This window comes from Vibrio vulnificus CMCP6 (assembly GCF_000039765.1).
Classification (GTDB): domain Bacteria; phylum Pseudomonadota; class Gammaproteobacteria; order Enterobacterales; family Vibrionaceae; genus Vibrio; species Vibrio vulnificus_B.
On sequence record NC_004459.3, the window covers coordinates 403701 to 634386 of the forward strand.

Annotated in this window: 191 protein-coding genes, 3 tRNA genes, 3 rRNA genes, 1 other RNA gene, 1 pseudogene and 2 other annotated features (2 of these 201 only partly in view); of the genes and pseudogenes, 63 read left to right on the forward strand and 136 right to left on the reverse strand. The window is 47.1% G+C overall.

All coding sequences use genetic code 11. From position 1 onward, the window contains the following. A protein-coding gene (locus VV1_RS02005; protein WP_011149614.1) for a BCCT family transporter crosses the window boundary here: on the forward strand, window positions 1-84 show its end. The gene continues 1830 nt to the left of window position 1, outside the view; 84 of the gene's 1914 nt are visible here — the last part of the coding sequence; its start codon lies beyond the left edge, outside the window; it ends in the stop codon at window positions 82-84. 48 nt (window positions 85-132) lie between these two features. On the opposite strand, the gene VV1_RS02010 is transcribed toward VV1_RS02005, so the two are convergent. Both VV1_RS02010 and VV1_RS02015 read right to left on the reverse strand, forming a co-directional pair. Further along, window positions 133-1110 (reverse strand): ion channel, encoded by a 978-nt coding sequence (locus tag VV1_RS02010; RefSeq protein WP_011078510.1) that lies wholly within the window; start codon window positions 1108-1110, stop codon window positions 133-135. Window positions 1111-1199: 89 nt separating this feature from the next. After that, window positions 1200-2186, reverse strand: coding sequence for a LysR substrate-binding domain-containing protein (locus VV1_RS02015; protein ID WP_080553392.1), 987 nt, complete (start codon window positions 2184-2186; stop codon window positions 1200-1202). Between the two features lie 25 nt (window positions 2187-2211). Here VV1_RS02015 and VV1_RS02020 point away from each other — a divergent pair, with 25 nt between their 5' ends. Next, window positions 2212-3465: a D-amino acid dehydrogenase gene (locus tag VV1_RS02020; RefSeq protein WP_011078512.1), complete on the forward strand. Its 1254-nt coding sequence runs from the start codon at window positions 2212-2214 to the stop codon at window positions 3463-3465. Window positions 3466-3799: 334 nt separating this feature from the next. Then, on the forward strand, window positions 3800-5341 hold the full coding sequence (locus VV1_RS02025) for an alanine/glycine:cation symporter family protein (protein ID WP_011078513.1): 1542 nt from the start codon (window positions 3800-3802) through the stop codon (window positions 5339-5341). A gap of 125 nt (window positions 5342-5466) precedes the next feature. Here the strand turns inward: VV1_RS02025 and VV1_RS02030 are convergent, their stop codons facing one another. The 4 genes from VV1_RS02030 to guaB all read right to left on the reverse strand — a co-directional run bounded on the left by VV1_RS02030 (window position 5467) and on the right by guaB (window position 11273). After that, window positions 5467-6060 (reverse strand): acetate uptake transporter, encoded by a 594-nt coding sequence (locus VV1_RS02030; protein ID WP_011078514.1) that lies wholly within the window; start codon window positions 6058-6060, stop codon window positions 5467-5469. Window positions 6061-6220: 160 nt separating this feature from the next. After that, complete coding sequence (locus VV1_RS02035) at window positions 6221-7912, reverse strand: chitinase (protein ID WP_011078515.1); 1692 nt, start codon at window positions 7910-7912, stop codon at window positions 6221-6223. Between the two features lie 261 nt (window positions 7913-8173). Further along, window positions 8174-9727: a glutamine-hydrolyzing GMP synthase gene (guaA, locus tag VV1_RS02040; protein ID WP_011078516.1), complete on the reverse strand. Its 1554-nt coding sequence runs from the start codon at window positions 9725-9727 to the stop codon at window positions 8174-8176. 82 nt (window positions 9728-9809) lie between these two features. Continuing rightward, entirely contained in the window at window positions 9810-11273 is a 1464-nt protein-coding gene (guaB, locus tag VV1_RS02045) for an IMP dehydrogenase (RefSeq protein WP_013572343.1), read from the reverse strand. Window positions 11274-11506: 233 nt separating this feature from the next. Here guaB and xseA point away from each other — a divergent pair, with 233 nt between their 5' ends. Further along, window positions 11507-12838, forward strand: coding sequence for an exodeoxyribonuclease VII large subunit (xseA, locus tag VV1_RS02050; RefSeq protein ID WP_011078518.1), 1332 nt, complete (start codon window positions 11507-11509; stop codon window positions 12836-12838). 32 nt (window positions 12839-12870) lie between these two features. Here xseA and VV1_RS02055 read toward each other — a convergent pair whose 3' ends face one another. The 21 genes from VV1_RS02055 to trmJ all read right to left on the reverse strand — a co-directional run bounded on the left by VV1_RS02055 (window position 12871) and on the right by trmJ (window position 32527). After that, window positions 12871-13101: a zinc ribbon domain-containing protein gene (locus VV1_RS02055; RefSeq protein ID WP_011078519.1), complete on the reverse strand. Its 231-nt coding sequence runs from the start codon at window positions 13099-13101 to the stop codon at window positions 12871-12873. Between the two features lie 26 nt (window positions 13102-13127). Beyond that, the gene (locus VV1_RS02060; RefSeq protein ID WP_011078520.1) at window positions 13128-14150 is read right to left on the reverse strand and encodes a sensor domain-containing diguanylate cyclase; all 1023 of its coding nucleotides are present in this window, start codon (window positions 14148-14150) and stop codon (window positions 13128-13130) included. Between the two features lie 319 nt (window positions 14151-14469). Then, window positions 14470-15354, reverse strand: a complete 885-nt coding sequence (locus VV1_RS02065) for an alanyl-tRNA editing protein (protein ID WP_011078521.1) — start codon at window positions 15352-15354, stop codon at window positions 14470-14472. A gap of 121 nt (window positions 15355-15475) precedes the next feature. Beyond that, window positions 15476-16966, reverse strand: coding sequence for a ribosome biogenesis GTPase Der (gene der, locus VV1_RS02070; protein ID WP_011078522.1), 1491 nt, complete (start codon window positions 16964-16966; stop codon window positions 15476-15478). A gap of 201 nt (window positions 16967-17167) precedes the next feature. Beyond that, complete coding sequence (gene bamB, locus VV1_RS02075) at window positions 17168-18328, reverse strand: outer membrane protein assembly factor BamB (protein WP_011078523.1); 1161 nt, start codon at window positions 18326-18328, stop codon at window positions 17168-17170. Between the two features lie 12 nt (window positions 18329-18340). After that, the gene (locus VV1_RS02080) at window positions 18341-18955 is read right to left on the reverse strand and encodes a YfgM family protein (RefSeq protein WP_011078524.1); all 615 of its coding nucleotides are present in this window, start codon (window positions 18953-18955) and stop codon (window positions 18341-18343) included. Window positions 18956-19024: 69 nt separating this feature from the next. Then, window positions 19025-20293: a histidine--tRNA ligase gene (hisS, locus tag VV1_RS02085; protein WP_011078525.1), complete on the reverse strand. Its 1269-nt coding sequence runs from the start codon at window positions 20291-20293 to the stop codon at window positions 19025-19027. A gap of 35 nt (window positions 20294-20328) precedes the next feature. After that, the gene (ispG, locus tag VV1_RS02090; protein ID WP_011078526.1) at window positions 20329-21447 is read right to left on the reverse strand and encodes a flavodoxin-dependent (E)-4-hydroxy-3-methylbut-2-enyl-diphosphate synthase; all 1119 of its coding nucleotides are present in this window, start codon (window positions 21445-21447) and stop codon (window positions 20329-20331) included. Between the two features lie 5 nt (window positions 21448-21452). After that, window positions 21453-22403, reverse strand: coding sequence for a cytoskeleton protein RodZ (gene rodZ, locus VV1_RS02095; protein ID WP_011078527.1), 951 nt, complete (start codon window positions 22401-22403; stop codon window positions 21453-21455). A gap of 365 nt (window positions 22404-22768) precedes the next feature. Continuing rightward, entirely contained in the window at window positions 22769-23893 is a 1125-nt protein-coding gene (gene rlmN, locus VV1_RS02100; RefSeq protein WP_011078528.1) for a dual-specificity RNA methyltransferase RlmN, read from the reverse strand. A gap of 196 nt (window positions 23894-24089) precedes the next feature. Next, on the reverse strand, window positions 24090-24515 hold the full coding sequence (gene ndk, locus VV1_RS02105) for a nucleoside-diphosphate kinase (protein WP_011078529.1): 426 nt from the start codon (window positions 24513-24515) through the stop codon (window positions 24090-24092). Window positions 24516-24578: 63 nt separating this feature from the next. Further along, window positions 24579-25877: an aminopeptidase PepB gene (pepB, locus tag VV1_RS02110; protein WP_011078530.1), complete on the reverse strand. Its 1299-nt coding sequence runs from the start codon at window positions 25875-25877 to the stop codon at window positions 24579-24581. 152 nt (window positions 25878-26029) lie between these two features. Then, a complete protein-coding gene (gene iscX, locus VV1_RS02115) occupies window positions 26030-26224 on the reverse strand; it encodes a Fe-S cluster assembly protein IscX (protein WP_011078531.1) in 195 nt (64 codons plus the stop codon). 81 nt (window positions 26225-26305) lie between these two features. Then, entirely contained in the window at window positions 26306-26644 is a 339-nt protein-coding gene (gene fdx / locus VV1_RS02120) for an ISC system 2Fe-2S type ferredoxin (protein WP_011078532.1), read from the reverse strand. A gap of 11 nt (window positions 26645-26655) precedes the next feature. Continuing rightward, window positions 26656-28509, reverse strand: a complete 1854-nt coding sequence (gene hscA, locus VV1_RS02125; RefSeq protein ID WP_011078533.1) for a Fe-S protein assembly chaperone HscA — start codon at window positions 28507-28509, stop codon at window positions 26656-26658. A 21-nt stretch (window positions 28510-28530) separates the two neighbouring features. Beyond that, window positions 28531-29046, reverse strand: a complete 516-nt coding sequence (hscB, locus tag VV1_RS02130; RefSeq protein WP_011078534.1) for a co-chaperone HscB — start codon at window positions 29044-29046, stop codon at window positions 28531-28533. 60 nt (window positions 29047-29106) lie between these two features. Continuing rightward, window positions 29107-29430: an iron-sulfur cluster assembly protein IscA gene (gene iscA, locus VV1_RS02135; RefSeq protein ID WP_011078535.1), complete on the reverse strand. Its 324-nt coding sequence runs from the start codon at window positions 29428-29430 to the stop codon at window positions 29107-29109. A gap of 72 nt (window positions 29431-29502) precedes the next feature. Continuing rightward, entirely contained in the window at window positions 29503-29886 is a 384-nt protein-coding gene (gene iscU / locus VV1_RS02140; protein ID WP_011078536.1) for a Fe-S cluster assembly scaffold IscU, read from the reverse strand. Between the two features lie 43 nt (window positions 29887-29929). Continuing rightward, complete coding sequence (locus VV1_RS02145) at window positions 29930-31144, reverse strand: IscS subfamily cysteine desulfurase (protein WP_011078537.1); 1215 nt, start codon at window positions 31142-31144, stop codon at window positions 29930-29932. A gap of 30 nt (window positions 31145-31174) precedes the next feature. Next, entirely contained in the window at window positions 31175-31681 is a 507-nt protein-coding gene (gene iscR, locus VV1_RS02150) for a Fe-S cluster assembly transcriptional regulator IscR (protein ID WP_013572351.1), read from the reverse strand. A 117-nt stretch (window positions 31682-31798) separates the two neighbouring features. After that, window positions 31799-32527 carry a tRNA (cytosine(32)/uridine(32)-2'-O)-methyltransferase TrmJ gene (trmJ, locus tag VV1_RS02155; protein WP_011078539.1) on the reverse strand — a complete coding sequence of 243 codons (729 nt, stop codon included), beginning with the start codon at window positions 32525-32527 and terminating at the stop codon, window positions 31799-31801. A 244-nt stretch (window positions 32528-32771) separates the two neighbouring features. Between trmJ and suhB the strand changes: the two genes are divergently transcribed. After that, window positions 32772-33575 (forward strand): inositol-1-monophosphatase, encoded by an 804-nt coding sequence (gene suhB / locus VV1_RS02160; RefSeq protein WP_011078540.1) that lies wholly within the window; start codon window positions 32772-32774, stop codon window positions 33573-33575. Window positions 33576-33707: 132 nt separating this feature from the next. Here suhB and secF read toward each other — a convergent pair whose 3' ends face one another. The 6 genes from secF to VV1_RS02190 all read right to left on the reverse strand — a co-directional run bounded on the left by secF (window position 33708) and on the right by VV1_RS02190 (window position 40818). Then, window positions 33708-34655 (reverse strand): protein translocase subunit SecF, encoded by a 948-nt coding sequence (gene secF, locus VV1_RS02165; protein WP_011078541.1) that lies wholly within the window; start codon window positions 34653-34655, stop codon window positions 33708-33710. Window positions 34656-34669: 14 nt separating this feature from the next. Then, window positions 34670-36526 (reverse strand): protein translocase subunit SecD, encoded by a 1857-nt coding sequence (secD, locus tag VV1_RS02170; protein WP_011078542.1) that lies wholly within the window; start codon window positions 36524-36526, stop codon window positions 34670-34672. A 21-nt stretch (window positions 36527-36547) separates the two neighbouring features. Beyond that, window positions 36548-36877 (reverse strand): preprotein translocase subunit YajC, encoded by a 330-nt coding sequence (yajC, locus tag VV1_RS02175; RefSeq protein WP_011078543.1) that lies wholly within the window; start codon window positions 36875-36877, stop codon window positions 36548-36550. Between the two features lie 117 nt (window positions 36878-36994). After that, window positions 36995-38131, reverse strand: coding sequence for a tRNA guanosine(34) transglycosylase Tgt (gene tgt / locus VV1_RS02180; RefSeq protein WP_013572355.1), 1137 nt, complete (start codon window positions 38129-38131; stop codon window positions 36995-36997). A gap of 215 nt (window positions 38132-38346) precedes the next feature. Beyond that, the gene (gene queA, locus VV1_RS02185; protein ID WP_011078545.1) at window positions 38347-39399 is read right to left on the reverse strand and encodes a tRNA preQ1(34) S-adenosylmethionine ribosyltransferase-isomerase QueA; all 1053 of its coding nucleotides are present in this window, start codon (window positions 39397-39399) and stop codon (window positions 38347-38349) included. Between the two features lie 216 nt (window positions 39400-39615). After that, window positions 39616-40818, reverse strand: coding sequence for a trypsin-like serine protease (locus VV1_RS02190; protein WP_011078546.1), 1203 nt, complete (start codon window positions 40816-40818; stop codon window positions 39616-39618). Between the two features lie 225 nt (window positions 40819-41043). Between VV1_RS02190 and VV1_RS02195 the strand changes: the two genes are divergently transcribed. After that, window positions 41044-41499 carry a CBS domain-containing protein gene (locus tag VV1_RS02195; RefSeq protein ID WP_011078547.1) on the forward strand — a complete coding sequence of 152 codons (456 nt, stop codon included), beginning with the start codon at window positions 41044-41046 and terminating at the stop codon, window positions 41497-41499. A 107-nt stretch (window positions 41500-41606) separates the two neighbouring features. Here VV1_RS02195 and aceA read toward each other — a convergent pair whose 3' ends face one another. From aceA to VV1_RS02210, 3 genes are all read right to left on the reverse strand, one after another. After that, on the reverse strand, window positions 41607-42920 hold the full coding sequence (gene aceA / locus VV1_RS02200; protein WP_011078548.1) for an isocitrate lyase: 1314 nt from the start codon (window positions 42918-42920) through the stop codon (window positions 41607-41609). 127 nt (window positions 42921-43047) lie between these two features. Then, entirely contained in the window at window positions 43048-44682 is a 1635-nt protein-coding gene (aceB, locus tag VV1_RS02205; protein ID WP_043921073.1) for a malate synthase A, read from the reverse strand. Window positions 44683-45289: 607 nt separating this feature from the next. Further along, entirely contained in the window at window positions 45290-46195 is a 906-nt protein-coding gene (locus VV1_RS02210) for a hydrogen peroxide-inducible genes activator (protein WP_011078550.1), read from the reverse strand. Between the two features lie 197 nt (window positions 46196-46392). Here VV1_RS02210 and VV1_RS02215 point away from each other — a divergent pair, with 197 nt between their 5' ends. The 7 genes from VV1_RS02215 to VV1_RS02245 all read left to right on the forward strand — a co-directional run bounded on the left by VV1_RS02215 (window position 46393) and on the right by VV1_RS02245 (window position 51961). Next, window positions 46393-47001: a peroxiredoxin C gene (locus VV1_RS02215; protein WP_011078551.1), complete on the forward strand. Its 609-nt coding sequence runs from the start codon at window positions 46393-46395 to the stop codon at window positions 46999-47001. A 261-nt stretch (window positions 47002-47262) separates the two neighbouring features. Further along, window positions 47263-48015: a copper homeostasis protein CutC gene (locus tag VV1_RS02220; RefSeq protein ID WP_011078552.1), complete on the forward strand. Its 753-nt coding sequence runs from the start codon at window positions 47263-47265 to the stop codon at window positions 48013-48015. A 53-nt stretch (window positions 48016-48068) separates the two neighbouring features. After that, on the forward strand, window positions 48069-48845 hold the full coding sequence (gene ppk2 / locus VV1_RS02225; protein WP_011078553.1) for a polyphosphate kinase 2: 777 nt from the start codon (window positions 48069-48071) through the stop codon (window positions 48843-48845). Between the two features lie 10 nt (window positions 48846-48855). Beyond that, window positions 48856-49797, forward strand: a complete 942-nt coding sequence (locus VV1_RS02230) for a LysR family transcriptional regulator (RefSeq protein ID WP_011078554.1) — start codon at window positions 48856-48858, stop codon at window positions 49795-49797. 207 nt (window positions 49798-50004) lie between these two features. Beyond that, complete coding sequence (locus VV1_RS02235; protein WP_043921074.1) at window positions 50005-50625, forward strand: hypothetical protein; 621 nt, start codon at window positions 50005-50007, stop codon at window positions 50623-50625. 58 nt (window positions 50626-50683) lie between these two features. Further along, a complete protein-coding gene (locus tag VV1_RS02240; protein ID WP_011078556.1) occupies window positions 50684-51358 on the forward strand; it encodes a hypothetical protein in 675 nt (224 codons plus the stop codon). A gap of 129 nt (window positions 51359-51487) precedes the next feature. Continuing rightward, window positions 51488-51961, forward strand: a complete 474-nt coding sequence (locus tag VV1_RS02245) for a hypothetical protein (protein ID WP_011078557.1) — start codon at window positions 51488-51490, stop codon at window positions 51959-51961. 3 nt (window positions 51962-51964) lie between these two features. On the opposite strand, the gene phoU is transcribed toward VV1_RS02245, so the two are convergent. The 4 genes from phoU to VV1_RS02265 are packed head-to-tail and all read right to left on the reverse strand — an operon-like array spanning window position 51965 to window position 57398. Then, window positions 51965-52663, reverse strand: a complete 699-nt coding sequence (gene phoU / locus VV1_RS02250; protein WP_011078558.1) for a phosphate signaling complex protein PhoU — start codon at window positions 52661-52663, stop codon at window positions 51965-51967. A 24-nt stretch (window positions 52664-52687) separates the two neighbouring features. Next, window positions 52688-53506 carry a phosphate ABC transporter ATP-binding protein PstB gene (gene pstB / locus VV1_RS02255; RefSeq protein ID WP_011078559.1) on the reverse strand — a complete coding sequence of 273 codons (819 nt, stop codon included), beginning with the start codon at window positions 53504-53506 and terminating at the stop codon, window positions 52688-52690. A 1-nt stretch (window position 53507) separates the two neighbouring features. Beyond that, window positions 53508-55178: a phosphate ABC transporter permease PstA gene (gene pstA, locus VV1_RS02260; protein WP_011078560.1), complete on the reverse strand. Its 1671-nt coding sequence runs from the start codon at window positions 55176-55178 to the stop codon at window positions 53508-53510. 27 nt (window positions 55179-55205) lie between these two features. Further along, window positions 55206-57398, reverse strand: coding sequence for an ABC transporter permease subunit (locus VV1_RS02265; RefSeq protein WP_011078561.1), 2193 nt, complete (start codon window positions 57396-57398; stop codon window positions 55206-55208). A 197-nt stretch (window positions 57399-57595) separates the two neighbouring features. Between VV1_RS02265 and ppk1 the strand changes: the two genes are divergently transcribed. Both ppk1 and ppx read left to right on the forward strand, forming a co-directional pair. Continuing rightward, window positions 57596-59698 carry a polyphosphate kinase 1 gene (gene ppk1, locus VV1_RS02270; protein ID WP_011078562.1) on the forward strand — a complete coding sequence of 701 codons (2103 nt, stop codon included), beginning with the start codon at window positions 57596-57598 and terminating at the stop codon, window positions 59696-59698. Beyond that, window positions 59682-61181: an exopolyphosphatase gene (ppx, locus tag VV1_RS02275; protein ID WP_011078563.1), complete on the forward strand. Its 1500-nt coding sequence runs from the start codon at window positions 59682-59684 to the stop codon at window positions 61179-61181. Before ppk1 ends, ppx begins: the two co-directional genes overlap by 17 nt. 51 nt (window positions 61182-61232) lie before the next feature. Here ppx and VV1_RS02280 read toward each other — a convergent pair whose 3' ends face one another. The 3 genes from VV1_RS02280 to phoB are packed head-to-tail and all read right to left on the reverse strand — an operon-like array spanning window position 61233 to window position 64191. Further along, a complete protein-coding gene (locus VV1_RS02280) occupies window positions 61233-62186 on the reverse strand; it encodes a PstS family phosphate ABC transporter substrate-binding protein (protein WP_011078564.1) in 954 nt (317 codons plus the stop codon). Further along, entirely contained in the window at window positions 62183-63481 is a 1299-nt protein-coding gene (gene phoR / locus VV1_RS02285; protein WP_011078565.1) for a phosphate regulon sensor histidine kinase PhoR, read from the reverse strand. The genes VV1_RS02280 and phoR overlap by 4 nt, the downstream gene beginning before the upstream one ends. A gap of 20 nt (window positions 63482-63501) precedes the next feature. Then, window positions 63502-64191 carry a phosphate regulon transcriptional regulator PhoB gene (phoB, locus tag VV1_RS02290; RefSeq protein ID WP_011078566.1) on the reverse strand — a complete coding sequence of 230 codons (690 nt, stop codon included), beginning with the start codon at window positions 64189-64191 and terminating at the stop codon, window positions 63502-63504. Between the two features lie 218 nt (window positions 64192-64409). Between phoB and rdgC the strand changes: the two genes are divergently transcribed. The 3 genes from rdgC to VV1_RS02305 all read left to right on the forward strand — a co-directional run bounded on the left by rdgC (window position 64410) and on the right by VV1_RS02305 (window position 67125). Further along, window positions 64410-65324 (forward strand): recombination-associated protein RdgC, encoded by a 915-nt coding sequence (gene rdgC / locus VV1_RS02295; RefSeq protein WP_011078567.1) that lies wholly within the window; start codon window positions 64410-64412, stop codon window positions 65322-65324. 142 nt (window positions 65325-65466) lie between these two features. Next, window positions 65467-66867 carry a prephenate-dependent tRNA uridine(34) hydroxylase TrhP gene (gene trhP / locus VV1_RS02300; protein ID WP_011078568.1) on the forward strand — a complete coding sequence of 467 codons (1401 nt, stop codon included), beginning with the start codon at window positions 65467-65469 and terminating at the stop codon, window positions 66865-66867. A gap of 3 nt (window positions 66868-66870) precedes the next feature. Next, window positions 66871-67125 (forward strand): YfhL family 4Fe-4S dicluster ferredoxin, encoded by a 255-nt coding sequence (locus VV1_RS02305; protein ID WP_011078569.1) that lies wholly within the window; start codon window positions 66871-66873, stop codon window positions 67123-67125. A 34-nt stretch (window positions 67126-67159) separates the two neighbouring features. Here the strand turns inward: VV1_RS02305 and mepA are convergent, their stop codons facing one another. From mepA to rluD, 10 genes are all read right to left on the reverse strand, one after another. Further along, window positions 67160-67990, reverse strand: coding sequence for a penicillin-insensitive murein endopeptidase (gene mepA, locus VV1_RS02310; RefSeq protein ID WP_011078570.1), 831 nt, complete (start codon window positions 67988-67990; stop codon window positions 67160-67162). Window positions 67991-68196: 206 nt separating this feature from the next. Then, a tRNA-Trp gene (locus VV1_RS02315) sits at window positions 68197-68273 on the reverse strand. Window positions 68274-68342: 69 nt separating this feature from the next. After that, window positions 68343-68419: transfer RNA gene (locus VV1_RS02320), tRNA-Asp, on the reverse strand. 30 nt (window positions 68420-68449) lie between these two features. Further along, window positions 68450-68565: ribosomal RNA gene (rrf, locus tag VV1_RS02325) — 5S ribosomal RNA — on the reverse strand. Window positions 68566-68688: 123 nt separating this feature from the next. Beyond that, a 23S ribosomal RNA gene (locus VV1_RS02330) occupies window positions 68689-71577 on the reverse strand. Between the two features lie 278 nt (window positions 71578-71855). Further along, a tRNA-Ala gene (locus VV1_RS02335) sits at window positions 71856-71931 on the reverse strand. Window positions 71932-71996: 65 nt separating this feature from the next. Continuing rightward, window positions 71997-73539, reverse strand: a 16S ribosomal RNA gene (locus VV1_RS02340). Together the 16S, 23S and 5S rRNA genes with 3 tRNA genes alongside form the textbook arrangement of a ribosomal RNA operon. A 477-nt stretch (window positions 73540-74016) precedes the next feature. Continuing rightward, entirely contained in the window at window positions 74017-76590 is a 2574-nt protein-coding gene (gene clpB, locus VV1_RS02345) for an ATP-dependent chaperone ClpB (protein WP_011078571.1), read from the reverse strand. A gap of 116 nt (window positions 76591-76706) precedes the next feature. Further along, window positions 76707-77423, reverse strand: a complete 717-nt coding sequence (gene pgeF / locus VV1_RS02350) for a peptidoglycan editing factor PgeF (RefSeq protein ID WP_011078572.1) — start codon at window positions 77421-77423, stop codon at window positions 76707-76709. 3 nt (window positions 77424-77426) lie between these two features. After that, window positions 77427-78404: a 23S rRNA pseudouridine(1911/1915/1917) synthase RluD gene (rluD, locus tag VV1_RS02355; protein WP_011078573.1), complete on the reverse strand. Its 978-nt coding sequence runs from the start codon at window positions 78402-78404 to the stop codon at window positions 77427-77429. Between the two features lie 136 nt (window positions 78405-78540). Between rluD and VV1_RS02360 the strand changes: the two genes are divergently transcribed. The 4 genes from VV1_RS02360 to yjjX all read left to right on the forward strand — a co-directional run bounded on the left by VV1_RS02360 (window position 78541) and on the right by yjjX (window position 81925). Then, entirely contained in the window at window positions 78541-79266 is a 726-nt protein-coding gene (locus VV1_RS02360; protein WP_011078574.1) for an outer membrane protein assembly factor BamD, read from the forward strand. Window positions 79267-79618: 352 nt separating this feature from the next. Next, a complete protein-coding gene (gene hpf, locus VV1_RS02365; protein ID WP_011078575.1) occupies window positions 79619-79942 on the forward strand; it encodes a ribosome hibernation-promoting factor, HPF/YfiA family in 324 nt (107 codons plus the stop codon). Between the two features lie 108 nt (window positions 79943-80050). Next, window positions 80051-80172 (forward strand) — a sequence feature (Phe leader region). Between the two features lie 13 nt (window positions 80173-80185). Further along, the gene (pheA, locus tag VV1_RS02370; protein WP_011078576.1) at window positions 80186-81364 is read left to right on the forward strand and encodes a prephenate dehydratase; all 1179 of its coding nucleotides are present in this window, start codon (window positions 80186-80188) and stop codon (window positions 81362-81364) included. A gap of 24 nt (window positions 81365-81388) precedes the next feature. Beyond that, complete coding sequence (gene yjjX, locus VV1_RS02375) at window positions 81389-81925, forward strand: inosine/xanthosine triphosphatase (RefSeq protein WP_043920911.1); 537 nt, start codon at window positions 81389-81391, stop codon at window positions 81923-81925. A 30-nt stretch (window positions 81926-81955) separates the two neighbouring features. Here the strand turns inward: yjjX and trpR are convergent, their stop codons facing one another. Both trpR and sltY read right to left on the reverse strand, forming a co-directional pair. After that, window positions 81956-82264, reverse strand: coding sequence for a trp operon repressor (gene trpR, locus VV1_RS02380; protein WP_011078578.1), 309 nt, complete (start codon window positions 82262-82264; stop codon window positions 81956-81958). Between the two features lie 15 nt (window positions 82265-82279). After that, complete coding sequence (sltY, locus tag VV1_RS02385) at window positions 82280-84235, reverse strand: murein transglycosylase (RefSeq protein WP_011078579.1); 1956 nt, start codon at window positions 84233-84235, stop codon at window positions 82280-82282. Between the two features lie 316 nt (window positions 84236-84551). Between sltY and ettA the strand changes: the two genes are divergently transcribed. The 3 genes from ettA (at window position 84552) to VV1_RS02400 (ending at window position 87743) form a co-directional block, all read left to right on the forward strand. Then, complete coding sequence (gene ettA / locus VV1_RS02390; RefSeq protein WP_011078580.1) at window positions 84552-86219, forward strand: energy-dependent translational throttle protein EttA; 1668 nt, start codon at window positions 84552-84554, stop codon at window positions 86217-86219. Window positions 86220-86335: 116 nt separating this feature from the next. Continuing rightward, window positions 86336-86710: a PilZ domain-containing protein gene (locus VV1_RS02395; protein WP_011078581.1), complete on the forward strand. Its 375-nt coding sequence runs from the start codon at window positions 86336-86338 to the stop codon at window positions 86708-86710. A gap of 28 nt (window positions 86711-86738) precedes the next feature. Next, entirely contained in the window at window positions 86739-87743 is a 1005-nt protein-coding gene (locus VV1_RS02400; RefSeq protein ID WP_011078582.1) for a M23 family metallopeptidase, read from the forward strand. Between the two features lie 72 nt (window positions 87744-87815). On the opposite strand, the gene tyrA is transcribed toward VV1_RS02400, so the two are convergent. From tyrA to nagZ, 3 genes are all read right to left on the reverse strand, one after another. Beyond that, window positions 87816-88943, reverse strand: a complete 1128-nt coding sequence (tyrA, locus tag VV1_RS02405) for a bifunctional chorismate mutase/prephenate dehydrogenase (RefSeq protein WP_011078583.1) — start codon at window positions 88941-88943, stop codon at window positions 87816-87818. Window positions 88944-88962: 19 nt separating this feature from the next. Further along, on the reverse strand, window positions 88963-90033 hold the full coding sequence (locus VV1_RS02410) for a 3-deoxy-7-phosphoheptulonate synthase (protein WP_011078584.1): 1071 nt from the start codon (window positions 90031-90033) through the stop codon (window positions 88963-88965). 195 nt (window positions 90034-90228) lie between these two features. Continuing rightward, complete coding sequence (nagZ, locus tag VV1_RS02415) at window positions 90229-91215, reverse strand: beta-N-acetylhexosaminidase (RefSeq protein ID WP_011078585.1); 987 nt, start codon at window positions 91213-91215, stop codon at window positions 90229-90231. A 51-nt stretch (window positions 91216-91266) separates the two neighbouring features. Here nagZ and VV1_RS02420 point away from each other — a divergent pair, with 51 nt between their 5' ends. After that, window positions 91267-92430, forward strand: coding sequence for an anhydro-N-acetylmuramic acid kinase (locus VV1_RS02420; protein ID WP_011078586.1), 1164 nt, complete (start codon window positions 91267-91269; stop codon window positions 92428-92430). A 41-nt stretch (window positions 92431-92471) separates the two neighbouring features. Here VV1_RS02420 and VV1_RS02425 read toward each other — a convergent pair whose 3' ends face one another. Together VV1_RS02425 and VV1_RS02430 are read right to left on the reverse strand one after the other, a co-directional pair. Further along, window positions 92472-94268: a cation:proton antiporter gene (locus tag VV1_RS02425; protein WP_011078587.1), complete on the reverse strand. Its 1797-nt coding sequence runs from the start codon at window positions 94266-94268 to the stop codon at window positions 92472-92474. Between the two features lie 26 nt (window positions 94269-94294). After that, entirely contained in the window at window positions 94295-94636 is a 342-nt protein-coding gene (locus tag VV1_RS02430) for a DUF2799 domain-containing protein (RefSeq protein ID WP_011078588.1), read from the reverse strand. A gap of 236 nt (window positions 94637-94872) precedes the next feature. Between VV1_RS02430 and VV1_RS02440 the strand changes: the two genes are divergently transcribed. The 3 genes from VV1_RS02440 (at window position 94873) to btsR (ending at window position 98956) form a co-directional block, all read left to right on the forward strand. Beyond that, on the forward strand, window positions 94873-96357 hold the full coding sequence (locus tag VV1_RS02440) for a carbon starvation CstA family protein (RefSeq protein ID WP_011078590.1): 1485 nt from the start codon (window positions 94873-94875) through the stop codon (window positions 96355-96357). A 168-nt stretch (window positions 96358-96525) separates the two neighbouring features. Then, window positions 96526-98208 carry a sensor histidine kinase gene (locus VV1_RS02445; RefSeq protein WP_011078591.1) on the forward strand — a complete coding sequence of 561 codons (1683 nt, stop codon included), beginning with the start codon at window positions 96526-96528 and terminating at the stop codon, window positions 98206-98208. Between the two features lie 19 nt (window positions 98209-98227). Next, a complete protein-coding gene (btsR, locus tag VV1_RS02450) occupies window positions 98228-98956 on the forward strand; it encodes a two-component system response regulator BtsR (RefSeq protein ID WP_011078592.1) in 729 nt (242 codons plus the stop codon). Between the two features lie 68 nt (window positions 98957-99024). Here btsR and ispH read toward each other — a convergent pair whose 3' ends face one another. The 6 genes from ispH to murJ all read right to left on the reverse strand — a co-directional run bounded on the left by ispH (window position 99025) and on the right by murJ (window position 106746). Continuing rightward, on the reverse strand, window positions 99025-99987 hold the full coding sequence (ispH, locus tag VV1_RS02455; RefSeq protein WP_011078593.1) for a 4-hydroxy-3-methylbut-2-enyl diphosphate reductase: 963 nt from the start codon (window positions 99985-99987) through the stop codon (window positions 99025-99027). Window positions 99988-100007: 20 nt separating this feature from the next. Next, the gene (gene fkpB, locus VV1_RS02460; RefSeq protein ID WP_011078594.1) at window positions 100008-100439 is read right to left on the reverse strand and encodes an FKBP-type peptidyl-prolyl cis-trans isomerase; all 432 of its coding nucleotides are present in this window, start codon (window positions 100437-100439) and stop codon (window positions 100008-100010) included. 241 nt (window positions 100440-100680) lie between these two features. Beyond that, entirely contained in the window at window positions 100681-101187 is a 507-nt protein-coding gene (lspA, locus tag VV1_RS02465) for a signal peptidase II (RefSeq protein WP_011078595.1), read from the reverse strand. Between the two features lie 78 nt (window positions 101188-101265). Then, a complete protein-coding gene (gene ileS / locus VV1_RS02470; RefSeq protein WP_011078596.1) occupies window positions 101266-104112 on the reverse strand; it encodes an isoleucine--tRNA ligase in 2847 nt (948 codons plus the stop codon). A 64-nt stretch (window positions 104113-104176) separates the two neighbouring features. Next, window positions 104177-105112, reverse strand: a complete 936-nt coding sequence (ribF, locus tag VV1_RS02475) for a bifunctional riboflavin kinase/FAD synthetase (protein ID WP_011078597.1) — start codon at window positions 105110-105112, stop codon at window positions 104177-104179. Between the two features lie 71 nt (window positions 105113-105183). Further along, window positions 105184-106746 carry a murein biosynthesis integral membrane protein MurJ gene (murJ, locus tag VV1_RS02480; protein WP_011078598.1) on the reverse strand — a complete coding sequence of 521 codons (1563 nt, stop codon included), beginning with the start codon at window positions 106744-106746 and terminating at the stop codon, window positions 105184-105186. 250 nt (window positions 106747-106996) lie between these two features. Here murJ and rpsT point away from each other — a divergent pair, with 250 nt between their 5' ends. Further along, window positions 106997-107257, forward strand: a complete 261-nt coding sequence (rpsT, locus tag VV1_RS02485) for a 30S ribosomal protein S20 (protein ID WP_011078599.1) — start codon at window positions 106997-106999, stop codon at window positions 107255-107257. Between the two features lie 122 nt (window positions 107258-107379). Here the strand turns inward: rpsT and VV1_RS02490 are convergent, their stop codons facing one another. Together VV1_RS02490 and nhaR are read right to left on the reverse strand one after the other, a co-directional pair. Beyond that, complete coding sequence (locus VV1_RS02490) at window positions 107380-107676, reverse strand: ArsR/SmtB family transcription factor (RefSeq protein ID WP_011078600.1); 297 nt, start codon at window positions 107674-107676, stop codon at window positions 107380-107382. Window positions 107677-107804: 128 nt separating this feature from the next. Further along, the gene (nhaR, locus tag VV1_RS02495; protein ID WP_011078601.1) at window positions 107805-108695 is read right to left on the reverse strand and encodes a transcriptional activator NhaR; all 891 of its coding nucleotides are present in this window, start codon (window positions 108693-108695) and stop codon (window positions 107805-107807) included. 381 nt (window positions 108696-109076) lie between these two features. Between nhaR and VV1_RS02500 the strand changes: the two genes are divergently transcribed. Together VV1_RS02500 and VV1_RS02505 are read left to right on the forward strand one after the other, a co-directional pair. Further along, window positions 109077-110225, forward strand: a complete 1149-nt coding sequence (locus VV1_RS02500; protein ID WP_013572391.1) for a Na/Pi symporter — start codon at window positions 109077-109079, stop codon at window positions 110223-110225. Between the two features lie 119 nt (window positions 110226-110344). Next, window positions 110345-111493: a flavohemoglobin expression-modulating QEGLA motif protein gene (locus VV1_RS02505; protein WP_013572392.1), complete on the forward strand. Its 1149-nt coding sequence runs from the start codon at window positions 110345-110347 to the stop codon at window positions 111491-111493. Between the two features lie 58 nt (window positions 111494-111551). On the opposite strand, the gene VV1_RS02510 is transcribed toward VV1_RS02505, so the two are convergent. Genes VV1_RS02510 through rppH form a run of 5 tightly spaced genes read right to left on the reverse strand, consistent with a single transcriptional unit; the run spans window position 111552 to window position 116833 of the window. Next, complete coding sequence (locus tag VV1_RS02510; protein ID WP_011078604.1) at window positions 111552-112403, reverse strand: thymidylate synthase; 852 nt, start codon at window positions 112401-112403, stop codon at window positions 111552-111554. A 9-nt stretch (window positions 112404-112412) separates the two neighbouring features. Continuing rightward, the gene (lgt, locus tag VV1_RS02515; RefSeq protein ID WP_011078605.1) at window positions 112413-113228 is read right to left on the reverse strand and encodes a prolipoprotein diacylglyceryl transferase; all 816 of its coding nucleotides are present in this window, start codon (window positions 113226-113228) and stop codon (window positions 112413-112415) included. A 39-nt stretch (window positions 113229-113267) separates the two neighbouring features. Beyond that, window positions 113268-114059: a sulfite exporter TauE/SafE family protein gene (locus tag VV1_RS02520; RefSeq protein WP_011078606.1), complete on the reverse strand. Its 792-nt coding sequence runs from the start codon at window positions 114057-114059 to the stop codon at window positions 113268-113270. 6 nt (window positions 114060-114065) lie between these two features. Continuing rightward, complete coding sequence (ptsP, locus tag VV1_RS02525) at window positions 114066-116312, reverse strand: phosphoenolpyruvate--protein phosphotransferase (RefSeq protein ID WP_011078607.1); 2247 nt, start codon at window positions 116310-116312, stop codon at window positions 114066-114068. Window positions 116313-116314: 2 nt separating this feature from the next. Then, the gene (rppH, locus tag VV1_RS02530) at window positions 116315-116833 is read right to left on the reverse strand and encodes an RNA pyrophosphohydrolase (protein WP_011078608.1); all 519 of its coding nucleotides are present in this window, start codon (window positions 116831-116833) and stop codon (window positions 116315-116317) included. Window positions 116834-117451: 618 nt separating this feature from the next. On the opposite strand from rppH, the gene mutH reads away from it, so the two are divergent. After that, a complete protein-coding gene (mutH, locus tag VV1_RS02535) occupies window positions 117452-118135 on the forward strand; it encodes a DNA mismatch repair endonuclease MutH (RefSeq protein WP_011078609.1) in 684 nt (227 codons plus the stop codon). On the opposite strand, the gene VV1_RS02540 is transcribed toward mutH, so the two are convergent. Next, entirely contained in the window at window positions 118122-118433 is a 312-nt protein-coding gene (locus VV1_RS02540) for a hypothetical protein (RefSeq protein WP_011078610.1), read from the reverse strand. The genes mutH and VV1_RS02540 overlap by 14 nt on opposite strands. A 208-nt stretch (window positions 118434-118641) precedes the next feature. Between VV1_RS02540 and VV1_RS02545 the strand changes: the two genes are divergently transcribed. Continuing rightward, window positions 118642-119676: an NADP(H)-dependent aldo-keto reductase gene (locus VV1_RS02545; RefSeq protein ID WP_011078611.1), complete on the forward strand. Its 1035-nt coding sequence runs from the start codon at window positions 118642-118644 to the stop codon at window positions 119674-119676. Between the two features lie 39 nt (window positions 119677-119715). Here the strand turns inward: VV1_RS02545 and VV1_RS02550 are convergent, their stop codons facing one another. The 7 genes from VV1_RS02550 to xerD all read right to left on the reverse strand — a co-directional run bounded on the left by VV1_RS02550 (window position 119716) and on the right by xerD (window position 128339). Further along, window positions 119716-119967 (reverse strand): hypothetical protein, encoded by a 252-nt coding sequence (locus VV1_RS02550; protein ID WP_011078612.1) that lies wholly within the window; start codon window positions 119965-119967, stop codon window positions 119716-119718. A 511-nt stretch (window positions 119968-120478) separates the two neighbouring features. Further along, window positions 120479-121813 (reverse strand): cyclic-di-GMP-binding transcriptional regulator VpsR, encoded by a 1335-nt coding sequence (gene vpsR / locus VV1_RS02555; protein ID WP_011078613.1) that lies wholly within the window; start codon window positions 121811-121813, stop codon window positions 120479-120481. Window positions 121814-122011: 198 nt separating this feature from the next. Then, entirely contained in the window at window positions 122012-123544 is a 1533-nt protein-coding gene (gene lysS / locus VV1_RS02560; protein WP_011078614.1) for a lysine--tRNA ligase, read from the reverse strand. 32 nt (window positions 123545-123576) lie between these two features. Beyond that, a protein-coding gene (gene prfB, locus VV1_RS02565) for a peptide chain release factor 2 (RefSeq protein ID WP_096325347.1) occupies window positions 123577-124675 on the reverse strand; the annotation gives its coding sequence in 2 pieces (ribosomal slippage) (window positions 123577-124599 and window positions 124601-124675; 1098 coding nt in all). Between the two features lie 143 nt (window positions 124676-124818). Next, window positions 124819-126558, reverse strand: a complete 1740-nt coding sequence (gene recJ / locus VV1_RS02570; RefSeq protein ID WP_011078616.1) for a single-stranded-DNA-specific exonuclease RecJ — start codon at window positions 126556-126558, stop codon at window positions 124819-124821. Between the two features lie 51 nt (window positions 126559-126609). Next, a complete protein-coding gene (gene dsbC / locus VV1_RS02575; RefSeq protein WP_011078617.1) occupies window positions 126610-127395 on the reverse strand; it encodes a bifunctional protein-disulfide isomerase/oxidoreductase DsbC in 786 nt (261 codons plus the stop codon). A gap of 26 nt (window positions 127396-127421) precedes the next feature. After that, on the reverse strand, window positions 127422-128339 hold the full coding sequence (gene xerD, locus VV1_RS02580) for a site-specific tyrosine recombinase XerD (RefSeq protein ID WP_011078618.1): 918 nt from the start codon (window positions 128337-128339) through the stop codon (window positions 127422-127424). A 159-nt stretch (window positions 128340-128498) separates the two neighbouring features. Here xerD and fldB point away from each other — a divergent pair, with 159 nt between their 5' ends. Next, the gene (gene fldB, locus VV1_RS02585) at window positions 128499-129017 is read left to right on the forward strand and encodes a flavodoxin FldB (protein ID WP_011078619.1); all 519 of its coding nucleotides are present in this window, start codon (window positions 128499-128501) and stop codon (window positions 129015-129017) included. A gap of 111 nt (window positions 129018-129128) precedes the next feature. On the opposite strand, the gene brnQ is transcribed toward fldB, so the two are convergent. Then, window positions 129129-130442 (reverse strand): branched-chain amino acid transport system II carrier protein, encoded by a 1314-nt coding sequence (gene brnQ / locus VV1_RS02590; RefSeq protein WP_011078620.1) that lies wholly within the window; start codon window positions 130440-130442, stop codon window positions 129129-129131. A 308-nt stretch (window positions 130443-130750) separates the two neighbouring features. On the opposite strand from brnQ, the gene VV1_RS02595 reads away from it, so the two are divergent. Continuing rightward, on the forward strand, window positions 130751-131470 hold the full coding sequence (locus VV1_RS02595) for a tRNA1(Val) (adenine(37)-N6)-methyltransferase (RefSeq protein WP_011078621.1): 720 nt from the start codon (window positions 130751-130753) through the stop codon (window positions 131468-131470). A 108-nt stretch (window positions 131471-131578) separates the two neighbouring features. Next, window positions 131579-132805, forward strand: a complete 1227-nt coding sequence (gene srmB, locus VV1_RS02600; protein ID WP_011078622.1) for an ATP-dependent RNA helicase SrmB — start codon at window positions 131579-131581, stop codon at window positions 132803-132805. A 72-nt stretch (window positions 132806-132877) separates the two neighbouring features. Here the strand turns inward: srmB and yaaA are convergent, their stop codons facing one another. Then, window positions 132878-133654 carry a peroxide stress protein YaaA gene (yaaA, locus tag VV1_RS02605; protein WP_011078623.1) on the reverse strand — a complete coding sequence of 259 codons (777 nt, stop codon included), beginning with the start codon at window positions 133652-133654 and terminating at the stop codon, window positions 132878-132880. A gap of 104 nt (window positions 133655-133758) precedes the next feature. Then, window positions 133759-135189, reverse strand: a complete 1431-nt coding sequence (locus VV1_RS02610; protein ID WP_011078624.1) for an alanine/glycine:cation symporter family protein — start codon at window positions 135187-135189, stop codon at window positions 133759-133761. Window positions 135190-135900: 711 nt separating this feature from the next. Here VV1_RS02610 and VV1_RS02615 point away from each other — a divergent pair. After that, on the forward strand, window positions 135901-136086 hold the full coding sequence (locus VV1_RS02615; RefSeq protein ID WP_013572406.1) for a DUF3545 family protein: 186 nt from the start codon (window positions 135901-135903) through the stop codon (window positions 136084-136086). A gap of 77 nt (window positions 136087-136163) precedes the next feature. Here the strand turns inward: VV1_RS02615 and VV1_RS02620 are convergent, their stop codons facing one another. From VV1_RS02620 to nfo, 3 genes are all read right to left on the reverse strand, one after another. Then, the gene (locus tag VV1_RS02620; RefSeq protein WP_013572407.1) at window positions 136164-136715 is read right to left on the reverse strand and encodes a hemerythrin domain-containing protein; all 552 of its coding nucleotides are present in this window, start codon (window positions 136713-136715) and stop codon (window positions 136164-136166) included. Window positions 136716-136826: 111 nt separating this feature from the next. Further along, window positions 136827-137507: a uracil-DNA glycosylase gene (ung, locus tag VV1_RS02625; RefSeq protein ID WP_011078627.1), complete on the reverse strand. Its 681-nt coding sequence runs from the start codon at window positions 137505-137507 to the stop codon at window positions 136827-136829. Window positions 137508-137808: 301 nt separating this feature from the next. Then, complete coding sequence (gene nfo / locus VV1_RS02630) at window positions 137809-138690, reverse strand: deoxyribonuclease IV (protein ID WP_011078628.1); 882 nt, start codon at window positions 138688-138690, stop codon at window positions 137809-137811. A 324-nt stretch (window positions 138691-139014) separates the two neighbouring features. Between nfo and grcA the strand changes: the two genes are divergently transcribed. Beyond that, the gene (gene grcA, locus VV1_RS02635) at window positions 139015-139392 is read left to right on the forward strand and encodes an autonomous glycyl radical cofactor GrcA (RefSeq protein WP_011078629.1); all 378 of its coding nucleotides are present in this window, start codon (window positions 139015-139017) and stop codon (window positions 139390-139392) included. 122 nt (window positions 139393-139514) lie between these two features. Here grcA and thrC read toward each other — a convergent pair whose 3' ends face one another. The 3 genes from thrC to thrA are packed head-to-tail and all read right to left on the reverse strand — an operon-like array spanning window position 139515 to window position 144226. After that, entirely contained in the window at window positions 139515-140795 is a 1281-nt protein-coding gene (thrC, locus tag VV1_RS02640; RefSeq protein ID WP_011078630.1) for a threonine synthase, read from the reverse strand. Next, entirely contained in the window at window positions 140792-141748 is a 957-nt protein-coding gene (thrB, locus tag VV1_RS02645; RefSeq protein ID WP_011078631.1) for a homoserine kinase, read from the reverse strand. Before thrB ends, thrC begins: the two co-directional genes overlap by 4 nt. A gap of 18 nt (window positions 141749-141766) precedes the next feature. Further along, a complete protein-coding gene (gene thrA / locus VV1_RS02650) occupies window positions 141767-144226 on the reverse strand; it encodes a bifunctional aspartate kinase/homoserine dehydrogenase I (RefSeq protein ID WP_011078632.1) in 2460 nt (819 codons plus the stop codon). A gap of 30 nt (window positions 144227-144256) precedes the next feature. Beyond that, window positions 144257-144379, reverse strand: a sequence feature (Thr leader region). 318 nt (window positions 144380-144697) lie between these two features. Here thrA and VV1_RS02655 point away from each other — a divergent pair. Then, window positions 144698-145162: a hypothetical protein gene (locus VV1_RS02655; protein ID WP_011078633.1), complete on the forward strand. Its 465-nt coding sequence runs from the start codon at window positions 144698-144700 to the stop codon at window positions 145160-145162. Here the strand turns inward: VV1_RS02655 and VV1_RS02660 are convergent. Together VV1_RS02660 and VV1_RS02665 are read right to left on the reverse strand one after the other, a co-directional pair. Next, window positions 145159-145641: a putative 4-hydroxy-4-methyl-2-oxoglutarate aldolase gene (locus VV1_RS02660; protein WP_011078634.1), complete on the reverse strand. Its 483-nt coding sequence runs from the start codon at window positions 145639-145641 to the stop codon at window positions 145159-145161. The genes VV1_RS02655 and VV1_RS02660 overlap by 4 nt on opposite strands. A 58-nt stretch (window positions 145642-145699) precedes the next feature. After that, complete coding sequence (locus VV1_RS02665; protein WP_011149526.1) at window positions 145700-146107, reverse strand: DUF3293 domain-containing protein; 408 nt, start codon at window positions 146105-146107, stop codon at window positions 145700-145702. Between the two features lie 363 nt (window positions 146108-146470). Here VV1_RS02665 and arcA point away from each other — a divergent pair, with 363 nt between their 5' ends. Next, a complete protein-coding gene (arcA, locus tag VV1_RS02670) occupies window positions 146471-147187 on the forward strand; it encodes a two-component system response regulator ArcA (RefSeq protein WP_011078635.1) in 717 nt (238 codons plus the stop codon). Between the two features lie 72 nt (window positions 147188-147259). Here arcA and VV1_RS02675 read toward each other — a convergent pair whose 3' ends face one another. The 4 genes from VV1_RS02675 to mnmL form a co-directional block, all read right to left on the reverse strand. Next, the gene (locus tag VV1_RS02675) at window positions 147260-147709 is read right to left on the reverse strand and encodes a hypothetical protein (protein ID WP_011078636.1); all 450 of its coding nucleotides are present in this window, start codon (window positions 147707-147709) and stop codon (window positions 147260-147262) included. 4 nt (window positions 147710-147713) lie between these two features. Then, window positions 147714-150056: an aerobic respiration two-component sensor histidine kinase ArcB gene (gene arcB / locus VV1_RS02680; protein ID WP_011078637.1), complete on the reverse strand. Its 2343-nt coding sequence runs from the start codon at window positions 150054-150056 to the stop codon at window positions 147714-147716. Between the two features lie 230 nt (window positions 150057-150286). After that, window positions 150287-152062: a sensor domain-containing diguanylate cyclase gene (locus tag VV1_RS02685; RefSeq protein ID WP_011078638.1), complete on the reverse strand. Its 1776-nt coding sequence runs from the start codon at window positions 152060-152062 to the stop codon at window positions 150287-150289. A gap of 41 nt (window positions 152063-152103) precedes the next feature. Beyond that, window positions 152104-153060 (reverse strand): tRNA modification radical SAM protein MnmL/YtqA, encoded by a 957-nt coding sequence (gene mnmL, locus VV1_RS02690; RefSeq protein WP_011078639.1) that lies wholly within the window; start codon window positions 153058-153060, stop codon window positions 152104-152106. A 549-nt stretch (window positions 153061-153609) separates the two neighbouring features. Between mnmL and gltB (VV1_RS02695) the strand changes: the two genes are divergently transcribed. From gltB (VV1_RS02695) to VV1_RS02740, 10 genes are all read left to right on the forward strand, one after another. Next, on the forward strand, window positions 153610-158148 hold the full coding sequence (gene gltB, locus VV1_RS02695) for a glutamate synthase large subunit (protein WP_011078640.1): 4539 nt from the start codon (window positions 153610-153612) through the stop codon (window positions 158146-158148). Further along, complete coding sequence (locus VV1_RS02700; protein ID WP_011078641.1) at window positions 158148-159617, forward strand: glutamate synthase subunit beta; 1470 nt, start codon at window positions 158148-158150, stop codon at window positions 159615-159617. The genes gltB (VV1_RS02695) and VV1_RS02700 overlap by 1 nt, the downstream gene beginning before the upstream one ends. 429 nt (window positions 159618-160046) lie before the next feature. Next, window positions 160047-164510 (forward strand): glutamate synthase large subunit, encoded by a 4464-nt coding sequence (gltB, locus tag VV1_RS02705; protein ID WP_011078642.1) that lies wholly within the window; start codon window positions 160047-160049, stop codon window positions 164508-164510. A gap of 18 nt (window positions 164511-164528) precedes the next feature. After that, the gene (locus VV1_RS02710; protein ID WP_039552690.1) at window positions 164529-165941 is read left to right on the forward strand and encodes an FAD-dependent oxidoreductase; all 1413 of its coding nucleotides are present in this window, start codon (window positions 164529-164531) and stop codon (window positions 165939-165941) included. A gap of 112 nt (window positions 165942-166053) precedes the next feature. Next, window positions 166054-166482 (forward strand): DUF1499 domain-containing protein, encoded by a 429-nt coding sequence (locus tag VV1_RS02715; protein WP_011078644.1) that lies wholly within the window; start codon window positions 166054-166056, stop codon window positions 166480-166482. Between the two features lie 96 nt (window positions 166483-166578). Next, window positions 166579-167274, forward strand: coding sequence for a 5'-methylthioadenosine/S-adenosylhomocysteine nucleosidase (gene mtnN / locus VV1_RS02720; RefSeq protein WP_011078645.1), 696 nt, complete (start codon window positions 166579-166581; stop codon window positions 167272-167274). Between the two features lie 11 nt (window positions 167275-167285). After that, window positions 167286-168239, forward strand: a complete 954-nt coding sequence (locus VV1_RS02725) for a cobalamin biosynthesis family protein (RefSeq protein WP_011078646.1) — start codon at window positions 167286-167288, stop codon at window positions 168237-168239. After that, a complete protein-coding gene (gene btuF, locus VV1_RS02730) occupies window positions 168236-169057 on the forward strand; it encodes a vitamin B12 ABC transporter substrate-binding protein BtuF (protein ID WP_011078647.1) in 822 nt (273 codons plus the stop codon). Before VV1_RS02725 ends, btuF begins: the two co-directional genes overlap by 4 nt. Before the next feature lie 71 nt (window positions 169058-169128). Then, the gene (locus tag VV1_RS02735) at window positions 169129-169749 is read left to right on the forward strand and encodes a TRIC cation channel family protein (protein ID WP_011078648.1); all 621 of its coding nucleotides are present in this window, start codon (window positions 169129-169131) and stop codon (window positions 169747-169749) included. 112 nt (window positions 169750-169861) lie between these two features. Continuing rightward, complete coding sequence (locus tag VV1_RS02740) at window positions 169862-170707, forward strand: LysR family transcriptional regulator (RefSeq protein ID WP_011078649.1); 846 nt, start codon at window positions 169862-169864, stop codon at window positions 170705-170707. On the opposite strand, the gene VV1_RS02745 is transcribed toward VV1_RS02740, so the two are convergent. Then, a complete protein-coding gene (locus VV1_RS02745) occupies window positions 170658-171437 on the reverse strand; it encodes a TSUP family transporter (RefSeq protein ID WP_013572421.1) in 780 nt (259 codons plus the stop codon). The genes VV1_RS02740 and VV1_RS02745 overlap by 50 nt on opposite strands. A gap of 517 nt (window positions 171438-171954) precedes the next feature. On the opposite strand from VV1_RS02745, the gene VV1_RS02750 reads away from it, so the two are divergent. After that, a complete protein-coding gene (locus tag VV1_RS02750) occupies window positions 171955-172359 on the forward strand; it encodes a hypothetical protein (RefSeq protein ID WP_011078651.1) in 405 nt (134 codons plus the stop codon). 118 nt (window positions 172360-172477) lie between these two features. Here VV1_RS02750 and carB read toward each other — a convergent pair whose 3' ends face one another. From carB to secA, 5 genes are all read right to left on the reverse strand, one after another. Further along, the gene (gene carB / locus VV1_RS02755; protein ID WP_011078652.1) at window positions 172478-175711 is read right to left on the reverse strand and encodes a carbamoyl-phosphate synthase large subunit; all 3234 of its coding nucleotides are present in this window, start codon (window positions 175709-175711) and stop codon (window positions 172478-172480) included. Between the two features lie 16 nt (window positions 175712-175727). Further along, entirely contained in the window at window positions 175728-176867 is a 1140-nt protein-coding gene (gene carA / locus VV1_RS02760) for a glutamine-hydrolyzing carbamoyl-phosphate synthase small subunit (protein WP_011078653.1), read from the reverse strand. A gap of 481 nt (window positions 176868-177348) precedes the next feature. Continuing rightward, window positions 177349-178158: a 4-hydroxy-tetrahydrodipicolinate reductase gene (gene dapB / locus VV1_RS02765; protein WP_011078654.1), complete on the reverse strand. Its 810-nt coding sequence runs from the start codon at window positions 178156-178158 to the stop codon at window positions 177349-177351. Between the two features lie 92 nt (window positions 178159-178250). Continuing rightward, entirely contained in the window at window positions 178251-178649 is a 399-nt protein-coding gene (gene mutT, locus VV1_RS02770; protein WP_013572425.1) for an 8-oxo-dGTP diphosphatase MutT, read from the reverse strand. A gap of 65 nt (window positions 178650-178714) precedes the next feature. Next, a complete protein-coding gene (gene secA, locus VV1_RS02775; protein ID WP_011078656.1) occupies window positions 178715-181438 on the reverse strand; it encodes a preprotein translocase subunit SecA in 2724 nt (907 codons plus the stop codon). A 331-nt stretch (window positions 181439-181769) separates the two neighbouring features. Here secA and VV1_RS02780 point away from each other — a divergent pair, with 331 nt between their 5' ends. After that, entirely contained in the window at window positions 181770-182228 is a 459-nt protein-coding gene (locus VV1_RS02780) for a DUF721 domain-containing protein (RefSeq protein ID WP_011078657.1), read from the forward strand. 73 nt (window positions 182229-182301) lie between these two features. Here VV1_RS02780 and lpxC read toward each other — a convergent pair whose 3' ends face one another. The 16 genes from lpxC to rsmI form a co-directional block, all read right to left on the reverse strand. Then, complete coding sequence (gene lpxC / locus VV1_RS02785; protein WP_011078658.1) at window positions 182302-183219, reverse strand: UDP-3-O-acyl-N-acetylglucosamine deacetylase; 918 nt, start codon at window positions 183217-183219, stop codon at window positions 182302-182304. 98 nt (window positions 183220-183317) lie between these two features. Continuing rightward, on the reverse strand, window positions 183318-184532 hold the full coding sequence (gene ftsZ, locus VV1_RS02790; protein WP_011078659.1) for a cell division protein FtsZ: 1215 nt from the start codon (window positions 184530-184532) through the stop codon (window positions 183318-183320). A gap of 32 nt (window positions 184533-184564) precedes the next feature. Next, on the reverse strand, window positions 184565-185827 hold the full coding sequence (ftsA, locus tag VV1_RS02795) for a cell division protein FtsA (RefSeq protein ID WP_011078660.1): 1263 nt from the start codon (window positions 185825-185827) through the stop codon (window positions 184565-184567). 10 nt (window positions 185828-185837) lie between these two features. Beyond that, window positions 185838-186539, reverse strand: coding sequence for a cell division protein FtsQ/DivIB (locus tag VV1_RS02800; RefSeq protein WP_370293068.1), 702 nt, complete (start codon window positions 186537-186539; stop codon window positions 185838-185840). Window positions 186540-186796: 257 nt separating this feature from the next. After that, window positions 186797-188257, reverse strand: coding sequence for a UDP-N-acetylmuramate--L-alanine ligase (gene murC / locus VV1_RS02805; protein WP_011078662.1), 1461 nt, complete (start codon window positions 188255-188257; stop codon window positions 186797-186799). A gap of 13 nt (window positions 188258-188270) precedes the next feature. Further along, window positions 188271-189338, reverse strand: a complete 1068-nt coding sequence (gene murG, locus VV1_RS02810; protein WP_011078663.1) for an undecaprenyldiphospho-muramoylpentapeptide beta-N-acetylglucosaminyltransferase — start codon at window positions 189336-189338, stop codon at window positions 188271-188273. Further along, window positions 189325-190518, reverse strand: coding sequence for a cell division protein FtsW (ftsW, locus tag VV1_RS02815; protein ID WP_013572432.1), 1194 nt, complete (start codon window positions 190516-190518; stop codon window positions 189325-189327). Before ftsW ends, murG begins: the two co-directional genes overlap by 14 nt. A 44-nt stretch (window positions 190519-190562) precedes the next feature. After that, window positions 190563-191891, reverse strand: a complete 1329-nt coding sequence (gene murD, locus VV1_RS02820; RefSeq protein WP_011078665.1) for a UDP-N-acetylmuramoyl-L-alanine--D-glutamate ligase — start codon at window positions 191889-191891, stop codon at window positions 190563-190565. A 33-nt stretch (window positions 191892-191924) separates the two neighbouring features. Continuing rightward, the gene (gene mraY / locus VV1_RS02825; RefSeq protein ID WP_011078666.1) at window positions 191925-193007 is read right to left on the reverse strand and encodes a phospho-N-acetylmuramoyl-pentapeptide-transferase; all 1083 of its coding nucleotides are present in this window, start codon (window positions 193005-193007) and stop codon (window positions 191925-191927) included. Then, a complete protein-coding gene (locus VV1_RS02830; protein WP_011078667.1) occupies window positions 193004-194365 on the reverse strand; it encodes a UDP-N-acetylmuramoyl-tripeptide--D-alanyl-D-alanine ligase in 1362 nt (453 codons plus the stop codon). Before VV1_RS02830 ends, mraY begins: the two co-directional genes overlap by 4 nt. Next, window positions 194362-195843 (reverse strand): UDP-N-acetylmuramoyl-L-alanyl-D-glutamate--2,6-diaminopimelate ligase, encoded by a 1482-nt coding sequence (murE, locus tag VV1_RS02835; protein ID WP_011078668.1) that lies wholly within the window; start codon window positions 195841-195843, stop codon window positions 194362-194364. The genes VV1_RS02830 and murE overlap by 4 nt, the downstream gene beginning before the upstream one ends. Window positions 195844-195874: 31 nt before the next feature. Continuing rightward, window positions 195875-197605: a peptidoglycan glycosyltransferase FtsI gene (locus tag VV1_RS02840; protein ID WP_011078669.1), complete on the reverse strand. Its 1731-nt coding sequence runs from the start codon at window positions 197603-197605 to the stop codon at window positions 195875-195877. Next, complete coding sequence (gene ftsL, locus VV1_RS02845; RefSeq protein WP_011078670.1) at window positions 197602-197919, reverse strand: cell division protein FtsL; 318 nt, start codon at window positions 197917-197919, stop codon at window positions 197602-197604. Before ftsL ends, VV1_RS02840 begins: the two co-directional genes overlap by 4 nt. Before the next feature lie 9 nt (window positions 197920-197928). Further along, window positions 197929-198879 carry a 16S rRNA (cytosine(1402)-N(4))-methyltransferase RsmH gene (gene rsmH / locus VV1_RS02850; protein ID WP_011078671.1) on the reverse strand — a complete coding sequence of 317 codons (951 nt, stop codon included), beginning with the start codon at window positions 198877-198879 and terminating at the stop codon, window positions 197929-197931. A 181-nt stretch (window positions 198880-199060) separates the two neighbouring features. Then, window positions 199061-199502, reverse strand: an RNA gene (gene rnpB, locus VV1_RS22990) — RNase P RNA component class A. A gap of 99 nt (window positions 199503-199601) precedes the next feature. Continuing rightward, the gene (gene rsmI, locus VV1_RS02855; RefSeq protein ID WP_011078673.1) at window positions 199602-200465 is read right to left on the reverse strand and encodes a 16S rRNA (cytidine(1402)-2'-O)-methyltransferase; all 864 of its coding nucleotides are present in this window, start codon (window positions 200463-200465) and stop codon (window positions 199602-199604) included. Between the two features lie 68 nt (window positions 200466-200533). On the opposite strand from rsmI, the gene VV1_RS02860 reads away from it, so the two are divergent. Genes VV1_RS02860 through VV1_RS02875 form a run of 4 tightly spaced genes read left to right on the forward strand, consistent with a single transcriptional unit; the run spans window position 200534 to window position 203890 of the window. Further along, complete coding sequence (locus VV1_RS02860; protein ID WP_011078674.1) at window positions 200534-202345, forward strand: penicillin-binding protein activator; 1812 nt, start codon at window positions 200534-200536, stop codon at window positions 202343-202345. Next, window positions 202332-202700 (forward strand): YraN family protein, encoded by a 369-nt coding sequence (locus VV1_RS02865; protein WP_011078675.1) that lies wholly within the window; start codon window positions 202332-202334, stop codon window positions 202698-202700. Before VV1_RS02860 ends, VV1_RS02865 begins: the two co-directional genes overlap by 14 nt. Window positions 202701-202703: 3 nt before the next feature. Further along, window positions 202704-203294, forward strand: coding sequence for a phosphoheptose isomerase (locus VV1_RS02870; protein WP_011078676.1), 591 nt, complete (start codon window positions 202704-202706; stop codon window positions 203292-203294). A gap of 2 nt (window positions 203295-203296) precedes the next feature. Continuing rightward, on the forward strand, window positions 203297-203890 hold the full coding sequence (locus VV1_RS02875) for a BON domain-containing protein (protein ID WP_011078677.1): 594 nt from the start codon (window positions 203297-203299) through the stop codon (window positions 203888-203890). A 76-nt stretch (window positions 203891-203966) separates the two neighbouring features. Here the strand turns inward: VV1_RS02875 and sspB are convergent, their stop codons facing one another. The 8 genes from sspB to zapE form a co-directional block, all read right to left on the reverse strand. Next, entirely contained in the window at window positions 203967-204443 is a 477-nt protein-coding gene (sspB, locus tag VV1_RS02880; protein ID WP_011078678.1) for a ClpXP protease specificity-enhancing factor, read from the reverse strand. 3 nt (window positions 204444-204446) lie between these two features. After that, window positions 204447-205082 carry a stringent starvation protein SspA gene (gene sspA, locus VV1_RS02885; protein ID WP_011078679.1) on the reverse strand — a complete coding sequence of 212 codons (636 nt, stop codon included), beginning with the start codon at window positions 205080-205082 and terminating at the stop codon, window positions 204447-204449. A 97-nt stretch (window positions 205083-205179) separates the two neighbouring features. Further along, entirely contained in the window at window positions 205180-205917 is a 738-nt protein-coding gene (locus tag VV1_RS02890) for a cytochrome c1 (RefSeq protein WP_011078680.1), read from the reverse strand. Continuing rightward, window positions 205914-207179 carry a cytochrome b gene (locus VV1_RS02895; RefSeq protein WP_011078681.1) on the reverse strand — a complete coding sequence of 422 codons (1266 nt, stop codon included), beginning with the start codon at window positions 207177-207179 and terminating at the stop codon, window positions 205914-205916. The genes VV1_RS02890 and VV1_RS02895 overlap by 4 nt, the downstream gene beginning before the upstream one ends. After that, window positions 207179-207769 (reverse strand): ubiquinol-cytochrome c reductase iron-sulfur subunit, encoded by a 591-nt coding sequence (gene petA, locus VV1_RS02900; RefSeq protein ID WP_011078682.1) that lies wholly within the window; start codon window positions 207767-207769, stop codon window positions 207179-207181. Before petA ends, VV1_RS02895 begins: the two co-directional genes overlap by 1 nt. Before the next feature lie 330 nt (window positions 207770-208099). Next, the gene (gene rpsI / locus VV1_RS02905; protein ID WP_011078683.1) at window positions 208100-208492 is read right to left on the reverse strand and encodes a 30S ribosomal protein S9; all 393 of its coding nucleotides are present in this window, start codon (window positions 208490-208492) and stop codon (window positions 208100-208102) included. 15 nt (window positions 208493-208507) lie between these two features. Beyond that, the gene (gene rplM, locus VV1_RS02910; RefSeq protein ID WP_011078684.1) at window positions 208508-208936 is read right to left on the reverse strand and encodes a 50S ribosomal protein L13; all 429 of its coding nucleotides are present in this window, start codon (window positions 208934-208936) and stop codon (window positions 208508-208510) included. A 251-nt stretch (window positions 208937-209187) separates the two neighbouring features. After that, complete coding sequence (gene zapE / locus VV1_RS02915; protein ID WP_011078685.1) at window positions 209188-210291, reverse strand: cell division protein ZapE; 1104 nt, start codon at window positions 210289-210291, stop codon at window positions 209188-209190. A 159-nt stretch (window positions 210292-210450) separates the two neighbouring features. Between zapE and zapG the strand changes: the two genes are divergently transcribed. The 3 genes from zapG to degS all read left to right on the forward strand — a co-directional run bounded on the left by zapG (window position 210451) and on the right by degS (window position 213623). After that, on the forward strand, window positions 210451-210900 hold the full coding sequence (gene zapG, locus VV1_RS02920) for a Z-ring associated protein ZapG (RefSeq protein ID WP_011078686.1): 450 nt from the start codon (window positions 210451-210453) through the stop codon (window positions 210898-210900). Window positions 210901-211056: 156 nt separating this feature from the next. Next, window positions 211057-212424: a DegQ family serine endoprotease gene (locus VV1_RS02925; protein WP_011078687.1), complete on the forward strand. Its 1368-nt coding sequence runs from the start codon at window positions 211057-211059 to the stop codon at window positions 212422-212424. Window positions 212425-212555: 131 nt separating this feature from the next. After that, window positions 212556-213623 carry an outer membrane-stress sensor serine endopeptidase DegS gene (gene degS, locus VV1_RS02930; RefSeq protein ID WP_011078688.1) on the forward strand — a complete coding sequence of 356 codons (1068 nt, stop codon included), beginning with the start codon at window positions 212556-212558 and terminating at the stop codon, window positions 213621-213623. 75 nt (window positions 213624-213698) lie between these two features. On the opposite strand, the gene parC is transcribed toward degS, so the two are convergent. The 6 genes from parC to nudF form a co-directional block, all read right to left on the reverse strand. After that, the gene (parC, locus tag VV1_RS02935) at window positions 213699-215984 is read right to left on the reverse strand and encodes a DNA topoisomerase IV subunit A (protein ID WP_011078689.1); all 2286 of its coding nucleotides are present in this window, start codon (window positions 215982-215984) and stop codon (window positions 213699-213701) included. Between the two features lie 3 nt (window positions 215985-215987). Continuing rightward, on the reverse strand, window positions 215988-217868 hold the full coding sequence (gene parE / locus VV1_RS02940; protein WP_011078690.1) for a DNA topoisomerase IV subunit B: 1881 nt from the start codon (window positions 217866-217868) through the stop codon (window positions 215988-215990). Window positions 217869-218104: 236 nt separating this feature from the next. After that, entirely contained in the window at window positions 218105-218695 is a 591-nt protein-coding gene (yqiA, locus tag VV1_RS02945; RefSeq protein WP_011078691.1) for an esterase YqiA, read from the reverse strand. Between the two features lies 1 nt (window position 218696). Beyond that, window positions 218697-219521 (reverse strand): 3',5'-cyclic-AMP phosphodiesterase, encoded by an 825-nt coding sequence (gene cpdA / locus VV1_RS02950; RefSeq protein WP_011078692.1) that lies wholly within the window; start codon window positions 219519-219521, stop codon window positions 218697-218699. Between the two features lie 18 nt (window positions 219522-219539). Then, window positions 219540-219989 (reverse strand): DUF1249 family protein, encoded by a 450-nt coding sequence (locus VV1_RS02955; RefSeq protein WP_011078693.1) that lies wholly within the window; start codon window positions 219987-219989, stop codon window positions 219540-219542. Next, entirely contained in the window at window positions 219989-220624 is a 636-nt protein-coding gene (nudF, locus tag VV1_RS02960; RefSeq protein ID WP_011078694.1) for an ADP-ribose diphosphatase, read from the reverse strand. The genes VV1_RS02955 and nudF overlap by 1 nt, the downstream gene beginning before the upstream one ends. 228 nt (window positions 220625-220852) lie before the next feature. Between nudF and tolC the strand changes: the two genes are divergently transcribed. Then, window positions 220853-222178, forward strand: coding sequence for an outer membrane channel protein TolC (tolC, locus tag VV1_RS02965; protein ID WP_011078695.1), 1326 nt, complete (start codon window positions 220853-220855; stop codon window positions 222176-222178). Between the two features lie 112 nt (window positions 222179-222290). Here tolC and hldE read toward each other — a convergent pair whose 3' ends face one another. The 3 genes and pseudogenes from hldE to VV1_RS02980 form a co-directional block, all read right to left on the reverse strand. After that, complete coding sequence (gene hldE / locus VV1_RS02970) at window positions 222291-223721, reverse strand: bifunctional D-glycero-beta-D-manno-heptose-7-phosphate kinase/D-glycero-beta-D-manno-heptose 1-phosphate adenylyltransferase HldE (RefSeq protein ID WP_011078696.1); 1431 nt, start codon at window positions 223719-223721, stop codon at window positions 222291-222293. A 53-nt stretch (window positions 223722-223774) separates the two neighbouring features. Further along, window positions 223775-226558 (reverse strand): annotated as a pseudogene (glnE, locus tag VV1_RS02975) (bifunctional [glutamate--ammonia ligase]-adenylyl-L-tyrosine phosphorylase/[glutamate--ammonia-ligase] adenylyltransferase); the annotation flags it as partial. Between the two features lie 174 nt (window positions 226559-226732). Continuing rightward, window positions 226733-227989, reverse strand: coding sequence for a methyl-accepting chemotaxis protein (locus tag VV1_RS02980; protein ID WP_011078698.1), 1257 nt, complete (start codon window positions 227987-227989; stop codon window positions 226733-226735). A 116-nt stretch (window positions 227990-228105) separates the two neighbouring features. On the opposite strand from VV1_RS02980, the gene VV1_RS02985 reads away from it, so the two are divergent. Beyond that, complete coding sequence (locus VV1_RS02985) at window positions 228106-228858, forward strand: potassium channel family protein (RefSeq protein WP_011078699.1); 753 nt, start codon at window positions 228106-228108, stop codon at window positions 228856-228858. A 33-nt stretch (window positions 228859-228891) separates the two neighbouring features. Here the strand turns inward: VV1_RS02985 and VV1_RS02990 are convergent, their stop codons facing one another. After that, window positions 228892-230409: a CYTH and CHAD domain-containing protein gene (locus tag VV1_RS02990; RefSeq protein ID WP_011078700.1), complete on the reverse strand. Its 1518-nt coding sequence runs from the start codon at window positions 230407-230409 to the stop codon at window positions 228892-228894. A gap of 205 nt (window positions 230410-230614) precedes the next feature. Between VV1_RS02990 and VV1_RS02995 the strand changes: the two genes are divergently transcribed. After that, a protein-coding gene (locus VV1_RS02995) for a TIGR00153 family protein (protein WP_026050476.1) crosses the window boundary here: on the forward strand, window positions 230615-230686 show its 5' end (the start). The gene runs 609 nt beyond the window's last position; the window shows 72 of its 681 coding nt (coding positions 1-72); it begins with the start codon at window positions 230615-230617; its stop codon lies beyond the right edge, outside the window.

Sequence of the window (230686 nt, forward strand, 5' to 3'; positions counted from 1 at the left end):
GCGGCTCAAGCAGCGCGCATTGAATTTAACGAGCTGATCAAAGAAAAAGAGTTGCAATCTCTTCAGTCAGAATCACTCAGTTAATCACTCATCACAACAAAAAAGCTCACTCATGTACGAGTGAGCTTTCTTTCATCGCGTCATTTTCTTTACAAACACCACCACAAACAGGGCCATGGTAAAACTACCAAGAAACGCCTCCAACGCGGCAATAAAGCGCGCTAAACCCACTGGTGATATATCGCCATAGCCGAGCGTGGTAAAGGTAACGACACTAAAATAGACCGCGTTGAGAAATTCCAATACGTAAAACTGCCAACCCGTCACATCGGCATAAATCGGGTTAGCCGAGGTGGTGTCTAAGAAAAAGTAAGCCGCTGCACTGGCAAAAATCAGGAACAGTGAAAACAACACGACTCTAAGCGGGTCTTCTCCGTAGCCACAAAACAGATCAACCAATTTCGATAAAATCCGCTGCAGGCTGAGTCTCGGCATTTGATAACGACGAAAACGCATTTCCTTTTTAAAAAATAGCCCTGCACTTTCAAACAACCCTTGTTTTTCACACTGCTTGCGTACCCCTCGGCAGACTTCCTCCGCTTCTTGCCATAAGGATTTGGCTTTTTTATGATCGCCTTTTTTCATCGCAACTCGCGCTTCTTGCTCTTGTTTGAGCTCCTCCCCCCACTCGATATTTTCGAGACGGGCACGCGCCAAGTCCGCTCCGAGTAAATTGCAACCCTCTAGTTTTGCGCAGTGCAAATTGGCACACACCAATTTGCTCTTCATCAGTGAAGAACCGCGTAAATCTAAGCCAAAAAAATGAGCATCACTTAAGTCTGCGCGATAGAAATCGGCACCTCGACACTGAAACCCAACCTTGCTACCACGGTTAACCAAATTGAGATCAACCAAGTTTGTTTTTGCCAACTGAAATCCGTCTAAAGGTTTACCTTCTGCTGCCCATTGCTCAACCTGCGACTTGACGTCGTCATTGCTTTTATCGACTTTGGGATCGTGCCAGTAACAGAGACCAGACTCCCCACACGGTTGATCGCAGCACCAGCCATCAGGATTTTGATAGCTGCATCGGCCTTTTTCTGACTTCATTTGCTGCCCCTCTTGTCATACCGATTTGGATTTATTTGTTATGACCACGGTATAAAAGTAAGTGTAGGAGCTAGTTATTGAGTTGCCACTCAATTTGAAATTTGTTGCTTAAGCCAAGTGGTAAACGCTGCGGTGCTGTCATTTTTGCTGTTGTGGATCAAATAGTACCCCGCCTCTGCTCGGATGGGCTGAAAAGGAGAGACTAAGCGGCCGGTTTGCAACTCATCATCAATCAGCGCCATGCGTGCCATGGCAATCCCTACACCCGCTTCGGCAGCCGACATCGCCATATCGGTCCGGTTAAAGAAGTGTCCTCTTTCGGTTGGTAAATCGAGCCGTCTCTGCGCGACCCAACTAAGCCATTCATAATCCCTTGGCGCGTTTTCCCACGGCATAGCGTCGTGCAAAAGCACCACTTGACTCCACTCATCTAGCGCATACACGGCATTGTGCAACCACGCGTGTGTTTGCAAGTATCTGGGGTTCATCACAGGCAGCAAATATTCATCCAATAGCAACTCGGTATTGGCTTGACGAAACGGGTGTGGGCGGTAATCAATCGCGAGGTCAAAATCTCGCGTATCACTGTTCACCAAAGCCCCTTCGGCAAAAATTTGGATTTGAATATCGGGGTACTGCTGGTGAAAGCTTTCCAATTTTGGCACCAGCCATTTGAAGGCAAAAGAAGGAGTCAATTTAAGACGCACTTCCTGTGGGCGATTCTGCTCTTGCTTTAAACGTTGGATTTCCGATGCCATTTCCCCAAAGTGCAACGCGGCACATTGATGAAGTTGCCGACCTTTCTCCGTAAAACGAATACCGCGAGAGTGCCGTTCAAACAAACTAAAACCAAGTTGCTGTTCTAGCTGTAATAACTGCTGACTCACCGCACCGGTAGTTAAGCAAAGTTGCCTTGCAGCCTCGGTTAAACTGGGGTACTTACCCACTTCCACAAAAGTATGCAGTGCCGATACATAAGTGCTTTTGATCATTTTTGCCCACTTGCGTTTAGTTTTTCTATAAGCAGCAATTAATTTATATCGATTGTTACCAAGTTGTAAACCTAAGAAACTCACGCTGTTTCTAATCAGGAGAAAATCGATGAAAGCAGTGGTATTGGGCAGTGGTGTGGTTGGCTTGATGAGCGCGTGGTATCTACAAAAAGCGGGCTATCAGGTGACCGTTGTCGACCGCCAAGCGCGCAGCGCGGAAGAAACCAGTTTTGCCAATGCAGGACAGATCTCTTACGGCTACTCTTCGCCTTGGGCTGCACCGGGCATTCCCCAAAAAGCGCTTCGCTGGCTGATGGAAGAGCACGCACCACTGAAAATCAAACCCTCTCTTGATCCTCAACTGCTGAAATGGGCGACACAAATGTTGGCCAACTGCCAACTCAGTCGTTATCAAGTGAACAAAGCGAGGATGCTGGCAATTGCCAATCACAGCCGTGAATGCCTTAGCCAACTTCGCCAAGAGCACGATATTGAATACCAAGGCCGCCAACAAGGCACGTTGCAGGTTTTTCGTACTCAAAAGCAATTGATCGCCATTGAAAAAGACATCGCACTGCTTGAGCAAAGCGGTACGCGCTATCAACGTATGAGTGTCGATGAGTGCATTAAGCAAGAGCCGGGGTTGGCAGCCGTGAGCCATAAACTGACGGGCGGTCTCTATCTACCTGACGATGAAACGGGCGATTGCTATTTGTTTTGCCAACAGATGACAGAACTGGCACAACAGCAAGGCGTAACTTTTTTGTTCAATACGAACGTGAAGAAAGTCAATACTCAGGGTAACCAAGTAGTGAGCGTGTCTACTGATGCTGGCGAGTTGCAAGCGGATGTATACGTGGTGGCCATGGGCAGTTATTCCACCGCGCTACTGGCGAAACTGGGGATCACGATACCTGTTTATCCGGTCAAAGGTTATTCACTGACCGTTCCGATCACCGATGAAAGCCAAGCTCCGGTTTCTACGGTCATGGATGAAACCTATAAAGTGGCGCTGACTCGATTTGATGACCGTATCCGCGTGGCAGGCACGGCAGAGCTGGCCGGATTCGATCCTGCAATTCCTGAGAAACGCAAAGCAACCATTTCTATGGTGGTAAACGATCTTTTCCCTCATAGCGGTGATTTTGCCAAGGCGGAATTCTGGACAGGTTTTCGCCCTATGACACCAGACGGCACACCACTCATCGGCAAAACCCCGCTCAAGAATCTTTATACCAATACCGGACATGGCACCTTAGGTTGGACCATGGCGTGTGGCTCAGGTCACTTGCTGAGCCAAATCATCACTGGCGAGCAATCGGAGAATCCGGCAGGGTTGGATCTCTTCCGCTACGCCAGCTAACCCAACACGCGATAACCCAACACGCAATAAAGCGGCCAGATAAGCCATTAGAGGATTTATCTAAAATTCCCCAACATCGCAGAACTCATTTCATACAAAAGATGAATGGTTCTGCGATGCATTATTCTGCAATAAAAGTAAATAGCCACCAATATCCCGTATCTTGTTCTATACAGCACTTTTACTCTTTTCCATTTAACAATTTATTAGCATTTTGTGTTCACAGTCACGAAGGTGATATGTTTTAGATATTTTAATTAACAATTGCATTACAAAAAGATTAACATACCGAACAGAAAACAAACAACACAAACATCTAACAGGGAAAATACTCATGCAGTCTTTAGTTGATTTTCTGAATGGAATTATCTGGAGCCCGGTGCTGATTTATCTGTGCTTGGGCGCTGGTCTGTTCTACTCCATCGTGACTCGCTTTGTTCAAGTGCGTCACTTCTTCGAAATGTGGCGCCTACTCCTTTCTGGCAAAAGCTCTTCAAAAGGGATCTCCTCTTTCCAAGCATTAGCCGTTTCACTTTCTGGTCGCGTCGGTACAGGTAACATCGCAGGTGTCGCAGCAGCGATCGGTTTTGGTGGTCCGGGTGCGGTATTCTGGATGTGGGTCGTAGCCTTCTTTGGTGCTGCAACCGCCTATGCAGAATCCACACTGGCGCAAATCTACAAAGAAGAAGACAACGGTGAATTCCGTGGTGGCCCAGCTTACTACATTGAGAAGGCCATGGGTCAGAAGTGGTACGCGTGGATCTTCGCCATTGCGACCATCTTTGCGTGTGGCTTCCTACTACCAGGCGTGCAGTCGAACAGCATTGGTAATGCGGTTGAAGCGGCATTTGGTCCTGGAGAGATGATTGAGACCGCCATCGGCACCTTCAGTTTTGCGAAAATTTTCACTGGTACGGTCATCTCTGTCATCCTAGCGTTCATCATTTTTGGTGGTGTAAAACGTATCGCAAACTTCACCCAAGTCGTGGTGCCATTCATGGCATTGGCTTACATCATCACGGCGTTCGTGATCATCCTACTCAACATTGGTGAAGTACCACGTATCATCGCGATGATCGTAGGTGATGCATTCACACCAATGGCGGGTGTCGGCGCTGCAATTGGTTGGGGTGTAAAACGTGGTGTTTACTCAAACGAAGCAGGTCAAGGTACAGGCCCTCACGCAGCGGCAGCAGCCAGTGTTGATCACCCTGCGCAGCAAGGTTTGGTGCAGTCGTTCTCAATCTACATCGATACTCTGCTCGTCTGTTCAGCGACCGCCTTTATGATTCTGATCACTGGCGCGTATAACGTTCATGGTGCGGAAGGCTTCCTCGTACAGAACATCTCAGCTGAAATCGCAGCCAACGGCCCTGTGTTTACACAAATGGCGATTGAAAGTGCATTGCCAGGCGTAGGTAAACCATTCATTGCGGTTGCGCTGTTCTTCTTCGCCTTTACCACGATTCTTGCTTACTACTACATTGCAGAAACGAACATCGCGTACATCCGTCGCAGCTTCAAAGTGAATGGTTTGATGTTTGTACTAAAAGTCGCACTGATTGCTGTCGTCTTCTACGGCACAGTGAAAACCGCGAACTTGGCATGGGCAATGGGTGATGTGGGCGTTGGCTTGATGGCATGGCTCAACATCGTTGGTATTCTAATCATCTTCTTCATGTCGAAGCCAGCGATCAAAGCGCTGCAAGATTATGAAGAGCAACAAAAGCAAGGCGTGACCGACTACACCTTCAACCCTGTAAAACTGGGTATCTCAGGAGCGACTTACTGGGAAGAGAAATACAAACGTAAAACAGGTCAAGATCCACAAACGGAAGAAAAACAAACCACCGTCGTGGAGCAGCCTTCACTCTAACTTCTCAGGAAGTAAACACAACATCGTACAATAAGAAAAAGGCAGTGTTGCCCTCACGGGCAAATAAAAAAAAGGGGTTAGCCATTGGCTAACCCCTTTCATTTCTGTTCCCAAAACGATGTGGCTTATGCAGCAAGCTCTTGCGCGTTCACTGCTGGTGCTTTCTTTTCACCAATAGGCAAAATAGTGCGGCCATATTCGTTGTTTAGCACTTGCGCCATAGCAAAATAGATTGCGCTCGCACCACAGAAGATGCCTTCAAAGCCCGCGATCGTGCCGATAAGTTCGCTGCCCGTAAAATCACGTGCTGCTAGCAGTGCAAACAGAATGGTCAATGAACCAAATACCACTTGTTTTGCTGTTGGGTAGCACAGCGAGCCAATGAACATGAAACCAGTGAAAATACCCCACAGAGCAAGGTACCAACCCATGAAATTTGCAGGGCTTGCTGGTAGACCCATGTATGGCATCACGATCAACGCAACCAGCGTCAACCAGAATAGACCGTAAGACGTAAACGCTGTGGTACCAAAGGTATCACCACGCTTAAAGCACATGATGCCTACGATCACTTGGCTTAGACCACCGTAAAAGATGCCCATTGCCAAGATCATTGAGTCAATCGGGAAGAAACCTGCATTGTGAATGTTGAGCAGGATAGTAGTCATACCGAAACCCATTAGACCAAGTGGCGCTGGGTTAGCCAGTTTAGTAGACATAAACGCGTACCTTTTCAAAAATGTTTATAAAAATTACGCGCGGATTTTAATGAAGCGTTGAATAAAAGATAGCTAGCTAAAGTGCAAACTAAGATTTCATATTAAACGAGCTGAATAAACAAACTCTGGCATAGCCAGAGTTTGTTTGAGGTTAGAAAGGTTACTGACAAGAAATCTCATCCCAGAACCAGTTTGATTGCGTTGGCGTCTCCCAAACTCCTGGGCCATTTTTAGCGATAAAGCACTTACCGTTGTAAGTCACTTTTTCACCATTCGCAACCTGCGTCATTCCCGGTTCCCACTGAATAAAGGTACCTGGGACTGGGGTTGGCTCTGGCGTCGGATCCGGTGTTGGCTCTGGGTCCGGAGTCGGATCTGGCGTTGGTACAGGATCTGGTGTTGGCGTTGGCTCTGTTGGTGTTCCCGCCACCAATTCCCAAGGCCCACCTAAGCTTGGGTCGTTGCCTTGTGTCCACCACTTCGCCTTGTATGTCGCACCTTTGTAAGTGACTTGGTCGCCAGCTACGTAAACTTTACTTGCGCTCCACTCATTGCCACCCGGTTGGGTTCCAGGGTCAACAGGGTCTAGTTTGTCAACTACACGCACTTCTGGCCAACTTGCGTGCGAGCCATAGAAGTTAGTCACACATTTTTCGTAGTCGCCAGGTACTAAGGCCGAATAGGCCGTTTGGAAGCCCACCAATTCACACTCAAAGGAATAGCCTCCTGGACGATCGGCGTAATATTTCCAGTTGCCGTCCCAGTTGGTGTAGAGCACGTCGGTTGCACCATTGAGGTTCAAACTACCATAAGGGGTTTGCTGCCAACAGGTGTTCTTCTCATCCGCTTCCACAGGGATTTGATAGTGCGATGCCAGCCCTTCCCAGTAACGAATACGGTTAACCGGCTGGCCTTTGTCTTTATTCTGCTCACCACACTCAATGCCACCATTGATGACGTTAATCGTGGTACCAAAGCCGTAGCCAATGCCTGCGTCCACTTCACGTTGGGACGGCACCCAAGTACGGTCGATCACATGCAGCATGGCTGGTTTCGGTGCTTGAGGCGTTAAGAAAAACCAAATGGCTGAAGCGAGATTTAACCAAGAGTCCGCCACCAAAGCTGGATTCTTAAGCAGCACGGTGGCATCACCATCGTACATCACTTCCGAAAAGGCCCCGTAGTTGAAGTGGTAAGAAAGCTGTTTTGCCCCACGGCCAAAATAGCCCTGCCCCGCTTCACACGGCCAACGTTTGTTTTGCCAATCGTTTTGGCCACAACCCGTGGTGTAACCGGCTTGGCCTTCCGACCACCCCATTTCACGAACATGAACTAACGCTTGTTGCCACTCTTCCAGACCTAGTGGGTTATCAGAGACGTTGTCAATCGCAATGTGGCCACCGGTTTCTTGCGCGAAATGAGCAAAGGCAGTCACGATGGATTTTTTACAGATCGCATCTGAATCTCGCCCGTCGGTGTACTCGCCACAGAAAGCAGGGAACTTACCTATCGCCTTTAAAAAACGCGTATAAGTGTATTCGGGCGCAGCCATATGAGTGAGAAAATCCCATTCACTTTGTGGGAAAACACGTTCAGTACGCTTTACGTTATCAGGGTTGCTCGCCGCACCGGGAGCAATGGCTTCGACGATGGTATTCGAGCGTGTTTCTAACGCCTTCGACCAAATTGCGTACATGGGATCTGCCGTTTGCGCTTGCTCTGCGGCTTGCAGATCCACTCGTGAAACAACATATCCATTCGGGTTTTGAGGGTCTGGTTGGATATTCATTGCCGCTTGCGCTCCAGCGGCTAACGTGCATCCGATCAGAACCGACAGATGGGAAATCTTCATTCTTCCTTATCCTTTTTCTCTACACAAAAAATGTTACATTTCTGGCAGATTAGACCTTAATCCTCGGTAAAGTCAGAGAGATTCACCATTATTGAACAAAACTGCGAGTCATTTCAGCATCATGCAAATCGAACAACGTTCTACGACAAAGCGAATGCAGCCCCTGTTCCAAAACCAACAACCCGAGTAAACAGTAATAAAAAACCCCGAGAGTTCACTCGGGGTTTATTCGATAGATCAATGCAATGCGTTAACGCAAGATTATTCCCATTCGATGGTTGCTGGTGGCTTACCAGAGATATCGTAAACCACGCGTGAGATGCCGTTTACTTCATTGATAATACGGTTAGAAACCTTACCTAGGAAATCGTACGGTAGGTGTGCCCAATGCGCCGTCATGAAGTCGATGGTCTCTACGGCACGTAGTGATACCACCCAGTCATACTTACGGCCATCGCCCATTACACCTACAGAACGCACTGGTAGGAATACCGTAAACGCTTGAGATACTTTGTTGTAAAGATCCGCAGCATGGAGCTCTTCAATAAAGATAGCGTCCGCACGACGTAGCAAATCACAGTACTCTTTCTTGATTTCACCAAGAACACGAACACCTAGACCCGGACCAGGGAATGGGTGGCGGTAAAGCATTTCGTAAGGTAGGCCAAGTTCTAGGCCAATCTTACGTACTTCATCTTTGAACAGTTCACGCAGTGGCTCAACAAGACCCATTTCCATATCGTCTGGCAGACCGCCCACGTTATGGTGAGATTTGATTACGTGCGCTTTACCTGTCTTAGAGGCTGCTGACTCGATTACGTCTGGGTAGATAGTACCTTGAGCGAGCCATTTCGCATTTTTCAGCTTCTTCGATTCTTCATCAAAGACATCGACGAATACGTGACCGATGGTCTTACGTTTCTCTTCAGGATCAGATTTGCCTTCAAGTGCTTTTAGGAAACGCTCTTCAGCATCAACTTTGATGATGTTTAGGCCAAACTTGTCGCCAAACATGTCCATCACTTGCTGACCTTCGTTTAAACGAAGTAGACCGTTATCAACGAAGACACACGTTAGCTTGTCGCCGATTGCACGGTGAACCAACATGGCTACTACTGATGAATCCACACCACCAGATAGACCTAGGATCACTTCATCGTCACCCACTTGCTCTTTAATACGAGCAACCGCATCTTCGATGATGGATTCTGAAGTCCATAGACGCTCACAACCACAGATGCCAAGAACAAAGTTCTCTAGCATTTGTAAGCCATTTTTAGTGTGCGTTACTTCTGGGTGGAACTGAACACCGTAGTATTTCTTCTCTTCGTTCGCCATTGCAGCGTAAGGACAAGTGTCTGTTTCACCTACTTTGGTGAAGCCCGCTGGAATCTCAACGACTTTGTCACCGTGGCTCATCCATACATCTTGAGTAGCTTCAAGATCTTTGAAAATAGCTGACTCACCAGACACTTTTACAGCTGCATAGCCAAACTCGCGCTCGTCAGAAGTCGATACTTTTCCGCCTAGCTGCTCAGCCATGGTCTGCATGCCGTAACAAACACCCAGTACTGGCACGCCTGAATCGAATACATATTGAGGTGCGCGAGGAGAGTTATCTTCTGTCACGCTCTCTGGGCCACCAGAAAGAATAATACCGTCTGGGTTGAATTCACGAATATCCGCTTCTTCAACATCCCAGCTCCAAAGCTCACAGTAAACGCCGATTTCACGTACGCGGCGCGCAACAAGTTGAGTGTACTGCGAACCGAAATCTAGGATCAGAATACGTTGGTCATGAATATTTTTAGTCATTGAGGTTAATCTCGATATCAAATTTGGTGGATGGGGAGCCCATCTCGCTCCCCATAAGCTTTAAATTTCAACTCAGGGTCAATTAACCCAAGCGATAGTTAGGTGCTTCTTTGGTGATTTGTACATCGTGCACGTGAGACTCTTGCATGCCCGCGCCCGTAATGCGTACGAATTCAGCTTTAGTGCGCATTTCTTCGATCGTTGCACTGCCTGTTAGGCCCATGCTTGAACGTAGACCACCCATTTGCTGGTGAACGATCTCTTTTAGGCGGCCTTTGTACGCGATACGGCCTTCGATACCTTCTGGTACCAGCTTGTCTGCTGCGTTGTCTGACTGGAAATAACGATCTGAAGAACCTTGAGACATTGCGCCCAAAGAACCCATACCACGGTAAGCTTTGTAAGAACGGCCGTTGTAAAGAATCACTTCACCCGGTGCTTCTTCAGTACCCGCAAACATAGAACCAACCATCACACAAGATGCGCCCGCCGCAATCGCTTTACAGATATCACCAGAGAAACGGATACCGCCATCAGCAATCACTGGCACGCCATATTGGTTCGCTACTTCCGCTGCGTCTGCAATCGCGGTAATTTGTGGAACGCCTACGCCAGTTACGATACGAGTCGTACAGATAGAGCCTGGGCCAATACCCACTTTTACTGCGCTAACGCCCGCTTCAATCAGGGCTTTGGCACCCGCCGCTGTCGCAACGTTGCCGCCAATGATATCAAGATTCGGGAATGCCGCTCGTGTATCACGAATACGTTGTAAAACACCTTCTGAGTGACCATGTGAAGAGTCAATCAACAGTACATCAACACCGGCTTCAACCAGTGCAGCAACGCGTTCTTCGTTACCCGCGCCCGCACCAACCGCTGCGCCTACGCGTAGACGACCTTGCGCATCTTTACATGCGTTTGGTTTACGTTCTGCTTTGTGGAAGTCTTTTGCCGTGATCATGCCGGTCAATTGGAAATCATCATTCACAACCAGTACTTTCTCAACGCGTGCTTCATGCATTTTTTCTTGCACTTCAGCGCGAGTTGCACCTTCTTTTACGGCAGCCAAGTTTTCTTTTGGCGTCATGACAGAAGAGACTTTCTTAGACAGGTCTGTCACAAAACGTACGTCACGACCGGTGATGATACCCACTAGCTCATTGCTTTCAGTAACCACTGGGAAACCAGCAAAACCGTGCTTGTCGGTCAGCGCAACCACATCCGCGATGGTCGCATCAGGGCTTACAGTGACAGGATCCGTTACCACACCCGCTTCAAACTTCTTCACTTTACGAACTTCAGCAGCTTGCTGTTCGATAGACATATTCTTGTGAATAAAGCCAATGCCACCTTCCTGCGCAAGTGCAATAGCGAGACGAGCTTCCGTCACGGTATCCATCGAGGCAGAGATCATAGGAATGTTCAGTGTGATGTTTTTGGTCAACTGAGTGCGAAGATCAGCTGTGTTTGGGAGAACAGTGGAGTGAGCTGGCACGAGTAGTACGTCATCGAATGTCAGCGCTTCTTTGGCAATTCTTAGCATTTGCAATATCTCACAATATGTAGAGGTAAAAAGAACAATCCAATCTCATCGTTTCGCATAATGAGGGCAGCAGGCTTTAAGCAACTTGCTACATTTGGATTAGATATTGCGGACGGATTATACGGCCAACGCAATCGCTTGACCACAAATTTTTTAATTTTTTTCTTGCATTCACCCTCTTGCTATGTATTATATTGCGGCTAACTTCCATACCCACGTCTACGGGATTAGCTTTGTCTTCTCTGACCAATCCAAACATCTTCACCGTTTCACGTTTAAATTCTGAAGTTCGTTTATTGCTTGAAAACCAATTAGGCATTGTTTGGTTAGTGGGAGAGATTTCTAACTTCTCTGCACCGGTTTCTGGTCACTGGTACTTCACCCTTAAAGATTCAATGGCACAAGTAAAATGCGCCATGTTTAGAGGGAATAACCGCCTCGTTTCTTTTAAGCCCACCAATGGTAATCAAGTGTTGGTCAAAGCACGTCTTTCGTTGTACGAGCCACGTGGTGATTATCAGTTGATCATCGAAAGCATGCAGCCAGAAGGCGATGGTCGTCTGCAACAGCAATTTGATGCGTTAAAAATGAAACTGGCCAGCGAAGGGCTTTTCGCCCAATCCAGCAAACAGGCCATTCCAGAGCACCCGAAGTGTGTAGGCATTATCACCTCGAAGACAGGTGCAGCGCTTTATGACATTCTCGATGTACTGAAACGCCGAGATCCTTCTCTTCCTGTGGTCATTTATCCGACTCTGGTGCAAGGAGAAGAGGCCGCCATTCAAATCGCTCAAGCGATTGGTCGAGCAAACAGCCGTAACGAATGTGATGTCTTAATTGTCGGTCGTGGCGGTGGCTCATTGGAAGATCTTTGGTGCTTTAACAATGAAATTGTCGCCCGCACTATTGCTGCCAGCCAAATCCCAATTATCTCTGCGGTTGGCCACGAGATTGATGTGACGATCGCAGACTTTGTTGCAGATTTACGCGCACCAACGCCATCCGCAGCAGCAGAACTGGTTAGCCGTGATAACAGCCACAAAGATCAAGCCTTAATGAGCCGTGAGCAAAAACTGCGCGCAGCATGGCGTCATTACCTCACCGAGCAAAATCGCACCATAGTCTCGCTGAGCCATCGACTAGAGAAACAGCATCCTCGCTATCGCTTGATGCGTCAGACTCAGCAAGCTGATGAGTTGCAGATCCGCTTACAACGAGCTATGGAAAAGTATCTGGCACAACGAGAACAAAAGGTATCTCGTGTTCAGCACAAACTGCAGTTGCTTTCACCTGTTCGTCAAATCAGTGAACAAAAAAATGCGCTTGCACGAGTGGAACAGAAGATGATGGATGCAATGGACCGCAAGCTGCTAAGGTTGCGCCACCAGATCGCGATCGCGGCGGAGAAACTCGACACTGTAAGCCCCTTGGCGACACTGAAACGAGGCTACTCCATTACGCAAAGTGAATCAGGTGACGTGATTACGCGTCAATCACAAATTAAAACGGGCGACACTTTGGTCACCCGCTTATCCGATGGTGAAATACGCTCTACCGTGAACTAATCCATGGCTTAATCTGTGGTAACGGTTTGGGCTTATTCTGCGGGTTTCTCTTTGAACTGAAAGCGAATTCTTGATTTTGATTTAAGCTCGTTGCAGTGATTACAGAAGTAATTCGCCGCACCGCACGCTTGCAGTTTCTCTAATTCAGCCTCACATTCTGGGCAAAATCCAAGCTTGGTAAACTCTTTATCACACTGTTGGCAGTGATACTGTCCGTTCCACTCCAGCTCCTGCTGGCAAATCGGGCAATGATTCTCGTTCATTTTCTTTTCTCGTTGTCACTATGAGATCAATTCAATCTTGCACTCACGGTTTGGTGAGCACGTTTTACTTGATACATGCAGATGTCAGCTTGACGAATAAGTGCATCCACGTTGGCCAAGGACTCACCTTCCGCATAGTCCGCGCCAATACTGACTGAAACAGAATAATCCTCGATCAAGAAGAACATTTTGATCTTGCTTTGTAATTGCTGATAAAACGCTTGGAACGCCTGTTTGTGCACAAATGGGCAAATCGCGACAAACTCATCACCTCCGTAACGAGAAATGACAGCGTGTTGAGGAAACTGCGCCATTAACCAATTGGCCAAATTGATTAACACGGCATCACCAACATCATGGCCAAACCGATCATTGATGTACTTAAACTCATCAACATCAATAAAGAAACAGCCAATCCCATACTCACTGTGCCGAGCTGTTTCTAGCAAAGGTTCGGATTCCAAGTAGAAGATTCGTCGGTTGTAACACTGCGTCAGAGGATCGCGATTTACGTGATAGTGAAGTTGTTCTTCTAAGTGATACTTTTCTAGTGCTATCGAATAAAGCGCAGCGAGAAGATCCAAGATTTCCAGTTCTTCTTTTGCTGGTTTAGAAGGCATGTCGCTGTAAATGGCAAAGGTGCCCAGCACTTTATCTTGTCGGGAAACAATCGGGACGGACCAACATGCCGCCACATTCGCCGCTTTCGCTAACTCGGCATAGGGCTGCCAATTCGGGTGACTCTCAATATCACTCACGACCACGGACTTTCCGCTATAAGCTGCAGCTCCACACGATCCTACCCTTTCACCAATCTCGACACCTTCAATTGCTTGATTGTAAAAATCAGGAAGATTCGGGGCGTATTCAAGATGCAGCGTATTGTGCTGCGGATCCAGCTTCAAAATCGAGGCCTTACGAGATCCAAACAGATGCTCTGACAAGGATACAATTTCTCGATTTAACTGATCTTTCTCCAATCCTAAGGCTAACTTCCCCAACAATTGATTGATCGACCTATGGGCGTCCAAAAGTCTCATGCTATCCATAACAGCGCTCTAGTGTACTAACTTTACTCAATATTATTATGATTTACCCTAGTGTTGTTGATTCACTCAGCAACTCTAGGGTATGGTTAGCTGGAGTTTAACAGAACGATAACATCAATAATCAGACCTTAAACACGCTTATCGGATCTTATCTTGATCGTCTGGTTATTTTATTTTGATCAGCGATCTGCCTAAAAAAGAACATTTATATAACCACACCCCGAAAGCATAAGTTACATATGCTGCATTTCAATTTTAAACAACATAAAAATCCATATAGGCATATTTGAATCTGTATTTTTGGTTTTTTATATAAAGATCATTTTTCTCTGTTGGGCGTGACTTGCGTGTGCATTTCAATGGTCTGCTCATCCAACAGCACCAATGTAACGGCAATCTCTTTCATTTCGAACAGCCCAGCAGCATGCGTTCCCCCACAAGGGATAATCGCCGTTGAGGCTTCTCCCAAATCACATTGCCAGTAACGAGAGTCGGTTAAATATTCGCCATGACAGTTCATGAATATTTCGGATCCGCGAGCAAGCCAGTGCTCAAGCTGTACATTGACCTCGGATTCAATCTCTTGAATATTTTCCACCACATCAGCACTGTTCAGCCCTCTTTTGCGTAGCGTTTTTCCCAGTCGATAGGTGTCTAGACAACACTCTGGCGTCACAACGCTACTCTCTTGAGCATAACTGTTAAAATCATAGTAACCATGAGGGTCTTTGCGATCGGCATCTTTGCGCCAGTAACCTTGCGCCAAGACTTTATTCAATGCCAGATAGGCTAAATGCCCTGCACTGTGACCTCGACTCAGGCTTTGTTGATATTCTTTGTCGACACTCAATCGTACTTTGCTTCCAACAGAAAGTTGCCCACGCTCGGCTTCAATTTCATGAACCACTACGAAGCTCCATCCCTCTGTATCTCGCTTTACAGGTATCGCTTGATCAACAAACAGGCGCCCTGTAGAGCACTCTACAGCGCCAACCCAACAACCGATGATGGGCCACTCTTTGCCATCCGCGATAAGACTTCCCCGATCTGCAGGATGATCTGGCCAAATATGACTGACCGGATGAAATGGAGTGTGCTGAGTCACGACATAAAGAGAATGTTCATTGGCTGAAGTGAGTACAATGTCACTCTCCAACTGCCAGGTCTGATGACAAAAGCGAACCTTAGTGGGTGTTATCTGCATATTTCTTATCTCAACAAAGAGGCATCATCCGCTCAACGAATGATGTGGCATGTTATCCATATTGGGAAACGGAAAATAAAAAAATGCCCAAGTAAAACTTGGGCATCAAAAACAGTTCAGATTATTTCTTGCGATTTTTTACCGCGCTCATCATGCGCTTACGTGCACGCTCTTGAGAAAGGGTCATCTTGTTGACACGGTTCTCAAACGGGTTATCACTGTTTTGGAACTGAATACGAATCGGCGTACCCATGATATCTAGTGACTTACGGAAGTAGTTCATTAGATAACGTTTGTAAGAATCCGGCAATTCGCGAACTTGGTTACCATGGATCACCACGATTGGCGGGTTATAACCACCTGCGTGCGCATATTTCAGTTTCACACGACGGCCACGAACCATCGGTGGTTGGTGATCTTCCGTTGCCATCTTCATGATACGCGTCAGTACAGATGTTCCTACACGAGTGGTTGCAGATCGGTAAGCTTCTTGTACTGATTCAAACAAATGGCCTACACCAGTACCGTGCAACGCAGAGATGAAGTGGATGCGAGCAAAATCGACGAAGCCAAGACGACGATCGAGCTCTTTCTTCACATTCTCTTTCACTTCGTTATCCAAGCCATCCCACTTGTTCACGGCCAGCACGATAGAACGACCCGCATTAAGTGCGAAGCCCAATAAGCTCAAGTCCTGATCCGAGATGTTTTCACGAGCGTCAATCACTAACAGTACAACGTTGGCATCTTCAACGGCTTTCAATGTTTTAACAACAGAGAATTTTTCAACCGTTTCATGTACTTTACCGCGACGACGAACACCTGCGGTGTCGATCAACACGTATTCGCGACCATCACGTTCCATTGGAATGTAAATGGAGTCACGTGTGGTTCCTGGCATATCGTACACAACAACGCGTTCTTCACCCAAAATACGGTTAGTCAGCGTTGATTTACCCACGTTCGGACGACCAATAATAGCAAGCTTAATTGGCTGGTCTTGCAGTCGTTTCAGTGACTCTTCGGCATCTTCTTCAGAGTACTCTTGCTGTTCTGCGTCTTCATCTTCCATATCGGTCAGATCTTCGATCTCACCTTCGTTGTTGGCACTGAGAAGATTGTCAAAGAATGGATCGAGTGCACGTTCAATCAGCGCAGTCACACCACGTCCATGCGCTGCGGCAATTTGGTACATCTCATCAACGCCCAGTTGCCAAAAGTCTGCGCTGGCAGCATCCGCATCAATGCCATCCACTTTGTTTACCACCAGCATGGTGGCTTTTTCGATTTTACGTAAATGGGCAGCAATCGCCTCATCGGATGGCGTCAATCCTGCGCGACCATCCACCATGAACAACACAACGTCAGCTTCGCGGATCGCAGCAAGTGACTGTTCTGCCATTTTGGTTTCAACGCCTTCTTCAGAACCATCGATACCACCCGTATCAATCACAATAAAGTCGTGCTCACCTACTTTGGCTTGACCATATTTACGGTCACGAGTCAGACCGGGAAAGTCCGCCACCAATGCGTCACGAGAGCGAGTCAATCGGTTAAACAACGTAGATTTACCTACGTTTGGACGACCGACTAGAGCAACAACAGGTATCATAACAACCTCTACAATAATCTTTGATCTGTAGTTATAGGTAACCACTTGCTTGATAGCACTTCAAACCAGCTTTTTACCTATAACCACAATCGTCTTGTCACGACTGCAATGTTGAACGTTGCAGCGTGTTATTAAAAATTAGCAACAAAACGGCTCCTAACTGTCACCAGCCAGGAGCCGAATGTGAATTATATCACGATATTATTCGTTGATCGTCAGTTTCTTTACATCGCCATTGCGCGTTGTAATGACATAGCCATCTGGCAATACTGTTGGGCCAACGGCGAAACCACTGTCATTGATCATCTGCTGAGCCACGAACTCACCAGTAGTACGATCTAACCAATGCAAATAGCCTTGGCTGTCTCCAACAACTAAGTAGTTATTCACCATGACAGGGGCGGTCAACAAACGATACTCTAGCTGTTCATTTTGCCACAGCTCGGTTCCGCTACGTGCATCGACAGCAACCACATGATCTTTATCAGTGACAACAAAAAGTCGACTGCCATCGGTCGCCATATCAATGGCTGACGAATAATTACGCTTCCAAACGGCATTGCCTGAACGTAAATCGAGTGCGATAAGTTGGCCATTGTAACCAACAACGTAAAGCATGCCGCCAAGCACGATTGGCGATGAATCCACATCCACTAAACGATCGATTTCAGTCGCACCTTTTGGTGTACCAACAGGCTGTTGCCAGATCAACTGACCACGCTCAACAATAGCAGCCGCTAAACGGCCATTCGCCGTTCCCCAAAACACACCACCTGATACCGCCGTCGGCGTACTATCGCCGCGCAGAGTCAAGTTAGGTACTTCAGTGCTGATGGTCCACTTTTGTTCACCATTGTCTTGGTCGAAGGCCATCAATACGCCATTGCTGGTATTCACAATCACTAGACCATTTTCAGCAACGGGCTTTGCTAAGATCTCGCCGACTACAGAGATGCGCCAAGAGACTTCACCAGTCGCTTCGTCCAAAGCGATCAGATCACCATTTTCACTGCCAATGTAGACATGGCCGTAAGCCGCAGTTAAGCCACCAGACAATCTCGCTGTATCGCCTTGCTTGACGTTTTGGCTCCACAGTTGCTTACCTGATGTCGGTTCCAGAGCTCTCACCACACCATCACGACTGGCGATAAATAGCTTGTCGTAAGCATATTCAGGAGAGAGTTTAGAGAAATAATGGCCTACACCGTTCCCCACACTGGTACTCCAAGCTGATTGCGGAGTGAACTGGCTATTAACCTGTGGCAATGGCGCCATTACAATGGTGTCTTCTTCACTGGCACAACCCGCCAACACACCCACTGTAATCATGCCTAATAAGGCTTTCCTGACCATTTTCTTCATGCCATGAAGTCCTTATTTTGCCAGATCATCCAATTTCATTTGCAGAGTTTGACCTGCATCAGCGGCTTGTTGCGCTTCAGAGTAAGCAGCATAAGCGGCTTCTTTGTCACCCTGACGCAAAGCAATATCACCACGCAATTCTGCTACACGACCCGTCCAGCTAGCGTCTGTCACTTTTGCTAACTCAGCTTTTGCTGCATCAAAATTGCCTAACTCTGCTTCTACTCGCGCAATACGGTAAGTCGTTAACGGAATAAGCGCCGCATCTTTGCTGTTGCTCTGAGCCCATTTTAGCTGGGTCAGTGCAGCATTAAGATCACCAGCGGTTACTTGTGCCTTAGCCAGTTGTAACGCTGCTAGTACCGAATACTCTTTGACATCATTAGAGGCAATGAAAGCTTCAACATCCGCAGCCGCTTCAGCGCCTTTCGCCTGTAATGCATTAATTGCGGAAGTATAATTTTGTGAAGCAGCTTCACGCGCTTGCGTTACGCTATCTTGGTAGTAACGCCAGCCAAATAGACCACCGAGACCAACAACGGCACCGATGATCACGGCTTTGCCGTTCTCTTTCCACCAATCTTTTATCGCTTCAACTTGTTCTTCTTCAGTATTGTAAACTTCCACTTCCTGTCCTCTTTAAAACTGATTCAATGGCAGCGAAACCGCTGCCATTGTTGTGACTGCTGCCAGAGCTTAAATCAGCTCAGCAATTTTGCTGGCAATCTCTTGCTGTGAATACGTAACTTGCTCACCACCAGCGAGATCTTTCAATACAACGGTGTTGTCTGCAACTTCATTCTCACCCAGTACTAGGGCAACAACCGCGCCCACTTTGTCAGCACGTTTAAATTGTTTCTTAAAGTTACCACCACCAAAGTGGTTCATCACGCGAACCCCAGGAATGGCTTCACGAACTTGTTCCGCCAACTTCATGCCAGCCATCATAGTGCCTTCACCCGCAGTGACGACGTAAACGTCCACACTACGACGAACATCCGTCAGCTCTAACGTTTCCAACATTAGCACTAAACGCTCTAAGCCCATTGCAAAACCCACCGCTGGTGTAGCTTTGCCACCAAGTTGCTCTACTAGGCCATCGTAACGGCCACCACCACAAACAGTACCTTGAGAGCCTAGGCTTTCCGTGATCCATTCAAAAACCGTGCGGTTGTAGTAATCCAGGCCACGAACTAAGCGTTCGTTGACTGTGTATTCGATACCCGCCGCGTCAAGAAGTTCACACAAACCCGCAAAATGTTGCGTTGACTCTGGATCTAAGTAGTCAGACAAACGTGGCGCATCACCCAAAATCGCTTGTACATCTGGATTCTTGGTATCCAATACACGTAGTGGGTTAGTATGCATACGACGTTTGCAATCTTCATCCAACACATCAATATGTTGCTCAAGAAATGCGATCAGTGCAGTGCGATAGTTTGCGCGCGCTTCCAACGAACCAATCGAGTTCAGTTCTAGACGCACATGTTTATCAATGCCAAGTTCACGCCAAAGACGTGCAGTCATCATGATCAGCTCTGCATCGACGTCAGGACCATTAAGACCAAAAACTTCTACACCACACTGGTGGAATTGACGGTAACGGCCTTTTTGTGGGCGCTCGTGGCGGAACATAGGACCCATGTACCAAACGCGCTGTTCTTGGTTGTACAACAAACCGTTTTCAATACCGGCACGCACACAACCCGCGGTGCCTTCTGGACGTAATGTTAAGCTGTCACCATTGCGGTCTTCAAAGGTGTACATCTCTTTTTCCACCACATCGGTTACTTCGCCAATAGCACGGCTAAATAGATGCGTCATCTCAACGATTGGCATGCGCATTTCATTGTAACCGTATGCGCTAATTACGTTCTTCACTGCGCCTTCTAGCTTCTGCCACAGTGGTGATTGAGTTGGGAGACAATCATTCATGCCTCGAATTGCTTGGATTGTTTTTGCCACAATAATTACCGTAATTTGAATGACTTCGTTGAGATTTAGTTTTGCACTTTAATGTCGATGCGGTTGCTTTCATCCATGCGTGCCGCTTTGGCACGGATCTTCGCTTCTAGTTGATTCACCAGATCTTCATTGTCGAAGCGCTCTTTTTGACGTTTACCATCTTCGTAAAAAGCGCTCTTCTTGTTGCTGCCAGCCAGACCGAGATGCGATACCTCAGCTTCACCCGGACCATTCACAACGCAACCAATGATGGAGACATCCATCGGAGTAATGATGTCTTCAAGTCGCTCTTCCAGTGCATTGACCGTGCTGATGACATCAAATTCCTGACGTGAACACGATGGACACGCGATAAAGTTGATGCCTCGCGAACGAATTCGCAATGACTTAAGAATATCAAAACCCACTTTGATCTCTTCAACAGGGTTCGCCGCCAAAGAGATACGTAGCGTATCGCCAATACCTTCCGCTAAAAGCATGCCTAAGCCAACCGCTGATTTCACTGCACCAGCACGAGCACCACCCGCTTCTGTAATGCCGAGATGCAGAGGTTGATCGATTTTCTTCGCCAACAGTCGGTAAGAATCCACCGCGAGGAAAACGTCTGACGCTTTGACACTGACTTTAAATTGATCAAAGTTGAGGCGATCAAGAATATCGACATGGCGCATGGCAGACTCGACCAAAGCTTCTGGTGTCGGCTCGCCATACTTCATTTGCAGATCTTTCTCTAGCGACCCACCGTTGACACCGATGCGAATTGGAATGTTTTTGTCACGCGCGCAATCAACGACTGAGCGAATGCGCTCTTCATTACCAATGTTGCCTGGGTTGATGCGTAAACAATCCACCCCGTATTCAGCCACTTTCAGTGCGATACGATAATCAAAATGAATATCGGCGACTAATGGAATCGATACTTGCTGTTTGATCAGCTTGAAAGCTTCAGCCGCATCCATCGTCGGAACAGAAACACGAACAATGTCGGCGCCGACATTTTCCAATGCTTTAATTTGAGCAACGGTGGCTGCTACGTCCGTGGTGCGAGTATTGGTCATGGATTGCACCGCGATTGGCGCACCATCACCGATTGGAACATCGCCCACATAAATTCGCGTCGATTTACGACGGATAATTGGAGATTCGTTGTGCATAATCTTTACAAAGGTAAGGTGAATCGAGCTACTTTGCCTGCAGTATACCGAGAAAGGTCGACAGGTTCACTTGCAAATGTCATGGTCACGCCTTCTGGCGCACCCAAAATAACGTTAAAAGGGGCCTGACCAGAGAGGTTTAAATCTTGACCCGATTTACGGATACCAGAAATCAATGTCTTACCACTGGCATCTTTAACTTGAACCCAGCAGTCCGAACGAAAAGACATTGTTAAGGCGGTTTCACCATTGGCTTTGGGTGCTTCTAACGGGAGTGATTCTTCTGCCACTGACGGTGTCAGTTGTGCTTGGGCATCACTTTCCACCGCTTCCTCAACGGGAGTGCTTTCCGTTGTCTCAACCTGAGCAGGCTCAACCTCCACTTCTGTCGCGATCTCTGGCTGAGCATCCCCTTCGGCCATACTCATTTCTTGCATCACAACATCGTCAAGCACTGGTGGCTCATTCTCTTCAATCACTGCATTCTCAAGTTGAGCGGCTTGATTGACCGACTGAGCTAAGCTGTTCTCTTGCTGATTTTGCCACCACCAAAGTGAAGAAATACCCGTAATAATGATAAAAATACCCCAAGTAATCAGCATGATGCGGCTATTGTGTTTCTCCGTATTGGTTTTACGTGAGAAGCTCTGCATCTCCTGTTCTTGGTGCTGCGCGTCACCAGTATTGTCTAGCGCATCAAGAATGATTTTTTCATCAAGACCAACCAATCTGGCGTAAGAGCGCAAATAACCGCGAGTAAAGGTCGCCACTTGGCCACTTTCAAGCTGGTTGTCGTCGATCTGTTCAATCACGTTAACGCGTAAACGTAATCGATCTGCGACTTGTTTTTGCGTGTAACCCATTGATTCGCGTTGGCGTTTGAGTAAGGTACCGACTTGTTCAATGGCGAGAGATTCTGTGGCACTGTCTTGTAAAAAATCGTTATCTGTAGTCATAACTGTCTAAAATCTTCAAATAATGAAAGTTAAGTGCGCTTATTATTCATCGTTCTTGGTTTGCACTGAACTTTGGAAAAAGTTTGCTGCGGTGCTTTGGACGCAGCCCTAATTATTTTATTAGCCAACCTACACTGCCAAAATACAGCTGTAGCTTTAAACATGATAAGCCAAACTGCGTTATTGACAAAAACTCTATGCTGAGAAATTTACCTTTAGCTCAAGCTTTTGTCCAAAGTTTGACACAAGAAATTCGATATATCGTCCAATTCAGCATAGAAAGTCCACCAAACAAGCAAAAAATGACGATTAGAAAGCAAAACAGCCAGAGCGTAGCTCTGGCTGTTTAATAAGAAAATGATGGCTTACAGCGCTTTAACCTCGATGGTCTCACCTTTGGCCGCTTTCAGCATGGCGGTACGCTTGGTTCGGTCGATCACGTCACCCACTAACTGACCACATGCGGCATCAATATCATCACCGCGCGTCTTACGAATCGTCACCGTATGCTCATATTGCATCAATGTCTTTTGGAAACGATCAATACGTGAGTTGCTTGGTTTCTTATACGGTGATCCTGGGTATGGGTTAAATGGAATCAAGTTGATTTTACAAGGTGTATCCTTCATCAACTGCGCAAGCTCATGAGCATGTTCAGTACCATCGTTAACATGATCAAGTAGCACGTATTCCACCGTCACTTTACCGCGGTTGGCATTGGAAGAAGCAATGTAACGACGCACTGATGCTAAGAAATCCTGAATATCCCAACGATCGTTGATCGGCATAATTTCACTGCGCAGTTTGTCATTAGGTGCATGCAAAGAAATCGCCAGTGCGACGTCAATTTTGCCCGTCATCTGATCTAAGCCAGAAACCACACCCGAAGTCGACACTGTCACGCGGCGTTTAGAGAGACCAAAGCCCAGATCATCCAGCATAATTTCCAAAGCAGGAATGAGGTTTTTCATGTTCAGCAACGGTTCGCCCATGCCCATCATCACCACGTTGGTAATCGGACGACGCCCAGTCTCTTTCTCAAGCCCCACTTCACGTGCCGCACGCCACACCTGACCGATGATTTCTGACACTTTTAAGTTACGGTTGAAACCTTGCTGCGCCGTTGAACAGAATTTACATTCCAGTGCACAACCTACTTGAGATGAAACACAAAGCGTTGCGCGGTCTTCTTCTGGGATATAGACCGTTTCAACATCTTGATCACCAACACGCATGGCCCACTTGATGGTGCCATCTGATGAGTGTTGAGCTTCTGAAACAACAGGTGCGACGATCTCGCATTTCTGCTTAAGCTTCTCTCTCAACTGCTTGTTGATGTTGGTCATGTTATCGAAATCATCCACACCGAAATGGTAGATCCACTTCATTACCTGATCAGCACGAAACGCTTTTTCGCCTAACTCTTGGGCGAACAGTTCACGCATGCCTTTGCGATCAAAGTCGAGTAGATTAATTTTTTCAGTGCTCATGGTGCCTCTCAATGACTGAACAAGATTAAGGGCGCGAATTGTACAGGCTTTATGCAGTGACAACAAGGGCTGTAAAACCCCGAAGATGCTAAGGCAATAAAACCAAACGATTAAAATATCGCCACACTTTTCCTGAGTCAGAAAAAAGCCCAGCTTGCGTGCTGGGCTTAGGAATTCGTCTACTTATTCAAACCGCTTAACGAGGGCAGATTTCCGACTCCGGGAAGAAAAAAGCAATTTCACGCGCTGCTGATGCTGGGCTGTCACTGCCGTGAACGGAGTTGTGACGCATACTCAGTGCATAGTCGGCGCGAATGGTGCCACAAGCTGCTTCTTCTGGGTTGGTTTTACCCATCAATTCACGGTAACGTGCAATGGCATTTTCGCCTTCTAGAACCTGAACCATGATGGGTCCTGAAGTCATGAACTCTTTCAATGCTGGGAAAAATTCTTTTCCTTCGTGCTCAGCGTAAAAGCCACTTGCTTGCTCATCATTAAGATGCACCATTTTTGCCGCGATGATGCGTAATCCCGCCTTCTCAATGCGGTGGTAAATTTCACCGATTAAGTTGCGTTCTACAGCGTCAGGCTTAATGATCGAAAATGTTCTTTCTAGAGCCATAAGATGTCCCTTTATTTCATGTCGTTGTTATAGTCAGCAGCCCAATAGGGCTGCTGTGAAGTATTACTTATTCGCTTGTTCCACTAACAGGTTGGCCAGAGTACAAACCCCCATACCTGTCGCACCCGCAGACCATTTGTCGCTGGCTGACTTACGGTAAGTCCCCGAGCAGTCAAAGTGCAACCAACCTTTTTGGTAATCTTGCACAAAGTAAGAAAGAAATGCCGCAGCCGTGCTGGCACCAGGAGAGTAATCACCGCCACCGATATTAGACAGGTCAGCAAAGTTTGATGGCAGCATTTCACGATGGAATTCTGCTAGTGGCAGAGGCCACAAACCTTCTTTTTCTTCTGCTGCTGACTTTAGCGCTTCTTGCGCAAGTGCTTGGTCAAACGTCAGTAGCGCGTGGTAATCGTTACCTAGCGCATTTTTCGCCGCGCCCGTTAAGGTCGCGCAATCAATGATCAACTCTGGATTTTGTTCCGAGGCGTAAATCAGGCCATCTGCAAGTACTAGGCGACCTTCCGCGTCGGTGTTCATGATTTCAACTGTCTTACCGTTTTTGTAGGTAATCACATCACCCAATTTCAACGCTCGGCCAGAAATCATATTTTCCGCACAGCATAGGATCAGTTTTACGCGCTTGTTCAGTCCGCGCATGATTGCGAGGCCTAGACCACCAGTAATCGTACCCGAACCGCCCATGTCCGCTTTCATTGAATCCATGAAATTGGACGCCTTGATACTGTAACCGCCAGAGTCAAAGGTAATTCCTTTACCGACTAAACATGCCCAAACAGGCGCATTCTCATCACCCGTAGGGTTAAAGTCGAGTTGAAGCATTGCTGAAGTACGATCAGAACCACGGCCTACGGCGTAAATGCCTTCCCAGCCTTCAGCAAGCAGATCTTTATCTTTGACGATACGTGCTGTCACTGTGCCTTCTGGAGCCACAGAACGAATAAATTCCGCCGCCATCGTCGCAAGTTGGCGAGGGGCGACTTCTTCAGCCGGTTTGTTAATGATATCGCGAGTAAACTCAGTGGCTTTAATGCGTGCTTCCAGCTCTGCTTGTGCTTTCTCTTCTAGCGCAACCCACTCAAGTTGGCTGTATTTTTTCGGATTACGATAACCTTGGTGGAAAGCCCAAATCGCTTCCACATCCCAACCGTCACCAGCCAACACCACGCTCTTGATGCCTTGCACATCAAACTTACGCGCTGCACGTTGGATTTTAGTTAAATCCGTACTTTCGCCTGTATGGATAAGAGCGCCCTGCTCATTGAATGATACCAGTGCTTTCTCGCCCCACTGTGGAGCAGCGACTTCGTGACTTAAAAATACAGACATCTGTGTAGACATGGTTTCTCCTTGCCTTATAACGGCGTTACCTACGCCTTTCTATTGGAATAACTCACGGATGTTAGCATTATGTAGGGTAGAAATGTCAAATTGATAAAAAAACGGACCAAAAGGTCCGCTTTTTTTGATGAATTTTGTTAACTCGGCTGGATTTATTCCCATTCATCCAACCAGCAAAGAATCACCGCTTCGAGGATCTTTTCATTGGAATGATTGGGCTCGTCATCAAAATCTTCAATCTCTAAAATCCACTGATGCAGATCGGTAAAACGCACCGTTTTTGGATCCATATCTGGAAATCGTTCGCAGAGCTCGATGGCGATATCACGTGAATCTGTCCATTTCATACTCATCTTCCTTTGAAACATTCGTCACTTCAGTACCAGTTCACTAAGTCAAAAGACCCAGCAAACTGCACGACACATCGATTAATGGTCTTCCGATGCGTGGTTTAGCGTGTATTTTGGAATTTCAACCACTAGGTCTTCATCCGCCACTTTCGCTTGGCAGCCTAAACGCGATTCAGGCTCTAGCCCCCATGCTTTGTCGAGCATGTCATCTTCTAACTCATCGCTTTCTTCAAGTGAATCAAAGCCCTCACGAATGATGACGTGACACGTAGTACAAGCGCAAGACTTCTCACACGCGTGCTCAATAGCAATCCCATTTTTCAGTGCCACATCTAATACTGTGTCACCACTGTTTGCTTCTAGCACTGCACCTTCTGGGCACAAATCTTCATGAGGCAATACAATAATCTTAGGCATAGTTATTACTCTTAAATAGTGTCAATTGACTGGCCAGCCAGCGCGGCACGAATGGACTTATCCATTCGACGAGAGGCAAAATCTTGGCTCGCTTTGTCAGTGTCTTTAATACCTTGCTCAATCGCATTCGCTTCGTTGCCATTGCGCAGTTCAATTAAGGATTCAATCGCTTGCAGTAAGGTGGCTTTTTCAGCTTCGCTGAGTAGCTCATCCCCGTCAGCTTGCATCGCGGCAATAAGACCTTCAATCACTCGATCCGCTTCTACACGTTGCTCAGCCAAAGCGCGAGCTTGCATGTCTTCTTTAGCATATGTCATGGAATCGCGAAGCATGTTCGCCACTTCGTCATCACTCAGACCATAAGATGGTTTCACTTGGATTTCTGATTGAACACCCGTGCTTTTCTCCATCGCGGTCACTGACAGCAGACCATCGGCATCCACTTGGTAGGTAACGCGAATATGAGCAGCACCCGCCGCCATTGGCGGAATGCCTTTGAGTGAAAAGCGAGCGAGCGAACGACAGTCATCCACCATCTCACGTTCACCTTGAACAATATGGACGCTCATTGCGGTTTGGCCATCTTTAAACGTAGTGAATTCTTGAGCGCGTGCGACCGGAATGGTGGTATTGCGAGGAATGATTTTCTCAACCAAACCACCCATGGTTTCAATCCCCAACGAAAGAGGGATCACATCCAGCAATAGCATTTCAGAATCAGGCTTATTGCCCGCCAGAATATCCGCTTGAATACCGGCACCAATGGCAACCACTTCATCAGGGTTGATGTTAGTTAATGGTGTGCGACCAAAGAACTCACCCACCATTTCGCGAACCAATAAAGTGCGAGTAGATCCACCGACCATGACCACTTCAAGTACTTCGTCAGCCTCCACATCTGCGTCTTTCAACGCTCGACGACAGGACATCAGCGTTTTTTTCACTAGCGGACGAATCAGCTCTTCAAATTGCTCACGCGTGACTACGCCTTTCCAACCAAAGACTTCTACTTCAACAGAGTCTTGCTCAGAGAAAGCAATCTTAGTGGCCGTTGCAATGTTCAATAGGGTGCGGTTTTTTTCTGCGCTCAAAGGCGTCTCTAAGCCCGCTTGCTCGGCAAGAAAATCGGCCAAAAGATGGTCAAAATCATCGCCACCCAACGCAGAATCACCGCCGGTGGCCAATACCTCAAACACCCCTTTAGATAGGCGCAAAATTGAGATATCAAATGTACCACCACCCAAGTCGTAGACCGCAATGACCCCTTCTTGGCCAGAGTCTAAGCCATAGGCAATGGCGGCGGCTGTAGGTTCGTTCAGTAAGCGAAGCACATGCAGGCCAGCAAGTTTCGCCGCATCTTTAGTGCCAGCTCGCTGCGCATCATCAAAGTAGGCAGGAACGGTAATGACCACACCAGAAAGCTCACCACCGAGGCTCTCTTCTGCGCGTTTCGCTAGCACCTTTAGGATATCGGCAGACACCTCAATTGGGTTTTTGTCCCCTTGAGTCGTCTGGAGAACAGGCAAACCATTCTCACTGGCTTTAAATCGATAAGGCAAAGAAGGATAACGAGTCTGGATGTCCGTTAACGAACGACCCAATAAGCGTTTTACCGAGATAATAGTATCTTGTGGCTGAGATTCAGACAGCGCTTTCGCCTCGTAACCGACAATCGCCTCTTCATTGGCATAATTAACAATCGATGGAAGAAGACTACGACCTTGAGCATCTTTCAAAGTGTCTGCGGTGCCGCTTCTGACTGAGGCGACCAAAGAGTTAGTGGTACCAAGATCGATACCGGCTGCTCTTTTGTGCTCATGAGGTGCCGAGCTTTGGCCCGGTTCTGCAATTTGAAGTAATGCCATGATGGATCCTTGTTTTTCAAACTAGCCGAAGAGTTTCTCTTCCACTAGCTCTATTTCATTCTTTAGTTTGGCAATAAATTTCAGCTTACGTACGCGATCGGCGGCTTGTGGCCACTGAGCGTCATTCAGCTCTTGCTCAATCGTTGCGAGATGTTGTTTGTACATTTTACTCACTCTGGCATCAAACGCAGCCAAAGCACTCTCAGCATCTGAGCCATGAGGGATCTCTTCCAACTCTTCACGCAATTCCATCTGTTCCATCAGAAACATGGGATCTTGCATGGTTTGCTGCTCACCTCGGATTTCTAAACCGTTTTGCGATAAAAGGTATTCCGCACGAGAAATGGGATTCTTAAGCACCTGGTAAGCGTCATTAATTTGCGCCGCTTTTTGTACCGCTAACAAACGATCGCGTTCAGAAGCGGTCGCAAAATTGTCCGGATGGAAGCGTTTTTGCAATTCTCGGAACTGAGAAGAAAGAAGGCTACCATCCAGCGAAAACTGAGGTGGTAGCCCAAATAATTCAAAGTGATTCATTGATCTATGGTCCTTGAATAAATCTTCTGAGCCGACGGTAACGGCTCAGAATTTCAGTCATTAGACGTTGAAGCTTTCACCGCAACCACATTCACTTTTCGCATTTGGGTTGTTGAATTCAAAGCCTTCATTCAACCCTTCTTTTACGTAGTCAAGTTGCGTGCCGTCGAGGTACACCAAGCTCTTTTTATCGATAATCACCTTAACGCCTGAATGTTCAAACACTTCGTCTTCTTCATTCAGTTCGTCAACAAACTCAAGGACATAGGCCATTCCCGAACAACCGGTCGTCTTCACACCTAAACGCAAACCAACGCCTTTGCCTCGGTTATCTAGGAACGCTTTTACTCGACTTGCTGCGGTTTCTGTTAATGTGACGGCCATACTGCACCTTAGTTAAATAGTTTACCAATGGAATGGGAGCATCGGGCTCCCATTATAACCTCAAAAAACGCCTTAAAGTTGGTGTTTTTTCTTGTAGTCAGCCACTGCGGCTTTGATTGCATCTTCTGCAAGAATTGAACAGTGCACTTTCACTGGAGGCAACTCGAGCTCTTCTGCAATTTCCGAGTTTTTGATCGAAGCCGCTTCTTCGATGCTCTTGCCTTTTACCCATTCGGTAACCAATGAGCTTGATGCAATCGCACTACCACAACCGTAGGTCTTGAACTTTGCGTCTTCAATGATGCCTTCTGGCGTTACTTTGATTTGCAGTTTCATTACGTCACCACATGCAGGAGCACCAACCATGCCGCTACCTACCGATGGATCTTCTTTGTCAAACGAACCAACGTTACGTGGGTTCTCATAGTGATCAATTACTTTTTCGCTGTATGCCATGATATTTACCTCGAATCCTCTATAACTTGTCTATGAATTGATCTTAGTGGTGAGCCCACTCAACCGTGTTGAGATCAATTCCATCCTTGTACATATCCCATAGAGGAGACATGTCGCGCAGCTTTTCAACCGCTACACGGATTTGTTCAATTGCGTAGTCGATCTCTTCTTCCGTGGTAAAACGACCAAAAGAGAAACGAATCGAGCTATGTGCTAACTCATCATTTAGACCGAGAGCACGCAATACATAAGAAGGCTCTAGACTCGCTGAAGTACAAGCACTGCCTGACGATACAGCAAGATCTTTTAAAGACATCAGTAACGACTCACCTTCAACAAAAGCAAAGCTGATGTTCAAGTTGTGTGGAACACGCTGGTCAAGATCGCCGTTGATGGTCACCGCTTCCATGTCTTTCACGCCGTCTAACAGACGGTTACGAAGCGCTAACGCATGTTGGTAATCTTTTTCCATATCAAGCTTGGCGATACGGAAAGCTTCACCCATGCCAACGATTTGGTGAGTCGGTAACGTACCTGAACGGAAACCACGCTCATGACCACCACCATGCATTTGAGCCTCAAGACGAATACGTGGCTTACGACGTACATAAAGCGCGCCGATACCTTTCGGACCGTAAATCTTATGTGCAGACAGCGAGATCAAGTCTACTTTTAGCTTCTGTACATCAATCGCCACTTTGCCCGCAGACTGCGCTGCATCGACGTGGAAGATGATTTTACGAGAACGGCAAAGTTCGCCAATGGCTTCAATATCTTGAATCACACCAATTTCATTGTTCACGTGCATAATAGACACAAGAACGGTGTCGTCACGCATTGCGGCTTCAAGCTTGCTTAGGCTGATAAGACCATTTGATTCAGGCTCGAGATAAGTCACTTCAAAACCTTCACGCTCAAGCTGACGGCAAGTATCCAGTACGGCTTTATGCTCAGTTTTGCTAGTAATGACGTGCTTACCTTGTTTTGAGTAGAAGTGAGCTGCGCCTTTGATCGCTAGGTTATCTGATTCTGTTGCACCAGATGTAAACACAATTTCACGAGGGTCGGCATTCAACAATTCTGCGATTTGCTCACGCGCGGTATCAACCGCTTCTTCTGCCTGCCAACCGTAGCGATGAGAACGTGACGCTGGGTTACCAAAGGTACCATCCATCGTCATGTACTGAACCATTTTCTCAGCGACACGTGGATCTACCGGGCAAGTTGCCGAATAGTCTAGATAAATAGGCAGTTTCATTCTTCACTCCAATGTAAACTTTTTGGCCGCTTAAGAGCGGAAATTTACACCGATGGGCGCGGTGTTAATTGTTTTGTTAGCCAACCCATGATTTACCGCAAGATCAATATCCTGACGGTCGGAAATTTCGATGACTTCATTATCACTCATGAGCTCGCCAAGCGTGATGTTGTTTAGGAAGTCTGTAATGCGCGAACTCAGGTCACGCCAAAGTGTATGAGTAAGGCAGCGAGTGCCGCCTTGGCAATCTCCTTTGCCCTGACACTTAGTTGCGTCAACCGATTCGTCAACGGCCGCGATCACCGTTCCAATTGAAATGGTAAATGCATCTGCGCCAAGACGGTAACCACCGCCAGGGCCACGAACACTCGCAACCAAACCCGCTTTACGCAATTTGGAAAAAAGTTGCTCTAAGTAAGAGAGCGAAATCCCCTGACGCTCGGAAATATCTGCCAGAGGTACAGGACTTTTTTGCGAATGCAGTGCCACATCCAGCATTGCCGTTACCGCATATCTTCCTTTAGATGTCAGTTTCATATCACACCGTATCCACACTGTTTGTAATGATACGGATTTTTCCATACCTGACCAAAATGGTCAAGTATTTATTTGACTAAAATAGTCAGGTATTCATCCCTATGAATAGCAGGGATACTATTGCTCATTAATGCTCTTTTCTACCGAAGTCAAAATGCCACGCAAAATGTTCAACTCTTGCGCCTCTGGACGAGCTCGGCTGAACAGTCGACGCATTTTATTCATGACTTGGTTAGGCTGATCTGCTCGCACAAATTCGGTTTTCAGTAGCACTTTCTCTAAGTGCTGATAAAACAGTTCAAGTTCGCTGTGGCGTGGGTATTCCGCGGTTTCTTGCGTTGGATATAGGCTTTGTTGATGACGCAAATAAGCCATACGCACTTCGTAACTTAGGGTCTGTACTGCCATCGCGAGATTCAAGGAGCTGTATTCTGGGTTTGCTGGAATACAAACGTGATAATGGCAACGTTGAAGCTCATCGTTGGTGAGACCGGTACGTTCACGGCCAAATACCAAGGCAACATGACTCGTTTGCCCCTCTTGGACAAACTTTTCCGCGCATTCAAACGGTTCAAGCATCGGCCACTCAAGCGTACGAGAACGGGCACTTGAACCGACAACCAGCGCACAATCGGCCACCGCTTCTTCCAGTGAATTCACCACTAACGCATTCAATGCGATATCCGCCGCTCCCGATGCCAAAGCGATAGCTTGAGCGTCAACCTCACATTCAGGCTGAACAAGCACAAGCTGCGATAAACCCATCACCTTCATGGCACGAGCTGCAGACCCAATATTTCCGGAGTGAGAGGTGCCAACAAGGACGACTTTTACTTTATCTAACATGCAAACTTTCAATGGCTGATTTCAAACCGCGGGATTTTATCATAGTTTTTTCCCACACCCTATATTGGATATGACGAGAACAAGCCTCCCCCCCTCTCTTCCCTTTTTCATGTAAACGATTTCTTGAGTTTCGTCACACCAGTCAACCTCAAAAGAACAAAAATTAACCACTTCCCTTTTGGGTTTTCTCTGGTATACTCCCCGCCGCTTTTATTTGTTCTTTAACATCCGTTGGGAAAATCGTATGCATCCAATGCTAAACATTGCTATTCGCGCTGCGCGAAAAGCAGGTAACCATATTGCTAAATCACTAGAAAACGTTGAGAAGATTGAATCTACACTAAAAGGCACAAACGACTTTGTGACTAACGTAGATAAAGAAGCTGAAACAATCATCATCGACACCATCAAGAGCTCATACCCTGAGCATTGCATCGTGGCTGAAGAAAACGGCCTGATCAACGGTAAAGATAAAGATGTGCAATGGATCATCGACCCACTGGATGGCACGACAAACTTTGTAAAAGGTTTGCCTCACTTCGCTGTTTCAATCGCGGTACGCATCAAAGGCAAAACCGAAGTTGCTTGTGTATACGACCCAATGCTAAACGAGCTATTCACCGCTCAACGTGGTGCTGGCGCTCAACTTAACAACGCACGTATCCGCGTTAAACAACCAAAAGACCTTCAAGGCGCAATCATCGCAACAGGTTTCCCATTCAAGCAAAAGCAACACTCAGAGTCTTACTTCAAGATCATGTCTGCGATGTTTGTAGAAGTGGCGGATTTCCGCCGCGCTGGCTCTGCTGCACTTGATCTCTGTTACGTGGCAGCTGGCCGCGTAGATGGCTACTTTGAGCTAGGCCTAAAACCTTGGGATATCGCAGCGGGTGAGCTTATTGCTCGTGAAGCAGGCGCGATCATCACTGACTTTGCTGGCGGTACAGAATACATCAAGTCAGGTAACGTTGTTGCATCAAGTGCTCGTGGTGTTAAATCACTACTGAAACACATCCGTGAAAACGGCAACGAAGCGATTCTTAAGTAATCTCTAGCCCGTCACGCTGATTACTTTTGAATAAGCCCTCGCATTATGCGGGGGCTTTTTTATACCGCCAAGAAAGTAACAAAAAAAGCCACTGCAATTGCAGTGGCTTCAATCGATGATTCGAGCAGAGTATTAAGGCATCTCTTCGAATTCTGCACCTTCTTTCTCGACTTGCGGAGGCATTAAATGCTCTTTCTGGATACCCAGTTTGAGCGCCAAAGCAGATGCCACATAGATAGAAGAGTAAGTACCGACGGTAATACCAAGTAGCAATGCGGTCGCGAAACCGTGAATCATCGCCCCACCTTGAACAAACAGTGCAATCACCACAAACAAGGTCGTACCTGAGGTAATCAACGTACGGCTTAGTGTTTGTGTGATCGAGCTGTTCATGATCTCAGCCGGTTCACCCTTACGCATTTTGCGGAAGTTTTCGCGAATACGGTCAAAGACAACAATGGTATCGTTGAGTGAGTAACCCACCACCGTCAGCAATGCCGCCACAATGGTAAGATCGACTTCAATTTGCATCAAAGAGAATACACCCAATGTGATGATAACGTCATGCGCCAGTGCCATTACCGCACCTGCCGCCAAACGCCATTCAAAACGCATCGAAACATAGATCAAAATACAGATCAACGACACCAAGATCGCCAGACCACCCGCTTCTGTCAGCTCATCACCTACATTTGGACCAACGAATTCAATACGGCGCATCTCGACTGATTTACCCGTACCTTCTTTGATCGCACTTAGGATTTGGTTCCCTAAGGTTTCACCTGCCATATCTTCACGAGGGCGAAGGCGAACCATGACATCACGAGCAGAACCAAAGTTCTGTACCGTTGCGTCACCAAAACCTTTGGCTTCAAGTGCACTGCGGATCTCTTCAAGGTTTGCCGGCTGCTCAAAGCCCACTTCAATCAGAGTACCGCCTGTAAAATCCAACCCCCAGTTCAACCATTTGGTTGAGAGAGTAAAAATCGACGCACCGATCATCAATAAAGAGAAGACAAATGCGAATTTCGACCAACGCATAAAGTCGATCGTTTTCTCTGCTTTTAGAATTTGAAACATAACAATTCCCAGCCTTAGATCGACAGTTTATTAATGCGTTTACCACCATAAAGCAGGTTCACGATACAACGTGTACCAATAATGGCCGTAAACATTGAGGTCAAAATGCCGATAGAGAGCGTCACAGCAAAGCCTTTGATTGCACCCGTACCGACGGCAAATAGAATAATCGCGGTAATCAAGGTTGTGATGTTCGCATCCGCAATGGTGCTAAATGCATTGGCATAACCTTGGTGAATCGCTTGCTGAGGATTGCGTCCTTCACGCAGCTCTTCACGAATACGCTCAAAGATCAGTACGTTTGCATCGACCGCCATACCGACCGTTAGAACAATACCGGCAATACCTGGTAGCGTCATCGTCGCACCTGGAATCATGGACATCACACCGATGATCAGGACAAGGTTTGCCATCAAGGCGACGTTCGCAATCAGACCAAACTTGCGGTAGTAAAGCAGTGTGAACAGCATCACCGCAACCATACCCCAAATACACGCTTGGATACCCATATCGATGTTTTGCTGACCCATTGATGGACCAATGGTACGCTCTTCAACGATTGAGATAGGTGCGATCAAAGCACCAGCACGCAGTAGCAACGCAAGGTTATGTGCTTCAGCAGCAGAATCGATACCCGTAATGCGGAAGTTACGACCAAGAGCCGACTGGATCGTGGCTTGGTTAATGACTTCCTCATGCTTGGTCAAAATGACTTTGCCTTCTGGAGACTTACGACCGCTGTCTTTGTATTCCGCAAACACCGTGGCCATTAGCTTGCCAATGTTTTTCTTCGAAAACGCAGCCATCTTGTTACCACCTTCGCTGTCTAGCGAGATGTTTACTTGAGGACGACCATATTCATCAACACTTGAACTTGCATCGGTAATGCTTGCCCCACTGAGAATAACGCGTTTCTTCAACACCACAGGACGGCCATTACGATCTTGCTTAATCTCGCTGCCCGCAGGCGCTCGACCACTTGCCGCAGCAGCAAGATCCGCTTTGTCATCCACTTCACGGAATTCTAGCGTTGCTGTCGCACCTAGAATCTCTTTGGCACGAGCAGTATCTTGCACACCTGGCAGTTCAACCACGATACGGCTAGCACCTTGACGTTGAACAAGTGGCTCAGCAACACCTAGCTCATTCACACGGTTACGTAGAATGGTGATGTTCTGTTCAACAGCGTAGTTACGGATTTCTTGCAGACGGGTTTCAGTAAAGGTAGCAATTAAGGCGTAACGGCCATCTTTGTCTGATTCGACAAAAGCCATATCAGGATGCAATTTTTCAAGTTCACGTTTTGCTTGAGATAGCTCTTCACCATCTCTGAGCAACACTTCGATCGCATCACTGCCAACAGGGCGAATAGAGCGATAGCGAATTTTTGCATCACGAAGTTCACTACGGAAAGCATCTTCTTGTTGCCCCACCAGCTTTTCCATCGCGGCATCCATATCCACTTCCATCAAGAAGTGCACACCACCACGTAGGTCAAGACCCAGTTTCATAGGAGCAGCACCTATCGATTCAAGCCAGTCTGGCGTTGAAGGTGCTAAGTTCAGAGCAACAATTTTGTCTTTGCCCAACGCTTCACTGATCACATCACGAGCACTAATTTGCGTATCGGTGTCGTTAAAACGAACAAGAATGGATCCATTCTCTAAAGCAATGGATTTATGGGAAAGATTCTCTTTATTAAGAGCGTTAGTGACAGCATCCAGCGTTGACATATCTACAGAGGCGCCACGCGCCCCTGTAACTTGAATAGCCGGATCTTCACCGTAGATATTTGGAAGTGCGTACAAGGCAGCGATGGCAATGGCAAACATAACCATCAAGTACTTCCATAAAGGATAACGGTTCAGCACAGCGAGGATCCTCTAGCTGTTTTATAGAGATTTAAGCGTACCTTTTGGTAGCACAGCGGTAACGAAGTCTTTTTTGATCACAACTTCGTTGTTTGGGTTAAGTTCGATTGTCACGAAGTCATTGTCTTCTGCAATCTTAGTGATTTTACCCACAAGACCACCATTGGTCAGAACTTCATCACCTTTACCCATGGATGCCATTAGGCTCTTGTGCTCTTTAACACGTTTCGCTTGTGGACGGTAAATCATGAAGTAGAAAATCACACCGAACATACCCAACATGATGAGCATTTCGAACATGCCGCCTTGTTGTGCGCCTTCTGCTGCTGCGTGAGCTTGAGAGATAAACATTAAAACATCCTCATTAATTTTTATTAATAATCCAATAAATTGGGTAACGCCACCTCATTTTCAAGCGAGTTCACTCACAAAAACAAGATGGCGTAACACTTTTTTACTATTGCGAACTTATGCCTGTTTACCAAGTGGTGGCACTTCGCGATTGCGTCGAGCGTAGAACTCTTCCACAAACTGCTCGAAGCGATCTTCATCAATCGCTTTACGAATGCTTTCCATGAGACGTTGGTAATAACGCAGGTTATGGATAGTGTTTAAGCGAGCACCAAGGATTTCATTACAACGGTCCAAGTGGTGCAGATACGACTTAGAGTAATTTTTGCAAGTGTAACAGTCACAGTGCGGATCGAGAGGGGTTGTATCCGTTTTATGTGTCGCATTACGGATCTTGATCACACCACCAGTCACAAATAGGTGTCCATTACGCGCATTTCGCGTTGGCATTACACAGTCAAACATGTCGATACCGCGACGAACCCCTTCAACCAAGTCTTCTGGTTTGCCCACGCCCATCAGGTAACGCGGTTTATCTTCTGGTAACTGAGGACAGGTGTGCTCAAGTACGCGATGCATGTCTTCTTTAGGTTCGCCAACCGCAAGACCACCGACCGCATAGCCATCAAAACCAATCTCTGTTAGGCCTTTAACTGACACATCACGAAGATCTTCGTAGACACCGCCTTGAACAATGCCAAACAGGTTGTTTGGGTTTTCGAGCTTATCGAAATGGTCACGCGAGCGTTGTGCCCAACGCAGAGACATTTCCATCGATTTTTTCGCTTCAGCGTGAGTCGCAGGGTAAGGCGTACACTCATCGAAAATCATTACGATGTCAGAACCTAGGTCTTTTTGAATTTCCATCGATTTCTCAGCATCCATGAAAATCTTGTCACCGTTTACTGGGTTGCGGAAATGCACACCTTCTTCGGTAATTTTACGAATATCACCAAGGCTGAATACTTGGAAACCGCCTGAGTCAGTCAAGATAGGACCTTGCCAGTTCATGAAATCGTGCAGATCGCCGTGCATTTTCATCACTTCTTGGCCAGGACGTAGCCATAAGTGGAATGTGTTGCCTAGTAGAATTTCTGCACCCGTCTCTTTTACTTCTTCTGGTGTCATACCTTTGACGGTACCGTAAGTACCTACAGGCATAAACGCCGGGGTTTGCACAGTTCCACGTTCAAATGTCAATTGACCACGACGGGCATTGCCATTTTTCTTTTTAAGATCAAATTTTAATTTCACGAAGCCTCCAACGTCAGAGAAACAGTCTGACGGTATTGTCACGGACGTTTCCGTCCCACCAGAGCGGTCGCGGTTTCCTTGCGAAAAAATGGAGTAATCCATCCCTCTAGCCTGCTGCTAGCACTCGTTTTGCATGCAGCCAAGATTATCCCGATCTGCACCACTAAAATGAAACTTACTTCACTTTAGATAACATTTGTTGCGCTTTTTATGGCTTATTGCGTTTTCTTCTCAATGAACATCGCATCCCCGTAAGAGAAAAAACGATATTGATTGGACACGGCATGCTGATACGCATTCATGGTATGGTCATAACCGGCAAATGCACTCACCAGCATAATCAGCGTCGATTCTGGCAAATGGAAATTGGTGATCAAACAGTCCACCAACTGATATTGATAGCCAGGGAAAATGAAGATTTCCGTATCGCCAAAGAAAGGCATCAACTCTGTGCCGTTTTTCAACGACTCTTGCGCCGCGCTCTCTAGAGAGCGTACTGACGTGGTACCAACCGCAATGACGCGGCCACCACGTGCTTTCGTGGCGTTAATCGCATCCACCACCTCTTGTGGTACTTCTGCGTACTCAGAGTGCATGTGATGCTCAAGAATATTGTCCACTTTCACTGGCTGAAATGTGCCAGCACCGACATGCAACGTCACGTACGCAAACTCAGCGCCTTTGGCTTTGATCTGCTCAAGCAGCTGATTGTCAAAATGCAATCCCGCCGTCGGTGCAGCAACCGCACCCGGTTTTTGGTTATAAACCGTTTGGTAACGCTCTTTATCCGCATCCTCATCTGGGCGGTCAATGTAAGGTGGAAGAGGCATATGGCCAATTTCTTCCAACACTTCGAGAATGGTTTTGTCTGCCTTTAAATGGAGCTCAAACAACGCATCTTGGCGCGCCACCATCTCTGCTGAGTATTGGTCTTCTTCCCCAAGAAAGACTAACGTACCCGGTTTCGGAGACTTAGAACTGCGTACATGCGCGAGGAAGCGTTTCTCATCAAGCATGCGCTCGACCAAGACTTCCAACTTGCCGCCAGATTCTTTACGACCAAACATGCGTGCAGGAATCACTCGCGTGTTGTTAAACACCAAAAGATCCCCTGCTTGAACCAGCTCCAACACATCTTTGAACGAGCCATCTTTTACAGCGCCGGTGTTGCCATTTAGCTGAAGTAGACGACTGGCGGTACGCTCCGATTGAGGATAACGAGCGATCAGTTCGTCAGGTAAGTCAAAGTGAAAATCTGAAACTTGCATGCTACTGCTCTTGGTAAATTTGTCGAAATAAAGGAATTCTGTTGCGAGTAAAATTTTCGCAGTGGGCTAGTATAGAGCGAGACCAGTCAATAGCAAGAAAAGTTCAGATTGAGAATGTAACAACTTCCCGTCAGCTTGAGGGGGGACGCAAAGAAAGAATAACGCTCCTCTCAAATGAGTGGAGCGCAGACATAGCAAACACGGCTTGTGGCTAAGTTAAGCGACTTTTCGACGATACCGACCCAGCACAAACAGGGCCAAAAGCGTCAACGCGCCAAGGCTTCCACCTTCTGCAGTACCACTAAAACTGCAACTGTTGGTTGAAATCCCCCCGTGGCAACCTTCGCCATTTCCGCCTGTCCCATTGCCGTTATCACCACCTGAACCGCCGTCACCACCAGAACCCGCATTCAAAATGAAGTCTGGTTTTAGAATGTGGCTGCTTGGAGGGTTGGCTGCCGTAATATAGCTTTGAATCCAGTCGTAGTAATTGCTCACTCTGGTATAGAAACTGGGCTGCGTAACCGAGGCGCAAATCGGCGTAATGAGCGGAATGCCGCTCACAATACCAATTTGTTTGCCAGTGACATCGTCAATCAAAGGGCCACCACTGTCGCCTTTACACACATTATTGCCATACTGAGTGCGTTCATCTGGCTGCCAAGGCAACACTTCATTGGGCATGGTACAGATCTTAGTCACATTGGTTGGGGCTTCAATAATACCCGGTAAGTGGTTACCTAGCTCTAATCGTTGATAGCAATTTGCTATGGGCAGATAAGTTAACTGTGTTTTTTGCAAAGTGATGGCTGGAGTTGACGCATCCGCGACAGTTGCCCCCCAGCCAGACGCGGTGACATTTTTCACTCGGACGTTGGTAGCAAATTCATCATCCCATTCTTTATTGAGTCGGCTTTCTATCTCGCTCATTTCTGCCGCTGTGGGCAAATCTGAGAGAGGAGCTCCGGTAACGGGGCGGTCGAGATAAAGTAGTGCAACATCGCTATCTAAACTGGTGCTGACCAAAGTATAGCTATCGTCATTATTCTTCTTGTATTCCGTTAAGCGAGTGTATTTCGGGTGTACCACCACATGTGAAACAGTGAAGTAATTGTCCGTTGTTGAACTATTAAGATCCGGTGTTCTCGCCGTGACTGAAATCTCACTAGGCTTCGTCACATAGTAACTGGCGACATTGGTGCCTTCGCCCATCACCACACAGTGTGCCGCGGTCAACACCCAGCGAGGTGCAACGACAGTCCCGCCACAAATTGGAAACTCTGCCATATTACTGGCACGAATGGTCACTCGATACGTTGCATCCGGATCCGCCTCCCCCATAATAATGGCTTGGGCACCACTACTGATCGCCAACATCCCTGACAAAAGAACTGTTTTTTTCCACATAATAAAGACCACTTATCGCTCAACTGAGCTCATATTCATGCAGCCTGTTTAATTGTGAAATCCCTTGCCAGAAAATGTGCGAGGAATGTCTTTTCCACACTCGCCTAGAACGCAACACTTACGCCCAAAATGCAAACTGACTCGCATCAATTTTGTTGCGGAAAAATGGTCTAGCTCCCAGATATTTATGCCATTTGTTTCTATAGTAAAAAGAGAACGGAACTCTAGGAGGACACCATGATAAAAGTCGAAGATATGATGACTCGCCACCCTCATACCTTGTTGCGTTCACACACATTAGGTGACGCCAAAAATATGATGGAAGCACTGGATATTCGACACATTCCCGTTGTCGATGCAAACAAACAGCTGCTCGGTATCGTCACTCAACGTGATTTGCTTTCCGCGCAAGAATCCAGCTTACACAAATCGTCTGCTGAAAACTCTTACACTACTGCTACCCCTTTGTATGAAGTAATGCACACCAGTATCATGACCGTTGAACCCAAAGCGGGACTAAAAGAAAGTGCGATCTACATGCAAAAACATAAAGTCGGCTGTTTACCGGTAGTAGAGAAAGGCCATTTAGTGGGAATCATTACTGACACCGATTTCGTCACTATCGCGATCAATCTGCTGGAGCTGCAAGAAGAAGCCGAACCAGAAGAGTTAGAAGTCGAAGACGATTTGTAATTCCCGCGACACTCTTAGCTGCGAGATCCTTGTTTGTCCTGATAGGAAAGGAAAAAGAGCGGCTTTCGCCGCTCTTGCAGTGGTTAATACCTAAAGATGGAAAGGTATTAATGGAACTGGTCTTCTTCGGTAGAGCCCGTCAGTGCCGTGACTGAAGAGTTACCACCTTGGATGGTGTTGGTCATCTTATCAAAGTAACCCGTACCTACTTCTTGTTGGTGTGCAACGAAGGTGTAGCCTTTTTCCGCCGCTTCAAATTCAGGACGCTGAACTTTCTCAACGTAGTGACGCATACCTTCACCTTGAGCATATGCGTGTGCCAGTTCAAACATGTTGAACCACATGTTGTGAATACCAGCTAGGGTGATGAACTGGTACTTATAGCCCATATCTGCGAGTTCTTGTTGGAACTTAGCAATGGTCTCTGCATCCAAGTTCTTCTCCCAGTTAAATGATGGCGAGCAGTTGTATGCCAACAGTTGGTCTGGGTATTCCGCATGAATAGCCTCAGCAAACTTACGTGCTTCTTCAAGACACGGAGTTGCCGTTTCACACCAAATAAGATCCGCATATGGCGCATAAGCAAGGCCACGTGAGATCGCTTGGTCAATCCCTGCACGAACACGATAGAAACCTTCCTGAGTGCGCTCGCCAACAATAAAGTCTGCGTCATATGGGTCACAATCTGACGTCAACAAGTCCGCCGCATTGGCATCGGTTCGAGCAATCACCAGTGTTGTTGTGCCAGCAACATCTGCGGCTAGACGCGCAGCAACCAGTTTTTGTACCGCCTCTTGCGTTGGAACCAATACTTTACCGCCCATATGGCCACACTTCTTCACCGAAGCCAATTGGTCTTCAAAGTGTACACCCGCAGCCCCCGCTTCAATCATCGACTTCATCAGTTCATACGCATTCAGCACACCACCAAAGCCCGCTTCTGCATCAGCAACGATAGGCAAGAAGTAATCAATTCCACCCTCTTCTGGCGACTTACCATTCGACCATTGAATTTGGTCTGCGCGACGGAACGAATTGTTAATGCGTTTGACGACTGAAGGAACCGAATCCACAGGGTAGAGTGATTGGTCTGGGTACATGGTCGAGGCGGTGTTGTTATCCGCTGCAACCTGCCAACCCGATAGGTAGATCGCTTCTATCCCCGCTTTGGCTTGCTGCACCGCTTGGCCACCGGTTAGTGCGCCTAGACAATTCACATAGCCTTTTTTCGAGCTACCATTCACCAACGACCACAACTTGTCGGCACCACGCTGCGCGATGGTATTAGCTGGCACCATAGAGCCACGTAAGGCCACCACTTCCTCAGCTGTGTAAGTGCGTTTGACGTTTTTCCAACGAGGATTGGTTGCCCAATCTTTTTCCAGAGCTTCGATTTGCTGGCGGCGAGTTAAGTTTGTCATCGGTCTATCCCTCTTTTGATGAGCGCTGATTATTAAAATTGAGTGCGCTATATATTCCATTTCGTTAGCGGTACATCCTGCTCCGCCAATGAAGGTTCACGTTATTAGTTGTTGATTGGTTTACTCATTAATCTAGGTAGTCATAACCCGGTACGGTTAAGAAGTTGGTTAGCTCATCACTGGTGGTCAGGCTAGCCATCAATTCGGCGGCTTCATGGAAACGGCCTGAGTCAAAACGAGTCTCCCCCACTTCTTGTTTTACGACTTGAATCTCTTCGTCGAGATAACGCTTAAACAACGCTTTGGTCACCACTTCACCGTTATCTAACGACTTACTATGTTGAATCCACTGCCAGATAGAAGCGCGTGAGATCTCTGCGGTCGCTGCATCTTCCATCAAGCCATAAATCGGTACACAGCCATTCCCCGAGATCCACGCCTCTATGTACTGCAATGCAACACGAATATTGTGTCTCATACCTTGTTCTGTTCTTGCTCCATCACAAGGCTCAAGTAACTGTTTAGCTGTAATCGGCGCATCGTCTTGGCGAGTGACATCAAGCTGGTTTTTACGCTCACCTAGAGCACGATTAAACACGTCCATGGCGGTGTCGGCTAAACCAGGATGCGCAACCCAAGTGCCATCATGGCCATTGCTGGCTTCGAGTGATTTATCGTTCTGGATCTTATCCAATACCTTTTGATTCTCTTGTGGATCTTTGGCTGGGATAAAGGCAGCCATCCCTCCCATCGCAAACGCGCCACGTTTATGACAGGTGCGGACAAGTAAACGCGAGTAAGCATTGAGGAACGGCTTGTCCATGGTAACCACCTGACGATCAGGCAGCACACGGTCTGGGTGCTTTTTCAGTGTTTTGATATAGCTAAAAATGTAATCCCAACGGCCACAGTTGAGGCCAACAATATGCTCTTTTAACGAGAAGAGAATCTCATCCATTTCAAAGACGGCAGGCAGCGTCTCGATCAATACCGTGGCTTTGATAGTGCCAGTATCCAAACCGAAATACTCTTCGGTGAAATGGAACACTTCACTCCACCATTTCGCCTCATGATGAGACTGTAACTTAGGAAGATAGAAATAAGGACCACTGCCTTTTTTCAACAACGCTTTGTGGTTGTTAAAGAAATAAAGAGCAAAATCAAATAAGGAACCTGGAATGATCTGACCGCGCCACGTCACATGCTTTTCTTTTAAATGAAGACCGCGGACACGGCAGATCAACACCGCTGGATCGTTGCCCAGCTGATAATGCTTGCCATTATCGGGGTTGGAATAGGAGATGGTGCCATTGACCGCATCACGCAAGTTGATCTGGCCATCCAACACCTTATCCCAAGCTGGAGACATCGAGTCTTCGAAATCCGCCATAAAGACTTTTACATTGGCGTTTAGGGCGTTGATCACCATTTTACGATCGGTTGGCCCGGTAATTTCGACTCGACGATCTTGCAGATCGTTGGGAATCCCCAAAATTTTCCAGCTCCCTTCTCGAATATCCTGAGTCTCTGTAAGAAAATCAGGTAACTCTCCTTGATCGATCTTGTTCTGTCTCTCTTCACGGGCAGTTAACAATTGATCGACGCGCAATGAGAATCGCTCACACAGCTGAGATAAAAAGGTTTGGGCTTCAACAGGGAAAATAGCTTGATGTTCAGGAGACAGGGTTCCTGTTACTTCAAGCATGCCTTGGGTCTGTTGTTCAGCCTGTGTGTTTTCTTTTTCGGGCGTTTGAGCAAGCATCATTCTTCTTCCTTTCATTTTGCTTTACGACGATTCCAGAACAACATTTGTAAGTTTTAAACCACAAAAACCAAACCATCACTTTGTTCAAAAATCCATCCAGCATTTCGTCTTTACGCTTATAACATCCATGATGAGACGTCACATGACAATCTAGACATAAGTCTTACAAGCCTTTAATTAACTTACACCAACAAGCATTAGAGTAAAAGTTCAAAAGTAAACAAAAGGTTAAATTCAAAGTTTTATTCCGTTTCAAACAAGTGCTTGATTTTTGATATCAATGTGTAATTAATTACGTAATTTAATTACACTAAGTAAGCTTACAAAAATCAGTTTTAAACAAGCGTATGAATTCATCTGAAAGGAGTGAAAGCCTGTAGAGCTAAGACTTCAGGGGAGATTTGAGGTGGAAGTTTAAACAGAGAAACAAGTTGTATATGTAAAATTAACAATGTGAAATTTCACAATTTTATGAAAGCTTCATTAAGAAAGTTATGTGAAATTTTACAAGTCAAACTACACCATCAGAATAAAATACTAAAAAACGCACTAAAATTAGTGCGCTTTTTATTGATTACTGCGATTTACTGGCTACTACTATTTGCTAAAGCAGTTCTGAAACAACCTCTGCAAGTTGATTAAATGTTTTACTGCGTGAAGAACTTGGCCGCCAAACCAGCCCAATATCACGATAAGCTTGCTGGCCAGGAGGCTCGATCACCACTAAGTTTTGGTTGTCCAGTAGACCGTGATCGATGGCCATTTGAGGAATAAAGGTGGTGCCAAGTCCATTTGCCACCATTTGCACTAAGGTATGCAAACTGGTCGCACTAAATGGGTTAATCTTCTCTTTGTCAGTCAGTTTACAGGCCGACACCGCGTGTTCAGTCAGACAATGCTCTTTTTCCAATAAAAATACCGACTCGTCAGGCAAGTCGTCATATTTTATTGGCACTTTAATCGCCCCAGCTTGATGGCGACTGATCACCATTTTAAAAGGATCTTGTCCGACAACGCGACTTTCCATCCCATCGATCTCAACGGGTAAGGCGAGGATCAATACGTCCAATTCGCCGTGACGTAAAGCCGTCAACAAGTTGGTTGTTGTATCTTCACGTAATAGAAGATTCAGCTGAGGAAAACGTTGGTTGATCTCTTGTACTAAATCGCACAACAAAAATGGTGCGATGGTAGGAATACAGCCCAGTTTCAATTGCCCTTGCATGCTGTCTCCTTGACAAAGGCTACCCAGTTCAACCAAGTCTTGCCCCTTTGCCAATAGTTCTCTGCCATGCATTACCACCAGTTCACCTGCCTGAGTAAAAACCAAAGGGCTTTTTTTGTCTTTCTTCTCATAGAGAGGACAGCCGATCAACTCTTCTAAATTTTGTATGCCTTTACTTAACGTCGATTGGCTCACAAAGCAACGTTCAGCGGCGTCACTAAAATGTCGCGTTTCATGCAGGGTAATCAGATAGTGTAACTGCTTCAGACTGGGCCATTTATTCATAAAATTATTAATACTTACCATCGTTTGTATGATTAACTCGATAGAATTGCTCTTATCGCTTTTTTCGATGAAGTTAATCTATTTAATTCGCTTTTTTCAATACTACAATCTGTACTATAGTTTGTCGCGTACAAACACGGACTAAGCCAAAAACTTAATCTCTGGTTTAGAAATAAGACATTTTTAGGAGCAAAAAAATGGTACTAGTAGGTCGTCAAGCCCCTGATTTTACTGCAGCTGCTGTTCTAGGTAACGGTGAGATCGTTGATAACTTCAATTTTGCAGAGTTTACTAAAGGTAAGAAAGCTGTTGTTTTCTTCTACCCACTAGACTTCACTTTCGTTTGCCCATCTGAACTGATCGCATTCGACAACCGTTACGAAGATTTCAAAGCAAAAGGCGTTGAAGTGATCGGTGTTTCTATCGACTCTCAGTTTTCTCACAACGCATGGCGTAACACGCCAGTTGAAAATGGCGGTATCGGTCAAGTTAAATACCCTCTAATTGCTGACGTTAAACACGAAATCTGTCAAGCGTACGATGTTGAGCACCCAGAAGCAGGCGTTGCTTTCCGTGGCTCTTTCCTAATCGACGAAGATGGTTTAGTACGTCACCAAGTAGTGAACGATCTACCTCTAGGTCGTAACATCGACGAAATGCTACGCATGGTTGATGCACTGAACTTCCACCAGAAGCACGGCGAAGTATGTCCTGCTCAATGGGAAGAAGGTAAAGCAGGTATGGACGCATCACCTCAAGGTGTTGCAGCGTTCCTATCTGAGCACGCAGCTGACCTTAAAAAATAAGGTTCTTTAACGCCCGAGCTCAAACGGGTGAATGGTTGGAAACGCTCAAAGAGCGTAATAAAACAATAGATTGCGGAAACCGCAACGCGCCAATCAGTATAAAGTAAAGTCCTTCCAAAGCCCGATGCATTGCATCGGGCTTTTCTTTTTCGCACAAAACACCCTCTTAAACCCGGTAATTGAAGCGAAAAAGTTTACCCCTATTCTTCACCATGCTCCTGCTATGATGAACCTCTGTTCTCTCTATTCAAACGAAAAAACATGAGTTACCAAGTCGAAGTTTGTATCGATAATATCGAATCTCTACACAATGCTCTTGAAGGTGGCGCAACTCGGATTGAGCTTTGTTCTTCCCTCGCATTAGGTGGGTTAACCCCTAGTTATGGGTTTATGACCCTTGCGGCAAAATTGTCGACGGTTCCGATTTACGCCATGATCAGGCCAAGACAGGGAGACTTCTTATACAGCGATGATGAATTTGCGATCATGCAGCAAGATATTTTGTCCGCTCAGCAAGCAGGCTTACAAGGCGTGGTATTTGGCCTGCTGACAGCAGATGGCGATATTGATGTCGCAAGAACCCGCATATTGGTCGAACTCGCCCACTCGCTACAGCTTGGCGTAACTTTTCACCGTGCTTTTGATCAATGCCGAGAACCTTTTGCCGCTTTGGAGCAGATCATTGACCTTGGATGCGAGCGAATCTTAACTTCCGGGCTTGCCGCCAGCGCGCCTTTAGGTAAAGAAATACTGACTCAGCTCGTGGCTCACAGCCAATCTCGCCTCGCTATCATGGCTGGCGCAGGTGTCTCCCCTGTTAACGTTGCCGATCTGGCACTGACAACAGGGGTTAAAGAAGTGCATCTTTCAGGCAAGAGCACTCGCCCAAGCAAAATGACCTTTATTGCTTCTGACAGCAAGATGGGCGCAGCGGACCAAGACGATTTTATTATCCCGATTACCCATACAGCCACCATTCGCAATACCGTATTAGCTCTCAAATCAATCAGCTAACTGCCCGAACGCCCTCCTTCAATGCTATGATTTAACAAAGCAAAGGAGGGCGTATGGGAAAGCTGAAAAAAAAGTTCTATGAACAAGAACTCGAGAACTTACAAATTGAGTTAGTCAAACTTCAAGAATGGGTTAAGCATAAAAAACTCAAAGTCGTCGTCATTTTTGAAGGGCGAGATGCCGCTGGTAAAGGCGGTGTTATCAAACGCATTACTGAAAAACTGAATCCTCGCGTCTGTCGTATCGCAGCATTGCCTGCTCCGACAGAGAAAGAAAAAACGCAATGGTATTTCCAACGTTATGTTGCGCATTTACCTGCCGGCGGTGAAATCGTGCTGTTTGATCGCAGCTGGTATAATCGCGCTGGTGTGGAAAAAGTGATGGGATTTTGCAGTGAGGAGGAATATGAAGAGTTTTTGCGATCCTGTCCTGAATTTGAGCGCATGCTACAGCGCTCGGGCATCATACTCCTAAAATACTGGTTCTCCGTTTCCGATGAAGAGCAGGAAAAACGCTTTATCGAACGCATCAACACGCCAATCAAACGCTGGAAGTTTAGCCCGATGGATCTCGAATCGCGTAATCGCTGGGCAGAATATTCCAAAGCCAAAGATGAAATGTTTGCTTATACCGACACGAAATATTGTCCTTGGTGGGTAGTACCCTCAGATGATAAACGCCGTGCTCGCCTCAACTGCATTAGTCATTTACTCAGCAGTATTGACTATCAGGATGTGGTGCATCCACCCGTCACATTACCGGAGCTTAATAAAGAGGGCTACGTCCGTTCTCCTGTTGATGAACAAACCTTTGTCCCTTTTAAATACTGATTAATACAACATGGCCAAAGATCTATTTTACTCTCTCGATTTAAACTTGTTGCGCACCTTCATGGTGCTCTACCAAGAAAAAAACATGCGTAAAGCATCAAAGCGATTGTTCGTTTCACAGCCAGCAATTAGCCAAGCACTACAAAAACTGCGCCATCATTTTGGTGATGAACTGTTTGTCAAAGTCCCCACCGGCTTAGAAGCCACCCCATTTACCGAAACTGTGTTGACGGCTATTACGCCCCATCTCGACGGGTTGGCTTCTGCCCTCAATCAAACCTATGAGTTCAATCCAATCGAGCTTTCTGGCCGAATTAAAATTGCGCTTTCACCTATTGTGATGGCCTCTTTGACTGGGGCTTTATTCACTCGCTTTATTACTCAAGCCCCCAATTGTACGATTGAACTGGTGGGTTGGAACAAAGATACCTTTACCAACATCCAACAAGGAACCATCGATTTCGGCGTCAACTTAGAGCAAGACATTCCGCAGAATATTTCTTGTAAAAAGCTGGTCGAACTGACCGGAAAACTGATTGTAAGACGTGATCATCCGATTGATAAACAAACAGTGACAGCAAAAGATCTCGAACCTTACCCTATCGCTTCAATTATCACTCCAGGATGGAATGACAACTTTACCCATGCAGCGCAACTAATGGAAAAAGAAGGTGCCACTCCAACCGTTGGCTTTCGCTCAGAGATCATTCTTGCCGTGATCGATATTGTTCAACATACCAACTACTTTATGCCTCACTCCAATTTATTTCCTCTCGCACAGTACCCCAATCTAAGAGCGCTTGACATTTTAGTGGCTGGTCGGCCGTTTATGCATGGTGTATTTAGCTACTACCACAGCAGAAACCGCAATAACCCGTTAATGCATTGGATACACCACGAGATCAACGCTGTCCTTGAAAAACAGCTTAGTGATAACTTAAGATTATCATAAAGATAATTAACTGATATTAGATACACCATCACTTATCAACCATTATTGCCATCAGAAATTGTCATGTGAAACAAGGAATCAATTTCTGAGGCAAATTGATGGTTACAAGCAACCCTACCATATCAATACTTGCCTCTTACTGAAGGATTAGACGAATCCCGTTTGCTCATTAGTCGTGAGCTCAACTTCAAGATTGTAGGTATTGATATGAAAAAATCACTGATGTCGCTAGTCATTACTAGCTCACTTGTTTTAGCTGGTTGTTCCTCTAGCGCCAACAACGCTGGCCATTCAGGCACTGAAGCGACACCCGATCGGCTTCCACCAGTGTGGCACTCACCAGAAGACGCAGTAAACACTCCAGATCGCCAACCACCGCTATGGGGTGGCCCAACTGACGATGGCAATACTCCAGATCGTCAACCGCCACTATGGGGTGGCCCAACTGACGATGGTAATCCCCCTGATCGTTTGCCACCAACTTGGAATGACCCAGAGCAACCTCCGATGTGGAATTCACCACTTTACTCTTACGTGATCGACGGCGATAAAATTACCGATGCCAATGGTAATGAATACACAATATCCCGTGAATACTGGAATGACCATGAATTTACCGTTCAAGATAAAGATGGCAACGTCTATTGGGTTCGAAGGCTAACAGATGGTGAACACAGTGGAAACTTCGCAGTATTTCACAATGGGGAAATCATTTATGTCGGTGGCGACACCGTCAAAGGTGGCATCGCTCCAGCACTTGAAGCAGCAAAACCTAAATTGGACCGCCAAGCAGTCAGAGATACGATTCGCGCACGAATCAACCTATAACATCTTCTCCTTTCCTTTGGCTCCCATTGTGGGAGCCAATCTCTGAATAGGTATTTTCATGAGCAAAAAAGCAATGGCCTTTTGCTGCTTAGTTATTAGCGAAGCAGTTCAAGCGGGCTTTAGTGTTTCAATTGAAAAGGACTTAATTGAACTCGGAGTGTCTGCCGCTGTCACCGATAAAAGTTATTTATACATTGGCGCAGATAGCAATGAATGGTTAGGCATTGGTGTTGGCTACCAACACCGTTTGTCATCACAATGGACCGCCAACGCTTACTATGAGTTTGGCTTAGAAGATGATTGGCTGATGAATGACGCTCTGGAAGTTGATGGTGTAAAAACCAAAAGCCATTTTTTAGATTTTTCAACCACGCACCGTTTTGATGACTATTCGACTAAGCTGGGTATCACAGGAGAGTTTACGCGCAACGGCTTTACTTGGATTACAGTGGACGATTCTGATAAGTATTCCATGTATGCTTCTGTAGCCCGCTATTTTCAGTCTCTTTATGTTACTGGCCGATACGAACATCATTACGCCATTGATCGCTCAGACATGATCGATTTCAATCAAGGACACGCCAACGAATGGGAATTCTCAATCGGCACCATGCGATCAATATGGAAAATTTATCCTTATCTCAAAGCCAATATTTTAAGCCCTAATGGTACCTATTACGGAAGCCAAAGCACCAATGTAAGTTGGTCGATGGGCGGAACCATTTCATTTTAACACACATAATAAGCAGGACTTATTAAAGAGATAACCATTGCGACTTATACATAAACAAAATTAATAACCAAGATAACCTCATACAGGAATGGAACTCCATCTTAATACAATCAACTTTTAGGTAATATCATGAAAAAGATGGCGATAATTCTCTCTTCACTTATTTGCTCTAGTGCTTACGCGGGAATCACTATTTCACCAGAGCTCAAACTGGGTCCTTATAAAGGTGCCGGAATTCAAGTGGGTTTAACAAACACTCTCGGTTTTGATGCGGTGTTTGCCGAGTTGGCGAAAACGCGTTATGAGAGCAAAATCTACGATGAAGAAATCTATTCATACCGTGTTGGTTTTCAACAAATGTTTGGTGCCAGCAAACAGCATGGTTTTCAGGCAAGCCTAGGGTTGGCTCAATATGATGGCTATTTAAGAGAAGAGCATAAAACAGCGAATGGTTTAAGCATTGGTGGTAGCTATGTATTCCAAGCAAACCAACATTTGTTTTTACGCGCCGGTGTTGACTTCAACGTGTTTGACACCAATGCAACGTATATCCCATCCGATACCTCGCCTAACTTTAATCTCGGCTTTGGCTTACGTTTCTAACGATTATCTCAGTGCGTCATTGATCCCTTGATCACCCAAATGACGCACATCTTTTCCCTTGACGAAATAGATGATGTACTCGCAGATATTTTGGCAACGATCACCAACTCGTTCAATCGCACGAGCAGACCACATTACTTGAAGGATGTTGGGGATATTCTTCGGATTTTCCATCATATACGTCATAAGCTGGCGAATCACCGCCTCATACTCCGCATCGATTTTATCGTCCATTTTGTGCACTTCGGCTGCCGCATCCACGTCCATCCGCGCAAACGCGTCTAACACCAAGTGCAGCATCTGAATAGCTTGTCGAGCCAGTGGCTCTAAGGAAACATTAAACTGACGCTCTTTTGATGAAGGGCTTTCTATGGCGACATAGGCCATTTTAGTTGCCACATCACCAATGCGTTCTAAATCGGTAATGGTTTTGATGATCGCCATGATAAGGCGCAAATCTTTTGCGGTTGGCTGACGCTTGGCAATGATTCTCGTGCAGGCATCATCAATGGAAACTTCCATCGCATTGACTTTGTGATCATCACGCACCACTCGTCTGGCAAGATCGATATCGTCGTTATGCAGCGCTTGCATGGCAAAAGAAAGCTGTTGTTCAACCAAGCCCCCCATCGTCAAGACATGAGTACGAATAGACTCAAGTTCTACATTGAATTGCCCTGAGATATGACGCCCGAAATGCATAACGATCCTTATCTAAAATATGTGCTAGCCGTAGCGGCCAGTAATGTAATCTTCAGTTTGCTTTTTCATCGGAGAGGTGAAGATGGTATCTGCGTCCGAATACTCAATGAGCTTACCCATGTGGATAAAGGCAGTATAGTCGCTCACTCGCGCAGCTTGCTGCATGTTGTGAGTGACAATGACCACAGTATATTGAGTCTTTAGGTCGTTGATAAGCTCTTCAATCGTTAAAGTTGATATAGGATCCAAAGCCGATGTTGGTTCGTCCAATAACAGCACTTCTGGCTCGATGGCGACCGCTCGGGCAATGACCAATCGCTGCTGTTGCCCACCAGAGAGACCAAAGGCATTCTCATGCAGGCGGTCTTTCACTTCATCCCATAACGCCGCCGAGCGTAAAGATCGCTCTACTGCGTCATCAAGCGTTCGGCTATTTTTCACACCTTGCAAGCGTAAACCATACACCACATTTTCATAGATGGATTTAGGAAATGGATTGGGCCTTTGAAACACCATCCCGACCCGACGCCTTAAGGTTGCAACGTCGACACTAGGATCGTAAACATTGCTGCCATACAGCTTAACGCTGCCTGTCACTTTGCATCCTTCCACTAGATCGTTCATGCGATTAATACAACGCAGCAACGTTGACTTACCACAACCTGACGGACCGATAAATGCCGTCACTCTCCCTTTGGGAATGCGCATCGAAATGTCGTACAGTGCCTGACTTTGACCATAGTGCAGATCCAAGTTCTCAATCGTAATGGCCGTTTTATCGTCAGGCAGATTATTCACATCTAAAGGGGCGTGATAGCCCAATGTGTCATTGAAAGAATACATCTTAGTCTTGCCCCAATGTTCGATATTTTTCGCGTAAATTATTGCGGATACTGATAGCCGTTAAGTTCAAACCGACAATGACCGTCACCAACAAAAAGGACGTGGCATACACCAGTGGTCGCGCCGCTTCGATGTTCGACGTTTGGAAGCCCACATCGTAGATATGAAAGCCAAGGTGCATAAACTTACGCTCAAGATGAATGTAAGGAAACTGGCCATCCACGGGTAAGCTGGACGCTAACTTAACCACACCAACCAACATCAGCGGCGCTACTTCTCCTGCCGCCCGTGCAATCGCCAAAATCAATCCCGTAATGATAGCGGGAGTCGCCATCGGCAACACCACGCGCCACAACGTCTCAAATTGCGTCGCTCCAAGCGCAAGTGAGCCGTGTCGAACCGAGTTAGGAATGCGTGTTAGGCCCTCTTCAGTGGTCACGATGACCACGGGCAGCGTCAATACGGCTAAGGTCAGTGCAGACCACAACAGCCCAGGTGTACCAAAGGTTGGAGCAGGAAGGCGCTCTGCATAAAACAGGTTATCAATTGAACTACCGATGGTGTAAACAAAAAAGCCTAAGCCAAAAACGCCGTACACAATGGAAGGCACACCGGCAAGATTAATGACCGCGATACGGATGACTCGTGTAAAAGCGTTATTTTTGGCGTACTCATGCAGATAGATGGCAGCAATAACCCCCAGCGGCATCACAATAATCGACATGATCAACACAAGGAACACAGTACCAAATATGGCAGGAAAGACGCCACCTGCCGAGTTGGAATCTCGTGGATTTTCTGAGAGGAATTTCCAAATTTCTCTCCCCCAGTGCACAATTTTATCGCCAACATTCATTTTGTTTGGCTGCCAAAAATCCAAAATTTCACTGAGAGGAATAGAGATCACATTACCACTCATTTCTTCCACCAGCAGCGTGTAACCCGTGAGTTGCAAACGTAATCCGTCAAGCTGCTGGTCGTAGTTGGCTAACTCCTGTTCATAGTGTTCGCGTTCCGCTTGATATTGCTGCAAATACTCGGAGCTCAACGTGCCATTGAGCTCTTTGCGCCGCTTATCAAGACGGAGCTGTTCCAATTTCCAACTTAACGGTTTGATGTTTTGCTCAACCACCAGCGCAATTTCTTCACGTAAACGTTCAGCGTATTCGAGCTTGTCTCGCAACAATGGGAAGATATTCTCGTCAGTCTGTATATCGCCATCACGAAACGCTAAGTAGCGGCCATAGAAATCGCCGCCACTGCTGCGTTCAAACACAACAATCTCTTCCGGAGTTGTGGGTTCACTGAGTTGCGACTCCAACACCGAAATAAATTCGGAGGGATACAAACCTCGATTCGCCACTTTGATTTTCAAACGCACCGCTTCTTGCTCATCTTGCACAATAGCCTGTAAAGATGGCGGCAGTTGCGAATAGTCCACTTGGTTTCGCTGATAAACCTGGCCAATCACACGGCTTCCAACCGATGTTTGTGGAGACAACTGAGGTGAGGTTTTTACTATCGTCCACTGATAGACAGGCGCAGGCCAGAAGTAATTAAGCCCCTTCCAACCAATCAAAAGCAGCAGTGCCAACACCGAAAGCAAGCTGATGCTGACCGCTCCCCCTGTCAGCCAAATCCACGGCGCTCCTGAACGAATCCATTTCAGCACGCTAGCTCTCCCAACATTCGACTATGATCACAGCGCACGATATTTATCTCTTAATCTTTGGCGTACCCACTCGGCCAGCGAGTTGACGGCGAAGGTGAAAACAAACAGCAATAGGGCGGCTAAAAACAATAATCGGAAGTGCGAACTGCCCACTTCTGATTCCGGCAACTCAACCGCAATGGTCGCAGATAAGGTGCGCATCCCTTCCAAAATATTCCAATCCATTAGCGGCGTGTTTCCAGTCGCCATTAAAACGATCATGGTTTCGCCAACAGCACGCCCAAGCCCCATCATGATGGCAGAAAAAATTCCCGGGCTCGCGGTGAGAATCACCACATGAGTGAGCGTTTGCCACGCTGTCGCGCCCAGCGCCAAAGAACCATCAGAGAGATGCTTAGGCACGGAGAAAATCGCATCCTCCGCTATGGTAAAAATGGTTGGAATCACAGCAAAGCCCATGGCTAATCCCACCACCATCGCATTACGCTGGTCAAAACCAATCCCATGCTGCGATAAAAATAACCGAATATCGCCAGCAAAAAATAGCGTTTCCAATTCAGGAGCAAACTGCATTCCGAGCGCGACGACCAGCACCATACTCGGGATTAAGATCAGAGCATGCCAACCATTAGGAATACGATGTCGTATCGTCGCGGGCAACAGAGTCCAAAGTCCACCAATAAAGACGGTACTCAGAGGTAGCACAACCATCAGTAGCACCACACTGATCAGATGCTGCTCAACGATCGGTGCAAACCACAAGCCCGCTAAAAAACCGATAATGACCGTTGGCATCGCTTCCATTAGTTCAATGGAAGGTTTAACGATACGACGCATTTTCGGCGCCATAAAATAACCGGTATAGATGGCACCAAGAACAGCAATGGGAACAGAAAACAGCATGGCGAACAGCGCAGCCTTAATGGTACCAAAAGCAATCGGAACGATACTGAACTTCGCTTCAAAATCGTCACTTGCTGAAGTGGATTGCCAAACAAACTCGGGCTCTGGATAACCTTCATACCACACCTTTTGCCACAGCGATGACAGCGAAATTTCAGGGTATGGATTGTCCACCGTCGCCAGCGTTAATCGTTCGGGAAAATACGTTAAAAGGTATTGTTCATTATTCGACATAGCCGCCATCTGCGGGGCTTGTTGATAGGCGCGCAAAAACAGAGCCAATTTTTCACTGGTGGTATAGTGGCTCTGTAACGTTCCGTTGGTATAAAAACTGTAGAAGCCTTTACGATGCGTATCCGGCAAGAGGAATTGCACTTCTGAAGCTAACTTAAAATCACGAATGTGCGTCAATTTGCGCTGATTTTGCTGACGGGTATCAAACCATTGCGACACCCGGCCATCATTGTGGGTGACCAATAAAGAGTAGGCTCCGGCAAGCAGGTCTATTTGACGTACTGAGTGCTTCTGATCACCCAAGGTGAGATCAACAATCTCTCGCACAACAAATTGCTCATCACGCTTCTTCGCCACCACCAACTCAGAACCAGAACGTACGTAGAGGGTTTCTCCATCTGGCGTTATAAGAAGTTGCGATGCCGCATCAAAACTGGTTGCGAATTGGAAATCGCGTTGCACCCACTCACCTTGCACACTTTGCTGCCAACGAACGTGGACTCGTCCATCGTTTGTTAACCAAGTTAGCGTTGGAGAAGGTTCTACGTTACTGAACGCAAACCGTGCGATATCACTGCCTTGCGCCGCAAGACGAAAGTCAAAGCTAGGGGCATAAATCTCAACCTCAGGTCGTTGAACACTCTTCGCCAGCGAACTGTTAAAACGAGGTTTAAACAACGTCACTAGCCCTTGCTGAGAAACAAAGCCATAGCTGTCTAACGCAGAAACACTCTTGGCAAAAGCGGTCGGATTCTCACTGATTTGTGTTTCGAGTATTGCCTCACCACTATCTAGCTGCCAAAACGTTAGACGACCATCTTCGGTAATAGTCAATGCTCTAAGGCCATAATCATCAACAGCAATCGCGACGGGCGGCTTCGTCGCAATAGGCATACTGAGTTTATTGGGTTCTAGTTTAGCGTCCGAAAAGAGTGGGATCACCACCATCGCTAAATAGACAAAAATCAACACTAAGGCAGCCAAAACCCCAACACCGCCACTGGTTACAGCCAAACGAACTAGGCGATCTTTTAACAATCTCGACTTGTCTCTGGTCTGCAATGTGAACTCGGCTCTGGCCATCGAATTTTCTACCCTTTTTGACGTGCTGACATAATATTTCGTTAAGATGACAATTATATTACAGATCACATTAACCATATGAAAATAATACAACTATTATGATAGTCATGGTATGAAATAAATCTGTAACAAAAAACACATACTGTGCCTCCTTATTGAGTCCATTTTTAATTACATGATCAACGTCAGGCCAATTTATGAGTGCGGATAAATTCTATATAGAAAAAGAGCTTAGCTGGCTGTCATTCAATGAACGGGTATTACAAGAAGCCGCCGACAAAACCGTGCCGCTCATTGAGCGCATTCGCTTTCTTGGTATCTTCTCCAATAACTTGGATGAGTTTTACAAAGTGCGATTTTCGGATGTGAAACGCCGAATTTTGATTAATCGAGAGCAAGGTGGTAACGACATTTCAAAGCACTTGTTGTCAAAGATGCAGAGCAAAGCCTTAAAACTCAACGAACGCTTTGATGAACTCTACAATGAACTGATCCGAGATATGGCAAGGCGGCATATTTTTCTCGTCAACGAAAGCCAACTCGATGAAGCTCAACAAAAATGGATCATCAAATATTTCCAGAAAGAAGTGTTGCCTCACATCACTCCGCTGATGTTGACCGATGAAATTGACGTACTGCAGTTTTTGAAAGACGAGTACGCGTACATCGCTGTGGAGTTGAAACAACAAGAACAGGCCAAATATGCCTTACTGGAAATCCCCACCGATCACCTTCCTCGCTTCATTATGGTGCCAGAGCAAAAAGGCAAACGTAAGAAAACCATTATCTTGCTCGACAACATCATTCGCTTTTGCCTTAACGATATCTTCCGTGGCTTTTTTGACTACGACGAGCTCAATGGCTATGCGATGAAAATGACCCGAGACGCCGAATACGACTTGCGTCATGAAGTTGAATACAGCTTGCTAGAGCAGATGTCTGAAGGCCTCAGCCAACGCCTAACCGCCTTGCCAGTGCGCTTTGTTTACGAGCGAGACATGCCCGAGGACATGCTCAAATATCTCTGCTACAAACTCAAAATCTCTCATTACGACAGTTTGATTCCTGGCGGTCGTTATCACAATTTCAAAGACTTTATCGCCTTTCCAAACGTTGGACGTGACTACTTAGAGAACAAACCGCTGCCACCATTGGCCTGCGCAGATTTTGAAGGCTACGCCAACGCATTTGATGCCATTCGCAATCAAGATATTCTCCTGCACTACCCTTACCATAGCTTTGAACACATCACTGAGCTCGTGCGTCAGGCTTCGTTTGACCCCAAGGTGGTCAGTATCAAGATCAACGTTTATCGCGTTGCCAAAAACTCACGCTTAATGAACTCATTGATCGATGCGGTGCATAACGGCAAGCGGGTCACCGTGGTCGTAGAGTTACAGGCTCGTTTTGACGAAGAAGCCAATATTGAATGGTCTAAGCTGCTGACTGATGCCGGTGTGCACGTCATTTTTGGTGTGCCGGGGATGAAAATTCACGCCAAGTTACTACTGATCACACGTCGCGAAGAGCAAGGGTTCGTTCGCTACGCGCACATCGGTACGGGTAATTTCCACGAGCGCACTGCCCGTATCTACACCGACTTTTCGCTGCTTACGGCGGATCAAGAACTCGCTGCAGAAGTGAGAGGCGTGTTTAGTTACATCATGAATCCTTTCCGACCGATAAAATTTCGTCATCTCATCGTTTCCCCCAGAAACTCTCGCTCGCAACTTTATCGTTTATTGGATAGAGAAATTCACAACGCGCAAGCGGGCAAAAAAGCCTCAATTACCCTCAAAGTGAACAATTTGGTCGATAAAGGGTTGATCAGTAAGCTCTATGCGGCCAGCAGCGCTGGGGTGAAAATTCGCATGATCATTCGGGGCATGTGCTCATTGGTTCCTGGGTTAGAAGGGATTAGCGAAAACATTGAAATCATCAGCATCATTGATCGATTTTTAGAACACCCACGCGTGTTGGTGGTGCACAACGATGGTGATCCGCAAGTATTCATCTCTTCTGCGGACTGGATGGAACGCAACATCGATAACCGTATTGAGGTGATGTCCCCTGTACGTGATGCACGTATCAAACAACGGATTATCGATATTCTCAGCATCCAATTTACTGATACAGTGAAGGCTCGCCGCATCGACAAAGAGATGAGCAATAACTATGTTGAACGCGGTAATCGCAAAAAAATACGTTCTCAGATAGCCATCTACGACTATCTTAAAAATGTTGAGAAACATACGCGCAAGCAAAAGGGGCAAGTAGAACCGAATGACAACAACCAATAGTCGAGATATTGCCGCTATCGACCTAGGATCCAACAGTTTTCATATGGTCGTCGCCAAGGTGGTCGATGAAGATCTGCAATTGATCAGTCGCCACAAACAGCGAGTACATCTTGCTGATGGTTTAGATATGGAAATGAATTTAAGCCATTCTGCGATGGAAAGAGGCTTGGAATGTTTGGCGATGTTTGCTGAAAGGCTGCAAGGATTTGAGCCAGAAAACGTACGTATCGCTGCCACGCATACCCTACGCCAAGCACGAAACGCTCACTTATTTCTACAAAGAGCAAAGCAAGTGCTGCCCTTTCCCATCGAAATCATTCCTGGGGAAGAAGAAGCGCGCTTGATCTATTTGGGCGTGGCACATACTCAGTTAGAGGTCTCTTCCAAACTTGTGGTCGATATCGGTGGTGGCAGTACCGAGATGATCATCGGTAAGGATTTTGAGCCCGAGCTTCTAAACAGTAAACAAATGGGGTGCGTCAGTTTTACCAGCCGCTACTTTGCAAATGGTAAAATGACCAAGAAGAATTTCAATAAAGCGATGGTCGCTTGCGAGCAAAAACTCGAATCCATCGCCAGCCAATATCGGAAAAAAGGCTGGGAAATCGCTTACGGTTCTTCAGGCTCCATTAAAGCCATTCGTGAAGTTCTAGTGGGGATTGGTTTTGAGGATGGACTCATCACTCAAGCTCGTCTCAACACCTTAATGGATATGCTCTGTAGCTTCGAAACCATCGATGACATTCAATTGCCAGGCTTAACTGATGAGCGTAAACCGGTGTTTGCCGCAGGCGTAGCCATTCTTAGCGCCATTATCCAAACACTAAAGATTTCCGAAATGCATTACTCTGATGGCGCTCTGCGAGAAGGGTTACTCTATGAGATGGAAGCCCGTTTTGCGCGATCCGATTTACGCATGCGCACAACAGAAAACTTAGCGAAGAAGCACCTCGTTGATTTGGAGCATGCTGCGCGTGTGAAAGGGCTCGCCATTGAGCTTCTGGAGCAAGCTCATAAACCTCTAGGCATCAAAAGAGAGAGTGAACTTGCCACTCTGTTAGAATGGGCTGCGTTACTGCATGAGGTGGGATTAAGTATCAGCCTACGCGGCTTCCATCGCCATTCAGCCTACATTCTGCAACACACTAACATGCCTGGCTTTAACAGCGAACAACAACTGCTATTGGCTTTTCTTACTCGCTATCAGCGAAAGTCGCTCAAACTCACTGAACTTCCCGATTTCCATCTCTACAGCCGCGAGCAAGTGATCAACTTAATCCGTATATTGCGATTAGCCATTTTGATCAACGGGCAGCGCAATGACGATCCATTGCCTGAATTTCATCTACAGGTGAAAGAGAACCATTGGACATTGCAAGGTAAAGAAACGGATTGGCAGGAAAACAACAAATTACTTTCCGCGGATCTGCAAAGTGAACAAGAACGCTGGCAACAAGTAAACTGGCAGCTCGAGCTTGACTAACTGGCGCTGAAAAGCGCGAAACAATAAGGCCGCAGTGCGGCCTTATTGGGTTTATAACCCGACTTTTGCCAACTCTTGCTTGGCAAACTCTTCCGTTATCGACACGTAACCATCTTTCTCTACTAGCGCCTGTCCTTGTGCCGAGTAGATAAATTTAATGAACTCAGCTTCAATGGGGCTCAGAGCCTTACTCGGATGCTTGTTGACATACACATACAAATAACGTGAAAGAGGGTAATCGCCAGTCAGAATGTTTTCTCGACTCGGATAAACAAACTCATTACCTTGCTTAGCAATAGGAAGTAGGCGCACGCCCGCCACACGATAACCCACACCAGAGTAACCTATGCCACTGAGCGTGGATGCCACCGATTGCACTACCGAAGCCGACCCCGGCTGTTCATTCACTTGGCTTTTAAAATCGCCGCCACACAGGGCGTGCTTTTTGAAGTAGCCGTAGGTTCCAGAAACCGAATTGCGCCCAAAGAGCTGAAAGTTGCGCTTTGCCCACTCCGCATCAATACCAAGCTGCGCCCACGTGCTGACAAAATCTTCTGCACCACAGCGTAAAGTCGCGGAGAAAATGGCGTCCAACTGCGGAAAGTTGAGACCTTGAACCGGATTGTCTTGATGAACAAAAATACCGATGGCATCAATCGCAACTCGTAACGCCGTAGGTTTATAACCATGAGTTCGCTCAAAGGCTTCCACTTCTCTTAAACGCATTGGACGGCTCATTGGGCCAAACTGCGCCGTTTGCTCCGTCAGAGCGGGAGGCGCCGTTGAGGAGCCCGAGGCTTGCACCTGAGCATTGATGTTCGGATAAAGCGCCTTAAACTCTTCCACCCAAAGAGTGGTCATCCCCGCAAGCGTATCCGAGCCGACAGATAACAAATTCCCAGAAACACCGGGGATTTTTTTATAAGGTTGCAATGGTGTATCCAATGCCTGAGCACTCGCACTTATTCCACCCATCAACAATAAACTCAACCACCATCGTTTCATTTCGCCACCAATTTTGCCGGTAAAACGAATGAAAACTTACTGCCACTGCCAACTTTACTTTGGATATCCAAATGAGTGTCGTGATGAGTCAAAGCATGTTTTACAATCGCTAGACCTAAACCACTGCCTCCGGTGTCACGAGAGCGTGCTTTGTCAACACGATAAAAACGCTCCGTTAGACGATGGATATGTTGCGGTTCAATACCATCACCACTGTCTTCCACTTCTAGGCAAGCACCCTTGCTATTGCGATACCAACGAACCTGTACGCTTGCACCAGCAGGTGTGTACTTCACGGCATTGTATACTAGGTTCGAAATAGCACTGCGCAGTTGATCTTCATCGGCATAGACTTTAAGCGCTTTATCCACTTGGAAAGAGATGGCGTGCTGATTATCACCACTCAAACTTACCGCTTCTTTCTCTAGCACTTCCAGCATGGCGGGCACATCAACCACTTCATCCAACTCATGAATTGGCGACGCTTCGATCTTGGATAAGGTTAACAACTGATTCACTAAACTGTTCATTCGATTCAGCTGTTCCGTCATCACACGATGGGCTTTGCCCCACATGGGGCCAACCAACATGTCCGGGTCTTCGGTCATTTCGAGATAACCCTGAAGCACCGTCATTGGCGTACGTAACTCATGGGAAACATTAGCAAAAAAGTTTCGACGCATGCCTTCTAGCTGTTTCAACTGCGTCACGTCACGCACCACCATCAAGTGCTCACCTTCAGTATAAGGAACAATACGCAGTTCCAGCGTACGTTCAACGTTTAGCGGCGAGCACATTTCCAACGGTTCAGAAAAATCATTACCAGAGAGATATTTAATAAAGTCAGGAGTGCGAAGAAGATTAGAAATAGGCTGACCAGAATCTTCAGGCCAATGGAAACCTAATAGATGTTGCGCCAGCTTGTTACACCAGACAATGTTGCCCTCCGCACGAAACACCACAACCGCATCCGGCAACGATTCTGCACCATTGCGGAAACGACGGATCAAATTCGTCAGTTCTTTACGCTTGCGTCGCTGCCTTTGCTGTAAGCGATAAAGGCCATTAAACAGCGATTCCCAATTACCACTGCCCGATGGCGGCGTTAAACGCTTTTCATCCCAGAGCCACGCAGACAAACGTACCTGATTGTGTAAATGCCAACCAAGCTGCAAAGCCGTCGCCACCAAAAGCAGCCACGGCATATAGCCGAATATCCACCCAACAATCACCCAGGGGGTGTAAAAAAAAGCCAGCTCCCATGCCAGCTTTTTCCAAGTTAATCTTTCAACCACTCACAACTCCGACATGGTATTTACGCTTTCGTTGAGAAACGATAGCCCGCGCCTCGCACTGTTTGAATCAGTTTATCATGCCCTGCATCTTCTAGCGCTTTACGCAGGCGACGAATGTGAACATCAACCGTGCGATCTTCCACATAAACATTAGTGCCCCACACATTGTTCAACAGTTGCTCTCGACTGTACACGCGCTCTTGGTGGGTCATAAAGAAATGCAACATTTTGAATTCTGTTGGCCCCATATCAACAGGCGCGTCATTGGCCGTCACACGGTGAGAAACAGGATCGAGTTTAAGCCCTTGAACATCAATCACATCTTCTAGTGCGGTTGGCGTGACACGGCGAATCACCGCTTTAAGGCGAGCCACTAACTCTTTTGGCGAAAAAGGCTTGGTAATGTAATCGTCCGCACCGACTTCAAGGCCACGAACTTTGTCTTCTTCTTCACCACGAGCCGTCAACATCACCACAGGGATGTTACGCGTCAGCTCTTCACGCTTCATGTGCTTAATGAAATTGATGCCACTGCCACCTGGCAGCATCCAATCCAGTAATACTAAATCTGGGAAGGGTTCAGCAAGTTTGTTTACTGCCGTATCATAATCTTCAGCTTCAACCGCCTGGTAACCTTTCTGTTCAAGCACGAAACACAGCATTTCGCGAATTGGCGCTTCGTCCTCTACTACCAGAATCCTTCTAGACATAATTGAATAACCTTATGTAAGTTTGAATAATTTATAGGCCCTAGCCCTTTGCAACTGAAAGCATTATCACGTTCAATTATGACACTTTTGTGACCTTTGCAAACAAATTTTCATATAACTGTCTTTGTTGATTCATCTTGATTTTTTCCAACTCGATTAGGACAAGCCAGAAAAAATTGCCTATCATGTTGCCCCTGTATTTATCTTAGAGAAGCGCTATGTGGTTTAAAAACTGTATGGTCTATCGCGTGAATCGCGAGATTGAATTCAACGCAGATCAACTTGAAAAACAATTGGCAGAGTTCCGTTATACGCCTTGTGGCAGCCAGGATAAGCAAAAATTTGGCTGGGTAAGCGCGATGGGACGACACGGTGATATGATGACCCACGTGTCAGAAGACCGCATTCTTATCTGTGCTAAAAAAGAAGAAAAAATGCTGCCCGCTTCGGTGATCAAAGAATCACTGAATGCCAAAGTGGAAGCGATGGAAGCCCAAGAAGGCCGCCCGCTGAAGAAAAAAGAGAAAGAAACACTTAAAGAAGAGATCATCATTGATCTTCTACCACGAGCTTTCAGCCGCAGTAATCACACCTATGTGCTCATCTTGCCAAAAGAAGGGTTTATTTTGGTCGATGCCAGCAGCTACAAAAAAGCAGAAGACGTGCTCGCACTGCTGCGCAAAACCATGGGTAGCCTACCTGTTGTACCTGCGATTCCAGAAAAAGCGGTTGAGACCACGTTGACTGAATGGGTAAAAACAGGCCAAACACCACAAGGTTTCCATTTACTCGATGAAGCCGAACTTAAATCGGTTCTGGAAGATGGCGGCATTATTCGCTGTAAGAAGCAAGAGCTAACCAGCGACGAAATTCTCAGTCATATCGCTGCAGATAAAGTTGTGACAAAACTGGCCCTCAATTGGCAAGAGCGATTGGAGTTTGTTCTGGCCGATGATGCAAGCATCAAACGTTTGAAGTTTTCTGATGAATTACGCGATCAGAACGATGATATTCCGCGAGAAGATCAAGCCGCACGCTTTGATGCAGACTTTTCTCTCATGTGTGGCGAGCTGTCTGCATTTTTGCCAAACCTTTTTCAAGCACTGGGTGGTTTACCTCACCCTAACGCTTAAGCCTTTTCAACGCCTTCGCCACAGAAGGCGTTTTTCTCTCTTTTACCTAGTCAAGGATCACAATTTGGCGTAAAATTTGCGCCCCGATTCCATATGGTGGAATCGTACTGACCTGTGATCAGATAAAAAGAGAATTCAAGCAATGACATCAAATACACCCTTTGTTCCTGAGCTATTGTCGCCTGCGGGCAGTCTAAAGAATATGCGTTACGCATTTGCTTATGGCGCTGACGCGGTTTATGCAGGGCAACCTCGCTACAGCCTTCGTGTTCGTAACAATGAGTTCAATCACGAGAACCTAAAAATTGGTATCGACGAAGCGCATGCCTTAGGTAAGAAGTTCTATGTGGTATGTAACATTCAACCGCACAACTCTAAGCTAAAAACGTTTATCCGAGATTTGAAGCCGGTTGTGGATATGGGCCCAGACGCGCTAATCATGTCTGACCCAGGCTTGATCATGATGGTGCGTGAAGCCTTTCCTGATATGGCGATTCACCTGTCAGTTCAAGCCAACGCGGTGAACTGGGCAACGGTGAAGTTTTGGGCTGCATATGGTGTAGAGCGTGTCATTGTTTCTCGTGAGCTATCACTCGAAGAGATCGAAGAAATTCGTCAACAGTGTCCAGAAACAGAACTCGAAGTGTTCGTCCATGGCGCCTTGTGTATGGCTTACTCAGGTCGTTGCTTACTGTCTGGCTACATCAACAAACGCGACCCTAACCAAGGCACTTGTACTAACGCTTGTCGTTGGGAATACAAGGTTGAGCAAGGCAAAGAAGACGATGCAGGTCAAATCGTAGAACAGTTTGATCCAAATGCTGCGCAAGCGATCGAAGTGCAAGAAGAGCGCCCAGAAACCACCATTGGTCGTGGCAAACCCATCGACGATGTTGTTCTTCTATCAGAAAGTCATCGCCCTGACGAAAAAATGGCAGCATTTGAAGATGAGCACGGCACCTACATCATGAACTCAAAAGACCTACGTGCAGTTCAGCATGTAGAGCGCTTAACTCAGATGGGTGTTCATTCTCTGAAAATTGAAGGCCGTACTAAATCCTTCTACTATTGTGCACGTACGGCGCAAGTCTATCGTAAAGCCATTGATGATGCGGTAGCGGGCAAACCATTTGACGAAACACTAATGGGAACGCTAGAAAGCCTTGCTCACCGTGGATACACAGAAGGTTTCCTACGTCGTCACACTCATGACGCGTACCAAAATTATGACTACGGTTACTCCGTTTCAGATTCACAACAGTTTGTTGGTGAATTTACAGGCAAACGCCGCGGTGACTTGGCGGAAGTAGAAGTGAAAAATAAATTTGTTGTGGGTGATAGCCTAGAGCTAATGACGCCAAAAGGTAACGTCATTTTCACTCTTGAACAGATGGAAAACCGTAAGTCTGAGTCAATTGACGATGCAAAAGGTAACGGCCACTTTGTCTTTATTCCAGTTCCACAGGATATGGATCTGAGCTACGCGTTACTTATGCGTAACCTAAACGAAGGTCAGGATACCCGTAACCCAACAGGTAACTAAGCTATGGCATTGCTTATCACGGATAAGTGCATCAACTGTGACATGTGTGATCCTGAATGCCCAAATGGGGCGATTTCAATGGGCGATAAAATCTTTGAAATTGACCCTAACCTCTGCACCGAGTGTAAAGGGCATTACGACAAGCCGACCTGTCAGTCGGTTTGTCCTATTACAAAATGCATCATTACGGATCCAAACCACATCGAAACGGAAGAGCAACTGCTTGAAAAGTTTGTCATCATCCAAGGCTTAGCCTAATCGATATCAAATAAAGCGCCAATGGGCGCTTTATTTATTTCTCATGTTTCTGATTTAGTACCGTCACACATGCCTCAGAGATAGGCTCGGGCTCCAGTGCTTTTTTCGCCGGTGGCGTTGGACGCTCTATCCAGCTCAACACTTCTTCACCACAACCATCTCCCTCCGGCGGCAAAGCTTGCTCGATACAGTCATCGCTTCCTTGTGGGCAAGAGAGTCTCACATGCATGTGTGAAGAATGTCCCCACCAAGGCCTTACCTTTCTCAGCCACGACCTATGAGTGGATGTTTCCATTTGACATAAACGTTGCTTGATAACGGCGTGGACAAAAATTCTCGCTACCCTGCCATTTTCGGCTGCGGCTCGGATCAACTCGAATTGCTCATCACGCCATTCATCGGCACGAATAGTCATGGTATCGAAATTGACGACACTCGCAGTCTTTGCCTGTTCAAGCTCATATTTATTCAAAGGAGAGGTGTTTAGTTTAAGCCATACATCAATATCGAGTCCGGTTTGATGACTCGCATGACCAAAAGAAAAACGCCCACCTCGTGGTAAACTGACATCCGCAATCATTAGAGTCGAAGCCAAATGTGTATCCGCGTAATAGCCTAACTCTTGTATAAAAGTGACGGTTTCTGGATGCGCAAAGTAGCGATTACGCTCTGCACGCACAACTTGATACCCTTCCCCCTCTAGTGGTAAAGCGATACCACCATCTAAACAGCCATTTGCGTACGATCCTATTGATTGAGCACGTTCACGCGTTGGTGCGGTCACCAGTTCCCACGCTGTCATTTGTAATGCCCAAGTAGGTATTGAATACATCGCGCACAATGACGCCAGTATTTTAGCGAACATCCATTGATCCTTGCTTATTGTGAAGAAAGGTTTCTAAAGCATATTGCGACTAGGAAGTCATGATTTCAATTGAAGTGAACAAAAGCGTGAAATACAAGTAACAGTCATATCCATCGTCGAAAGCAGTGGATGATTGGACAACGATTATCGGTATAGGAATAGTAAAGAAACAAAAAAGCTCCGACCTAAGTCAGAGCCTTTGAATATGGCAGGGGTGGAGAGATTCGAACTCCCAACACGCGGATTTGGAATCCGCTGCTCTGCCAATTGGAGCTACACCCCTGTCGATTCATCAAAGATGATAAATCTCAGATTTGAAAAGACCTCGCTAAAAGCGAGGTCTTAGAATAAGTGGCGGAGCGGACGGGACTCGAACCCGCGACCCCCGGCGTGACAGGCCGGTATTCTAACCAACTGAACTACCGCTCCGCACTGGTTAGACCTAAGTCTAAATTAAAAGCCTGGCGATGTTCTACTCTCACATGGGGAAACCCCACACTACCATCGACGCTATTTCGTTTCACTTCTGAGTTCGGAATGGATTCAGGTGGGTCCAAAACGCTATGGTCGCCAAGCAAATTCTGTTTTTGTCTTCACTTTTTCTAAAAAAGTGAAAGCAAAAAATCTGGAAAGCTGTTTATGTTCTCTACACATTCAATGTTCTTACATCGAGTCCATCAAAACCCTTTGGGTGTTGTATGGTTAAGCCTCACGGGCAATTAGTACAGGTTAGCTCAACGCCTCACAGCGCTTACACACCCTGCCTATCAACGTTCTAGTCTCGAACAACCCTTCAGGATACTTAAAGTATCAGGGAAGACTCATCTCAGGGCTCGCTTCCCGCTTAGATGCTTTCAGCGGTTATCGATTCCGAACTTAGCTACCGGGCAATGCGTCTGGCGACACAACCCGAACACCAGAGGTTCGTCCACTCCGGTCCTCTCGTACTAGGAGCAGCCCCCTTCAATCTTCCAACGCCCACGGCAGATAGGGACCGAACTGTCTCACGACGTTCTAAACCCAGCTCGCGTACCACTTTAAATGGCGAACAGCCATACCCTTGGGACCGACTTCAGCCCCAGGATGTGATGAGCCGACATCGAGGTGCCAAACACCGCCGTCGATATGAACTCTTGGGCGGTATCAGCCTGTTATCCCCGGAGTACCTTTTATCCGTTGAGCGATGGCCCTTCCATTCAGAACCACCGGATCACTATGACCTGCTTTCGCACCTGCTCGAACCGTCATTCTCGCAGTTAAGCGGGCTTATGCCATTGCACTAACCTCACGATGTCCAACCGTGATTAGCCCACCTTCGTGCTCCTCCGTTACTCTTTGGGAGGAGACCGCCCCAGTCAAACTACCCACCAGGCACTGTCCGCAACCCCGATTAGGGGCCAACGTTAGAACATCAAACATACAAGGGTGGTATTTCAAGGACGGCTCCAACGCAACTGGCGTCACGTCTTCAAAGCCTCCCACCTATCCTACACATGTAGGTTCAATGTTCAGTGCCAAGCTGTAGTAAAGGTTCACGGGGTCTTTCCGTCTAGCCGCGGGTACACTGCATCTTCACAGCGATTTCAATTTCACTGAGTCTCGGGTGGAGACAGCGTGGCCATCATTACGCCATTCGTGCAGGTCGGAACTTACCCGACAAGGAATTTCGCTACCTTAGGACCGTTATAGTTACGGCCGCCGTTTACCGGGGCTTCGATCAAGAGCTTCGCTTACGCTAACCCCATCAATTAACCTTCCGGCACCGGGCAGGCGTCACACCGTATACGTCATCTTACGATTTTGCACAGTGCTGTGTTTTTAATAAACAGTTGCAGCCACCTGGTATCTGCGACTCTCGTCAGCTCCATCCGCAAGGGACTTCACCATCAAGAGCGTACCTTCTCCCGAAGTTACGGTACCATTTTGCCTAGTTCCTTCACCCGAGTTCTCTCAAGCGCCTTGGTATTCTCTACCCGACCACCTGTGTCGGTTTGGGGTACGATTCCTTACAATCTGAAGCTTAGAGGCTTTTCCTGGAAGCATGGCATCAATGACTTCACTACCGTAGTAGCTCGACGTCGTGTCTCAGCCTTAAGAGTGTCCGGATTTACCTAAACACTCAGCCTACGCACTTGAACCTGGACAACCGTCGCCAGGCCCACCTAGCCTTCTCCGTCCCCCCATCGCAATTGTAAGAAGTACGGGAATATTAACCCGTTTCCCATCGACTACGCCTTTCGGCCTCGCCTTAGGGGTCGACTTACCCTGCCCCGATTAACGTTGGACAGGAACCCTTGGTCTTCCGGCGGGGAGGTTTTTCACCCCCCTTGTCGTTACTCATGTCAGCATTCGCACTTCTGATACCTCCAGCATGCTTTACAACACACCTTCAACGGCTTACAGAACGCTCCCCTACCCAATGTTCAAAGAACATTGCCGCAGCTTCGGTTTACAACTTAGTCCCCGTTACATCTTCCGCGCAGGCCGACTCGACTAGTGAGCTATTACGCTTTCTTTAAATGATGGCTGCTTCTAAGCCAACATCCTAGCTGTCTAAGCCTTCCCACATCGTTTCCCACTTAGCTGTAATTTGGGACCTTAGCTGGCGGTCTGGGTTGTTTCCCTCTCCACGACGGACGTTAGCACCCGCCGTGTGTCTCCCGGATAGTACTTACTGGTATTCGGAGTTTGCAAAGGGTTGGTAAGTCGGGATGACCCCCTAGCCTTAACAGTGCTCTACCCCCAGTAGTATTCGTCCGAGGCGCTACCTAAATAGCTTTCGGGGAGAACCAGCTATCTCCGAGTTTGATTGGCCTTTCACCCCTAGCCACAAGTCATCCGCTAATTTTTCAACATTAGTCGGTTCGGTCCTCCAGTTGATGTTACTCAACCTTCAACCTGCCCATGGCTAGATCACTCGGTTTCGGGTCTATATCCAGAGACTATGGCGCCCAGTTAAGACTCGGTTTCCCTACGGCTCCCCTAGATGGTTAACCTTGCCACTGAATATAAGTCGCTGACCCATTATACAAAAGGTACGCAGTCACACCACGAAGGTGCTCCTACTGCTTGTACGTACACGGTTTCAGGTTCTATTTCACTCCCCTCACAGGGGTTCTTTTCGCCTTTCCCTCACGGTACTGGTTCACTATCGGTCAGTCAGGAGTATTTAGCCTTGGAGGATGGTCCCCCCATATTCAGACAGGATAACACGTGTCCCGCCCTACTCGATTTCACTGAACATGCATCGTCAACTACGGGACTATCACCCTGTATCGTCGGACTTTCCAGACCGTTCGTCTAACACATGTAAAGCTTAAGGGCTAATCCAATTTCGCTCGCCGCTACTTTCGGAATCTCGGTTGATTTCTTTTCCTCGGGGTACTTAGATGTTTCAGTTCTCCCGGTTCGCTTCATTGAGCTATGTATTCACTCAATGATACTGGCTTATGCCAGTGGGTTTCCCCATTCGGAAATCGTAGACTCAAGTGGCTGTTACTGCCTCATCTACGCTTATCGCAAGTTACTACGTCCTTCATCGCCTCTGACTGCCAAGGCATCCACCGTGTACGCTTAGTCACTTAACCATACAACCCCAAAGGGTCTTTGTTAAACAACCAAAGTTGCTATCTCATTATTTGAATGAGCGAGATAGCGTTGATTTTGCCGGACTCAATTTCGAATAGTCACTAAAAGTGACCTTCCCAAGAACACTTGAATGTGTTTGTTGGTGTTTGTCCTAAAGACAAACATTGAGAACTTTACAAACAACAATAAATTGTTGTTTTGTCAGCTTTCCAAATTGTTAAAGAGCAGATTTCTTTCGAAACCATTACTAAAGATTCTAAATTAAAACCTTTAGTAATGGTGGAGCTAGACGGGATCGAACCGTCGACCTCTTGCATGCCATGCAAGCGCTCTCCCAGCTGAGCTATAGCCCCACATCTATCACTAAAACATAATAAACCATCAATCTGTGTGAACACTCATCGCAATAATCATCGTATAAGGAGGTGATCCAGCGCCAGGTTCCCCTAGCGCTACCTTGTTACGACTTCACCCCAGTCATGAACCACAAAGTGGTGAGCGTCCTCCCGAAGGTTAAACTACCCACTTCTTTTGCAGCCCACTCCCATGGTGTGACGGGCGGTGTGTACAAGGCCCGGGAACGTATTCACCGTGGCATTCTGATCCACGATTACTAGCGATTCCGACTTCATGGAGTCGAGTTGCAGACTCCAATCCGGACTACGACGCACTTTTTGGGATTCGCTCACTTTCGCAAGTTGGCCGCCCTCTGTATGCGCCATTGTAGCACGTGTGTAGCCCTACTCGTAAGGGCCATGATGACTTGACGTCGTCCCCACCTTCCTCCGGTTTATCACCGGCAGTCTCCCTGGAGTTCCCGACATTACTCGCTGGCAAACAAGGATAAGGGTTGCGCTCGTTGCGGGACTTAACCCAACATTTCACAACACGAGCTGACGACAGCCATGCAGCACCTGTCTCAGAGTTCCCGAAGGCACACCTGCGTCTCCGCTGGCTTCTCTGGATGTCAAGAGTAGGTAAGGTTCTTCGCGTTGCATCGAATTAAACCACATGCTCCACCGCTTGTGCGGGCCCCCGTCAATTCATTTGAGTTTTAATCTTGCGACCGTACTCCCCAGGCGGTCTACTTAACGCGTTAGCTCCGAAAGCCACGGCTCAAGGCCACAACCTCCAAGTAGACATCGTTTACAGCGTGGACTACCAGGGTATCTAATCCTGTTTGCTCCCCACGCTTTCGCATCTGAGTGTCAGTATCTGTCCAGGGGGCCGCCTTCGCCACCGGTATTCCTTCAGATCTCTACGCATTTCACCGCTACACCTGAAATTCTACCCCCCTCTACAGTACTCTAGTCTGCCAGTTTCAAATGCAGTTCCGAGGTTGAGCCCCGGGCTTTCACATCTGACTTAACAAACCACCTGCATGCGCTTTACGCCCAGTAATTCCGATTAACGCTCGCACCCTCCGTATTACCGCGGCTGCTGGCACGGAGTTAGCCGGTGCTTCTTCTGTTGCTAACGTCAAATGATGCCGCTATTAACGACACCACCTTCCTCACAACTGAAAGTGCTTTACAACCCGAAGGCCTTCTTCACACACGCGGCATGGCTGCATCAGGCTTGCGCCCATTGTGCAATATTCCCCACTGCTGCCTCCCGTAGGAGTCTGGACCGTGTCTCAGTTCCAGTGTGGCTGATCATCCTCTCAGACCAGCTAGGGATCGTCGCCTTGGTGAGCCCTTACCTCACCAACTAGCTAATCCCACCTGGGCATATCCTGACGCGAGAGGCCCGAAGGTCCCCCTCTTTGGCCCGTAGGCATCATGCGGTATTAGCCATCGTTTCCAATGGTTATCCCCCACATCAGGGCAATTTCCCAGGCATTACTCACCCGTCCGCCGCTCGCCACCCGAGAAACAAGTTTCTCTGTGCTGCCGCTCGACTTGCATGTGTTAGGCCTGCCGCCAGCGTTCAATCTGAGCCATGATCAAACTCTTCAATTAAAAGTTTTTTGAAGCTTTCGCTTCGGCTCAATGAATACTGAATAAATTGACTGTGCCGATACTTAGTATCGTTTTGGTCACTCAGTTCATTGATAAATCTTTTGGATTATCATCAACGAGTGCCCACACAGATTGATAGGTTTATATTGTTAAAGAGCTTGCTTTTCGAGAAGTTTTTCTCTCAAAGCGGAGGTGCATTCTAGCGAGTTAATTTGAAGAGTCAAACACTTTTTCAAATTTATTTCTCAGGAACTTACCTTAACTTTTCACTTGCTGAAGCCTTACGCTGTCTGCCGTGTCAGTGGATGCGCATTATAGGTAGTTTCTTCACATGCACAAGAGCAAAATTAGAAAAAAAAGAAAAAAGCAAATCATTTGCCTACTTTTTGCTCAAGTCGTATTTAAAAACATCAAAAGAGGCGTTTCGCCTCTTTTGATTTACTATTTTCTCCCTCAAAGAAGAGAAAACCACTCTATCTATTGGTGTGCCACAATTTGGTCGTTGTTGACGATAAGCTGTATTTTCTTATCCGGTAGCACTGAACCTGCCAAAATAGATTTCGCCAGCGGGTTTTCGATACTTTGCTGAATCGCTCGTTTCAATGGTCTTGCTCCGTAAACCGGGTCAAAACCAACTTGTGCGATCAATTCGAGCGCTTTATCAGACACTTCCAACGGATAGCCATGCTCTTCCATGCGATTCGCCAAGCGGTTAAGTTGAATCGCTGCGATCGACTTAATATGGTCTTGACCAAGTGGGTGGAAGACCACTGTCTCATCAACACGGTTCAAAAACTCCGGCCTGAAGTGCTTGGTCACCACTTCCATCACCTGTTCTTTGATGCCTTGGTAATCCAACATAGCGAAGTTTTCTTGGATGCGGCTGGAGCCTAGGTTTGATGTCATGATGACCACGGTATTGCGGAAATCCACTGTTCTACCTTGTCCATCCGTCAATCGACCATCATCCAAGACTTGCAGCAGGATGTTGAACACATCAGGATGCGCCTTTTCCACCTCGTCGAGCAAAATCACTGAATAAGGCTTACGTCGAACGGCTTCCGTTAAGTAACCACCTTCTTCATAACCCACATAGCCAGGAGGTGCACCGACTAAGCGTGCCACTGAGTGTTTCTCCATAAACTCGGACATGTCGATACGCACCATGGCATCTTCACTGTCGAACATGAAATTCGCCAACGTTTTGCACAGTTCCGTTTTCCCCACACCGGTTGGACCTAAGAATAAGAACGAACCAATCGGCTTATTGGGATCGGACAAACCCGCGCGGCTGCGACGTATTGCATTCGCAACAACTTCCACCGCCTCTTTCTGCCCAATAACGCGTTTATGCAGCACCTCTTCCATGCGAAGTAGTTTTTCTTTTTCTGCTTCAAGCATTTTGGAAACAGGGATACCCGTTTGCTTGGAAAGCACTTCCGCAATTTCATTATCGGTGACTTTGTTTTTCAACAAGGTCATTTCCTGCATTTCTGCTTGCGTTGCTAGGTCAAGTTGCTTCTCAAGCTCTGGAATACGGCCATATTGAAGCTCAGACATGCGGCTAAGATCCCCCGCTCGTCTTGCAAACTCCATATCCATGCGTGCTTGCTCTAACGCCGCTTTAATATGCTGAGTGCCAGACAGCGCGGCTTTTTCCGCATTCCAAATTTCCTCTAACTCAGCAAACTCACGCTCTTTCTCATTCAACTCTTCGTTAAGTGAGCGCAGACGTTTTTCACTCGCTTCATCGTGTTCATTACTCAGCGCCTGCTGCTCTATCTTAAGTTGGATGATTTTGCGCTCCAACTTATCCAAAGCTTCGGGTTTAGAATCGATCTGCATGCGAATACTGGATGCGGCTTCGTCGATGAGGTCGATCGCTTTGTCCGGTAATTGACGATCAGAAACATAGCGATGCGACAAACTGGCCGCAGCAACGATCGCTGGATCGGTAATTTCAACATGATGATGCAGCTCATAGCGTTCTTTTAAACCACGCAAAATTGCAATGGTGTCTTCCACTGTTGGTTCATCAACCAGCACTTTTTGGAAGCGGCGCTCAAGTGCCGGATCTTTCTCGATATACTGACGATACTCATCAAGTGTCGTTGCGCCCACACAATGTAACTCACCACGTGCCAATGCGGGTTTGAGCATATTGCCCGCATCCATCGACCCTTCACCTTTACCGGCGCCAACCATGGTATGAAGCTCATCAATAAAGAGGATGATATTGCCTTCTTCTTTAGACAACTCATTCAATACCGATTTAAGTCGCTCTTCAAATTCACCACGGTACTTCGCTCCAGCCACCAACGCGCCCATATCGAGTGACAATACTCGGCGACCACGCAGACCTTCGGGCACCTCGTTATTGATGATACGTTGTGCTAAACCTTCAACAATGGCGGTTTTACCAACACCTGGCTCACCAATGATCACGGGGTTGTTTTTGGTTCGACGCTGCAATACTTGGATGGTGCGACGAATTTCATCGTCACGTCCAATCACAGGGTCAAGTTTGCCCTGTTCTGCACGTTCCGTCAGATCAATGGTAAATTTCTCTAACGCTTGGCGAAGTTCTTCCGCATTTTGATCATTCACTTTTTGACCACCGCGAATTTGCTCGATAGCTTGACTCACTTTCTGTTCAGTTAAGCCAAGTTCTTTGAAGAGCTGGCCAAGTGGTCCTCTATCTTCGATTGCTGCGAGCAAAAAGATTTCAGATGAGATGTAAGCATCTTGGCGTTTTTGTGCAATCTTATCGCACAAGTTAAACATCGCGCCCATGGCTGAGGAGAGCTGTACATCACCACCAATACCGCTCACTTTGGGCAAACGATCCAGCATTTCGCTGAGTTTTGAACGTAGGTGAGTGACATCCACATTTAAGATGGTCAGCAGTGGACGAATAGGGCTGCCGTTTTGATCAAGCAGCGCCACCATTAAGTGAACAGGTTCAATGTATTGATGATCGCGCCCTAACGCCAATGATTGTGCATCAGAGATAGCGATTTGAAATTTGCTGGTAAATCGATCAAGACGCATAGCTACCTTCCTAACCTCAACTGAAGTAAATTCTTTAATCAGTATGAAAGATGGCTACGCAAAAATCGTTTTTCAAGGGGGAATTAAAAACTAACGCTCGGTAAATTAAACTGACGTTATTCAAACCAGATAAAGCTCGCTTGACGTCCAGTGACACCTTCGCGACGGTAAGAATAGAAGCGTGAATCTTGATAGGTACACAATTCAGAAGAGTAAATCGCCTCAACCCCTATTGAAGAGAGACGAATACGCGCCAGCTGATCCATATCAGCCAACCACTTATTTGGTGTGATATGAGTAGAAAACGCATTCACTGCTTGAGGGTGTTGTTGGCAAAAAGCCTCCACCACATCCTCTCCGACTTCAAAAGCCTGAGGACCGATCGCAGGGCCAAGCCAAATCAGCACATCTTGTGAAAAGTGACGAAGTGCTTCCTCAACGATCCCGCCCGCCAAACCACGCCAACCCGCATGCACGGCGGCAACTTGCGTCCCTGAGGTATTGGTGATTAAAACGGGTAAACAATCGGCAGTCATCGCACTGCAAACGACATCAGAGGAATGAGTAAAAACCCCATCAGCATCAAGGATTACTTCGGTTGGTCCTGTTGCTTCAATCACCGTCGTAGAATGAGTTTGATTGAGCCAAATCGGTGCACTCGGCATCTGAGCCTGTTCGGCTAACCATTGACGATTTCTCATTACTATTGAAAAATCATCCCCAACATGTGTGCCTAAGTTCAAACCAGTGTAAACACCCGTCGAATAGCCACCTTGGCGAGTCGACGATAATGCTTTGACATTCTTAGGCGCAGGCCAGTTGGGGATAAGCATCAATCAGTACTCGTCTGGTAAACCATGCTCTTGTGCATCACGACGTAAAGTTTCAGTCAACTCAACCATATCGTCTGGCACCGGCGCATGGAACTCCATCTCTTCACCTGTGATCGGATGCTCAAAGCGCAGCATCACTGCATGAAGCGCTTGGCGATCAAAGTTTCGGATCATTGCCGTAACGTCTTCAGAAGCGCCCGCTGGAATTCGAGCACGCCCACCGTAAGCCGCATCACCTAATAATGGATGTTGTAGGTAAGACATATGCACACGAATCTGGTGAGTACGGCCAGTTTCAAGACGCAAACGGATACGCGTGTGCTCTCGGAAATGCTCCGCCACTCGGAAATGCGTCACAGCAGGCTTACCCATGGGGCTCACCGCCATTAAGGTACGTTTTGTTGCATGGCGGCCAATCGGTTTATCGACTTTGCCCCCCGCCGTCATTCGGCCAATGGCAATGGCTTCGTATTCACGCGTAATATTGCGTTTTTGAAGAGCACGCACCAAACGTGTTTGTGCCGGTACGGTTTTCGCCACAACCATCAGACCCGTGGTGTCTTTGTCCAAACGGTGAACAATACCTGCACGCGGCACTTCCGCCACTTCAGGACAATGGAACAACAATGCGTTTAACACTGTACCGTCTGGCGTACCAGCCCCTGGGTGGACGACAAAATCACGAGGCTTATTGATCACTAAGATATCGTCATCTTCATAGACAATATCCAGTGGAATATCTTGCGCTTCCCAGCGCACTTCATCTTCCAGCTCGGCCAAAACAGTAATCACTTCCCCACCCATTACTTTCGTTCTAGGTTTGGTGACTACGTTACCGTCCACTGTGACTTTTCCGTCAAGCAACCATTCTTTCAGGCGCGAGCGAGAAAAGTCAGCGAACAACTCTGCGATAGCTTGATCTAGGCGTTGGCCTAATTGGCTATCTTTTACGGTATTTGTTAATTCAATCTGCTGAGCCATATCGAACTTTTTTAAAAACTGTGAGACTAATGCTCACTACTGTGGAAAAATAGTGTATTGCAACATTGTATCTGTTACTGACAAGAAAGTAACGGAAGCTTAAGAAATATTTAGAATCAAGGAATCGACTCCTGACATGAAACACCATACTTTAGCAGGCCTGCTCGCGGTATCAGTGTTGTTTGGCTGTTCAAGCAGTGAACAAATTGTGCCGGATGTGCCACCAGCAGAGCTGTATGCAGAAGCACAAACCTCTCTTCAAGGAGGAAACTGGCTCACAGCGATTGAGAAACTAGAAGCGCTAGATTCCCGCTACCCTTTTGGTGCTTACTCAGAACAAGTACAACTTGATTTGATTTACGCCTATTACAAGAACGATGATTTGGCTTTGGGTCTGGCGACCATTTCGCGTTTTACGCGTTTAAATCCAACACACGAAAAAATGGACTGGGTGCTGTACATGCGTGGTCTCACCCATATGGCACAAGATCGTAACTTCATGCACGACTTGTTTAACATTGATCGTAGCGATCGCGATCCTGAGCCAGTCAAACAAGCTTTTGATGATTTCAAAAAACTGCTTGAGCGCTATCCAAACAGCCCATATGCGGAAGATTCTCAAAAACGCATGTTTGCTCTTAAAAACCGTTTAGCAGAATATGATCTAGCAACCGCCGATTACTATCTGCGTCGTGAAGCTTGGATTGCAGCCATCAATCGTTCTCAGGAGTTGCAGAAAACCTATCCAGATACCATCGCTGCGAGAAAATCACTCAAAATCCAGCTTGAGGCGTATAAACAATTAGGTTTACAAGATGCCATCGCACGCACTGAAGAGTTGATACGTCTGAATCCGCTCTAATGCCACGATGACAAGAAACACAAAACGCCGCTATACAGCGGCGTTTTTATATGAATCATAGTGACAAAGATCACAAATCGATATTGGTTACTTTTTGATACAACTCGTTATTTAAGCTGAACAACTCCCCTGAAAACCAGTTGAATTTCAGCCATCTACTCTACCCAATCTACTGTTTTCCTATCGAAGCACAAGCTTTTTTCAAAGAAAAAACGACAAGGCTTGCGAAAGATCACATTCCTCTTGAACAATAAAAAACGCCCACCAAAATGTGATTTATATCACACTCTTTTATCCTTAAAATCGTAATCTGGAGTCAACCCATGAGGGATGCAACAGAGGAAACGCATTTATGAAACTAAACATCACTGGTAAAAACATCGAAATCACCTCTGCTATCCGCAATCACATTGAGAGCAAATTTAAAAAGCTAGAAAAATGGCAAACCGACATTATTAGTTGTCAAACGACCTTTAGTGAAGAACCTGGAAAACAGATGAAGTTCGAGGCCGTGATTAAGGTTCCTAAAGGACAGCTAATTGCTTCCGCGATTCATGAAGATCTATACGCAGCCATCAACGAGGTGGAACAAAAACTAGAACGACAATTGAACAAACTGCAACATAAGCCTGATGCACGTCGAGCTGAAAAACCAGAAGTCGTAGAAGAAGAGTAATCAACAACCAGATTGAGGGAATGGCGCCAAAAGGCGCCATTTTTTTGCTTGACGCTCAATGCTGGCTTGCTTATTGTGTTCCCACATTCACAAAAGTTTACTATTTATGCAAATCCACTCTCTGTTTAGTTTTGACTTCTTTTTTCTTCGATAGCGGAGGGGCTAACTCGTTTGTGAAAGAAAAGTCAAAAACAAACAGAAAGCCTCCCACATCGGGGGGCTTTTTTATTAAGGAAATGAGCGATGACTGAACAGCCACTTTCTCTCGATGAGATTCGTTTGCGATTAAATGATTTAGATGACCAACTACTCAGCTTGCTCTCTGAGCGTCGCAAGCTCAGCATTGAAGTTGCTAAAAGCAAAGTTGAAACCTCGAAACCAGTCAGAGACGCCTCGCGTGAACAACAATTACTGGTAAAACTGATCACCAATGGCCGTGAGAAATATCAGCTCGACGCTCAGTACATCACCAAGCTGTTCCATACCATTATTGAAGATTCGGTGCTGCTACAGCAATCGTACCTGCAAAACCTGCTCAACCCTGAGCAGAGCAGAAAGCCTCTCGCTCGAGTCGCATTTCTAGGCTCTAAGGGCTCCTACTCGCATCTGGCAAGCCGTGAGTACTTTAGTCGCAAAAACACTGAACTGATCGAACTCAATTGCGATCACTTCAAAGAAGTCACCCAAACCGTGGAATCGGGCCACGCAGATTTTGGCGTTTTGCCGATTGAAAACACCAGTTCAGGCTCGATCAACGAAGTTTACGATTTACTGCAACATACCACGCTCTACATCGTTGGCGAGCTGACGCAACCCATTGAGCATTGCCTAGTGGCCACCAAAGATGTGCGTCTCGAAGAAATAAAAGTGCTTTACTCTCATCCACAGCCTCATCAGCAATGCAGCGAGTTTTTGGGCCGTCTTAAAGGCGTTACCCTCAAATCGTGCGCGAGCACTGCCGATGCGATGAAGAAAGTACAAGAGCTAAACCGTGATGATGTGGCGGCGATTGGCAACGCATCCAGTGGCAAACTTTACGGGCTGCAACCGATTCAGGGCAACATCGCCAACCAAACGGAGAACCACACACGTTTTATTGTCGTGGCACGTAAGCCAGTTGAAGTGTCCGCGCAGATCCCAGCCAAGACCACACTGATCATGTCTACCTCGCAAAAGGCGGGTTCGTTGGTGGAAACCTTGTTGGTGTTACAACGCTATGGCATCAACATGACCAAGCTAGAATCGCGTCCTATCATGGGCAACCCTTGGGAAGAAATGTTCTATGTCGATCTCGAAGCACATCTTGATTCTGAAGAGATGCAACTGGCCCTTGGAGAACTCACTAAGATCACCAAACATCTGAAAGTGCTTGGTTGCTACCCAAGTGAAAACGTTAAACCCACCCAAGTTAAACTGAGCTAAAAGTACAGAATGAGCAAAAAGATCATGGCAACTCAAAAAGTCATTATTGCTTCGCTGAACCCAGCCAAAATCACCGCAGTGGAAAGCGCGTTCACAAGCGCCTTTCCCAACGGTACCTTTGAGTTTGTGGGAGTGAATGTCCCTAGTGAAGTGGCCGATCAGCCAATGAGCGACAGCGAAACTCACCTTGGTGCTCTTAATCGAGTCAGAAATGCTAAGGCTTGCCGAGCAGACGGTGCATTTTATGTTGGTTTGGAGGCGGGCATTGATGGTAACGTCACCTTCGCTTGGACGGTGATTGAATCTCACACTCATCGTGGCGAATCTCGTTCAGCCAGTTTGATGTTGCCACCGAATGTCATTGCCAAATTGGCCAATGCAAACGAGCTGGGTGATGTGATGGATGAGGTGTTTGGCACCGAGAATATTAAACAAAAAGGTGGAGCGATCAGTTTATTGACGCAAAACCAGCTCACTCGTAGCTCGGTCTACCATCAAGCGTTAATCTTAGCCTTAATTCCTTTTACCAATCCTGAGCATTTCCCTGCCAATTTAAGCTAGGATGGGAACTCAAGAGCAAAAAAGGCGGTATCAACCGCCTTTTTTCGTCCCTTCCAATAACTGATTCAAGCGCGCTTTATCTTCATCTGACTTTAACTTCAGCTCATTGGAACCTCGAGTAATGGTCGCAATACCAACGCCCAACATTTGGCTGATTTGTCGCTGGGAAAGCTCGCCTTTCAATAACTCACGAACGATGTTCACTCTAGACACTAAAGCTTCACGTTCGTCAGGCGTCATCAGCATCGTCAATAACATATCATGCTGCTTTTGTTCGACACTGTGCTTGACCAAATCCACAATTTGTTGCCAGTCTGTATATTCTGGTTGTTGCGACATTACTCTTTACCTATCTCAGTATTTAGTCTCAAGCTCATGCTGATTTAGGAACGCACCATCTACCCCGAGAATGTCTCGATAATAGGTTTCAAACATCAGGATATTTTGTACATACCCACGCGTTTCTTTAAATGGAATGGCTTCAATGAACGCGTACGCATCCAATTTCCCGCCAGTACGTTCACGCCAGCTTTTTACTCGATGTGGACCTGCATTATAAGCGGCAAACGCAAAAATTCGATTATTATCGTACTGTTCCAATAAACCATTGAGATAATGGCTGCCAATTTCGATGTTCTTACCGACTTGGTATAAGTCATCAGAACCTTCATAGCTCAATTGATACTTCTTTGCTGTGTACTTCGCAGTGGACGGCATAATTTGCATGATACCGCGAGCCCCCACAGGAGAGGTGGCTTCTGCGTCCATACCGCTCTCTTGACGGGCAAGTGACATCAACATGATAGGATCAATATCGTGCTTCTCAGCATAGAAGTTGAACCACCAGCGATGCGCCACCGGAAAACGAATTTCCATGTTGTCCCACATTTGCGCCGCAATGCTGGCGGTCACCGTCAAATGATACCAACGCTTAGAGGCCGCATAGACCGCAAGCATGCCTTGAGTTTGTTCGTCACTGCGAGATAACAGGTATTGCCACTCGCTTTTTGCCGCGGCAATTTTGTCTAGCGCAATCAATTCTTCGATACGCGCTAATGAACGACGATAAGGTTCAACCAAGCTGCTATCCAACTTCAATGTGGAGGTAGGATAATTAATAGACTGCCCGATCTCTTTCGCTGCCGCGACACTATAAAAATTACGTTGGCCAACCAGTTTACTCAGTCGCAGCTTCCCTTGGGTTGCTTTGCCCATTTCAATTTCACTGCGCCCCAACCAATATTGCCAACGCAATGAGTTTCGATGTTCATCATCCAACTGAGCAACCCAGCTTTGCACGCCTTTCCAATCCGCCTGTTGTAACGCAAGACGAATTCGGCGCTCAATGAGGTTTTGCTTATGTGATTTTTTCAGCACTGCATCACGCCACTGAGCCAGCGCTTCCGATTCGGTATTAATCAAACGGAAAGCCAAATATTCGGCCGATTCCTGAGCCTGTACCGATGAAAACTTTTGAGCTTTGATGACCTGTGCGTACTGCTCTTGAGCACGTTTGATATCTTTACGTGCCAGTTTCTCTAGTGCTAGCTCAGTTTGCTTACGATAAAATTCATTGGCTTTATGCTGCTTGGCAAACTCCAACACCGACTCAGGACGATTGAACAGCGCTTTCATCTCTTGGGCTTGCTTTTTCGCTTGGCTACTTTTCGGCAATTTCAGCAAATAAGTCATTAACTTGCTGTTTTTCTGCTCAAACGCAAGCAACATACGTTGCAAAATCAGGTTGTCGGTTCGTCCTCCCGCCTGCTCCCAAACCGTAAACAAATGATCACACTCATCCGCAATTTCTAATCCGCTTAGCCATAATTGCTCTGCGCCTTGATAGGCCAGTTTTTTCTGCCCTTGATTGTATTGCGCGTAGTAATAAATACATTGATAACTTTCGCCTCTCGGCTCTTGCTGCTGAAATGACACCACCTCAGACCATGCTTGTTGGCGATATAAAGCATCAAGATATGGCGCGCGAATACGTTGGGAAAACGGGTAATCACGGCTTTGAGTGATAAATTGCTCCACTTCTGTTGGCGATTTTTTTGACAGCTGCGCCAGGAAAAAACGGTAATCGAGATAAGGCGTAAGAGCATAGTCGTCCAGTTGAGAACGCACTTGTACATAGGCCTCATCGTTTTTGTCATCCAACAGTTTTTGCGCTTGTTCATACAAGGCGCGCTGTTTTTCTAATGTCACCACATCCGCAGCACTGACATTCATCGCCACGCCACACAACGCTGCCATCAGCCATTTTGTGGCCGACTCTCTCCCAATATTTTTTAAATTCATTCGCGTCATATCCCCAGACGTTTTTTACCGCTCATTGCCCATAAGGGTATTAGGGCCAAATAACTCACGATATGCATCCAATTACACCGTTCTGTTATAGTGTTGTAAAGATGACAGATGTAAATAATAGTGATTTCATTTTAATGAAACACAGTTACACACTAATGCGGTCATCGTGTTGTCAATTTTATTCATTTGCAGGCCAATCTCTGTGAGCAGAATAGTGTGGAATGGCCACTGAATTTCTCCTTGGACAGTAACAAATCCTCAGCAGTTGATATAAAATACCGCCTCTATGTGGATTTAAAATTAGGAACGATCGGCAATGGCTGAATACGTATATACCATGTCGCGGGTGAGCAAAATCGTGCCACCTAAGCGTCAAATTCTTAAAGACATCTCTCTAAGCTTTTTCCCTGGTGCAAAAATCGGTGTTTTGGGCCTAAACGGTTCAGGTAAATCAACCTTATTGCGCATTATGGCAGGTCTGGATACCGATATTGATGGTGAAGCACGTCCACAACCCGGTTTGAAAGTGGGCTACCTTCCACAGGAGCCTGTTCTTGATGAAAGCAAAACCGTCCGCGAAGTGGTAGAAGAAGCCGTTGCCGATGTGGCGGGAGCATTGAAACGTCTTGATGAAGTGTACGCTGCTTATGCCGATCCTGATGCGGATTTCGATGCGCTTGCAAAAGAACAAGGCGAGCTTGAAGCTCTGATTCAAGCGAAAGATGGTCATAACTTAGATAACGCGCTTGAGCGTGCTGCGGATGCACTGCGTCTTCCAGAGTGGGATCAAAAAGTGGCGCACCTGTCCGGTGGTGAACGTCGCCGTGTGGCTATTTGTCGTCTACTGCTTGAAAAACCAGATATGCTGCTGCTTGACGAACCAACCAACCACTTGGATGCTGAATCTGTCGCTTGGCTTGAACGCTTCTTGGTGGATTACTCAGGCACTGTTGTGGCCATCACCCACGACCGTTACTTCCTAGACAACGCTGCAGGCTGGATTTTGGAACTTGACCGTGGTGAAGGTATTCCATGGCAAGGTAACTACACCTCGTGGCTAGAGCAAAAAGATGCGCGTCTACAACAAGAAGCCTCTCAAGAAAAAGCTCGTCAGAAAACCATTGAGAAAGAACTGGAATGGGTTCGTCAAAATCCAAAAGGTCGCCAAGCCAAATCTAAAGCGCGTATGGCACGCTTTGAAGAGCTACAGAACACCGATCACCAGAAACGTAACGAAACCAACGAGTTGTTCATCCCACCAGGTGAGCGCTTAGGTGATAAAGTCATCGAAGTGAAGAATTTGACTAAGTCATTTGACGGCCGTGTTCTGATCGACGATCTTTCATTCAGCATGCCTAAAGGGGCTATCGTCGGCATCATCGGTGCCAACGGTGCGGGTAAATCAACCCTATTCAAGATGCTGAGTGGTGTTGAGCAGCCTGATTCCGGTACTATCGAGATGGGCGAAACGGTGAAGTTGGCGTCAGTTGATCAGTTCCGTGATTCAATGAACGATAAAAACACCATATTCCAAGAGATCTCTGAAGGTGCGGACATCATCAAGATCAACAACTTCGAACTTCCAGCGCGAGCTTACTGCTCACGTTTTAATTTCAAAGGCGTGGATCAGCAGAAAGTAATCGGCGAACTCTCGGGTGGTGAGCGTAACCGTGTTCACTTAGCGAAGCTGCTCAAAGCCGGTGGCAACGTTCTCTTACTGGACGAACCAACCAACGACCTTGACGTTGAAACACTGCGTGCACTAGAAGAAGCGCTGCTTGAGTTCCCTGGCTGTGCTATGGTGATCTCGCACGACCGTTGGTTCCTCGACCGTATTGCGACTCACATCATTGATTACCGTGACGAAGGTCAGGTTAACTTCTACGAAGGCAACTATACTGAGTACATGGAGTGGCTGAAGAAGACTCTTGGTCCTGCGGCAGCGGAACCACACCGTATCAAATACAAGCGTATGACTAAGTAATCGATTATTGCTTGAAATTTGTGCAAAGGCCGCTAATATAGCGGCCTTTGTTTTAATTACGGTCTACTGTTCCCATTGCCATCCAGCCCGAAAACGGAAACTTTGAGAGAGTAAATATGGCTGAACGACGTCGATTTTCACGCATCATGTATCAAGTCCCTGCGATAGTGAAACAGGGGCAATATGTGTTGCATACTACGATTCAGGATCTCTCACTGCACGGGCTGTTGTTACGTACTGATTCAATGCATACGTTAAGGAACAACGACACTGTGTTGGTGGACTTCACACTTTCTGATAGTGATATTGATATCAGTCTCGAAGCAGATGTTGTGGGCTTTGATCAACAGACAATTAGACTTAAAATTACCCACATTGATATAGATAGTATCAGTCATTTAAAACGCTTGGTTGAACTAAATGTGGGTGATGACGCGCTGCTTCATCGAGAAATAGAACATTTGTCTGATCTCGGTGACGAAGCAAGTTAGATTGCCTGACTAATATAATCATGTAGCTATGTCGAAAAAAATTACTATGCAGATCCCCACTAAAAATGGGGATCAGCTTTTTTATTTGGGTAAAGGTACCGTTGCTACCCTACTGCTCTCTATCACCGCTTTTCCACTGGTACTCGGTGGCGGGTGGTATTGGTATCAGCAGCAAAGCGAACAATCCCAACAATTGCGTGCTCAACTTGATGTATTGACATCAGAAAAGCAGCAATTGATGGCCGACTACCAAGAACAGCTTGATACCAATCACTCTCTGTCGCAGACGTTAACCGAAAAAAGCAACCAAATTCAGTTGCTAGGCAAACGGGTATTTGATGTGGAATCCGTACTCGGCATTGCCGATGAAGAGATCATCGTCGATGAGAACTCTCTGGAAGAGCGCATCGATACCGCTGCTATTGACTCTGCGGTACGAGCCACCATGTTCCGTTTGATCCCAAATGATTCACCAATGTCTTACTTGCGTGTCTCTTCTTCGTTTGGACGTCGAACCAATCCTATCTCTGGTAAACGCCATACCCATACCGGTATTGATCTCACTTGTAAACGCGGGGAAGAAATCGTGGCACCTGCCGATGGGGTGATTGAGACGGTACGCCCAAGTAAGAAAGGCTTTGGCAACTTCATCACCATGCGTCATTCCTTTGGTTTCATGAGCTCTTATGCGCATTTGCAGAGCTTCAAAGTCAAAAGTGGCCAATTTGTCAGCAAGGGCGATGTGATTGCCACCTGTGGTAACTCAGGGAATTCAACTGGCCCTCACTTGCATTACGAAGTGCGTTTTTTAGGCCGAGCCCTCAATCCACAGTACACCATGGATTGGAACCAAGAGAACTTCAACTATCTGTTTGAAAAAGAGAAAACGGTTAAATGGAGTCCTTTGGTCAAGATGATTGATAACGTGGTTCGCTTACAAGTCAATCTCACTAAATCCCCCTATCGTGACACCAGTATTGACACGGTTTCCAGCGAAGAGAATAGCCTCGACCCAAGCTTGCAAACCAACTAACGCAATGGGTAAGCCGAAAATAGAAAGAGCAGCATCAGGCTGCTCTTTTTCTATTTCTAATACGCTTAAATGTTAATCACGATGCAAGTTGTCATTCGCTTGTTTGAGTAAATTTTGGCTTTCCGCCATAAACTGCTGCGAATACCCCCCAAACCAATCACTCACTTGCGTGAAACGTTCAACAAAACGCGCTTTATCGTGCTGATCTAACATCTCTAGTGCCTCGCCAAAGCGGCGATGGAAACGCTTGATCATGTCGATGTTCTCTTGCGACGAAAGAATAATGTCGCCATACAAGTTTGGATCTTGGGCAAACAGACGCCCTACCATCGCTAACTCAAGACGGTAAATAGGCGAGCTCAGTTTCAGCAGTTTATCGAGACTTGGATTTTCCTGACTCAAATGCATGCCGTACGCAAAGGACGTAAAGTGCCTTAACGCTTGAATTAACGTCATGCCATGGTCGTGTTCGCTGGCCTCAATTTGGCACAAGCTTGCCCCCCAAATCTTAAACTGCTGCAGTAACCACTGATATTGCTCAGCACCTCGACCATCACAGTAGACAATCACTTGCTTGGCTAAACTCGGCACATCGGGACCAAACATAGGGTGCAAACCAACAACCGGCCCAGAGTGCACATCGAGCATGGTTTTCAGCGGCTTCGACTTGATCGAAGTAAGGTCACACAAGATGCAATCCGATGGTAGTTGGGTCAGCTTTTCAATCACTCCTTGGGTTAAATGAATCGGCACGGTAACCACCACCAATCCTGCCCCATCCAATATCTCATCAGCGAGGTGCCAATCCTTACTGCCTAAGATTTTGACCTGGTAACCCGAGAGGGTAAACATGCGAGCAAACAGGCCACCTAATTGACCATGGCCGCCAATAATTACCACAGAGCGCAGCTCAGGATTCAAACATTTAAAACCGGAGTCTTTTTCACTGGCATAAGATTCGCGCATGGTACGTCGCAAAATATCTTCAATAAGCTGTGGTGGCACACCGATTTTTTCGGCTTCTGCACGACGAGAAGCCAGCATCGCCGCTTCTCTATCGGGTGCATAAATCGGTAAGCCATGTTGGCTTTTCACATGGCCAACTTGCTCTACCAATGCCAAGCGCTGAGCCAATAGCTCCAACATCTGTTTGTCTACTGCATCAATCTGTTCACGCAATGCGTTCAGTTCAACTGCCATGATTTACCTTGCTCTATCCTTATTTGAGACGGTTTTCTAAATGTGGCACTAACTCTTTGTGTGCTTTACGCAATAGTGCCTCAGTTGCCTGCCAATTGATACAGGCATCGGTAATAGAAACACCGTACCGCATCTCAGAAAGCGGTAAATCTGAGGATTGATTACCTTCATTAATGTGGCTTTCAATCATCAAACCAATGATCGATTTGTTGCCTTCGCGAATTTGATGAATCACGTCTTCGGCGACTAAAGGCTGACGACGGTAATCTTTGCGTGAATTGGCATGGCTACAATCCACCATCAATGACGCATCTAAACCCACTTTGGCCATGTCTTGCTCACACTCCGCCACCGACACAGAATCGTAGTTGGTCTGCTTACCACCACGCAAAATCACGTGACCATTTGGGTTACCTTGAGTCGTCAGCAATGCCACTTGGCCTTCACGGTTGATCCCCATAAAACGGTGGCTTGAAGAGGCCGCTTGCATTGCGTTGATCGCCGTTGACAAGCTGCCATCCGTGCCATTTTTAAAACCAATCGGCATAGACAAACCACTGGCCATTTCACGGTGAGTTTGTGATTCTGTCGTACGCGCACCAATCGCAGCCCAACTGAATGTATCAGCCAAGTATTGCGGGCTAATTGGGTCGAGTGCTTCTGTCGCCAGAGGGATCTCCATTTCAGCCAGCTCCACCAGCAATTGACGGCCAACATGCAGACCATGCTCAATATCGAAGCTACCATCCAGATGAGGGTCGTTGATGAGCCCTTTCCAACCCACAGTAGTACGAGGTTTTTCAAAGTAAACACGCATCACAATATACAGTTGATCGCTTAACTCGGCGGAGAGCGCTTTTAGGCGACGCGCGTAATCCTTTGCCGCGTCCAGATCGTGAATAGAACAAGGACCACAAACCACCAGCAGACGATGATCTTGCTTATGAATAATATTGGCGACGGTATTACGCGACTCTTGAATGAAGCGGCGGGCGTTGTCGCTCAGTGGCAGTTTCTGTTTTAGCTGTTCTGGCGTAATCAGCACTTGTTCATCGCTGATATTAATATTGCTTAGTTCACTTTTCTGCATGACACTCAACCTGTATATTATTTTTTACACCCTCATATCCCTGAGAGTCGAAATCTGTTTGAACACAAGTTAACAGGGTTGAATTAAAAATCAACCGTAAACAATAAAAAACATCAAGTGTAAAAAATAAATTACACATTATAAAAAAACCAAAGCGCCTCGCTTTGGTTTTCAAGTTCGTCTTTTGTTAAGTTTTTAGTGGCCCAGTATGCGTAGCATGTTTTCTCTTGCTTCTTTCCATTGCGGCGCCAATTTCAGTTCAGAAAGGCTGAAGCTGCGTTTCTTCAACAAGGATAATGCCAAGGGAACCTCGACTATAGGCAGTGCGTCCAAGGCTGCCACTTGTGCATCGCGTTTATTGCACATCAAAAGCATGTCACAGCCCGCATTCAATGCTTGTAAAGCCCTATCTGCAGGGCCTCCCATCACGGCAGCCCCTTCCATGGTGAGATCATCAGAAAAAATTAAGCCCTTGAACCCCAATTGCTGGCGTAATACCTGTTTTAACCAATATTCTGAACCACTCGCTGGTTGAGGATCGTAATGCGGGTAAATCACATGCGCGGGCATCATGGCGTCTAATAAGCCTGCGTCTATTTGCGTTTTGAAGATTGCCATATCCTGCTCAACAATATCGCTTCGTTGGTCAAACGGGGTTTCAAGATGCGAATCTGCCACCACGCCGCCATGACCAGGGAAGTGTTTGCCCGTTGTTGCCATCCCCACCGCTTTCATGCCCTGCATGTAGGCACTGCTATGGCGCAAAATAGTCTGCGTATCTTCACCAAACGCTCGATTGCCAATCGCTTTACATCCAAAGCCTTGGTCTAACACGGGGGCAAAACTCAGGTCGATATCATGAGCAATCAGTTCGGCCGCCATCAGCCAACCGCCCATTTGTGCCATCGCTTCCCCATTGGCCTGTTTGGCATATTCTGCCGCGGCGGGAATCAGAGAAAAACCCTCACGGAAACGCTGAACTCGCCCTCCCTCTTGGTCGACACCAATCAGAAAAGGACGTTTGACCACTTGGCGAATGGCAGAAGTGAGCGCCAACAGTTGTTCACTATCGTGATAGTTGCGGGTAAATAAGATCAATCCGCCAACGGATGGATGCTGTAAAATTTCTTTGTCTTCTGCATTCAGTTCATAACCTGCGACATCAACCCAAAGTGGCCCCATTTTTCTCTCCAAAATCGACGGAATATCTCAAACTCATCGAGGTTATTCCGAATGAATTTGCATTACAATGGTTTGCATGATGAAAACACAATGGAATTGAGTGTGAGCACAAAAGAGTTATATATCGGTGTCATGTCCGGCACGAGTATGGATGGGGTAGATTGTGCCCTCGTGGAGTTCGACCAAGAGCAAGTCCGCTTAATTGCCCACAGTGACTACCCGATGCCAGCAGATTTGCGCCAAAAACTGCTCTCCGTTTGCACCGGGCAAGCCACCAACTTAAAGCAGATTGGCGAACTTGATCACCGCCTCGGTCATCTTTTTGCCGATGCCGTGATGGATTTGCTCAGCCAAGCAGGCGTCGACACGAGCCAGATTCGCGCTATCGGTAATCATGGCCAAACGGTATTTCATCAACCGAATGGCGAGTTTCCTTTTACCACCCAATTGGGCGACGCCAACATTATTGCCACCCGCACCAACATTGACACCGTGGCAGATTTTCGTCGCAAAGACATGGCATTGGGCGGCCAGGGCGCCCCTTTGGTTCCGGCTTTTCATCAAAGTGTATTTGCGCTGCAAGATTCCACTACCGTGGTGTTGAACATCGGCGGGATTGCCAATATCTCAGTGCTCCACCCAACTCGCCCTGTTCTTGGTTACGACACAGGACCTGGGAATATGTTGATGGATGCTTGGTGTGAAACACACACACAACAGAATTACGACAAAGACGCACGGTTTGCTCTTCAAGGAGAGGTGAATGAGGCGTTACTGAATACGCTGTTGCAAGAGCCTTATTTGCATCAAGATGCCCCAAAGAGCACAGGGCGCGAGCTTTTCAATATGGAATGGTTGACAGCAAAACTGCAAGGGCAGAACTATCGAAGCGAAGATGTACAGCGCACCTTGTGTGAGTACACCGCCTTAACCATTAGTAAAGAAGTTGAGCGCTTTCGCTATGGTCCAACACCGCAGTTGCTGGTTTGTGGTGGCGGCGCACGTAACCCACTGTTGATGCAACGATTGCAGCAACAGCTGTCTCACTGGCAGGTCTCAACGACCGATGCAAAAGGGGTCAGTGGGGACTACATGGAAGCCATGGCGTTTGCTTGGTTGGCCTATCGCCACCTGCACCGCTTACCAAGCAATCTACCCGAAGTGACTGGCGCGAGCCGCTTGGCAAGCCTCGGTGTACTCTATTCCAAAGCCTAGATGAAATGCGGTGACGGGTCGATGCCTGTCACCGCGTGAAATTAGGCTTCTTGCACCTTGATCAAAGAGACTATCGTCTCGCCTTCTTTTGGCGAGAAGTTCGCACTGTTGTGGCAAATTTGCACACGCCCATTGGTATCCACCACAAACAGCGGCAATACGTAATTATTCGCGTGCGTCTCACGATAATCTGCGTACGTGTAGTTTTCACTGATCTTGGTGTGACGCACTTCCGCCCCTTGATTGATCAGACTGGCTAACTTTTTATAACTGATCGCTTCATCTAAGAATGGCAGCCCCTTGTAACCATCGGACACCGAATGTTTGTCACCCGAGCCATTGCCATTGGACTTATCGTATAAACAGAAAATCCGCTTATCACTGAAGTCGTTGAGAAAGTGCATACACGCCATAATGTTGAAGTAGCGATCAGGACTCAGCGCCACCACATGCCCGATGCCAATTAAGTTGAGGTACTCATCAGCATGGCTCGATACCGGATTCCCAAAGTAGTGATCCAAGCCTGCCATGCGTGCTTGACGAATGTAATCCCAGTTCGAATCCGTTAACACCACGCGGCAATCGTACTTGTTGATTGCCTGCGCTAATGTACGCGCGACATCGTTCGCACCGATGATCAAGAAACCTTTTGGAGCGGGTTCTGACACCCCTAGTGCCACCGCCACTGGCCGAGCCGTTGCACTTTGCAGCACCACAGTGCCAATAATCACCATAAAGGTAAGTGGCACTAACAACGCAGCCTCAGACATGCCGAGTGATTCTAACTTGATCGCAAATAACGACGAAATGGACGCGGCGACAATGCCACGCGGTGCCACCCAAGCCAGAAAGGCCTTTTCCTTACCATTAAGCGAGCTGCGCAGCGTCGCAAGATAGATAGAGACCGGGCGAGAGACAAACTGAATAAACGCGAATAAGACCAAGGCGCTGATGCCGAGTGTGTAAAAGTCTTCCGGCTGGATACGCGCCGCCAACAAAATGAACAAGCCAGTAATGAAGAGAATGGTGAGATGCTCTTTAAAGTGAAGAATATGCTTGATATCCACCCCTTTGGAGTTGGCTAACCACATCCCCATCACAGTGACCGTTAATAAACCCGATTCATGCTCCAGATGATTCGAGAGCGCAAACACGCCCAGCACTAAGCTTAAAACGGCAAACGGTTGTAGGTATTCAGGCAGCCAGCCACGGCGCAGTACCACCGCGAGAAACTGACCAAACAGAACGCCTAATCCAAGGCCAATGGCCAGAATCCACGCCAATACCACCAAACTGTGCGTTTCACTGCTGGAGACAATGAACTCATACACCATCACCACAAACAGAGCACCGAGCGGATCGATTAAAATCCCTTCCCAACGTAAAATATTGGAGAGGCGCGTCGATGGCCTAACGGTGCGCAGCAGCGGCACAATCACCGTTGGTCCGGTGACCACGGTCAAGCTACCAAACAACAACGCAAGCGGCCAATCAAACCCCAGCAGATAGTGAGTTGCGGTACTGGTTAACCCCCATGAAACCACCGCACCGAGTGTAACTATGCTCCAAACGGTGTTACTGACACCGCGTATTTCGCGAAAGTTCAGCGTTAAGCTGCCTTCAAACAGAATCACAGCGACCGCTAATGACACCATAGGAAAAAGCAAATCTCCCAAAAGCAGCTCTGGCTGAAGCCAGCCACTCACCGGCCCAACCAATAAGCCCGCCACCAATAAAAATAGAATTGCAGGCAGTTTTAACCGCCAAGCAAACCACTGACAAGCAAGCCCTATTACCCCTATACCAGCAAGCCATAATGCGGTTGTTTCGGTTTGCATATCCGTTGCCTCATCCGTTGGGTTAATTAGTTTTGGTATTCATTCCAACCACGCTGCCATTCCATGCGGAATTTTTGTGCTTGCTCTGTCCCTTCACAAACACCTTCATAGTATTGACCAGAGAGTCCCATCTGATAGGCAAAATCGGGGTTACAATATTCCGCTACCCCTTCAAGGTAACCTTGTTCATAGTCACTTTTGTTCACTTCACCTAACTCCACCAACGCTTTATAGCTACGCTGAGTGTGTCCTGCGATACCATCTTGATAACCAATTTGCTGCCAATCGCCTTGCTGAGCGAGTTGCTCTGTTGAAGCGACGCAACCCGCCAGCAGAAACACGGCCAATCCTAGCGCACTTGTTTTCATTCCATTTCCTTAACTGATTGTTTGTGCAAATACATTATCATCAAAACAGCGAATATGCCGCTCGTGCACAAAAAATAGTTTTGTTCCGACCATTGAGCAAACGTTAAAACCACTTAATTGGCCCATCGACCACTCAACTCGATATTCGACCACTGACTTCATCACCGAATGCATCTCGCCAAACCACGCTTTACTATCCATCCTGAGCTTAATTAATTATCCAAGGACAAATTGCTATGATGTGGTTTCTTACCTGTGTCGCAGCCCTGATTGGCGGATACTTCATCTACGGTGCTTTCGTTGAGAAAGTATTTGGTATCAATGAAAATCGCCGTACCCCTGCCCATACAAAAACCGACGGCGTTGACTATGTGCCAATGTCGACCCAAAAAGTCTACTTAGTGCAACTCCTTAACATTGCTGGCGTTGGCCCTATCTTTGGTCCAATCATGGGTGCCCTATACGGCCCTGCGGCGATGCTTTGGATTGTTGTCGGCTGTATCTTCGCTGGTGCAGTACACGATTACTTCTCTGGCATGCTTTCTGTGCGTAACGGTGGTGCTTCTGTACCGACCATCACAGGTCGCTACCTTGGCAATGGCGCGAAACACTTTATGAACATTTTTGCCATTGTCTTGCTGCTGCTTGTTGGTGTGGTATTCGTTTCCGCCCCGGCTGGCATGATCACCAATCTGATCAATGACCAAACCAGCTTCTCTGTGAGCATGACAACCATGGTGGTGGTGATTTTTGCTTACTACATCATCGCGACCATCGTACCGGTTGATAAAATCATCGGTCGCTTCTACCCACTGTTTGGTGCGTTACTGATTTTCATGTCTGTTGGTCTGATGACGGCGATTGCATTCTCTTCTGAGCACACGGTGATGGGTGATTTCCAAGTCAGCGACATGTTCACTAACTTGAACCCGAATGATATGCCTCTGTGGCCAGCTCTGTTCATCACTATTGCTTGTGGTGCGATCTCTGGCTTCCACGCAACGCAATCACCTTTGATGGCTCGTTGTATGGAAAATGAGAAAAACGGCCGCTTTGTCTTCTACGGCGCGATGATTGGTGAAGGTGTTATCGCACTGATCTGGTGTGCTATCGCACTCTCGTTCTTCGGCACACTTGAAGGACTAGCAGAAGCGGTGAAAAACGGTGGCCCTGGCAACGTGGTTTACAGCGCATCATTTGGTCTGCTTGGCGTATTTGGTGGCGTGATTGCCTTCCTAGGTGTGGTGATTCTGCCTATCACTTCGGGTGACACGGCGTTCCGCTCTAGCCGTTTGATTCTTGCTGAATACTTCAACATGGAACAGAAAACCCTACGTAACCGCCTGTTGATGGCCGTACCACTGTTCGTACTGGGTGGCATTCTGACTCAAGTCGATTTCGGCATCATCTGGCGCTACTTCGGTTTTGCCAACCAAACCACCGCAGTCATGATGTTGTGGACAGCATCAGCTTACCTACTGCGTCACAACAAGCTACATTGGATCACCACAGTGCCCGCTTTCTTCATGACAACGGTTTGTGTGACCTTTATCCTCAACAACAGCGCGCTGGGCTTTGGTTTGCCAATGCAACTCTCCACCATTGCTGGCGTAATCTTCGCGGCAGCGGTAACCGGTTACGTGATTAAAACATCAAAAGGCAAAGGCGAAACGGACCTTGCCGATGAGGAAAAACCTCAAGGCGTCACTGAAACCGCGTAATCAATCCACCTTTGCTTGCTAAACCCAACAGAGCCTGCCAAGTGTAGGCTCTGTTTTTATCCACTAAACTCAGGCAGACTAACGCTTTCTCACTTTCGGTGTTGTCAATAATCGTGACTCACAAACGCTGATGCCACCGACAACAAACAGTAGCCACGAAGAGGCAATATGGAACTGGTGATTTCACTGCTACAACAGATGTGTGTCTATCTTGTTTTAGCCTATATGCTCAGCAAGACCCCCATCATCTTACCACTGCTGAACATCTCATCGCGTTTGAGCCACCGCGTTCTGTGCTACTTATTGTTTTCCGCCTTCTGTATCTTGGGCACCTACTTTGGTTTACACATCAATGACGCCATAGCCAATACTCGTGCAATTGGGGCAGTCATGGGCGGCTTGTTTGGCGGGCCGATTGTGGGCTTTGCCGTGGGATTAACCGGTGGTTTACATCGCTACACCTTAGGAGGATTCACCGATTTAGCCTGCGCGATTTCGACCACAGCGGAAGGCTTGATTGGTGGCTTGCTGCATATCTATCTAATCAAGAAAAACAAAGGTGCCCAACTGTTCAACCCCTCCGTGGTGTTTAGCATCACCTTCGTCGCCGAAATAATACAAATGATCATTTTGCTGGTGGTCGCTAAGCCCTTTGATCAAGCGTACAGCCTCGTTTCGACCATTGCCGCCCCCATGATCATTGCCAACTCGGTGGGTGCCGCGTTGTTTATGAGCATTTTACAAGACAGAAAAACCATCTTTGAAAAGTACTCCGCCACCTTTTCGCGTCGGGCATTGACCATTGCGGATCGCTCTGTGGGTATCTTGCACACGGGCTTTAACAGTGCCAACGCAGAAAAAATCGCCCGCATTATTTATGAAGAAACCAATGTGGGCGCGGTTGCGATCACCGACCAAGAGAAGATTCTCGCGTTTGTCGGCATTGGGGATGATCACCACAAGCCTAATACGCCCATTTCGTCGCAAAGCACCCTTGATTCGATGAGTCAAAACGCCATCATTTATCTCGATGGTAGCGAGCGTCCATATCAATGCTCTCTCGCTTCCGACTGTAAATTAGGCTCGGCACTGATCATTCCACTACGAGCAGGCAAAGAGGTGGTGGGAACCATTAAGCTGTACGAGCCAAAGCGCAAGTTGTTTTCAACCATTAATATGTCGATGGCCGAAGGCATTGCCCAACTGCTTTCCAGCCAAATTCTCTATGGCGATTATCAGCAACAACAAACGCTGCTGACGCAATCGGAGATTAAGCTGCTGCATGCTCAAGTGAATCCGCATTTCTTATTCAACGCGCTAAACACGATTAGCGCGGTGATTCGTCGCGATCCTGACAAAGCACGTGAACTGATTCAAAATTTGTCACACTTCTTTCGCAGCAACTTAAAACAGAACATCAACACCGTCACACTGAAAGAAGAGCTGGCGCATGTGAATGCCTACCTCAGCATTGAAAAAGCACGTTTTGCTGACCGCCTAGAGATAGAGATTGATATCACGCCAGAGCTGTTCGACACAAAACTGCCCAGCTTTACCTTGCAGCCTTTGGTGGAAAACGCCATTAAGCATGGTATTTCAAATATGCTTGAGGGAGGACGGGTGCGCATTTACAGCCAATCTTGTGAGCAAGGTGATGTCATCGTGGTCGAAGATAATGCAGGTAGCTATCAGCCCCCAGCAGAAAATCATTCAGGACTGGGAATGGAAATAGTCGATAAACGGCTGACGCACCATTTTGGGCGTGACTCAGCACTAAAAATCGAGGCGAAAGAGCATCAATTTACTAAAATGAGCTTTATCATTCCCCGCAGCCATCACACTGCAATTTAGCCAACAAGGTAGTAAACGGATGTTGACCGCACTGGTAATCGACGATGAACCTTTTGCTCGCGAAGAGCTTACAGACCTGCTTAGCGAAACAGGTGACATTGATGTGATTGGCGACGCCGCCAACGCGATTGTCGGCTTAAAGAAAATTAATGAGTTAAAACCGGATGTGGTGTTTCTCGATATTCAGATGCCGCAAGTCACGGGCATTGAACTGCTGGGCATGATGGATCCCGACACCATGCCTTACGTGGTGTTTGTCACCGCCTACGATCAATACGCCATCCAAGCCTTTGAAGATAATGCGTTTGATTACCTACTCAAGCCCGTTGATCCGGAACGCTTACGTAAAACGGTTAAACGTCTAAGTAAAGCCGCCAGTCATTCCGCCTTGAGCCAGCACATCGCCAGTTTAGCCCCAGAGACCCTCGATCAAATTCCCTGTATTGGTCACAACCGCATTGTGATCATGGCGACAGAGAGCGTTGAATGCGCCTACAGCGACATCAGTGGTGTGCATGTGCGCTCAGCCAGCCAAACCGCCAGTACTCAGCTCACCTTAAAAGTTCTGGAAGAAAAAACCTCATTGGTGCGCTGCCACCGCCAATACCTGATCAGTATTAAAGCCATCAGCGAGATCAAACTGCTGGAAAATGGGTTAGCGGAAATCATCACTAAAACTGGATTTGAAGTGCCCGTCAGTCGCCGCTACCTGAAATTGCTCAAAGAGATGCTGGGACTCAGCCATTAAAAATGGCGATACTGAGATCGCCATTAGTAGGGTCTATTGACCTTAGGTATTCAAATCAGGGTGACTCGTTAGTCAATCTGCTTAATTTGCAGCTCTTTAGGCACTTCAAAGAACATGTTCTCTTCACGGCCTAGCACTTCTTCAACCGATTGAGCACCCAACTCTTTAATGCGAGTTAGGATTTGATTGACCAGTTCTTCTGGTGCAGAGGCCCCTGCCGTTACGCCCACTTTGACTTTGCCATCAAACCATTGTGGCTCAATGTCTTGCGGACAATCTGTTAAGTAAGCAGGTGTGCCTAGTTTTTCCGCCAACTCTTTTAGTCGGGTCGAGTTTGAGGAGTTCTTTGAACCAACTACCACTACCACGTCGACATCTTTCGCCAATTCACGCACCGCATCCTGGCGGTTTTGTGTCGCATAGCAGATATCGTCTTTGCGTGGGCCTTGGATCTCTGGGAAAACTCGACGCAACTCATCAATCACGTCCGCGGTTTCATCCACCGATAAGGTCGTTTGGCTTACGTAGTGCAAGTTGCTCGGATCTTTAACAATGGCTTTCAAGCCAAGTACATCTTCCGGTTTTTCTACAAGGTACATGCCACCCTGCAAGCTGGCATATTGACCCATGGTGCCTTCTACCTCTGGGTGGCCCGCATGGCCGATCAGCACCACTTCCATATGCTTACGGCTGGCTCTCGCCACTTCCATATGCACTTTCGTCACCAATGGGCATGTCGCATCAAACACAGTTAGCGCACGCTCTTTGGCTTCCTGACGCACCGCTTGAGACACGCCATGAGCAGAGAAAATAACAATATTGTCGTCTGGCACTTCATGCAACTCTTCGACAAAGATCGCGCCGCGCTGCTTTAAGCCTTCCACCACAAAACGGTTGTGCACCACTTCATGGCGTACGTAGATAGGCGGTTGATACAGTTCCAGTGCACGCTCAACAATACTGATGGCACGGTCGACACCCGCACAGAATCCACGTGGGTTCGCTAACAAGATTTTCATTTCATTGCTCATGGTAGTTTTCTTTTCGCTGGCTATTCTACTGACAAAATTTCAACTTCAAAAGTCACATCTTGGCCTGCAAGTGGGTGATTGAAATCCACCGTCACTGAATCACCAGCAATTTCAGTAATGATGCCAGGGATCTCCATGCCATCCGGCCCACTGAACGCCATGATGGTGCCGACTTCCACTTGCGCTTCGCCAACAAATTTCGAGCGGTCCATATGATGAATATGGTCTGGGTTAGGCATGCCAAAAGCGTCCGCTGCTTTTAGCTCAATCGCTTTGTTTTCCCCTACCGTGAGACCAAGCAAACACTGCTCAAAATTCTCACTTAAACTGCCATCGCCCATAACAAACTTCGCGGGTTTGCCCATATTGTGCGTGCTGTCTGCGACAGAACCGTCTTTCATTTTTATCGTAAAATGCAGTGTGACTGCGGAATTATTATTGATTGTACTCACGTTACTGCTTCCTTGAGGTCATTATTGTTTTTGTTGGTGTATACCCTAAATAGTGGGAGTTGCGGCTAGGCGACAAGATAATTCATCCCTATGAGCATAATGCGCTATGTAATTAGGGCGGCTGGCGTACCGGGAAATTATCGCAGTCAACAACGCTGCAGCTTCAAATATGACGGGTATACTAAAAAGCGTCGCCAGAATCAACCGACGACGCTTAGGGTTATTCGCGATCTCGCAAAGATTACTTCTCTTCTTCCTTTTTCCGGAAGCCATCGAGAATGATCATCGCCGCGCCAAGACAAATTGCCGTGTCGGCTAAGTTGAACGCAGGCCAATGGTAAGTACCCCAGTAAAAGTCGAGGTAATCCACCACAAAGCCATGCACCATGCGATCAAACACGTTGCCAATCGCACCACCAATGATCATGGCATAAGCGACATTATTCCATTTTTCTGCCGCTGGTAGCTTGCTCATCCAGTAGGTCAATAGACCCGTGACCACAAAAGCAATACCGGTAAATAACCAGCGTTGCCAACCGGCTTGATCGCTCAAAAAGCTAAATGCGGCACCGTAGTTATGCACATAGAGCAGGTTAAAGAAAGGCAAAACCTCAATGCGATTTGCCCAGCCATACCCCATGTTTTCCATCACAATGAATTTAATACCGATATCGGCTAAAAACACCACCAGTGCCAGCCACAACCAACGTACACCCGTTTGTTTGAATATCTGCGCTTTACCGCTCATCTTTCTTCCTAAAAATAACCCCAGTCGATACTGGGGCTATAAAATTTAAAAAAAGTTCAATCGTATTAAAGAGACCGATTAAGCGAACTTACGCGCTTCGCCTTCACCATCCACGTTCGACACACAACGGCCACAAATCTTCTCGTGACCTTCAATGGTGCCTACGTCTGGAGTGTGGTGCCAACAACGGTCACACTTCTCAGCTTCCGTTGCACGAACTGCGACGAACAGACCTTCGATGTCGGTGGCTTGCGCAGCATCTGATTTCTCGCTCAGTGGTTTCACTGTTGCGGCAGACGTGAGCAGAACAAAGCGCAGTTCATCTTCCAGCTTGTTGATTTTCGCCGCTAGGGCATCGTCAGCAAATAGAGTCAATTCTGCTTGTAGAGAACCACCAATGGTTTTATCACTACGTGCCGCTTCCAGCAGTTTGTTCACCGCACCACGCACTTTCTGCATTTCAGACCAGAATGCGTTGTTCAGTTCTTCACCTTCAGCAAGACCAAACAGACCATCGAACCACTCACCGGTGAAGACGAACTTGTCACGGCTTTCTCCACTAGGAAGAGAAGCTGGCATTTGATTCCAGATTTCATCGGCAGTGAACGACATAATCGGAGCCATCCAACGAACCAAGGCTTCTACGATGTAGTACAGCGCAGTTTGGCAGCTACGTTGCGCGTGACCACCCAGTTTGGCGGTGTACTGACGGTCTTTGATCACATCAAGATAGAATGAACCCATCTCGATAGAACAGAAGTGCATCAAGCGCTGTGTGACTGCGTGCGTATTGTACTCATCGTACGCTTTAACAATTTCATTTTGCGCCGCCAGTGCACGACCAACTGCCCAACGGTCAAGCGCGACCATCTCTTCAACTGGCACGATATCCGTTTCAGGATTAAAGCCGTTCAAGTTAGCAAGGAAGAAGCGCGCAGTGTTACGAATACGACGGTAAGCGTCGGCTGAACGTTTTAAGATTTCATCAGAAACCGCAACTTCACCCGTGTAGTCTGTAGAAGCAACCCATAGACGCAGGATGTCTGCACCCAATTTGTTGGTGACATCTTTTGGCGCAACCACGTTACCGATCGATTTCGACATTTTACGACCATGGCCGTCAACCACGAAACCATGCGTCAATACTTGCTTGTAAGGCGCTTTGCCTTTCATCGCAATAGAAGAGATCAATGAAGATTGGAACCAACCACGGTGTTGGTCTGAACCTTCAAGGTACATATCTGCTTCCGCACCGTTGAACTCTTCACGTTTGTCTACCACTGCGTAGTGTGTTACGCCGGAATCAAACCAAACGTCTAGGGTATCCAGGACTTTCTCATATTGAGCTGCGTCATCACCCAGCAATTCCGCTGCATCGATATCCCACCATGCTTGAATGCCTTTTTGCTCCACCACTTGAGCGACTTTTTCAATCAGCTCAGACGTGTTTGGATGCAGCTCTGCGGTTTCTTTGTGCACGAACAGGGCAATTGGCACACCCCAAGTACGTTGACGTGAGATACACCATTCAGGACGACCTTCGATCATCCCTTCGATACGGCTTTGACCCCACTCAGGCATCCACTGAACACCTTTGATAGACTCAAGCGCTTTAGCACGCAGGCCAGCTTGGTCCATAGAAACGAACCATTGAGGAGTTGCACGGAAGATGATCGGCGTTTTATGGCGCCAGCAATGTGGGTAGCTGTGCTCGTAAGCGTGGTGATGCAATAGCGCGCCTTTTTCTTTTAGCGTTTCTACTACAGCGTCATTCGCTTTAAATACGTGCTGACCAGCAAATAGTTCTGTGTCTGGTAGGTAAACACCGTTTGAGCCCACTGGGTTTGCCACTTCTAGGTTGTACTTTTGGCCAACCGCAAAGTCTTCCTGACCGTGGCCAGGCGCAGTGTGAACCACACCAGTACCTGAGTCAGTCGTCACGTGATCACCAAGGATCGCCGGAACAGTGAAATCGTAGAATGGGTGTTGGAACTGAGTAAGCTCAAGATCCGCACCTTTGGCAAAACCAAGGTTATGGAAGTGCTCGATACCCGCACGATCCATCACGTCTTTCGCCAATTCCGCCGCAACGATAATACGCTCAGGGTTGTCACCCTCAACTTGGATAAGCACGTACTCAAGATCATCACGCAGACACACTGCGCGGTTTGCAGGAAGTGTCCAAGGCGTAGTTGTCCAGATGACGATGGAAACGTCACCCTGACCTTGATGGCCTTCATTCAAAGAGAATTTCGCTAATAGTGCAGCTTCGTCAGCAGCCTTAAAGCGCACATCAATAGAAGGAGACACTTTGTTCTTGTACTCAACTTCTGCTTCTGCCAATGCAGAACCACAATCGGTACACCAATGAACAGGTTTGAAACCTTTCAATAAGTGACCGTTATCAGCGATCTGACCAAGCGCACGGATGATGTTGGCTTCCGTCGTGAAGTCCATGGTGCGGTAAGGTTTATCCCACTCACCCATGATGCCAAGACGTTTAAAGCTCTCTTTTTGACCTTCTACTTGGCCTGCTGCGTATTCACGACATTTTTCACGGAACTCAGCAGCCGTCACTTTTTGACCTGGCTTACCCACTTTTTTCTCTACCATCAATTCAATTGGCAGACCGTGGCAGTCCCAACCTGGAACGTAAGGTGCGTCAAAACCTGAAAGTGTTTTGGATTTAATAATAATGTCTTTAAGAATCTTGTTTAGTGCGTGACCAATGTGAATATCACCGTTTGCATATGGAGGACCATCGTGCAACACAAATGATTTCTTGCCTTTTTTCGCTTTACGGATTTCACCGTAAAGGTCTTCTTGATACCAACGCTTTAGCATTTCTGGCTCACGTTTAGCCAGATCGCCGCGCATCGGAAACCCTGTTTCAGGTAAGTTCAGGGTATCTTTATACTCACTCATCGATTCTTAATTCCGTTATATTGGGCGAAAGTTAGACATTATGTTGTTCGGTGGAATAAACCGTTCAACGCTTTAGCTGACGCAGCCACACCCTTGCTGCCTCAGCATCCAATTCAATTTGCTGTTTGAGTGCGTCAAAAGACTCAAACTTCTTTTCATCACGCAGTTTATGCAAAAGTACCACTTCTAACTGCTTGCCATACAAGTTGGCTTGAAAGTCGAATAAATGTACCTCTAACTGCTGACGCACGCCGTTAACCGTCGGTCTTTGGCCAATATTGGCCACACCACCAATCGGTTTGTTATCCAAGCCTAACGCTTGAACGACATACACGCCAGAGACGGGAGAAACACAGCGTTTTAGCGGAATATTGGCGGTAGGAAAACCTATCGTCCTGCCTAATTTACGGCCATGTGAAACACGTCCGCTAATGCTGTAATCCCGCCCTAACATTTGAGCGGCAACCGCTAGCTGATCGTGAGCAAGCGCTTCACGAATGGCGGTACTACTAACTCTTAACTGCGCTAAACAGAAGCTTTGGGTATTCACTACGGTGAAACCGTATTTTTTGCCCGCTTCTTGCAGCATGGCAAAATTGCCTTGTCTTGCTTTACCAAAACAAAAGTCATCGCCAACAACGAGAAACTTAACACCCAAACGCTCAACCAACAAGTCGCGAATAAAGGCATCCGCATCTAAGGAAGCGAAATGACGATTAAAGTTGACGCACAACAATCGGTCGATCTCAAGCTTACCCAATTGGACAAACTTATCGCGTAAACGCGTTAAGCGCGCAGGGGCTTTCTCTTTGGCAAACAGCTCTAAAGGCTGAGGTTCAAATGTCATCACGACAGAAGGTAACGACATTTCCCTAGCTCGCAGAGAGACTTGACGCAACACTTCTTGGTGCCCTAAATGCACACCATCAAAGTTACCTATGGTCAATACACAGCCGCGATGCTGTGGTTTTATATTGTGTATACCTCGTATCAGTTCCATTTGGATACAGCGAAATGCCTCTGTTTTCGTTTTATGCAGTGTCAAACTGGCGGATTATATACCAATCCACCTTACTCTGTCCCAGCTTTTAGGTCTTTTACCCGAATCCCGAGTAAAAAGGCACAAGCAACGTACGCCAATGCGCCAAAGCCGATCAACATCGTCAGCATTGCGGCACGATGGGCGGTGGTCCACTCAAGCCAAACACTCATCTCATCAAGTTGCCACAAAATCGCCGCCACCATCACCGCACCAGAAACCACTAAACGACTGATAAATAAAAACGTACGTCGAGAGATTTTATAAACACCAGCGATATGCAAACCTCGGTACAACAGTGCCATGTTAACAAAGGCAGACAAAGCGGTCGCGATAGCCAAACCAACATAACCATAGAACCAAGCAAAAATGGCGTTAAACACCATGTTGGTCAGCATAGCAACAATGCCATATTTCACTGGCGTTTTAGTGTCTTGACGAGAATAGTAGCCAGGCGCGAGTACCTTAATCAGCATAAAATTCAACAACCCAGAAGCGTACGCCAAAAGAGACAGAGAGGCTTGATGCACATCTTGTGGGGTAAACTCACCACGCATAAACAGCACCATCAGCATTGGCTTGGCCAATACCATCAAACCGAGCATTGCTGGAATGCCTAGTAAGGTGACCATGCGAACCCCCCAATCCATGGTATGGGCAAAACCCTCGCTGTGTGCATCCACATGTTTGCGAGAAAGCGCAGGAAGGATCACCGTCGCAATGGCAATACCAAATAGGCCCAATGGGAACTCAAGCAAACGATCAGAATAGTAAAGCCATGAAATCGAACCAGTTTGCAGGAAGCTGGCAATAAAGGTATCAAACAATAAGTTAATTTGACTGACCGATACCCCAAATAAAGCGGGGATCATCAAGGTACGGATTTTAACCACGCCCGGATCGCGCCAACCCCACTTCGGTTTGACTAAAACCCCCGCTTTAATAAGGAAGGGCATTTGAAAAAGAAACTGTACTAAACCACCCAGAAACACCCCTATCGCCAAACCCACTTCAGGTTGAGCCATGATCGGTGATATGTACCATGCACAGAGAATGATCATCACGTTGAGAAAAACGGGTGTAAATGAGGACACCGCGAATTTGCCCATGGTATTGAGAATCGCACCAGACAAGGCAACAAAGGTGATAAACCAAAGATAAGGAAAGGTGATTTTGAGCATAAAGCTGGCAAGCTCAAATTTTTCCGCGGCTGGCCCACCATGTAACCAATCAATAAACCATCCCGCGCCAAACAATGCCGTGACAACGCCAGAACCGAGCACCCCTAAAATCGTCACGACGGAAACGATCACTCCGAGCGTCCCTGATGCTTTAGCGATGAGATCCCGTGTTTTGTTTAGATCGCCACTGGCGTGGTATTCCGTCAGTACTGGCACAAAGGCTTGAGAGAACGCTCCCTCAGCAAAAAGTCTTCTTAAGAAATTCGGAATTTTGTTGGCAAAGAAAAATACGTCGGCACTGGCACCTGCGCCCATTAAATTGGCGACAACCACATCGCGCACTAAGCCTAAAACACGAGAAACCAACGTCATAGCGCTGACGATCATGCCGGACTTGAGTAGTCGTTTACTCACTGTAACCTCGAAATATCACCGTAGCTTAACTTTTATCCGTCTTTTGTTAGGACAGACGCGGATATTTATTAGCATTGGTCTAAAAATGCTGATAGAATCCCCGCCATCTTAACCGCGATGCCCTTTCTTACCAAAACTTGTTTTGGTCGCGATGGGGTTTTTGCACAAATCATTTGACAATCGGGCATAAATGAGGGATATTCCTCGCCCTTAAATTGTCACCGAACTAAAGTTTTTGGGAGTTAGACCCTTGGCAAATAACAAATCTGCTAAGAAGCGCGCTATCCAAGCTGAGAAACGTCGTCAGCACAATGCTAGCCGTCGTTCAATGATGCGCACTTACATGAAAAAAACTGTTGCTGCAATCGCTGCTGGCGATAAAGAAGCTGCAACTGCTGCATTCGCTGTAGTTACACCGATCCTAGACCGCATGGCGACTAAAGGCCTTATTCACAAGAATAAAGCAGCTCGTCACAAGTCTCGTTTCGCTGCACAAATCAAAGCTCTTTAATAGAGTCTCGATTCAGTGAAAAAAGCCGGCTTTATGCCGGTTTTTTTATTGCTATCAAATTACCCATATAAAAAAGCTGGCTTGTAAGCCAGCTTTTCTTTTCTACACGGCACGCAAAAGCATTATTCTTCGCAATAAAGACTGTGCAGCAGTTTAATCATTGCTTTTACTTCTTCACTTTTCAGAGTGTAGTAAACCGTTTGTGCTTCTTTACGCGTGGTCACCAAACCATCACGACGCAACCATGCCAGATGCTGAGACAATGCAGACTGACTTAATTGCAATTTGGCACAAAGTTCCCCGACCGATAGCTCTTGATTGTGTAGCATGCATAAGATTTGCAGGCGTCTTTCATTGGCCATGGCTTTGAGTAATACGACAGCTTTAGCAGAATTCTGCTCCATATCTTTTAAGTTCATGTGTTGGTCCTCTAGCTACAACTCACATGTCCCAACGGTTGTTGCAGATAGTTGTGTTAAACAATTTTATAATTTAGGTTTATATTTTTGTAGATAGTAATCTATTTGGGGTATTCAAGGGAACGGTTTCATTCAAACAATTGGCTAAAATCTGCGTCACATACATTCTTTACTGCGGGATGTTGAATCATACGCTCAGCAAAGATCACGTAATACTCTTCTTTGAGATCGTCAACATGGCCAATGAGTTGTAAAGTCAGATCTTCTTCGATTTCTGAGATATAGACGGTCGGGGCAAGGAAAATGACGTCATCATGGTAGCGAGCAAAGGCTTTCATTAGGGCCACATCATCAAATTCCCCTAAGACATCAGGTTGAATCCCTTGGCGATCAAACCACTGTAAAACCTTACGCCCCATCGCTGTTCGGCTCCCAGGAATCAACAGTTTTTTCTGCTCCAAAATTGCGGGAAATTCAGCATTATCTATTTTGGTGGAAGAGAAGAAACTCATGCTCGACTCACCCAGTTTCTTACTATATAGGCCGGGACTTTGTGTCGAGTCGACAGGACAATCAGACAGAATCATGTCGAGCTTGTGTTGTGCCAAACGTTCCAGCAGCAATTCGTGCGTCGATTCGTAACAACATAAGTGGATTTTTTTGTCTTGAGGTACAGTGGTTTTCAGCACCTTACTCACTAGCCGTTTTGACAACGCATCAGCAACACCGACTTCAAATAGAATATTGGCATGCTGGCTATAGTTGACGATATCGAGCATTTCGTAACTTAAACCGAACATACGGTCAGCGTATTTGAATACCAATTGCCCAAGCTCAGTGGGTTCAACGGTACGGCCGTTTCGCTTTGTCAGCTTGCCTTTCATGCGATCTTCTAGCGCTTTGATCTGTCCAGTCACCGTTTGTGGCGTGAGAAACAGCGCGTCTGCCGCTTTAGTAACGGAACCTTGCTTACAAACCATCCAGAAATAGTAGAGGTGATTATAATTGAGATGTGACATAACCCTTCCTTAAAAGAAACCACTGCCGTCCCTGAGAACGTGACAAATATGACAGACGTCGCCAATTATATCGAAAAAACCGAATTTAAAACGCAATAACATTAAAAAAAACAGAACCAATCAATTTCATATTGTCATATTTTGTGACATACCACCCACTAATTGAACCAAAAAACAACCGCTTGAGATGAAGTAAAAAACAACTAAAAATCAAAAACTTAATGATGAGTTATTTTTATTTCAGCAAATTAATCCGAGCTCAACGGTGAAAATATCCAGATGACACCGAATTGTCATATTACTGAAATATTTCATCTCTAGTATCGGCCTCAGTTTCAACAACAGACCAAACTGAGATTTAGACGGTCAATGGAGAAAATTATGATGAACCAAGCTACTACGGCAGCAACGCCAATTTCGAGCACAACTCGTTGGCTTCGCTGGGCTAACTTGGCATTCATGTTATACCTGCTACTTTTAGCAGTATCTATGGTAGGTAGTGGTTTTAAACTGGCTACTGGCGATCAAGCTAAAGTACTTTTTGAGTTTGCCTCACACCCTGTTGCGGGCCTAATGATTGGTCTTGTGGCGACAGCTCTTATTCAATCTTCCAGTACTGTGACCTCGATTATCGTCGGTTTGGTCGCTGGTGGCTTACCAGTAGAAACTGCAATCCCTATGGTTATGGGTGCAAACATTGGCACCACAGTAACAAACACCTTGGTTTCTCTTGGCCACGTACGCTGTAAAGAAGAATTCAAGCGCGCTTTTGCAAGTGCGACAATTCACGATTTCTTCAACCTACTTGCGGTTGCCATCTTCCTTCCTTTGGAAATGATGTTCGGCATTCTAGAGAAAGTGTCTCACTGGCTTGTGTCACCACTATTGAACACGGGTGATATGAGCATGAAAGGGTTTGACTTCATCAAGCCAATTACCAAACCTGTCGTAAGTGCAGTGAAAGGTCCACTAAGCACATTTGGTGATACTTTTGCAGGTGTTGCGCTGATTGTACTGGGTATCGCTACCATCTTCGTTGCTATCACGGTGATGGGTAAATTGATGAAGAGCCTAATGGTTGGCCGCGCTCGTGACATCCTGAAGAACGCAATTGGCCGCGGTCCTATCCACGGTATCGTGTCAGGCTCTATCGTAACGGTGTTGGTTCAGTCTTCATCAACAACAACCAGCTTAATGGTTCCACTCGTTGGTACTGGTGTACTGAAAGTACGTGATGTTTACCCATTCACTCTGGGTGCGAACATTGGTACTTGTATTACCGCACTGCTTGCAGCAACGGCAGTTTCTGGTGAGTTTGCTGTGTTTGCACTACAGATTGCTCTCGTCCACTTAACCTTTAACGTGTTAGCAACTCTGTTCATCTTTGGTATTCCGTTCTTACGCGAAATCCCAATTAAAGGTGCAGAATTCATTTCAGAGATGGCGATTAAGAACAAAGCGGTGGTTGCTGGGTACCTACTTGCAGTATTCATCTTCATCCCAGGGTCGATTCTGGCACTAACGGCATAGAACATTGAAATACCGGAAAAGGAGAGCAAATTGCTCTCCTTTTTTGTTGCTGAAGCAAAGGTTTTCATTGGCAAAAATCGTTGGCTGATACACACTGAAGAAAAACAGCGGTGTACGCAATGATGGAACATAAAGAGAACCAACAACGGTTAGAAGCGGCAAGAAAGATTGACGACCAACTTTCTCTACTTGTTGAAAACATAGACATTTTGAGCAGTGTCACGCCGCAAAACTACAAGGAAGAGCGGCAGCTCTTTTTTGATAATCGCTTTTCCATTGAACCCAGCTTTACCTACAAAGATCAAACGTTTGATGTTCATCAAGCTAAGCGAAATCTTTACTCTCTTCCCATTGAAAACATCGACAGCGTGAAGCTACGTGCTCTGTACGCGGAAGTGATCCAGTCTTATGCAGACAAACTCGATCAACTTTGTTCCATCGGTAATGCGGAGTTTCTCTATAACTCACTGCGTTATTATGGTGAACCGAGCAGCAAAGATATCCGTAATGCCAATTTTTTATTGCATCTTCCCATTGAAGAAGAAGCCTCCCAGCGCCACGATTGCCATGAAATCGCCGCCTTTATGCAGCAGTTTTGTCAGGATCATGGCTATACAGGGGAGATTGAGATCAACAACAGCATGATTGCTAATGCGCTGGTCTCGGGAACCAAAGTGAAAATTAATGCTTCGGCCAGCATCACCACGAAAGAGATGCACGCTCTTGCCCATCATGAACTCGGTGTTCACTTGCTTACGACGTTGAACGGGCGAGCCCAGCCGTTGAAATTACTCAGCTTGGGTTGCCCAGTAAATACGACCACACAAGAAGGATTGGCTATTCTCTGTGAGTTTCTCTCTGGGCATTTTAGTCTCAAACGCCTTAGAACCTTGGCTCTTCGAGTTATTGCTGTCGAATCGATGATCAAAGATCGAGATTTTCGCAATACCTTTTTACTGCTCAAAGAGCAGTATAAAACGGATGACATGACAGCATTTACGATTACGGCTCGCGTCTATCGTGGCGGTGGTTATACCAAGGATTATCTCTATCTACGCGGCTTTAGAGAAATCCTCAATGCCTATGATCAGCTCGGCGACGATTTTAATTTGTTGCTCGCAGGCAAAACAGAAATACGCTATTTCTCCACCATCAAGTCGCTGGTCGCAGATGGCCTCATTCAGCCACCAAAATTCATTAGCCCAGCCATCGCCAAACCCGCCCCAGCGGATCCTATCTATAAATTTGTCGCCAATGCGCTCAAATAGCACAAACGCTGTAGGTAACAAAAAAGGGCTCTAGGAGCCCTTTTCAACCATCGTGATGTTATACCGAGAATGGGTACTGGATTGGGTCATGATGTTCATACCCTTCTACCCAGAAATCATCCAAAGTGACCCAAGTTTCCAGATCTTCCAAAGATTTGATCTCAGGGTTGATGTGGAACGTTGGCGCTTGTAACGGTTCTCGCTTGAGTTGCACATCACGCATCAGTGCTAACTGATCTTCATAGATATGTGCATTAACAATCTTATGGAATGCTTGGCCCGGTTTCTTGCCCGTAATCTGTGCCATGATCGCCAAGAACACATACACCTGGACCATGTTGAAATTCAGCCCCAGTGGCACGTCACACGAACGTTGTGTGCTATTGAGGTATAACGTATCACCCAGCAATGAGAAGTGATGACTGTACATACAAGGGCGCAAACAACCCATATGAAATTCACCTGGGTTGTAGAAATTGAGGATCTCCCCGCGATCGTCTACTCCGCGCGTCAGGTCATCGACAATTTTACGCAATTGGTCGATATGACCACCATCAGGCTTCGCCCAAGCTCGACCTTGTACGCCGTAGACACGGCCCATGTCATCTTCGCCTTTGCGATATGGGTTATTCAACCAAGCATCATTGAGATTGGCGTTCGCATCCCAGGTTTTCGTACCTAACTTGCGAAAATCTTCCGCATTGTCATAACCTCGAATGTAGCCAAGCAACTCTGCAACCGCCGCCTTCCAGAAACTCTTACGCGTGGTAACCAAAGGAAACTGATTGTTGGCAACATCGTAGGTTAAATCCGCGTTGATCACAGTAAGGCAGCGCTTACCGGTACGTTCATTTTCAACCCAGTGCCCTTCATCAACGATGCGACGGCACAATTCTAAATATTGTTTCACTTCAATTCCTTACTTCACGGTTACTTTGTCTTGATAGTGGCCACGTTTATAAGCCCAAGCCATCAGCGCCAATCCACCAATAATCATCGGTGACGACAAGATCTGTCCCATTGAAATGAAACCACCAAACAGACCCAGTTGCGCATCCGGCTCACGCACGTATTCAACGAGGAAACGGAATGTACCATAACCAGCAAGGAATAAACCAGATACGGATCCTAAAGGTCTTGGTTTGCGGATAAACCAGTTGAGGATAAAGAACAGCACCACCCCTTCTAATGCCATCTCATACAATTGCGAAGGGTGGCGTGGTAGTGGTCCGCCGGTTGGGAACACCATCGCCCAAGGCACATCGGTCACTCTGCCCCAAAGCTCGCCGTTCATAAAGTTGCCTAAGCGCCCTACCCCTAAGCCAAATGGCACTAACGGAGCAACGAAGTCCGCCACGCCAAAAAAGGTTCGGCCATTTTTCTTCGCGTACCAGAGCATAGCCGTAATGACACCCAGCAAGCCGCCATGGAAAGACATGCCACCTGTCCAGACTTTAAAGAGGTAAATCGGATCAGCGAGGAAGAGATCGAAGTTATAGAACAGCACGTACCCAATGCGACCACCCAGCACAACGCCTAGGAATCCAGCGAACAGCAAGTCCGAAACTTGCTCTCGCGTCCAGCCACTGCCCGGTTTGTCTGCTCGGCGATTGGCGAGCCACATCGCAAACAAAAAACCAAATAGATACATCAACCCGTACCAACGAACTGAGATGGGTCCTATCGAGAAAAAGACGGGGTCGATATTAGGAAAAGGCAGGTAACCCTGAGACATAATGAAGTACTCTTAATCATCAACTTTGAAATAACGCGGCTAGACTAACATGCTGAGCGCGACAAACATTAAAAATAACGCAAAGATTTTTTTCAGCTTTGCCGTTGGAAGCGTGGTGGCCCAGCGAGCACCAATTCGAGTGGTTAGCATTGAGGTTCCTGCAATCGCCAGCAGGGCTGGTAGATAAACATAGCCCACACTGTAATCAGGTAATGAAGCGACGCTGTAGCCATGCAGGATGAATCCCGTCATCCCCGCTATCGCAATCACACAACCGCATACCGATGAGGATCCAACAGCTTTGCGCATTTCAACGCCGTGTCGGTTAAGAAACGGAACCGATAAAGAACCACCACCGATCCCTGCTAAACTCGATACCACTCCGATACCTGTACCATACAGCATGGTGACTGGGCTGCTTGGCATTGCGCGGGTTGTCGTCACTCGAATCGAGCGGAACATTTGCAGTGCCAAGAATAAAACGATAACCCCAAACACTCTCGGCAAATATTGGGTTGGGATCCATTCGGCGATATTCGCCCCGACAAATCCACCAATCACCACTCCCGGCATCAGCCACTTCACGACAAAGATATCCACGTTGCCCAATTTGAGATGATTTAACGCTGAAGAGCCCGAGGTAACAATAATACTGGCTAAAGACGTTGCTAATGCCATGTGCATGCTCAATTCTGTGGGAATTCCAGCCCACGGCAATAAGTAAAGCAACGCAGGCACCACAATCAAACCACCACCGATGCCTAATAACCCTGCCATCACGCCAACAAACGCACCCAGCACCAACAACACACTTAATAATTCAAACGTCACAGCAACCTACTTCTTACCTGCACGGATAAAACCGGCAAAATCATGATTAATAAAATAATCCCGCATCAACTGGTGAATATCCTTGCCATAAGAAAGCGACAAAGCTTGTTGAGACAAGGCTTGTAAATCGCTCAATTGGCTATGGCGAATCAAATATTTGATCCGCGCGACGTTTGAGGTGTTCATGCTCAAACTACGGTAACCCAAACCAAGTAGCAGTAATGCGCCAAATGGGTCTCCCGCTAACTCGCCACAAATACAAACGGGTAAGTGGTATTGTCCACACTGCTGATAAATCTGCTGCAGGGCTTGCAATACCGCTGGATGCAACGATTCATAGACATCAGAAACTCGTGCATTGTTCCGATCCACAGCCAATAAATATTGCGTTAAGTCGTTTGTCCCCACCGAGACAAAATCCACGCGCTGAGCAATTGATGGAATCAAATAGACCATCGAAGGGACTTCAATCATCACGCCAATTTGTGGCATCACCACGCGTTCATCCAGCAACACGACCTCATGATAAGCTTGCTGAATCAAACGAATGGCGTCATCAAGCTCTCCGACACCAGAAATCATCGGCAAGAGAATACTCAAATTGCCATGCTCAGCACTGGCTCGTAACATGGCTCGTAACTGGATAAGGAAGATGTCTGGATGATCTAGGGTAAAACGGATCCCACGCCAGCCTAAAAAGGGGTTATCCTCTTCAATAGGCAGGTAAGGCAGCGGTTTATCACCGCCAATATCTAAGGTGCGCATCACCACTCGCTGCTGAGGATAACTACTTAAAATAGCGCGATATTGCTGATATTGCTCATCCTCAGAAGGAAAACGATGTTGCAAGAGAAAAGCAATTTCAGTGCGATATAATCCCACACCATCCACACCCGCGTTGATCGCGATATTACTGTCGGCGCTCAAGCCCGCGTTGAGTAATACCTCGACGTCGACGTTATCCTGAGTTTTCGCGGGCAGAGCAAGCTCCTTGTTCACCATCGCGAACAATTCACTCTCTTCCGTTACAAGGCTGCGGTACTCACGCAAAATCTGGCGATTAGGCTGAATATAAATCTCGCCGGAGTAGCCATCGACGATCCCCTGCTTGCCATGCACCTCTTCCAGATTCAGGTTCGCCCCCATGACAGCAGGCACTCCTAGCGCTCTGGATAAAATCGCAGCGTGGGAGTTCGCCGCGCCTTCTAATGCCACCACTGCCAACAGGTATTTTTTCGGTACAGACGCCAAAAGTGAAGCGGTGAGTTCATTGGCAACCAAAATTACCGGTCGCTCAATTCTTGGCTGCTCTTGCTCACTGTTGTGTAAAAAGAACAGTAAACGCTGACCTAACTCACGAATATCATGCGCTCGCTCTCTCAGGTAAACATCCGACATTCGTGCAAAGCGACTGGAATAGCTTTCGACCACTTGACGCAATGCCCAGTCCGCGCGATCTCCGCGCTCCACATGCTTTTTCAAGTCTGTACGTAACATAGGATCGTTCAGCAAGTGCGTGAAGAGATCGAATATGGCCAGCGCATCTTTATTGATTTCACTGTCGAACTTTTTGCGCATACGGCGAAAATCCGCCAACGCGGCTTCAATCGCAACAGCTAACCACTCTTGCTCTCGCTCTTTATCGAGTGTCGAGGCTGGGCACACCTCCGACAATATCGGCTGTGAATTGTCATACCAAAACTCGCCAATTGCGACCCCACTTGAAGCGGCAATGCCCTGCACCGCAGCAGGTTTAGACGCCAATGACCAATGGCCAAGACTTTGTGCATGCGCAATGATGACGGCTAACTGAGCGGATAGAGTGACAAGGAAGGATTCTTCCATCTCGCTGAAAAGTCGTGGGGTTTTCTGCTGGATAACCAGCACGCCCAATACTTTTTTACGATGGATGATCGGCGCACCTAAAAACGAGTGATACGTTTCTTCGCCTAACTGAGGAAAATATTTAAAAGCGGGATGCTTCGAGGCTTCGGCTAAGTTAAGAGGCTCGGCGCTGCGTTTCACTAAGCCAACCAAGCCCTCTTCAAACTGGATGTGAATACTGTCGCCATGAAAAGTCAGGCCTTGCGTTGCCATTAGCTCTAGTCGTTGCCTTTCTTCATTCGCCAGATAAATCGTGCAACACTCTGTGCTCAATGCTGTGCAAGTTTCTCGTACCAACGTATTCAATGCTTGGTGAACATCCTCGACACGAGAAACCTTTTCAACTATCTCCCTGAGTTGACTCAGCATGGTTATCCTCTTCGTTTAACTTTTTTACCTTTCAATTTACGTTCGCGAAAAGGCATGGCTAACGATGCAAATTCCTTCATCGCTCGGCGATAAACGTCTCGCTTAAATGAAACCACCTGACGCACAGGATACCAATAGCTAACCCAACGCCAACCATCAAATTCAGGAGAGCTACCTTTTTGCATATTGATCTTGGATTCATCGCACTCAAGACGCAAAAGGAACCATTTCTGCTTTTGGCCGATACAAACAGGCTTAGAGTCCCAACGAACCAGTCTCTTTGGTAGCTTATATCTTAACCAATGACGACTGCTCGCAATGATCTTAACGTCTTTGTGCGTTAGACCGACTTCTTCATACAACTCTCGAAACATTGCTTGTTCCGGAGTCTCACCATCATCAATCCCCCCTTGAGGAAATTGCCAAGAGTGTTGCCCGTATCGCTTAGCCCAGAAGACCTGACCATGGTTATTACAAATCACTATACCAACATTTAGCCGGTAACCATCGCCATCTATCACTGGCTAACCTCTAAGATAAGTTTTTTATTACAGTGATTTTTCCACATATCCCCAACAGTAGCAAACTTACTGATGTGATATAGCTAAGATTTATCGTGTTTCAGACCCAATTGAATAACTTTTCAGCACAAAAACAGTTATCAACACAAGTTTGAGACACAGACCACATTTATTCACCTTTTCTGTGAATAACTTTGTGAAGAATAACTTCTTTTCGTCAATGATAGTTTCATCATCACTCACTCATAAACATTACCTCTTTCCAAAAATAAAAAATAGCCTTTAATATTCAATCAATTAAAAATACAAACAAGATCTTTCAGCAAACTAACTCTTGATGATCTTTTGACCACAAACAGATCGGTCAAAGATCATACAACGCCTATTTTATCCACACTCAAAGTTTTAAAAATGACTAACATCACCAAAAATCAAGCAAAATATCGCTTACCATATACTGTTTATTGATCCATGATTTTACTTTTCACCTTTGAGAACGCCCCTTTCTGTGGATAACTTATTAATAGATCAAAACACCAGCAATGATGATCCTTGAGCGTATCGCTTCGATCCGATTCTTTGTTACCATATCGCTTTCCCATTATTACGGCCTTGGTTATGAAACCCATTCCACAAACAGAAGCAGAACTGCTCCAACGAGCGAATCAAATTGCAGGTTGTAGCTTCGCCGAGTTGGCAGAAGAAGCGAATATGGACGTTCCTCTGGATCTCAAACGCGACAAAGGTTGGGTGGGGCAACTTCTTGAGTGGCACTTAGGCGCGCCTGCTGGCAGTAAACCACAGCAGGATTTTTCCGAACTGGGTATTGAGTTAAAAAGTATTCCCGTCAGTTATAGCGGCAAACCGCTTGAAACGACGTTTGTCTGCGTAGCACCACTGACGGGTGTGCATGGATTAACGTGGGAAACCAGTCATGTGCGCAATAAACTCTCCCGCGTGTTATGGATTCCGGTTGAAGGGGAGCGAGAAATCCCACTGGCAGAGCGTCATGTCGGTACACCACTGCTTTGGTCTCCCAATGACGAGGAAGAAATATTACTCAAAAATGACTGGGAAGAATTGATGGAGATGATCGTGTTTGGTCAATTTGATCAAATTTCGGCCCGACATGGCGTGGCTCTTCATCTCAGACCAAAAGCCGCGAATAGCAAAGCACTCACCGAAGCGTATAACATCAACGGAAAACCGATTAAAACACTGCCACGTGGATTTTATTTACGAACTCAGTTTACCGCTCAGATTTTGCAAAATGCCTTCAACTCATTGCTCAATGAGGAGTGAGTTGCAGTTCAATATCATAGTAAGAAGCCAATCGGTCGCTACCAACTTCTTCGTAGACGTTATGTAAACGAAGATACGCTTTCTCCACCCCCAATCTCAGTAATTCTTCTTTCACTAAATCCAAAGACGAGAAATGCATCAATTCCTCCCCTTGTTTAATAGGCTCAAGATGATGTTTGTACTCTATGGCCAACAGATACTCATTGGCATCAGAGCAACCTATTACGAACATTTTAGGCGGCACATAATGATCATGATGTTTACTGTGTAGCCAAAGATCCAATTGATGTTTCTGCATAGCCTACCTCAATCCGATTTCGCGATTTGTCCATTAGGCTGTAAGTGTAGTCCATGATCAATATGGTAGGGCAAGAGAGAAGCTCGCTTAAGTTGATGAAATTATCAATTATGATATTGCATCTTCACCTCTTCTCCTGAGCGTTAAGTCGGCATAAGATGTTGAACAATAGGTAACCGACAATAAATCCAATTAACAAGGAAGTGCCATGCAATACACTAAGCTGCCCCATTCCACGCTTGAGATCAGCAAACTTTGCCTTGGAACCATGACCTTTGGTGAACAAAACTCTCAACAAGACGCTTTCGAACAACTCGATTATGCGGTCGCTCAAGGTATTAATTTTATTGATACAGCAGAAATGTATCCGGTACCACCAAAAGCACAAAGCCAGGGGTTAACGGAGCAGTTTATCGGTAATTGGCTAAGCAAAAGTGGCAAACGTGAAAAAGTCCTCATCGCCACAAAAATAGCCGGCCCTCGCAATGTTCCCTATATTCGAGACAACATGAGTTTAAACCGACGCCATATTCATACGGCGATCGATGACAGCCTAACGCGCCTACAAACCGATTATGTCGATCTCTATCAATTACATTGGCCTCAGCGTCAAACCAACTGCTTTGGTCAACTCAACTACCCTTATCCCGATGCGCAAGAAGAAGTGACGCTCATTGAAACGCTAGAAGCACTGAATGAACTCGTTAAAGCAGGAAAGGTACGTTATATAGGCGTGTCTAATGAAACCCCTTGGGGCGTAATGACCTTGCTGCGTTTAGCCGAAAAACACGACTTACCAAGAATTGTTTCGATTCAAAATCCATACAATTTACTCAATCGCAGCTTTGAAGTTGGTTTGTCCGAGATTAGCCACTATGAAGGCGTTCAGTTGCTTGCCTACTCTCCGATGGCGTTTGGCACGTTAAGCGGTAAATACCTCGATGGCGCTCGCCCAAAAGGCGCTCGCTGTACTCTCTTTGAGCGTTTTCAGCGCTACTTTACCCCGCAAGGGCTAGAAGCAACCAAAGCGTATGTTTCACTCGCCAGAGATTACGGCTTGGATCCCGCGCAAATGGCGCTGGCTTTTGTTAATCAACGCCCATTTGTCGCCAGTAATATCATTGGAGCAACGACTCTCGATCAGCTTAAAGCCAATATCGAGAGTCTCAATGTCAAGTTAGAAGATGAGGTGTTAAATAAAATACAGCAGATTGGTACCACCTACTCCAATCCATGCCCATAACATTGCGGGCTGTAACCACCAAGGTTACAGCCCTTTCGATTACGTCGGTATTCGCGCACTAAGCACACGGCGAATATGACGGATTCGACGCGCGACTTTGACTTCGTCCGGAGTGGTGTTTGGGTTCGCTCGACCACCTTCATCTAAACCAATGTCTCTTAGTAAGAAGGCGTTGTTCCAAGGAATTTCATAACTACTACGACGGACACGTTTCGCCCATTCACGTTCTTCACGTTTTAAATCGGCTTGAACCAAAATAGTGGCTAATTTCAAATAAATAGAGTGACGCATTATTTTTCTCCAAATAAAAATGATTGCTGAGAAAAATGACGTGCTTTCGGGTAGATCAACTCGTAGAGAGAGACACAAACTAAGCTGCCATTTTCCGCAGCTCAGTTAAATAACAATGAGGGTGCGGATTAACTAACCATTGATAGCGGTATCAGCGCCGATGCTGATAACCACACTCATCTCAGATGAATGAGCATCACGAAGAGCACAAACAGGTTGATTTGCATTCAATTTCAACATGTTAGCCCCCTTCAATGGTTTATTAATCCTAAAGTTTTGATGTGGTATAACTCGAAAGTTACGGTTAAATTGTAAGCAAAAACGGTTGCTAATCAATCACTTTTTCTCCAATGCAGCAATTACAAAACATCCTACTAAATGTCAGTTGCATATTGATTGGTTATAACATATTCACCTTAGCAATATGAGGTTGTTAGATGATTATCTGAATGTAAAAAGGCCATTCAATAGAATGGCCTCAAGCTTTGGGTGATTTAAACAGGATATTCCGCTACACCGTTTGTTCGGAAATCAAATTGTGTTTGTTTAGCAGTCGATACATCGTCGCACGTGAAACCCCCAATTCTTTGGCGGCATTAGAGACCTGACCAGAATGAGATTCCAGTACCAGCAATAGCGCATCGCGCTCACTTTTCTCACGGATATTTTTTAAGCTGCGTTTACTATCGCCACGTTTAGGAAGATCCAATTGCGGCACATCGATGATCACGCTATCTGACATCAAGACAGCACGCTTAATTTGATTCATCAGCTCGCGTACATTGCCAGGCCAGTAATAACGCATCAAAGCTCTCAGCGCTTCTTCAGAATAGCCTTTTGCCTGCGCGTTATACTCTTTTGAGTACTCTTGCAGGTAGTAACGAGCCAACAAGGTGATGTCACTGGCACGCTCTTTGAGACTTGGCACATTAATCCGCAGCACATTGATGTAGTGGTAAAGCTCTTCACTAAAATCCCCATCGATCAATGCTTTTTCAATATCGGAAGCATTCGCCGTCAAAATGCGGACATTGACCTTCTTCATACCATCGCTGGTTTCTATCGTTCCTTCTTGCAAGAAACGAAGAAGGTGCAGTTGCTGAGTTTTGGAAATGGTTAGAATGTCATTAAACAGCACCGTGCCACCATCAGCCTGCTCTAGTATTGACGGCCCTGCATTTGCGTCAGCCCCAATGCCAAAAACATCCGCTTGAAAACGTTGCTCGCTCATTGCACGACATTTGACAGAAAAGAATGGCTTCATCGCACGCGATGAGATTTTATGAATGGCTCGAGCGACCGTTTCTTTTCCTGAGCCATTTTCCCCATTGATCAGAATGCTCACATCGGTAGGACCAATGCGTTTAATTTGATCGCGTAGGCGCTTCAAAGGAACCGATTCCCCAATCAGTCCCATATCTTGATTATTGCCAAACGTCGGCCAAACCTTCTTCTCGAGCTTTAACATGCCCAATTGATGGCCTATCGTACTGAGCAGTTGCGCATCAGGGATAGGTGCGGTGAAAAAGTCGATACAAAAGTTAACGATAAACTGGCAAATCGTGTCAGAGCTGAGTTGCTGTTCACGAATAAAGGCGAGCCAGCGCACGTGCTTGTGTGTACTCACAAGATTAGCGATGCCATTGAGACTGAACTCATCATGGCTAAGGTCAACAATGCCGATGCATGGCCCAATATCTTCTAACAGCGCGTCCACTTTGCGTAAATCCGCACATTGATGGCACTTCCAGCCCACCTGCTCCAAAACGGACAACCAAGGCTCATAAGTACCACCAACCACTACCAATGACCCCGGTACAGAATCCATCTTAAACTGAGTAGCCATATACAACCCTTTCACTATTTCGATCGTTAGTTACATTATCGAGACTAATGATTCATAAGTCTGTTTCAAATATGAGACAGTTAATTAATTCTAGACTCAATTACTAATACTTGGAATGCAGGTAGCATTTAGTGATGTAAAAGGAATTCTGCTCGATAAAAAAAACCACCCGAAGGTGGTTTTTCAATCTATTTGCTCTTACGCCTGAGGACGCATCGCTGGGAATAGAATAACGTCACGAATCGTGTGCGTGTTGGTCAGTAGCATCACTAGACGGTCGATGCCGATACCTTGACCAGCAGTCGGTGGTAGGCCGTGCTCTAGTGCTGTGATGTAGTCTGCATCGTAGAACATGGCTTCGTCATCACCCGACTCTTTCGCTTCAACCTGTGCTTTGAAACGTGCGTCTTGGTCTTCTGCATCGTTAAGCTCAGAGAAACCGTTCGCCACTTCACGGCCACCGATGAAGAACTCAAAGCGGTCTGTGAAGAACGGGTTGTCATCGCTACGACGAGCCAGTGGAGAGATATCTGCTGGGTAGCCAGTGATGAACGTTGGCTGCATTAGCTTAGGTTCTGCTGTTTCACCAAAGATCTCTTCAAGAAGCTGACCACATGTCCAGAAAGGTTCGACTTCTACGTGAACCGATTTCGCGATAGAAACCATTAGGTCACGGTTTTGAATGTCTTCTTCCGTTAGCGCTTGGATTTGCGCGTGGTCTGGGTTGTAGTGCTTGATTGCTTCAAACATGCTCATGCGAGTGTATGTGCCACCAAACTCAACAGTATGCTCACCGTAAGGCATTGACGTTGAACCTAGAACTTCTAAAGCCACCGAGCTTAGTAGCTCTTCAGTTAGATCCATCAGATCTTTGTAGTCCGCGTACGCCATGTAGAATTCCATCATAGTGAATTCAGGGTTGTGACGTGGAGAAAGACCTTCGTTACGGAAGTTACGGTTGATTTCGAATACGCGATCAAAACCACCAACAACTAGACGCTTCAGGTATAGCTCTGGCGCAATACGTAGGTACATTGGCATATCTAGCGCATTGTGGTGCGTAACAAATGGACGCGCACTCGCACCGCCAGGGATCACGTGCATCATTGGCGTTTCAACTTCCATGAACTGTTTAGAGATCATGAAATTACGGATTGCCGACATCACTTTTGAACGTACTACAAACGCATTACGAGAATCTTCATTCACGATGAGGTCAACATAACGCTGACGGTAACGCATTTCTTGGTCAGTGAGACCGTGGAACTTCTCTGGCAGTGGACGAAGTGCTTTAGTTAGCAACTCGTACTCTTCCATGTTTACGTATAGGTCGCCTTTGCCAGATTTGTGCAGCGCACCTTTCACACCGATGATGTCACCGATATCAAGACCTTGGTATTTGTCTTTCAATACTTTTTGTACATCTTTGTCCGCGTAAGCCTGGATACGACCAGAAGTTTCTTGGATCACCAAGAATGGACCACGTTTCGCCATAACACGACCCGCAATAGCAACAACGTGGTTAAGTGCTTCTAGCTCTTCCTTACTCTTTTCACCGAACTCTTTTTGAAGGTCGCCAGCTAGGCTGTCACGACGGAAGTCGTTTGGGTGGCCATTTGCTTTGCAGCTCTTTCGGATTTGATCCAATTTTGCGCGGCGTTCAGCAATGAGCTTATTCTCTTCTTGTGCAGAGGCTTCTTGTACAGTTTCGTTTTGAACAGCATCAGTCATTTTCGATGTATCCTGTTTAGTCGGTGAAAAGCTTAAAGGCCTGATTTCAGGCTAGCTTCAATAAATTTGTCCAGATCACCGTCAAGAACCGCTTGAGTATTACGGTTTTCGACGCCCGTACGGAGGTCTTTAATGCGTGAATCATCCAATACGTAAGAACGGATCTGGCTACCCCAGCCAATGTCAGACTTAGCGTCTTCATTAGCTTGTTTTTCCGCATTTTGCTTTTGCAACTCAAGTTCAAACAGCTTAGCGCGAAGCTGCTTCATCGCTTGATCTTTGTTTTTGTGTTGAGAACGGTCGTTCTGACACTGAACCACGGTATTCGTTGGTACGTGGGTAATACGTACCGCAGATTCGGTGGTGTTTACGTGCTGACCACCCGCACCAGACGCACGATACACGTCAATACGGAGATCGGCAGGGTTAATGTCGATGTCGATGTTTTCATCAATCTCTGGGTAAACAAACGCAGAAGCAAAAGAAGTGTGACGACGACCGCCTGAGTCAAACGGAGACTTACGCACCAAACGGTGAACACCCGTTTCGGTACGCAACCAACCATAAGCATAATCACCGATAATACGTACGGTGACCGACTTAAGGCCAGCAACATCTCCTTCGGAGACTTCGATCACTTCGGTTTTGAAGCCTTTCGCTTCAGCCCAACGAAGATACATGCGAAGCATCATGCTCGTCCAGTCTTGTGCTTCTGTACCGCCAGAACCTGCTTGCAGGTCAATATAGCAATCTGAAGAATCGTGTGCGCCAGAGAACATGCGACGGAACTCTAGGCCCGCGAGCTTCTCTTCTAAAGCTTCAAGTTCTGGACCGATTTCATCAAAGGTCTCTTGATCTTCAGCTTCAATGGCCAACTCAAGCAAACCTTCAACGTCATCCACACCTTGATCAAGTTGATCAATGGTTTCAACAACCGCTTCCAGTGACGCACGTTCACGACCGAGAGCTTGCGCTCGATCAGGCTCGTTCCAAACGTCCGGTTGTTCAAGTTCTGCGTTAACTTCTTCTAGACGCTCTTTCTTAGCGTCATAGTCAAAGATACCCCCTCAGGACATTTGTGCGCTCAGACACGTCCTGTAGACGGTTTTTAATGGGATTGATTTCAAACATGTTGGCTCAACATTTTAGAGTAGAATTTAACCGAGGAATTCTACTCAAAAATGTGACAGAGATACAGGAAAAATTGGGAAGAAATTTGCCGAATCCTGAAGAGAAAAAAGGAGCGAGATTCGTTCTCACTCCTTTAATGACGGTTATCGAGCTTCGATGTGTTCAATCATCAATTGCAACGATTGATTGTTGCGAAACTCATTGATATCCAGTTTGTAGGCAAGGCGAACGGTTTTCACCGAGGCATCTGGCCAGCGACGTAAATCGACGTTGAAGGCGATCCCGTCAATCATGATGTTGGTTGGATGACCTTTGAATAGAGGCTCAAGCATCAATTTTAGATGTTTTTCGCCGACCAATTTCTGGTGTAGCACTTTAAATTCGCCATCAAAAATGGGCTCTGGAAATGCCTGCCCCCAAGGCCCCGCAGATCGCAGCAGCTCCGCAGTATGCATAGAAAACTCTTCAGGCTTGAGTTCGCCATCAGAAAGCACAATACCTTTCAGTGCGGCTTCATCCAATTCGCGTTTCACCAGTTGATCAAACAGCTGACTAAATCGTTCAAAATCGCACTCTTTGATGGTCAAGCCAGCCGCCATCGCATGACCACCAAATTTGAGGATCAAGCCGGGATTTTGTGTGTCAATCAAGTCCAGCGCATCGCGCATGTGTAGGCCAGGAATAGAGCGACAGGATCCTTTGATATACCCATCGCCACCATCGGCAAATGCAATCACCGGACGATGATATTTCTCTTTGATTCTCGACGCTAGAATGCCAATCACGCCCTGATGCCAATCACGCTGGAAAAGAGCCAAACCATAAGGCAACTCGCTGTTTTCGCCAAACTGCAGACGTTCACAAAACGCCATTGCCTCTTGCTTCATGCCCTCTTCAATTTCTTTACGAGTTTGATTGAGCCCGTCCAGTTCATGCGCCATACGACGCGCCGCGTGGATGTTGTTGCACATCAGCAATTCAACCCCAAACGACATGTCATCCAGACGCCCTGCGGCATTGATGCGCGGGCCCAGTGCAAAACCGAAATCTGCCGCCACCAAACGACGAGCATCGCGCTTGGCCACTTCAATCAAGGCTTGAATACCCGGACGCGCTTTCCCGGCGCGAATGCGCTGCAGGCCCTGGTGCACCAAAATGCGGTTGTTCTCATCCAGCGGAACAACATCCGCAACGGTGCCTAAGGCCACCAAATCCACCAGCTCCATCAGCTTCGGCTCTGCCATACCTTGCTCGGCAAACCAACCGCATTTACGCATGTGGACACACAAGGCCATCATCAGATAAAAAGCCACGCCAACCCCAGCCAGTGCTTTGGAAGGAAAAGCGCAGGTCTGTAAGTTTGGATTGACCATCGCATCTACCTCAGGCAACACTTGCCCGGGCAAATGGTGATCGGTCACCAACACTTTTAAGCCATGCTCTTTGGCATAACGCACCCCTTCAATGGAGGAGACGCCGTTATCCACGGTCATGATCACTTCAGCGCCCAAGGCGATAGCCTGCTCGACCACTTCAGGGCTCAAACCATAGCCATCTTCAAAGCGGTTGGGCACTAAGTAGTCGACATTGTTGCTGCCAAGCATGCGCAGGGCAAGCACTGAGAGTGCCGAACTGGTCGCGCCATCGGCATCAAAATCCCCGACCACAATAATTCGCTTCTGCTCACGTATAGCCTCAAAAAGCAGCTCAACGGCAAGTTCAATTCCGTGCAGTTTTTGGTATGAATGCAACCCTTTGACGGCAGTTTCCAACTGGCTTATGTCTTGAATACCACGGTTGAGATAGATGCGTTTGAGGATATCCGGCACACTGTCGGGCAAGAGGGAAAGATCGGGTTCTGGTCGTCGTTGTATTTCTATCATTAATTGAATAGAGCCCGCGGGTCAGACGCGCAGGCTCTGCTCCTTGAAGGTTTATTGTTGCTGTAAGCGCTCTAGCAGTTTTTCTGGTGGCAAGTAACCAGCAACCAGTTCACCATTTGGCAAGAAAATTGCAGGCGTGCCTGTAATACCGAGTTGCTGACCAAGTTGGTAATGTTGAGCCACGGTCTGCTTGCACTGTTGTAAATCATTTTTCGCTGGGGCAAATTTGCGGTTCACTTTAGCATCATGCATCGCTTCTTGCGGATTAGCGGCACACCAGATGCCCGCCATTTGTTCTGCCACTGGGCCCGTGCCACCTTGGCGTGGGTATGCCATGTAACGCACGGTGATACCTAAGTCATTGTAGCCCTGCATCTGGCTGTGTAGACGAACGCAGTAACCACAAGTAATGTCGGTAAACACTGTCACCACGTATTTTTCATCTTTGGCTTTGTACTCGATCGCGCTGTCAGCAAATTCGGCAATTTTCTTGGCGTTGAGCGGCGCTTGGCGTTCTGCAATCACATCCTTGTATTGACCATTTTCGTCAATGGCATACAAGGTTCCTGCGATAAAGTGGCTACCGTCATTAGACGCAAATAACACCCCGCCACTGGTTTGAATTTCGACTAAACCAGCCACATCCGAAGGTTGAATATCCATGATGTTCAGGCCCAGCTTGGAAAAACGAGCTTTGAGAGCCTCGCTATCAAAATGCGTGCTCGCCGCCACTTGTGCCGCTGGCTGAGCTGTTTCGACAGCTTGGCTTTCTTCAGCACCGCAGGCCGTCACAAAGAGAGGAAGAGTTAAAAGAGTTAATCGGCGTAATACGCTCATTAAAATCACCTTGTCGTTATTCCGCTTTAAGCACGCGGATGATGTTGGCTATGAATCTGTTTTAGTCGTTCTGTTGCCACGTGAGTATAAATTTGCGTGGTCGATAAGTCACTATGACCAAGCAGCATCTGTACGACCCTGAGATCGGCCCCATAGTTCAATAAATGGGTGGCGAAAGCGTGCCTCAAAACGTGTGGTGACAAATGATCAGTATCGATACCTGCAATCACCGCATAGAACTTGATGCGATGCCAAAAGGTTTGTCTGGTCATTTGTCTGGCACGCTTACTTGGAAACACCACATCCGAAGAGGTTTCACCCAATAACGCCGGACGACCTTGTTTGATAAAGGTTTCGATCCAGTCGATGGCATTTTCCCCCATGGGCACTAAGCGCTCTTTGCCACCTTTACCCGTCACCCGCACCACACCTTGACGCAAGCTGATGTTTTCCATGGTTAAACTCACCAGCTCGGTAACACGCAATCCCGTGGCATACAGTAGCTCAAGCATGGCTTTGTCACGCAGTTCCACCGGATCATTCGGATCGGGCGCATCCAATAACGCATCGACCTGCTCTTCACTGATGTCTTTTGGCAAACGTTGCGGTAATTTAGGGCTGACCAATAGGGCACTAGGATCATCGGCGCGCACTTTTTCTCGATGAAGATATTGAAACAGACGACGAATCGCTGACAACATCCGTGCTCTTGAAGTCTGCTTGTAGTCTTGATCCACCAAATAGCTTTGGTATTGCTGAAGCCCAGACAGGCTGATGAAATCGAGCCGATAATGATTCGCCTCCATCCACTGCAATAACTTCATCAGATCGTTGCGGTAAGAGGCCAACGTATTCTCTGCGAGGCCTCGCTCCATCCACATCGCATCGAGAAATTGCTCTACGTAGCCAAAATCTTGCATATTAACCGATGCCGTTTGTTGCATGGACACACCTTAAATCACTGTAAATCAACAGTGCTGAGAGTAAGACAGCCACAGATTTAATGCTATAAAAAATCCATTCGGACGCGATATTCGCTGCAATCCTCCGCAGAATCGAGGTAGAATTCGCCATCGCATGGCAAAACAGTACTGATAACGCAGATGAAAATCGGACTTTTTTACGGCTCAACCACCTGTTACACCGAAATGGCGGCAGAAAAAATGCGCGCCATTTTGGGGGATGACTTGGTTGAGATCCATAATGTCAAAGAGTGCGACCTCGCACAAATGGCAGACTATGACCTGCTGCTTCTTGGCATTTCCACTTGGGATTTTGGCGAAATTCAAGAAGATTGGGCTGCCATTTGGCACGATCTCGCCTCCTCACCAGTGCAAGGTAAAACCATCGCACTTTTCGGTCTTGGTGACCAAGAAGGTTATGGTGAATGGTATCTCGACGCGATGGGATTGCTGCACGATGAGCTTAAAGCGGTAGGTGCGGAGTTCATCGGCTATTGGCCAAATCAAGGCTACCAGTTTGAAGCCTCCAAAGCCCTCACTGAAGATGGCAGCCACTTTGTTGGCTTGGCGCTCGATGAAGATTCCCAATACGAATTGAGCGACGAGCGCATTGAAACTTGGATTGAGCAAGTTCTAACGGAATTTCACGACAAGCTGTAACGCTTAAGGCGAATTTTCTGAATCTCGCCGGTTTGTGAATCAGAAGTCAGCAAAAAGCCCGTCACATTGGACGGGCTTTTTATTGTCTTACGTTTTCTTAAAGTGCTGCGATTAAGCGGCTTCTTCAGCCAGTTCTTGACGAACAGAGCGGCTGACAAAGAACATACACACAATCGCCGTCATGGTTGGTAGCAACCACGCCATGCCCACTTCAAATAGCGGCAGTACTTTGAATGCAGACACATCCACGCCCGCCACTTTTGCTGCATCAATCAAGGCAAACAGCAGTGAAACAAGGATAACCACGCGGTACGCCACTTGTGGGTTTGGCAATTTCTTACGCACGAAAGTCAGTGCCACCAACGCAATGGCCACTGGGTATAGTGCAAACAGGACCGGCACAGACAGAGCGATAAGCTGTGCAAGACCAACATTCGCCACCACAGCACAAGCAACGCCATTGATCACAACCCACGCTTTGTATGAAAGCGGAGTCAGTGAGCTGAAGTAATCTGAACACGCTGAGATCAGACCAATCGCAGTGGTTAAACAGGCAAGCAGTACAATTACAGACAACACGATTTGACCATAAGGACCAAACAGCGCTTGAACGTATAGGCTGAGAACCACGCCACCGTTGTCTGCACCAGAGGCCACCGCCGCGCTCGTTGCGCCAAGGTAGAACAATGAGATGTAAACAAATGCCAGACCGGCTGCAGCAATGAAACCTGCGTAAATCAGGTATTTAGTCGTTGCAGAACGCTCCGTAATACCACGGCTGCGCAGCGCATCAACGATCAGCATACCGAACATCAGTGAACCAAACGTATCCATGGTGTTGTAACCTTCAAGGAAACCTTTGGTGAGTGGCTGTGTTAGATACTCACCTTGCGCAGCAAGCATTTCGCCCTGAGGATCAATAAATACCGCAAGCGCCAAAATAATCAGACCAACAAACAACGCCGGTGTTAATACCTTACCAATGATGTCAATCAGTTTGCCTTGCGACCAAGAAAAGAACATCGCCACCGCAAAGAAAAGGATCGAGAAAATGGTCAAATGCGACTGAAGCGCATCAACAAAGAAAGGCTTCACCGCCATTTCGTAGGCTACTAGGCCAGTACGTGGCGCGGCAAACGCAGGACCGATGATGATAAAAATCAATACCGCCATCAATGTTGCTGCTTGTTTAGGAAGATCTTTGGTTAAGTGATCCCAAGATCCACCAGCAACGGCAATGGCAATAATGGTGATCAAAGGAAGACCTACTGCCGTCACAAGGAAGCCTGACATCGCAGGGAACAGATGCTCACCCGCAAGTTGACCTGCTAGAGGAGGGAAAATAATGTTGCCCGCTCCCAAGAAAAACGCAAACAGCATAAAGCCGACTGCGATAATATCGGTTAGTTTTAAAGTCTGATTCACAGATAACCCTTAGAATAATTCTGAATGATGTTGTGTATGCATTCGCCGCTCTTGCGACCGACGATTGTGCTAATTTTAGGGGCGCATAATGACGAAATGACCACCAATTGGCAACCTTTAAGCCCGAAAACACTATATTAATTTATATAAGTGACAATATCACAGTGAATGTGACTGAGATCTAATTTGTATTTAGACAGATAACCTACACAATGCCGCATCAAAGCGATAACAGATAGAGAAATAATTCAAACAAATCCTTAACAATGGTTTTTCTATCTAGAAATAGAGAAAATGAAGAGATAAACATGAAGAGTGGCACATTAAAAACTAAAGGGTTCAAATTTAAACAGTTTTCAATCGCCAGCAGCAACTCAGGTATGCCTGTCAGTACTGATGGTGTATTACTTGGTGCTTGGGCCGACTTCCATCACTGCCAAAACCTACTCGATATTGGTACAGGGACAGGATTGCTTAGCTTGATGTGCGCTCAGCGATACGTACATCTTTCGATCACAGCCGTCGATATTGACGCGCATGCCATGGAAGCCGCACAAGAAAACTTCAGCCACAGCCCTTGGCACTCAAGGCTTCAGTTGCAACACGGTGACGTACTCAAGCTCAATTTTACACATCGTTTTGATGGCATTATTTGTAACCCGCCTTATTTTAATAGCGGCGAACAAGCCCAAGCGACGCAGCGCGCTACCGCCAGACACACCGATACTCTGGCCCACGATGCGCTGTTATTACGCTGCAGAGAATTACTCACCCCGAATGGCAAAGCCAACTTTGTGTTGCCACTGACCGAGGGAGAACAATTTCTGCAACTCGCTCAACAGCAAGGTTGGCACCTGCACCGGCTATGTCGTGTCAAGCCTAGTCCGAATAAGCCTGTTCATCGCTTACTGTTTGAACTCGGTTTATCCACGGCTACAACGAGTGAAGAGCATCTCACGATCAACGATGGATCGACCTACAGCGCAGCCTTTGTCAAACTGTGCCAGGATTTTTATCTCAAGATGTAGAAATAACGTGTGATCAAAATCACCGAACACTCTATAATATTCGCCCTTTTAAACTATTGCTGCCCATTGAACTTTGTATCTCAGGGCATTGCTTGTGGAGAACACGCTGTGATCAGAACCTTTGCCGATCTTGATCTTGACCCAAACTTGCTGGCTGCCATCGAAGAGATGGGCTACGAGCGTCCAACTCAAATTCAGGCAGAAGCAATTCCACAAGCCCTAGAAGGCCGTGATATTCTTGCTTCCGCTCCGACAGGAACCGGAAAAACCGCCGCATTTGTCTTGCCTGCGCTGCAATACTTGCAAGATTTTCCACGCCGTAAACCAGGACCAGCACGCGTTCTTATCCTCACGCCAACCCGTGAGCTAGCGATGCAAGTGGCCGATCAAGCTCGTGCGCTTGCCAAAAATACCAGTTTGAACATTTTCACCATCACAGGTGGTGTTCAATACCAAGAACATGCGGATATCCTTGCGACCACGCAAGATATCGTGGTAGCGACACCGGGCCGCTTGATGGAATACATCCAAGCAGAGCGCTTTGATTGCCGCGCGATCGAATGGCTGATCCTCGATGAAGCAGACCGCATGCTTGACATGGGCTTTGCTCCGACAGTGGATCGCCTATCTAACGAATGTCGTTGGCGCAAACAGACCATGCTCTTCTCTGCAACGCTAGAAGGCAAAGGGGTGGAAGGTTTTACCGCGGATCTGCTGAACGATCCTGCGGACATTGATGCTGAGCCTTCGCGCCGCGAGCGTAAAAAAATCACCCAGTGGTATTACCGTGCAGATAACATGGAGCACAAGCTCGCGCTACTGAAAGACATCATCAACAACCAAGCGGAACGTACGATTGTTTTCCTCAAAACACGTGAACGTCTGGCGGATCTACGTGCTCACCTCGAAAGCGAACAAGTCAATTGCGCTTGGATTCAAGGTGAAATGCCGCAAGATCGTCGTAACAACGCGATTGCTCGCTTCCGTGATGGCAGTGTGAATGTACTACTTGCAACCGATGTCGCAGCTCGTGGTATCGACTTGCCTGACGTGTCACACGTTGTAAACTTCGACATGCCACGCAGTGCCGATGTTTACCTTCACCGCATCGGTCGTACCGCTCGCGCAGGTAAGAAAGGCAACGCAATCTCTATTGTAGAAGCCCACGACCAACCAATGATGGATCGCGTTGCTCGCTATGTGAAAGAGGATATTAAAGAGCGCTTTGTCAAAGAGCTTCGCCCTCAACACAAGAAGCCGGTGTTTAAGAAGAAAAAGAAAAAAGACGATAAAAAAACGTCAGTGAAAAAGAAAAGCACCAAAAAGAAAAAGTAATGGTTCGATAACGTAAAAGGGTTGGCACTGTGCCAACCCTTTCTGTTTTCAGACCTTAACTAAAACCAAATCTCAGTGTTGCTCTTCGCGCTTAAACACCAATTCTGTCGGGGTCGACTCTTCTTCGACGAAGTAGTAACCCGCACTGTCAAATTGAGTTAAATCCGCCACACTCGAAATACGATTTTCAATGATGTAGCGCGCCATCATGCCTCGCGCCTTTTTAGCAAAAAAGCTAATGACCTTGTATTGACCGTTCTTCGCATCTTTAAAAATCGGCGTGATCACTTGCGCGTCCAAGGCTTTCGGTTTCACCGCTTTAAAATACTCATTGGACGCCAGATTGATCAACACGTTATCACCTTGAGCCACAATCGCCTCATTAAGTTTCTCAGTGATCACATTGCCCCAAAACTGATAAAGATTACTGCCTTTGGGGTTGGCCAATTTTGTGCCCATCTCCAAGCGATAGGGTTGCATCAGATCCAGTGGCTTTAATAGCCCATACAGCCCAGATAGCATACGCAAATGTTTTTGCGCGTAATCAAAATCGTCATCGTTGAGCGTTTCCGCTTCAAGCCCTGTGTACACATCACCTTTAAAAGCCAGAATCGCTTGGCGCGCGTTATCTGGAGTGAATTCTTCGCTCCACTCTTGGAAGCGACCCACATTGAGATCGGCGATTTTATCACTCACTTTCATCAACGAAGCCACATCCGCAGGCGTCAACTGGCGGCAAACTTCAATCAACTGTTTTGAGTAATCCACGAGCTCTGGCTGAGTGAACTTGTGGGTCACGAGTGGTGATTCGTAGTCCAGCGTTTTAGCTGGTGAAACAACGATAAGCATGACGATTCTTTCCCTTATTTTCTTTTTGTCTAGGGTACAAAAAAAGCCGTGCATTGTCTGCACGGCTTTTCGAATCACAGTGATAGAAAATCTCGATTTCTACCTTAGTCTTTCTTGTTGTTGTCCCAAATGCCTTCTTCCAGTTGAGATTTCAGCTCAGGAAAATCATCGGCATTAAAGGTTGGCAACTTACCCGCTTGTAACTGACGGTTGTAGTCTTTTGCCAGTTTAATCACGATACCAGATAGCAGCAGGATCGCGACTAAGTTCACAATGGCCATCAGACCCATCGATACGTCAGCCAGAGCCCATACCACTGGAAGTGGCGCAATCGCACCAAAGCCCACAAGACCAAGCACGACCAAACGGAAAACATTTAAGCCAGCTTTGTGGTTGTGCTCCAAGAAGACCAAGTTGGTTTCTGCATAAGAGTAGTTAGCAATGATGGAGGTGAACGCGAAGAAGAAGATCGCGACCGCGACAAAAATGCTACCCCAGCTACCCACTTGCGAGCTTAACGCTAACTGAGTCAATTCAATGCCCGTGATCTCACCATGCGGCACGTACTCGCCCGACATCAAAATAATTGCAACGGTCGCTGAACAGATCACAATAGTATCCATGAAAACGCCCAGCATTTGCACGTACCCCTGAGAAGCTGGGTGTGGAGGATATGGCGTTGCTGACGCCGCAGCGTTTGGCGCGGAACCCATACCGGCTTCGTTCGAGAACAGGCCACGTTTGATACCATTAATCATCGCTTGTGCAATCGCGTAGCCCAAACCACCCGCAGCCGCTTCTTGCAAGCCAAAAGCGCTCTTGAAGATCAGCATGAGTACGTCAGGTAGTTTCTCCAAGTTAGAGAGCATCACAAACAGCGCTAAAGCAAGGTAAGCCAATGCCATCACTGGAACGATAAGCTCAGCAGTACGCGCGATACGTTTGATACCACCAAAGATAATCACACCAGACAGCACCACAATCACAACGCCTACGTAGGCATTTTCCCAACCAAAGGCATTTTGCATTGCGTTGGCGATCGAGTTGGCTTGCACCGCGTTAAACACCAGACCAAAAGCAATGATAAGGAAGATGGAGAACAGCACCCCCATCCAACGCATACCAAGGCCTTTTTCCATGTAGTAAGCAGGACCACCACGATAGTTGCCATCGTCATCTTTGGTTTTGTAGAGCTGAGCTAGCGTACTTTCAGCAAATGATGTCGCCATACCCAACATGGCGATGAGCCACATCCAGAAAATCGCACCAGGGCCACCGGCGGTCAGCGCAACAGCCACACCGGCCATGTTACCAGTGCCTACACGTGCAGCAAGGCTGGTACAAAGCGCTTGAAAGGAGGAGATACCAGCGTTGTCCGATTTACGGCTGTTTTTTAGAACAGAAAACATGTGGCCGAAATGGCGGAACTGAATGAAGCCGAGTCGAACCGTGAAATAAATTCCCACACCGACAAGCAAATAAACAAGAATGGAACCCCAAAGCAGGTCATTCATTAGATTGATCAAGTCTGTCATAGTTACCTCAAATTGAGTTTGCGCCAGTCTGTGCTTCCGAGCCATCCACCAGATTGCTTAACCAAGTGTCAAATTAGCTTGGTGAACTATTATTTTCTTTCTGCAATCTAGAATCGTAAATGTCGCTTCATGCATCCGTTTTACGTACTAGCGTTTTTTGACGGGCGGATAATGCAGCCTAGCCACGCAAAAATCAATATGAAACTGCATACTCAATTTTTGTATTTTTCACTATTTTTATACCATTTTTTAACATACAAACCAGAATCAAGAATCAAAAGCAGTTACATAAACCAAACAATTCCATTACAACAAAATATATCGAAATATTTTGTTTTTCATTTCGCGTCAATTCTCTGTTAAACCAAGAGTGACAAGGCTTTTACTCTTTCCCCACGCCCCCTCCCTCACTTACCTGTTGTGGATGAGAAATTCACAAGCGCCTTTTCGGATCCTTACCCTCCTCTCTTTGACTTCGTACTGTATAAACACACACATTGTTAACATTAAAATTCTTTTCATTTAATCGTTTTCGTGAGATCGATCGCTCACTTTTTGAGCTCTTATTGCAAGCAAAATGTGATGGTGTGTTCAGTTTTAATCGAAATCTTCATCATACCGACACAAATGCGAAATCTATCATGGTTATGCTCGGAGAAACTGTGGTACTTAGTGACTGCACAAGCGCTGGTGATTTATGTGAGGTGGCTTATGGATGGCTTTGAACTAGATGACTTACTGGATTTTGAAACAACAAGCACAACGAAAACGCGCTCTAAACCAGTAAAAAGGAAATGGCGTGAAATTGAGGCGATGCTTGACCGACGTAACTTACTCAAAGAGCTGCGTGATATGGACATGTGTCACGACTACTCACTGGAAGATATTAAGCTTTAACCACATTAACGAACAAAAAATAGCACTCTTACTCAACGAAAAAGGCACCTCTCACAGGTGCCTTTGTTTATTTTGGGCTAGATCATCTCTTTTTCACTTTGCTGTACACGCTCTGCCAGTTGTCGGTAATGATCGGCAATGGTTTCACCAAAGACGGGATCGTCTTCATTAACCAGCCATTGCGATTCCACTTGTTGCCAATCTTGTGTGGTAAAAGACTCGGCGATCAATGGCAGAATCAAGCGCTCTTCAATGTCCAAATGTTGGCGTTGTGATGAGATAAACGCCTCTAACTGCTCAATGAACATCGCTTGTGGCACCACTGCATCGTTCAAAATCATATGCACCACGTCAGCAAAGGCTGCGGTTTTCTTCGCTAGTTCTTTGTGTTCAAGCTCTAAGTTTTCAATGGTTCTCTGCGCGCCGTAATGCTCTAAGTAATGGCGATAAAGGATGTCTTCTTTCGGATGGTGCACCTTCTCCGCATGATCAGATAAATAGCTGACAATCTCGGCGACCAAACTGTAGTTAATAGGTTGCTCATTTTTGAGCAACTCCACTTTATGACGCAGTATAGCGAGCATGCGCACAATGTAACCGTGTTCGCGTCTTATCCGTTCAATCATCATAGCGTTTCTCCTTAACACCTCATTTGTTGTAAGTGTATAAGATAGAACGCCATTCGGCTTAGATGTCGCTCAAAAAACCATCGCTTTCTACGAAATTACATTCAAATGTGCTTAGAGCGACAAAGGTAGTTGCCAGTCTATTGCTTGCTTTCCTTGATCAAGTAAATGTTGATTCGCTTGTGAAAAATGCTTACAGCCCAAAAAGCCGCGGTGAGCAGAAAGAGGGGATGGGTGTGGCGCGGTGAGAACCACATGCTTATGGCGATCAATAAAGCGGCCTTTTTTCTGTGCGTGCGATCCCCACAATAGGAATACCACACCTTGTTGGTGCTGATTGATCGCCTCAATCACTTTGTCAGTGAATGTTTCCCATCCTAATGAAGCGTGAGAATGCGCTTTGCCCTGCTCCACCGTAAGCACCGTATTGAGCAGCAATACGCCTTGTTTAGCCCAAGCTTCAAGGTAACCATGCGCCGGGATCTGAAAGCCCTGGATATCCTGCGCCAACTCTTTGTACATATTCACCAAAGAAGGAGGTGTCTTGATACCCGGTAATACTGAAAAACACAAACCATGAGCTTGGTTGGGGCCATGGTAAGGATCCTGTCCTAAGATCACCACTTTGACATCTTGAAACTCGGTATAACGAAAGGCATTGAAGACATCCTTTGCTGGAGGGTAAATCACTTTGCCAGCTTGTCGCTCTGCTTCAACAAAGTTGAGTGTCTGTTGAAAATAGCTTTGCTCTTTTTCCGCACCAATTACATCGTGCCAAGTGAGTTGCTGTGTCATGGGGAGAATCCTATTGAAAACCATCAGGCGGTTATTCTATGTCAGGTCACTCCCCTAACCAAATTCATCACAGGCTATTGGTTTTTTTCGTGACTTTGTGGGCTTTTTTGTGGCGTTCTTACATGCCCCTGCCCGGTAATATGACGGTTCGGTATTGGCCATCTTGCGACAGCACGAACAACGTAAGTGGAATGGAACATCATGGTTGTAAACATAGTGGCATCCTCCTGTGACAAACTCGATAAACACTATTGTTCTTGTTTGCTATGAAAGAAAGATGCCAATCTGATGACAAAAAGCGCTAAGCGATTGAAGAGAGATGATATTTTCTCAACTGCTCAATTTCTTGCGGCCAAAGTTCAGGTTCAATAGTCTCTAAAATCAATGGGATAGAATCAAAACGGCTGTCTTTCGCAATGTATTCAAAACAGTCCCAGCCAATTTCACCTTTCCCTAGGGCATGGTGCCTATCCACCTTACTGGCTAATTTTACTTTTGAATCATTAATATGCATTGCACGTAAATAGTGCATTCCGACCACACGTTCAAACTCAGCGAAGGTCGTCTCACACGCCTCAGGAGTTCGCAGATCATAGCCTGCGGCAAAGGTGTGGCAAGTATCCAAACAAACCCCAACTCGACTCTTATCTTCAACCTGCTCAATGATTTCTGCAAGGTGCTCAAATCGCCAACCTAAGTTGGAACCTTGTCCGGCCGTGTTTTCTATCACCGCCACCACATCAGGTACCGCTTGATGCGCTAAGTTGATCGATTCTGCGATTAAAGACAAACACGCTTTTTCTGAGATCTTCTCCAAATGGCTGCCTGGGTGGAAATTGAGTAAGTTCAACCCTAGCAGCTGGCATCGCTCCATTTCATCAATAAACGCGAGACGAGACTTTTCCAGCTTCTCCGCTTCTGGCGCACCTAAATTAATAAGATAAGAATCATGGGGAAGAATTTGCTGTGGAGAAAAACCCAACAATGCGCAATTGGCTTTGAACGCCGAGATGGTTTTCTCTTCTAATGGCTTGGCAACCCATTGGCGTTGATTCTTCGTGAACAAAGCAAACGCGTTTGCTCCAATCTCACGCGCCCGCAGAGGTGCATTGTCAACCCCGCCCGCCGCTGAAACATGCGCGCCAATAAATTTGTTACCAAAACGGTTTTTGCTGTTTGTCATTTAATCACTTAACACTTTCAAGATAAGGGGCTAATTACAACCATTTAGCTTAGTTCAGTCAAATTTCCAATTAATTTTGTAGTAAATTTACAACAAAATTAACACTTAACTATTTTTGATGTTATCAAATAAATCGTAATTGATAGTTTTTAAAGAGTTTATTGATTTAACTCAATAAAATAACCTTCACAAAATTAATGTTTTTAGTTGTTTTTTGACCTAAATCAATACTATCATAATGGATATTAGCTATATAATACTCAGCTCGACAAAATTCGAAAATTAACACCAATAATCACCACGTAAGTGGACTAGGAGATAGTGATGATCCAAGGTATCCAAATTACTAAAGCAGCAAACGACGACCTACTAAACTCAATCTGGCTTCTAGATAGCGAGAAAAATGAAGCTCGCTGTGTAGCGGCAGTTTCTGGCTACGAAGCCGATCAAATCGTTGCAATTAACGAGCTAGGTGAGTTTGAAAGCCGTGAAGTGGCTATCGAAGCAGCACCACGCATTGAAGGTGGTCAACACCTAAACGTGAACGTTCTAAAACGTGAAACGCTAGAAGATGCAGTTGCGCACCCAGAGAAATACCCACAGCTAACCATCCGTGTATCGGGTTATGCTGTGCGTTTCAACTCACTAACACCTGAACAACAACGTGACGTCATTGCTCGTACGTTTACTGAATCTCTATAAGATAGAGAGCTAAACAATAAAAAAACGGCGCTCATCGAGCGCCGTTTTTCTATTCTTGCGTTTGTTTTCTAAAGAAAACAATAGGGTGGAGGCCAAGCTCCACCTGTGAGATTGATGCCTGCTTATTGCACGCGACGCAATACTTCTTTCAGAGCCGTAAAATCCGCATCCAACTCTTCTGAGAGCAGTTCCATCACCGCATGTTTTGCCAGTGGTGCTGGCAAATCGATGTCACTGCCAAGAATGTCATCGACCACTTCCTTAAACTTCGCCGGATGTGCGGTACAGAGGAACAAGCCAGTTTCACCTTCTTGTAGCTGCTGATCCAGCACACGATAGGCAATCGCACCATGTGGTTCACACAGGTAACCAAGTGAATAGAGATCTTTCACCGATTGCGCACTTTGCTCATCAGACACAGCACCTTTGCCCAAAGTTTCCAAACCCCACTCTTTCACACGGCACAACTCTTCAATTCGTGGCCAGTTATTAGGCTGACTCACGTCCATGGCATTTGAGGTCGTCGCGACAGTCGGTTTTGGATCCCATTTACCGGTTTCTAGGTAACGAGGCACGGTATCATTGGCATTCGTTGCCGCGATAAAGCGCTTAATCGGTAAACCCAGAGCTTTAGCAAGCAAACCTGCAGTAAGGTTACCAAAGTTACCGCTTGGTACCGACACCACCAGATTCTCGCGCTCTTGCTTACTCATCTGTGCCGCTGCTTCAAAGTAGTAGCAGATTTGCGCCATCAAACGGCTAATGTTGATTGAGTTTGCAGAGTTTAGACCAATCTCTTCACGCAGCTCTGCATCATCAAACGCTTGCTTCACCAGCGCCTGACACGCATCAAAGTCACCATTGATCGCTACCGTGTGAATGTTTTTGCCTAATGTGCAGAACAGCTTTTCTTGCAATGGGCTGATTTTGCCTTTCGGATAAAGAATGACCACATTGATGTCTTCCATACCGTAAAAAGCGTGTGCAACCGCGGCTCCTGTATCACCCGATGTCGCTGTTAGAATAGTGATTTTTCCACCATCAGAAACCGCAGCCAACGACTGAGCCATAAAGCGGCCACCGAAGTCTTTGAAGGCAAGTGTCGGTCCATGGAACAGTTCAAGCGCGTAGACACCCTCTTTCACTTGTTTAATCGGTGCTGGGAATTGGAATGCCGCATCCACCATTGAGTTAACTTTGTCTTCTGCTAGCTCATCACCAATCAACGCGGAAAGAATCGCAGTGCTGCGCGAGATAAAATCTTGCGCAAGCAACGCATCGATATCATCAAATTTCGGTAATTCTGCTGGGAAAAATAGCCCCTGATTACGGCCTAACCCTTGACGCACGGCTTGGCCAAAGGAAACTTGTTCGTCATTTTCTTTTATGTTGTAAAGCTTCATAGCTCACTTCCTGTCACAATTGAGCCCTTTTTGTCTAAACGACAAATGTGGACGAATCCTTCTTCATTTTGTACGTAATTTTGTTCTAACCAGCGTGCTACACGCTGTGCAACATCTTGGTCTTTGCAAATACTAAACAGTGTCGGCCCACTGCCAGAAATGCCCGTTGCCAATGCCCCCGCAGAAGCGGCATATTTACGCGCATCGGCAAAACCGGGAAGCAGTTTCTCACGATAAGGCTCTGCGATCACGTCTTTGATCATCTTCGCGGCAAGCTCAGGCTGCCCTGAGTGACAAGCGTGAATAAAGCCGGCCAAATGGCGGCCATGTGCGATCACATCTTGACGTCGGTATTGAGAAGGTAAAATCGCACGCGCTTCTGCAGTCGACACCTTAATGCCAGGGTAGGCCATCACCCAATACCAATCATCGAAGCACGGAACTTCTTGGCTAATAATGCCGAGCTCTTCGAGCATCAATTGCAAGCCACCTAAATAGCAGGGTGCAACGTTGTCATAGTGCACTCCACCGGAGATTTGGCCTTCCATTTCACCCATCAGTGCGAGCAATTCCATTTCATCCAGTGGGTTGGCATGGAACTGATTGAGGGCATCTAACGCGGCAACAATAGAACAAGCACTAGAGCCAAGCCCAGATCCAATCGGCATGTTCTTTTCTAATGTCATCTCAAGCGGTTTGAGCTCAAGACCTTTTTTATCGAGTTCGCGAGCAAACACTCGCCAGCAATCATAAACAATGTTTTCTTTCGGATCGCTTGGCAGCTTTGCGACAAAACTACCCGCCGTCTTTAACGAAAACGGCTCGTTCCCCGCTTTCACCATGACTCGATCGCCAAGCAAAGTACCATCGATGGGCGACACTGCCGCCCCTAATACATCAAAACCAACACTGACATTACCAATAGAAGCGGGAGCGTACACTACCACAGCCATATCGCTTGAACTCATCGATTAAACCCCTAATTTCCAGCCTAAAGTACGCATCACATCTGAGAACACGCCTGCCGCAGTCACTTGAGTACCGGCACCGTAACCTCTCAATACTAACGGGATCGGCTGATAGTAACGGCTGTAGAATGCTAACGCATTTTCACCATCTTTAATTTTGAACATCGGATCATTTTCATCTACCGCAGCGATCGAGACTTTGCACTTACCATCGATGATTTCACCGACATAACGCAGTACCTTGCCTTCTTCGGCCGCTTGCGCAGAAAGTTGCTTGAAGTACGCATCAGCTTCCGGTAGTCGAGCCATAAATTCATCGACACTGCCTGAATCATCAAAACTTGGTGGCAAGGCTTGATCCACTTCGACATCTTCCAGCTCTAATGCCATGCCCGCTTCACGCGCCAAGATCAACAGTTTACGCGCCACATCCATTCCGGACAGATCATCACGAGGATCCGGCTCTGTAAAGCCATTTTGTTTGGCGATATTGGTCGCCTCACTCAACGTCATGCCTTCATCCAACTTACCGAAGATAAAGGAAAGTGAACCAGAGAGAATGCCGCTGAATCGCTCCAACTCATCTCCGGCAGAAATCAGATTTTGCAAGTTCTCGATCACAGGCAAGCCTGCACCAACCGTGGTTTCATACATCAACTTACGACGAGAGCTGCGTGCCACATCGCGTAGCTGATGGTAATACGCCATACTCGCGGTATTTGCTTTCTTATTTGGCGTCACAACATGGAAACCAGCGGCTAAAAACTCTGCGTATTGGTTAGCAATCACGTCGCTAGAAGTACAATCGACGAGCACAGGGTTGATGATATGGTTACGCTGCACAGTGGCAATCAAACTGGCAAGGCTAAACGCTTCAGATGCATTGGCCATGCGGTCACGCCAATGTTCCAGTGGTAAGCCATTACTGTCTAACAACAGCCCTTTGCTATTGGCCAAACCACACACTCGGATGACAATGCCTTTGTCTGCCAGTTTGGCTTGCTGACGCTGGATCTGATCCACCAACTCACCACCAACACCACCGACACCAACAACAAACACATCAAGGTAATGTTTCGAGTTGAAGAGATTTTCATGACACGCTTTGATCGCTTGAGAGATCTTATCCTCTGGGATCACCGCTGAAATAGCGCGTTCTGACGAACCTTGAGCAATAGCGATGACATTGACACTCACTTCCGCAAGAGAAGCAAAGAATTGTGATGCGACACCTTTGGAAGTGCGCATACCATCACCCACCAGCGTGATGATAGAGACATTAGTCAGGAACTCGACGGGCTCCAATAGACCATCTTTCAGTTCCAACTCAAAAGCATCTGAGAGTGCCTGCTCGGCTAAAGGTCTGTCGGCAGCTTCAATACAGAAGCTGATACTGTACTCAGAAGAAGACTGAGTAATCAGAACGATTGACACGCCAGAGGCCGACATCGCACCAAATACTCGGCTCGCCATACCAACCATGCCTTTCATTCCCGGTCCGGACACGTTGACCATCGTCAGGTTATTGAGCGTAGTGATGCCTTTGATCGCTAGATTATCTTCGCCTGTATCTTGGCCAATCAGCGTACCAGCACCTTGAGGATTGAAGCTGTTCTTAATCAAACATGGAATATGAAATTGAGCAATTGGCGCAATGGTTTTGGGATGCAAAACGGATGCGCCAAAGTATGAAAGCTCCATGGCCTCTTGATAGCTTAAGGACTTCAATAAGCGAGCATCTTCGACTAAACGCGGGTCACAGTTGTACACCCCATCCACATCCGTCCAGATCTCACAACAATCCGCGCGCAGACATGCCGCTAACACGGCTGCTGAGTAATCGGAACCATTACGACCTAGAGTAACCAACTCACCATGCTTATTGCCCGCGGTAAAGCCTGGCATGATATGAACGTGCCCCTGAGGAAGAGGATTTGAACGGAAGTTTTGCGTAGATACATCGACATCCACCATCCCTTCGAGGTGATCACCATGGGCAAGCAAGTAGTCAACCGGGTCAATAAGATTAACGAGATGACCTTTTGCTTCCAACACCGCCTTCATCAACTGGATGGAAACACGCTCACCTTTACTGATGATGCGAGCATTGACGTTGTCAGGACACATCCCCAACAAGCCGATACCATGAACAAATTGACGCAGTTGCGAAAGTGAATCCGCGACTTGCTTTAAATACGCGTCACCGTTAAGGCTAGGAAGCTGCTGTTTAATATCACTCAGTAGTTGTTTGAACGCACTGTCTAGCTCGTCGACTTGTCGTTCTGCTTCGCCATTTTTCAGTGCAGACTCAATGACCGCGACCAATTTATTGGTTGTTTTCCCTGGCGCCGACAACACTACAGAAACTTCTTCCTGCTTGGCATTGTTAGCAACAATGTCCGCCGCTCTTAAAAAGCGGTCTGCATCGGCTAACGATGAGCCACCAAACTTTAATACTCGCATCCCTTCCTCCCGGATTATTTTTAATCTGTATAAAAAAAGGCCTGTATCTTGTTGGATACAGGCCTTTTTTTGAAATTTGTTCTTTCGCTCAGCAGCCTGCCCCAACATGTGTGATGTCGGTAATAATAATGGTGGTGGTCATTACTAGTTGGCTGTTAAGAATCATAAAACGTTATCTATTGCTTTTGTGTGTTTGCTTGTATCTACGTTTACCGTAGTTTCGAGCGGTTCGTCAACAAAAAGTTACGTTTTTTTTATCACGGGGGTTATGCATATGCGCACATTTTAGGATCGTGTTCTCATTTTCAGGATCTTAAATCTCAGCATTTTGATCTTCTCAGCAAAATGGCTGTAGAAAACTCGCTAACCTAGATCTTCGACGGAAAAATTTTTCCCAACATGGGAGGAATTTTGTGCTTAACTTGAGAATACAATAAAAAAATCCTCATAATAATCACAAGGAGTAGTGGTATGAAAAACTGGCTCATCTTGCTGCTTTTCTTTGTGTTTTCTCATGCATATGCCAACAATTTGCCTGCTTTAAACCCGACGAAAACGTCGCCCCACAAACTGTTTCTCACCAGTGAAAGTCAAACAGAAGAAAGTTTTGATGTCTGGAATATCGATGGAGGCTACGCCTATCAATTGTTTGATTCAGTGGACCTTTACGTGGGCGCTCGTGTCAATAACTCGCAAACAGCCAATCAGAGTGGCTTTTTAAGTGGCGTGAGTTACCAAATTAGCGATCGGGTGGTAGTGAAAAGTACCATTCGTTCCTTCAAAGTTCAGGAAGAAAGTGGCACTGAACATAATGGTAATTTTGCTGCAGAAGTGACAAGCCGAGTCAAAATTAGCGAACAACTGGATTTGCATGCCACTCTCGACCTGCAAGAGTGGCAACAAGGTATTGAGTTTGGTTTAGGTTTCCGCTTTTAGAATTGAAGCAACTCTTTGGAAATAAGAATTCCATTCCAATCGGCGTAGATGTAATCCTTTGGCTGCACCATTTGGTTGTGCATGGTTAAGGTAACATTGACTTCACCGGCCCCTCGTTTTTCCGTTTTGAATGGTGACGTACCCAATGCTTTAATCCCCAGTTCCATCTGTGACATCTGGGCGACGTCGCGCACGGCACCAAACACAATCACCCCTTCCCAATCATTTTCAATGGCTAATATCGCTAATTGATCGCCAAGTAATGCTTTTTGGCAGGAACCATGCCCATCCACAACCAACACTTTACCTTTACCATTTTCACTCAAAACATCTCGCACTTTCGAGTTATCGTGATAACAGCGAACGGTCACAATCTCTCCGAAGAATGCCGCTTTCTGACCAAAATTCTGTAATGGCAAATTGAGTAAAGTGACTTTGTCTTCATGTTGATCACAGATATCCGGGGTAATGTCCTTCATATATCCTCCTTGAGAAAATTTTTGCCACATCAAACATGCGGCTCGAATTCAAAATTTCTTATCTGATGCGCTGGTCAAACGGCCCCAGTGATTCTTTCCTTTCATCACTCAAGCAAGACACTAAAAAAAGCTCTCCTTGTTCAACAAAATAAATCGCGTTTTGTTTGAACTCTCTTGCTAAGTTTAGTGCGTAATTCAAATTTATCTCGACAGCAAAACTTTCTTCGCTCCAGCAGCACGCCTTATCGGCGACTAAAACAGAACAAAAGCGTCGCGTATTAATCTTTGTTTTTAACTTCTGATTACTTATGCAATTCTCTTTTTTTGACTGCAAAATACTCGCAGGGTTCCATGCTGTAATAATGGCGAAACGATCGCTTTGCCATTCATCATTAAAATGGAAAAAAGAGGCTGAATAGGCATGCCATAATGACGCATCTACAGTTGTTTCACCATTATTTATCATAAGTCTCCATCGATTAATAATTGTTACATTTCATCAATTGATATAAATCAACAAAGTGAATGGAATTAACATTTGTTCATTGTTAGCATGCTGTTAACATTATAGAATCCGCACAAAAGCCTTGGGATGCTTACCTTTCCACACCAGACGAAAGGCGTCGAAAGGTAAACAGACCCAGTAGAATAATCCAGTAACAGTTGGACACTGTATACATTTGGCGAGAACCCACGGAAGGCAGATAACTTAAAGAAGTGTTTTTTTGATCACTTTGTTTTATTATCAAAAAATCATTACCTGTATGTTATGTTTTTGCCTAGAATTTATTCTATTCGTACAATTTTGTCACAAATTTAGGTACCGCCAATGCAAACCCCGCAGATTCTTATCGTCGAAGATGAGCAAGTAACTCGTAACACTCTTAAGAGTATTTTTGAAGCAGAGGGATATGCTGTATTTGAAGCCAGCAACGGTGATGAGATGCATCACATGCTGTCTGAAAATAGTATTAATCTGGTGATTATGGACATCAACCTGCCTGGTAAAAACGGCCTTCTTCTTGCCCGTGAACTCCGCGAGCAAGCCGATGTTGCTTTGATGTTCTTAACCGGTCGCGACAATGAAGTCGACAAGATTCTTGGCTTAGAAATCGGCGCAGATGATTACATCACGAAGCCATTTAATCCTCGCGAACTGACGATCCGTGCTCGTAACCTGCTAAGCCGCTCTATGAGCAGCAGTGTTATGCCGGAAGAAAAACGTTCGGTTGAGAAATACGAATTTAACGGTTGGGTGTTGGATATCAACAGCCGCTCACTCATCAGCCCATCGGGTGATGGCTACAAACTGCCACGTTCAGAGTTCCGTGCATTGCTGCACTTCTGTGAAAACCCGGGCAAGATCCAAACTCGTGCCGATCTTCTGAAGAAGATGACGGGACGTGAACTTAAGCCGCACGATCGTACCGTTGACGTGACCATTCGTCGTATCCGTAAGCACTTTGAATCGGTATCTGGCACACCAGAAATCATCGCAACCATTCACGGTGAAGGCTACCGTTTCTGTGGTGATTTAGAAGCGTAAGCGCACCGCATAAACAAAAAAAGGTTGGTGTTTACCAACCTTTTTTATTTTGTCATGCCCTATCCGTTTGGCTTAAAACACTTTATCGATCGTAATGTTGCGCTCAACTAACCATTCACGTTTACCGTGATTATCGAGCTCCACCAGCAAATCAACATTCTTTTCTGGATCAAAATTCGCTTGCCACACAAAGGCAATTTCCCATTTATTCTCACTGTGCGTGCGCAATTCAAGCAAATCGCCATCAATTTTCCACTCTTGATCGCCTTGCTTAATCGTTAACTCACTCACTGTTAAGCTAGCTGGCAGATCGCGATCCGACGAGAGATACAAAGCACCATGCAGGTTATCTTGTTGCGATTCACCTAGCGTCGGCATCTGGTTGATCCAAAGGTTACTGGCCAGTTCAATGCGAGTATCAGCAATGGTGATACGATTATCTTGCTGCCAACTCACGTTTGGCTCGGAGGTGCATCCTACCAACAGCAATAGTGGCAGCAGTGCAATTAATGGTTTTTTCATTTCTTCACCTCTGTTCTAACCAACTCTTCAATATCTGAATATCATTTTGATACTCATTCTTGATTTCTTCTACCCAGTCCGCGATATTTTCCCACCATGCGGGCATGTCTGGAGATTGCGCTTTTTGCGCAACGCTTTGAATTCGTTTCAACCCGATCGAACCCGCCGCTCCCTTGATTTTATGCGCTTCGGAAACAATCCCAGGTTGATCTTTTGCAATCATATTGGAATCGAGTATTTCAAGGTATTCAGGCATCATCTCTTCAAACATACGAATGCTATCGAGGACGGGCTGCGGTCCAACAATCTCTACGTAGGATTCAAGCATCACCAGATCCAAAATATGATTCTCTACATGGCTGGTTGTGATCTCAACAACTTCTGCCTCTTCCATCTCGATCGTGGTGCTTTCTTGTTTGATGATCAGTTTTTCAATCACATCTTGAATTGCCTGTACCGCAAGTGGCTTGCTAATGGCTTCATCCATGCCATTGTCTAGATACTCTCGTTTATCTTTCAATACGTTGGCAGTGAGAGCAACCAGCGGTGGCAATTGGCTATAGTGTTTGCGATAGTACGCAGCGACATCAAACCCCGTCATATCCGGCAGTTGGATATCCAGTAACACCAAATCGTAGCGGCTCGGGTCAAAGGAGCGTATCGCCTCGTCCCCTGTCATCGCAACCGTCACTTTGTGGCCGAGACTTTCAAGTAGAGAGCGAGCAACGGTGACGTTGAGTGCAATGTCTTCCACCATAAAGATACTGAGATGGAGCTGGGTTTTCGGTTTGTCCACAGTCGATGGTGCAGATTCAATCACAGGAACGTGAATCGAAATAGTGAACGTACTACCAAAGCCTTCCTCACTGCTGACGGTAATATCGCCGTCCATCATGTTGATCAGCTGGCGTGAAACCGCCAAACCAATCCCGGTTCCAACGGCATGCAAGTTATCTTTACCCGATTTGACTTGGTAGTACATGGCAAAAATCTTATCCAGTTCCGCTTCTGGAATCCCGATCCCTGTATCTTCTACTTCAATAATGATGGTGGCAAAATCCTCTTCCACTTCGGAACTCACCGTCATGACCACTCCGCCCTCTTTGGTAAACTTCATCGCATTGCTGATGAGATTCCAAATGACTTGGCGCAAGCGCGTGGCATCCACCTCGATGGCTTTAGGCAGTTCACTCAGACGCTCTAAATCAAATCGCAATCCTTTTTGTTCTGCCATAAGTGCCGAAATGCTTTCGATTTCTGCGACAAAATCTTCAAAGTTAAGCGGAGCGGGTAACAGCTCTAATTTGCGGCGATCAAACTTGTCCATATCAATGATGTCATTGAATATATTACCTAAGGTGATCGCGCTGACATTGATGGTTTGCATGTACTTGCGCTGCTCATCGGTTAAGCGCGTATCCAATAACATACGACTTAAACCAACAATGCCGTTAAGTGGGGTTCTAAGCTCGTGACTAATGGTTGAAATGAACGTGGTTTTATCGCGGCTCGCTTTTTCCAATGATTCTTCATGGCGCTTACGTTCTGTAATGTCACGGCCAAAGCCAACCAATCCTAGGTGACGCCCATCTTTGCTGTAAAACGGCACTTTACGCAGCTCAAAGTAGTGTTTTCTACCATCTGGGTATTCAAGCCACTGCTCGTAAGTCAAAGCGCGATTATTGGCAAAAACTTGCTGATCCGTATCGACAATTTGTTGAGCAACTTCCTTGCTGTAAACATCCCAAGGGCTTAAGCCGACCAATTGATGCTCTTTCTTGCCAGTCAACTCTTCCATCGCTCGGTTACAACCAGAGAACACCCCCTCGGCATTGCGGTAGTAAATCAAATCCGGAGAGGCATCAATAAAAGAGCGCAATAACGCCGTACGCTCCGCAAGTTCCACTTGGGTCCGTTCCCGTTGAAACACCTCGTTTTCGAGATCTTTCATTGCCTCTTCTCTGGCTTCTTCGGCGCGAATACGTTCTTCGATCTCTTGGTTCAATTGCTCGATGTTCTGTTGCAACTGAACATTAAGCTCTTGATCTCGTGAACGCATATCTTTCAATTTAGAAACCAATTTTGAGAGACGCTGGCGTGACTCTTCCAATTGATCCACCACCACTGACAAGAAATAAACCGCCCAAGGAGTAATGAGCAAACCGAAAAAGACTGAGCGGACAATATCGATATCATCCACATTACCTTTCAGCACCAAGGTGATGCCCACTTGGACCACCACAGCTAATGCAACCAACGCCAAGGCTAGCAACATCGAAAAACGCACAATCCCCAGCTTAACCAGTAGATCAACGTAATACTGGGCAAGGTTTTTCATCGGTTTCATTTAATGCTCCAAAAGATGAGAGGACAACCTGAACGAGTGAAGTCGTTGGCAACATTAGCATTTAATGCCGTGCAAACATCGAACAGACCATGTAATGAAAATGGCGATCGCGGCACGTTTCAACATCAAATTCACGCACTTAGTTTAGCTTGTTTACCCTTGAGGGTTAAGCTATTGAAATCACAACAAGCGCAATCAATAGAAAATCAGTTGGCGTGAGGGGGATTACCCTATGCCAAAGTGGACGGCGATTCGCCAGAAGAGAGAGAAATAGGATGAACACAAGTGCGATTCCGGCCATCTGATTTGGCTTGATAAAGCGCGCTATCAGCAAGCGCCACTCCCATATCAGGGACATCTTCGGGGGAGGGAATGTAAGAAACCAAACCAATACTGATGGTCACTCGCCCTGCAATCTTGGAACCTTGATGGGCTATGTTGCTTTCAGCGATGTAAGCGTGGATCTTCTCCGCCACTTTCAAAGCCCCTTCTGCCGTAGTGTTGGGCAACAATAGAGCAAACTCCTCGCCACCATAGCGCGCAACACAGTCAGACGAGCGGCTGACAACTTGACTAAAAACGGTCGCAACTTGGATTAGCGCCTCATCTCCTGCTTGATGGCCATAGCGATCATTGAACTCTTTGAAGAAATCAATATCGCAGAGCATGATGGTCAGCGGCAATTTTTCTCGGGCATGGTGGAACCACAGAGTATTCAGTTGCTCATCAAAACGGCGACGGTTGGACACTTGAGTTAAGCTGTCCATAAAGCTCAATTTTTCTAGCTCTAGGTTTGCGGCTTCCAATTTCTGCTCGGCGAGATAACGCTCAGAGATATCGCGTGCCATGATCAAGACACCGTTGGTCCCTGAAGCGGGATCGCGAAACGGTGACTTCACTACGTCATACCAAGCGTATTCTCCATTACTGTCGAGCACTTTATCGATATAACGCAGCGACTTACCTTCGTGCAACACCTGGCTGTCCGTCACAGAGAGGCGTTGGTACATCTCGCCGGGAACCACATCTTGCAAACGCTTACCGATGAGATCATTCACGTCCGCGATACCCAGAGCTCGCACGAATGGCTCGTTACACGCTTGATACACCAGATTCTCATTGAAGATGCCGATCGAGTCAGGGCTGGCTTCCAAAATGTTTTGTAAGATGGTATCTCGCTGTGCCAACGCCACCTCGGTATCTTTGCGGCGCTCCATCTCATCTCGTAGATTTTGCTGCATGGCATGCCACTCTGTTACATCGTGGCTGATGCTAAGAGTGCCAATCGGCTCACCCGCTTTGGTCATTAATAAACTTTGATTAACTTCCAACAAACAACTGCGCCCTTGCGGATCAGTCGTCCAGCGGCGTTCGCTTTGACGACCTTTCATCAGGCGACTTTCCGGCATAATCGCTTCATCTCTCCGCCCTTCCCAGAACAGTTCAAAAGCGCGGTTGGTGGCCAGAATTTTGCCGTCATTGTCTTTCAGGCAGATCAGTTCGCTTAGCGAATCTAACGCTGATTGCGCCACTAAGAAGGCATCGAGATCGTCCATATGACGAGAGCGATTCGAAGGATTTAATTGGATATTCAGTAGCCAGCAGTGCTGACCACGGTAGTAAACTTTGCGGCCACTTAACGCCACGTCAAGATGCTCATGTTCCGACGCTTGCCAGGCGAATGCAAGCTGACTGAACTGACGCCCAGAGAGTGAGGTTAACGAATTGGACAACTGTTCAATGGCGAACGTCGCCGGAAAAAGATACGTTCGATTAAGCTGACGAACCCCAAGCTGCTGCATTGCCGCACTGTTTGCCAATAGAACATGCTGCCCAGTGAGATCGACTAATAAGACTGGGGACATCAAATCGAGAATCAGCGTATCAAGCTCTCGTTGATAGCGAAGATGCAGTAGCCGAGCCACAACATAGCCGAACACCGCCATTAAAATAATCGCGCCGTAATGCTCTGCGAGGTGTGCTATCCATGCAAACTGCTTGTCCATTCTCACTCTTAGATGAATTGTGTGTGCGGCGACTATACCAACTATTGAGGGTGAATTCCGCATTTTAATTGCGGTTTAGTATAGACAAAAGAATGGCCAAGCGCACTGCCCTGTCCGCCATGCTGAGCAAGGTATTGACCGATTGCAGTCATGGCTAACCAGCGATTTTCACACCATAAAGGCGATAGCAATGTCGGACGACGAGCGGCTGAAGAGACTCGGTGGAAAATCACCTCTGGCGGTGTTCGGCGAATCATTTCGCAGGCAATCTCGACATATTGCTCCAATTCTGGTGCATCCAACTTACCCGCACGCCAAGCTTTGGCCATGGTACTGCCTTCAACAATATGCAAACCGTGTAACTTGATGCCATCCGCACCGACCTCAATCACTTTTTCTAAGGTGGCGAAGTTATCGTCTCGAGACTCTTTTGGTAACCCAACGATCAAATGCGTACATACTTTGATGCCCAAGGCACGGGCTCGCTGAGTGATCTCTGCATAGCATTCAAAATCGTGTCCACGATTGATCCGCTTCAAGGTGCTATTGCTGGCCGTTTGCAGCCCCAACTCCAGCCAAATTTCATAACCTTGCTGCACGTAATCCGAGAGCAAGTCTAATACCGCATCTGGCACACAATCTGGGCGAGTCCCGACACAAAGACCGACAATATCCGCGGCTTTCAACGCCTCTTCATACATGTTTTTCAGCACCTGCACTTCAGCATAGGTGCTGGTGTAAGCTTGAAAATAGGCTAAGTACTTCTTCGCGCGATGCACCTCTCCCGCTCGTTCGGTCAATTGCTCTCGAATACTTTTGACTTGAGCTTGCTCATCAGCGAACGACGCCACATTGCAGAAAGTACAACCACCACGGCCGATCGTGCCATCACGATTTGGACAGCTAAACCCTCCATGAAGCGTCAATTTATGCACTTTTTCTCCATATCGACGCTGAAGATCCTGACCAATCGTATTCACTAGCTCATGTAATTGCATTGAAAACCACCAATTGTAAACCGCAATCAATCTCACTACGGTTTATGTAAATTAATTACACACCTGCAAGAAAAAACACAAAATTTTAGTGAATTCAAACGAAGCTTTTCATGGCAAAAATCAATAAACATGCATAAATAAAAGCAAAACAAGCCAATGTTGCATATTTGTTAAACAATAAGTGCATTTTTAAACAAGAATTTTGCCTAACTCTGGTTACTTTTCGTTGCATTCCTTAGTCACAAAATTGTAGGATACTTACACATAACCGTCATTTTTGTGAGCTTTATTACAAAATCAAATGCGGAATATGTCTGCGATAAGCCACTCCAACCTATATAAATCACTAAAAAGTGACCAATAAAACAGGCTTATCACCAAGGATTGTTTTTCCCACAAAATTTTTCCTGTGGGATACGGAAAGGACTCAAAATCAACCCCCTCTGGTTGATTGCGATTCAAAACTATAAAGGACAAGGTGCTCAACCCGAGAATGCGATCTCATCGTATTGGTGTTGCTGCGCCTTCTAGAACTGGAAGGAAGTATCTATGGTAGATAGAGAGCAAAGTTCGCAAGGGCTTTATACTCCCGAGCTAGAGCATGATGCCTGTGGTATCGGTTTTGTCGCTCATCTCAAAAACCGCAAATCCCATCAAGTTGTGACTCAAGCTCTAGATATGCTAGCTCGCATGGAACACCGTGGTGGTCAAGGCTGCGATCCATGCAGTGGCGACGGTGCGGGTATTTTGCTGCAAAAGCCTCACGAATTTTTGTTAGAAGAAGCGGTCAAGCTTGGTATCAAGCTACCTTCTTTTGAGAAATACGGTGTCGGTGTCGTTTTGTTCCCGAAAGATGAATACAAACGCGAACAATGCCGTGACATCCTAGAACGCAATGCGAAACGCCTTGATTTGGATATCATTGGCTATCGTGTTCTGCCAACCGACAATTCGATGATTGGCGCCGATCCGCTAAGCACAGAGCCTCAATTTGAGCATGTGTTTATTTCCGGCGGCCCAGGTACCTCACCAGAAGAACTTGAGCGCAAGCTGTATGTGCTGCGTAACTACACCGTACGCGTTTGCCTTGAGAGCGTTTCGAATATCGGGGATGACTTCTACATCAACTCGATGTCTTACAAAACCTTGGTCTATAAAGGTCAGCTAACCACTGAGCAAGTGCCTCAGTATTTCCAAGACCTACAAAACCCGACCATGGTCACCGCACTGGCTCTTGTGCACTCTCGTTTCTCTACCAATACTTTCCCGAAATGGCGCTTGGCTCAACCTTTCCGTTACATTGCGCACAACGGTGAAATCAACACGGTTCGCGGCAACCTTAACTGGATGAAAGCACGCGAAGCGATCTTAGAATCTAAGCTCTTCACGCAAGCAGAGATCGACATGCTATTGCCGATCTGTCAGGAAGGTGCTTCTGACTCTGCCAACTTTGACATGGTGTTGGAACTGCTGGTGCTTTCAGGCCGCAGTCTGCCGCACGCGCTGATGATGATGATTCCTGAAGCGTGGCAAGAAAACAAAGCCATGGATCCAAAACGCCGTGCCTTCTATCAATACCATGCCAACATCATGGAACCGTGGGATGGCCCTGCATCTGTCTGCTTTACCGATGGTGTACAAGTTGGTGCAACACTAGACCGTAACGGTCTGCGCCCGTCACGCTATACCGTGACAAAAGACAACATGCTGATCATGGCATCCGAATCTGGCGTCGTGGAAATCCCACCAGAAAACGTTGAATACCGTGGCCGTTTGCAGCCAGGACGCATCTTCGTCGCCGATCTCGAACAAGGCCGCATCATTTCCGATGAAGAAGTGAAAGATTCGATTGCCAACGCTCAGCCGTATGAGCAGTGGGTAACGGACAATCTGCTCAGCCTAAAATCGCTGCCAGATGCCGATAACGTACACAGCCAACCTTCTCCAGAGCGTCTATTGCATCGCCAGCAAGCGTTTGGCATCAGCGCAGAAGAAGTGAATGAGATCATTCTGCCGTTGGCACAAACCGGCTATGAACCCCTTGGTTCGATGGGGGCTGACTGGCCAGTTGCGATCCTATCGCATCAATCTCAGCATTTAGCTAACTACTTTAAGCAGTTGTTTGCTCAGGTGACTAACCCGCCGATCGACCCGATCCGTGAACGTATGGTAATGTCACTCAATACCTACATCGGTAAAGATCAGAACCTACTGGCAGAATCGCCGGTTCATTGCCGCAAAGTAGAACTTGAGTCTCCAGTGATCTCAAACGCTGAGCTCGAAAAACTGCGTGCTATCGACAACGAACACTTACAAGCAAAAACGTTAGATATCGTATTCCAAGCCAACGAAGACGCTGGCAAACTGGAACGCGCACTCAAACGTATTTGTCAGTACGCGGAAGATGCCGTGATCGACGGTTACTCCATCATTCTATTGACTGACCGTGCCGTAAACTCTAACCACGCAGCGATTCCAGCGATGTTAGCAGTGGGTGCGGTTCATCATCACCTGATTCGTAAAGGGCTACGCGCCAAATGTGGCATCGTAGTGGAAACGGGTGATGCGCGCGAAACACACCATTTCGCCACGCTCGTGGGCTATGGCGCCAATGCGGTGAACCCTTATCTGGTCACTGAAACGATCGTTGATCTACAACGTCGTAAAAAGCTGGATGCCAACGTGTCGGTTGAAGAGTACTTCAACAACTACCGTAAAGGGGTCAACGGCGGCCTATTAAAGATCTTCTCGAAAATGGGTATTTCGACGCTGCAGTCCTACCACGGTGCGCAAATTTTTGAAGCCCTTGGTATCAGCAAAGCGGTGGTCGAAAAATACTTCACCGGTACCGTTACACGTATTCAAGGTTTGACCTTAGATGACATCGCTAAAGAAGTCTTAGTGCGTCATCGCGTAGGCTACCCAACTCGTGAAATCCCAATTCAAATGCTCGATGTGGGTGGTGTTTATCAGTGGAAACAACGTGGTGAAAAACACCTGTTTAACCCTGAAACCATTCACCTGCTGCAACACTCTACTCGTAACAAAGACTACGCAGAGTTCAAGAAATACGCGGCAGAAGTGGATCGCCAAGGTGACAAAGCCGTTACCCTACGTAGCCAACTTGATTTCGTGAAAAATCCTGCGGGTTCAATCCCAATCGATGAAGTGGAACCCGTAGAGAGCATCGTCAAACGTTTCGCCACTGGCGCAATGTCATTTGGCTCTATCTCTTACGAGGCACACTCGACTCTAGCGGTCGCGATGAACCGTCTCGGCGCGAAATCAAACTCCGGTGAAGGTGGTGAAGATCCAATTCGCTTCTCACCGAATGAAAATGGCGATTCAGAACGCTCTGCGATTAAACAGGTTGCTTCAGGCCGTTTTGGTGTGACCTCTTACTACCTCACCAACTCTGACGAAATTCAGATCAAAATGGCACAAGGGGCAAAACCGGGCGAAGGTGGTCAGCTACCGGGCGACAAAGTCGACGATTGGATTGGTGCAACACGTCACTCCACTCCTGGGGTTGGTTTGATTTCGCCACCGCCACACCATGACATCTACTCGATCGAAGATTTGGCTCAGTTGATCTACGACTTGAAAAACGCCAACCGTAAAGGCCGTGTCAACGTTAAGCTGGTTTCGGAAGCTGGCGTGGGGACAATTGCTTCTGGCGTGGCAAAAGCAAAAGCCGACGTGGTTCTGATTGCCGGTCACGATGGTGGTACCGGTGCTTCACCGATTTCGTCGATTCGTCACACCGGTCTACCTTGGGAGCTTGGTCTTGCAGAAACACACCAAACGCTGCTGAAGAACGGCTTACGTAACCGTATCGTAGTTCAAGCCGATGGCCAGATGAAAACCCCTCGAGACATCGCAATCGCAACGCTATTGGGTGCAGAGGAATGGGGTGTCGCGACTGCTGCCCTCGTGGTTGAAGGATGTGTCATGATGCGTAAGTGTCATAAAAACACTTGCCCTGTTGGTATTGCAACTCAGAACAAAACGCTACGTGAGCGCTTTGATGGCCGCGTAGAAGACGTGGTGACCTTCTTCCTCTACATGGCACAAGGCGTGCGTGAAATCATGGCGGAACTTGGCTTCCGTACTGTGGATGAGATGGTGGGTCAGGCGCAAAAACTCAAAGTACGCGACAACGTTTCTCATTGGAAATACAAGAATTTGGATCTTTCTCCAGTTCTCTTCCTAGAGCAGCCTCGCGAGCAAGATGGCATTTACTGTCAAACCAAACAAAACCACCAGCTAGAAGCGGTACTTGATCGTCAATTGATTCAAGTGGCGACACCAGCACTGGAAGACGGTTTGGCGGTAACCGCGGAATTCCCAATCATCAACACCGATCGCTCTGTGGGTACCATGCTGTCGAACGAAATTTCGAAAGTGTACAAAGACCAAGGTTTACCACAACCAATGAACGTCAAGTTCAAAGGTTCTGCTGGCCAATCCTTTGGTGCTTTCCTCGCGAAAGGCGTGACGTTTGAAGTAGAAGGCGATGCGAACGACTACTGGGGCAAAGGTCTCTCTGGCGGTACGCTGGTGCTCTACCCAGACAGCAACTCTACACTGGTGCCAGAAGACAACATCGTCGTGGGTAACGTTTGTTTCTACGGTGCAACATCCGGTGAATCTTACATTCGTGGCCTGGCTGGCGAGCGCTTCTGTGTTCGTAACTCCGGTGCCAAAGTGGTCGTTGAAGGCGTTGGTGACCACGGCTGTGAATACATGACCGGTGGTGTCGCAATTATCCTCGGTTCAACAGGTCGCAACTTTGCCGCCGGTATGAGTGGCGGCGTGGCCTACGTTTGGGACAAATCAGGTGACTTCCAGTCGAAACTGAACCCTGAACTGGTTGACCTCGATCCAATCGAACAAGAAGACAAAGATCTACTGCTGGATATGTTGAACAAACATGTTCAGTTCACAGGAAGTGAAGTGGCTCAAGCTTTCCTTGCCAATTTTGAAACCAGCTTGAAATCCTTGGTAAAAGTCATGCCACGTGATTACAAAGCGGTACTACAAAAACGCAAGGCAGAAGCAAAGCAACGTGAAGCGGAGGCAGTGTAATGGGTAAGCCGACTGGATTTTTAGAGTTTGGACGCGAGCTTCCAAAGAAGCTTGCACCAGCAGAGCGAATCAAAAACAACAAAGAGTTCGTACTCAACGCGGAGTTTGGTAAGAAAATTAATACCCAAGCGTCTCGTTGTATGGACTGTGGTGTGCCGTTTTGTCACAACGGCTGCCCAATTGGTAACATCATTCCGGAATTTAACGATGCGGTTTATCGCGACAGTTGGGAAGAAGCGTGGAACATTCTAAGTTCAACCAACAACTTCCCAGAGTTCACCGGACGAGTTTGCCCTGCGCCATGTGAAAGTGCTTGTGTCTTGGGCATCAACCAAGACCCAATCACCATCTGTAACATTGAGAAAACCATTGTAGAAACGGCGTATCGTGAAGGGTACGCCAAACCTAAAACACCGCGTTCGCGTACAGGTAAGAAAGTCGCGATCATCGGTTCAGGCCCAGCAGGTTTAGCCGCTGCAGAGCAGCTCAATAGTGCGGGCCATTCGGTGACGGTTTTCGAGCGCGATGAGAAAGTCGGTGGTCTACTGCGTTTCGGTATCCCAGATTTCAAACTGGGCATGGACATCATTGACCGCAAGATCAATCTCATGGCAGAAGCTGGGGTTGAGTTTAAGGTGAATCAACATGTTGGTGTGGATGTGAACGCACAGCAAATTCGCCAAGAATACGATGTTGTACTGCTTACTGGCGGCTCGACCGTACCACGCGATCTTCCTGTCCCTGGCCGCGAACTGAAAGGCGTTTACTTTGCGATGCAGTTCCTCGCACAAAACAACCGCCGAGCAAATGAAATGGACCTTAAAGGTGAAGAAATTCACGCAGCAGGAAAACATGTTGTCGTGATCGGTGGTGGTGATACTGGTTCAGACTGTGTGGGTACTTCTAACCGTCATGGTGCTGCAAGTGTAACTCAAGTAGAAATCATGCCTGTGCCACCAGAAAAGCGCCCTGCCAATATGCCTTGGCCGCAATACCCAATGATTCTTCGCACCTCAACTTCGCATGAAGAAGGGGTTGATCGCCATTGGAATATTCTGACCAAAGAGTTCATCGGCAACGACAAAGGTGAAGTCACAGGTCTACGTCTTGCAGACATTGTTTGGCAAGATGCACAACCAGGCGAACGCCCAAGCTTCAAAGAAGTCGAAGGTAGCGAGCGCGTGATTCCATGTGATATGGCTTTCTTGGCGATGGGTTTCCTTCACCCAGAACCGCATGGTGTACTTGCGCAGTTGAATGTCGCGCTGGATGAACGCGGTAACGTGGCAACTCAAGATTTCCAGACCAATCAACAAGGCGTATTTGCCGCAGGTGATATGCGTACTGGTCAATCTTTGGTGGTGCGCTGTATCAACGAAGGTCGTGAATGTGCACGTGCTATCGACCAATACCTAATGGGCAATACCAATCTGGAAGCAAAAGCCGATTCACTCATGCTTTCTGCTTAATTGCCTACTCTTTACTCGGAGCGGTCAAGAAACCTATCCGAGTAAAGAAAGATAATCCAATCCTTCCAAACTTTTTCTTTTGACCAGCATTTTATGCTGGTCTTTTTTCTTCTCCAGACTTCATTTATGTTGCAAAATTGTAACAATAAAAAATCTATCTTTTTGAATTTAAACACCTTATTTAGACCATTACGTGGTAAATCGCATATTGACGTGATTATTCACTAACAACTTGACCTTTTTCACAATAACCTATACGTTGTGAATTCAGTGCAACATAAAGCCTCATTTATTGTTAAGAATTTAGAACGTTTTTATTGCATAAACATACAAATACGAATAATTAGAACGCATAGTTAGTCATACATACCAGCATAAACTGTGTTGGTATTTCTGTCTGGAAGACAGAGAAGCAAAGGGAGAATTGCAATGGCTCTTTATGATCCAAGTTTAGAGAAGGACAACTGTGGTTTTGGTCTTATCGCACACATGGAAGGTGAGCCTAGCCATAAGCTGGTCCGTACCGCGATTTCAGCACTTGATCGCATGACACACCGCGGTGGTATCGCTGCCGATGGAAAAACCGGTGACGGTTGTGGACTATTACTTCAGAAACCCGACTCTTATTTACGTCTTATCGCCAAAGAAAATAGCTTCAATTTAGCGAAGCAGTATGCGATTGGTATGATCTTCTTCAGTCAAGATCCCGTTAAGGCGCAAACCGCTCGCGATATCATCAACAAAGAACTCGCCAAAGAGACACTCACGGTCGCAGGTTGGCGCAAAGTGCCAACCAATCCAGCGGTACTTGGTCCCATTGCCGCGGATTCTTTACCCGATATTCAACAAGTGTTCATTTCAGCTCCCGCTGGCTGGCGTGAGCGAGATATCGAGCGACGCTTGTATATTGCTCGCCGCCGTATTGAAAAACAGATCACTGACGATAGAGATTTCTACGTTTGTAGCTTATCAACACAAGTGATTGTCTATAAAGGCTTGTGTATGCCAGCGGATCTGCCGCGTTTCTATTTGGATCTCGCGGATCTGCGGATGGAGTCAGCTATCTGTTTGTTCCATCAACGTTTCTCAACCAACACTCAACCACGTTGGCCGCTCGCTCAACCGTTCCGCTACTTAGCACACAATGGTGAGATCAATACCATTGAAGGCAACCGCCAATGGGCTCGCGCTCGTGGCTATAAATTTGCGTCGCCACTTCTGCCTGATCTGCAAAGCGCTGCACCATTTGTTAACGAAACGGGCTCGGACTCCTCCAGCTTAGACAATATGCTGGATCTCTTCCTTGCTGGCGGTATGGATATCTTCCGTGCCATGCGCATGTTGGTGCCGCCTGCATGGCAAAACCACCCAGATATGGATCCAGACCTACGTGCCTTCTACGATTTCAACTCCAAACACATGGAGCCTTGGGATGGTCCTGCTGGTATCGTACTTTCTGATGGACGCTACGCCGCCTGTAACCTCGACCGCAACGGCCTACGCCCAGCTCGCTATGTGATCACCAAAGACAAGTTGATCACCCTAGCCTCAGAAGTGGGCATTTGGGATTACGCACCGGATGAAGTGGCGGAGAAAGGTCGCGTTGGTCCCGGCGAGCTGTTGGTGATTGATACCCGTAAAGGCAAGTTGTGGCAATCGAGCGAGATCGATAACGATCTCAAGAGCCGCCATCCTTACCGCGAATGGATGGACAACAACGTTCGCCGCCTTACACCATTTTCTGAACTACCTGAAGATCAAGTGGGTGAACGCAGCTTTGATAGTGACACACTAAAAACCTATCAAAAGCAGTTTGCGATGAGCAATGAAGAAGTCGATCAAGTACTGCGCGTGTTGGGTGATATGGCGCAAGAAGCCGTCGGCTCTATGGGCGATGACACCCCGATGGCCGTCTTGTCTTCAAAAGAGCGACTCGTGACGGACTATTTCCGTCAGAAATTTGCTCAGGTCACCAACCCACCGATTGATCCATTGCGCGAACAGCACGTCATGTCATTGGCCACCAGCATCGGCCAAGAGATGAACGTCTTTTGTGAAACAGACGGGCACGCTCACCGCGTGACATTCGGTTCTCCGGTGCTGCTCTATTCCGATATGCAGCAACTACTTGAGCTGAGCGATGACCACTATCGCAACACCATTTTGGACATCAACTACGATCCAAGTGAAAAAGATCTCAAGCAAGCGATATTGGATCTCTGCGATCAAGCAGAGCAAGTTGTCCGTGATGGCACGGTTTTGATTGTGCTTTCTGACCGCCCTTTAGTGGCAGGTAAACTGCCAATCCCAGCAGCCATGGCGGTGGGTGCGGTACAAACTCGTCTCGTCAACGCCAACTTGCGTTGTGATGCCAACATCGTGGTGGAAACAGCGACCGCGCGTGACCCTCATCAATTTGCTGTGTTGCTCGGCTTTGGTGCAACCGCAGTTTACCCCTACCTTGCCTATGAAGTGCTAGGGAAATTGATCGACGATGGCGCACTCGAAAAAAGCTATCGCGAGGTGATGCAAAACTATCAATATGGCATCAATAAAGGTCTGTATAAGATCATGTCGAAGATGGGCATCTCCACCGTTGCTTCTTACCGCTGTTCTCAACTTTTTGAAGCGGTTGGTTTGAGCCGTGATGTAGTGGAGTTGTGCTTTAAAGGCGTAACCACCCGCATTGAAGGCGCTGGGTTTACGGACTTCCAACAAGATCTCTTTAACCTCTCTCGCAAGGCATGGGCAAAACGTAAATCGATCGAACATGGCGGCTTACTCAAATACGTACACGGTGGTGAGTACCACGCCTACAACCCTGATGTTGTTGGCACGTTACAAAAAGCGGTGAAATCGGGAGAAAGCGGTGATTATCAGCAGTTCGCTCAACAAGTGAATCAGCGCCCTGTCGCCATGCTGCGCGATTTAATGCAACTGAAAAAAGCGGACCAGCCACTTGCGTTAGAAAAAATTGAACCCAGTACCGAACTGTTTAAGCGCTTTGATTCTGCGGCGATGTCGATTGGTGCATTAAGCCCAGAAGCACATGAAGCGTTGGCAACCGCCATGAACCGTTTGGGCGGTTACTCCAACTCGGGCGAAGGGGGCGAAGATCCACGTCGCTTTGGCACCGAGCGTAACTCGCGCATTAAGCAAGTTGCCTCTGGCCGTTTTGGCGTCACGCCGCACTACCTCACCAACGCTGATGTACTGCAAATCAAGGTCGCTCAAGGTGCAAAACCAGGCGAAGGCGGTCAGTTACCTGGCCACAAAGTCACTGCCGAGATTGCTAAGCTGCGTTATTCCGTGCAAGGCGTGACACTTATCTCGCCACCACCGCATCACGACATCTATTCGATTGAAGACTTAGCGCAATTGATTTTTGACTTGAAACAGGTCAACCCGAAAGCACTGGTTTCCGTCAAATTGGTGTCTGAGCCAGGCGTCGGCACCATCGCCACCGGCGTTGCCAAAGCCTATGCCGATCTCATCACCATCTCTGGCTATGATGGCGGTACTGCTGCCAGCCCACTGACCTCAGTAAAATACGCCGGCAGTCCATGGGAACTGGGCCTAGCTGAAACGCAACAAGCCCTAGTGGCCAATGGCCTACGCCATAAAATTCGTCTTCAAGTGGATGGTGGTTTGAAAACGGGCTTGGATGTGGTGAAAGGAGCGATTCTAGGTGCCGAAAGCTTTGGCTTTGGTACGGCTCCAATGGTGGCAATGGGTTGTAAGTTCCTGCGCATCTGCCACCTCAACAACTGCGCGACTGGTGTAGCAACACAAGACGAAACTCTGCGTAAAGAGTACTTCAAAGGCTTGCCAGAAATGGTGATGAACTATTTCATCGGCTTGGCTGATGAAGTACGAGGCTTGCTCGCTGAACTGGGCGTTGAAAAGCTCACCGACTTGATTGGCCGCACCGATCTGCTCGAAGTGGTGCAAGGCATGACCGCCAAGCAGTCCAAGCTTGATCTGTCAGGCATTCTTGAAGCACCGGTGTCACCGCAGAATCTACCTCTGTTCTGGACAGAACCCAATGCACCATTTGATAAAGCAGTGCTAAACCAAAAGATCATTGAAGATGCGCTTGATGCGGTTGAGAACCGTCAATCTGCCAGCTTCTTCTACAACGTGATCAATACCGATCGTTCGATTGGCGCACGCCTTTCCGGTGAAATCGCCAAGCGTTATGGCAACCAAGGCATGGCTGCATCGCCCATTAAACTCTACCTCGATGGTACCGCTGGCCAATCTTTTGGCGTGTGGAACGCAGGTGGCGTCGAGCTTTATCTCACTGGTGATGCCAATGACTACGTCGGCAAAGGCATGGCGGGCGGTAAGATTGTCATCAAACCGCACTTAGGCACTGCCTTCCGTTGTAACGATGCGACCATTATCGGCAACACCTGTCTCTATGGCGCAACAGGCGGAAAACTGTTTGCCGCAGGTAAAGCGGGTGAACGCTTTGGTGTACGTAACTCTGGCACCATCACCGTGATTGAAGGCGCGGGCGACAACGCTTGTGAATACATGACCGGCGGCATCGTGGCCATTCTTGGCGCGACTGGGGTTAACTTCGGCGCGGGGATGACAGGTGGCTTTGCTTACGTTCTGGATGAGAATGAAGATTTCCAAGGCCGTGTTAACAGTGAATCGGTTGAAGCAATTTCGCTTTCTGATCTTTATATCCACCAAGAACATCTACGCGGTTTGATCGCCGAGCATCTGGAAGAGACCGGCTCCGTTCACGCCGAAGATATTCTGGCCAACTTTGACGCATGGATACCGAAGTTCTACTTGGTGAAACCGAAAGCAGCGGATCTTAACACCCTGCTTGGCCACCAAAGCCGCAGTGCGGCAGAACTTCGCGTGCAGGCCCAGTAATTCAAGGAGGATATGAACATGAGCCAGAATGTATACCAGTTTATCGATGTTCAACGTGTCGATCCTGCTAAGAAGCCGCTGCAGATTCGCAAGATCGAGTTCGTCGAAATCTACGAACCCTTTACTAAACAGCAAGCGACCGCTCAAGCGGATCGCTGCTTAGATTGTGGTAACCCTTATTGTGAATGGAAGTGCCCGGTACACAACTACATCCCTCAGTGGCTAAAACTGGCCAATGAAGGACGAATTTTGGAAGCGGTCGAGCTTTCACATCAGACCAACAGCTTGCCGGAAGTGTGTGGCCGAGTTTGCCCTCAAGACCGACTGTGTGAAGGCTCTTGCACATTAAATGACGACTTTGGTGCCGTCACCATCGGTAATATTGAAAAATACATCACCGACAAAGCCTTTGAGATGGGCTGGAAGCCAGACATGTCCAAAGTCGAATGGACAGATAAGAAAGTGGCCATCATTGGCGCGGGCCCTGCAGGTCTCGCGGCGGCTGATATTTTGGTGCGCAATGGGGTCAAACCCGTTGTCTTCGACCGCTACCCAGAGATCGGTGGGCTACTGACGTTTGGTATTCCGTCTTTCAAACTGGAAAAAGGGGTGATGGAAAACCGCCGCCGCATTTTCAGCGAAATGGGGGTTGAGTTCCGCATGAACGTCGAAGTCGGTAAAGATGTACAGATGCAAGAACTGCTGGAAGAGTATGATGCCGTGTTCCTTGGCGTCGGCACCTACAAATACATGCGTGCTGGTTTGGAGAATGAGGATGCCTCCGGCGTGTATGACGCCCTGCCTTTTTTGATTTCCAACACTTACAAAGTAATGGGCCTTGAACACGACCAGCCTTTCATCGATATGGCGGGCAAAAATGTTGTCGTGCTTGGTGGCGGTGATACCGCGATGGACTGTGTTCGTACTTCTATCCGCCAAGGCGCTGCCAATGTCGTTTGTGCCTATCGTCGCGATGAAGAGAACATGCCAGGCTCACGTCGTGAAGTGAAAAACGCCAAAGAGGAAGGGGTGAACTTTATGTTTAACCTGCAACCTCTGTCGATTGACGTGGACACTCGCGGACAAGTGACGGGCGTGAAAGTGGTGCAGACTGCGTTAGGTGAGCCCGATGAGGCAGGCCGCCGTCGTCCCGAACCTGTGGCAGGCAGTGAGCATGTGTTACCTGCCGATGTGGTGATCATGGCCTTTGGCTTCCAACCCCATCAAATGAGTTGGTTGGAGCCTTATGGAGTTGAGCTCGACCAATGGGGTCGCATCAAAGCTGCTGCGAAACAGACTTACCAATTCCAAACCAGCAATGAGAAGATTTTTGCCGGTGGTGATGCGGTGCGTGGTTCCGATTTGGTGGTGACGGCGATTGATGAAGGCCGTAAAGCCGCGGAAGGCATATTAGATTATCTCGAACTCTAATATCTATCGGTGTGTTATGAGAGGTTGGTGAGCGATCATCAACCTTTTTTCTTTTAGACTTAATGTTTAGGATCTGCGGATAACGCCCTTTTGGGAACAGTAGGTGTACAGGATGAAAAAACTCATTTTAACGATTTGCGCCACCTTAGCCCTGACCGCTTGCAGCAATGGAGCTTACACAATGACCGATCGAACTTCTCAGCCTTGTGGCAATAAACCCAACTGTGTGTCGACACAAGATGAGCGCGCGAGTTTCCAACTCGACCCTTTTAAGCTCACATCCAACGCCACCTTAGATCAAATAGAGCAAGTTGCCCTTGAACTTCCTGGCGCAAAAGTGGCGGATAAAACGGAACACTACTTAAGAGTAGAATGCACCTCACGACTGTTTCGCTTTGTTGATGATCTTGAACTCAAAATCGTCGATGGCCAATTGCTCGTCCGTTCAGAGTCACGCGTTGGTTACTCCGATCTTGGCGTCAATCGCAAGCGCGCAGAGCAATTAAGAAGCTTACTGACTGAGGCGGGTTTCATTAAGTAAAGGCAAAGGGTAAACAACAAGCGAAAGTACTTATTGTGACAGAGCTTTGCTATACTCTCGCCAATTCTATGTTTGTTTAAAAATTAAGAGATTGATATGAAAGTCGGTATTATCGGTGCCATGCAACAAGAAGTGGCCATCCTTAAAGAAGCAATGACCAACGCACAAACCGTAAATAAAGCAGGTTGCACCTTCTATTCAGGTCAAATCAATGGTGTTGAGGTTGTGCTACTGCAATCCGGCATTGGTAAAGTTGCTGCCGCGATTGGCACCACTATCCTTCTCGATGAATATCAACCTGATATGGTGCTCAACACCGGTTCTGCAGGTGGTTTTGATTCCAGCTTAAATCTTGGTGATGTGGTCATTTCGACTGAAGTCCGTCATCACGATGCTGACGTGACGGCATTTGGCTATGAAATGGGCCAAATGGCAGGTCAACCAGCCGCTTTCCTCGCTGATGAAAAATTGATGAACTTGGCTGAAAAAGCGTTAGAGCAAATGGATGGACAACACGCGGTTCGTGGTCTCATCTGTACTGGTGATGCATTCGTTTGTACCGCTGAGCGTCAAGCCTTTATCCGTCAACACTTCCCATCCGTGATTGCAGTTGAAATGGAAGCGTCTGCGATTGCACAAACTTGTTACCAATTCAAAGTGCCGTTTGTAGTCGTACGTGCAATTTCAGATGTGGCAGACAAAGAATCACCAATGAGCTTTGAAGAGTTCTTACCTTTGGCAGCCAAGAGCTCGTCAGAAATGGTCTTCAAAATGTTGGAACTGCTGAAGTAATCGCCATATCTATGACAGAGCTGTTTGATCAACTCTATGCCAACGGTGCGCTCCTCATTCTTTGGGGAGCGTTACTGTTCCATCTCATTATCCCGATTCCACGCTCCTCTCATCCCGTCACACTCTGGCACAAATTTGCACAGCTGTTGGCAGATAAAGTCAATACCCAACAAAGCTATCAACAAAGCCTCATCTCAGGCCATTTAGCGTTATTGTTGATGCTGTTTCCTTGTTTAGCGGTCCTGTTTGCTTTAAAACCCTTGGTTTGGCAACCGCAGCTATTTGAACTTGCATTGCTGCTGTTGGCGCTAGATTGGCGCAGTAACGAGAGCCTCGCCAAAGCGCTGATTCGTGCTATGGCTAATGAGGATAAAGCTGCGGCAAGAAGCCTATTGGCCCCCTACCTCAATCGAGAAACCACCACCCTCTCCCAACTTGGTATCGGCAAAGCCGCTGCAGAGACCTTGATCATGGGATATGGGAGAAATGTCGTTGGCGTTCTCTTTTGGTTTGCGCTTTCAGGCGGCATTGGGGCATTGATGTATCGCCTCACGATTGAACTAGCAAGAGCCTGGTCACCAAGTCGCGCCAACTATGCGCCATTTGGTGTGGCCACCGTGCGATTCGCCGCAGTACTGGATTTTATTCCGCTGCGTTTATTTGCCGTTATGATCCTGCTTGGTCAACACACAGGTCAAACATGGCAAGGCATGCGTCAACAAGTCGCTTCTTGGCCATTGCCGGGTCCGGCTTGGTTACTGTGTGCCGTAGGCAACAAGCTGCAACTCTCTTTGGGAGGGCCAGCGATTTATCAAGGTAAAAGAGCCGAAAGAGCCAAAATTGGTGGACGCATTGCGCCCTCCGCTTTGCATATTGATCAGCTACAACATTTATTAGCACGTAGGATCCTAGTTTGGATTTTGCTTCAGAGCCTACTTATGGGGCTTATTTATCAAGGGATATGATGAAAACTCTCTCTTCACTTCTTCTACTGTTTTCGGTCAGTTTACAAGCAGCCCCCATTGAACGCGTCATCAGCTTGGCACCACACGCCACCGAGATCGCGTACGCAGCAGGGCTTGGAGATAAACTGATTGCCGTTAGCGAGATGAGCGATTATCCAGAGGCAGCAAAAAAGTTAGAGAAAGTCTCCAACTACAAGGGGATTAACCTAGAGAAAATCATCACTTTAAAACCGGATTTGATCATCGCATGGCCGGCGGGTAACCCTGCAAAAGAGTTAGAAAAACTCGAGCAGTTTGGCTTTAAGATCTACTACTCACAAACCAAATCACTTAAAGATATTGGCGATAACATTGAACAACTCAGTCAATACAGTGATGATCCGCAAATCGGCCTAAACAATGCTCGAGATTACCGAACTCATCTCGAAGCACTAAGAGCAAAGTACCAAAATCTCCCTAAAACCCGCTACTTCTACCAACTCAGCGACACGCCGATCATCACCGTTGCTGGCCAAAACTGGCCTACAGAGGTCTTTCGTTTTTGTGGCGGTGAGAATGTGTTTGATGGCGCATCAGCACCTTATCCTCAAGTCAGTATTGAGCAGGTGATTCTAAAAAGACCCCAAGCCATGTTCGTTTCTCCTCACGCGATTCAAAATAACGGCATGTGGAGCCCTTGGGTTGAGGAGATTCCAGCATTAAAAAATGCGCATTTTTGGCAGCTCGATGCAGATTGGTTAAACCGACCAACCCCTCGCACCTTACTGGCGATTGAACAAGTCTGTGAGCACTTTGCCAGCATCGAGCAAAAACGCTAACGTTTGGCTGGAAAATTTCGTACAATTTGCCCCCATTTTCTGTTCCCTCACTTTTTAAGGCATTAAGTAACATGGACTCCATGCTGCTGTATTTTATCGATTTATTTGGCACCGCTGTTTTTGCTGTTTCCGGCGTTCTCTTGGCTGGACGGTTAAAGATGGATCCTTTTGGTGTGGTTGTATTAGGCAGCGTGACCGCGATTGGTGGTGGCACTATTCGCGATATGGCCTTGGGCGCAACCCCCGTCTTTTGGATCAAGGACACCACCTATCTTTGGGTTATCATCGTTACCTGTCTGTTGACAATGCTCGTTGTGCGCCGACCTAAGCGCTTAGCGTGGTGGATATTACCCGTCTGCGATGCCATTGGCTTGGCGGTATTTGTTGGGATCGGTGTCGAGAAAGCCCTCGCCTATCAAGATTCAGCGATGGTCGCGGTGATCATGGGCGTCATTACCGGCTGTGGTGGCGGTATTATTCGCGATGTGTTAGCGCGTGAGATTCCAATGGTGCTGCGAAGTGAAGTGTATGCGACTGCCTGTCTTGTTGGTGGGATATTCCACACATCTGCCCTAAGCCTTGGCTATGATCACTCTACAGCCTTATTGGCAGGTGTGTTTTCGACCTTGATCATCCGCTTGGGCGCCATTCGCTGGCATTTATCATTGCCTACATTTGCACTAAATAAATAATCTGTGTTGGCCGACTTTATCGGCCAACGTCACGCCTCACTTGCTTTCGCCTTGGCAGCCGACTCTTTACTCGTTAAAGTGAACTACCTATTCCCACTCGTCATCAATCATTATGTTACTCGAAGGCATTGAAACCTTATTGGTTCTGCATAAAGAAAAGACCATGAGTCGCACCGGCAGTCAGCTCTATATTAGTCAATCTGCTGTCAGTAAACGCATTGCGAATCTTGAGAAAAAGCTTGGGAAGAAACTGATTGAGCCTGATGGACGTCATATTCGTTTAACCGCTGACGCTCAAGCCTTAATAAAGAGTATTGAACCGAGTTTTAATGAGCTGCGTGGGCAGATCTACGATCAGCAACTTATCGAAGATAATGCATTGATTAAAATCGATTGTTCAGAAACGCTACTGGCGGGTTATTTGAACAATGCGATGGAAGCACTGTATCAGCAGGATCGTCACCTTTCCTTGACCACCAACCACACACCTAGGATTGTGGAACACGTTCAGTCAGGCAAAGCCACACTCGGATTTTGCGCCGGCTATTTACCGCCAAATCATGGGCTGATGACCTTTCACCTTTTTGATGAATCTTTTAGCATCATTAGTAAGTACCCACTAACTGAGCTACCAAAAGCAATCATAACCAATGACCTCAACAATCCCGCCAATACCTATCAACTGGCTGCATTGTCAGCGGTGGGTGTGACGCCCTTGATGCAAATGGACTCTTACACCGCGTCAGCCCAGCTCGCCGTGGGTGGAATGGCCCCCGCCCTAGTGCCGAAATCCGTGATTAACGCATTACGAATAGAGCCACAGTATTGCTATCACTTTGACGAGCTTAGCCATCTCACTCGTCCGGTGACGATATGTTGCCGCGCCAAAAGTCATCAAAACAGCCGAGTTAAAACAGTGATAACAACCATTGCTGATGCTGTTGCCAAAGTAGTTTAGAAGCCATTGCCATCGACATCACAATGACCAGAGGACGGATCCATTTGTGTCCTTTGGTCACCACCACTTTTGCCCCCAAGCGCGCACCAATAAAGCCCCCCACTGCCATCACTAAGCCCACTTTCCAGACTGGCAATCCCGCCAGCACAAAAAACAGCAATGCCGCGATGTTAGAGGTAAAATTGAGCACCTTGGTTCGCGCAGTGGCTTCAACGAGGGAAAACTGCCCAAGCACAACAAAACAAACGGTAAAGATCGATCCCGTTCCCGGGCCAAAAAAACCATCATAGAAACCAACACCACCACCGACCGACAGTGCAAACATCGCCTCGGATAACTTTGGCTGTCCCCCTGTATTGCGGGTGGGCGGCGCGAGTAAAAAATAGAGCGAAATCGCGATTAGCAGCACGGGAATCAAGCTGGTTAGCACGCTGGCATCAATCACTTGAACAAGCTCTGCCCCGATGGCCGCCCCTATAAAGGTGCATGCGATGGCGACTTTCATCTCTTTTAAACTAACGATGCCATTACGGACAAAATATAAGCTGGCTGAGAAACTGCCGAATGAGCTTTGCAACTTATTGGTCGCCAATGCTTGTGTTGGGCTCAACCCTGAAGCCAACAACGCAGGAAGAGTGAGCAGTCCACCACCACCCGCCATGGCATCAATAAAACCAGCCACAGAAGCAACAAAGAACAGTGCTGCCAACATCTCAATCGTTATGTCCAATTCAAGCATCCTTTTCAAAGAGGAAGAGTAAAGAACAAGACGGTAGCATCAAAACTAGCGAGGTAAAAAGGAAACCCAAGACAGCAATCCATTCCTAAAATTCATCAATTGTATTTTGTTAGAAACATAGTTTATTTGGGATGCTTCAAATACGCTCATTTATTGCAAAGACATATCCTGAAAGCGCTATTTGCCCTTCAATCTTCACACTCAGTAACAAATTACCTCTCTTGAAGAGCGTGATTCACGTTCAAAATGCGCCACATTTTAACTGACGTTATTTTCCATTCTCTGAAGTACTTGAAAATGAGCGAAAGTCACAGCGTCTAATGATTAAACCAAGCATGACACCAATTTTTCTCTGATCTGCGCTGAATTCTTTAGGCAGAGTCATTTTTTTCGCTTTTCCTTTATGCGTACATGTCACTTACCTTGATAGAACAGCAACCAGCCCAAAAGTGACATAATTGGTCAGCGGCGAGTTCGGATTTCACTTTTGACCACCTGAATCAATAACATGAAAAGAAAACTACTCTTAATTCAACTCTTTTTCCTCTCATCGTTGGCACATGCGGAACAAGGCGAGTTTATTGCTGAGCGCCCAGTTTATGACCACACAATTGCTTTAGAGCATCTCGCGTCGATTACGTCATCACTTGACAGTTATAGAGAGATGACGGAAATAGTCGATAGCCAGTTGATGGAGAAAGTGGACAACACAAGTTGGGAAATGCAGAACATCGGATTTCCTAACTGGACAAACTACATCAAGGGAACGTTACTGAAACAGAACCTAAGAATCGCAGAACTGGAAAGGGATCAAGCTTCAACACCAGAGGAAATTCGCAAGAGGCAGAATAACCTTCAGCAAGCAAGGAAAGAGTACGAGGATTTCACTCAGCGCCATCAAGTCGTTGACTAAGAGAATACAAGCCAAGCGTATTTGGCGATTTCTTTCTAGAAAAAAGCCCGCTCAAATGAGCGGGCAATGAGGTTGTCATATAAGCCGTTATAGTTATGAACTCAGGGCTTACTGATTGTTACGCTTTCAAACTCGCTTGCACTTGCGCGTGCAGTTCCTGTACCGACGTCACGCTTGCTTTCGCGTCCGCCGTATGAGACATACAGGTCGCAAATGCCGCGTTAAGTGTCGTGGTGTAGTTCACTTTTTCTGCAAGTGCGCCACGGCGTAGAACTTTCGAATCTTCAATCGCTTGACGACCAGCCGCCGTGTTCACGATGTAGGTGTATTCGTTGTTCTTGATGCGGTCAAGAATGTGAGGACGACCTTCGTGCACTTTGTTTACTAGACGTGGGTTGATGCCCGCTTCACCTAAGATCACTGCCGTACCGTGTGTCGCATCCAGCTTGTACCCTAGTTTCAGTAATTTAGACGCTAGGTCAACCACACGTTGCTTGTCGCCTTCGCGTACCGAAAGCAGCGCACGACCACCTTCAGGATACACATTGCCACAACCCAGTTCTGCTTTCGCATACGCTTCAGCAAAAGTTGCACCTACACCCATCACTTCACCCGTTGAGCGCATTTCAGGGCCCAATAGTGGGTCAACGCCAGGGAACTTGTTAAATGGCAGAACCACTTCTTTTACCGAGTAGTAAGGAGGAATAATCTCTTTGGTGAAACCTTGCGATTCCAGAGACTGACCAGCCATAACACGTGCTGCGATTTTCGCAAGTGGTGCACCGGTCGCTTTCGATACGAATGGAACGGTACGTGCAGCACGAGGGTTCACTTCGATGAGGTACACTTCGTTGTCTTTTACGGCAAACTGCGTGTTCATTAGGCCACGAACGCCCAACTCAAATGCCAGCTTTTCAACTTGCTCACGCATCTTGTCTTGGATTTCTTGGCTTAACGTGTAAGCAGGCAGTGAACATGCTGAGTCACCTGAGTGAACACCCGCTTGCTCGATGTGCTCCATGATACCGCCAATCACCACGCGCTCACCGTCACAGATAGCGTCGATATCGACTTCAATTGCATCGTCTAGGAAGCGATCCAGTAGAACCGGTGATTCGTTCGACACGCTAACCGCTTCGTTGAAGTAGCGGCGTAGGTCTTGCTCGTCATAAACGATTTCCATAGCGCGGCCACCCAGTACGTAAGATGGACGAACGACCAATGGGAAGCCAATTTCACGCGACTTCTCAACCGCTTGCTCCATGGTGGTTACGGTTGCGTTCTCTGGCTGTAGCAGGCCTAAGCGGTCAACCGCTTGTTGGAAACGCTCACGGTCTTCCGCACGGTCGATGGCATCAGGGCTAGTACCGATAATTGGTACACCCGCCGCTTCTAGCGCACGCGCCAGTTTCAGTGGAGTTTGACCACCGTACTGCACGATCACGCCTTTTGGCTTTTCAACACGAGCAATCGCCAACACATCTTCTAGAGTAACCGGTTCAAAGTAGAGACGGTCTGAAGTGTCGTAGTCGGTTGATACGGTTTCTGGGTTACAGTTCACCATGATGGTCTCGTAACCATCTTCACGTAGCGCTAGCGAAGCGTGTACACAGCAGTAGTCAAACTCAATACCTTGACCGATACGGTTTGGACCACCGCCCAGAACCATGATCTTTTCTTTATCGGTTGGGTTCGCTTCACACTCATCATCATAAGATGAGTACATGTAAGCCGTATCCGATGAGAATTCTGCCGCACAGGTATCAACACGCTTGTATACAGGGTGGATGTCGAATTGGTCACGTAGACGACGGATTTCACTTTCAGCCACGCCGAGTAGTTTTGATAGGCGAGCGTCGGAGAAACCTTTACGCTTCATTTGACGAAGCACATCTTGAGTTAAACCAGCAAAACCACCCGCTTTCACTTGCTCTTCCAGCTTCACAATCTCTTCGATTTGAACCAGGAACCAGCGATCGATGTTAGTTAGGTTAAACACACCATCAACTGACATACCCGCACGGAATGCATCGGCAATGTACCAAATACGCTCAGCGCCCGCTTCTTTCAGCTCGTGGCGAATTTTGGTCAGTGCATCTGGTGAATCAAGATCAACCATCTCATCAAAACCAGTCGCGCCCACTTCTAGACCGCGCAGCGCTTTGTGCAGTGATTCTTGTTGGTTACGGCCAATGGCCATCACTTCACCAACTGACTTCATTTGCGTCGTCAAACGGTCGTTAGCACCGGCAAATTTCTCGAAGTTGAAACGAGGAATCTTAGTCACTACGTAGTCGATGGTCGGTTCAAATGATGCTGGCGTCGCACCACCAGTGATGTCATTTTGTAGCTCATCAAGCGTGAAGCCAACGGCTAGTTTCGCTGCAATCTTCGCAATAGGGAAACCTGTCGCTTTTGACGCTAGAGCAGAAGAGCGCGATACACGTGGGTTCATCTCGATGATAACCATACGGCCATCTTTCGGGTTGATACCAAACTGCACGTTTGAACCACCTGTCTCTACACCGATTTCACGAAGTACCGCTAGCGACGCATTACGCATCAGTTGGTATTCTTTATCTGTCAGCGTTTGAGCCGGTGCCACGGTGATAGAGTCACCGGTGTGGATGCCCATTGGGTCGAAGTTTTCGATTGAACATACGATGATACAGTTGTCCGCTTTGTCGCGAACCACTTCCATTTCGTACTCTTTCCAACCGATCAAAGATTCATCGATAAGCAGTTCATTGGTTGGCGACAGGTCAAGACCACGGCGACAGATTTCTTCGAACTCTTCTTTGTTGTACGCGATACCCCCCCCCGTACCACCCATGGTGAATGACGGGCGGATGATACATGGGAAGCCAACCATATCGAGCACTTTGTACGCTTCTTCCATGGTCTTCGCCGTATCAGCACGAGGACACTCTAGGCCGATAGATTTCATCGCTTTGTCGAAACGCGAACGGTCTTCCGCTTTATCGATGGCATCAGCAGTTGCACCGATCATTTCTACGCCAAATTCCGCTAGCACGCCGTGCTTTTCAAGCGCAAGCGCACAGTTTAGAGCCGTCTGACCACCCATGGTTGGTAGAACCGCATCTGGACGCTCTTTTTCGATAATCTTGCGTACCACTTCCCATTGAATTGGCTCGATGTAGGTCGCATCCGCCATATCTGGGTCTGTCATGATGGTCGCTGGGTTCGAGTTTACTAGGATAACTCGGTAACCTTCTTCACGTAGCGCTTTACATGCTTGTGCGCCTGAGTAGTCAAACTCACAAGCCTGACCGATAACAATTGGACCAGCACCTAGGATAAGAATGCTTTGAATGTCAGTACGTTTTGGCATTGTCTACTACTCCAAATTAAGCGCTGTGTTGTTTAATCAGTTCGATGAAATGGTCAAATAGCGGAGCTGCGTCGTGTGGACCTGGGCTCGCTTCAGGGTGACCTTGGAAGCTGAATGCTGGCTTGTCTGTGCGGTGAATTCCCTGCAAAGAGCCATCAAAGAGCGATACGTGAGTAGCACGTAGGTTATCTGGTAGAGTTGCTTCATCAGCGGCAAAACCGTGGTTTTGCGAAGTAATCATCACCACATTGCGGTCTAAATCTTTTACAGGATGGTTTGCACCATGGTGACCAAACTTCATCTTCACCGTTTTCGCACCAGACGCCAACGCGAGAATTTGGTGGCCAAGACAAATACCAAATACTGGTAGGCCATTTTCTAGGAACACTTTGGTTGCTTCAATCGCATAAGTACAAGGTGCTGGGTCACCAGGGCCGTTTGACAGGAAAACACCATCTGGGTTTAGCGCCAGAACGTCTTCTGCCGACGTTTCTGCTGGCACGACCGTTAAGCGGCAGCCGCGGTCAACCAACATTCGTAAGATGTTGCGTTTTGCGCCGAAATCGTAGGCAACAACGTGATATGGCAATTCGCTGTCATCTTTCGCTTCTGGAAGTCCACCCTCAAGCGTCCACGAACCTTGTTTCCATTGATACGCTTCTTTTGTTGTAACCTCTTTCGCAAGATCCATTCCTTTTAAACCTGGGAATTCTTTTGCTTTCGCCAGTGCCAAAGCTTCATCTAGGTTGTTACCTGCAACGATACAACCGTTTTGTGCACCTTTCTCACGCAGAATACGAGTGAGCTTACGCGTATCAATATCAGCAATGCCGACAATGTTTTGCGATTTGAGGTAATCAGAAAGAGATTGTTCACTACGGAAGTTAGAAGCGATAAGAGGAAGATCGCGAATCACAAGGCCTTGAGCATGAATGGAAGAGGATTCTTCGTCTTCGGAAGTGGTTCCGGTATTGCCAATGTGAGGATAAGTAAGAGTAACGATTTGCTGGGAATAAGAAGGATCAGTGAGGATTTCTTGATACCCCGTCATCGAGGTATTGAAAACGACTTCTCCAACGGAAATACCATCTGCGCCAATGGACACTCCGCGGAACACTGTCCCATCTTCCAGGACTAACAGTGCTGATTTACTCAAGACAACCTCCAGAATAAAAATGCATAAAAAATAAATTAAACTGCAAATCTGCCCTATCTATCACCAGAAAAGTGTGATTTTGGGGAATTCAGACAAATTGGCGGTATTCTAAAGACACTCTTGATACATGTCAACATTTCGCTTTTAACAAAATAGCACTTTAGAGCATCTAGGGTAAAAAACAGCAAAACAGCCCCAAAAGTATAACTTTATTCAGCTTCAACCACCCAATTCATGAAAATTTTATGAAACGAGCAAAAACCAAGCAAACATAGATCACATTTTTTATTTACACCAAAAAGCAAACGTTGCGCAAGTTTCCATTACACTTACTTTCTAGCACTTCAGAACAAAACAAGACTAAACAACAAGAAATAACACATTAACTTAACGCTAAGAAGACAAGAACTTTGAGCAAACTTTAAGGAAAAGTAGAGCAGATAAAAGAAGCGCCAGCATTGGCTGGCGCATAATTATTTATTTACAGGTCGTTAAGACCAAGGACATCTGTCATGGTATAAAACCCGGCAGGTTTTTCGTGCAGCCACACTGCGGCTTTGACGGCACCATTAGCAAAAGTCATACGGTCTGTTGCTTTGTGGGTAATTTCTACACGCTCACCAATATCAGCAAACATCGCGGTATGCTCGCCAACAATATCCCCCGCTCGAATGGTCGCGAAACCAATTTCGTCTTTGGTTCGCTCTCCAGTGATCCCTTCACGAGCATAGACGGCAACATCACTGAGTTTATTACCCATGGCACCAGCAATCGCTTCGCCCATACCAATAGCTGTACCCGATGGAGCATCCACTTTGTGGCGGTGATGCGCTTCCACAATTTCGATGTCACAGTAGTCGCCCATCACTTTAGCCGCTTTTTCAAGCAGCTTGAAAACAAGATTCACGCCCACAGAGTAATTTGGCGCCATGACCACAGGTACCTGTTGCGCGACCAGATCGATCTGCTCACGTTGCTCTTCGGTAAAGCCAGTAGTACCAATAACAATACTCTTGCCATATTGTTGGCAAAGCGCCAAATTGTTCAAGGTGCTTGCTGGAGCGGTAAAGTCAATAATTACGTCAAATTGATCAATCTGTTTGGCTAAATCATCACATACTACAACGTCAAACTTACCTTCACCGCATAGCTCACCAAGGTCGACACCAACCAGTGATGATTCTGGACGCTCTGAGCCAGCGGCAACCTTGGCTACGGGATTGTGATGTGCTGCTTTAACCAAATTGCGACCCATACGACCCGCCGCTCCTGCCACTGCAATTCTTACCATTGCATTTTTCTCCGTGTTTCTGGATCTGCCAAACGGGCAAATCGATCAAATAGGTTCTTAAACTATCAACTATTGCAAAGCGAGACCAGATCTCAAGCAAACTCTTTTAGCACTCTTTCGAGAATTGGTACGTTTGCTTCTGGAAACGGGTAACGGCTCAGTTCCGCAATCGCCACCCACTCTCCCTGTTGTCCTTCTCTTCCATAAGGCTGACCGTTAAAATCCGTCACTGTGATAAAGTCAAACTTGAGCGATTTATCTGGGTAATCGTACTCTAAATGCTCAAACAGCTGTTGTTGAGTCGCCGTAATACCAATTTCTTCTTCGAGTTCACGTACCATGGCTTGCTCTATGCTTTCCCCCTCTTCGACTTTGCCTCCAGGAAACTCCCAAAAGCCACCTTTGTGTTTATCATCCGGACGCTTGGTAATGTAAACCTGGCTCTTATCTTGATTGAAAATAATCGCCGCAACAATATGGATACGTTTCATCATTTTTTCCTTAAAAAAAGAGCCGCCTAAGCGACTCTTAATTGATTACATTAATTAGGCTAACACTAATTGATTTGACCGTGACACTGTTTGTATTTTTTGCCACTACCACAAGGGCAAGGTTCATTACGACCTACTTTACGCTCGTCACGGACCACTGGCTGGTGATGCCCTTCGTCAGAATCATCAGCAAGCTGGCTTTGAGCTGAGGCATGTTGAGCTTGTGCACGGCGAGCGGCTTCTTCAGCTTGTGCACGACGCTGAGCTTCCATACGCTCCACTTCTTCTTGCTGCTGCACACGAACTTTTGACAAAATCATCACAACATCAGATTTCAATGTTTCAAGCAAGCCTTCAAACAGTTCAAACGACTCACGCTTGTATTCCTGTTTCGGGTTCTTTTGTGCATAACCACGCAGATGGATACCTTGACGTAAGTGGTCCATCGCCGCCAAGTGCTCTTTCCACAATGTATCCAACGTTTGTAACATCACTGATTTTTCGAAGTTACGTAGCACTTGTGCACCAACCACTTCTTCTTTCGCTTTGTAGACTTCAACCGCGGTATTAATGACTTTTTCACGTAGTGCTTCTTCGTAAAGCTTGTCGTCTTCTTCCAACCATTGCTTCACAGGAGCATCGATATCGAAATCGTTCTTTAGACGTTCTTGTAGGCCTTCAAGATCCCACATGTCTTCCAGTGATTGAGGTGGAATGTATTCATCGATGACACCTTGAAGCACATCAACGCGATTGTGTTCGATCATATCGCTAATGTCATCAACACTCATCAACTCATCACGTAGCTCATACACGACTTTACGCTGATCGTTCGCCACATCATCGTACTCAAGTAGCTGCTTACGAATATCGAAGTTACGTCCTTCCACTTTGCGTTGCGCTTTTTCGATAGAGCGAGACAGCATCTTAGATTCGATCGCTTCCCCTTCTTCCATACCACTTTGAATCAATGCCGCCATACGATCCGAAGTAAAGATACGGAGTAATGAATCTTCCATAGAAAGGTAGAAACGAGATGAACCGGCATCACCCTGACGACCTGAACGACCGCGCAGCTGGTTATCGATACGGCGGGATTCGTGACGCTCAGTACCAATAATGTGTAGACCGCCCGACTCAAGCACTTGATCGTGAACTAGCTTCCACTCAGCTTTGATTTCATCAATCTGTTCTTGCGTTGGGTTAGCCATCGATTCAACTTTCGCTTGCCAACTACCGCCTAGCACGATGTCCGTACCACGACCAGCCATGTTGGTTGCAATGGTCACCGAACCCGGTTTACCGGCTTCTGCAACAATTTCCGCTTCTTTTTCGTGGAACTTGGCATTTAGAACATTGTGTTTAATTTTCGCTTTTTTCAGCGCATTCGAAAGCAGCTCGGATTTCTCGATAGAAACCGTACCCACAAGTACAGGTTGACCTTTTTCTACGCGCGCTTTGATGTCTTCAATAATGGCAGCAAATTTCTCTGCTTCAGTACGATAAACAACATCTGGCATGTCGTTACGGATCATTGGCTTGTTGGTTGGGATAACCACTGTCTCAAGACCGTAAATCGATTGGAATTCGAACGCTTCGGTGTCCGCTGTACCCGTCATACCTGACAGTTTTTCATACAGACGGAAGTAGTTCTGGAATGTAATCGAAGCCAAGGTTTGGTTTTCGTTTTGGATCTTAACGCCTTCTTTCGCTTCAACCGCTTGGTGAAGACCTTCAGACCAACGACGACCAGGCATTGTACGGCCAGTGTGTTCATCAACGATCACCACTTCGCCGTCTTCGTTTACGATGTAGTCTACGTTCTTCTCGAACAGAACATGCGCACGTAATGCCGCGTTAACGTGATGCAAAAGGCTGATGTTGGTTGGAGAGTACAATGTATCTCCCTCTTCCATTAGGCCATTTTTCACCATCAACTCTTCCACAAACTCTTGGCCTGTTTCCGTTAGATGCACTTGCTTCGATTTTTCGTCGACAGTGTAGTGGCCATCACCACGATACTCTTCAGAGTCTTCTTTATCTTGCTTCTGCAATAATGGAATCAGCGCATTGATACGCGTGTAAAGCTCAGAGCTGTCTTCAGCAGGACCAGAAATGATAAGTGGTGTACGCGCTTCATCGATCAAGATCGAGTCCACCTCATCGACGACGGCAAAGAAACGCTCACGCTGAACGCGATCTTCATTGCGGAAAGCCATGTTGTCGCGTAGGTAATCAAAACCAAACTCGTTGTTGGTCCCGTATAGGATATCGGCTTGGTACGCTTCTTTTTTCGCAGGATGAGGCATGTTTGGCACATTAATGCCAACGGTCATTCCTAGAAACTCAAATAGAGGGCGGTTGGTTTCTGCGTCACGCTTTGCCAAGTAATCATTGACGGTAACAATGTGAACACCTTTACCAGCCAGTGCGTTAAGGTAAGCAGGAAGAGTTGCGGTTAAAGTTTTACCTTCACCCGTACGCATTTCAGCGATTTGGCCTGCATTGAGAACCATACCACCGATCAACTGAACATCGAAATGACGCATACCGTAAACACGCTTTGATGCTTCACGAACGGTAGCAAATGCTTCAGGTAATAGTTGGTCAAGCGTTTCGCCTTGTTCTAGACGTTGGCGAAACTCAACCGTTTTTGCTTTTAATTGTTCATCTGAGAGAGCCTCAAAGGTCGGCTCGTAGTTGTTAATCTCTTTAACAATCTTTCTAAGGCGGCGCAGTGTGCGATCGTTGCGACTACCAATCACCTTTGTCAGTAGCTTAGTTATCATTTCTTATGAATCTCTCTTTGTTAGACCATTTCGGCCTACGATAAATGCCTTCAGTCTCTACCAGTTTTAAACTAAGGATACTGAGATAAATCATGTAACTCAGATATTGTACTGACGAGCTATTTTTTCAAGGCTAAGGTGGCAAATAATGTCGTCTAGTGTAAGGATTTTTCGTTAAGACAACCATCACAAACCCCATTTGTTTGAAGCGCTTTGAAGTTTTTATTGTTATTGGCGATGGATTCACCAGTGAAATAACCCCAAAGCAACTTGAAGCAGGCTTAAGTGGTAACTTAGAATGCATGTATGGATGTTTTTTTAGGTGCCTATCATGCGTGATCATCGCCCCACTTCAACACAAGAACTTATTGACGGTAGCGGTAGCTCGCTACAAAAGATCCAGCATCATGCGTGCGAGATACTCGAGTTGAATAAAGTGTTAGCAGAATTGCTGCCAAATGGGACGGCACAGCATTGCCGAGCGGCAAATTTACGTCAGGGATGTTTGATCCTCGATGTCGCCAGCGCAGCGATCAAAATGAAGATTGATTATGATCGATTAACGATCCTGAATGCTTTACGCTCTCGCGGATTCGCTAAATTAATGGCTATCGAAGTACGCATTAATCCTGGCCTTTATCAGCAAAAAGATCCTAAGGATCAAAAGAAGCGCGAGCCGATCTCGCAAAATGCTGCAAATGCTTTAACTATGATTGCCGAAATGGCACCACCAAAAGTGAAAGCTCGTCTCGAGCGATTGGCTGCAATGGCAGAGAAGAAATCGAGCTGAATTTTGATTTGTTAATGAATCAAAAAAGTAAAAAGCCAGACATCTGTCTGGCTTTTCTTTATTCATTCGCTTGTTACGCTAAAACCATATTCGGTTCTGCGAAGGCAACTGGAGAACCAACTTCTTCTTCAAACGTTGTCCATTCCCAAGCTTCTTGATCTGCCAACACTGCGCGTAGCAATTGGTTATTTAAACCATGTCCGGATTTGTATGCGCGGAACTCACCAATAATCGCATGACCACACATGTAAAGGTCACCGATCGCATCCAACACTTTGTGCGTAACAAATTCGTTTTCGAAACGAAGGCCTTCTTCGTTAAGAATGCGGTAATCGTCCAACACAATGGCGTTGTCAAAGCTGCCACCCAAGACTAAATTTTGTGACTGGAGATATTCGATATCACGCATAAAGCCAAAAGTACGTGCACGAGAGATTTCACGAACAAAACCTTGCGTTGAGAAATCGAACAACAAACGCTGCTCATCAGAATCGATTGCAGGGTGGTTAAACTCGATTTCAAAATCCATGCGGAAACCATTAAATGGTACAAATTCAGCCCACTTGTCACCGTCTTCAAAACGAACTGGTTTCTTAATACGGATAAAACGCTTCGCTGCATTTTGTGTCTCAATGCCTGCTTGCTGAAGCAAGTAAACAAATGGACTTGCGCTGCCATCCATAATTGGAATTTCAGGAGCATCAACTTCAATGATGATGTTATCGATACCCATACCCGCAAGCGCTGCGTTCAAATGCTCCACTGTAGAAATGCGCACACCCTCATCATTCACGAGCGCAGTACACAACATAGTGTCACGAACAGAAGCAGGATCAGCAGGAAAATCTACCGCAGGCGTTAGATCAGTGCGGCGATAAATAATGCCAGTGTTTGCAGCTGCAGGGCGAAGAGTTAATGTGACTTTACGACCAGAGTGGAGACCCACACCAGTTGTTTTCACAATTTCTTTCAGAGTACGTTGTCTGATCATCTGATTGCCTCTTTGAAGTGCTACAAATCACGGTCGTCTAAGACGCCGACCGTGAATGCTACCACAATTTTGAACAGTGTCAAATTTGTGCCTGAATATTAATCAGCCTGACGACGTAAAAATGCCGGAATATCCAAATATCCGCTCTCTTTTTCCTGCTTAGGTGCCGCATTCTGGCTACCTGATGCAGGAGAAGAAGAAACAGGCGTCGATGGCTGAGGAGTAACCTGAGGTCTTTCCTGCAAAGTTTGTGCCGGTTTCTCTTCCACCTTCGCTGCCACAACAGGTTGTGGTGCTGCAGTTGGTTGAGCGACTTTAGCTTTACCACCTGAAACTAACGTGATGTCTGGTTTCTTATCGTTACCGATACCGGTAGCAACCACCGTCACTCGAATTTCATCCGCCATGTCTGGATCAAGTGAAGTACCGATTACGACTGTTGCGTTATCCGAAGCAAACGCTTTAACAGTATTACCCACCGTTTCAAATTCATCTAGGCGCATATCTAGACCAGCGGTAATGTTAACCAGCACGCCACGAGCACCTGCAAGGTCGATATCTTCGAGAAGTGGGCTAGAAATAGCCATTTCCGCCGCTTCTTCTGCACGATCTTCGCCTTTTGCCACACCGCTACCCATCATCGCGTGACCCATCTCAGACATCACTGTACGAACGTCCGCAAAGTCCACGTTGATCATGCCAGGGCGAGTAATTAGCTCGGCGATACCTTGCACTGCATTTTTTAGAACATCATTCGCGCTAGCAAAGGCTTCCAACAAAGTGATGCCGCGACCAAGCACTTTCAGCAGCTTTTCGTTTGGAATGGTGATCAATGAGTCAACATGCTTTGATAATTCATCGATACCTTGCTCAGCAAATGCTAAGCGCTTCTTTCCTTCGAAACTAAACGGCTTGGTTACTACTGCAACCGTCAGGATGCCTAGCTCTTTCGCAACTTCTGCAATAACGGGAGCAGCACCAGTACCAGTACCACCGCCCATGCCAGCTGCGATAAACACCATATCGGCACCAATCAGCAATTCTTTAATTCTTTCTTTGTCTTCAAGAGCTGCGTCACGACCAACTTGTGGGTTTGCACCTGCACCCAGACCTTTAGTGATGTTGCCACCAATCTGGATCACATTGCCCACACTTGTCTTACGAAGTGCTTGTGCATCCGTATTGACGCTGATGAATTCCACGCCTTCGATGGATTCACGCACCATGTGTTCTACAGCATTACCGCCGCCGCCACCAACCCCAACGACTTTAATTACAGCATCGTCAGACATTTCCATCATCGGTTCAAACATGTGTTATCTCCGTTTTTCCTGCAACTCTCAGGTTAAAACTCTTTTTGTATCCAATTACGCAGCTTGCCAAACAAGCCAGTGACTGCCGAACGTTTAGGCTCGTTGTAGTCACTATCATCGCTTGAGCGCATATCTCGTGCGTAATGAAGTAATCCAACTGCCGTGGAATGATACGGCTCTTTTACATAATCAGTTAAGCCACTCACTTCTAGTGGCTTACCAACGCGAACTTGATTGCGGAACACTCGCTCCGCACATTCTACTAAACCTTCAATTTGCGCTGCCCCTCCGGTGAGGACAACACCCGCTGCAAGATGGTGCTTAATTCCATCTTCACGCAGCTTCATTTGAACAGATTCAATAGTTTGGTTAACTAATCCCATCAGTTCAGAATAGCGCGGTTCAATCACCTCAGACAAAGTTTGACGTTGCAAACTCCGAGAGGGACGCCCACCAACACTTGGGACGTTAACCGTATCATCCTTGCTGACTAACTCACTCAGAGCACAGCCATATTTCACTTTGATCTCTTCGGCATCACTCACGGGTGTACCAAAGGCAAAAGCGATGTCGCTGGTGACAGCATTGCCGGCATAAGAGAACACTTCGGTATGTCGAAGTGCACCACCAGTCCAGATTGCTACGTCCATGGTGCCTGCGCCGATATCGACCACACACACACCCAGCTCTCTTTCATCTTCTGTAATGACAGCATTACTTGCCGCCAAACCAGAAAAGACAATTTGCTCGACTTTTAAACCACAACGCTCTACCGCTTTAATTATATTACGCGCCATGTCGTTGTGGCAGGAAATAAGATGAACACTCACTTCCATTCTCACGCCAGACAAACCAAGAGGGTTTTTAATGCCTTCTTGATAATCGATGGTGAACTCTTGTGGAATCACATGAAGGATTCTCTGCTCATCACCGATTTTAATGGATTTAGCTGTATGTATAGCACGATCCATATCTTCTTGTGAGACTTCTTCATCGGAAATGGTACCCATGCCCTTTTCTATGCGGCTGGCAATATGCTTCCCCGATAAAGAAATAAATACGTTGCTGATTTGGCACTCAGCCATCATTTCAGCTTGATCGATCGCTCTCTGGACAGATTTCACCACAGATTCAAGATCGTTCACGCCGCCTTTATCCATACCACGAGATGGGCTACTGCCTGCTCCAATGATATTAATTTGACCATCAGGCAGAATTTCGCCTACCAGAGCGGATACGGTTGCAGTGCCTATATCAAGACCAACAATAATGTTGTCATCGGCGGTCTTAGTCATCTGTACTCTCTTATTCTGACTCTTGCTCAGGGAACCAGCCAACAGCGGCTCCCGTGTCATACCTGAGGTCAACATAGCTGACCTTATCAGCTTTGCTGCCTAATTGGCGATAGAGCGAAAAAAACCTCGCTACTCGCTCATCCAAAGACTCTTTGCCTAGTTCAAGGCGAATACCATTATCTAGGATGATTTGCCAAGCGCGTCGGTCATTTAATACTAATGAAGAAATCGATAAGCCTAACTTACTAAACTCAGGATTCATTTCTCGATACTTTTTCAGTACCTCAACCCCAGTCGCAACTGGCCCGTAAAGTTTGACTCTCTCTTCATTCAGTTGCGCGACGTCACCATCAAAGACCATTCCATCTTGATTGAGTAATGCGTTGCCATTCCAAATCGCGGCGGCACGGTGCTCTGTGATAAACACTTTCACCGTATCTGGCCATTGCTTGCGAATGGATGCATGCGCGACCCAAGGCAAGGCTTCCACGCTTTCTTGCAACACCGAAACGTCTTGCGACATAAAGGTGCCGATATGAGTAATACTGCCAAAGGCATGCTGTACATCATCGGCTGTGACGTACTGCAAATCCCCTTGCAGAATTATCTTTGATAAAGGCAGGCGTTGGTCATCCCACATCCAACTCAAGGTTGAATATAAAATTGAGCCGATTAAAGCGACAACCAATACGAAAAATGCAGCGCCAATTATTTGGTGCTTTTGTCTCTTCCAGTGCGAGGGAAGTACATCAGCTTCATCAACTGCTATTTCTGTCAAAGTTAACGCTTCCTGACTTTGTTCAAATACTCTTTATTCAGCGGATATTCGCGAGCGAAAAGTAATGACTTTAACTTCGGGATTATACTGAGCTCTTGTAAACTATCAAACATTGATAGAGAGAAATCGCAACGAAGTTATCGCAAATACGAGATCTGCGTTACTAACTGCTTAATATCCGCCACAAATGGCTATTTTGCTTTCATATTACTGATATTTAGCTCAAGTGCTGCCAATTGTCGGGCGACTTTACCAATATCCCCCGCACCTTGTGCTAATAACAGATCGCCTTCTTGTAAAATGTTCGCCAATACCTCTGGCAGTTGTTGGGTATCTGCAACAAAAATAGGGTCGATTTTTCCACGACTGCGAATCGTGCGGCACAATGAACGACTGTCCGCTCCAGCAATCGCTTTTTCACCCGCCGCGTACACATCTAACATGACCAACACATCAACCTGCTCAAGCACGTTCGCGAAATCATCGTAGAGATCTCGGGTACGGCTGTAACGGTGGGGTTGGAAAATCATCACGAGACGCTTCTCTTGCCAACCGTTTCGTGCAGCTTGGATGGTCACATCCACTTCGGTTGGGTGATGACCATAGTCATCAACCAGCATTACGTTTCCGTTGCCTGTTTCAAACTCACCCAGATGCTCGAAGCGGCGACCAGTACCTTGGGTACCAACCATGGCAGCAAGGATCGCGTCATCGCCAATTTCATCTTCCGTTGCAACAGCAATGGCCGCAGCGGCATTCAATGCATTGTGGCGGCCAGGAATATTCAGGGTAATATCCAGCGCTTCGCAATCTTTGCGGACCACGGTGAATTTTCCTTGCTGGCCTTCTTGACGGTAATTTTCAATGCGAACATCGGCATCTTCCGAGAAGCCGTAAGTAATGACTTGACGACTGATGCGCGGGATCAGCTCGCGAATCACCGGATCATCAATACAAACAATCGCCTGACCATAAAATGGCAAATTGTGTAAGAAGTCGATGAAGGTTTGCTTCAGTGTTTCGAAGTCACCGCCATAGGTATCCATATGGTCAGCTTCAATGTTTGTGACAATACACACCATCGGTTGCAAATGTAAGAACGACGCATCACTTTCATCGGCTTCAGCAATCAAAATGCGGCTAGAACCTAAACGCGCATTGGTACCTGCACTTTTTACCAGACCACCATTCACGAACGTTGGATCCAGTCCCGCTTCTGAATAAATTTGCGTCACCAATGCTGTCGTGGTGGTTTTACCATGCGTACCAGCGACGGCGATACCATGACGAAAACGCATCAGTTCCGCCAGCATTTCTGCACGGCGAACAACCGGAATGCGAGCTTCACGCGCCGCTTTAACTTCTGGGTTCGCTTCATTGATCGCTGTTGAGACAACAACAACACTCGCCTCTGCAACATTCGTCGCTTGGTGGCCGATATACACTTTCGCGCCTTTTTGAGCCAAGCGCTCAGTAACGGCATTTTCCGCAATATCAGAGCCGGTGATTTGATACCCTTCATTGAGCAACACTTCGGCAATGCCGCTCATACCTGCGCCACCAATACCAATGAAGTGGATGGATTTCACTCGGCGCATCTCTGGAACCATAGCGCGAATCTGTGCAAGATCTTGCTTGTGTTGAATAGTCATTAACCTGTTCTCTTTATTTCTGTTCAGTTAGGGCGACAATCGCATCCGCCACAACTTGGTCGGCATTATTTTGTGCTGCAGCTCGGGCGTGAAGCGCCATTGAGAGCAATGTATCTCGACCTAATTTTTGAATTTCTCCCGCGAGCTTATCCACCGTCAGTTGTGGCTGCTCAATCATCAGTGCGGCTCCGCACGCCACGAGATGATCTGCATTCAACGCTTGTTGACGATCTTTGTGCATAAATGGGATAAAAATGGCCCCTACGCCAGCGGCAGAGACTTCCGATACGGTCAGAGCTCCAGAGCGACACACCAATAGGTCGGCCCAAGCGTATTGCGCAGCAACGTCATCAATGAACTCGCTCACCTCAACGTGCTCAACGCCCGCTTGTTGGTAGGCTAGACGCACTTCATCCGCACTGCCTTTACCCGCTTGATGGCGAATCTCAAAACCAGACCCGAGTTGCGCCATCACTTGTGGCATGGTTTGATTGAGGATTCTGGCACCTTGGCTGCCACCCATCACTAAAATGCGTATTGCACCTTCTCTGTCCTGCATTCTCTGCATGGGATCAGGAAGGGCAACGACATCTTCACGTACTGGATTACCTACGACTGGTGCATCTTTAAATGCCCCCGGGAAGGCTTGAAATACCTTTTTGGCGATTTTCGCTAGCCAGTGATTGGTTAACCCTGCCACCGCATTTTGCTCATGCAGGACCACTGGAATGCCAGATAGCCAAGCGGCAATACCACCAGGACCACTTACGTAGCCGCCCATCCCTAACACGGCATCCGGCTGCCAACGCTTAATGTGTGCCTTCGCTTGAAAAATAGCATTGAGGATTTGAAAAGGCGCCAAAACAAGGCGTTTGATGCCTTGGCCACGCAAACCTTTGACTTTAATGAAATCGATATCGATACCGTGCTTTGGCACCAACTCGGCTTCCATACGATCCGCGGTTCCGAGCCAACGGATTTCCCAGCCTTGTTGCTGTAATTTTTTCGCCACCGCCAAGCCAGGAAAAACGTGTCCACCTGTGCCTCCTGCCATGACCATTAATCTTTTATTCTTTTTCATCTGTCTGTAAGTCTGTTTTATTGCCCATCGAGATAAGTCGGCATTCATGATCAATTCTCAGAAGAATCGATACAGCGATGGACATAATAATTAAACTCGAACCACCATAGCTGATCAGTGGTAACGTAAGACCTTTGGTAGGGACCATCCCCGCTGCTGCCCCTACATTAACTAGGGTTTGAAAAGCGAACCAGATACCAATACCAAAAGCGAGATATCCACCAAATTGCAATTGATGTTCAAACGCCTTTTTACCGATAAACACCGCTTTGATCACTAGGCTAAAAATGAGTGCTAAGATCAGTACCACACCAATGAAACCAAGCTCTTCTGCCATAACGGCAAACACGAAGTCGGTGTGAGCTTCCGGCAAATACTCTAATTTTTGAATCGAGTTACCCAAACCTTGGCCAAACCATTCACCGCGACCAAACGCCATTAATGATTGAGTCAACTGATAGCCGCTACCAAATGGGTCTTCCCAAGGATCTAAGAAAGACGTCACACGTCTTACACGATACGGTTCGATGAGAATCAATCCTACAACCGCGGTAATCCCAGCAACCATCAACGCCAGAAACTGGCTCAATTTGGCTCCAGCGATAAAAAGCATGCCAAACAAGGTGACCAGCATAACAACAACCGTCCCCAAGTCGGGTTGCCCAAGTAGCAATAGCGCTAACGCGCCAAAAACCATAATGGGTTTCATGAAGCCACCAAAAAAGGTCGCTCTTACTTCATCCTGTTTACGAACCAAATAACCGGACATGAAGATAAACAGTGCAAGCTTGGCCACTTCCGCTGGCTGTAGGTTAAAAAGCCCTAGAGGGATCCAGCGTGACGCGCCATTCACCGATTTACCCGCAATTAAAACCACGACCAGCAACGCAAATGCGATACCCAACAAATAGTGGCTATGGCTTTGCCATTTCTGTAGTGGGATTTGCAACACTACTGCGGAGGTGCCCAACGCCAAGCACAAAAAAGTGGCATGGCGGAACATAAAGTGAAAAGGCTGATCCGTCAGACGAGAGCTGATAGGAAAGGACGCCGATGTCACCATCACCAGCCCCGTCAGCATTAAACACAATGCAATCCAAACCAACTGCCGATCAAACAAGGCGTCTGGTGGTGAGTGGCGAAACCAGCCGAACAAATTGTTTTTGATATTACCTACCATCACCAAACATCGTGCCTTGTTAAAAATACGCGTTAGAGGTTGCGCTATGCATACTGGCGAGCCAATTCGGCGAATCGATCGCCTCGCGCCATAAAATTACTGAATTGGTCAAAACTAGCACATGCAGGGGAAAGCATCACCATATCTCCAGATTGTAATTGTGGAGATATATGTTCAATCACATCTTCCATCCGCTCAAAACGCGTGGCCGATGCGTGCAATGGCATAAATTGATCACCATCAGCACCAAAACAACATAGTTGGAGGTTTAGCTGCGCCAAAATCGGCTTCAATGGTGAAAAGTCAGCCCCTTTGCCATCTCCACCCACCAGCAGGTAGAGTTTGCCAGCACAGTTAAGCCCCGATAAGGCAGCCTGTGTACTAGCAAGATTTGTCGCTTTTGAATCATTGACCCACTTGATGCCACGATTATCTGCGACAACCTGACATCGGTGTGTCAAACCGGTGTAAGACTTCAAAGCGCTCAAGCCTTTACGGTAATCAATACCAGCGCACGTCAGCAGCGCCAAAACAACCAATACGTTTGCCACGTTGTGCTGACCGACTAATTTGAGTTCTCGGCTTGCCAAAATAGGTTGCTGGTTATATGACAACCAAGATTCCCCCTGATGACTTATGACACCAAACTCTTTGTCATCGGAGCCAAAAGTCACCAAAGCAAGTGATTGCTGGCCATGGGAAGTTTCAGGATAAGTCTGACGATCATCGCGATTCACGACTCCATGTTTTGCGTGCTGAAAGATGCGCAGTTTAGCTTGGCGATAGTCATCCATGCCTTGGTAGCGATCCATGTGATCTTCAGAAAGATTCAGAAATGCCGCTGCAACCAAGTGGAGGCTGGAAGTCGTCTCTAATTGAAAACTCGAGAGTTCAAGTACATAAAGCTCAACCTCTTGCTCCAACAAATCGAGTGCAGGAACACCAATGTTACCGCCAATTGCGCATTTCACCCCACAGGCGTTAGCCATGACTCCGGTTAAATCCGTGACGGTGCTTTTGCCATTTGAGCCAGTAATCGCGATGACGGGTTTATCTGCCGCCCAAGCGAACAACTCAATATCACCCACCACAGCAACGCCGCGTGCTAACACCGTTTGAATTTGAGGCGTCGCTAAGGCAATACCTGGGTTTGTGACGACCAAATCGGCCTCAGCTAACCAAGCGTCATTCCAACTGCCGACATGCAGCGCAATGTCTGGAGGCAATTGTTCCACACCTGGAGGGGTTGGACGCGTATCAATCACTTTCACTTGCAACTGCGGCTGTGTTTTTCGCAAATGTCTAACGACGGAGAGCCCAGTAATACCGAGCCCTACCACGACAACCTGTTTGATGTCTTGCCAACGATCCATATTTCATTACACCGTAAAAAGAGTGTCCGTCGATTAACGCACTTTCAGTGTCGCTAGACCGATCAGAACCAACACCATAGAAATAATCCAGAAACGCACAATAACACGTGGCTCAGGCCAACCTTTCAACTCGTAGTGGTGGTGAATGGGTGCCATGCGGAAAATACGTTGGCCGCGCAACTTGTATGAACCGACCTGCAAAATCACTGACAAGGTTTCCATGACAAAGACGCCACCCATGATGACCAAAACCAACTCTTGGCGTACAAGTACGGCAATCGTCCCCAATGCGCCACCCAGCGCGAGAGAACCGACATCGCCCATAAAGACTTGTGCTGGGTAAGTGTTAAACCATAAGAAGCCCAAACCGGCACCAACGATGGCAGTACATACCACCACCAGTTCAGAGGCGTGGGGTAGATACGGGATGTGAAGATACTGAGAAAAATTGACGTTGCCAGTTGCCCAAGCAATCACGGCAAACCCTGCTGCCACCAAAACCGTTGGCATGATCGCCAAACCGTCCAAACCGTCGGTTAGGTTCACCGCATTACTGGTACCGACAATCACAAAATAGGTCAGTACGATATACATCAGACCAAGTTGTGGCATAACGTCTTTAAAGAAAGGCACAACCAACTGAGTCGCGGCAGTATCCTTGCCATATGCGTATAGAGCAAAAGCCACAATCAACGCAATGGCTGACTGCCAAAAGTACTTCCAACGTGCGATCAAACCATCGGTATTCTTACGCACCACTTTGCGATAATCATCAACAAACCCGACCGCACCATAGCCCATCAAGACGGCCAGTACTGCCCAAACGTAAGGGTTGGATAAATTGGCCCACAGCAAAATGGTAATGGAAATAGCCGCGAGGATCATGACACCACCCATGGTTGGCGTGCCACGTTTACTAAAATGAGACTCCGGGCCTTCGTTACGCACCACTTGACCAATTTGCAGCAACTGTAAGCGCTTAATGAGGCGAGGCCCCATCCAAAGCGATAGCCCCAACGCGGTTAGAACACTTAAGATCGCGCGAAACGACAGGTATTCAAACAGTCGGAAAAAGGAAAAGTATGGCTGTAGCAGCTCGGCAAGCCAAATAATCATCGATAGTTCTCCTTCAAAGCAGCAGCCACTTTACTCATGCCAGCTGAGTTTGCGCCTTTGACCAACACGGTGTGACAGGCTTCATTTTCGTTGGCCAAATTCTGCTTGATGTATTCGATCAGTTCACCATGGTCTGAAAAATGTTTTCCACCACACAACTGGCTAATGATCCTTGTATCCTCGCCATAGGTAAGGACGTGTTCAAAATTTAATGGGGCAGCATGTTCACCGACTTGACGATGAAGTGCAAGACTTTCATTGCCCAATTCCGCCATATAACCTAAAACTAACCAACGCTGTCCGGTAAAACTACCTAATAGGTCCACCGCCGCCTTCATAGCTGGCACACTGGCATTATAACTGTCATCAATCAGTTTGATGTTGTCGGATAACTGTTGAACATCAACACGCCCTTTGACAGGCATCAAATTGAGCAATCCCGATTGGATTTGCGCTAAGCTGGCACCAAACTGCAAAGCAATGATGCTAGCGGCAATCGCATTGGCGACGTTATGTTGGCCAATGATACCAAGAGAAAGTGGAATGCGTTCTTCAGGCGTATGCAATACGAATGACGCTTTCCCTTGCGTATCCAGTACGATGTCTGTTGCGTAGAAATCGGCCTGCTCGGAGCTTGCCGAAAACGTCGTGACCTGTTTATCGGCCAGTACCTGTGTCCAGTACTCACCTCCATGACTGTCTAGATTGACGATGGCCACGCCACCAGCAGACAAACCTTGGTAGATCTCCCCTTTCGCTTGTTTCACGCCATCAATCGAGCCAAACCCTTCAAGATGCGCCGCAGCCACGTTGTTCACCAACGCCACATCGGGCCGAACAAGCTGGGTGGTATAGGCAATTTCACCAATATGATTGGCGCCCAGTTCAATCACCGCAAAATCATCTTCTGGCTCAGAGCGTAGCAACGTCAGAGGCGCGCCAATGTCATTGTTAAAATTACCTGCCGTGAACAGCACTTTGCCTTTTTGCTGCAGAATACTGGCCACCATCTCTTTCACCGTGGTTTTGCCGCAACTGCCCGTGATCGCCACGGTTGGAGTTTGGCAGCGCTGATGCACATTCGCTCCGAGCTGACCGAGTGCAATTTTCGTATCTTTGACCACTACTTGTGCAACGGGAAGATCCAGCGCTCGCTCCACCAACAATGCAATAGCACCTGCGTCCACCGCTTGCTGGCAAAAATCATGCGCATCAAAACGTTCACCGACGAGCGCAATAAATAACGCTTGCTGAGGGATATGACGCGTATCCGTTGAAACGGTACAAAAGATGGCGTCATCGCCAATCAGTTGTCCTTGCGTCAATTGCGCCAAATGACTCAGAGAGGTCTCAATCATGATGAAATTCCTAGCAGTTGCTGCGCCGATTCACGATCCGAGTAGTGAACCGTCTGGTGCTTGAGTACTTGATAATCTTCGTGGCCTTTGCCTGCCAACAAAATGATGTCATCCGCTTGTGCATTGTCGAGCGCGTATTGAAGCGCACTGAAGCGATCGTGCTCAACCACCGCACTGTCCGCACGGGTTAAGCCCGCCAGCATATCTTGCACAATCATGGTGGGGTCTTCACTGCGTGGGTTGTCGTCGGTAAGCACGACGTGATCGGCCAGACGCTCTGCAATCTCAGCCATCATTGGTCGCTTGCCTTTATCGCGATCACCACCACAGCCGAAAATCGCCCACAAATGACCGGTACAGTGAACACGCAGTGCTTGCAGCGCTTTCTCCAGCGCATCTGGGGTATGTGCATAATCGACCACCACTTTTGCTTTGCTGTTCACTTGAAACAGTTCCATACGTCCAAGTACTGGACGCAGGCTTGCGGCCGAATCCAATAAAGCTTGCTTATCAACGCCTAAGGCTAACAGTGTTGCCAACGCGAGCAGTAAGTTGGTGGCATTAAATTCACCAATCAATGGCGCGTGCAGACGCCCTTGGCCAAAACAGCCATCAAACTCAATCGTAATACCGCTTTCTGCGTAAGCTACCGAGCTGGCCCACAGTGCTTTTACACTTGCATCTTGTGGAAACAATGAAACGCCGACCCCTTGTTGCAGCTCTTGAAACCACTGCGCACCGACTTCGTCATCCAAATTGATGATTGCATGCTGGCACTGGTGCTCAGTAAACAGCGTCATTTTGGCTTTGGCATAGGCTTCCATCGTGCCGTGATAATCCAAATGATCACGACTCAGATTGGTAAACACGCCAGCTGCAAACTGTAGCGCCTTAACGCGCCCCTGCACTAAGCCATGAGAAGAGACTTCCAACGCAGTTGCTTTTGCCCCTTGCTGCTGTAAGTCTGCCAACGTTTTTTGAATCTCAACCGCATTGCCCGTGGTATTGGCCGCAGGCTGTAAGGCATTGAGAAAACCGTTGCCCGTCGTCCCCATCACCGCGGCTTTTTGCCCGGCTAACTCTAGCCATTGCGCAATCAATTGAGTGATGGTGGTTTTGCCATTGGTTCCTGTCACACCAATTAATGACATCTCAGGATGTTGGTACAGGCGTCCCGCTAATTGCGACAGTTTTTCGTCCAGCTTCTCAAGATAGACAATCACCACGTTTTGCTGATAGCGCACCAAGCCGGAAGGGTATTGCTGACAAGATTGAGCAATGACGGCATTTGCGCCCTGTTCTATTGCTTTCTCAATATACTGGCGGCCATCCACCACGTGACCAACGATAGCGACAAAAGTATCGCCTTGTTTCACCTGACGACTGTCTAACTCCAGCGATTGGACGGTAATGTCCGCAAGCTCAGGACAATCTAGCCACGGCGCTAATAAATTTGTCAGATTCATGGTATTTCGCATTTTGTTCTCCGAGCCACGCTCAGCCATAAAACTAGTTCTGGAATGCATTTTCATCGGGTGCCACATTCAAAATTTGCAGCGCACCTTTCATAATTTCTGAAAAAACAGGGGAAGCAACGGAACCACCATAGTAATCATCCCCTTGTGGTTCATTGACCACCACGACCAAAGCAATTCTCGGATCGCTAACTGGCGCAATCCCCGCCGTGTAGGTGATGTACTCATCGCTATACCCACCAGCCGTTGCTTTACGTGATGTCCCCGTTTTCGCCCCAACCCGGTAACCCGGAACGGCCGCTCGTCTGGCTGAGCCGCCTTTTTGCGTCACGGTTTCAAGCATATTGAGCACTTCACGAGCGTGTTGTTTGGACACCACTTGCTTCGCCATATCACGGTCGTTGCTTTTGATGATGTGGATCGGCTCGTACATACCTTCATTGCCCAAGGTTGCGTAGGCATGAGCCAATTGAATCGGAGTGATAGACAGACCGTACCCAAACGACAGCGTCGCTCTCTCAATCGGAGACCAACGCGAACGAGTAGGGAAAATACCGGTCACTTCGCCAACAAGATTTAACCCAGAAGGCTCTCCAAGCCCAACCGAGTTATACATGCCGAGAATCGCTTCCACGGGCATTTCCATCGACAGTTTTGTCACGCCGATATTACTGGATTTTTTGAGGATTTCGGTCAGGTCCGCTTTACCGACCTTACTCGTATCTCGTACTCGACTGCCACCGACTTGGAGAATGCCGTTGCCCGTGTCGATCACCGTGTCTTTGGTGGCAACGCCGTTTTCCAGCGCGGCAAGAATCACAAAAGGCTTCACCGTGGAGCCAGGCTCCAACGAATCGGTGATGATGCGGTTACGCATCTTGTAGCTTTGCCAATCACTGCGATTGTTTGGGTTGTAAGAAGGCGCGTTGACCATCGCCAACACGGCGCCGGTTTTTACATCCAACATCACTGCCGAACCAGAAGTCGCACGGTGATCGGCCACCGCCTGTTTGATGGCGCGATAAGCAATGGCTTGGAGACGCTGATCAATGGTGAGTTCAAGTGACTTGCCTTCTTGCCTGTCTTCATAGGCAATGTTTTCCACCACTCGGCCATAACGGTCTTTACGAATCGTCTGTTTACCCGCTTCACCAGTCAACCAGTTATCGTAACTGCGTTCCACCCCTTCAAGGCCGTGACCATCGATACCCGTTACACCCACTAAATGAGCACTCACTTCACCAGCGGGATAATAGCGGCGCGATTCTGATTTCAGCCCCACGCCTGGAATTTTAAGCTCGCGTATGTAGTTCGCCATCGCGGGGCTCACTTGGCGCTGCAAGTAGATGAAGCGGCGGCTTTCATTGCGCTCGATACGTTCAATCAATTCTTCACGCTGCAGCCCCAACACATCGGCTAACGCATACCAACGCTGTTTGTTATCCAGCGCCTTTTCTTTGAAAATCGTCACCGGATCGGCCCAGACAGCTTCAACGGGAACACTGACCGCTAAAGGTTCACCATTGCGATCGGAGATGATACCTCGCGCGGACGGAAGGGCTTTCACACGGATAGAACGCAGATCCCCTTCACGAATAAGGTTGTCAGGCTCAATGACTTGAATAAATGCAAGACGAACAACAAGCGCAGCAAACGCGAGGAAAACAAATCCTAGGACTAAATGGAAACGCCAGCGGATAAGCAAAGATGTCCCTTGCTCACTCTCTTTGGGTTTGACGGTGGTTTTGCTCTTTTTACCCATCATTTCAGATTAATCACCACTTCTTTGTCGCCATCTGGCCGTTTCATTTCGAGCTCTTTTTTCGCCATCTCTTGCACGCGACTGTGCTCAGCCAGTGCGGTCTCTTCCAACATCAGATTGCGCCACTCGTTATCCAAATGCTCACGCTCTTGCAGTGCTTCATCTTTTTGGGTGATCGCTTGACGGGTATGGTGGGTGGCAAAAACCACCGCCATCGCTGAGGCAAAGATCAGGACAAGCAAGATCAAAGGCGTTCGACCTACCGTCAGTAGGTCGAAGAAAATTTCTTTGGCGAGATTTGGCTTGGCTTGACGCATAGGTTTAAATTAAAGCTTTTCAGCAATTCTCAACACAGAGCTGCGTGAACGAGGATTCAGTTCAATTTCTTGCGCTGTTGGCATGATCGCTTTACCCACTGTTTTCATATTGGCACTGCCTAACGCTTTGATTTGCGCCTCGGTCAGAGGGATACCGTGAGGCACTTCAGGCCCTTTACTTTCTTTGCGCATAAAGCGTTTCACCATGCGGTCTTCCAAAGAGTGGAAGCTGATCACCGATAAGCGCCCTTCTGGTGCCAGAATACTCGCCGCTCCTTTCAGTGCGGTATCGATCTCTTCAAGCTCACTGTTGATGTAGATACGAAATGCTTGAAACGCACGAGTCGCTGGGTGTTTTTTCTCTTTAAAGCTTTTTGGCGCCGCTTCCGAAATCAGTTTTGCCAGTTGACTCGTGCGAGTCAGTGGCTCTTTGGTTTCATCTTCGCGATGCGCAACAATCGCTTTGGCAATGCGGCGGGCATGTTTGTCTTCACCGAACTCACGAATCACCCACGTAATGTCGTCTAAATCCGCTTCCATCAGCCACTGAGAAACTGGAATACCCGAGGTTGGGTCCATACGCATGTCCAACGGGCCGTCTTTCATAAAGCTAAAGCCACGCTCAGCGTCATCGAGTTGTGGCGAGGAGACGCCGAGATCCAACAACACACCATCCACTTTACCGACTAAATCATATTGCTCGGCATAATTCGCCATTCCTGAAAAAGGACCATGAATGATAGTAAAACGTGGATCATCAATTTTACCCGCTTCCGCGATAGCTTGCGGATCTCGGTCAATACTGTACAGACGACCGTGTTCGCCAAGTTTAGAAAGAATCGTACGGCTGTGACCACCACGACCAAATGTTCCATCAATGTAAATACCATCCGGCTTGATGGCGAGACCATCAATAGATTCATGAAGTAGTACGGAAATGTGCTGGAATGTGTCGGTCATGGTTTTCTCGTTGAATATTCAAAGCCTGTGCGGCGAATCATTAGTGTACTGATTTCCTTGTTCAGTGCCACTATTTGACAAAGTTCAGGCGTGATATAGCGCCAAGTTTATTGGTTCACATAATCATTGCGTCAGTAAAATGCAAAAAACCCATCATTACTAGGTAATGATGGGCTTAAAAGGGTGGAGCCGACATATAAGCCGGGTTCTGTTCCGCTTGCGCGGCGGTAGCCATTCCTCTAGGCCAGCAATCGCTCACTGGCTCAAGCAACCTACCCGCCTCCTAACGCGAGCAACGCTATGTGGAGGCCTATTTGGTCTTGCTCCGGGTGGAGTTTACCCTGCTACGAACTGTTGCCAGTCGTCCGGTGCGCTCTTACCGCACCCTTTCACCCTTACCTGATCCTCTCATCTTGCGAATCAAGGCCATCGGCGGTCTTCTCTCTGTTGCACTTGTCGTAGGCTTGCGCCCCCCAGGCGTTACCTGGCACCCTGCTCTATGGAGCCCGGACTTTCCTCCCCTTTGTCAGTCTCCCGAAGGACGTCAACGTCAGTCTCCCAAAGGACTTCAACGTCAGTCTCCCGAAGGACATCAACAAAGCAGCGACTACCCAGTCAACTCCGAGGGCGGATTGTATAGACTTCTCCACTGAGTGTCTAGTGAGATCACATTATTGGCGCAAATAGGGACGATTTTGCAAACCAACCAAACCAGAGAACCGTTATTCGAGGTTCTCAAGGCCCCACTTGTAGAGCGCATTTTTCTTCAAGTTGTAGATTTCCGCAGCTAACGCAGCGGCTTTTTTCAATGGTAATTCTTTGGTCAGAATGGCCAAACTCCGTAATGCCTCTTCCGGTAGCGACTCCTCCGCAGAATCACGGTAACCGTGGATCAACAGCACCATCTCACCTTTTTGCTGATTGTCGTCCGACTGAACCCACTCAACCAACTCAGACAAACGCATGCCCTGAATCGTTTCAAAGGTCTTGGTGAGTTCACGCGCCAACACGACTTCGCGATCTGGACCGAGGATTTCAAGCATATCGTGCAAAGAATCAACAATTCGATGTGGTGACTCATAAAAAATACAGGTACGCTCTACCTTTGCGATTTCGAGGAACTTATCCTTACGACCTTTGCTTTTTGGCGGCAAGAAACCTTCGAAACTAAAGCGATCAGAGGGCAAACCTGACGCACTTAATGCAGTGATCACCGCACAAGCACCAGGAAGTGGCACAACTTTAACGCCCGCCTGACGACACTGTGTAACCAAGTGATACCCTGGATCACTGATAAGTGGCGTTCCCGCATCAGACACTAAAGCGATGTTCTGCCCGGAAAGCAATTTATCCACTAAAACTTGCGCTTTTTGCTGCTCATTGTGGTCATGCAAAGCAAAAGTTTTAGTTTGAATGTTGAAGTGAGACAATAACTTACCTGTATGTCGGGTATCTTCTGCAGCGATCATATCCACGCTGGATAGCACCTCAATGGCACGCTGGGTAATATCCCCTAAATTGCCAATCGGTGTCGGCACGATATAGAGGGTTGCGCCTTCTGTTGGGAAGTTATTTTTATCTGTCATTTGTTTAGCATCACTTCAACGATTAATATAGAGACAATTTTGTACGGACTTTAAGAGAACTCACGGCAATGATGAACCCTAAGAGACTCAGTGTACCACGCTTACTCACTCCAGTTGCACTGGCAATTACGCTAGCGGCTTGTTCTTCAGGCCCTAAAACGCCAACCAGTGTTGATATTACACTTGAGCCCACCCTGTCAGTTCAAAACTACATGATAAATGCAGACAGCAGTGAGGGTAGCCTACAAGCAGATTGGCTGATTATGGCAGCCAAAGCAGCGCTGCAAAATGGCGATCTTGCTCAAGCTGACTTACTGATCAAACGCTTAGCAAGAATGCCGCTCTCCGAAGTGCAGCAGGCGGAATGGCAGTTAACACGTGCCGCTTACCATCTCAAACTCAACCAAGCTGACAACGTGATCGAGCTATTGAATTTCAAAGCTTGGTGGAAACTACCAAACGAACAGTGGAAAGATTATTACACGTTGCGTGCCGAAGCTTACACCGCGTTACAGCAGCCGTTTGAAGCCAACCGACAACTGGTCACTCTAAGCCAATACGTGGACGAATCTCAGCAAGCTGAAATCGCGCAGCAAATTTGGGCGAACTTTACCGGTTACTCTCAGTATGAGATCACGCAACTTCATCCCGATGCCAGCGAAGAAGTGCTCGATGGCTGGTTACAATTGGCGATATACATGAAAACCATGTCGGCCAATGTGCCACAGCTAAAAAACACGCTTGAACATTGGTTTACAGAAAATACCGCGCACCCTGCTGCTTTGTATACACCGGCTGAAATTCAAAGCATTCTCGACTTAGAGATTGTTCAACCGGTGCACACTGCGTTATTGCTCCCTCTCAGTGGCAAATATGCTAAGCAAGCACAATTGATTCGTGATGGTTTCATCTTTGCCATGATGAACGACAAAGATCGCGATCCTGAAGCGACCCTCAAGGTCATTGATACCAATCTCTATCAACCACATCAGTTGAAACAGCAACTGACCGATGAGCAAATTGATTTCATTGTCGGACCGCTACGTAAAGATGTCATCGAAGTGCTACAAGGCGAGTTAAGTGACGACAGCGGCCAAGTGTCCATCCCGTCACTGGCACTCAACATTCCCGATGAGCTACAAACAGGGACGGGGATCTGCTACCTGACCCTTTCTCCCGAACAAGAAGTCGCCCAAGCGGCGAAGCACTTGTTTGCTAATGGCTACAAGTATCCACTCATCTTCGCCCCTCAAGGTAACTTAGGGCAACGAGTGGTCAGCGCCTTTGAAGCCGAATGGAAGAAATACAGCACCAATAAAGTGGCCGTAAGCTACTTTGGTGATAAGCGTCAGCTACAACGTGATGTAAACTCGGTATTTGGCTTACAAGAAAGTCAGCAACGAATCGCGCAAATGGAAGGGCTAATGAAGTTGCCAATGGAAACGCAGCCTCGCAGTCGTCGTGACATTGACTCCGTCTACATTGCTGCTCGCAGCTCAGAGCTCACTCTCATCAAGCCATTTATTGAAGTGGCGGTAAACCCAGATGCAAAACCACCGAAGCTCTTCTCCAATTCCATGAGCAACAGTGGTGAGAAGCAATACGAAGACCTCACAGGCATTGTTTACAGCGACATTCCAATGTTGCTTGAAGTGAACCCTGCACTGGATAGCCAAATGGAACAACTTTGGCCAGATCAGTCAAACTTCCAAAAGCGCTTACAAGCGTTGGGGATGGATGCCTACAAACTGATGGCGGAACTACCACAAATGAAAGTGGTCCCAAATCATGCCGTCAACGGTCAAACGGGCGTGCTGACGATTGATGATCAATGCGTCGTTCATCGCGAAATCAGCTGGAAAGAGCATGGGGCTCTTTAGCCGACGCGCCATTGGTAACCAATATGAGTCCTTGGCGAAGGAATACTTACAACGCCAAGGACTGAGGTTTATTGAAGCCAACTTTACGACCAAGGTTGGCGAAATCGACCTGATTTTCAAAGAAGCACAAACCATTGTGTTTGTTGAAGTTAAGTATCGAAAAAATAGCTGTTATGGTGACGCCGCAGAGATGGTGAATCCTGCCAAAGCCAACAAGCTTATTAAAACCGCTTATTTATGGTTAAACAAACACGGATATAATGCTTGTAACACTGCGATGCGGTTTGATGTTGTGGCCATTCACTCCAATGGCCATGATATTAACTGGATCGCCAATGCAATTACTCAAGGATAATCGATGCTCGACAGCATTAAAGACAGCTTTACCGAAAGTATTCAAATTCAAATCGCCGCTGCAGAAGCGCTGCCAGACGCCATCACCCATGCCGCACAGGCGATGGTGGCAACTCTGCTGAATGGTCACAAGATTCTGTGTTGTGGCAATGGCGGATCAGCTGCGAACGTTCAACAGTTTGTTTCATGTCTACTCAACCGTTTCGAGACTGAGCGCCCAAGCTTACCAGCCATGGCGCTAACCGCCGACAACACCACCCTGACGGCAGTGGCAAATGACTACCACTATCAAGAGATTTTCTCGAAACAGGTGCGTGCCTTTGGTCAACCTGGCGATATTTTGTTGGCGATTTCCACCAGTGGCAATAGCAAAAACATCATAAAAGCGATGGAAGCGGCGGTAACTCGAGACATGACGATCATTGCTCTCACTGGCAAAGATGGTGGCGAGATGGCAGGCTTACTCGGTGAAAACGATGTTGAGATTCGAATTCCATCTCACCGCACCGCACGTATTCACGAAGTGCACATGGTGACACTGCACTGTTTGTGCGATCTCATTGATCAAGTGCTTTTCCCTGCTCACGAGGAATAAAGATGCTACGTTACGTTTTGCTTTTCATCACAACTTGGGCCTTATCAGGTTGTGCCGGGCTTTTCATCGCTGGAGCAGCAACCACCGCAAATCTTGTGACGGATACACGAACAACCAAAGAGATCTGGCAAGATAACAACATCGAGTTTGAAATTGCGGCTATTGGCAATAAAGCACCTTATCGTGGCAAAGTGCGAATCGTCGCGAGCTCTTACAATGGCACGGTGGTGTTGATGGGACAAGCCTCCACTTCTGAGGAAAGGTCGGGATTTGAACAGCAAGCTCGTAGCATTAAAGGTGTTCAAGTGCTTCACAATCAAGTTAAAGTGAAAGCACCACTCAGCGTGTCACAAATCAGTAATGACAGTTGGATCACAACTAAGGTGAAATCTGCCTTGCTTACCGATGAATCCTTAAACAGCGTAAAAATCAAAGTCATCACCGAAGATGGTGATGTGTTTCTGTTTGGCTATGTAAACAGCGAACAAGCGGAGAAAGCGACTGAGATTGCACGCAATATATCTGGAGTTAAGCAGGTTGTTCGCGCATTCCAGTATGGCGAGAACGCAACACAAGTGAATAATGCCAGCCAATGATCAATATCGGCATGGCTCAACTCTCAGGCACAAAAAAAGCAGCTTTCGCTGCTTTTTTATTATTTGACGTTCATCGTTATTTAACGACTCTCAAGCTAGGTCGACCTTTGGGTCTCGGTGGCTCTGGTTCATCATCAAAATCGATGCTAGGTTGAGGCGCTGAATGCTCCTCTTCCAACCAAATACCATCGTCCTCTTCCTGCTCAGCCCCAGGGATACTGGTATACGCTTCTTCAGGTTCGAACATGGTGCCAGCACCATTTTCGCGAGCATAAATCGCCAGCACCGCGTACAACGGAACAATCACAGAATGTGGACGACCACCAAAACGAGCATTAAAGCTGATGGTGTCGTTACCTAATTCAAGATTACCAACCGCACGCGGGGCAATGTTCAGAATAATCTGACCATCTTGAATAAACTCTTGAGGTACGCGTACTCCAGCCAATGTTGCTTGCACAACGAGGTGAGGAGTTAAATCATTATCCACTAGCCAATCGTAAAATGCTCTTAGCATGTACGGTCGGCGAGCGGTCATTTGAGCAATTTCCATATCTTAACGAACCAAACGCATCTCGCGTTCTGCTTCAGTTAAAGAAGCTAGGAATGAATCACGCTCAAACACTTTGTTCATGTAAGCTTTGATCTCTTTTGAACCAGGACCAATCAGATCGATACCCAGTAGAGGCAAACGCCACAATAAAGGCGCTAAGTAGCAGTCAATTAGGCTAAATTCTTCACTCATGAAGTATTCAAATTCAGCGAAGATTGGCGATAGAGTCAGCAAATCATTGCGCAGTTTGTTACGCGCTTTTTCTGATTCTTCTGCATTGCCTTTAACAATTTTCTCAGCCAATGAGTACCAGTTACGTTCGATACGGTACATCATTAGACGGCTATTACCACGGGCTACCGGATAAACAGGCATCAACGGCGGATGAGGAAAACGCTCATCTAGGTACTCCATGATGATCTTCGAGTCATAGAGTGCTAGCTCACGATCCACCAGTGTTGGTACTGATTTATAAGGATTTAGCTCGATCAGCTCTGCTGGTAGGTTAGTTTCATCAACCAACTCAACCTCAACACTTACACCCTTCTCTGCGAGAACGATACGCACTTGATGGCTGTACAAGTCTGATGCACTTGAGAATAGAGTCATTACAGAACGTTTATTGGCAGCTAAAGCCATGGGCCCTCCAGTACACTTACAATAATAAAAACAATGGAGGCTAAGCCTCCATTGTTTATTCAATAAAATTGGGAATTAGCGCGGTATGATAGCACAATTAATGCACATCACGCCAATACTCTTTCTTCAGCAGCACAACCACGATAGTGAATAGTACTAAGAAAGCCATGACCCACCAACCTAGGGCGTGACGCTCAGCCTTGACTGGATCACCGGAGTAAACCAAGAAGCTGACTAAGTCGAGCACGGCTTTGTCGTACTCACCCTTGCTTAGTTCACCAGTGCCGTCGCTTTCAACACCAACCACAACTTGGACTTCCTTACCATCAACCACTTTCGTGCCGTAAACAGGGTTAGGAATACCTTGCAGCTCTTCCAATACATGTGGCATACCAACGCTTGGGAAAACTAAGTTGTTCACACCAAATGGACGTGATGGATCAACATAGAAAGTACGCAAGTAAGTGTACAACCAATCAGCACCACGAACACGAGCAACAAGCGTCAAATCTGGTGGCGGTGCACCAAACCAAGCCGCAGCTTGTTTTGCTGGCATAGCGTTTACCATCAGATCGCCAATTTTGCTCTCTGGGTTAAACATCAGATTTTCTTTCATGAGATCGGCAGGGATACCAAGATCATCCGCCACACGCTCGTAACGTTGATACTGCGTCGAGTGACAAGCAAAACAATAGTTCATGAACAACTTGGCACCATTTTGTAGTGATGCTTTGTCTGACAAATCAACATTTGCTTTGTCCAACGGAACACCCGCTCCCGCCGCCATCGCCAGTGATGGCAACATAGCAAATAGAATTACAATCCATTTCTTCATTTGAATGTCACCCTCTCTGGTAGTGGCTTCGTTGCTTCATTCTTGCTGTATACGTACAGAAGAATAAAGAACATGAAATAACCCAAGCTAAAGATCTGAGCTAGTAGCGTGTAAGTTGGTGTTGCTGGAAGCGCACCAAGAATACCCAATGCAATAAAGCTGATCGTAAACTGGATAATGTTAATCAAATGAATTTTGCTACGGTAACGGTAAGAGCGAACTTTACAGCGGTCAAACCATGGCAGTAGGAATAGGAACACAATCGATAGTCCCATCGCTACAACACCCAACAGCTTATCTGGAACAGCACGCAAAATGGCATAGAAAGGCGTAAAGTACCAAACTGGTGCAATGTGCTCAGGCGTTTTCAGCGGGTTTGCAGCTTCAAAGTTAGGCGGCTCTAGGAAATACCCACCCATCTCTGGGTTAAAGAACAAGACATAGCAGAACAAGAACAGGAAGCCCGCTACACCCACCATATCTTTTACCGTTCCATAAGGGTGGAAAGGAATCGAATCAATGATGTCGTATTTGTTTGAGTAGTACTCGTGGAACTTAAATTGTGTCTTGTAATCTGGTCCCATTGAACCTTTCGGCAGCTTCGTTTCAATGCCGTCTGGGTTGTTAGAACCCACTTCATGCAACGCCAGAATGTGCAACACGATCAACAGTAGCAGCACGATAGGTAAGGCAATGACGTGCAGAGCAAAGAAACGGTTCAGCGTTGCACCCGAGATGATGTAGTCACCACGGATCCACAAGGTTAAATCATCACCGATGACCGGAATCGCACCAAACAAGGAAATGATTACCTGTGCACCCCAGTAAGACATCTGACCCCATGGAAGTAGATATCCCATGAACGCTTCTGCCATCAGTACTAGGAAGATCAACATACCGAAGATCCACAGTAGCTCACGAGGCTTTTGGTAAGAACCGTAGATCAAACCACGGAACATATGCAAATAAACCACCACGAAGAATGCAGAAGCGCCTGTAGAGTGCATGTAACGCAACAACCAGCCATATTCCACATCACGCATGATGTATTCGATAGAAGCAAATGCACCTTCACCAGAAGGAACATAGTTCATGGTTAACCAAATACCCGTTAGGATCTGGTTTACCAGTACGAGCATTGCTAAAGAACCAAAAAGGTACCAAAAGTTGAAGTTCTTTGGCATTGGGTATTCGGACAAATGCTTTTTGTAAGCATTCATCGCAGGGATACGTTTTTCAACCCAGTCTAATAGTGCTTGCATTAGGCATCCCCCTCGTCAACACCGATAAGGATCGTGGTATCGCTTAAATACATGTGCTTAGGTACCACTAAGTTCAAAGGTGCAGGAACGCCTTGGAACACGCGGCCTGCCATATCAAACTTAGAGCCGTGACATGGGCAGAAGAAGCCCGATTTCACGCCTTGCACTTGTTCTGCGAAAGAATCTGGCAGATAGGTTGGCGAACAACCTAGGTGTGTACAGAAACCGACCGCAACAAAAAACTCAGGTTTAATTGAGCGAAACTCGTTTTGAGCATAAGTTGGCTGTTGTTCCATCTCAGATTGAGGATCGCGTAGCTGACCACCAATCGTTTTGAGGTTGTCGATAACTTCTTGGGTACGGCGTACAACCCATACAGGTTTACCTTGCCATTCCACACGAATCATCTGTCCGGCTTCAATTTTACTAACATCCACTTCCACCGGCGCACCAGCAGCTTTCGCTTTGGCACTCGGATTCCATGATTTGATAAAAGGAACGGCGACGGCAGCTGCCCCTAATCCACCAACAACTGCTGTTGTGGCGGTTAGAAAACGCCTGCGACCGTTATTTAAAGGCGCGTTGCTCATCCAAACATTCTCCCATTTGCTCCTTTTGGATCGTGATTATTCCGCTTATAGAGCATGGCTAACAAAATATGAATCTAGTTCTATTTATTGACGAGAAATGATAAATAAAACCCTACTTTTTGACAAGATAAAGCTACCTTTTTGTAACATTTGTGAGGTAAATCGCTCACGACGTCACAAAAGCGGCAAAATTCTAAATATTTGGTGTGAGATGTAACAAAGAAAGGAAATAAGTAGCTATAAATAAACAAAAAGCTCGGCATATAGCCGAGCTTTGAACCACAACTTCCAGAAATAATTCTGGAGCGTAAATTTTTCGAAAACGAAAAATTAACGCTTAGAGAATTGTGGACGACGACGTGCTTTACGTAGACCAACTTTCTTACGTTCAACGCAACGAGCGTCGCGAGTAACGTAGCCAGCTGCACGTAGAGCAGGACGTAGAGATTCATCGTATTCCATAAGAGCACGAGTGATGCCGTGACGGATTGCGCCAGCTTGACCAGAAATACCACCACCTTTAACAGTGATGTATAGGTCTAGCTTCTCAACCATGTCTACCAATTCAAGAGGTTGTTTAACAACCATGCAAGAAGTTGGACGACCGAAGTACTCTTCAAGCGCACGCTTGTTGATTACGATGTTGCCGCTGCCTGGTTTGATGAAAACACGAGCAGCTGAGCTTTTGCGACGGCCAGTGCCGTAGTATTGATTCTCTGCCATTTCCGATATCCCCAATTAGATGTCTAGTACTTTTGGTTGTTGAGCAACATGGTTGTGCTCAGCGCCAGCGTAAACTTTTAGCTTACGGTACATAGCACGGCCTAGAGGACCACGTGGTAGCATACCTTTAACCGCTAGCTCAATGACCATTTCTGGTTTACGAACAATCAGCTTGTCAAAAGTGATTGACTTAATACCACCAGGGAATTCAGTGTGACGGTAGTAAGTTTTTGCTGCAGCTTTGTTACCAGTTACAGTAACTTTCTCCGCGTTGATAACGATGATGTAATCACCAGTGTCAACGTGTGGAGTGTACTCAGCTTTGTGTTTGCCACGTAGGCGAGATGCAATTTCACTTGCTAGACGGCCAAGAGTTTTACCTTCAGCGTCTACAACGTACCAGTCGCGTTTTACAGTTTCTGGTTTAGCAACGAAAGTTTTCATGCTAATAATAACCCGTTAATTCAAATTTAAACTTTAAAGGAACACACCGCTGTGCTCCCACACTGTCTAAGAGCCCAGTCATCACCCCTTCGAGCGGTTGGCACTCTCGACCTTATATCTCGAATAACTTCGATAAATTAGGTCTGCAGTAACGGTGGGTCGCAGGATTATAGAGAAGAGCGAAGAAAAAATCACCTTTTTTTGCACTCAATCACTAATTTTTTCGTCACGTCTTTCTCCCAATAAACAATCTAAGCCAGATGTTCTCTCGCTAAGTACTCATGACTTTGCATTTCCACTAAACGAGATTGACAACGCTTAAACTCAAACTCCAATTGCCCTTGCAGATAGAGTTGTTCTAGTGCGACTTCCGCCGAAATAATCAATTTAACGTGTCGCTCGTAAAACTCATCCACGAGGGCGATAAATCGCCGCGCGGCATCATCGATCTTATTGTCCATTTGTGGCACATCCGCCAACAACACCGTGTGATAGATTTTGGACAGTTCAATATAGTCATTTTGACTGCGTGCGGTTTGGCATAGCTGGGCGAACGTAGCATGCAGTACCCCATCACTGGCCTCTATAACGGCTATTTGGCGATGATTGATGTCAACACTGTGTAATTTGGCTTTGCCCTCTCCGACTAACTGCTGATAGTAGAGATTTAGATTGAGATTTGCCTGCTCATCCAATGGATAATGATAGATCTCTGCTTGCTCTAACGTTCGTAGACGATAGTCAATACCACTATCCACATTGAGCACTTCACAGTGTTGCTCAATCAAAGCGATAGCAGGCAAAAAGCGCGCTCTCTGTAATCCATTACGATATAGCTCTTGAGGTACAATGTTCGACGTCGCCACCAGTATCATTTGACGCCTAAACATCGCCTGCATCAGCGTGCCGAGAATCATCGCATCGGTAATATCCGAAACAAAAAACTCATCAAAGCAGACAATATCCGCCTCTTTCTTAAACACATCAGCCACTTTTTCCAGTGGATTTTCTACATCACCTAACCGTTTCAGTTCATCGTGAACTCGATACATAAAGCGATGAAAATGGACGCGCATTTTGCGTTGAGTTGGCAAAGCCTCAAAAAAAGTATCCATGAGATACGTTTTTCCACGCCCAACACCACCCCAAAAATAGAGTCCTTGAGGTGGTAATTTGGCTGGCGGCTGTTTGCCTAATAATTTTTGCCAACGCGTTTGTTGCGGTTGAGGCTGGGCACAATAATCGAGATATTGATGAAAAAGCCTATCTAGTGCTCGCACTGCATTGTACTGAGCAGCGTCTTTCTGGAATCCGTTATGCGCGAGGTCGTGTTCGTATTTTTCTAATGGGCTCATTGTTCTCATACCAAAACAGGGCATAAAATCCCGTTATCAAACTTGAGATTGTGTCGTTGCTATTTTGCTTTATTGACTACTGCTCCCATAGTAACATGGTGGCGCAATACGTGTAACTAAGCAGTAAATAACATGTTAAAACCATTATAAGGAGCTGTTATGCCTTGGATGTATGCCATTGTGGGCTTGCTTGTCGGAGCAATTGTTGGTGTTGTCGTATCACGACTTACCACGCCAGAATATAAAAAACAGAAGAACATCAAAAAAGAGCTCGATGTAGCAAAATATGAACTAGAGCAACAACGCCAAGAGCTGATTGATCACTTCTCCCAAACCGCTGAGCTACTCGAAACACTCGGTAAAGATTACAGCAAGCTATATCAGCATATGGCGAAGACTTCGGCAGAGCTTCTACCGAACCTGCCAGCGCAAGACAATCCATTTGATAAAGTGGCACTGTCGGCGAAAGAAGATAACACCGAAGAAAATGTAACGGATGAAGTCACTGAACAGCCAAAAGATTACGCTAACGGCGCAACTGGGCTATTCAATGATCAGAAAAAAGTCATCCTAGATGCACCAGAAGCCATCACTGCAAAAGCATCCTAATTTTTCTCATTGATGAACTTTTCAAAGGTTTTTGAGTCCTAACTCACATCACTGTCTATTGAAAACTGTTTAAGACGACAATATTGATAGGAAGTAAACCTATTTTGTTTGAGTCTCTGTCCTTTGCAATAGACTGGTATTTATAGGAGTTATTGGATGAAAAAACCTTTGCTTGTTTTGACTGCATTGTCTTTGAGCTTAAGCTCAGCCCTTGCCCCTCTTCCAGCAACCGCCGCACTGCCTTTTAGCGTCAGTGGACAGGAGTTGCCGAGCTTAGCGCCAATGCTCGAACGTGTTACCCCTGCGGTCGTCAGTATCGCGGTTGAAGGTAAACAGGTAGAACGCTCGCGTATTCCCGATCAATTTCAATTCTTTTTTGGTCCTGATTTCCCAACAGAACAAGTTCGTGAACGTCCATTCCGTGGTTTAGGTTCTGGTGTCATCATTAATGCCAATAAAGGCTATATCGTGACGAACTACCACGTCATCAAAGGCGCTGATGAGATACGAATTCAGCTTCACGATGGTCGTGAATACGATGCCGAGTTAATTGGTGGCGATGAGATGTCCGATGTTGCTCTGCTTAAAGTCGATGGCGCTAAAGACTTAACCGAGATTAAGCTCGCCGATTCCGACAAGTTACGTGTGGGTGATTTCAGCGTCGCCATTGGTAACCCATTTGGTTTGGGACAGACAGTGACGTCCGGCATTGTTTCAGCCTTAGGTCGTAGTGGTTTGAACATTGAAAACTTCGAAAACTTTATTCAAACCGACGCGGCAATTAACAGCGGCAACTCCGGTGGTGCGCTCGTCAACCTCAATGGTGAACTGATCGGCATCAATACGGCGATTCTCGGCCCCAATGGCGGCAACGTTGGTATTGGCTTCGCCATTCCATCGAATATGATGAAGAACTTAACTGACCAAATCTTGGAATTTGGTGAAGTCAAACGTGGCATGTTAGGCGTTCAAGGTGGCGAAATCACCTCTGAGCTGGCTGAGGCGCTGGGCTATAACTCGAGCAAAGGTGCATTTGTCAGCCAAGTGGTTCCTGACTCCGCCGCAGATAAAGCCGGCATCAAGGCGGGCGACATCATTGTGTCTCTCAATGGTAAGAAAATCGATACCTTCTCTGAGCTAAGAGCCAAAATTGCAACACTCGGGGCTGGCAAAGAAATCGAGCTTGGCGTGGTGCGTGATGGTAAGGATAAGCGCTTTGATGTCACTTTGGGTGAGTCGCAACAAACCAAGGCCAAAGCCGATAAAATGCACGAAGGCCTTGCTGGTGCTGAGTTGGCTAATACCACGTCAGACGATCGCATTGCTGGCGTTAAAGTGATCAACGTGGCAGATAACTCGCCAGCGGCACAATACCAGTTACAAAAAGACGACATCATTATCGGTGTCAACCGTCAGCGAGTGAAAAATCTCGCCGATTTCCGTGCCATTGTTGAAAAACAAACTGGTGTGCTTGCGCTCAATATCCAACGTGGTGAGCGCACTATCTATTTAGTCATTCGCTAAGTAAACATATCGCCTCAATGATGATCGAGCATACAAAGGGCAGTCCTAAAGTGGGCTGCCCTTTTATTATTCAATCAGGTAATGCTATTCTCTGCTTTCTGTTCTAACTTTGTGACTTCTGTGGAGAGGGCATGCTCAACTTTCTTATGCGTTCCGTCGTTTTAGGGCTGGTGACAGCTTTGCTGGTGTTACTCGCTGTTCCCTCTCTTCGTAGTAATGTGATTACAACCACGCTGGATGTATCACCACAAGATGCCAGTTCTCTGCAAATCTCATTTAATCAGGCGGTGAGAAATGCTGCGCCTGCAGTGGTCAATATTTACAGCCGAAAATACGTTGAAAACGACCGTAGCAAGCTGTCAACGCAAGGGTTGGGTTCTGGTGTCATCGTCAGTGAAAAAGGCTATATCATTACCAACTACCATGTGGTCGCCCAAGCCGATCAAATCGTTGTGGCGTTGCAAGATGGCCGAGTCGCCGCCGCGCAATTGGTGGGCAAAGATCGTCGCACTGACATCGCCATTTTGCGCATAGAAGGCAACAACTTACCTGTCATTCCATTAAATTCAAACTACAAAGCCAAAGTTGGCGATGTGGTGTTGGCGATAGGTAATCCCTATAACCTCGGGCAAACCACCACCTTTGGCATTATTTCGGCCACTGGCCGCTCTTCCATCAGTGCCGATGGCAGACAAGCTTTTATTCAGACCGATGCTGCGATCAACGAAGGCAACTCAGGTGGTGCTTTAGTCAATACCAAAGGCGAGCTGGTTGGTATCAACACCGCCTCTTTTCAGCAAGCCACTGATCTGGAAACTTATGGTATTTCTTTCGCCATCCCTTTCCCTCTGGCAAATAAAATCATGGAAAAGATCATTGCCGATGGCCGAGTGATCCGAGGTTATATTGGTATTGATGGGCAAGACATTAATGCGGTGACTGCACGTTTGCTTGGCAATGAACATATTGGTGGTATCGTCGTATTGGGCGTCGATCCCAACGGCCCGGCAGCAAACGCCGGTTTTGAAGCACAAGACATTATCTTAAGTATTGATGACAAGAAGATCCAAGGTCGTCAGAGTGTGATGGATATTGTGACCGACCTACGTCCGGGGACAACCGTCGATGTCGGTATCATCCGCAAAGGACAAGAGATGACTCTCAAAGTGACGATTGCGGAAGATAACCGAGAAATCTAATCTCAATCCAAACGATGCAATCCGAGTGATAAAAAGAACCCCAAGACTAGGCTTGGGGTTCTTTTTCTGCTTCTATTACGCGTCAGTAGCCGTTTCTGAGCCATCCGATGAGTCACTTTGCTCGAGCTCAATACGAGTGACTCGCTGCAAGCCACGTGGCAATAAACCACCTCGACGGCCTCGCTCTCCACGGAAGTTATCCAGATCAGCAGGCTTCAAGCCCAACTTACGTTTGCCTGCATACAGCGTCAGTGAAGCGCCTTTTGGCAAAGCAATCAAATGCGACAGGATCTCTTCTTTCGCTTTGGCTTTCGCCGCTGGAATATTGATGATCTTATTCCCTTTACCCTTACCCAGTTGTGGCAAGTCTTTAATTGGGAACATCAACATACGGCCTTGGTTGGTAATGGCAAGAATATCGTCATTGTCCAGATCCAATACCGCCGATGGGGTCATCACTTCTGCGTTTTCAGGCAACGACACCAGCGCTTTACCACTGCGGTTTTTCGACAACAAATCACTGCCTTTACACACGAAGCCGTAACCCGCATCAGAGCCAATCAGCCACAGCTGTTCTTCTTCACCCATGATCACTTGGCGAATACTGCTTCCTGGCGTGATGTTGAGGCGGCCAGTAATCGGCTCACCTTGACCGCGAGCCGAAGGCAGTGTGTGCGATTCTAATGAGTAACTGCGGCCATCTGAACCAAGCAGTACCGCTTGCTGGTTACTCTTACCACACGCATGCGCCAGATAGCTGTCACCCGCTTTGTAGCTCAGCCCCTGACAATCCACTTCATGACCTTTGGCGTGACGAATCCAACCTTTCTCTGACAAGACAACGGTGATCGCTTCATTCGGCATCAGGTCACGTTCAGTCAGTGCTTTCGCTTCTTCACGAACCACTAGCGGAGAACGGCGATCATCACCAAATTTCTCGGCATCGGCACGGATCTCTTTTTTCAGCAAGGTATTCAGACGACGCTCAGAACCCAGTAACTCTTCCAGCTTCTTACGTTCTTTTTCCAGCTCATCTTGTTCACCGCGGATCTTCATCTCTTCCAATTTGGCTAAGTGACGAAGTTTGGTATCCAGAATCGCATCGGCTTGAATATCGGTAATGCCAAATCTGGCCATCAATACCGCTTTAGGATCGTCTTCTGTACGAATGATCTCAATCACCTCATCGATGTTGAGATACGCGATCAACAAACCTTCCAAGATGTGCAAGCGAGCCAGCACTTTATCAAGACGGTATTGCAAGCGTGAACGTACCGTTTCGCGACGGAAAGTGATCCATTCCGTCAAAATCTGCACCAAGCCTTTCACTTGTGGGCGGTTGTCGAGACCAATCATGTTTAAGTTAACACGATAGCTCTTCTCCAAATCAGTGGACGCAAACAAGTGGTTCATTAACTGGTCGCAATCAACGCGATTTGAGCGCGGTACAATCACAATACGAGTTGGGTTTTCGTGGTCAGACTCATCACGCAAGTCTTCCACCATTGGCAATTTTTTCGCGCGCATTTGCGCAGCAATTTGCTCAAGCAGCTTGGCCCCTGAGACTTGATGTGGGAGCGCCGTGATAACGATGTCACTGCCCTCTTTGCACCAAACCGCGCGCATTTTCACGCTGCCACGGCCACTGCGGTACATTTTTTCCAGATCGCTACTTGGGGTAATAATCTCTGCTTCTGTCGGGAAATCAGGCCCTTTGACGTACTGCATTAAATCCATCAGCGGTGCAGCTGGATTATCAATCAAATGAATGGTGGCATCCGCAACTTCACGTACGTTATGAGGAGGAATGTCCGTCGCCATACCCACCGCAATGCCTGTCACACCATTGAGAAGGATGTGAGGCAAACGTGCTGGCAGCATTTTTGGCTCTTTCATCGTGCCATCAAAGTTAGGCTGCCACTCGACCGTGCCTTGACCAAGCTCTCCCAGAAGCACATCGGCAAATTTCGACAATTTGGCTTCGGTATAACGCATCGCAGCGAAGGATTTCGGATCATCCGGCGCCCCCCAGTTACCTTGACCGTCCACCAACGGATAGCGGTATGAGAATGGCTGTGCCATCAGAACCATCGCTTCATAACACGCAGAGTCGCCATGCGGATGGTACTTACCCAACACGTCACCCACGGTACGCGCTGATTTTTTATATTTTGCCGCCGCCGAAAGCCCAAGCTCCGACATCGCGTAGATAATACGTCGTTGAACCGGTTTCAGACCGTCACCAATATAAGGCAACGCACGATCCATAATGACGTACATCGAATAGTTTAGATAAGCATCTTCGGTGAACTTGCGCATTGGCAATTGTTCGACGCCATCATAAGTAATTTCTGTAGACATCTATTAAACCTCTGCCATATCGCCGTTGTTTTGTAACCAGCTACGACGGTCATCTGCGCGTTTCTTACCCAGCAGCATGTCCATCATTTCCATGGTCGCATCGGAGTCATCAATGGTCAGTTGCACCAGACGACGCGTGTTGGGATCCATCGTGGTTTCACGCAACTGCAGTGGGTTCATCTCACCCAGACCTTTGAATCGTTGCACGTTGATTTTGGCGCGCTTCTGGCTTAGGCGCTCTAATACGCCATCTTTTTCTGCATCATCCAGCGCATAGAACACCTCTTTGCCACAGTCGATACGATACAGTGGTGGCATTGCTACGTAGATATGACCGGCTTCAACTAGCGCGCGGAAATGACGTGTGAATAGCGCACACAAGAGTGTCGCAATGTGCAGACCATCCGAGTCCGCATCGGCAAGGATACAGATTTTGCCGTAACGCAGCCCTTCAAGATTGTCGCTATCTGGATCAATCCCTAGTGCAACAGAAATATCGTGCACTTCTTGAGACGCCAATACTTGATCGGCAGAGACTTCCCAAGTATTTAAGATTTTACCCCGCAGCGGCATCACGGCTTGGAACTCACGATCACGCGCTTGCTTGGCACTGCCGCCTGCCGAATCCCCTTCCACGAAGAAGATTTCAGTACGAGCTAAGTCTTGCACGGAACAATCGGTCAACTTACCTGGCAAAGCTGGGCCTGATGCAATCTTTTTACGCACGACCTTCTTGCTCGCACGCATACGACGATGGGCGTTCGCAATACACACTTCCGCAAGTTGCTCAGCAAGTTGTGGCTTTTCATTTAACCACAAGCTAAAGGTGTCTTTTACCACCCCAGAGACAAACGCCGCGGTTTGACGAGAAGAAAGGCGCTCTTTGGTTTGGCCGGCAAACTGCGGATCTTGCATCTTCACCGACAGTACGTAAGAACAGCGGTCGAAAACGTCTTCGCCCGTTAACTTCACGCCACGGGGCAGTAAGTTGCGGAACTCACAGAACTCTCTCATCGCATCCAACAAACCTTGGCGCAAACCGTTCACATGCGTACCGCCTTGTGCGGTTGGGATCAGGTTAACATAGCTTTCGGTGATCATCTCACCGCCTTCTGGCTGCCAGATCACCGCCCAATCCGCAGCTTCTGTTTCTGCCGAGAATTGGCCTGTAAATGGTTCTTCAGGGAGTAAGGTGTAGCCCTTCACCCCTTCAATCAAATAGTCTTTCAAGCCATCTTGGTAGAGCCACTGATGCTCTTTACCATTCACACGGTCACTGAAAGTAATTTCCAAACCAGGGCAAAGAACCGCCTTCGCGCGCAAGTTATTCACTAAACGTGTGACCGAGAAATTTGGCGAATCAAAGTATTTGGTGTCTGGCCAGAAGTGCACGCTGGTACCGCGATTGCGACGACCACACGTTCCCGTCACGGTGAGATCCGACACTTTGTCACCATGTTCAAAAGCGATTTCGTAAACCTGACCATCTCGACGTACTGTCACTTCAACCCTTTTAGACAGGGCGTTCACCACCGAAATACCTACCCCGTGCAAACCACCAGAAAACTGATAGTTTTTGTTGGAGAATTTACCACCAGCGTGCAGCTTACATAGGATCAGCTCAACGCCCGAGACTTTCTCTTCTGGGTGGATATCGACTGGCATGCCTCGACCATCATCGATCACTTCCAGTGATTGGTCTGCATGTAGGATGACTTGTACTTTGGAGGCATGTCCGGCCAGCGCTTCATCGACACTGTTATCGATGACTTCTTGGCCCAAATGGTTCGGGCGCGCTGTATCCGTATACATCCCTGGTCGGCGACGTACTGGCTCTAAACCATTCAGTACTTCAATGGCACCAGCATTATATTGTTCAGTCATAATACGGAATCGTTCTCAATGTTTACCTGTTGTCTGAGCCTAGTTGGTCGCACTTTTGCACCAACTGGCGACAACGAAAAAGCTACCCTGTTACTCACAGAGCGTGACTCTGTGCGTTTCACGGTAGCTGTATTCGGAGAAACATAGTCGGAAAGCAGTGCGACTATGTCAAGAAACGGTTGGATATCAGAGGTAAAATTATGAGCCCCTCCTAATCCTGTCTCTGAGTGGTAGCGTTACAAACCAAGAAAGTGAATGATTCGCTCTGGATAGCGTTCAAAGCCAACAAAACTATGATCGCCTCCCTCTTCTACCGTTTGTGCAGAACCTGCGTACTTTTCCACTGCCTGACGGTAGTCCAGCACTTCATCTTCGGTTTGCTGCAATAGCCAGAAAGATTCTGGATTCGCGACCTCTTTTACCTCAAGCGCTTTCAATTCGTCAATATGACGCGCTTCGAGTGTATAGCTTTCATGCGTATATGGGTTAGTTTGTGGCCCTAGATAGTCAGCCAGCAGCTCATATGGCTTCACCGCCGGATTGACAACCACGGCGCGAAAGCCAAACTCGGCATTGAGCCAAGTCGACAAATAACCACCGAGCGAGCTCCCCACCAAACCAATACGATGAGTAGTTTTATGTTGCTGAACGATCTCTAGCAAACACTCTGCAGCCGCTTGCGGAAAACTCGGTAACTGCGGCACCACAACCTTGATGTCGGGTCGGTGTTGCTCGCAATATTCACGCATCAGATTGGCTTTCATCGATAACGGCGAACTGTTAAAACCATGAATGTACAGCAGCAATGAAGGCTTAGGATGGCTCATATTAGTAACCACTTGAGGTAAAGTCAGGTAAAAAACTGCCTGAAGCTAGGCGTTGCACTTGAGTGGTGATCTCACCATTGGCGTGCAGTGTTAATTCGCGCCATCCGGGTGAAACCGTGTCGAGCGCAAAATCGTCAGATTTCGGTTTGAACTGAACACATGTCGATGGGGTTGCCATCACACGGATGCCTTTATGCATCACATTCATATCTTGATGAACGTGACCACACACAATGCCTTTCACCATCGGAAAACGTTCAACAATTTGCCAAAACGCCTCTGCATCTTTCAAGGTATGCTGATCTAACCAAGCACTGCCGACCAGCAGTGGATGGTGGTGAAGTAAAATTAAGGTGTTTTTCTCTGGCGACGCTTGCAAATGATGCTCCAGCATCAACAACTGTTGATCACTGAGGCGACCATGTGGCACACCGACGACTTGGGAATCCAGCAAAATCAGTTGCCAATGAGCATTGAGCTCCACCTGCTCCGGCGTAGTAATTTGGGGGGAAGGTAAAACACTCGACATATTGGGTTTATAGTCGTGGTTACCTGGCAACCAAAAACAGGCTTTCTCTAGTGGCGCAATTCCGTCAGCAAAACGCTGGTAGGAGGCCGCACTATGGTCTTGAGAAATGTCACCGGTTGCTAATAGATAGTCAAACTCAACATGGCGCGCCATCACTTGCTCGACAACGGCCTGAAAACTTTGGAGTGTTTTAACACTCAGCAAACTGCCCTCATCCGATGCAAAGAGATGAGTATCCGTAATCTGTAACAGCTTAATACTGTTCTCGCTGAGCGTATCACTGGATGTATGTTGCAAAATGAAAACCTGACTCTGTTATTCTTCTTTAAATGTTATTGGGGTTCGGCTAATACCGCTTTTTAAACAAAACGTCAGCCACTCGCCAAGAAACGCATTCAATTGATGCTTTTCATCTTTCTGCATCAACTTTTCATTTGGGTAGTCGTATTTCGCTTTGAATCGAACATGCTCACCACTCGAGAGCACTTCCGCGACTCTGGCATCGTGATAAAGCCTGACAGACATCGTAGGTAAAGGAAATAACGGTATGTCATCACTCTGACATATCTCCACTATGGTGGTGTATTTTGTGACCTCTTTCACTGTCATTTGGTAGATCATGTTTACAACTTGATAACAGCGAACATCACCCACTTCAGCGTTGAACGGCAGCAAAGCATTTAATTTGGCATAATTGGTTTCATAGGTTCTCATTAACCCTGCCAAATCAACATAATAAGGTTGTTTTGCTGCTGCTAAACCCATCACTCAATCTCCAACCACTGTGACTTTAACTGCAAGTGATTTAACTCTAACCATTGTAAGGCGATAATTGAGGCACCATTCTCGATTTTGCCTTGTTTGACCAAATCGTAGGCTTGCTCACGTGTCATCACATGCACACGGATATCTTCATCTTCATAGTCTAAACCATGAATGCCATGCGCTTTAGAGGCATCCACTTCACCGATAAAAACATCCAGCTTTTCTGAACACCCACCCGCTGAAGGATAATACGAAACCACCGAAACAAGTTGTCCGACTTCTAGGCCAGCTTCTTCTTGCGCCTCTCGACGCACGACATCATCCGCCGATTCATCACGATCGATCATGCCTGCGACAATTTCCAACTGCCAAGGATGCTGATGCTCCAGTGCTCCGACACGAATTTGTTCAATTAACACCACTTGATCACGAATAGGATCGTAAGGAAGCATTGCAGCAGCATGACCACGTTCAAACATTTCGCGTTCGATCACATTGCTCCACCCACCGGCAAATAACTTATGACGGAAGCGGTACTTGATCATCTTGAAGAATCCCTGAAAGAGTGGCTCTTTTGAGAGAACCTCTACATCTTCTGGAGTAAAAACAGCGTGTTGTTTGTCATCCTGTTGCATTTCGCACCTCACTGAGTGAATCTTGTAGTTTACTCACTGTTTAAACATGACTCAAAGGACATTGCTCAACTTTTTATATAATTGTTCTAAAAATTTTTAGGTTTAAACAATTCATTTATTGCACAACTGGACAGTTAAAGATAAAAAGTGCAGAATTTAGGGCAAATATCCAGCAACTTGAGTTAAACTCTTGAGAATTAATCAAACTATACATGGCGAGAATGGAAAATGAAAAAACTGCTTCCACTACTTATTGGTGCAGCGCTAGGTAGCCTGAGTTCTTCAGTGTGGGCTGATTCCTTGGCAGAAATCTATGATCTGGCAAAGCAAAACGATCCACAGTTATTGAGCGTACAAGCTAAACGTGACGCCGCATTTGAAGCGGTCACTTCTAGCCGTAGTACCTTATTACCGCAAATTAATTTAACCGCTGGTTATAACCTAAAACGCGGTGATACGGATCTTGATGCTGGGGCGACGATCGATAATGACCAAAATGCATTAACTGCTGGGATTAATTTCTCTCAGGAACTGTATCAGCGTTCGTCTTGGATCACGCTAGACAACGCAGAGAAAACCGCTCGTCAAGCAGATGCAGCATACGCAGCGACGCAACAGGGTTTGATCTTAAGAACCGCGCAAGCGTACTTTGAGGTGCTAAAAGCGCAAGACAACTTAGAATTTGTCCGTGCAGAAAAAGCGGCGGTTGCTCGTCAGCTAGAGCAAACCAAACAACGTTTTGAAGTGGGTCTCTCGGCCATTACAGACGTGCATGACGCCCAAGCGCAATACGATGGCGTATTAGCTGACGAAGTTCTGGCCGAAAACAGCCTAACCAACAGTTATGAAGCGTTGCGTGAAATCACAGGTCAAGAGCATAAAAACCTGAACGTGTTAGATACCAAGCGTTTCTCAGCAAGCCGCTCAAATGCTTCAGCTGAAACCTTGATCGAAGAAGCGCAAGAGAAAAACCTAAGCTTACTGTCAGCGCGTATCACAAAAGACATCGCCAAAGACAACATTTCTCTGGCCAGTTCAGGCCACTTACCGTCATTAACCTTAGACGGTGGCTACAACTACGCAGACGTTAGTAACAGTGCACAAAGTGATGGTACAACCAATAATTTCAATGTGGGTGTAAATCTCGTTGTTCCACTCTATACCGGTGGTAATACAACGTCGCAAACCAAACAAGCTGAGTTTAATTACGTCTCTGCGAGCCAAGATCTTGAAGCCACTTATCGCGGTGTCGTGAAAGAAGTGCGAGCGCAAAACAACAACATCAATGCCTCAATCGGCGCACTTCGTGCGTATGAGCAATCTGTTGTTTCTGCGCGTTCAGCATTAGAAGCAACCGAAGCAGGCTTTGATGTGGGTACTCGTACTATTGTGGATGTCCTTGATGCCACTCGTCGCCTTTACGATGCCAACAAAAACCTATCGAATGCACGCTACAACTACATCTTGAGTGTACTGCAACTTCGTCAGGCGGTGGGTACACTGAGCGAGCAAGATGTACTGGATGTTGATGCTGGTTTGATTGCGAAAAAGTAATCGAAGCCACAAACGCATAAAGAGACACACGCATAAAGAAAAGGGTGACAGCAATGTCACCCTTTTTTGTCTCATATTGATGATGTGTACCGCTCATTGAAAAGCGATGTGGTTAACCGCGTCCGCCTTTGATTGCATCAATGATCTCTGTGGTTGAACAGCCATCTTCAAAGTTCAGGACTTTTACTTCACCGCCCGCAGCAATCACCTCTTTGCCACCAGCGATATCTTCTGGCTTGTAATCGCCGCCTTTAACCAACAGATCCGGAAGCACTTCTGAAATCAAACGTTGTGGCGTGTCTTCACTAAACGGCACCACCCAATCAACAGCACCTAAGCCCGCGAGCACGGCCATACGACGATCGGTTGGATTCACAGGACGGCCAGGACCTTTCAGGCGTTTCACCGACTCATCGGTATTCACGGCAACAATCAGGCGGTCACCCAATTTTGCTGCGTTATTTAGGTAAGAAACATGGCCTGCATGAAGGATGTCGAAGCAGCCATTAGTCATGACTACTTTCTCGCCTTTAGCTTGCGCCGCTTTCACCGCATCAATCAGTGCCGCTTCGGCAATCACACCGAAATCGGTATCACGGCTGCCATGAATGGCTTCTGCTAATTCGATGGTCGATAACGTTGAAGTACCTAGCTTACCGACTACGACACCCGCCGCCGCATTAGCCAATGCACATGCTTCATCAAGCGGTTTACCTGCTGCAACTGAGGCCGCTAAGACAGAAATCACCGTATCGCCTGCACCTGTCACGTCGTACACTTCTTTGGCTTGAGTTGGCAAGTGGAATGGCTTCTGATCTGGACGAACCAATGTCATGCCATGCTCACTGCGCGTCACCAGCAGCGCTCCAAGTTCAAACTTTTCAATCAAGCCTAATGCTTTTTCCACCAAGTCATCGTCGGATGTCACTTTGCCGACCACCGCCTCAAACTCAGACATGTTTGGCGTTAGCAGAGTAGCGCCACGATAAGGTTCAAAGTTGGTGCCTTTCGGATCGATAAACACGGGAACATTGGCCGCACGGGCTTTCGCGATCAAAGCTTCAACGTGCTCTAACGCCCCTTTTGCATAATCAGACAGAATCACCGCCTGCACGTGAGGCAGAGCGCGCTCCATACGTGTTAGGACCAACTCAGGATCGGTGCCTTCAAACTTGTCTTCAAAATCTAAGCGAATCAATTGCTGACCACGGCTCATCACACGCAGTTTGGTGATGGTTGGGTATTCAGGAAGCGCAACAAAATCGCATTTTACTTTTAACGAATTCAGGGTTTCAGTCAGCACTTTCGCTGGCTCATCCATCCCGGTTAAACCCACAATGCGCGCATGACCACCAAGCGAGGCAATGTTCATTGCGACGTTTGCCGCTCCGCCTGGGCGCTCTTCATTGTTCTCTACTTTTACAACAGGTACAGGGGCTTCTGGTGAAATACGACTTGTTGGGCCATACCAGTAACGGTCTAGCATCACATCGCCAATGATCAGTACACCTGCATTGTTGTAATCAGGTAGGATTGGTTTCATTCTCGGTCTCCAATTTTTTTGCTGCGCTGAGTGTAACACAGCCTTTATCGGGTCTAAATAGTTGAGGATTCAAGCCACTCTTGCCAAGCTTTGCTGACCCCTTGGCGCAACGCAACAAACTTATCGAGAGCAACATCGGCATCTAAGTTGAGCAAATTACGTCGGTGAATCTCATCGCGCATCGTTGTGTAAGCTTGAGTGAGTAGCATCGCCTGCGCTTCTTCCATCACCCCTTGAGCAATCAAGGTTTCAAAGATGCGCACGTTATCGCACCAACGTGTCAACTTAGGCTTTTCAGCACTGTAGTTCAACACCAGGTATTGAGCCAAAAACTCGATATCGGTGATCCCGCCCTGATCTTGCTTCAACATAAAGCGATCGGATTTTTTCCCGCCAAGATGATCACGCATTTTCGCACGCATATCAGCGACCTCTTTTTGCAGCTTGGCTTGCTCACGCGGTTTGGCCAGCACTTGGTGGCGCACTCGGTGGAACTCACTGGCAAGGTGTTCATCACCATAAATCATACGAGCGCGCACTAATGCTTGGTGTTCCCACGTCCAGGCATCATTATGCTGATATTCTTCAAAGGCATCGACAGGGCAAACCAACAAGCCAGAAGCACCGGAAGGGCGTAAGCGCGTATCGACTTCATACAAAATGCCCGACGCCGTTCGCGTTGAGAAAATATGGATGATGCGCTGCGCTAAGCGCAGATAAAACTGACGCCCATCGATCTCTTTCTTACCATCGGTATAAACGTTCACCGGGCAATCATGCAGGAAAACAACATCGAGATCCGAATTGTAGCCTAACTCCCAACCACCCACTTTGCCGTAGCCGACGACCGCAAAGCCTTTACCCTCACGATCTTTAAGGTGCGTTGGTTCGCCATATTTCTCCGCGACCTGTTGCCAAGCTTGATGTACCACCGCTTCAACAATCGCTTCTGCCAAGTAGGTTAAGTGATCACTCACTTTCATGACGGGCAAGACACCCGCAATGTCTGCCGCGGCAATGCGTAAGCTACAAATCTGTTTGAACTGACGCAGCGCGTCCATCTGCTGTTCAACGTCGTCCTCTGGGATTCGCGCCAGAAAATCACGCAGTTCGGTGCGATAGGCATCAAGTGCAATCGGGTTGTACAACTGCTGTGGGTCGATCAATTCATCCAACAAAATAGGGTAACGTGCGAGCTGCTCAGAAATCATCGGGCTGGCCGTACACAGACGCACCAACTGCGTTAATGCCGCAGGGTGCTCATCGAGCAGCTCAAGGTAAGTGGTACGAGTGGCGATGTTGTGCAGCAAATGCAAAACGCGTGGTAAGCCAAATTGTGCATCGGCATCGGCAAAGATGGCTGAAAAAAGTTTTGGCATCAGTCGATTGAGCACTTCTCGCCCGCGAGGCCCTAAGGTTTTCTTGGCCAGATCCGCCTTAAATTGAATGATTTGCTCTGACATCGTGGCGGCATTTTGGCAAGCCAAGTCATTTTGTAGAATCTGCTCAATCACCTCTGGGTTATGGGCCATATCCCACAACTCATTAAAATGACGTTCCACCGGGCTCACTTCATCTTCTTCATCACCGATCAGGGTAACAAATACAGCATGCACTTTTGCCATGTGTTGCTGCACATCATTTTGCAACGCTTGCCACTGCGAATAGCCCATCGCCACCGCTAAAGCGAGCTGTTCTAATTCGTTATCAGGTAAGGTTTGCGTCTGTTTATCTGCCATCGCTTGCAATAGGTTTTCTAAGCGTCGTAAATACTTGTAAGCCTCAACAAGATGACACACTTGCGCCTCTTCCAGCAATTGCAGTTGCTTAATTGCCTCTAGCGTCACCAATAGGCCACGCTGGCGCAAAGCAGGTTCACGCCCACCACGGATCAGTTGGAAAACTTGGGCGATAAACTCAATTTCACGAATACCCCCCGCCCCCAGTTTGATGTTGTTGCTTAAGCCGCGACGACGTACTTCACTGCTGATCATTGATTTCATCCGACGCAGCGATTGAATGGCACTGAAGTCGATATAGCGACGGAAAACAAACGGCCTGAGCATCTGACGCAGCTCTTGGTATTCAGGGTACATTTCACGCCCCATCACCCGCGCTTTGATCATCGCGTAGCGTTCCCAATCTCGCCCCTGCTCTTGGTAGTAATCTTCCAAAGCCGCATAACTCATCACTAATGGGCCACTTTCGCCAAACGGGCGTAAGCGCATGTCGACTCGATAACAGAAACCATCAAAGGTCTGCTGATCCAGCGCTTTAATAAGGCGTTGCCCCAAACGAGTGAAAAACTGTGCATTGGCGATGCTGCGACGTGCACCTTGTGTCTCACCATTTTCAGGATAAGTAAAAATCAAATCGATGTCGGAGGAGAAGTTAAGTTCGCCGCCTCCCAGTTTCCCCATCCCAATGATTAACATCGGTTGCGCTTCGCCTTGCGCATTGGTCGGGGTTCCCCACTCTTTGCAGCAGAGTTGATATTGCCATTGGTATGTTTCAAAAATCATTGCCTCGGCCAACTCCGAAAGATGGCTTAAGGATTCCTCAAGACTCCAAGCCTGAGTAAAATCTTTCCAAGCGATGTAGACCATTTCTCGGTTACGAAATTGACGCAAAACTCGGTGGCCCGCCACTTCATCATGACACGCTTGCAACTGCTCAGCCAAACGAGTTCGATAAGCTTCTTGTCGGCTTTCTTGCGCCAACATCTCTGGAAGACTCTCGGCCAATTGAGCATCACGCTGAACCGTTTCCACCACAAACTTGCTCAGTCCTGAAATAAACTGAAACTGTGTGATGAGCGCTTGCGGCCAGTGTTCAAGATAACCAGACTGCTGGGCATTTTGCATTGCCAGTTCAGCGACGGGGATCAAAGGGGATGGCAGCGACATTTTTCTTCCTTGTTCTTGTTGAGCGGTTGTTCTTATTTATATCAGACTTACTGCAATAAAAAACGCCCACATGAGTAATGTGGGCGTTTCATTGTGACTAAAACCTTAGACTTTGAAAGATTTGATTTTCTTATCTAACTCTTCCGCGTTGCCTTGCATCATTTCCGAGGTTTCCAGCAGCTCACTGACCACCACAACCGATGCTTCCACTAGCTCACGCACATTGGAAAGATTTTGGTCCATTTCCGCGGCAACACTGCTCTGCTGGCCAGCTGCCGTCGCGATTTGTAAGTTCATGTCATTGATGCTGGTTACCTGACCAACAATGCCATCCAGTTCCGTTCCGGCGTTGGACACCAACTCAACGCCTTCCGCCGCTTGCACCACACTCTTCTCCATGAGGTCAACGGCACTGCTGGCACTGGTTTGCAGCTGAGTGATCATGTCTTGAATTTCTACCGTTGCCGTTTGAGTGCGCTGAGCCAGGTTGCGAACTTCGTCGGCAACAACGGCAAAGCCACGACCCGCTTCACCAGCACGAGCAGCTTCAATCGCGGCGTTCAGTGCCAACAAGTTGGTCTGTTCTGAAATGCCTTGAATGGTGCCAACCACACTACCAATGGCACCGACTCGCTCTTCCACTTGGTTCACGGCTTGAGCTGAAGAAGCAATGTCTGACGACAATTGACTCATTTTCGACACTGTACCTTGCAAGAATTGCTGGCCCTTTTTCGCTTGTTGCGAGGCTTGCTCGGTCAAACTCGACGCATTGTTGGCGTGATCGGCCACGGTTTGTACCGTCGAGGTCATTTCGCTCATCGCCGTCGCCAGTTGATCAATTTCATTGAACTCTTCTTGTGCCGACTCTTTGGTTTCCGACATGCTCAGTGTCATCACTTCCGTCAAGCCGGCCAGCTCATCAGAGGCGTTGATTTGCATTTTGATCATATCGTGCAATTGCTGACGGGTTTTCTCCAGCTCACGCGCCACATCGCCATATTCATCTTTACAAGCCATGCCAAACGGAACCGAAAGGTTTCTTTGCGCCATTAATTTGATCGCATCATTTAAATAGCGAGTTTGACGCAGCATCACGCTGGCAGCCGCCATCAAAAGAACCACAAACACAACAATCAATAAGCCCGTTTGCCAAGCCACTTGAACCATGTATTCATCGTAATGTTGTTGCGCGAGTTGCTCATTTTGCGTTGCCGCCAACAAAGCTTGATAGAAGGTGCTGGCATCCCAAAGCTGTTTGCCAACAATCAAAACGGTACTGAACACCATCAGCAAAATCATTTTGGGAACGAGGCGAATGTCAGAGATCACCCTTTCCCAGGGCTTAAAAGCCAGCTTTTCCATTGTTGTTTCTCCACCAGTTCTTTTATAGTCGTATCAAGAAGATGTTGCCTTTGGGCACTTTGCTTAAATACTTTGCGCGTTAAAAACGCCACCTTGCTATTTATTTCGAGCCCCGTATGAAAAGTAATGATATCAAAGAGAACACCAAACCGATGAGTCTGTTATCACTAATCTTGTCTTTTATGGCGCTATTTGTGATCTCTGGCTTACTGTTTTTTCCTTTGGATGAAGAGACCCGACAAGTTCTTATCGGTCTCGATTTCATAATCTGTAGTATTTTTCTTCTTCAGCTCAGCGTAGATTTGATCCGCGCCGCAGATAAGCGTCAATACCTCAAAACACATTGGATCGATATTCTTGCCAGTTTACCCATGATTGAGCCGCTGAGATTTGCCCGCTTGTTCCATATCTTGCGCGTCATCCTCGTATTGCGTTCTTCTCGCTTTATTCTCAATCAGCTCAAAGAAAATCGCAAAGAGACCACCATTGCGACGATTTTACTTTTGCTTGTGGTCTTGGTGACCGTCGGCTCTGGCATGATGCTGTTTATTGAAGGGAAAAACCCGGCGTCGAATATTCAAACCGGAACGGATGCCCTTTGGTGGGCGTTTGTGACGATTTCGACCGTTGGCTACGGTGATCATTATCCAGTGACAGATGGGGGGAAATTACTGGCGGTGGTGATCATCATGAGCGGCGTTGGTCTATTTGGTATGATTTCCGGTTTGATCACCTCGATACTGACCACTCCGAGCAAACAGCAAACCAATCGAGCCATCAACAAGGAGAAGATGCTAGAAACCCTCCTCGAGCAACAGCATGAAATTTTAGAGCGGCTGAAACGGCTCGAAGAGGAGCAAAAAAAATAGGGCGCATCGCCCTATTCTTATCTCGCTTCACCATTAATGACGCCAGTATGGCTCTGCTTCCACACCAATGGCGCGAGTTTGATCCATCGCATGCAGCATCGAGCGCTCCTGACGAACCAACCAGCGTTCCAGTTGCTCTTTCTCTTCGCCTTCGAGTTTCTCCACCAGTGGGAGTAAATGACGCAGCATTAAGAGATCATCAATACCATGTATCAAATCGGCCCAAGGCATACGAAAGCTATTACGCTCTTCTGCATCATACAAGCTGGCAAAGCCCACACCAGTATAGAGATTGCGCATCAAACGATAGCGTTGATCGATGTACTCTTGTGCCGACATACTTCTTTCCGCCGGAAACGCTTCCATCAACTCAGCCCAAGTGCGATCAAGTTGCTTAACTGAAAAGTCACGGATCGCGCTGGCCATCTTTTCTCTTGCTTTGTCATCAAGGAATGGCTGCCAACCACGCGTTAAAATCCAACGGCTCAAATCGAGCAGTAATCCGGTATAACGCGCACTGGTGAGCAAGGTCAATACCTCTTCTCGATCAGGCAACTCTTCAAATTGCTGGGTTAACTCCGCCACTAAGAACTTACGCGCATCCAATTTCCGCAGCACATTGCCTTTGTCATCAAGAAGTTCCGTTAAATGTGCGTGCTCTGACAACCACGCTAGCTCTTCTTCTAGCCATTTAAGCTCTTGACGCAGAATCGCACTGGCGCGTCGTGGCACAACTCCGCCATAAATGGTCAAGGTTTGGCGAATAAAGCTGATGGCGTGGCTGATTTCATGTAACGCTTCCACCGATTCGCGTTCCACATAAATTTGCTCGTGATAGTGCCAATGGGAAAGGGCATGCTCGAGTGAGTTGATCAAACAATATTCCACATTGTCCATCTTGCCCGTATCCACTAGGCTCAATGGTTTCACTTCGTCGCCTTGGTAACCTAAAGCCAAGCGATAACCTTTCGCCGCTTTACTTAAATTGCCTAAACGCATACCGCCAGACTCACACAAATGGCGAGCAAGGGTAAATAAGGCTTCGGTTTGACCTGATTTCAGTTCTAACTCCACCTCACAGATGGGATCTTGCTTATCCTCCGCGCTCACCATTCCTTGGTCAAACGCCACTTCAACTTGGCTTCCATCAGGCATACCAATCAGCCATTGTTCGCGGGTAAAGTTGGTGGAGAACAGCGCCATCAATTCCGATTGCAAGGTGTCAACATCTTTACCTTGAGGCCAAATATCACCAGGATGTAAATGAAGATTTGGCGTATTGCAGGTATGTTCTGCGTTGTATTCAGGGCGTTGATGTAAGCCTGCAACAACGCGTCCTGCCGTCTTGACGGTTTGCACGAAAACATCATCAAAGCGGCGTATCCGTAAGCCTGTATCGTGTTGGCGAAGCCAGTTGTCTGGCGTATCAAAATAGGTGTTTCCTAAATCGCGACAACTGTGCTGAAGTACTTTGGTTTCGGCGATTTTTTCGCGCAAAGTTTCTGAAAATTCAGGAGAAACAAAAAACTTCAGTTCTATCTCGGTTTCCATAGTTATACCTTCTCAAGCAGACTGGGACAGGATATTGCCTAAATTCTCGAGGGGCAAGAAAGAAATATCGCACTAATGATGATCTAAAACAGTTTTAATGATGGATTTAATGCGTTAACATGCGCGCCTTTATAGCCATCGCTCAACATTTCACCACGAAATGGTGTATGTTCTTTTAAGGTTATATTTATTAGGTTGAATGACCATGCCAATGAATACAATTATGGGGTTATTTGCAAAGTCCCCTATCAAGCCTTTGCAGCGTCACGTAGTTTGT

Coding starts and splice junctions, on each gene's coding strand:
- VV1_RS02010 (WP_011078510.1), bottom strand. CDS start 1,110: ATGAAGTCAGAAAAAGGCCGATGCAGCTATCAAAATCCTGATGGCTGG.
- VV1_RS02020 (WP_011078512.1), top strand. CDS start 2,212: ATGAAAGCAGTGGTATTGGGCAGTGGTGTGGTTGGCTTGATGAGCGCG.
- VV1_RS02025 (WP_011078513.1), top strand. CDS start 3,800: ATGCAGTCTTTAGTTGATTTTCTGAATGGAATTATCTGGAGCCCGGTG.
- VV1_RS02030 (WP_011078514.1), bottom strand. CDS start 6,060: ATGTCTACTAAACTGGCTAACCCAGCGCCACTTGGTCTAATGGGTTTC.
- VV1_RS02035 (WP_011078515.1), bottom strand. CDS start 7,912: ATGAAGATTTCCCATCTGTCGGTTCTGATCGGATGCACGTTAGCCGCT.
- guaA (WP_011078516.1), bottom strand. CDS start 9,727: ATGACTAAAAATATTCATGACCAACGTATTCTGATCCTAGATTTCGGT.
- guaB (WP_013572343.1), bottom strand. CDS start 11,273: ATGCTAAGAATTGCCAAAGAAGCGCTGACATTCGATGACGTACTACTC.
- VV1_RS02055 (WP_011078519.1), bottom strand. CDS start 13,101: ATGAACGAGAATCATTGCCCGATTTGCCAGCAGGAGCTGGAGTGGAAC.
- VV1_RS02060 (WP_011078520.1), bottom strand. CDS start 14,150: ATGGATAGCATGAGACTTTTGGACGCCCATAGGTCGATCAATCAATTG.
- VV1_RS02065 (WP_011078521.1), bottom strand. CDS start 15,354: ATGCAGATAACACCCACTAAGGTTCGCTTTTGTCATCAGACCTGGCAG.
- der (WP_011078522.1), bottom strand. CDS start 16,966: ATGATACCTGTTGTTGCTCTAGTCGGTCGTCCAAACGTAGGTAAATCT.
- bamB (WP_011078523.1), bottom strand. CDS start 18,328: ATGAAGAAAATGGTCAGGAAAGCCTTATTAGGCATGATTACAGTGGGT.
- ispG (WP_011078526.1), bottom strand. CDS start 21,447: ATGCACAACGAATCTCCAATTATCCGTCGTAAATCGACGCGAATTTAT.
- rodZ (WP_011078527.1), bottom strand. CDS start 22,403: ATGACTACAGATAACGATTTTTTACAAGACAGTGCCACAGAATCTCTC.
- rlmN (WP_011078528.1), bottom strand. CDS start 23,893: ATGAGCACTGAAAAAATTAATCTACTCGACTTTGATCGCAAAGGCATG.
- ndk (WP_011078529.1), bottom strand. CDS start 24,515: ATGGCTCTAGAAAGAACATTTTCGATCATTAAGCCTGACGCTGTAGAA.
- pepB (WP_011078530.1), bottom strand. CDS start 25,877: ATGTCTACACAGATGTCTGTATTTTTAAGTCACGAAGTCGCTGCTCCA.
- iscX (WP_011078531.1), bottom strand. CDS start 26,224: ATGAAATGGACAGATTCACGTGATATCGCCATCGAGCTCTGCGAACGA.
- fdx (WP_011078532.1), bottom strand. CDS start 26,644: ATGCCTAAGATTATTGTATTGCCTCATGAAGATTTGTGCCCAGAAGGT.
- hscA (WP_011078533.1), bottom strand. CDS start 28,509: ATGGCATTACTTCAAATTGCAGAACCGGGCCAAAGCTCGGCACCTCAT.
- hscB (WP_011078534.1), bottom strand. CDS start 29,046: ATGAATCACTTTGAATTATTTGGGCTACCACCTCAGTTTTCGCTGGAT.
- iscA (WP_011078535.1), bottom strand. CDS start 29,430: ATGGCCGTCACATTAACAGAAACCGCAGCAAGTCGAGTAAAAGCGTTC.
- iscU (WP_011078536.1), bottom strand. CDS start 29,886: ATGGCATACAGCGAAAAAGTAATTGATCACTATGAGAACCCACGTAAC.
- VV1_RS02145 (WP_011078537.1), bottom strand. CDS start 31,144: ATGAAACTGCCTATTTATCTAGACTATTCGGCAACTTGCCCGGTAGAT.
- iscR (WP_013572351.1), bottom strand. CDS start 31,681: ATGAAACTGACATCTAAAGGAAGATATGCGGTAACGGCAATGCTGGAT.
- trmJ (WP_011078539.1), bottom strand. CDS start 32,527: ATGTTAGATAAAGTAAAAGTCGTCCTTGTTGGCACCTCTCACTCCGGA.
- suhB (WP_011078540.1), top strand. CDS start 32,772: ATGCATCCAATGCTAAACATTGCTATTCGCGCTGCGCGAAAAGCAGGT.
- secF (WP_011078541.1), bottom strand. CDS start 34,655: ATGTTTCAAATTCTAAAAGCAGAGAAAACGATCGACTTTATGCGTTGG.
- yajC (WP_011078543.1), bottom strand. CDS start 36,877: ATGTTTATCTCTCAAGCTCACGCAGCAGCAGAAGGCGCACAACAAGGC.
- queA (WP_011078545.1), bottom strand. CDS start 39,399: ATGCAAGTTTCAGATTTTCACTTTGACTTACCTGACGAACTGATCGCT.
- VV1_RS02195 (WP_011078547.1), top strand. CDS start 41,044: ATGATAAAAGTCGAAGATATGATGACTCGCCACCCTCATACCTTGTTG.
- aceA (WP_011078548.1), bottom strand. CDS start 42,920: ATGACAAACTTAACTCGCCGCCAGCAAATCGAAGCTCTGGAAAAAGAT.
- aceB (WP_043921073.1), bottom strand. CDS start 44,682: ATGCTTGCTCAAACGCCCGAAAAAGAAAACACACAGGCTGAACAACAG.
- VV1_RS02210 (WP_011078550.1), bottom strand. CDS start 46,195: ATGAATAAATGGCCCAGTCTGAAGCAGTTACACTATCTGATTACCCTG.
- VV1_RS02215 (WP_011078551.1), top strand. CDS start 46,393: ATGGTACTAGTAGGTCGTCAAGCCCCTGATTTTACTGCAGCTGCTGTT.
- VV1_RS02220 (WP_011078552.1), top strand. CDS start 47,263: ATGAGTTACCAAGTCGAAGTTTGTATCGATAATATCGAATCTCTACAC.
- ppk2 (WP_011078553.1), top strand. CDS start 48,069: ATGGGAAAGCTGAAAAAAAAGTTCTATGAACAAGAACTCGAGAACTTA.
- VV1_RS02230 (WP_011078554.1), top strand. CDS start 48,856: ATGGCCAAAGATCTATTTTACTCTCTCGATTTAAACTTGTTGCGCACC.
- VV1_RS02235 (WP_043921074.1), top strand. CDS start 50,005: ATGAAAAAATCACTGATGTCGCTAGTCATTACTAGCTCACTTGTTTTA.
- VV1_RS02240 (WP_011078556.1), top strand. CDS start 50,684: ATGAGCAAAAAAGCAATGGCCTTTTGCTGCTTAGTTATTAGCGAAGCA.
- VV1_RS02245 (WP_011078557.1), top strand. CDS start 51,488: ATGAAAAAGATGGCGATAATTCTCTCTTCACTTATTTGCTCTAGTGCT.
- phoU (WP_011078558.1), bottom strand. CDS start 52,663: ATGCATTTCGGGCGTCATATCTCAGGGCAATTCAATGTAGAACTTGAG.
- pstB (WP_011078559.1), bottom strand. CDS start 53,506: ATGTATTCTTTCAATGACACATTGGGCTATCACGCCCCTTTAGATGTG.
- VV1_RS02265 (WP_011078561.1), bottom strand. CDS start 57,398: ATGGCCAGAGCCGAGTTCACATTGCAGACCAGAGACAAGTCGAGATTG.
- ppk1 (WP_011078562.1), top strand. CDS start 57,596: ATGAGTGCGGATAAATTCTATATAGAAAAAGAGCTTAGCTGGCTGTCA.
- ppx (WP_011078563.1), top strand. CDS start 59,682: ATGACAACAACCAATAGTCGAGATATTGCCGCTATCGACCTAGGATCC.
- VV1_RS02280 (WP_011078564.1), bottom strand. CDS start 62,186: ATGAAACGATGGTGGTTGAGTTTATTGTTGATGGGTGGAATAAGTGCG.
- phoB (WP_011078566.1), bottom strand. CDS start 64,191: ATGTCTAGAAGGATTCTGGTAGTAGAGGACGAAGCGCCAATTCGCGAA.
- rdgC (WP_011078567.1), top strand. CDS start 64,410: ATGTGGTTTAAAAACTGTATGGTCTATCGCGTGAATCGCGAGATTGAA.
- trhP (WP_011078568.1), top strand. CDS start 65,467: ATGACATCAAATACACCCTTTGTTCCTGAGCTATTGTCGCCTGCGGGC.
- VV1_RS02305 (WP_011078569.1), top strand. CDS start 66,871: ATGGCATTGCTTATCACGGATAAGTGCATCAACTGTGACATGTGTGAT.
- mepA (WP_011078570.1), bottom strand. CDS start 67,990: ATGTTCGCTAAAATACTGGCGTCATTGTGCGCGATGTATTCAATACCT.
- clpB (WP_011078571.1), bottom strand. CDS start 76,590: ATGCGTCTTGATCGATTTACCAGCAAATTTCAAATCGCTATCTCTGAT.
- pgeF (WP_011078572.1), bottom strand. CDS start 77,423: ATGCTTATCCCCAACTGGCCTGCGCCTAAGAATGTCAAAGCATTATCG.
- rluD (WP_011078573.1), bottom strand. CDS start 78,404: ATGGCTCAGCAGATTGAATTAACAAATACCGTAAAAGATAGCCAATTA.
- VV1_RS02360 (WP_011078574.1), top strand. CDS start 78,541: ATGAAACACCATACTTTAGCAGGCCTGCTCGCGGTATCAGTGTTGTTT.
- hpf (WP_011078575.1), top strand. CDS start 79,619: ATGAAACTAAACATCACTGGTAAAAACATCGAAATCACCTCTGCTATC.
- pheA (WP_011078576.1), top strand. CDS start 80,186: ATGACTGAACAGCCACTTTCTCTCGATGAGATTCGTTTGCGATTAAAT.
- yjjX (WP_043920911.1), top strand. CDS start 81,389: ATGGCAACTCAAAAAGTCATTATTGCTTCGCTGAACCCAGCCAAAATC.
- trpR (WP_011078578.1), bottom strand. CDS start 82,264: ATGTCGCAACAACCAGAATATACAGACTGGCAACAAATTGTGGATTTG.
- sltY (WP_011078579.1), bottom strand. CDS start 84,235: ATGACGCGAATGAATTTAAAAAATATTGGGAGAGAGTCGGCCACAAAA.
- ettA (WP_011078580.1), top strand. CDS start 84,552: ATGGCTGAATACGTATATACCATGTCGCGGGTGAGCAAAATCGTGCCA.
- VV1_RS02395 (WP_011078581.1), top strand. CDS start 86,336: ATGGCTGAACGACGTCGATTTTCACGCATCATGTATCAAGTCCCTGCG.
- VV1_RS02400 (WP_011078582.1), top strand. CDS start 86,739: ATGTCGAAAAAAATTACTATGCAGATCCCCACTAAAAATGGGGATCAG.
- tyrA (WP_011078583.1), bottom strand. CDS start 88,943: ATGGCAGTTGAACTGAACGCATTGCGTGAACAGATTGATGCAGTAGAC.
- VV1_RS02410 (WP_011078584.1), bottom strand. CDS start 90,033: ATGCAGAAAAGTGAACTAAGCAATATTAATATCAGCGATGAACAAGTG.
- nagZ (WP_011078585.1), bottom strand. CDS start 91,215: ATGGGGCCACTTTGGGTTGATGTCGCAGGTTATGAACTGAATGCAGAA.
- VV1_RS02420 (WP_011078586.1), top strand. CDS start 91,267: ATGAATTTGCATTACAATGGTTTGCATGATGAAAACACAATGGAATTG.
- VV1_RS02425 (WP_011078587.1), bottom strand. CDS start 94,268: ATGCAAACCGAAACAACCGCATTATGGCTTGCTGGTATAGGGGTAATA.
- VV1_RS02430 (WP_011078588.1), bottom strand. CDS start 94,636: ATGAAAACAAGTGCGCTAGGATTGGCCGTGTTTCTGCTGGCGGGTTGC.
- VV1_RS02440 (WP_011078590.1), top strand. CDS start 94,873: ATGATGTGGTTTCTTACCTGTGTCGCAGCCCTGATTGGCGGATACTTC.
- VV1_RS02445 (WP_011078591.1), top strand. CDS start 96,526: ATGGAACTGGTGATTTCACTGCTACAACAGATGTGTGTCTATCTTGTT.
- btsR (WP_011078592.1), top strand. CDS start 98,228: ATGTTGACCGCACTGGTAATCGACGATGAACCTTTTGCTCGCGAAGAG.
- ispH (WP_011078593.1), bottom strand. CDS start 99,987: ATGAGCAATGAAATGAAAATCTTGTTAGCGAACCCACGTGGATTCTGT.
- lspA (WP_011078595.1), bottom strand. CDS start 101,187: ATGAGCGGTAAAGCGCAGATATTCAAACAAACGGGTGTACGTTGGTTG.
- ileS (WP_011078596.1), bottom strand. CDS start 104,112: ATGAGTGAGTATAAAGATACCCTGAACTTACCTGAAACAGGGTTTCCG.
- ribF (WP_011078597.1), bottom strand. CDS start 105,112: ATGGAACTGATACGAGGTATACACAATATAAAACCACAGCATCGCGGC.
- VV1_RS02490 (WP_011078600.1), bottom strand. CDS start 107,676: ATGAACTTAAAAGATATGGAGCAGAATTCTGCTAAAGCTGTCGTATTA.
- nhaR (WP_011078601.1), bottom strand. CDS start 108,695: ATGTCACATCTCAATTATAATCACCTCTACTATTTCTGGATGGTTTGT.
- VV1_RS02500 (WP_013572391.1), top strand. CDS start 109,077: ATGATGAACCAAGCTACTACGGCAGCAACGCCAATTTCGAGCACAACT.
- VV1_RS02505 (WP_013572392.1), top strand. CDS start 110,345: ATGATGGAACATAAAGAGAACCAACAACGGTTAGAAGCGGCAAGAAAG.
- lgt (WP_011078605.1), bottom strand. CDS start 113,228: ATGTCTCAGGGTTACCTGCCTTTTCCTAATATCGACCCCGTCTTTTTC.
- ptsP (WP_011078607.1), bottom strand. CDS start 116,312: ATGCTGAGTCAACTCAGGGAGATAGTTGAAAAGGTTTCTCGTGTCGAG.
- mutH (WP_011078609.1), top strand. CDS start 117,452: ATGAAACCCATTCCACAAACAGAAGCAGAACTGCTCCAACGAGCGAAT.
- VV1_RS02540 (WP_011078610.1), bottom strand. CDS start 118,433: ATGCAGAAACATCAATTGGATCTTTGGCTACACAGTAAACATCATGAT.
- VV1_RS02545 (WP_011078611.1), top strand. CDS start 118,642: ATGCAATACACTAAGCTGCCCCATTCCACGCTTGAGATCAGCAAACTT.
- VV1_RS02550 (WP_011078612.1), bottom strand. CDS start 119,967: ATGCGTCACTCTATTTATTTGAAATTAGCCACTATTTTGGTTCAAGCC.
- vpsR (WP_011078613.1), bottom strand. CDS start 121,813: ATGGCTACTCAGTTTAAGATGGATTCTGTACCGGGGTCATTGGTAGTG.
- lysS (WP_011078614.1), bottom strand. CDS start 123,544: ATGACTGATGCTGTTCAAAACGAAACTGTACAAGAAGCCTCTGCACAA.
- recJ (WP_011078616.1), bottom strand. CDS start 126,558: ATGATAGAAATACAACGACGACCAGAACCCGATCTTTCCCTCTTGCCC.
- dsbC (WP_011078617.1), bottom strand. CDS start 127,395: ATGAGCGTATTACGCCGATTAACTCTTTTAACTCTTCCTCTCTTTGTG.
- xerD (WP_011078618.1), bottom strand. CDS start 128,339: ATGCAACAAACGGCATCGGTTAATATGCAAGATTTTGGCTACGTAGAG.
- fldB (WP_011078619.1), top strand. CDS start 128,499: ATGAAAATCGGACTTTTTTACGGCTCAACCACCTGTTACACCGAAATG.
- VV1_RS02595 (WP_011078621.1), top strand. CDS start 130,751: ATGAAGAGTGGCACATTAAAAACTAAAGGGTTCAAATTTAAACAGTTT.
- yaaA (WP_011078623.1), bottom strand. CDS start 133,654: ATGCTTATCGTTGTTTCACCAGCTAAAACGCTGGACTACGAATCACCA.
- VV1_RS02610 (WP_011078624.1), bottom strand. CDS start 135,189: ATGACAGACTTGATCAATCTAATGAATGACCTGCTTTGGGGTTCCATT.
- VV1_RS02615 (WP_013572406.1), top strand. CDS start 135,901: ATGGATGGCTTTGAACTAGATGACTTACTGGATTTTGAAACAACAAGC.
- VV1_RS02620 (WP_013572407.1), bottom strand. CDS start 136,715: ATGATGATTGAACGGATAAGACGCGAACACGGTTACATTGTGCGCATG.
- ung (WP_011078627.1), bottom strand. CDS start 137,507: ATGACACAGCAACTCACTTGGCACGATGTAATTGGTGCGGAAAAAGAG.
- nfo (WP_011078628.1), bottom strand. CDS start 138,690: ATGACAAACAGCAAAAACCGTTTTGGTAACAAATTTATTGGCGCGCAT.
- grcA (WP_011078629.1), top strand. CDS start 139,015: ATGATCCAAGGTATCCAAATTACTAAAGCAGCAAACGACGACCTACTA.
- thrC (WP_011078630.1), bottom strand. CDS start 140,795: ATGAAGCTTTACAACATAAAAGAAAATGACGAACAAGTTTCCTTTGGC.
- thrB (WP_011078631.1), bottom strand. CDS start 141,748: ATGGCTGTGGTAGTGTACGCTCCCGCTTCTATTGGTAATGTCAGTGTT.
- thrA (WP_011078632.1), bottom strand. CDS start 144,226: ATGCGAGTATTAAAGTTTGGTGGCTCATCGTTAGCCGATGCAGACCGC.
- VV1_RS02655 (WP_011078633.1), top strand. CDS start 144,698: ATGAAAAACTGGCTCATCTTGCTGCTTTTCTTTGTGTTTTCTCATGCA.
- VV1_RS02660 (WP_011078634.1), bottom strand. CDS start 145,641: ATGAAGGACATTACCCCGGATATCTGTGATCAACATGAAGACAAAGTC.
- VV1_RS02665 (WP_011149526.1), bottom strand. CDS start 146,107: ATGATAAATAATGGTGAAACAACTGTAGATGCGTCATTATGGCATGCC.
- arcA (WP_011078635.1), top strand. CDS start 146,471: ATGCAAACCCCGCAGATTCTTATCGTCGAAGATGAGCAAGTAACTCGT.
- VV1_RS02675 (WP_011078636.1), bottom strand. CDS start 147,709: ATGAAAAAACCATTAATTGCACTGCTGCCACTATTGCTGTTGGTAGGA.
- arcB (WP_011078637.1), bottom strand. CDS start 150,056: ATGAAACCGATGAAAAACCTTGCCCAGTATTACGTTGATCTACTGGTT.
- VV1_RS02685 (WP_011078638.1), bottom strand. CDS start 152,062: ATGGACAAGCAGTTTGCATGGATAGCACACCTCGCAGAGCATTACGGC.
- mnmL (WP_011078639.1), bottom strand. CDS start 153,060: ATGCAATTACATGAGCTAGTGAATACGATTGGTCAGGATCTTCAGCGT.
- gltB (WP_011078640.1), top strand. CDS start 153,610: ATGGTAGATAGAGAGCAAAGTTCGCAAGGGCTTTATACTCCCGAGCTA.
- VV1_RS02700 (WP_011078641.1), top strand. CDS start 158,148: ATGGGTAAGCCGACTGGATTTTTAGAGTTTGGACGCGAGCTTCCAAAG.
- gltB (WP_011078642.1), top strand. CDS start 160,047: ATGGCTCTTTATGATCCAAGTTTAGAGAAGGACAACTGTGGTTTTGGT.
- VV1_RS02710 (WP_039552690.1), top strand. CDS start 164,529: ATGAGCCAGAATGTATACCAGTTTATCGATGTTCAACGTGTCGATCCT.
- VV1_RS02715 (WP_011078644.1), top strand. CDS start 166,054: ATGAAAAAACTCATTTTAACGATTTGCGCCACCTTAGCCCTGACCGCT.
- mtnN (WP_011078645.1), top strand. CDS start 166,579: ATGAAAGTCGGTATTATCGGTGCCATGCAACAAGAAGTGGCCATCCTT.
- VV1_RS02725 (WP_011078646.1), top strand. CDS start 167,286: ATGACAGAGCTGTTTGATCAACTCTATGCCAACGGTGCGCTCCTCATT.
- btuF (WP_011078647.1), top strand. CDS start 168,236: ATGATGAAAACTCTCTCTTCACTTCTTCTACTGTTTTCGGTCAGTTTA.
- VV1_RS02735 (WP_011078648.1), top strand. CDS start 169,129: ATGGACTCCATGCTGCTGTATTTTATCGATTTATTTGGCACCGCTGTT.
- VV1_RS02740 (WP_011078649.1), top strand. CDS start 169,862: ATGTTACTCGAAGGCATTGAAACCTTATTGGTTCTGCATAAAGAAAAG.
- VV1_RS02750 (WP_011078651.1), top strand. CDS start 171,955: ATGAAAAGAAAACTACTCTTAATTCAACTCTTTTTCCTCTCATCGTTG.
- carB (WP_011078652.1), bottom strand. CDS start 175,711: ATGCCAAAACGTACTGACATTCAAAGCATTCTTATCCTAGGTGCTGGT.
- dapB (WP_011078654.1), bottom strand. CDS start 178,158: ATGGTAAGAATTGCAGTGGCAGGAGCGGCGGGTCGTATGGGTCGCAAT.
- mutT (WP_013572425.1), bottom strand. CDS start 178,649: ATGAAACGTATCCATATTGTTGCGGCGATTATTTTCAATCAAGATAAG.
- secA (WP_011078656.1), bottom strand. CDS start 181,438: ATGATAACTAAGCTACTGACAAAGGTGATTGGTAGTCGCAACGATCGC.
- VV1_RS02780 (WP_011078657.1), top strand. CDS start 181,770: ATGCGTGATCATCGCCCCACTTCAACACAAGAACTTATTGACGGTAGC.
- lpxC (WP_011078658.1), bottom strand. CDS start 183,219: ATGATCAGACAACGTACTCTGAAAGAAATTGTGAAAACAACTGGTGTG.
- ftsZ (WP_011078659.1), bottom strand. CDS start 184,532: ATGTTTGAACCGATGATGGAAATGTCTGACGATGCTGTAATTAAAGTC.
- ftsA (WP_011078660.1), bottom strand. CDS start 185,827: ATGACTAAGACCGCCGATGACAACATTATTGTTGGTCTTGATATAGGC.
- murC (WP_011078662.1), bottom strand. CDS start 188,257: ATGACTATTCAACACAAGCAAGATCTTGCACAGATTCGCGCTATGGTT.
- murG (WP_011078663.1), bottom strand. CDS start 189,338: ATGAAAAAGAATAAAAGATTAATGGTCATGGCAGGAGGCACAGGTGGA.
- ftsW (WP_013572432.1), bottom strand. CDS start 190,518: ATGGTAGGTAATATCAAAAACAATTTGTTCGGCTGGTTTCGCCACTCA.
- murD (WP_011078665.1), bottom strand. CDS start 191,891: ATGGATCGTTGGCAAGACATCAAACAGGTTGTCGTGGTAGGGCTCGGT.
- mraY (WP_011078666.1), bottom strand. CDS start 193,007: ATGATTATTTGGCTTGCCGAGCTGCTACAGCCATACTTTTCCTTTTTC.
- VV1_RS02830 (WP_011078667.1), bottom strand. CDS start 194,365: ATGATTGAGACCTCTCTGAGTCATTTGGCGCAATTGACGCAAGGACAA.
- murE (WP_011078668.1), bottom strand. CDS start 195,843: ATGCGAAATACCATGAATCTGACAAATTTATTAGCGCCGTGGCTAGAT.
- VV1_RS02840 (WP_011078669.1), bottom strand. CDS start 197,605: ATGATGGGTAAAAAGAGCAAAACCACCGTCAAACCCAAAGAGAGTGAG.
- ftsL (WP_011078670.1), bottom strand. CDS start 197,919: ATGCGTCAAGCCAAGCCAAATCTCGCCAAAGAAATTTTCTTCGACCTA.
- rsmH (WP_011078671.1), bottom strand. CDS start 198,879: ATGACCGACACATTCCAGCACATTTCCGTACTACTTCATGAATCTATT.
- rsmI (WP_011078673.1), bottom strand. CDS start 200,465: ATGACAGATAAAAATAACTTCCCAACAGAAGGCGCAACCCTCTATATC.
- VV1_RS02860 (WP_011078674.1), top strand. CDS start 200,534: ATGATGAACCCTAAGAGACTCAGTGTACCACGCTTACTCACTCCAGTT.
- VV1_RS02865 (WP_011078675.1), top strand. CDS start 202,332: ATGGGGCTCTTTAGCCGACGCGCCATTGGTAACCAATATGAGTCCTTG.
- VV1_RS02870 (WP_011078676.1), top strand. CDS start 202,704: ATGCTCGACAGCATTAAAGACAGCTTTACCGAAAGTATTCAAATTCAA.
- VV1_RS02875 (WP_011078677.1), top strand. CDS start 203,297: ATGCTACGTTACGTTTTGCTTTTCATCACAACTTGGGCCTTATCAGGT.
- sspB (WP_011078678.1), bottom strand. CDS start 204,443: ATGGAAATTGCTCAAATGACCGCTCGCCGACCGTACATGCTAAGAGCA.
- sspA (WP_011078679.1), bottom strand. CDS start 205,082: ATGGCTTTAGCTGCCAATAAACGTTCTGTAATGACTCTATTCTCAAGT.
- VV1_RS02890 (WP_011078680.1), bottom strand. CDS start 205,917: ATGAAGAAATGGATTGTAATTCTATTTGCTATGTTGCCATCACTGGCG.
- VV1_RS02895 (WP_011078681.1), bottom strand. CDS start 207,179: ATGCAAGCACTATTAGACTGGGTTGAAAAACGTATCCCTGCGATGAAT.
- petA (WP_011078682.1), bottom strand. CDS start 207,769: ATGAGCAACGCGCCTTTAAATAACGGTCGCAGGCGTTTTCTAACCGCC.
- rpsI (WP_011078683.1), bottom strand. CDS start 208,492: ATGGCAGAGAATCAATACTACGGCACTGGCCGTCGCAAAAGCTCAGCT.
- rplM (WP_011078684.1), bottom strand. CDS start 208,936: ATGAAAACTTTCGTTGCTAAACCAGAAACTGTAAAACGCGACTGGTAC.
- zapE (WP_011078685.1), bottom strand. CDS start 210,291: ATGAGCCCATTAGAAAAATACGAACACGACCTCGCGCATAACGGATTC.
- zapG (WP_011078686.1), top strand. CDS start 210,451: ATGCCTTGGATGTATGCCATTGTGGGCTTGCTTGTCGGAGCAATTGTT.
- VV1_RS02925 (WP_011078687.1), top strand. CDS start 211,057: ATGAAAAAACCTTTGCTTGTTTTGACTGCATTGTCTTTGAGCTTAAGC.
- degS (WP_011078688.1), top strand. CDS start 212,556: ATGCTCAACTTTCTTATGCGTTCCGTCGTTTTAGGGCTGGTGACAGCT.
- parC (WP_011078689.1), bottom strand. CDS start 215,984: ATGTCTACAGAAATTACTTATGATGGCGTCGAACAATTGCCAATGCGC.
- parE (WP_011078690.1), bottom strand. CDS start 217,868: ATGACTGAACAATATAATGCTGGTGCCATTGAAGTACTGAATGGTTTA.
- yqiA (WP_011078691.1), bottom strand. CDS start 218,695: ATGAGCCATCCTAAGCCTTCATTGCTGCTGTACATTCATGGTTTTAAC.
- VV1_RS02955 (WP_011078693.1), bottom strand. CDS start 219,989: ATGGGTTTAGCAGCAGCAAAACAACCTTATTATGTTGATTTGGCAGGG.
- nudF (WP_011078694.1), bottom strand. CDS start 220,624: ATGCAACAGGATGACAAACAACACGCTGTTTTTACTCCAGAAGATGTA.
- tolC (WP_011078695.1), top strand. CDS start 220,853: ATGAAAAAACTGCTTCCACTACTTATTGGTGCAGCGCTAGGTAGCCTG.
- hldE (WP_011078696.1), bottom strand. CDS start 223,721: ATGAAACCAATCCTACCTGATTACAACAATGCAGGTGTACTGATCATT.
- VV1_RS02980 (WP_011078698.1), bottom strand. CDS start 227,989: ATGGAAAAGCTGGCTTTTAAGCCCTGGGAAAGGGTGATCTCTGACATT.
- VV1_RS02985 (WP_011078699.1), top strand. CDS start 228,106: ATGAAAAGTAATGATATCAAAGAGAACACCAAACCGATGAGTCTGTTA.
- VV1_RS02990 (WP_011078700.1), bottom strand. CDS start 230,409: ATGGAAACCGAGATAGAACTGAAGTTTTTTGTTTCTCCTGAATTTTCA.